This is a genomic window from Muribaculum gordoncarteri (assembly GCF_004803695.1).
Classification (GTDB): domain Bacteria; phylum Bacteroidota; class Bacteroidia; order Bacteroidales; family Muribaculaceae; genus Muribaculum; species Muribaculum gordoncarteri.
On the sequence record NZ_CP039393.1, the window covers coordinates 2,595,215 to 2,825,900 of the forward strand.

The 230,686-nt window shown below is 51.6% G+C and carries 169 protein-coding genes, 9 tRNA genes, 3 rRNA genes and 4 pseudogenes (2 of these 185 cut by a window edge); 105 read left to right on the top strand and 80 right to left on the bottom strand.

Going from position 1 to position 230,686, the window contains the following annotated elements; genetic code table 11:
* Window positions 1-778: the 3' portion of a protein adenylyltransferase Fic gene (gene fic, locus E7746_RS11430; RefSeq protein ID WP_136410875.1), read on the top strand. 95 nt of this gene lie to the left of the window's left edge; 778 of the gene's 873 nt are visible here — the last part of the coding sequence; its start codon lies off the left edge, out of view; it ends in the stop codon at window positions 776-778.
* Between the two features lie 194 nt (window positions 779-972).
* Here the strand turns inward: fic and E7746_RS11435 are convergent, their stop codons facing one another.
* From E7746_RS11435 to E7746_RS11455, 5 genes are all read right to left on the bottom strand, one after another.
* A complete protein-coding gene (locus E7746_RS11435; RefSeq protein ID WP_136410876.1) occupies window positions 973-3,600 on the bottom strand; it encodes a transglutaminase-like domain-containing protein in 2,628 nt (875 codons plus the stop codon).
* 29 nt (window positions 3,601-3,629) lie between these two features.
* Window positions 3,630-4,370, bottom strand: a complete 741-nt coding sequence (locus E7746_RS11440; protein ID WP_136410877.1) for a copper homeostasis protein CutC — start codon at window positions 4,368-4,370, stop codon at window positions 3,630-3,632.
* Window positions 4,370-5,677: an alpha-L-fucosidase gene (locus E7746_RS11445; RefSeq protein WP_136410878.1), complete on the bottom strand. Its 1,308-nt coding sequence runs from the start codon at window positions 5,675-5,677 to the stop codon at window positions 4,370-4,372. Before E7746_RS11445 ends, E7746_RS11440 begins: the two co-directional genes overlap by 1 nt.
* Window positions 5,678-5,714: 37 nt before the next feature.
* Entirely contained in the window at window positions 5,715-6,404 is a 690-nt protein-coding gene (locus tag E7746_RS11450; protein WP_136410879.1) for an SIMPL domain-containing protein, read from the bottom strand.
* A gap of 113 nt (window positions 6,405-6,517) precedes the next feature.
* A complete protein-coding gene (locus tag E7746_RS11455) occupies window positions 6,518-8,158 on the bottom strand; it encodes an alpha-L-fucosidase (protein ID WP_136410880.1) in 1,641 nt (546 codons plus the stop codon).
* A gap of 167 nt (window positions 8,159-8,325) precedes the next feature.
* Here E7746_RS11455 and E7746_RS11460 point away from each other — a divergent pair, with 167 nt between their 5' ends.
* From E7746_RS11460 to E7746_RS11545, 18 genes are all read left to right on the top strand, one after another.
* Window positions 8,326-9,186 carry an AraC family transcriptional regulator gene (locus E7746_RS11460; RefSeq protein WP_136410881.1) on the top strand — a complete coding sequence of 287 codons (861 nt, stop codon included), beginning with the start codon at window positions 8,326-8,328 and terminating at the stop codon, window positions 9,184-9,186.
* A gap of 74 nt (window positions 9,187-9,260) precedes the next feature.
* Window positions 9,261-9,995, top strand: coding sequence for a glycoside hydrolase family 25 protein (locus E7746_RS11465; protein ID WP_136410882.1), 735 nt, complete (start codon window positions 9,261-9,263; stop codon window positions 9,993-9,995).
* A gap of 66 nt (window positions 9,996-10,061) precedes the next feature.
* Window positions 10,062-11,291 (top strand): 3-phosphoshikimate 1-carboxyvinyltransferase, encoded by a 1,230-nt coding sequence (locus E7746_RS11470; RefSeq protein WP_136410883.1) that lies wholly within the window; start codon window positions 10,062-10,064, stop codon window positions 11,289-11,291.
* 2 nt (window positions 11,292-11,293) lie between these two features.
* Complete coding sequence (locus E7746_RS11475) at window positions 11,294-11,722, top strand: phospholipase (protein WP_136410884.1); 429 nt, start codon at window positions 11,294-11,296, stop codon at window positions 11,720-11,722.
* A gap of 17 nt (window positions 11,723-11,739) precedes the next feature.
* Window positions 11,740-12,555 (top strand): metal ABC transporter permease, encoded by an 816-nt coding sequence (locus tag E7746_RS11480; RefSeq protein ID WP_136410885.1) that lies wholly within the window; start codon window positions 11,740-11,742, stop codon window positions 12,553-12,555.
* Window positions 12,556-12,569: 14 nt separating this feature from the next.
* Entirely contained in the window at window positions 12,570-15,362 is a 2,793-nt protein-coding gene (gene porW / locus E7746_RS11485) for a type IX secretion system periplasmic lipoprotein PorW/SprE (protein ID WP_136410886.1), read from the top strand.
* A complete protein-coding gene (gene porX, locus E7746_RS11490) occupies window positions 15,352-16,914 on the top strand; it encodes a T9SS response regulator signal transducer PorX (RefSeq protein WP_136410887.1) in 1,563 nt (520 codons plus the stop codon). The genes porW and porX overlap by 11 nt, the downstream gene beginning before the upstream one ends.
* Window positions 16,915-16,925: 11 nt before the next feature.
* Complete coding sequence (tsaE, locus tag E7746_RS11495) at window positions 16,926-17,363, top strand: tRNA (adenosine(37)-N6)-threonylcarbamoyltransferase complex ATPase subunit type 1 TsaE (protein ID WP_136410888.1); 438 nt, start codon at window positions 16,926-16,928, stop codon at window positions 17,361-17,363.
* 4 nt (window positions 17,364-17,367) lie between these two features.
* Window positions 17,368-17,595 carry an immunity 17 family protein gene (locus E7746_RS11500; protein WP_136410889.1) on the top strand — a complete coding sequence of 76 codons (228 nt, stop codon included), beginning with the start codon at window positions 17,368-17,370 and terminating at the stop codon, window positions 17,593-17,595.
* Window positions 17,592-18,326: a biotin--[acetyl-CoA-carboxylase] ligase gene (locus E7746_RS11505; RefSeq protein WP_136410890.1), complete on the top strand. Its 735-nt coding sequence runs from the start codon at window positions 17,592-17,594 to the stop codon at window positions 18,324-18,326. Before E7746_RS11500 ends, E7746_RS11505 begins: the two co-directional genes overlap by 4 nt.
* 94 nt (window positions 18,327-18,420) lie before the next feature.
* Complete coding sequence (locus E7746_RS11510; RefSeq protein WP_136410891.1) at window positions 18,421-18,939, top strand: CvpA family protein; 519 nt, start codon at window positions 18,421-18,423, stop codon at window positions 18,937-18,939.
* A gap of 57 nt (window positions 18,940-18,996) precedes the next feature.
* Window positions 18,997-20,469: a Fe-S cluster assembly protein SufB gene (gene sufB, locus E7746_RS11515; protein ID WP_123395508.1), complete on the top strand. Its 1,473-nt coding sequence runs from the start codon at window positions 18,997-18,999 to the stop codon at window positions 20,467-20,469.
* A gap of 32 nt (window positions 20,470-20,501) precedes the next feature.
* Window positions 20,502-21,275, top strand: a complete 774-nt coding sequence (sufC, locus tag E7746_RS11520) for a Fe-S cluster assembly ATPase SufC (RefSeq protein ID WP_136410892.1) — start codon at window positions 20,502-20,504, stop codon at window positions 21,273-21,275.
* 3 nt (window positions 21,276-21,278) lie between these two features.
* Entirely contained in the window at window positions 21,279-22,664 is a 1,386-nt protein-coding gene (gene sufD, locus E7746_RS11525; RefSeq protein ID WP_136410893.1) for a Fe-S cluster assembly protein SufD, read from the top strand.
* On the top strand, window positions 22,633-23,871 hold the full coding sequence (locus E7746_RS11530) for an aminotransferase class V-fold PLP-dependent enzyme (protein ID WP_238337179.1): 1,239 nt from the start codon (window positions 22,633-22,635) through the stop codon (window positions 23,869-23,871). The genes sufD and E7746_RS11530 overlap by 32 nt, the downstream gene beginning before the upstream one ends.
* 98 nt (window positions 23,872-23,969) lie before the next feature.
* Window positions 23,970-24,043 (top strand) — tRNA-Asp (locus tag E7746_RS11535).
* A gap of 136 nt (window positions 24,044-24,179) precedes the next feature.
* Window positions 24,180-26,513, top strand: coding sequence for a glycoside hydrolase family 3 C-terminal domain-containing protein (locus tag E7746_RS11540; RefSeq protein ID WP_136410894.1), 2,334 nt, complete (start codon window positions 24,180-24,182; stop codon window positions 26,511-26,513).
* Between the two features lie 2 nt (window positions 26,514-26,515).
* Entirely contained in the window at window positions 26,516-26,842 is a 327-nt protein-coding gene (locus E7746_RS11545) for a nucleoside triphosphate pyrophosphohydrolase family protein (protein WP_136410895.1), read from the top strand.
* Window positions 26,843-27,315: 473 nt separating this feature from the next.
* Here the strand turns inward: E7746_RS11545 and tamL are convergent, their stop codons facing one another.
* Together tamL and E7746_RS11555 are read right to left on the bottom strand one after the other, a co-directional pair.
* Window positions 27,316-29,625, bottom strand: coding sequence for a translocation and assembly module lipoprotein TamL (gene tamL, locus E7746_RS11550; RefSeq protein WP_238337180.1), 2,310 nt, complete (start codon window positions 29,623-29,625; stop codon window positions 27,316-27,318).
* Window positions 29,606-34,375 carry a translocation/assembly module TamB domain-containing protein gene (locus tag E7746_RS11555; RefSeq protein ID WP_168184378.1) on the bottom strand — a complete coding sequence of 1,590 codons (4,770 nt, stop codon included), beginning with the start codon at window positions 34,373-34,375 and terminating at the stop codon, window positions 29,606-29,608. The genes tamL and E7746_RS11555 overlap by 20 nt, the downstream gene beginning before the upstream one ends.
* A 205-nt stretch (window positions 34,376-34,580) precedes the next feature.
* On the opposite strand from E7746_RS11555, the gene E7746_RS11560 reads away from it, so the two are divergent.
* The 5 genes from E7746_RS11560 to hisB all read left to right on the top strand — a co-directional run bounded on the left by E7746_RS11560 (window position 34,581) and on the right by hisB (window position 42,049).
* Entirely contained in the window at window positions 34,581-37,400 is a 2,820-nt protein-coding gene (locus E7746_RS11560; protein WP_238337181.1) for a putative LPS assembly protein LptD, read from the top strand.
* A gap of 291 nt (window positions 37,401-37,691) precedes the next feature.
* A complete protein-coding gene (gene hisG / locus E7746_RS11565; RefSeq protein ID WP_136410898.1) occupies window positions 37,692-38,558 on the top strand; it encodes an ATP phosphoribosyltransferase in 867 nt (288 codons plus the stop codon).
* A 7-nt stretch (window positions 38,559-38,565) separates the two neighbouring features.
* On the top strand, window positions 38,566-39,867 hold the full coding sequence (gene hisD / locus E7746_RS11570) for a histidinol dehydrogenase (RefSeq protein WP_136410899.1): 1,302 nt from the start codon (window positions 38,566-38,568) through the stop codon (window positions 39,865-39,867).
* A gap of 6 nt (window positions 39,868-39,873) precedes the next feature.
* On the top strand, window positions 39,874-40,911 hold the full coding sequence (gene hisC / locus E7746_RS11575) for a histidinol-phosphate transaminase (RefSeq protein ID WP_136410900.1): 1,038 nt from the start codon (window positions 39,874-39,876) through the stop codon (window positions 40,909-40,911).
* The gene (hisB, locus tag E7746_RS11580; protein ID WP_136410901.1) at window positions 40,898-42,049 is read left to right on the top strand and encodes a bifunctional histidinol-phosphatase/imidazoleglycerol-phosphate dehydratase HisB; all 1,152 of its coding nucleotides are present in this window, start codon (window positions 40,898-40,900) and stop codon (window positions 42,047-42,049) included. The genes hisC and hisB overlap by 14 nt, the downstream gene beginning before the upstream one ends.
* A 2-nt stretch (window positions 42,050-42,051) precedes the next feature.
* Here hisB and E7746_RS11585 read toward each other — a convergent pair whose 3' ends face one another.
* From E7746_RS11585 to E7746_RS11595, 3 genes are read right to left on the bottom strand one after another with little or no spacing between them, the layout of a single operon-like run.
* The gene (locus E7746_RS11585) at window positions 42,052-43,242 is read right to left on the bottom strand and encodes an ABC transporter permease (protein ID WP_136410902.1); all 1,191 of its coding nucleotides are present in this window, start codon (window positions 43,240-43,242) and stop codon (window positions 42,052-42,054) included.
* Between the two features lie 14 nt (window positions 43,243-43,256).
* Entirely contained in the window at window positions 43,257-43,913 is a 657-nt protein-coding gene (locus E7746_RS11590) for an ATP-binding cassette domain-containing protein (RefSeq protein WP_136411348.1), read from the bottom strand.
* Window positions 43,914-43,918: 5 nt separating this feature from the next.
* Complete coding sequence (locus tag E7746_RS11595; RefSeq protein WP_136410903.1) at window positions 43,919-45,415, bottom strand: hypothetical protein; 1,497 nt, start codon at window positions 45,413-45,415, stop codon at window positions 43,919-43,921.
* 178 nt (window positions 45,416-45,593) lie between these two features.
* On the opposite strand from E7746_RS11595, the gene E7746_RS11600 reads away from it, so the two are divergent.
* The 6 genes from E7746_RS11600 to E7746_RS11625 are packed head-to-tail and all read left to right on the top strand — an operon-like array spanning window position 45,594 to window position 49,598.
* Complete coding sequence (locus tag E7746_RS11600; RefSeq protein ID WP_136410904.1) at window positions 45,594-46,085, top strand: very short patch repair endonuclease; 492 nt, start codon at window positions 45,594-45,596, stop codon at window positions 46,083-46,085.
* Window positions 46,086-46,133: 48 nt separating this feature from the next.
* On the top strand, window positions 46,134-46,682 hold the full coding sequence (locus E7746_RS11605) for a DUF4199 domain-containing protein (RefSeq protein ID WP_136410905.1): 549 nt from the start codon (window positions 46,134-46,136) through the stop codon (window positions 46,680-46,682).
* 14 nt (window positions 46,683-46,696) lie between these two features.
* The gene (locus E7746_RS11610) at window positions 46,697-47,674 is read left to right on the top strand and encodes a glycosyltransferase family 2 protein (RefSeq protein WP_136410906.1); all 978 of its coding nucleotides are present in this window, start codon (window positions 46,697-46,699) and stop codon (window positions 47,672-47,674) included.
* Between the two features lie 20 nt (window positions 47,675-47,694).
* A complete protein-coding gene (locus tag E7746_RS11615; RefSeq protein ID WP_136410907.1) occupies window positions 47,695-48,225 on the top strand; it encodes a nitroreductase family protein in 531 nt (176 codons plus the stop codon).
* Complete coding sequence (locus tag E7746_RS11620; protein WP_136410908.1) at window positions 48,210-48,719, top strand: DUF6452 family protein; 510 nt, start codon at window positions 48,210-48,212, stop codon at window positions 48,717-48,719. Before E7746_RS11615 ends, E7746_RS11620 begins: the two co-directional genes overlap by 16 nt.
* On the top strand, window positions 48,720-49,598 hold the full coding sequence (locus tag E7746_RS11625) for a DUF6048 family protein (protein WP_136410909.1): 879 nt from the start codon (window positions 48,720-48,722) through the stop codon (window positions 49,596-49,598).
* Between the two features lie 9 nt (window positions 49,599-49,607).
* Here E7746_RS11625 and trmD read toward each other — a convergent pair whose 3' ends face one another.
* The 13 genes from trmD to E7746_RS11690 form a co-directional block, all read right to left on the bottom strand.
* The gene (gene trmD / locus E7746_RS11630; RefSeq protein ID WP_123395485.1) at window positions 49,608-50,285 is read right to left on the bottom strand and encodes a tRNA (guanosine(37)-N1)-methyltransferase TrmD; all 678 of its coding nucleotides are present in this window, start codon (window positions 50,283-50,285) and stop codon (window positions 49,608-49,610) included.
* A 104-nt stretch (window positions 50,286-50,389) separates the two neighbouring features.
* Window positions 50,390-50,462 (bottom strand) — tRNA-Gly (locus tag E7746_RS11635).
* A gap of 22 nt (window positions 50,463-50,484) precedes the next feature.
* Window positions 50,485-50,567, bottom strand: a tRNA-Tyr gene (locus tag E7746_RS11640).
* Window positions 50,568-50,593: 26 nt separating this feature from the next.
* Window positions 50,594-51,073: a 6,7-dimethyl-8-ribityllumazine synthase gene (gene ribH / locus E7746_RS11645; protein ID WP_123395484.1), complete on the bottom strand. Its 480-nt coding sequence runs from the start codon at window positions 51,071-51,073 to the stop codon at window positions 50,594-50,596.
* Between the two features lie 30 nt (window positions 51,074-51,103).
* Window positions 51,104-52,117 (bottom strand): tetratricopeptide repeat protein, encoded by a 1,014-nt coding sequence (locus E7746_RS11650; RefSeq protein WP_136410910.1) that lies wholly within the window; start codon window positions 52,115-52,117, stop codon window positions 51,104-51,106.
* Between the two features lie 20 nt (window positions 52,118-52,137).
* The gene (locus tag E7746_RS11655) at window positions 52,138-53,001 is read right to left on the bottom strand and encodes a carbohydrate kinase family protein (protein WP_136410911.1); all 864 of its coding nucleotides are present in this window, start codon (window positions 52,999-53,001) and stop codon (window positions 52,138-52,140) included.
* A gap of 15 nt (window positions 53,002-53,016) precedes the next feature.
* Window positions 53,017-53,607 (bottom strand): SIS domain-containing protein, encoded by a 591-nt coding sequence (locus E7746_RS11660; RefSeq protein WP_369698982.1) that lies wholly within the window; start codon window positions 53,605-53,607, stop codon window positions 53,017-53,019.
* A 168-nt stretch (window positions 53,608-53,775) separates the two neighbouring features.
* Entirely contained in the window at window positions 53,776-55,374 is a 1,599-nt protein-coding gene (locus tag E7746_RS11665; protein WP_136410912.1) for a xylulokinase, read from the bottom strand.
* A gap of 12 nt (window positions 55,375-55,386) precedes the next feature.
* Window positions 55,387-56,928: an L-arabinose isomerase gene (gene araA, locus E7746_RS11670; RefSeq protein ID WP_136410913.1), complete on the bottom strand. Its 1,542-nt coding sequence runs from the start codon at window positions 56,926-56,928 to the stop codon at window positions 55,387-55,389.
* 54 nt (window positions 56,929-56,982) lie between these two features.
* Window positions 56,983-57,675 carry an L-ribulose-5-phosphate 4-epimerase gene (locus tag E7746_RS11675; protein WP_136410914.1) on the bottom strand — a complete coding sequence of 231 codons (693 nt, stop codon included), beginning with the start codon at window positions 57,673-57,675 and terminating at the stop codon, window positions 56,983-56,985.
* Between the two features lie 9 nt (window positions 57,676-57,684).
* The gene (locus tag E7746_RS11680) at window positions 57,685-58,362 is read right to left on the bottom strand and encodes an NUDIX hydrolase (RefSeq protein ID WP_136410915.1); all 678 of its coding nucleotides are present in this window, start codon (window positions 58,360-58,362) and stop codon (window positions 57,685-57,687) included.
* Between the two features lie 25 nt (window positions 58,363-58,387).
* Entirely contained in the window at window positions 58,388-60,079 is a 1,692-nt protein-coding gene (locus E7746_RS11685; protein ID WP_123395477.1) for a sodium:solute symporter, read from the bottom strand.
* A 52-nt stretch (window positions 60,080-60,131) separates the two neighbouring features.
* Window positions 60,132-61,286: an aldose epimerase family protein gene (locus E7746_RS11690; protein WP_136410916.1), complete on the bottom strand. Its 1,155-nt coding sequence runs from the start codon at window positions 61,284-61,286 to the stop codon at window positions 60,132-60,134.
* A 260-nt stretch (window positions 61,287-61,546) separates the two neighbouring features.
* Here E7746_RS11690 and cobU point away from each other — a divergent pair, with 260 nt between their 5' ends.
* Genes cobU through cobC form a run of 4 tightly spaced genes read left to right on the top strand, consistent with a single transcriptional unit; the run spans window position 61,547 to window position 64,375 of the window.
* Complete coding sequence (gene cobU, locus E7746_RS11695; protein ID WP_123395475.1) at window positions 61,547-62,059, top strand: bifunctional adenosylcobinamide kinase/adenosylcobinamide-phosphate guanylyltransferase; 513 nt, start codon at window positions 61,547-61,549, stop codon at window positions 62,057-62,059.
* 6 nt (window positions 62,060-62,065) lie between these two features.
* Window positions 62,066-63,100, top strand: a complete 1,035-nt coding sequence (cobT, locus tag E7746_RS11700) for a nicotinate-nucleotide--dimethylbenzimidazole phosphoribosyltransferase (protein WP_123395474.1) — start codon at window positions 62,066-62,068, stop codon at window positions 63,098-63,100.
* A gap of 1 nt (window position 63,101) precedes the next feature.
* Complete coding sequence (gene cobS / locus E7746_RS11705; protein WP_136410917.1) at window positions 63,102-63,851, top strand: adenosylcobinamide-GDP ribazoletransferase; 750 nt, start codon at window positions 63,102-63,104, stop codon at window positions 63,849-63,851.
* Window positions 63,848-64,375 (top strand): alpha-ribazole phosphatase, encoded by a 528-nt coding sequence (cobC, locus tag E7746_RS11710; protein ID WP_136410918.1) that lies wholly within the window; start codon window positions 63,848-63,850, stop codon window positions 64,373-64,375. The genes cobS and cobC overlap by 4 nt, the downstream gene beginning before the upstream one ends.
* Window positions 64,376-64,390: 15 nt before the next feature.
* Here cobC and E7746_RS11715 read toward each other — a convergent pair whose 3' ends face one another.
* The 14 genes and pseudogenes from E7746_RS11715 to recO form a co-directional block, all read right to left on the bottom strand.
* The gene (locus E7746_RS11715) at window positions 64,391-65,377 is read right to left on the bottom strand and encodes an ABC transporter ATP-binding protein (RefSeq protein ID WP_136410919.1); all 987 of its coding nucleotides are present in this window, start codon (window positions 65,375-65,377) and stop codon (window positions 64,391-64,393) included.
* 33 nt (window positions 65,378-65,410) lie between these two features.
* Window positions 65,411-65,734, bottom strand: a pseudogene (gene ssb / locus E7746_RS11720) (single-stranded DNA-binding protein); the annotation flags it as partial.
* Between the two features lie 4 nt (window positions 65,735-65,738).
* The gene (gene proC, locus E7746_RS11725; protein WP_136410920.1) at window positions 65,739-66,533 is read right to left on the bottom strand and encodes a pyrroline-5-carboxylate reductase; all 795 of its coding nucleotides are present in this window, start codon (window positions 66,531-66,533) and stop codon (window positions 65,739-65,741) included.
* Complete coding sequence (locus E7746_RS11730) at window positions 66,530-67,669, bottom strand: aspartate aminotransferase family protein (RefSeq protein WP_136410921.1); 1,140 nt, start codon at window positions 67,667-67,669, stop codon at window positions 66,530-66,532. The genes proC and E7746_RS11730 overlap by 4 nt, the downstream gene beginning before the upstream one ends.
* Window positions 67,670-67,694: 25 nt before the next feature.
* Window positions 67,695-68,666: an N-acetyl-gamma-glutamyl-phosphate reductase gene (gene argC / locus E7746_RS11735; protein WP_123395467.1), complete on the bottom strand. Its 972-nt coding sequence runs from the start codon at window positions 68,664-68,666 to the stop codon at window positions 67,695-67,697.
* The gene (locus E7746_RS11740) at window positions 68,663-69,880 is read right to left on the bottom strand and encodes an argininosuccinate synthase (protein ID WP_123395466.1); all 1,218 of its coding nucleotides are present in this window, start codon (window positions 69,878-69,880) and stop codon (window positions 68,663-68,665) included. The genes argC and E7746_RS11740 overlap by 4 nt, the downstream gene beginning before the upstream one ends.
* Window positions 69,881-69,934: 54 nt before the next feature.
* The gene (locus tag E7746_RS11745; RefSeq protein WP_123395465.1) at window positions 69,935-70,513 is read right to left on the bottom strand and encodes a GNAT family N-acetyltransferase; all 579 of its coding nucleotides are present in this window, start codon (window positions 70,511-70,513) and stop codon (window positions 69,935-69,937) included.
* A gap of 47 nt (window positions 70,514-70,560) precedes the next feature.
* Window positions 70,561-71,082 carry an arginine repressor gene (locus tag E7746_RS11750; protein ID WP_136410922.1) on the bottom strand — a complete coding sequence of 174 codons (522 nt, stop codon included), beginning with the start codon at window positions 71,080-71,082 and terminating at the stop codon, window positions 70,561-70,563.
* Window positions 71,083-71,257: 175 nt separating this feature from the next.
* Window positions 71,258-72,241 carry a hypothetical protein gene (locus tag E7746_RS11755; RefSeq protein WP_136410923.1) on the bottom strand — a complete coding sequence of 328 codons (984 nt, stop codon included), beginning with the start codon at window positions 72,239-72,241 and terminating at the stop codon, window positions 71,258-71,260.
* A 114-nt stretch (window positions 72,242-72,355) separates the two neighbouring features.
* Window positions 72,356-73,231: a KPN_02809 family neutral zinc metallopeptidase gene (gene ypfJ, locus E7746_RS11760; RefSeq protein WP_136410924.1), complete on the bottom strand. Its 876-nt coding sequence runs from the start codon at window positions 73,229-73,231 to the stop codon at window positions 72,356-72,358.
* Window positions 73,232-73,333: 102 nt separating this feature from the next.
* A complete protein-coding gene (locus E7746_RS11765) occupies window positions 73,334-75,625 on the bottom strand; it encodes an NADP-dependent malic enzyme (RefSeq protein WP_136410925.1) in 2,292 nt (763 codons plus the stop codon).
* 258 nt (window positions 75,626-75,883) lie between these two features.
* Window positions 75,884-76,873 (bottom strand): annotated as a pseudogene (locus tag E7746_RS11770) (glycoside hydrolase family 43 protein); the annotation flags it as partial.
* Window positions 76,874-76,916: 43 nt separating this feature from the next.
* Window positions 76,917-76,988: transfer RNA gene (locus E7746_RS11775), tRNA-Arg, on the bottom strand.
* Window positions 76,989-77,057: 69 nt separating this feature from the next.
* A complete protein-coding gene (gene recO / locus E7746_RS11780) occupies window positions 77,058-77,783 on the bottom strand; it encodes a DNA repair protein RecO (protein WP_238337182.1) in 726 nt (241 codons plus the stop codon).
* Between the two features lie 153 nt (window positions 77,784-77,936).
* On the opposite strand from recO, the gene E7746_RS11785 reads away from it, so the two are divergent.
* The 4 genes from E7746_RS11785 (at window position 77,937) to E7746_RS15145 (ending at window position 78,729) form a co-directional block, all read left to right on the top strand.
* A tRNA-Glu gene (locus E7746_RS11785) sits at window positions 77,937-78,011 on the top strand.
* Between the two features lie 39 nt (window positions 78,012-78,050).
* On the top strand, window positions 78,051-78,311 hold the full coding sequence (gene rpsT, locus E7746_RS11790; RefSeq protein ID WP_123395458.1) for a 30S ribosomal protein S20: 261 nt from the start codon (window positions 78,051-78,053) through the stop codon (window positions 78,309-78,311).
* A 37-nt stretch (window positions 78,312-78,348) separates the two neighbouring features.
* Window positions 78,349-78,423, top strand: a tRNA-Glu gene (locus tag E7746_RS11795).
* Between the two features lie 129 nt (window positions 78,424-78,552).
* Window positions 78,553-78,729: a hypothetical protein gene (locus E7746_RS15145; protein WP_168184380.1), complete on the top strand. Its 177-nt coding sequence runs from the start codon at window positions 78,553-78,555 to the stop codon at window positions 78,727-78,729.
* Window positions 78,730-78,893: 164 nt separating this feature from the next.
* Here E7746_RS15145 and E7746_RS11800 read toward each other — a convergent pair whose 3' ends face one another.
* From E7746_RS11800 to E7746_RS11835, 8 genes are all read right to left on the bottom strand, one after another.
* Window positions 78,894-80,156, bottom strand: coding sequence for a M56 family metallopeptidase (locus E7746_RS11800; protein WP_136410928.1), 1,263 nt, complete (start codon window positions 80,154-80,156; stop codon window positions 78,894-78,896).
* Window positions 80,156-80,524, bottom strand: a complete 369-nt coding sequence (locus tag E7746_RS11805) for a BlaI/MecI/CopY family transcriptional regulator (protein WP_136410929.1) — start codon at window positions 80,522-80,524, stop codon at window positions 80,156-80,158. Before E7746_RS11805 ends, E7746_RS11800 begins: the two co-directional genes overlap by 1 nt.
* 182 nt (window positions 80,525-80,706) lie before the next feature.
* Complete coding sequence (gene secD, locus E7746_RS11810; RefSeq protein ID WP_136410930.1) at window positions 80,707-83,598, bottom strand: protein translocase subunit SecD; 2,892 nt, start codon at window positions 83,596-83,598, stop codon at window positions 80,707-80,709.
* A 183-nt stretch (window positions 83,599-83,781) separates the two neighbouring features.
* Window positions 83,782-84,732, bottom strand: coding sequence for a PCMD domain-containing protein (locus E7746_RS11815; RefSeq protein ID WP_136410931.1), 951 nt, complete (start codon window positions 84,730-84,732; stop codon window positions 83,782-83,784).
* Window positions 84,733-84,877: 145 nt separating this feature from the next.
* The gene (gene ispF / locus E7746_RS11820) at window positions 84,878-85,366 is read right to left on the bottom strand and encodes a 2-C-methyl-D-erythritol 2,4-cyclodiphosphate synthase (RefSeq protein ID WP_202877155.1); all 489 of its coding nucleotides are present in this window, start codon (window positions 85,364-85,366) and stop codon (window positions 84,878-84,880) included.
* A gap of 17 nt (window positions 85,367-85,383) precedes the next feature.
* Window positions 85,384-86,574: a type IX secretion system outer membrane channel protein PorV gene (gene porV / locus E7746_RS11825; protein ID WP_136410932.1), complete on the bottom strand. Its 1,191-nt coding sequence runs from the start codon at window positions 86,572-86,574 to the stop codon at window positions 85,384-85,386.
* A gap of 72 nt (window positions 86,575-86,646) precedes the next feature.
* A complete protein-coding gene (locus tag E7746_RS11830; RefSeq protein ID WP_136410933.1) occupies window positions 86,647-89,019 on the bottom strand; it encodes a glycoside hydrolase family 127 protein in 2,373 nt (790 codons plus the stop codon).
* 170 nt (window positions 89,020-89,189) lie between these two features.
* Window positions 89,190-89,876, bottom strand: a complete 687-nt coding sequence (locus tag E7746_RS11835; RefSeq protein WP_123395451.1) for a tetratricopeptide repeat protein — start codon at window positions 89,874-89,876, stop codon at window positions 89,190-89,192.
* 231 nt (window positions 89,877-90,107) lie between these two features.
* Between E7746_RS11835 and lysS the strand changes: the two genes are divergently transcribed.
* The 3 genes from lysS to E7746_RS11850 are packed head-to-tail and all read left to right on the top strand — an operon-like array spanning window position 90,108 to window position 94,223.
* Window positions 90,108-91,838, top strand: a complete 1,731-nt coding sequence (lysS, locus tag E7746_RS11840) for a lysine--tRNA ligase (protein ID WP_123395450.1) — start codon at window positions 90,108-90,110, stop codon at window positions 91,836-91,838.
* Window positions 91,814-92,842: an NAD(P)H-dependent glycerol-3-phosphate dehydrogenase gene (locus tag E7746_RS11845; protein WP_238337183.1), complete on the top strand. Its 1,029-nt coding sequence runs from the start codon at window positions 91,814-91,816 to the stop codon at window positions 92,840-92,842. The genes lysS and E7746_RS11845 overlap by 25 nt, the downstream gene beginning before the upstream one ends.
* 31 nt (window positions 92,843-92,873) lie before the next feature.
* Window positions 92,874-94,223, top strand: a complete 1,350-nt coding sequence (locus E7746_RS11850; RefSeq protein ID WP_136410934.1) for a glucose-6-phosphate isomerase — start codon at window positions 92,874-92,876, stop codon at window positions 94,221-94,223.
* A gap of 294 nt (window positions 94,224-94,517) precedes the next feature.
* On the opposite strand, the gene E7746_RS11855 is transcribed toward E7746_RS11850, so the two are convergent.
* Genes E7746_RS11855 through E7746_RS11870 form a run of 4 tightly spaced genes read right to left on the bottom strand, consistent with a single transcriptional unit; the run spans window position 94,518 to window position 100,561 of the window.
* Window positions 94,518-96,065: an alpha-N-arabinofuranosidase gene (locus E7746_RS11855; protein ID WP_136410935.1), complete on the bottom strand. Its 1,548-nt coding sequence runs from the start codon at window positions 96,063-96,065 to the stop codon at window positions 94,518-94,520.
* 31 nt (window positions 96,066-96,096) lie between these two features.
* The gene (locus E7746_RS11860; RefSeq protein WP_136410936.1) at window positions 96,097-97,077 is read right to left on the bottom strand and encodes a glycoside hydrolase family 43 protein; all 981 of its coding nucleotides are present in this window, start codon (window positions 97,075-97,077) and stop codon (window positions 96,097-96,099) included.
* A 7-nt stretch (window positions 97,078-97,084) separates the two neighbouring features.
* Entirely contained in the window at window positions 97,085-99,070 is a 1,986-nt protein-coding gene (locus tag E7746_RS11865; protein WP_135946628.1) for an alpha-L-arabinofuranosidase C-terminal domain-containing protein, read from the bottom strand.
* Window positions 99,071-99,112: 42 nt separating this feature from the next.
* Window positions 99,113-100,561 (bottom strand): arabinan endo-1,5-alpha-L-arabinosidase, encoded by a 1,449-nt coding sequence (locus E7746_RS11870; protein ID WP_238337387.1) that lies wholly within the window; start codon window positions 100,559-100,561, stop codon window positions 99,113-99,115.
* Window positions 100,562-100,942: 381 nt separating this feature from the next.
* Between E7746_RS11870 and E7746_RS11875 the strand changes: the two genes are divergently transcribed.
* The 7 genes from E7746_RS11875 (at window position 100,943) to E7746_RS11905 (ending at window position 119,696) form a co-directional block, all read left to right on the top strand.
* Window positions 100,943-105,145, top strand: a complete 4,203-nt coding sequence (locus E7746_RS11875) for a hybrid sensor histidine kinase/response regulator transcription factor (protein ID WP_136410937.1) — start codon at window positions 100,943-100,945, stop codon at window positions 105,143-105,145.
* 305 nt (window positions 105,146-105,450) lie between these two features.
* Window positions 105,451-107,694 (top strand): LamG domain-containing protein, encoded by a 2,244-nt coding sequence (locus E7746_RS11880; RefSeq protein ID WP_136410938.1) that lies wholly within the window; start codon window positions 105,451-105,453, stop codon window positions 107,692-107,694.
* 101 nt (window positions 107,695-107,795) lie between these two features.
* A complete protein-coding gene (locus tag E7746_RS11885) occupies window positions 107,796-110,849 on the top strand; it encodes a SusC/RagA family TonB-linked outer membrane protein (RefSeq protein WP_136411351.1) in 3,054 nt (1,017 codons plus the stop codon).
* Between the two features lie 16 nt (window positions 110,850-110,865).
* The gene (locus E7746_RS11890) at window positions 110,866-112,677 is read left to right on the top strand and encodes a RagB/SusD family nutrient uptake outer membrane protein (RefSeq protein WP_123395789.1); all 1,812 of its coding nucleotides are present in this window, start codon (window positions 110,866-110,868) and stop codon (window positions 112,675-112,677) included.
* Between the two features lie 32 nt (window positions 112,678-112,709).
* Entirely contained in the window at window positions 112,710-115,940 is a 3,231-nt protein-coding gene (locus tag E7746_RS11895; protein WP_123395442.1) for a SusC/RagA family TonB-linked outer membrane protein, read from the top strand.
* Between the two features lie 21 nt (window positions 115,941-115,961).
* Window positions 115,962-117,746 carry a RagB/SusD family nutrient uptake outer membrane protein gene (locus E7746_RS11900; protein ID WP_136410939.1) on the top strand — a complete coding sequence of 595 codons (1,785 nt, stop codon included), beginning with the start codon at window positions 115,962-115,964 and terminating at the stop codon, window positions 117,744-117,746.
* A 39-nt stretch (window positions 117,747-117,785) separates the two neighbouring features.
* Window positions 117,786-119,696, top strand: coding sequence for an arabinan endo-1,5-alpha-L-arabinosidase (locus tag E7746_RS11905; protein WP_136410940.1), 1,911 nt, complete (start codon window positions 117,786-117,788; stop codon window positions 119,694-119,696).
* Between the two features lie 118 nt (window positions 119,697-119,814).
* On the opposite strand, the gene E7746_RS11910 is transcribed toward E7746_RS11905, so the two are convergent.
* Window positions 119,815-121,107 (bottom strand): O-acetylhomoserine aminocarboxypropyltransferase/cysteine synthase family protein, encoded by a 1,293-nt coding sequence (locus E7746_RS11910; protein WP_135946621.1) that lies wholly within the window; start codon window positions 121,105-121,107, stop codon window positions 119,815-119,817.
* Window positions 121,108-121,274: 167 nt separating this feature from the next.
* Between E7746_RS11910 and E7746_RS11915 the strand changes: the two genes are divergently transcribed.
* From E7746_RS11915 to E7746_RS11940, 6 genes are all read left to right on the top strand, one after another.
* Window positions 121,275-121,745: an Lrp/AsnC family transcriptional regulator gene (locus tag E7746_RS11915; RefSeq protein WP_136410941.1), complete on the top strand. Its 471-nt coding sequence runs from the start codon at window positions 121,275-121,277 to the stop codon at window positions 121,743-121,745.
* 126 nt (window positions 121,746-121,871) lie between these two features.
* Window positions 121,872-122,312, top strand: a complete 441-nt coding sequence (locus E7746_RS11920; RefSeq protein WP_136410942.1) for a YtxH domain-containing protein — start codon at window positions 121,872-121,874, stop codon at window positions 122,310-122,312.
* Window positions 122,313-122,349: 37 nt separating this feature from the next.
* Window positions 122,350-123,186, top strand: coding sequence for a hypothetical protein (locus tag E7746_RS11925; RefSeq protein ID WP_136410943.1), 837 nt, complete (start codon window positions 122,350-122,352; stop codon window positions 123,184-123,186).
* 102 nt (window positions 123,187-123,288) lie between these two features.
* On the top strand, window positions 123,289-125,298 hold the full coding sequence (locus E7746_RS11930) for an alpha-L-arabinofuranosidase C-terminal domain-containing protein (RefSeq protein WP_136410944.1): 2,010 nt from the start codon (window positions 123,289-123,291) through the stop codon (window positions 125,296-125,298).
* Between the two features lie 1,257 nt (window positions 125,299-126,555).
* Entirely contained in the window at window positions 126,556-129,816 is a 3,261-nt protein-coding gene (locus E7746_RS11935; protein ID WP_136410945.1) for a SusC/RagA family TonB-linked outer membrane protein, read from the top strand.
* 48 nt (window positions 129,817-129,864) lie between these two features.
* Window positions 129,865-131,883, top strand: coding sequence for a RagB/SusD family nutrient uptake outer membrane protein (locus E7746_RS11940; protein ID WP_135946615.1), 2,019 nt, complete (start codon window positions 129,865-129,867; stop codon window positions 131,881-131,883).
* A gap of 189 nt (window positions 131,884-132,072) precedes the next feature.
* Here the strand turns inward: E7746_RS11940 and E7746_RS11945 are convergent, their stop codons facing one another.
* Window positions 132,073-133,392, bottom strand: coding sequence for a transposase (locus E7746_RS11945; RefSeq protein ID WP_136410946.1), 1,320 nt, complete (start codon window positions 133,390-133,392; stop codon window positions 132,073-132,075).
* A gap of 185 nt (window positions 133,393-133,577) precedes the next feature.
* Between E7746_RS11945 and E7746_RS11950 the strand changes: the two genes are divergently transcribed.
* From E7746_RS11950 to E7746_RS11975, 6 genes are all read left to right on the top strand, one after another.
* Window positions 133,578-136,031, top strand: coding sequence for a hypothetical protein (locus E7746_RS11950; protein ID WP_136410947.1), 2,454 nt, complete (start codon window positions 133,578-133,580; stop codon window positions 136,029-136,031).
* On the top strand, window positions 136,012-137,916 hold the full coding sequence (locus tag E7746_RS11955; protein WP_136410948.1) for a hypothetical protein: 1,905 nt from the start codon (window positions 136,012-136,014) through the stop codon (window positions 137,914-137,916). The genes E7746_RS11950 and E7746_RS11955 overlap by 20 nt, the downstream gene beginning before the upstream one ends.
* Before the next feature lie 218 nt (window positions 137,917-138,134).
* Window positions 138,135-138,365, top strand: coding sequence for a 4Fe-4S dicluster domain-containing protein (locus E7746_RS11960; RefSeq protein WP_136410949.1), 231 nt, complete (start codon window positions 138,135-138,137; stop codon window positions 138,363-138,365).
* A 27-nt stretch (window positions 138,366-138,392) separates the two neighbouring features.
* The gene (locus tag E7746_RS11965) at window positions 138,393-139,487 is read left to right on the top strand and encodes a 3-methyl-2-oxobutanoate dehydrogenase subunit VorB (protein WP_136410950.1); all 1,095 of its coding nucleotides are present in this window, start codon (window positions 138,393-138,395) and stop codon (window positions 139,485-139,487) included.
* 29 nt (window positions 139,488-139,516) lie between these two features.
* A complete protein-coding gene (locus E7746_RS11970; RefSeq protein WP_135946611.1) occupies window positions 139,517-140,287 on the top strand; it encodes a thiamine pyrophosphate-dependent enzyme in 771 nt (256 codons plus the stop codon).
* Window positions 140,284-140,826, top strand: coding sequence for a 2-oxoacid:acceptor oxidoreductase family protein (locus E7746_RS11975; RefSeq protein ID WP_136410951.1), 543 nt, complete (start codon window positions 140,284-140,286; stop codon window positions 140,824-140,826). The genes E7746_RS11970 and E7746_RS11975 overlap by 4 nt, the downstream gene beginning before the upstream one ends.
* A 109-nt stretch (window positions 140,827-140,935) precedes the next feature.
* Here the strand turns inward: E7746_RS11975 and E7746_RS11980 are convergent, their stop codons facing one another.
* The 10 genes from E7746_RS11980 to E7746_RS12030 all read right to left on the bottom strand — a co-directional run bounded on the left by E7746_RS11980 (window position 140,936) and on the right by E7746_RS12030 (window position 156,485).
* Complete coding sequence (locus tag E7746_RS11980; protein ID WP_136410952.1) at window positions 140,936-141,151, bottom strand: hypothetical protein; 216 nt, start codon at window positions 141,149-141,151, stop codon at window positions 140,936-140,938.
* A 1-nt stretch (window position 141,152) separates the two neighbouring features.
* Window positions 141,153-143,381: a peptidase domain-containing ABC transporter gene (locus E7746_RS11985; protein ID WP_136410953.1), complete on the bottom strand. Its 2,229-nt coding sequence runs from the start codon at window positions 143,379-143,381 to the stop codon at window positions 141,153-141,155.
* A gap of 123 nt (window positions 143,382-143,504) precedes the next feature.
* Window positions 143,505-145,580, bottom strand: a complete 2,076-nt coding sequence (locus E7746_RS11990) for a TonB-dependent receptor (protein WP_238337184.1) — start codon at window positions 145,578-145,580, stop codon at window positions 143,505-143,507.
* A gap of 19 nt (window positions 145,581-145,599) precedes the next feature.
* Entirely contained in the window at window positions 145,600-146,877 is a 1,278-nt protein-coding gene (locus E7746_RS11995; protein WP_136410955.1) for a radical SAM/SPASM domain-containing protein, read from the bottom strand.
* A gap of 380 nt (window positions 146,878-147,257) precedes the next feature.
* The gene (locus E7746_RS12005; protein ID WP_136410957.1) at window positions 147,258-147,632 is read right to left on the bottom strand and encodes a hypothetical protein; all 375 of its coding nucleotides are present in this window, start codon (window positions 147,630-147,632) and stop codon (window positions 147,258-147,260) included.
* Window positions 147,633-147,815: 183 nt separating this feature from the next.
* Complete coding sequence (locus tag E7746_RS12010) at window positions 147,816-149,585, bottom strand: tetratricopeptide repeat protein (protein ID WP_136410958.1); 1,770 nt, start codon at window positions 149,583-149,585, stop codon at window positions 147,816-147,818.
* Between the two features lie 635 nt (window positions 149,586-150,220).
* The gene (locus E7746_RS12015; protein ID WP_136410959.1) at window positions 150,221-152,530 is read right to left on the bottom strand and encodes a TonB-dependent receptor; all 2,310 of its coding nucleotides are present in this window, start codon (window positions 152,528-152,530) and stop codon (window positions 150,221-150,223) included.
* A gap of 70 nt (window positions 152,531-152,600) precedes the next feature.
* A complete protein-coding gene (locus E7746_RS12020) occupies window positions 152,601-153,848 on the bottom strand; it encodes a radical SAM/SPASM domain-containing protein (protein ID WP_136410960.1) in 1,248 nt (415 codons plus the stop codon).
* 440 nt (window positions 153,849-154,288) lie between these two features.
* Complete coding sequence (locus E7746_RS12025; RefSeq protein ID WP_136410961.1) at window positions 154,289-154,642, bottom strand: DUF3244 domain-containing protein; 354 nt, start codon at window positions 154,640-154,642, stop codon at window positions 154,289-154,291.
* Window positions 154,643-154,781: 139 nt separating this feature from the next.
* Complete coding sequence (locus E7746_RS12030) at window positions 154,782-156,485, bottom strand: tetratricopeptide repeat protein (protein ID WP_136410962.1); 1,704 nt, start codon at window positions 156,483-156,485, stop codon at window positions 154,782-154,784.
* Window positions 156,486-157,079: 594 nt separating this feature from the next.
* Between E7746_RS12030 and E7746_RS12035 the strand changes: the two genes are divergently transcribed.
* The 12 genes from E7746_RS12035 (at window position 157,080) to E7746_RS12090 (ending at window position 173,187) form a co-directional block, all read left to right on the top strand.
* The gene (locus E7746_RS12035; RefSeq protein ID WP_136410963.1) at window positions 157,080-159,551 is read left to right on the top strand and encodes an alpha-L-arabinofuranosidase C-terminal domain-containing protein; all 2,472 of its coding nucleotides are present in this window, start codon (window positions 157,080-157,082) and stop codon (window positions 159,549-159,551) included.
* Window positions 159,552-159,588: 37 nt separating this feature from the next.
* Window positions 159,589-161,499, top strand: a complete 1,911-nt coding sequence (locus E7746_RS12040; RefSeq protein WP_136410964.1) for a family 43 glycosylhydrolase — start codon at window positions 159,589-159,591, stop codon at window positions 161,497-161,499.
* A gap of 295 nt (window positions 161,500-161,794) precedes the next feature.
* On the top strand, window positions 161,795-163,618 hold the full coding sequence (gene ilvD, locus E7746_RS12045; protein WP_136410965.1) for a dihydroxy-acid dehydratase: 1,824 nt from the start codon (window positions 161,795-161,797) through the stop codon (window positions 163,616-163,618).
* Window positions 163,619-163,666: 48 nt separating this feature from the next.
* Window positions 163,667-165,382 carry a biosynthetic-type acetolactate synthase large subunit gene (gene ilvB, locus E7746_RS12050; protein ID WP_136410966.1) on the top strand — a complete coding sequence of 572 codons (1,716 nt, stop codon included), beginning with the start codon at window positions 163,667-163,669 and terminating at the stop codon, window positions 165,380-165,382.
* A 13-nt stretch (window positions 165,383-165,395) separates the two neighbouring features.
* On the top strand, window positions 165,396-165,947 hold the full coding sequence (gene ilvN, locus E7746_RS12055) for an acetolactate synthase small subunit (protein ID WP_136410967.1): 552 nt from the start codon (window positions 165,396-165,398) through the stop codon (window positions 165,945-165,947).
* Complete coding sequence (locus E7746_RS12060; protein ID WP_136410968.1) at window positions 165,935-166,699, top strand: acyl-[acyl-carrier-protein] thioesterase; 765 nt, start codon at window positions 165,935-165,937, stop codon at window positions 166,697-166,699. The genes ilvN and E7746_RS12060 overlap by 13 nt, the downstream gene beginning before the upstream one ends.
* 20 nt (window positions 166,700-166,719) lie before the next feature.
* Window positions 166,720-167,763, top strand: a complete 1,044-nt coding sequence (gene ilvC, locus E7746_RS12065; RefSeq protein ID WP_123397244.1) for a ketol-acid reductoisomerase — start codon at window positions 166,720-166,722, stop codon at window positions 167,761-167,763.
* 237 nt (window positions 167,764-168,000) lie between these two features.
* Complete coding sequence (locus tag E7746_RS12070; RefSeq protein WP_123397243.1) at window positions 168,001-168,555, top strand: helix-turn-helix domain-containing protein; 555 nt, start codon at window positions 168,001-168,003, stop codon at window positions 168,553-168,555.
* A 37-nt stretch (window positions 168,556-168,592) separates the two neighbouring features.
* Window positions 168,593-170,251, top strand: coding sequence for an AMP-binding protein (locus tag E7746_RS12075; RefSeq protein ID WP_136410969.1), 1,659 nt, complete (start codon window positions 168,593-168,595; stop codon window positions 170,249-170,251).
* Window positions 170,252-170,267: 16 nt separating this feature from the next.
* Window positions 170,268-171,356 (top strand): glutamate 5-kinase, encoded by a 1,089-nt coding sequence (gene proB, locus E7746_RS12080; protein ID WP_136410970.1) that lies wholly within the window; start codon window positions 170,268-170,270, stop codon window positions 171,354-171,356.
* Window positions 171,357-171,388: 32 nt separating this feature from the next.
* Complete coding sequence (locus E7746_RS12085; protein WP_136410971.1) at window positions 171,389-171,937, top strand: hypothetical protein; 549 nt, start codon at window positions 171,389-171,391, stop codon at window positions 171,935-171,937.
* Window positions 171,938-171,942: 5 nt separating this feature from the next.
* Window positions 171,943-173,187: a glutamate-5-semialdehyde dehydrogenase gene (locus E7746_RS12090; RefSeq protein WP_136410972.1), complete on the top strand. Its 1,245-nt coding sequence runs from the start codon at window positions 171,943-171,945 to the stop codon at window positions 173,185-173,187.
* Here E7746_RS12090 and E7746_RS12095 read toward each other — a convergent pair.
* From E7746_RS12095 to E7746_RS12120, 6 genes are all read right to left on the bottom strand, one after another.
* Window positions 173,159-174,529: a methyltransferase RsmF C-terminal domain-like protein gene (locus tag E7746_RS12095; RefSeq protein WP_136410973.1), complete on the bottom strand. Its 1,371-nt coding sequence runs from the start codon at window positions 174,527-174,529 to the stop codon at window positions 173,159-173,161. The genes E7746_RS12090 and E7746_RS12095 overlap by 29 nt on opposite strands.
* 127 nt (window positions 174,530-174,656) lie before the next feature.
* Window positions 174,657-174,765, bottom strand: a 5S ribosomal RNA gene (gene rrf, locus E7746_RS12100).
* A gap of 175 nt (window positions 174,766-174,940) precedes the next feature.
* Window positions 174,941-177,835 (bottom strand): 23S ribosomal RNA (locus tag E7746_RS12105).
* 143 nt (window positions 177,836-177,978) lie between these two features.
* A tRNA-Ile gene (locus E7746_RS12110) sits at window positions 177,979-178,052 on the bottom strand.
* 134 nt (window positions 178,053-178,186) lie between these two features.
* Window positions 178,187-179,724: ribosomal RNA gene (locus tag E7746_RS12115) — 16S ribosomal RNA — on the bottom strand.
* Together the 16S, 23S and 5S rRNA genes with 1 tRNA gene alongside form the textbook arrangement of a ribosomal RNA operon.
* A gap of 496 nt (window positions 179,725-180,220) precedes the next feature.
* On the bottom strand, window positions 180,221-181,306 hold the full coding sequence (locus tag E7746_RS12120; RefSeq protein ID WP_238337185.1) for an endonuclease/exonuclease/phosphatase family protein: 1,086 nt from the start codon (window positions 181,304-181,306) through the stop codon (window positions 180,221-180,223).
* Between the two features lie 226 nt (window positions 181,307-181,532).
* Between E7746_RS12120 and aroQ the strand changes: the two genes are divergently transcribed.
* The 13 genes from aroQ to E7746_RS12185 all read left to right on the top strand — a co-directional run bounded on the left by aroQ (window position 181,533) and on the right by E7746_RS12185 (window position 195,194).
* The gene (aroQ, locus tag E7746_RS12125) at window positions 181,533-181,961 is read left to right on the top strand and encodes a type II 3-dehydroquinate dehydratase (protein ID WP_136410974.1); all 429 of its coding nucleotides are present in this window, start codon (window positions 181,533-181,535) and stop codon (window positions 181,959-181,961) included.
* Window positions 181,962-182,013: 52 nt separating this feature from the next.
* Window positions 182,014-183,474, top strand: coding sequence for a pyruvate kinase (gene pyk / locus E7746_RS12130; RefSeq protein WP_136410975.1), 1,461 nt, complete (start codon window positions 182,014-182,016; stop codon window positions 183,472-183,474).
* Entirely contained in the window at window positions 183,471-184,106 is a 636-nt protein-coding gene (locus E7746_RS12135; protein WP_136411353.1) for an O-methyltransferase, read from the top strand. Before pyk ends, E7746_RS12135 begins: the two co-directional genes overlap by 4 nt.
* Before the next feature lie 61 nt (window positions 184,107-184,167).
* Window positions 184,168-184,545, top strand: coding sequence for a 30S ribosome-binding factor RbfA (gene rbfA, locus E7746_RS12140; protein WP_136410976.1), 378 nt, complete (start codon window positions 184,168-184,170; stop codon window positions 184,543-184,545).
* Window positions 184,546-185,775 (top strand): FtsX-like permease family protein, encoded by a 1,230-nt coding sequence (locus tag E7746_RS12145; RefSeq protein ID WP_136410977.1) that lies wholly within the window; start codon window positions 184,546-184,548, stop codon window positions 185,773-185,775.
* 194 nt (window positions 185,776-185,969) lie between these two features.
* Window positions 185,970-186,437 carry a ribosome assembly cofactor RimP gene (gene rimP, locus E7746_RS12150; protein ID WP_123394711.1) on the top strand — a complete coding sequence of 156 codons (468 nt, stop codon included), beginning with the start codon at window positions 185,970-185,972 and terminating at the stop codon, window positions 186,435-186,437.
* A 10-nt stretch (window positions 186,438-186,447) separates the two neighbouring features.
* Window positions 186,448-187,704: a transcription termination factor NusA gene (gene nusA, locus E7746_RS12155; RefSeq protein ID WP_123394712.1), complete on the top strand. Its 1,257-nt coding sequence runs from the start codon at window positions 186,448-186,450 to the stop codon at window positions 187,702-187,704.
* Window positions 187,705-187,730: 26 nt separating this feature from the next.
* Complete coding sequence (infB, locus tag E7746_RS12160; protein ID WP_136410978.1) at window positions 187,731-190,748, top strand: translation initiation factor IF-2; 3,018 nt, start codon at window positions 187,731-187,733, stop codon at window positions 190,746-190,748.
* 2 nt (window positions 190,749-190,750) lie between these two features.
* Window positions 190,751-191,224 carry a 2-amino-4-hydroxy-6-hydroxymethyldihydropteridine diphosphokinase gene (folK, locus tag E7746_RS12165; RefSeq protein ID WP_168184382.1) on the top strand — a complete coding sequence of 158 codons (474 nt, stop codon included), beginning with the start codon at window positions 190,751-190,753 and terminating at the stop codon, window positions 191,222-191,224.
* Window positions 191,225-191,302: 78 nt separating this feature from the next.
* Window positions 191,303-191,731, top strand: coding sequence for a D-Ala-D-Ala carboxypeptidase family metallohydrolase (locus E7746_RS12170; RefSeq protein WP_238337186.1), 429 nt, complete (start codon window positions 191,303-191,305; stop codon window positions 191,729-191,731).
* Window positions 191,732-191,829: 98 nt separating this feature from the next.
* The gene (locus E7746_RS12175; RefSeq protein WP_136410980.1) at window positions 191,830-192,912 is read left to right on the top strand and encodes a mannose-1-phosphate guanylyltransferase; all 1,083 of its coding nucleotides are present in this window, start codon (window positions 191,830-191,832) and stop codon (window positions 192,910-192,912) included.
* 263 nt (window positions 192,913-193,175) lie between these two features.
* The gene (locus E7746_RS12180; RefSeq protein WP_136410981.1) at window positions 193,176-194,009 is read left to right on the top strand and encodes a protein kinase domain-containing protein; all 834 of its coding nucleotides are present in this window, start codon (window positions 193,176-193,178) and stop codon (window positions 194,007-194,009) included.
* A gap of 30 nt (window positions 194,010-194,039) precedes the next feature.
* On the top strand, window positions 194,040-195,194 hold the full coding sequence (locus E7746_RS12185) for an N-acetyltransferase (RefSeq protein ID WP_136410982.1): 1,155 nt from the start codon (window positions 194,040-194,042) through the stop codon (window positions 195,192-195,194).
* A 6-nt stretch (window positions 195,195-195,200) separates the two neighbouring features.
* Here E7746_RS12185 and E7746_RS12190 read toward each other — a convergent pair whose 3' ends face one another.
* Window positions 195,201-195,548 (bottom strand): hypothetical protein, encoded by a 348-nt coding sequence (locus E7746_RS12190; protein ID WP_136410983.1) that lies wholly within the window; start codon window positions 195,546-195,548, stop codon window positions 195,201-195,203.
* Between the two features lie 90 nt (window positions 195,549-195,638).
* On the opposite strand from E7746_RS12190, the gene E7746_RS12195 reads away from it, so the two are divergent.
* The 3 genes from E7746_RS12195 (at window position 195,639) to E7746_RS12205 (ending at window position 199,916) form a co-directional block, all read left to right on the top strand.
* Window positions 195,639-197,159, top strand: a complete 1,521-nt coding sequence (locus E7746_RS12195; RefSeq protein ID WP_136410984.1) for a GH3 auxin-responsive promoter family protein — start codon at window positions 195,639-195,641, stop codon at window positions 197,157-197,159.
* A 135-nt stretch (window positions 197,160-197,294) separates the two neighbouring features.
* Window positions 197,295-198,473, top strand: coding sequence for an IS4 family transposase (locus E7746_RS12200; RefSeq protein WP_136409686.1), 1,179 nt, complete (start codon window positions 197,295-197,297; stop codon window positions 198,471-198,473).
* 60 nt (window positions 198,474-198,533) lie between these two features.
* Window positions 198,534-199,916, top strand: a complete 1,383-nt coding sequence (locus E7746_RS12205; protein WP_136410985.1) for an alkaline phosphatase — start codon at window positions 198,534-198,536, stop codon at window positions 199,914-199,916.
* Here the strand turns inward: E7746_RS12205 and E7746_RS12210 are convergent, their stop codons facing one another.
* Window positions 199,917-200,669 carry a tetratricopeptide repeat protein gene (locus tag E7746_RS12210; RefSeq protein ID WP_136410986.1) on the bottom strand — a complete coding sequence of 251 codons (753 nt, stop codon included), beginning with the start codon at window positions 200,667-200,669 and terminating at the stop codon, window positions 199,917-199,919.
* Window positions 200,670-200,743: 74 nt separating this feature from the next.
* On the opposite strand from E7746_RS12210, the gene pyrH reads away from it, so the two are divergent.
* The 4 genes and pseudogenes from pyrH to recA form a co-directional block, all read left to right on the top strand.
* Complete coding sequence (gene pyrH / locus E7746_RS12215; RefSeq protein WP_123394723.1) at window positions 200,744-201,454, top strand: UMP kinase; 711 nt, start codon at window positions 200,744-200,746, stop codon at window positions 201,452-201,454.
* A gap of 35 nt (window positions 201,455-201,489) precedes the next feature.
* Window positions 201,490-202,050, top strand: coding sequence for a ribosome recycling factor (gene frr / locus E7746_RS12220; protein WP_123394724.1), 561 nt, complete (start codon window positions 201,490-201,492; stop codon window positions 202,048-202,050).
* Between the two features lie 177 nt (window positions 202,051-202,227).
* A complete protein-coding gene (bcp, locus tag E7746_RS12225) occupies window positions 202,228-202,695 on the top strand; it encodes a thioredoxin-dependent thiol peroxidase (RefSeq protein WP_135946866.1) in 468 nt (155 codons plus the stop codon).
* Window positions 202,696-202,719: 24 nt separating this feature from the next.
* A pseudogene (gene recA, locus E7746_RS12230) lies at window positions 202,720-203,754 on the top strand (recombinase RecA); the annotation flags it as partial.
* A 242-nt stretch (window positions 203,755-203,996) separates the two neighbouring features.
* Here recA and E7746_RS12235 read toward each other — a convergent pair.
* From E7746_RS12235 to E7746_RS12245, 3 genes are all read right to left on the bottom strand, one after another.
* Window positions 203,997-205,265, bottom strand: coding sequence for an outer membrane beta-barrel protein (locus E7746_RS12235; RefSeq protein ID WP_123394727.1), 1,269 nt, complete (start codon window positions 205,263-205,265; stop codon window positions 203,997-203,999).
* Window positions 205,266-205,282: 17 nt separating this feature from the next.
* Window positions 205,283-205,834 carry an RNA polymerase sigma factor gene (locus E7746_RS12240; RefSeq protein WP_123394728.1) on the bottom strand — a complete coding sequence of 184 codons (552 nt, stop codon included), beginning with the start codon at window positions 205,832-205,834 and terminating at the stop codon, window positions 205,283-205,285.
* Between the two features lie 132 nt (window positions 205,835-205,966).
* Window positions 205,967-206,698 (bottom strand): NigD1/NigD2 family lipoprotein, encoded by a 732-nt coding sequence (locus E7746_RS12245; protein ID WP_123394729.1) that lies wholly within the window; start codon window positions 206,696-206,698, stop codon window positions 205,967-205,969.
* 199 nt (window positions 206,699-206,897) lie between these two features.
* Here E7746_RS12245 and E7746_RS12250 point away from each other — a divergent pair, with 199 nt between their 5' ends.
* Entirely contained in the window at window positions 206,898-207,767 is an 870-nt protein-coding gene (locus E7746_RS12250; RefSeq protein ID WP_123394730.1) for an RsiV family protein, read from the top strand.
* Window positions 207,768-207,800: 33 nt separating this feature from the next.
* Here the strand turns inward: E7746_RS12250 and E7746_RS12255 are convergent, their stop codons facing one another.
* Window positions 207,801-208,226, bottom strand: a complete 426-nt coding sequence (locus tag E7746_RS12255; protein WP_168184383.1) for a DUF4405 domain-containing protein — start codon at window positions 208,224-208,226, stop codon at window positions 207,801-207,803.
* A gap of 160 nt (window positions 208,227-208,386) precedes the next feature.
* On the opposite strand from E7746_RS12255, the gene argS reads away from it, so the two are divergent.
* The 9 genes from argS (at window position 208,387) to E7746_RS12300 (ending at window position 217,803) form a co-directional block, all read left to right on the top strand.
* Window positions 208,387-210,171: an arginine--tRNA ligase gene (gene argS, locus E7746_RS12260; RefSeq protein WP_123394732.1), complete on the top strand. Its 1,785-nt coding sequence runs from the start codon at window positions 208,387-208,389 to the stop codon at window positions 210,169-210,171.
* A 79-nt stretch (window positions 210,172-210,250) separates the two neighbouring features.
* Window positions 210,251-210,955, top strand: a complete 705-nt coding sequence (locus E7746_RS12265; protein WP_136410987.1) for a Bax inhibitor-1/YccA family protein — start codon at window positions 210,251-210,253, stop codon at window positions 210,953-210,955.
* 245 nt (window positions 210,956-211,200) lie between these two features.
* Window positions 211,201-211,274 (top strand) — tRNA-Asp (locus tag E7746_RS12270).
* 136 nt (window positions 211,275-211,410) lie between these two features.
* Complete coding sequence (locus tag E7746_RS12275) at window positions 211,411-211,665, top strand: hypothetical protein (RefSeq protein WP_136410988.1); 255 nt, start codon at window positions 211,411-211,413, stop codon at window positions 211,663-211,665.
* Window positions 211,666-211,833: 168 nt separating this feature from the next.
* Entirely contained in the window at window positions 211,834-212,934 is a 1,101-nt protein-coding gene (locus tag E7746_RS12280; protein WP_135946874.1) for a hypothetical protein, read from the top strand.
* 294 nt (window positions 212,935-213,228) lie between these two features.
* Window positions 213,229-213,897, top strand: a complete 669-nt coding sequence (locus E7746_RS12285) for a DUF6088 family protein (RefSeq protein ID WP_238337188.1) — start codon at window positions 213,229-213,231, stop codon at window positions 213,895-213,897.
* On the top strand, window positions 213,890-214,900 hold the full coding sequence (locus tag E7746_RS12290; RefSeq protein WP_136410989.1) for a nucleotidyl transferase AbiEii/AbiGii toxin family protein: 1,011 nt from the start codon (window positions 213,890-213,892) through the stop codon (window positions 214,898-214,900). The genes E7746_RS12285 and E7746_RS12290 overlap by 8 nt, the downstream gene beginning before the upstream one ends.
* A 336-nt stretch (window positions 214,901-215,236) precedes the next feature.
* Window positions 215,237-216,784 (top strand): site-specific integrase, encoded by a 1,548-nt coding sequence (locus tag E7746_RS12295; protein ID WP_136410990.1) that lies wholly within the window; start codon window positions 215,237-215,239, stop codon window positions 216,782-216,784.
* A 62-nt stretch (window positions 216,785-216,846) separates the two neighbouring features.
* On the top strand, window positions 216,847-217,803 hold the full coding sequence (locus E7746_RS12300; protein WP_136410991.1) for a hypothetical protein: 957 nt from the start codon (window positions 216,847-216,849) through the stop codon (window positions 217,801-217,803).
* A gap of 52 nt (window positions 217,804-217,855) precedes the next feature.
* On the opposite strand, the gene E7746_RS12305 is transcribed toward E7746_RS12300, so the two are convergent.
* From E7746_RS12305 to E7746_RS12340, 7 genes and pseudogenes are all read right to left on the bottom strand, one after another.
* Window positions 217,856-218,677, bottom strand: coding sequence for a phospholipase D-like domain-containing protein (locus tag E7746_RS12305; protein WP_136410992.1), 822 nt, complete (start codon window positions 218,675-218,677; stop codon window positions 217,856-217,858).
* 15 nt (window positions 218,678-218,692) lie between these two features.
* A complete protein-coding gene (locus E7746_RS12310; RefSeq protein ID WP_136410993.1) occupies window positions 218,693-219,475 on the bottom strand; it encodes a hypothetical protein in 783 nt (260 codons plus the stop codon).
* A gap of 101 nt (window positions 219,476-219,576) precedes the next feature.
* On the bottom strand, window positions 219,577-221,334 hold the full coding sequence (locus tag E7746_RS12315) for a relaxase/mobilization nuclease domain-containing protein (RefSeq protein ID WP_136410994.1): 1,758 nt from the start codon (window positions 221,332-221,334) through the stop codon (window positions 219,577-219,579).
* A complete protein-coding gene (gene mobC / locus E7746_RS12320) occupies window positions 221,331-221,702 on the bottom strand; it encodes a plasmid mobilization relaxosome protein MobC (RefSeq protein ID WP_136410995.1) in 372 nt (123 codons plus the stop codon). Before mobC ends, E7746_RS12315 begins: the two co-directional genes overlap by 4 nt.
* A 305-nt stretch (window positions 221,703-222,007) precedes the next feature.
* A pseudogene (locus E7746_RS12325) lies at window positions 222,008-223,407 on the bottom strand (DUF3987 domain-containing protein).
* Between the two features lie 91 nt (window positions 223,408-223,498).
* Window positions 223,499-223,810, bottom strand: coding sequence for a DUF3853 family protein (locus E7746_RS12335; protein WP_136410998.1), 312 nt, complete (start codon window positions 223,808-223,810; stop codon window positions 223,499-223,501).
* A 549-nt stretch (window positions 223,811-224,359) separates the two neighbouring features.
* A tRNA-Ala gene (locus tag E7746_RS12340) sits at window positions 224,360-224,433 on the bottom strand.
* 221 nt (window positions 224,434-224,654) lie between these two features.
* On the opposite strand from E7746_RS12340, the gene carB reads away from it, so the two are divergent.
* The 3 genes from carB to mgtE form a co-directional block, all read left to right on the top strand.
* A complete protein-coding gene (gene carB / locus E7746_RS12345) occupies window positions 224,655-227,855 on the top strand; it encodes a carbamoyl-phosphate synthase (glutamine-hydrolyzing) large subunit (RefSeq protein ID WP_135946875.1) in 3,201 nt (1,066 codons plus the stop codon).
* 761 nt (window positions 227,856-228,616) lie between these two features.
* The gene (rsmA, locus tag E7746_RS12355) at window positions 228,617-229,411 is read left to right on the top strand and encodes a 16S rRNA (adenine(1518)-N(6)/adenine(1519)-N(6))-dimethyltransferase RsmA (protein ID WP_136410999.1); all 795 of its coding nucleotides are present in this window, start codon (window positions 228,617-228,619) and stop codon (window positions 229,409-229,411) included.
* A gap of 3 nt (window positions 229,412-229,414) precedes the next feature.
* Window positions 229,415-230,686: the 5' portion of a magnesium transporter gene (mgtE, locus tag E7746_RS12360; protein WP_135946878.1), read on the top strand. The gene runs 99 nt beyond the window's last position; 1,272 of the gene's 1,371 nt are visible here — the first part of the coding sequence; the start codon lies at window positions 229,415-229,417; the stop codon falls past the right edge of the window.

A 230,686-nucleotide genomic window follows, 5' to 3' on the forward strand; every position in this document is an offset into this window, starting at 1 on the left:
TGTGCGCGCCATCAATGACGAGCCTGTCTATACAAAGGCCGGCAACTATTGGCGTTGGCTTAAGCGTAAGCTGAATCGGGAGGGCGTTCAACTCGTGAGTCCCACTCACGGGTTCAAATTTGAGGCTCCTGACGGCAAGCAGCGAAAGGCCGATGTGCTCAACAGCGAAGGCGTTATTCTTCTTGCCAAGCATTATCCCAACAACCGCGCGAGCGCATTTCTCGACTGGTTCACATACAGCGACAACACTATTGACGGGCAAAGCCGCAAAAAGGCATACACCCTGTTTGAAAGCGATCTGCTCAATTCTCTTGAACCGGGCAGCATGAGGTGTCTGCAACAGATTCACGCCTATCTGTTTGGCGGCCTCTATGATTTTGCCGGACAGATAAGGGACAAAAATATATCGAAAGGAGGTTTTACTTTTGCCAACTGCCTTCATTTCCCTACTGTCATCCCGACTATTGAACGCATGCCCGAAACCACAATTGATGAGATAGCCGACAAGTATGTCGAGATGAATGTTGTGCATCCATTCATGGAAGGCAACGGACGCAGCACGCGCATTTGGCTTGACCTGATGCTGAGGCATTCGTTGAAACGCTGCGTTGACTGGAGCCGGATAGATAAAAATGAATATCTCACTGCGATGCGCGAGAGCGTTGTCGACTCATCCCACATCAAAGTGCTGCTGAAAGGGGCATTGACCGACAAAATCAACGACCGCGAAATGTTTATGAAAGGCATCGACTACTCCTATTACTACGAAGAAGAGTAGTCCTCTACCGGTTGCTTCCGGGGGGATAAAACAAAATCGGATTGCCTCACGGCAACCCGATATGCTTTTAAACCAATCATTATCACATTTCTTGCAATGGAAAAAGTAATTTTGCTATGTACTCTTATAATGCTTAACCGGCATTAAAAGTTCACTGAATGATTGATTATTTTTGAAAAATTTTTCACGCGCCGTCAATTCCGTCCGATACGATGCAGTATATCAACAAGTTGCTCACCGAGGCCTATTGTATAGCCTTGCGACAAAAATACTATGCGATTGAACGTGTCGGCGATTATGAATATGGGACGGTCGCCCGTAGGCAACTCCATACCCTCGATTATCTCGCGTGATATGTTGCCGTCGATGTCGTTTCCGAATGTCACGGTCGACGGCAGATTCTTGAAACGGTCGAGCTTCATGCGTGATGCATCGTCACTGTCATTGAACAGCAGCACAATCGAGCCTCCCCATTTCTCCAGTTCGTCACGCATGAGCGATATGTCGTTGAGTGCATGCACTGTCGGCTCGTGATTGGGCGACAAAAGTCCGAGTACATAGTATCCGCGTCCGGTAGTCGACAGAATCGACTTGTCGTCGCCGCTTGCCGAGTCGTGATATATGTTTTCGGAATTGAAACCGCCTATCACCTGCACACCCGAGGCATCCTGTCGCATGACAAGCTTCGGAGTCGCCGTTTTACCCTCCTCAACATTGAAGAAGCAGGTGTAGGCGAGCACGCTTCCGTCGGCCATGCGCTGACCGCTTGTCAACATGTACTGTCCGGCATCGATTTTCGACGGCTTGGCAAACGTGCTGCTCCATGTAGCATCCTCGGGATAGTTAAGCAGCACCGGCACGCCGTTGACGATGCGCGACAACGTGAAGTGGGAATAATATTGTGGATCGGTTATGCGTCCCTGTGGAGTAAAGTCGATCTTGAGTGTCCCCTGCGGAACGACTGCCATGTCAAGGGGCTCGGTAAAGTCAGCGTCAATCCACCGTCCGTCGGGTGCAGCATACTGAGTCTTTTCGGTCACGGGGTCGATTCGCGCCGGCAACCCCATGCTGCGAGACGCGGCCACGAAGAATATGTTGCGCGAACGTGCATCGGTGATGCGTGAGGTCCACACCGATGCGGGAGCCATAGCAAGATTCTGGGGATTCCAGTCACGGTCTATCGCGATGCTGTCGGCACACCATGCCACCCACTCCTGCGGATTGGCACGATAACGCTCACGCTTGTCGGCCGGAATCACGTTGCGGAAAAACGCCTTATAGGGAGTAAGCATCTCATTGGCCACGCGCGGATTCATCACATACTCGTCATATAGCTTACTGTCGACAACCGGAGTCGCAAGGTGGTCACGCAGCACATCAAGCGTTATGTCACGGCGGTCCTTGTCGGAAACCACCTGCAGAAGCCGCAACGCGCGTTCACGGTCGGCAGCGGGAATCTCCGAGAGAAATTGCGTGACAACATCATGGTTGCCCCTCGAATCAACGAGCACTTTGGCCACAGCCTCCGTGTCAAGACCCACCGAGCGGGCAAACTCGGCTCCCCGTTCAGGAGTAAAGAAAGTAGCCATATAGGCTCCGCGCAGCGAATCTTCATACACTTTGCGCATGTCGTTCTCACGAGCCTGTTCAGGCGTCACTTCAGGCAACGCCACAGCCTGCACCGGCGGCACTATGTCAAGTTCGATCGCTTCATCCACGGGCGTGCGGTGGTCGAGCGTCACGACTACCTCACGGTCCTTGCCCACAGTGCATTTCTTGAATCCGAAACTCTCTCCGTCGGTCGCCCACACGAGCAGGTCGCCACGCCCGGTTGTCAGGGTTGACTTGCCTTTTTCATCGGCACGGCGTGAAGCTATGGAGTAAAACTCGGCATAGTTATACAGCTTATAAGCAACGCGTGCCCCTGGTGACTGATTGCCGTCACTATCGACAACGGTCACCATCACCGAATCGACCGGAGCATAGTTGGCCGTGACATTTATCTCAGTGTAGCATGGCGATTGAGCCAACTGCTGTTCAGGGCCGTCATATCGTCCGAATGTCTTTGTATTCATCAACATTCCGCGCGATGCCGGAGCATTGAACCATCCGAGATTCAACACCGCTTCAGGTTCACAAGCTCCGAGGAAATACCATCGTCCGTCAACCCAAGCCTCGACCCAGGCATGATTATCGTCGGTATGAGCCCAACGCGGGGTGTAGACCTGTCGCGCCGGAATGCCTACCGCCCTCAACGCGGCGACAGTGAATGTCGACTCCTCACCGCATCGACCGTAGGCCGACTTAATGCTTGCAAGCGGCGAACTTGTCCTGCTGTCCGACGGCTGATAGGTCACTTTCTCATGACACCAGTGATTCACTTCGAGCACTGCGTCACGCATCGACAGTCCCTTCACCCTGTCGCGCAATTCGTTGTAGAACACCATTCGGCTGCTGTCGAGATTCTCGTTGTTTACCCGCACGGGCAACACAAAGTGACGCCATTCGCGATCGGGAACCGAAGCTCCCCAAGGCATCTCCTTGCGGGCACGAAGCGAGCAATCAACATTCTCAAGATAGAAGTCGCCCGTGTAGTCGGTCAGGTCGGGCAACGGCATGTAAGCGTAGAGAAACTCAAGAGCCTCACGCCTGTCGTCATCGAGCTGACGGTCAAATATCGTGTAATAACCGGGCAGATTCAAAGCCTCCTTTCGCGCCTCAAAATCGCGCTTTACGGTCGACGGCTGAGTCGCTACTGCATTACACGCAGTCAACACGGCCCATAGTAACAGAATTATGTAATGTCGGTTGTTTGATGACATAACTATTTATATGTTTTTGATTTTATTCGTTACACAACATTATCGTTCATCGCCTTGACTATACCCCTCACAACTTCGGCCGAGGTTTCAAGACGACAATATTCATCGCTGCCCGGAGTGCCCATGGCTACTCCGTCGCGGCGGTAGGTCATGACACTGGCAAGGCTCGAACGTGCCGATGCATGCAGTTCACGGCAACCCGTAAGGCGCATGATTTCGGCCGCATTCCCGAGATTGACTCCACCGCCGGGCAACAGCGAGAGCCGGCCTGCCGCACGTATGCGCAAATCGGCAATAAGTCCTGAGCCCGCCAATGCCGACGACGCGCACCCCGAAGTCAACAGCCGGTCGCACCCGAGTGCCATTATGTCGTCCAACGCCTTGAAAGGGTCGCGACACAGGTCAAATGCACGATGAAACGTAACCGACATCCCGGTTGCGGCCTCAACAAGCCTGCGACACACATCCATGTCTATGCCGCCGGTCGGTAGCAACGCACCTGTCACAACTCCGTCGGCACCGCACTCGGCGGCCGCCTTTATGTCGTCGATCATGCACTCCACCTCGGCCCGGTTATAGACAAAGTCGCCGCCTCTCGGTCTTATGAGCACATGCATCCTCAATCCCGGCACCTGACGCACCTGTCGCATCAATCCCCACGACGGAGTTACGCCGCCTTCGCCGAGCGCCGAGCACAACTCCACGCGTCCGGCTCCGCCCTCGGCGGCCGCACACGCTCCCTCGGGAGTGGTCACACACACCTCAAGCATTACCGTCCCGATGTTTGCAGTTCAACTATATGGTCGATGCCGTCGGGCACCTCATCGAGCACAAGCTTGACGCCGCCCGGTGTCTTCACGGTTTTCACGGGCTTCTTGCCGTCGTAGGTAAACGCCTTTTTCACCTTGCAGGTCAATGGAAGCTCTATCTCATTGCTCTTGGCGTTGAGGATATGCACAAAGAGGCGGTCGCCCTTGCGGGTGGTGGTGCCCCACTCCTGTGCCGGGAAGTCACCCGCCTTTGTGCCGTAGAATGTTTCTCCGTAACGGTTCATCCACTCGCCGATACCTTTCAGTCGGTCGAGAGCGGCCGCCGGAAGCTCGCCATTGGGCTGCGGGCCTATGTTGAGGAGCAGGTTGGCACCCATTCCTGCTGCCTTTACAAGATAGTGCACAAGCTCCTTAACCGATTTATAGTCCTGATCCTTTATTTTATATCCCCACATTCCGTTCATGGTCTGACACGTTTCAAGTGGCAGCCTCGACACCTCCTGACCCGACAGTCCTGCGGTGTTCTCGCCCGGAAGGTCACGCTCAAATATCTGAATGTCCTCGCCGGGATAGGGCGACTGATGGTGATTGTTACCGATAAGACACGACGGTTGCAGGCGATGTATCATCGCATACTGTTCGTCGAGCTGCCAGTCAAACGGCACCGTATCCTCGTCATGGTCCCACCATCCGTCAAACCATATTGCGCCAATCTCGCCGTAATTGGTGAGCAGTTCGGTAAGCTGGGCGTTCATGAAATCGTAATATCCCGGCCAATTGACCTTTGTAGAGTCACGTCCTGTGTCGTGACCTGTGCGTCCTTGAGGATAATCCTCACGCGTCCAGTCGATGTGGGAGTAGTAGAAGTGAAGCCTTACGCCCTGACGGTGACACTCGTCGGCAAGCTCCTTCAGCACATCGCGACCAAACGGCGTGGCATCGACAATGTTATAAGGCGACTGCTTTGTGCCCCACATCGAAAATCCGTCGTGATGACGCGATGTTATACATATATATTTGGCACCGGCAGCCTTTATGGCACTCACCCAGGCGGCTGCATCAAAATCGGCCGGATAGAAAGCTCGTGCCGACTTGGCATACTCCTCGGCATTCACTCCGTAGTTGAGATACCACTCTCCCTGTGCAAACATGCTGTAAAGTCCCCAGTGTAGAAATATTCCGAACCGGGCGTCCTCAAATTGAGCCTGTGCTTTCTTTATCTCAGGCGACGGTACATAATCGGCCGCAAAGCCTGAAACGACGGCCGACAGACACATTGCCGCCAAAATTTTTCTCAAGTGTTTCATTGATTATGAATGTTGATTCATGGGTTTTATGGATTTTTCAAGATTTTTTGTCAGAGAACTGATACTTAACCGTAACGCTGTAACGACGCACGATGCGGCGCATGCCATCCATGCCCGAACCGCCTCCGTAGGCAACATTGCTGAACATGGCACCGTCATTATAGCCCGGACTGTTCTCTACTATTTCCACAGGCTTGACAATTACCAGTCCCTCGTTGGCCGCGATAAACTCGGCCTTTTCACGAGCGGCGTCAAGAGCCGATTTCAATCCCTGACGGTTATATCGCCCCATGTCGGAGTTATCGATTTTCGAGATATTGAAACTCGTTATTCCCTTGCGATCGACCCTTCGCGCAATATTGTCAAGCTGGTCCATGTCGGTAACGACCGCCGACAGCCTCTTGGCCATAAGAAACTCACCCGTTGAGTTGCGGTCGCGATAATTTCCCATATCGGAAACATTTATCATCGAATCGGGCACACCCGCTCCTAAAAGAACCTTCATGACACCACGCTCCACAGCTTTGATTCCCACAAGAGTGCTGTCGCCGAGATTATACTCGTCGGGGATGAAGTACTCCTCCATGCCTATTTCAACGGTAATTCTGTCGGGCACGATGTTGATTGTCGCCGAGCCGGTAACCTCAATTATCGACTGTGCGCTTGCCGAAAGACACGACACAACCATCAACGCCGACACGATTGCCGATACAAAACTCTTTGTCATAATATCATCTCGATTGATTGGTTATAGCATAATTCTCAAATTTACACAATTTTTTCATTATGCATCCCAACTAAGCGATTTTTTATCACGACAAAGCACTTGCCGACCTCGATTTACTTCTTTATGCGCAACACGGGAGCGACGCTGCGCTTGGCATCGGCAGGGAGATTTACGGCAAGACCGTCGGTGGTACGGGTGAATTTCACCTTTCCATATCCCAGCAGCTCCACGCTCTTTATTCGCCCTTTATGATACTCCGACCCGTCGGCAAGAGCCTTGATGTGCACTATGTTGTCGTCGGGCCACGCAAGTGCTATAGCATAAAGATGCTTGGGAGTCTGGGTGAAGCGTATCTCCTTGGATGTGGCCACCGTATAGGAACCCTCGTTGAAACCCTGAGCGTTTATGGCAATGTCCGACTCGGCAATAGGGCCTTCGCCGAATATGTGCCACGGCCGGGTCGAGTAGATGCACTCGCTGTTCACGGCCATCCAATCACCTATGCCGTTTATGATCTCCTCCTCCTTCTCGTCAAATGTGCCGTCGGCACGAAGAGGGATGCTCAATAACAGATTACCGTTCTTGCTTACGACATCGACAAGGAGTTTCACCACCGAGGCAGCCGACTTATACCAGTTGTTCTTATAAATATCGGTGTTATAGTGCCATCCGCCTATGCATGAGCATGTCTGCCACGGCTTTTCGGGGATGTTGTTGGGAGCGCCACGCTCAACATCCCACACGAGAGCCTCCTTCTGCGTGTCGTTCAGTATCTTGCCAAACATTACAGCCGAAAAATCTTTGGGATGTGTGGCCGAGTTGTGATTATAGAAATGGGCGGCTATTTTAAGGCCGGCATCGCTTATGGGATAGAACGGCACTCCCGTGACATCGAAATAGAGCAAGTCGGGGTTGTAACGGTTGATTACATCGAGCGTGCGGTTGTAGAAATTGGTGCAATATTCCACAGTAGGCACGGCGACACCGTTGCCCCACGCCCACTGACGGTGAATCATGCCGTCGCTCCATGAGCCATAGCTGTCGGGGTGGTTCTGGGCGTAGAGATTCTGCGGGTCGAGGCCCTCCCACCATTTGCCTTTGCCATCCTCCTTAGTCATGCGTCCGTCGTAGGGCACACCGGCCTTGTCGCCGTTACGGTCATAGCGTCGCGAAGGTTCATACCATGACCAGGCATGGTCGGCATGCAGGCTTACGCCAAATTTCAATCCATGCTTGCGGCAAGCCTCGGCCCACTCGGCGAGCAGGTCACGCTTCGGCCCGATTGCCTTGGAGTTCCACTCCTGATATTGGCTGTCCCAGAGGTCGAAGTTGTCATGATGGTTGCCGAGTGCAAAGAAATACTTGGCACCTATCTTCTTATACAGCCCTACAAGATAGTCGGGATCCCACTTCTCGGCTTTGAAAAGTGGAAGGATGTCCTTGAAGCCTACTTCCGACGGGTGTCCGTAGTTGGCCACATGATGCTTATATTCATTGGAACCCTCTATATACATTGACCGGGCCATCCAGTCGCCCGAACCCTCAACACACTGAGGCCCCCAATGGGCCCATATTCCGAACTTTGCGTCACGGAACCATTCAGGCACTTCATATTGCGACAATGATTCCCACGTAGCGTCATATTTTCCCTTCATCATCGGTTCCTGAGCCTCCGACACCGGAACTTCATAATTCTGACTTAAAACCGCTGCCGGAATGAGCAGCGCTGCAAGAAGACATTTGCGATAATTCATGTTGGTACGGTATTGATTTTCGATTCACGGCAAAATTATACACTATTGCATTTAATTGGAGTTAAAATATCGCGATAATAGTAGGACAAAATCGATATATGTCACACTTTAACCTTTGCCGATAGAAAAATATTCATTTAATTTGCGTCAAGATACAGTATTATGCTATGAGTGCGATAAATGTCAGACCAAACCTGTTGATGCTTAATGTGGGTCACGCCCTGCACAACGCCGACTGGAACTTCAAGGATGTGAGCAGCCCGTTCACACGCCTCTACTATGTGACCGAAGGTAACGCCGAACTGATTCTCCCCAACGGCCGGGTGCGACTGCGTCCCCACCACCTCTATATCATCCCTGCATTCACGCTCCACACCAATGTGTGTACATCGCTGTTCAAGCACTATTACATACACGTGTATGAGGACTCGTCATCGGGAGTGAGCATAATAGAGAATTTCGACTTCCCCACCGAACTTGAAGCCACTCCTATAGAGCTTGAGCTCTTTAAAAGCATCTGTGAGCACAACACATCAATGGTGTTGAAGAATGTCGACCCGCGCATCTACGACAACAAGCACTCCCTCATCGAATGCGTAAGACTAAACCGCGAACGCCCGCTGTTTGACCGCATGGAGTCGATGGGGATAATACTGCAGCTGATGTCACGATTCATGCGTCACGCACGACCTAAATACGAAGCATCGGACAAGCGCATAAAGCTCGCCCTCGAATACCTCAACGAAAACATCACCGAGCCTATATCGATCGAAACACTCGCAAGCGAGGCTTGCCTGTCACGCGACCACTTCATAAAGCTGTTCAAGCAGGAACTCGGATGCACCCCGGGACAGTTCATCATCGACAAGAAGCTGATAAAGGCACAGCTCATGCTCGCCACCGAAAACACCTCGATAAAGGACATTGCCTATTCGCTCGGATATGACGACTACTCCTACTTTTCGCGACTGTTTCGCAAGCACACATCCATGACCCCGCAGAACTACCGCAACAGCTTCAACAACTGACCCCAAAATATCAGCTGACACAAGGGTAACATGAATTTCGCATTTAGCGTTATTATTTGTAATTTTGTGACCTGATGAAGTCAAAGATTATAATATTGGTGATTGCGCTGACCCTGATAGCCTCGGTGGGCATCATGCTCTATCTCGTGAAGATACGCGGAGTTGCCCATGCCGTCAATGTGTCACGCGACGAGTATCCCATTCTCGGAGTAGACCTGTCGTCACATAACGGCGACATCGACTTCAACAGACTGAAGGCCGATTCGGTCGACTTCGTGATGCTGAAAGCCACCGAAGGCACCACATTCAAGGACCCGAAATTCAACCGCAACTACACCGAGGCGCGCAAAGCCGGCATAAGCCACATCGGAGCCTACCACTTCTTCCGTTTCGACACCGACGGCGAGATGCAGGCGATGAACCTCATCAACAGCCTCCAGGGCAAGACCATCGACCTGCCCGTAGCCATTGACCTTGAGGAGTGGACCAATCCCAAGCATCTCGACACCGATGAAGTGGTGACACGCCTGCAGGCAATGATCGACTATCTCGAAATCAACGGCCTCACAATATTGTTTTATACCAATAAGGACGGATACCAGCGATTTGTCCGCGACCGTTTTGACGACTATCCCTTGTGGATATGCTCATTTACCGACCCTCCACTCGGCGACGACAACAACGACTGGGCCCTCTGGCAATACAGCCACTGGGGATGGACCGAAGCCTGCGACACCGAAGTCGACCTCAACACATTCAACGGCGACCGTGAGCAATGGCTTCAATGGGTGAAATCGTCAACATTCTGACTACGACAATCTATAACGAAATCAATAATCCCGCAAAATGGACTACTGCATATTTCCCCCGAAGAGATGCCTGAAGGCATAATCGACCTTCCGCTATCAAAGAGCATCAGCAACCGAGTGCTTATACTGAATGCGCTCACGGGCAACCGTGGCCGAATCGAGCGAACGGCCGAATGTGACGACACCGCCGTGATGCTCACGGCACTGTCGCAGACATCCGATGAAGTCAACATCGGTGCCGCAGGTACCGCCATGAGATTTCTCACCGCCTACTTCGCGATGCAACCCGGACGCACCGTGACGATAACCGGTACGGAGCGAATGTGCAACCGTCCCATAGCGCTGCTTGTCGACGCACTCCGTCAGTGCGGAGCATCGATCGAGTATGTGGACAAGGAAGGTTATCCTCCACTGAAAATCCACGGATGCCGACTGACGGGAGGCGACATAACGCTGCCGGCATCGGTCAGCTCGCAATATGTGTCGGCGTTGCTCATGACAGCACCGCTGATGGAACACGGCCTAAAGCTGACGCTAACCGATGGCATAGTGTCGCTACCCTATATCAAGATGACGCTCGGACTTATGAAGGAATGGGGCGTCGACAGCGACTTTACCGACAATGTGATAACGGTAGAGCCTCAACACTACACACCCGTCGACTTCAAAGTAGAGGCCGACTGGTCGGCAGCATCCTACTGGTATGAAATTGAAGCTCTCTCATCGGGCGACCTCTCGTTGAGAGGATTGTCACGCAACAGCCTGCAGGGCGACAGTCACGTTGCCGACTTCTTTACCGGACTCGGAGTCAACTCGGAGTGGGACGGTGATGTGATGGAACTTATGCCGTCGCCCGACCTCACCCCACGCATCACGCTCGACATGAGCGAGCAGCCCGACCTTGCTCAGACAGTGGTTGTGACCTGCGCGATGCTGGGACTGCCCTTCCACATCACCGGCCTGTCGACATTGAAGATAAAGGAAACCGACCGCCTCACCGCCCTGCGCGACGAGTTGCGCAAGCTGTCGTTTGTCATCGACATAGTCGACGACAACGCCCTCGAATGGGAAGGCGCGAGATGTCCTGTCGACACATCACGCCCTGTTGTCATAGACACCTATCAGGATCATCGCATGGCTATGGCATTCGCCCCGGTGGTCCTATACATTCCCGGACTAATAATACGTAACGCCGATGTAGTGACCAAGTCCTATCCCGAATATTGGGATCACCTGCGCAGCATCGGTTTCACAACCAAGGAGGTCGACGCCGACACCTTGCTCAACAATATATAATCATGGAAGTAAGTCTCATAATAATAGGTGCGCTGGCCATTGTGGGAATAGCTCTCTACCTGCATGACCGATATGCACGCCGCAAGCCCTCGCAGCAGGAGGAAGAGCCGGAGCCTCAGCCTCAGGAACAAGAAGAGTGCTGTGGAATGCACATCACCTGCGAGCGCGATTCGCTCCTTGCATCGGTGAGCGAAACAATCGAGTACTACGATGACGAGGAGCTCGACGCTTTCAAGGGACGCGACCCCGAGTCCTACACCGACGATGAAATCGAGCAGTTTCGCGATGTGCTTCTCACGTTGCTCCCTCAGGACATAGCCGGCTGGGGCCGAAGCATCCAGCTGCGCGGCATCGAACTGCCGCCAGCCGTGCGCGAAGAGCTGCTCATGATAGTGGCCGAAGCCCGTCACGATGCTGTGAATCCCAACTAATCCCCACGATTACCGTCATGGACTATCTACAATACGCCTTCTTCAGAAACGCAGTCATAGGCATACTCATCATCTCGGTCGCAGCCGCCATGATAGGCACCTACATCATCACGCGACGCATGGTGTCGATAACCGGCGGCATAACCCACGCCTGCTTCGGCGGACTCGGATTGGGATATTACCTCGGCATAAGCCCCGTGTTTATGGCTGCGGTATTTGCCGTCACATCGTCGATGGGTGTCGAGTGGATTGCGTCACGCTACAGAATACGCGAGGACTCGGCAATTGCCGTTATATGGTCGCTCGGCATGGCATTGGGTATCCTGTTTGTCTTTCTCACTCCGGGATATGTCCCCGAACTTAACGGATTCCTGTTTGGCAACATCCTCACGATAGGTACATCCGACCTATGGGCTTTCGCAGCCTACACGGTGGTGCTCGTGACATTCTTCGCACTCTTCCGCCGCACCATAATCGCCTGTGCTTTCGACAGCGACTTCGCTCAGGTGTCGGGCCTGCCGGTGCGTTTCATCAATTACGCCATGACGGTGCTTGTGGCCGTGTGTATCGTTCTCACAATAAGGCTTGTAGGCATTATGCTGTTGCTCTCGATGGTGACAGTGCCGGTGCTTATAGCCGAAACGTGGTCACGACGCTTCATAAGCATAATGCTCGCGGCGATAGTAATCTCCATCGTCAGCAGCCTCGGAGGACTGTTGGTGGCTACAATCATCGATGTTCCATGCTCGGCAATCATCGTGCTACTGCAGGTTGCTCTCTATTTTGTGGCACGAATCGGTAAAGACATTTCGCTTAAACGCCCCATACGCTGACCTCTCTCCAGCCGATGACCCGCAGCCGCCTTTACATACTCGTCATAGCCGTGACAGCAACAATGCTGTTATCGGGATGCTCAACCCGAAAAAACACTGCGGCAAGCCGCAACTATCAGGCATTCATAACGCGCTATAACGTATATTACAACGGCGACGAGCACTATAAGTCGACACTGGAGGCAATGGAGCGTGACTATGCCGACGACTATTCACGCCTGCTGCCCCTGCATCCGGCCGATGCACGGCGCGACCCCATGTCACCCCAACCGTCGGGCGACTTCACCCGTTCAATCGAAAAAGCACAGAAAGCAATAGAGCTACGCTCGATAAAGCGACGCCCGGCGCGAAAACCGGGACGCTCTAACGACCCGGCCTACCGTGAGTGGCTGAAACGCGAGGAGTACAACCCTTTTCTTCACAATGCGTGGATGATGCTCGGACGCAGCCAATATGCATCGGGCGACTTCACCGGAGCGGCCGCGACATTCCGTTACATTGCGCGTCACTTTTCATGGCTGCCCGAAACTGTGACCGAAGCCAAGCTGTGGCAAGCCCGCTGTTACAGTGTGCTCGGCTGGGAATTTGAGGCCGAAAGCCTGCTGCAGGGCATCACGGCCGATGACCTCAAGTCACGGCAACTTGAAGAGTTATATGACATAGCCTGTGCGACCCGCTTCCTCGCATCAGGCAATACGGAGAAAGCCATTCCTTACATCGAGAAGGCTGTCAGCAAGGCATCGCGATGGCAGAAACCCCGCCTGTACTATCTGCTCGGGCAACTATATTCACGAGCCGGGGATAGATCGGCCGCATATAACGCATTCGGGAAATCGACCTCATCGGCAACAACCAACCGAGCACGCATCAACGCCCGTGTGCGACAAAGCGAGGTGTATACCTCCGATGACATAACGCGCGAAGTAAAGGCACTGAAGCGCATGACACGCTTTGACAGCAACAGCGACTATCGGGGCCTTCTATATTACGCCATCGGCAATCTCTACAAGTCGCGAGGCGACACAGCGCAGGCCGTAACCAACTACATGCTTTCGCAGGAATCACAACCCGAGGGGAATACCGACAAAGGCCTCACCCTGCTGTCGCTCGGTGACATATATTTCAAGCGCAAGGAGTATGTCAAGGCACAACCATGCTACGCCGAAGCGGTGGCACTGCTACCGACTGCATATCCTGGATATGACTCAATAAGCCGACGAAGCGACATCCTTGACCGACTCGCCGTCTACATCAACAACATAAATCACAACGACTCCACACTCAATCTCGCCGACAAACCCGAGGAGGAACGCACAGCTATAATCAAGGCATATATATCACAGCTCAAAAAGCGTGACAAGGAGCAGGCCGAAAAGGCTCGCCGAGAGGAGTATTTCGCCAATCAACAAAATGGTGACGCCACTGCATCGTCAACCGACGGAGCGGCTGCACCGACATCATTCTCACTTAACAACGATGACTCGTGGTACTTCTACAATAACGCAATACGTAACGCGGGACGCACCGAATTTCAACGCCGTTGGGGAGCTCGCCGACTTGAGGATGACTGGCGACGACGCGACAAGAGTTCGTCGACATTAGGCGTGACCTCAACCGACGAAACCGACTACAACGATGACGATGTAACGCAAAGCGATGACGAGCGAAACGTGACATCGGAAAATCCCTACGATGTGGAGTACTACATGAAGCAGTTGCCGCTGACAGCCGAAGCCCGGCGCAGGGCCAACTACATAATTCAGGACGGGCTCTACAACGCTGCGCTGATTCTGAAGGACGATCTGCATGACTACCCTTCGGCTGCCCGTTACTGGGAACGCCTGTTGTCACGCTATCCCGACACACCCTACTGCATCGATGTATATTATAATATGTACATGATGTATCGTCGAAACGGCGACATGACGCAAGCCGAGCGTTATCGCTCACTGTTGCTCGACCGCTTCCCCGAGTCACGTTATGCCACAGCGTTACGTAACCCCGACGGACTTGAACGGATGCGTGACATGGCCCGCCACGAAGAAGAACTTTACGACAAGGCCTACTCGGCCTATATCGGGAATCGAAATGAGGAAGTGCATGAAGCATTGCGCACGATGAAACGTGACTACCCGCTAAGCGACCTGATGCCCAAATTTATGTTTATCGACGCGTTAAGCTATGTCACGGAAAATGACGCCGACCGATTCAAGAACACGTTGAAAGAAATTGTCGACAGCTATCCCGATGCCGATGTGACGCCTGTAGCCTCGGCCTATCTTGCCGGGCTCAATCAGGGCCGTCACATACTCAGCGGAGCGGAGAATCCACGCGGCATTGTGTGGCGACAGGCACTCACCGTCGACTCAATCGCCGGGTCGGCCGACACGCCCGCTGAATTTGAGCTTAATCCCGACACACCGCAACTGTTTATACTCGCATACCCTGTCGACGAAGTAGAAGCCAACCAACTGCTTTACAATGTGGCACGACACAACTTCAGCTCCTTTGTCATAAAGGATTTTGACCTTGAATGTCTAAATTTCGGCAACATCGGGTTGCTGATTGTAAAAGGATTTGCTAACTTTGACGAACTTGTACACTATCGCAAAGTACTTGACGACGACACCTCGTTCATAATGCCGTCCAAAGTGACGCCGGTCATGATCAGTGTCGACGACTTCAACACTTTGCTGCGTGACGGACGGTCGATTGACGACTATTTCAAATATGTCAACGAGCGTGCAGCCGACGAGCCGGTCACCGTCCCCGTGCCTGACAATGAAGAAAACGACAATGAGCAATAATCGCTACAAGATATTATGGGCCGACGATGAAATAGACTTGCTGAAGCCCCATATCCTCTTCCTTAACGGAAAAGGATATGATGTCACGACCGCCAACAACGGTCGCGACGCGCTCGACCTCATTGCCGAAGGCGGTTACGATCTGGTAATACTCGACGAGCACATGCCCGGATTGTCGGGACTTGAAACGCTCGCCATGATAAAGCAGACATCGCCGCTCACCCCCGTCATCATGATTACAAAGAGCGAAGAGGAGAACATCATGAATCAGGCCATAGGAAGCAAGATAGCCGATTACCTGATAAAGCCGGTAAACCCCAACCAGATACTGCTGTCGCTAAAAAAAGCACTGCACTCCGACGAGCTTGTAAGCCGTCAGGCCACGAGCGACTACCGCAAGGAGTTTGGACGGCTGTCGCTCATGATTAATGAGTGCCGTTCAATCAATGACTGGTATGCCCTCTACGACCGCATAGTGTACTGGGAGATGGAACTGTCATCGGCCGACACCGACATGAACTCCCTGCTTCTGATGCAGAAGGATGAAGCCAATGCCGCCTTCAGCAAGTTTCTGCACAAGAACTACGGCTCATGGATGGAGGGAAAAGATCGTCCGCTGATGAGCAACGATGTTTTCAAGCATCACATACTTCCGCACCTCGATTCAGGCGAGAAGGTGATGATGCTCGTCATCGACAATCTGCGCCTCGACCAATGGCGTGCGATAAAGCCGCTGTTGGGCGACATGTTCTCGTTTGAAGAGTCGCTCTACACTTCAATCCTGCCCACGGCAACGCAATATGCACGTAACGCACTCTTCTCGGGACTGATGCCTCGCGACATAGCGTCACTGTTTCCCGACCTGTGGATGGACGAGGATGCCGCCGAGAGCAAAAACATTAACGAAGCGCCGCTCATTGCCACACAGCTTCAGCGATTTCGCCGCGATGTGCGATTTTCCTATCACAAAATCAACGACTCGGTTGCCGCCGAACGGCTTGTAAAGGATTTCGCCAATCTTGAGGCCAACCGACTGAATGTAGTAGTGTGCAACTTCATCGACATAATGTCGCACGCACGCACCGACTCACGGATGATGCGCGAACTTGCATCAAGCGATGCCGCCTACCGGTCGCTGACCGAGTCGTGGCTGCGTCACTCTCCTGTGCTCGACCTGCTGCGCAAGGCAGGTGCCCGAGGCCACCGCATAGTCATCACCACCGACCACGGTTCAATAAAGGTGAACAATGCGGTCAAAGTGGTGGGTGACCGAAACACCAACACCAACCTGCGTTACAAGGTGGGAAAGAATCTCGACTACAATCCGCGTCAGGTATATGAAATAAAACATCCCGAGCGTTACGGACTTCCGTCACCCAACGTTTCATCGACCTACATATTCGCATCGGGACGCGACTTCTTCGCCTACCCCAACAACTACAACCACTACGTGCAGTACTACGACAACACATTCCAGCACGGAGGCATATCGCTTGAAGAGATGCTCGTGCCGATTGTGACACTTACCCCGAAATCAAACGACAAAAAATAATAACAACACCCATGACTACGAAAATATTGATTCCTTCGATTGCCGACCTCGACAAGGCGGCTCACGAATTCATCGAACTGATGGACGATGCCACCGTATTTGCATTCTACGGAGAGATGGGAGCCGGTAAGACGACATTCATCAACGCCCTGTCGCGCGCACTCGGTGTCGAGGACGACCCCACGAGCAGCCCTTCGTTTGCAATAATCAACGAATACCGCTCCGACACCACAGCCGAGCTGATATATCACTTCGACCTCTATCGTCTTGAAAACCTTGAAGAAGCCTTTGATATAGGCGTCGAGGATTATCTCGACTCGGGTGCATTGTGCTTCATCGAATGGCCCGAACGCATCGCCGACATACTGCCCGACGACACGGTGCGAGTAGACATCCGCGAACTTCCCGACGGAAGCCGCGAACTCACCGTAACATCACCCGAACAGTAGCATCATGTCGCTCGTAACAGGCACATTGGTGCTGATAGGCATATTCACGCTGTGTGGACTATTTTCAATCCTGGCCGGAATGGCCGGCTGGGATTGGTTTTTCACCAGCGTCAACTCACGAATGCTCACCGGACGCATGTCGCGTAAATGGGCCAGGATATTCTACATCGTACTTGGCTTGGCGATATTGACTATGGCGACATATCTCTACATGACACTACCTGCAAAATGAAACACAACATCCTGCATCTCGATTCAGTGACATCGACCAATTCATGGCTCGCTGTCGAAGGGCGTGACATTCCTCATGCCACAGTAGTGACTACACGTGAGCAGACGGCGGGACGAGGGCAACGAGGCAACAGCTGGGAGTCGCAACCCGGAGCCAACCTTACATTCTCCATGCTGCTGCGACCTGAATCGATTGCGGCCCACAGCCAGTTCACCATATCGGAAGCAGTAGCGCTCGGCATCGCCGACGCGTTACGCCATTACCTCCCTGCCGACCGCGTGAAGATAAAGTGGTCCAACGACATATATGTCGACAACCGCAAGATATGCGGGATATTAATTGAAAACAGCATAACCGGCGACCGCATAGGGCGAAGCATCGCCGGAATAGGCATCAACGTAAATCAGGAGGAGTTTCACAGTGACGCTCCCAATCCAGTGTCGATGCGCAACATCACCGGCATCGAATATAATCTCGACGAGGTGCTCAACCTTGTAATCGACTCAATTCTCTCACGACTTGACGAGGGAATCGCCGATCCGGCATCGCTACACCGGGCCTATATCGAGTCGCTGTGGGGCAAAGAGGGCCGCACCTATCGCGACACCGCCACCGGCGAGATATTCTCGGCCATAATTGAAGATGTAGCCCCCATAGGTCACATCCACCTCCGCGACACCTCCGGCCGCCTCCGCATCCAAGCCTTCAAAGAAATCGCCGTCATCCTCTGATCACAGCGGAGGATGGACTGTGTATTTGTGGGAGCATCTTATTTCGCATTCTCGCTAATTATTAGTAATTTTGCTGCCTAAATCATAGAGTGAAGTGAGTGTTATCGACATAACAATACTAATAGTAGCGGGAGCTGCATTGGTTTACGGTCTTATCAAAGGCATTATCAACCAGTTGGCATCCCTGGGCGGGTTCGTTTTGGGACTTATCGCCTGCCGCATATTCGGCGACAACATGGCCGAGATAATGACCGGGATTCTCCCCGGGACATTCCACTCCCAGCAAGCCGCCTCCATTGTGGGAAATATCGTGCTTTTCCTCCTTGTCTACTTTACCGTGGCGCTTATAGCCTCGATGGCCCACAAGCTCACCCACGCAATAATGATAGGTTGGCTCGACCACCTGCTCGGAGGCATATTCTCGGTGTTCAAGTGGCTGCTCATAATGAGCATAGTGCTGAACCTGTGGCACATCATAACTCCCGACAGCCCGATATTCCACTCGTCCACGCTGATGGACGGAGAACTGTTTCCGGCACTGATGAATTTTGCGCCTAAGATGCTCAGCGCACTCGCCGGACAGGTATCGGCCACCATTGACAATGTAAGTTAACGCGGCAACAATCCATCTATGTGATTGTTAAATCTCTATATCCCCTTTTGCAACAAAATGACTAAAGATAACCAAAACAATACTGCTGCCGGCCACGATGACATAATAGGCGATGTCACCAACGGCGAATACAAGTACGGATTTGTAAGCGACATCGACACCGATGTGATTCCTCGCGGACTCAACGAGGATGTAATCCGTCTTATATCGAAAAAGAAAGGCGAACCCGAGTGGTTGCTTGAATTCCGACTGAAGGCCTACCGTCACTGGCTGACGCTGAAGATGCCTACATGGGCTCATCTCGACATTCCTGAAATCGACTATCAGGCCATAAGCTATTACGCCGCGCCCAAAAAGAAAGAGGGGCCCAAGAGCCTTGATGAAGTGGATCCCGAGCTGCTTGAAACGTTCAACAAGCTCGGCATACCCCTTGAGGAACAGAAGGCATTGTCGGGAATGGCCGTAGACGCGGTTATGGACTCGGTGTCGGTTAAGACCACCCACCGTGAGAAGCTCGCCGAGATGGGAGTGATATTCTGCTCATTCTCGGAAGCTGTGAAGGACTATCCCGACCTTGTGAAACGCTACCTCGGCACAGTGGTAAGCTACCGCGACAACTTCTTTGCCGCACTTAATTCGGCGGTATTCTCCGACGGCTCATTCGTCTACATTCCCAAAGGTGTACGCTGCCCCATGGAACTATCGACCTATTTCCGCATCAACGCTTCGGGCACCGGACAATTTGAGCGCACATTGATTGTGGCCGACGACGATGCCTACGTAAGCTATCTTGAAGGATGCACCGCGCCGATGCGTGACGAGAATCAGCTTCACGCCGCAATCGTGGAGATAATAGTCGAAGACCGCGCCGAGGTTAAATACTCGACCGTACAGAACTGGTATGCCGGCGACAAGCAGGGCAACGGAGGTGTCTACAACTTCGTAACCAAGCGCGGACTATGCCGCGGCGACTACTCCAAGCTGTCGTGGACACAGGTTGAAACCGGTTCGGCCATAACATGGAAATATCCCGGATGCGTGCTCGCAGGCGAAGGTTCGGTGGGCGAGTTCTACTCGGTTGCCGTGACCAACAACTATCAGCAGGCCGACACAGGCACAAAGATGATTCACCTCGGACGCAACACCCGCTCGACAATCGTCAGCAAGGGTATATCGGCCGGCCACAGCCAGAACTCCTACCGCGGACTGGTAAAGGTGGCACCCAAAGCCGACGGATGCCGCAACTACACGCAGTGCGACAGCCTTCTGCTCAGCTCACACTGCGGAGCCCACACATTCCCCTACATCGATGTGCTCAACGACACCGCCGTAGTGGAGCATGAGGCTACGACATCAAAAATCAGCGAAGACCAGATATTCTACTGCAACCAGCGAGGCATCCCCACCGAGGAGGCAATAGGACTTATCGTCAACGGATATGCCAAGGAGGTTATGAACAAGCTCCCGATGGAATTTGCCGTCGAGGCTCAGAAACTTCTCCAAATTACTCTCGAAGGCTCGGTAGGCTAACATTAACAATAACGCTAAAAACACATCCACCTATGGACAACAAAATATTACTCGACATCCACGACTTGCACGCCTCGATCGACGGCAAGGAAATCCTCAAAGGAATAAATCTCACCGTGCGTGAGGGCGAAGTTCACGCGATAATGGGTCCCAACGGCTCAGGAAAGTCAACACTTTCGATGGTTCTCGCCGGAGCACCCGGATACTCGGTAACCGAAGGCACCGTCGACTTCCACGGCAAGGAACTTCTCGAGCTGTCGCCCGAGGACCGCAGCCACGAAGGGCTCTTCCTGTCGTTCCAATACCCGGTGGAGATTCCGGGAGTGTCGATGGTCAACTTCATGCGTGCGGCCGTAAACGAGAAGCGCAAATACTTCAACGAGGCCCCGCTGTCGGCAAGCGACTTCCTGAAGCTCATGCGCCAGAAACGCGCAATCGTGGAGCTCGACAACAAGCTTGCGTCACGCTCGGTCAACGAAGGATTCTCGGGAGGCGAAAAGAAGCGTAACGAGATATTCCAGATGGCCGTGCTCGAGCCGCGCCTGTCGATTCTCGACGAAACCGACTCGGGTCTTGACATCGACGCACTGCGCATCGTGGCCGGCGGCGTCAACAAGCTGAAGACCGACCGTAACGCAACCATCGTCATCACCCACTACCAGCGACTGCTCGACTACATAAAGCCCGACTTCGTACACGTGCTCTACAAGGGCCGCATCGTGCGCACCGGAGGTCCCGAACTTGCGCTCGAGCTTGAAGAGAAGGGCTACGACTGGATTAAGCAAGGCGAAAACATTCAAGATTAAACCATGGGCAGCATTAAACAATACACCGATATTTTCAGGCAGAACCGCGAAGCGATCGACCGCAACTCGGCCGAGGTGCTGAACAGTCGCCGACAAGCCGCGCTTGAGGCTCTCGACGACCGCGAACTGCCCGACCGTCGCGATGAGGGCTTTGAGAAGACCTCCATCGACGAGATGTTTGCCCCCGACTTCGGGCTCAACATCAACCGTGTCAACATCCCCGTCGATGTAGCATCGTCGTTCCGCTGCGATGTCCCCAACATGAGCACCGCGATAGCCTTTGTGCTGAATGACTCGTTTCACCCGTCATCGGCCCTCGCGTCGAAGCTGCCCGAAGGGGTGATATTCGACTCACTGCGCAAAGCCGCCGTCGAGCATCCCGAGCTTGTGGCAAGCCACTACGGCACACTCGCTCCGCTCGACCGCCCCGGAGTTGCGCTCAACACCCTGCTCGTGCAGGACGGCGTGTTCATCTACGTGCCTCGCGGCGTGAAGCTTTCCAAGCCGCTCCAGCTCGTAAACATATTCAGCTCCCCCGCATCGCTCATGGCCGTGCGCCGCGTGTTAATCGTCATGGACGACGACAGCGAGGCTCAGCTGCTCGTGTGTGACCACACCCAGGATTGCGACAACAATTACCTCTCGTCGCAGATAATCGAGGTGGTGATGGGACGCGGAGCGCGATTCGACCTCTACGACATGGAGGAGTCGTCGGCCAGAACCGCACGTTACTCACAGCTCTTCGCCCGTCAGGAAGCCGGATCGTCGCTGCTCGTCAACGGCATAACGCTCACAGGCGGCATGACGCGCAACGACTACAACATCGATGTCATGGGCGAACACAGCGAAACCCTGCTCGCCGGAATGGCCATAGGCACCGGGCACCAGCACACCGACAACAATTCAAGCGTCAACCACTTGGCCGAACGCTGTCACAGCCGTCAGCTGTTCAAGTATGTCCTCGACGAAGAGTCGACCGGAGCTTTCGAGGGCGGGATAACGGTAAATCCCTCAGCACGATTCATCGAGGCCTATCAGAGCAACAAGAACCTGCTGGCTTCGACCTCGGCGCGCATGCACACCAAGCCGCAGCTGCTCATCTACTGCGACGACGTGAAGTGCAGCCACGGCGCGACCACCGGACAGCTCGACGCCGAAGCACTGTTCTACATGCGCTCGCGCGGCATCTCGGAAAAGGAGGCCCGCACCATGCTCATGCAGGCGTTCATGGCCGATGTCATCGACACCGTGCGCATGGACGGACTTCGCGACCGCCTGCGTCACCTCGTCGACAAGCGTTTCCACGGACAACGGTCGTTCTGCGGCAGTTGCGCAGCGTCATGTCACGAATCCAACAATGCAAAACCCTCAGCTCATGAACCAGCTTGATGTAGCCGCTCTGCGCCGTGACTTCCCGGTGCTCGACCGCACCATCTACGGCAAGCCGCTGATATATCTCGACAACACCGCCACATCGCAGACTCCCTCGTGTGTGGTCGACACCATACGCGACATCTATTTCCACACCAAGGCCAATGTGCACCGAGGCGTGCACACAATGTCGCAGGAGATGACCGCCATGCAGGAGGCCACTCGCGAGCGTGTGCGCCAGATGCTCAACGCCGAGTCGACATCGGAGATCATCTTCACGCGAGGCACCACCGAGGCCATCAACCTTGTGGCCTCGTCGATGGGCGATTCGTTTGTCGACGGCGACGAGGTGATTGTCACCGTCATGGAACATCACGCCAACATAGTGCCCTGGCAATTGCTGTCGCGCAACAAGCGCGTGACGCTGCGCGTTGTGCCCATGGACGAGCGCGGCGTGCTCGACCTCGAAGCCTACCGCTCGCTCTTCAACAGCCACACCCGCATGGTGGCCGTAACCCACGTGAGCAACGTGCTCGGCACCGTCAATCCAGTGAAGGAGATGATTGCCGAAGCCCATCGCCACGACGTGCCGGTGCTCGTAGACGGAGCGCAGGCCGTAGCCCACATGGCTGTAGATGTGCGTGACCTTGACTGCGACTTCTATGTCTTCTCGTCCCACAAGATGTACGGCCCCACAGGCGTGGGTGTGCTTTACGGCAAGCGCAGTCTGCTTGAGATGATGCCTCCCTATCAGGGCGGGGGCGAGATGATAGCCAACGTGACATTCGAGCACACGACATTTGCCGAACTCCCGTTCAAGTTCGAGGCCGGAACTCCCGACTTCGTGGGAATAGCGGCACTGCACACCGCCATCGACTACATGCAGGGTATAGGCATCGACGCTATCGCCGCCCATGAGCATGACCTGCTCCAATACACCACCGAACGCATGGCCGACATTCCGGGGATGCGAATATTCGGCACGGCACCCGGCAAGAGTGCGGTTATATCGTTTCTTATCGGCGACGCCCATCACTACGACACCGGCCTGCTGCTCGACAAGTTAGGAATAGCCGTGCGCACGGGCCATCATTGCGCTCAGCCGCTCATGCACGCACTCGGCATCGAGGGCACTGTGAGAGCATCGTTTGCCCTCTACAACACCCGCGAGGAGGCCGACACATTCATTGCGGCACTGAAGCGCGTTGCTGCCATGCTTCAATAAGAGCCGGTTTGACAATAAAAATCGTCAAAAATCTTAAAATATAACCCGAGGCTATTGCATAATCGATATAAATCGCTTAACTTTGCCCCAACATAAACGGTGCGTTAGTTCAGTTGGTTAGAATACATGCCTGTCACGCATGGGGTCACGGGTTCGAGTCCCGTACGCACCGCATAAGAGAGAGCGACCATCACGGCCGCTCTTTTTATTGCCCCTCGGGCATGGTTTTTATCACAAAATCTTGTAATTTTGCAATAGCAACACCACATTATGCTGCAATGTCGCAGCGGTTAACCAATTAATATCACATGAAAAAGATAGCTGCAATAATGTGTGCGACAGTAGCCCTGACAAGCTGCAACGACAAAGTCGCCGACATCGACACCCAAGTGAATGAACTCTATGACCGCATGTCGCAGGAGGAGCGCATAGCTCAATTGAAGAGCTGCTATATGGACGACCTCTTTGACGAAAACGGAGTGCTTGACAGCGCCAAGTGCGCCGAGATGATTCCCAACGGCATAGGTCACTTCTCGCAATATGCAAGCCAGAAGCCCACCGATGCCAACGTGCTTCGCGACCGCGTTGCGGCAATGCAGGAGTGGCTCATCAACAATACCCCCAACGGCATTCCGGCCCTGTTTCACGAAGAGGTGCTGTCGGGCATAAACACACGTGACGCTACAATCTACCCTCAGCAGATAGGACAGGCTTGCTCGTTCAATCCCGAGCTCGCCGAGCTTAAGACCCGCCAGACGGCTACGGCATTGCGCAAGATGGGCGGACTGCTCTCGTTGTCGCCCATGGTCGACGTGTGCCGCAATCCGAGTTTCAACCGTATTGAGGAGTCCTACGGCGAGGACGGCTATCTCTCGGCCGTGATGGGTACCGCTTTTGTAAGGGGTTTGCAGCAGGGCGACCTCAAAAAGGGCGTAGGTGCATGCTCCAAGCACTACCTCGGCTACGGCGGAGGCGGTGATGCCGATGAGAAGGAGCTGATGGAAGAGATTCTCCTGCCCCACGAAACTATGATACGACTTGAGGGCAGCAAGGCACTGATGCCCGGCTACCATGCCTACAAGGGCACCAACTGCGTGGCCAACAGCGAGATTCTTCAGGACATTCTGCGCGACTACCTCGGATTTGACGGCATGGTGGTGAGCGACTACACGGCTATCGACCAGATTCCCGGACTTGAATCCCGTGCCGAGAAGGCTGCTGCGGCAATCAACGCCGGAAACGATGTCGACTTCCCCCACGGAGCCAACTACGCCTACCTGCAGGAAGCCATCGACAACGGCACCGTGAAACCTGAAACCCTGGAGCGTGCCGTGAAGAATGTGCTGCGCTATAAGTTCCTCGCAGGAATGTTTGACAAGGATCCCTACCTCTACAGCACCGAAACTATAACGCTCGACTCACCCGAGGAGCGACAGACGGCCTACGACATCGCGTCGCAGTCGGTCGTGCTGCTTGAAAACAACGGCATTCTCCCGCTGAAGGATAAGAAAAACATTCTTGTCACCGGCCCCAACGCCAACTCAATGTGGGCCATGTGCGGCGACTATTCGTTCCCGGCCATGAGCTATTTCTGGAAAAAGGTGACCGACGACCTCGATCATCCCCATGTCGTGAAGCTTCTTGAGGGCATGGAGTCACGCAAGCCCGAGGGTGTCGACATCAGCTATTCGCGCGGCTGTGACTGGACCGAGGATATCGAAACGAAGTACACCGTGGGCGGCGACGAACGCGCATGGGAGTATGAAATCCTACACCGCAAGGTCGACTCGGGCGAGAAGGCCGACAAGGCCGAGGCACTGCGCATGGCTCGCAACGCCGATGTGATCATCGCAGCCGTGGGTGAGAATGTGATGCTTTGCGGCGAAAACCGCGACCGTCAGGGTCTGCGGCTCCCCGGCAAGCAGGAGCAATTTGTGAAGGAGCTGCTCGCTACAGGCAAGCCTGTGGTGCTCGTTGTGTTCGGCGGTCGCGCTCAAGTGATTTCCGACATCGCCGACCGCTGCGCTGCCGTGATTCAGGCATGGTATCCCGGCGAGGAGGGAGGCAACGCTGTCGCCGACATTCTCTACGGCAACATCTCGCCCTCGGCCAAGCTGTCGGTAAGCTACCCCAACACCGAGGTCTACGAGCCTATATGCTACAACCGCTCGACCGAGAAGGATCAGCGCGTGGCATGGGAATTCGGCCACGGATTGAGCTACACCACATTCGACTACTCCAACCTGACCGTCGACAAGAGTGCCGCAACATCGGCCGACTCGGTTGTCGTGTCGTTTGATGTCAAGAACACCGGCGCGGTCAAGGGCGACGAGATAGCACAACTCTACATTTCGCCTGTCGACGCCGACCAGAATCTGCGCCCGATTCAGCTGCAGGGATTTGCCCGCGTGTCGCTCAATCCCGGCGAAACCAAGAGAGTCACCGTGAAGCTGCATCCCGAGCAGATGGGCTACTACAGCAACGACGGCGCGCGCCGCTGGAACATCGCTCCCGGCCGCTTCCTGGTCAAGGTGGGCGCATCGTCGACCGACATCAGGCTGCAGGATGAAGTCACCCTCACCGGCGACAAGGTGAAGAAGCCCCTGCGCGAAGTCTATTTCTCTAAAAGCACGGTAAAATAGTCATGACACTGTCGGAATATCAGGCCGAGGCGCTGAAGACAGCCATATATCCCAAGGAGATTGGCATCATATATTCAGCCCTCGGCATGACCGGCGAATCGGGCGAGGTGGCCGATAAGGTCAAGAAGACAATCCGCGACAATGGCGGAGTCTTTGACGAGGCCACCCGCCTGGAAATCGCCAAGGAGGTAGGCGATGTGCTGTGGTATATCGCCGCCATGAGCGACGACCTTGGCCTGTCGCTTGAAGAAATCGCCCGCATGAACCTCGACAAGCTCCGCTCCCGCGCCGCCCGCCACCGCCTCCACGGCACTGGCGACAACCGCTAATCACCCCCACAAAAAGATGAAAAGCCGCAGTTTCACAACTACGGCTTCCCCGGAAAAATTAGTGAATGTTGATTGTGCGATATCTTTAGTTTCACTTTTCGAGAAGATTCCTAACAACTTCTCACTTTTGAAATAATATAACTCCTTTGTCGTTTTAGGCCGCTCAGACCCTTAAATTTTGGCTTTAGTCCATACACGTTGAATCACCGACCCCCGAATCGGGAGCCGGGACAACGTATTGAATATCATGTTTTAGCGGTTGGATTGCAATCAATCTGCAACCTTAGTTCATTCATCATAAATAATAGCAGATTCTATCTAATCATCTTATAAAACACCGGTAGCCCGAAAAAGTTCGAGCCTGATATGATTTTTTTCAAAAAATTTTACAAAATTTTTTCTTAACCCGTGACATAGCAAAAAAATCCACCGATAACCAGGTTACCGGTGGAGTATATATTAACCTATGCGTATCAAAAAGGATAGCCTATGGCAAGGTGGAAGGCAAGCGACTTCTTGAACGACTCCATGTTGTAGTAGCCACCATGACCGGTGTCGTAGGGCGCATGGATGCCTATGCCAAGGTCGCCGCGTATAACAAGCATGCTTATGTCGAAACGCAAACCCACTCCGGTACCCACGGCCAAATCGCGGAAGAATGTGCGCCCCTCAAGCTTTCCACCCGGACGGTTGGGGTCGTTCTTCAGCAGCCACACATTACCGGCATCAAGGAAGAAGGCGCCGTGAACGGGACCGAATATCGGGAAACGGTACTCGGCATTGCACTCAAACTTAAACGTACCGGTTTCATCGAAATTGCTGTTGACATCGTCCTTATCGGGATGATAACTGCCCGGACCGATGCTGCGGACGGTAAACGCACGCACCGAGTTGGCACCACCCACATAGAACTGCTCGCTGTAAGGCACCTCGTGACCGTTGCCGTAGGCATGAGCCACGCCGCCAAACATTCGCGCCACAAACCAGTGCTCGCCCTTGATCCTTCGCGAGTAGACAATCTGAGCCGTGCCCTTTATGAACTGCGAGAACGGCATTCCAAACAACCGCTTCTCGCCCTTCACTCCTGCAAGCCGCCATATACCCCAGCATATATTTCCCGCCTCCTGAACCGTAGCCTGAACATTGAGCAGGTTGTCGCGGTTCATCACGCGGTCATAGATCATGGTGAAACCCATCTGCGGAATGAACTGGTCGCGGAAGCTCACTGCAACCGCCGGATTGGCCGCCATGATTGAGTCAAACTCCGAAGTGGTGCGCAAAAGCTTCACATAGGATAGCTTGAGCGGAGTAAACGTATAGGAGAAGTATTTGCGTGTCTGCCAGTCGTAGTTCATCGACGCGCTGAACTGAGCCATGTTGAAGTAGTGCGGACGGTTGAGTAGGTCGGCGTTCAACGTGAAGCGCGTCCAGTTGAGATTGCGCCGCGACAACGGGAAGAATCTCGGAGCAAGCATGCGCGGGAACGAGAGCGAAGAGTTGATACCCACCTCGTAGCTGTTGAACACCGAGGAGCGGTCGTGTCCCGTCTGCCACTCGTAGGAACCCGTAAGGCCCACACGCAGCTGCTCGCCGCCGCCGAAGAGGTTGCGGTTGGTCACCCACAGCGACAATCCCGGGCCAAGGTAACTGTTGGACTTCGATGACACATTGGCCTCGATGCTCGCCTCAAGCGGCTTGTCGAATGTACACTGGATGACCACATCAAGGCGGGGCTCGGCGCTCGTCGTGTCGGGGAACGCATCGATGTTTATGTAGTTGAATATGCCGAGGCGCGACAGATAGGATTGCGTGCGGTTCATCTCGCTCACGGCAAATATGCGGTTTTTACGGAACGTGACGCACCCCGGAATCAACCCCTTGCGCAAGCGTGACGGCATCATCTGTATCACCGTTCCGCGCCGCGTCACCGTAGTGTCGGGAGTGCCTCCCCCGTCATTTCGGCTGATGAATACCGTCACATTGCCGGTGCGGTAACGCTGCAATGCAAACTTGGGGATGTTACGCGCCACAGTGAGGCGTAACGCTATTCGCTGAGGCGTTATGGTACTGTCGGCAAGGTACTCTATATACTCGGGACGGAAGAAATAGTAACCCTGGTCACGCAACACGTTGGTGATGCGGTTGCGCTCGATGCTCAACGAGTCGGTAGAGTAACGCATTCCCTTGCGGAAATAGGTGCTGCTCATCGCCACCGAGTCAATCTTGTGATAAAGGTGACATGTGTCGGGCAGATACTCTATCGAGTCGAGCAGATAGGCCGGGCCGGTGTGTACCGTGTATATAATCTGAGCTTTCTTCTTGTTCTTCTTGCTGTAGAGCAGCTCGTAGGAGGCGGTTCCTCGGAAATAGCCCGCGTCATCAAGATTGTTCTCGATCATCCGCGTGCGCAGGTGGGGCCTCACATCGCTTATAAGCACAGGTTCCTCGACAAGCTTCTCATAGAGCCAGTGCTTAAAACCCTTGGGCGGATTGCTCCAATTGTTATAGACCCACAATCCCAAAGGGAAAGGATAACGGTAATAGGGCGACAGCCAGCTAAGAATGTTGTTGGGCCTCACGTTAACGGCGTTTTTCACCTCTTCGGCCACACCCGACGGCACCTTCTCACCTTCCGACGGCACAATGTCAATCTTCTTCACGCCGGTGTAGAGCACATCGTCGGCACCAAGCCTACGTGTGGTCGAGCATGATGTCACGCTCACGGCCAACGCCGCAATTACTACCAGCCACAGATATGTAATGTCAATTCTTCTCCGCATCATCGTTATTCTTGTTTATAGGTGATGTTCCGGCAGGCGATTCAGCCGGTTCCGGGGCTTCGGGCGACTCCTTGCGATGACCCACGAAGCGGAACAAATCCCTGAGCGAGCTTAGCTTGCGCTTGTAGACAAATCCGACACCGGTCTGTATCACCTCGCCCTCAAGCACGTTCTCGTAGCCTTCGTGCCTGAACAGTCGCAGATACATCGAGCCGCTACGGTTGAGCATGTATTCAAAGGAGATGTCGTTTATCAGGTTCTGCGACAGATTCTCGTCATTGTCGGCATCGGTCGAGTAGTTTCCGCCGATCACAATCTTTATGCGGTCGTTAAAGAGGGTCTTGCTCACCTTGTAGCTGTAGCTTGTGGTGGTGGAAGTAGCGCCCTCGTAGGTGCGGTCATACTGGTCGACGCCAAATGTTATGTCGACACCCTTTATGTTGTTTGCCGCCCAAGTGTTGAGCTTGGATGTGAGGAACGAGAAGAGCACATTGCCCGACAGGTTGGACGACGCTCTCGTGCCCGGACCCGTGTAGATGTTGTAGAGCAACATGTTCATCGCCTGATTGGCTCGCTGCTCGGGACTCATCGTCTGCAACTCGTTCTGTATGGTGATGTCGTCATTTGTCGACAGGTCAAACGACACATCCATATTGGAAAGCGTGTTGGTGACATTCAGCGTTATTATGAAGTTGACAAGACGGGAGTTCTGCCCCTCCTCGGTCACGTTGGCCTTGAGCGTTTCAGTGGCATGGATGTTGAGAATGGGATTCATCATGTCGCCGTTGAACGCCACATAGCTTCCGCTCTCGAAGTCAAAGAGCTTCTGGCTCATGAACGGCGGAGTGTAACGCACAAATCCCTTGTCGATGGTGTAGCGTCCGGTAATGCGCATGTCACTGAACGGCGACATAGTGAAGTTAAGGTTACCCGAACCCTGAATCTGCGCCTTGTCCTTGCCGTTTGACGATATGTCGACATTGATTGTCGAGCCTTCCGAAATGATGACCTGGGCATTCAGCATCAGTGACATGCCTGTAGACTCAAGCGAGTCGGCCTGGAGCACAGCTGCGGTGTCGCTGAACTGGACAAACCGCACCATGTCACCCGCCCCCACGCCTTCCGACAGCTGGTCGGCGGCCATGTCGAGCACGTAGGTCACATTGCTGCCTTCAAGCAGATTGAGCTTGGCGTTTACCGACATGAAATCCATGTTGCCCTTGACATCGGCGTCAAGGTTTATGAATCCGCGTCCGTAGACATCATGTCCCTTTCCGCGGTCGATACCCACTATCTGCATGTCACGCGCCTTCATGTCGAGGTCGATTCGCGGCGACACAAGACTTGTCATGTCGACAGTGCCGTTGATATAGAGCGGATTGTCGTTGATGCCCTTGATGGTGTAGTTGTTGAAGCGCACGATATTGCTGTCGACCGGTATCTTCTCGTCGGAGAACTTGAACGAAGTTCCCACCATGTCGACGAGCACATCGGTGGAGTCGAAATCGAGGAATCCGTCAAACACCGGATTGGCCATCGTTCCCGTTATGTCCATCTCGCCGTTGAGCATTCCGTGAAGCTTGGCAACTCCCGGAGGCAGGAACGGATTGACTATGCGTAGCGGGAAGTGTATCATCGAGAAGTCGAGAGCAAACGGATGTGCGGCCGTGCTGTCGTTGAGCGAACCCGAAGCCGTGATGACCTTGATGCTGTCGACCATAAGCGATGTCGAAGCCTTTATGACTCCCGAAGCGGTAGTCGACAGTCCGAGGTCAAGCAGGAATGAGCCAACTCTGTCGCCGCCATAGCTCAAGTCGTCGAGCGTGGCATTTCCCGTTCCCGACAGTGACTTAGCTTCGGCATCCCAGCGGATGCGCATATCGACTCCCGCAACGCCCTTGACCGGCGGAGCGAATGGCGACAGCGCGAGCCAGTCGGCAAGCTGTATGCCCGATGCATTTACCACCACATCCTCCTGTCCCATCACCGAGTCGTTATGTGAATGTTCGGTGAATATGCGCAGGTGGCTGTCGCCGTTCGACAAGTCGAGGTTGGCGTCAAGATGCCTTGACCCGAAGCTGTAGCTTATGAAGTTGTCCTGATTCAACGACCATGTCTTATAGCCTATGACAGGCTTAAGCGGCACAAGTCGCATTGTAAGCAGTGAGTCGGAGCCGGTGAGGTTGACACCGATCTTGAATCCCGTGTCACCTTTTATGTTGCTCTGGTTCAGGAAGAGCGAGAAATTCTCGTTGGCAAGGAATCCCGTAGCGTTCACATGTGCGAAATCGTCCATCGTTCCCGGGCGGTTGTCGACATTGATCTTATACACGAGGAACTTGCCGTGTTGCAGCGCATTGAATGTTATCGTGTCGAGCTGCGTGTTTCCGGCCTTGAACCTGTCGACTGCGGCATTCATGGTGATGATGGTGTCGGTGCTCATGTTGAACTTGAGCGAGTTAAAAGACATCTTGGCCGGTTCCAGAAAATCGGATATAACGCTGTTGGAGCCCGAATTCAGGTCGAGGACAAAGGGTGGTAACGCATGCTGCAACGCAATTATGTCGATGCGCTTGTCGGCCATCTGCTTTTCAAGCAGCGTCATCGTGCCGGTGACTCGCGTCATAAACGTGTCAATCGGACATTTGGCCATAAGTCCGGCCACAAGTGACTCATTGTGAAGCGTCACCATCATCGACGAGTCGGTTGCATCGAGCGTCGTATTTATAGCCGGGGTTGCAATCTCCATGTCGGGCATCGACCACGCAAGGTCGGTCACATTGACATTGCCGTTATAGTAGCTGCGCTTGGGGTTGAGCACAGCCTTTCCGTCGAGGCTGAACGAGCCCTTGTTTTCGGTCGGAGAAAGGTGCAATCCCTGGAGGTCAAAGTTACGCACATCGCCTTCAAACTCTACATTGATGTTGTCGCCTTCGAGCTTACCCAACATCGTCATGTCAAAGTTGGCGTCATGGTTCATCGACATAACGCCGGCATCGATCACGCCCGTGTCAAGCTTGGCCCATGCGCGTATATTGGAGTAAGCTATGCTGTCATATACAAATTTGTCGATCGCCATTTCGGCATCGATAGTGGTCTTGACCGACATCGGGTCATAGCCGCGCCCCTTCACCTTCACATTGGCGGTGACATCGCCTATTCCCATCTCGGGCATGAATGAACTTATCGGGAACTCGTCAAGGTTAAGGTCGGCGGTGTAGGACTCGGCACGGCCGTTCCAGTCGCAGTCAAGCAGCACCTCGCCTTTACCGGTAACGGCACGCAACATTCCGTTGTAGGCACCCGACTCCATTTCCACACGGCCTTCAAGCTTTATGGGCGGAATGTTGAGCTGCTTGGCAAGCTTTGCCTCAAGCACCGTGGGTTTTATGAAGTTAACGTTCTTGAGTTCGCCGTCAAGCAGTATCTCGCCGCTTATCTTATCGATGTCGAGCATGTCATACACCTCGCCGCGCATCTCCATGTTCATATATCCCGGCAAAGCCACATATATCTTTTCCACACGCATTGCCGACACTGTCCCTTCGGCATCGGCTTGTAGATTTATGTCATTGTAACGCGGAATTGTCTTCAGCATCGGCACGAGCGAAGGCATCAGCATCTCCACATCATGCACCCCTATCCTTGCCGCCGCCTTAAGTCGCAGAGGCAGGTCGGGGTCGGTCGTCATGTCGCCCATTCCCATGTAGGCATTGAACTTTATCGCCGAAAACAGGGTGGTTATGTCGAAGTTGCGTGCTTCCATTCCGGCCGTGTCCATGGCAAATGTGCCCGAAGCGTCGAGCTTTAAACCGCTGCGCTCGGTCGCCGCAAGCCGTTTAAGCGGAACCGTTATCTCAACTCCTCGGTTATAGAATGAATCGACACGTATCTCTATGTCGTCGGCTTGCAGATAATTCATGTCAAGTCCGGGCTGCGGCACGGCGCCACGCATGGCATATACGGCACGTTGTCCGGTGAGCCTCACCGTGTCGCCGGTAATCACCCACATGCTGTCGAGCGGAGTAGGATGCTCCTCAACTGTCGTTACCGTGTCGGCAGGGTGTGCGGCAAGATACTCGGCCGAAGGCGTGAGATACATTGCGCTGACACTGTCGACGCTCAATGAACGGGCATGAATGCGCCGGGTGGCGAGGTCGAGAAATCCGTCACGCAGCTCAGCAAGCGGAACCGTTGCCGACAACGAGTCGATAACGGGCATCATCGACATCCGGTAACTTATATTACGCAGCAACAGCGAGCCCGCCTTGATGGTCAATGGCATCGACGCCGTTGTGTCGACCGGTGTCGCAGTAGTGTCGCTACCGTTAAACAACAATAAAACATCGCCTCCGTCGAGCTCGGCATGACTCACTTCGATTAACGAATTTTTAAGGTCGTAATGCGACGGTTCAAGCTTGAAATCCTTCACATCGGCCACAAGATACATTACCGAGTCGGGAGTCCCCATCTTATAGCGCACATCGCTGATACGGCCGCTCGCATGTATGTCAAGCTTCAGCAGCGGCAGTATGTCGACATCGAGATCGGCATTTCCCACCACAGCCATTGTGTCGCCGGGCGAAGTCATAACTCTCACTCCGTCAAGCATAACGCTCAACGGCCACTTGAGCCGAAAACGGTCAATCTCTATCGTCATCCCCGATGACTTGGCTACCTCACGCAGTGCTATATCCTTGACGAAATTCTGCACAAAGGGCACATAGAGAAGAGCAGGTATCAGTAAAATCACAATCAATACCCACATTAATGTCTTCAGTACTCTCCTGACGATTGTATTTTTTATAAGGTGTCCCAAAATAAATAGTCCTTTGTGATTTATAACATAAAGTTACATCTTTTGTTTTTAACATTTGCTAATCTTGGCGATATTATTTTCATAATCGCATCGCAAATAGTATCTTTGCAACGATTTTGCATTTCGACTCATCACTATTTTGAGAAATTCTCACCTATATATAATAATATCGGTGCTATTATGCGCAATAAGCGCCGGAGCCGCATCACTTCCCCGACGAGCCAACAGTGACCCGTTGCCCTCGCATGTCGACTCCACTGCCGCAGCTGTCGACTCGTCATCGGTCGATACAATCCCCGATTCCTACGACCCGTTGCGCCGCACCCTCATCAGCGAGGCTGTCCCCGAATCGGTGGCGGCTTCCTCACTCCCCGTGTTCCATCCCAAGGAGGAAACCAAATCACGCATCCAGCGCCAGAAGGTCGACCTTGACAACGTTGTAACCTTCTCGGCCAAAGACTCATTGGTGCTTGTAGGCAAAAACAGCGCGTTCATGTATGGCGACAGCGAAGTAAAGTATGGCGACATGGAGCTGCAGGGCGCTGAAATAAAAATGGACATGGCCACCAACGTAGTCTATGCCGTAGGTCGTCCCGACTCGGTAGGCGAATTGCAGGGTTCGCCTGTATTCTCCGACAAGAGCGGTGAATACGAGTCTAAGACAATGAGCTACAACTTCAAGACAAAACGAGGTATGATAACCGATGTCGTCACCGAGCAGGGCGAAGGTTATCTGACCGGAGGTCGCACCAAGATGATGGAAAGCGGCGAATATTACCTTGCCGACGGAAAATACTCTACCTGCGACGATCACGACCATCCCCACTTCTACTTTCAGTTGACCAAAGCCAAGGTCATCCCCAAAAAGAATGTGGTCACCGGACCCGCCTACATGGTGCTTGCAGGACTTCCGCTCCCGCTTGCCGTACCGTTTGGATACTTCCCCTTCTCCGAGAAGTACTCTTCAGGTATAATATTCCCTTCGTTCGGCGATGACTACAACCGAGGATTCTATCTGAGCAACGGAGGCTACTACTTTGCAATAAACGACAACATCGACCTCGCGCTCACAGGCGAGATATACACCAAAGGCTCATGGGGTATAAACGCACAGTCGGCCTACGTGAAACGATACAAGTATTCGGGTAGCTTCCATTTGAGCTACATCAACACGATTTTCGGCGAAAAGGGCAATCCCGACTACTCTAAGCAGACCAACTTCCAGATTCTCTGGAACCACTCGCAGGATTCAAAGGCCAATCCCAACATGACCCTCTCGGCAAGCGTAAACTTCTCGACGAGCGGCTACACGCGCAACGACCTCAACAGCTACTACAGCAACTCGTTCACCGAGAATACCAAGAGTTCGACCATCAACATGACCTATCGAATCCCCAACTCGAAATGGTCGTTCTCAACAACTGCCAACATCGCGCAGCGTACCCAGGACTCTACACTTGCAGTGTCATTCCCCAACCTCACGGTGTCGCTGTCGCAGGTCTACCCCTTCAAGCGCAAACGCGCCGTAGGTGCCGAACGCTGGTATGAGAAAATCAAGCTCTCCTACTCCGGTCAGTTCCAGAACTCACTGACAGCCAAGCAGGACCAGTTCTTCAAGAAGAGCCTCATAAAGGATTGGCGCAACGGTATGCGTCACTCAATCCCCATCTCGGCGACATTCAACCTGTTCAAATATATCAACCTCACTCCGCAAATATCGCTGAACGACCGAATGTACACCTCAAAGGTGCGCCGAAGCTGGGACCCCAATGCCTCAGCCGAAGTGTGCGACACCACCTACAGCCTCTATAACGTGTGGGATTTCAATGCGTCAGTGTCGCTCGACACCAAAATCTACGGCTTCTTCCAGCCTATGAAATTCCTCGGCGACAAAGTGAAAATGATACGCCACGTATTGACTCCGACAATATCGTTCTCGGGCGCTCCCGACTTCTCGTCGCCGTTCTTCGGTTACTACGGCAACTACTCCTATCAGGACTCCAAGGGTGAAACCGTCACCAAGAAGTACTCGCTCTTCCCCAATGCCCTTTACGGCGTGCCGGGGCAGGGACGGCAGGGAGTAGTGAGTGTTTCGCTCGCCAACAATGTCGAGATGAAGGTTAAGAGCGACAACGACAGTATAGGCGAAAAGAAAATATCGTTGATCGAGAACTTCAGCGTGTCACAAAGCTACAACTTCGCAGCAGACTCAATGAACTGGAGCAATATACAGACCTCATTGCTGCTGCGACTCGTCAAAAACTTCAACCTGAGCCTCTCGGCTACATGGGATGTCTACACCTATCAGCTCAACTCGGCAGGAAATCCAGTGCGCGTAAACGTGCCTCGATGGAAAGCCGGAAAGGGACTCGGACGACTCTCCAGCACCGGAACATCATTCTCCTACACCTTCAACAACAACACCTTCAAGCGCAAGGATAAAAAGGACGACAAGAAGAAATCGGGCAGCGTCGACGACGAGCCCGACAACTCCCACGAGCTTGAGAACACCTCGGGCGACTTCCGCAACAACCGCACCGGCAACAGCGAAACTGCCGACAGCGGTCTGCAGCTTAACGACGACGGCTACATGGCCTGGGAGGTTCCGTGGAGTCTTACATTCAACTATTCGGTCAACTACGGCTACGGAGCGTTCAACAAAAAGAAGATGGAGTATGACGGTAAGATAACCCAGAACCTCAGCTTCTCAGGCAACATACAGCCCACCAAAAACTGGAACTTCGGATTCAGCGCAAGCTATAACTTCGACACCCACAAGATAGCTTACATGAACTGCAACATATCACGTGACCTCCACTGCTTCACGATGACTGCGAGCTTCATACCCGTAGGCCCCTACAAGAGCTACAATTTCCACATCGCCGTGAAGTCGTCGCTCCTGCAGGACTTGAAGTACGACAAGCGCTCGTCGATGACCAACGGTGTGACATGGTATTAATCGCATAAAATACAAATTATCCGATTTTTCACACAAATTTTCGCTTTTTGTTAGCAAAATTCATTTATTTATGCTACTTTTGTCGCATAAACAACAACAGAAATAATATGTTGACAATTTTAAGCTCACGATATCATCACCATCATCATCTCCGTTACTCGCAGTGAGGGAGCAATGAGGCGTGCATGATGACTGACGCTTACGACAAGTCAATAAATGTATAGAGCCGGCTTCCCGTCACAGGAGGCCGGCTCAATTATTATCGTGAAATCTATAAAAACTATACCCGATATGGACAACAAACTACGCATCGCCGTCCAGTCGAAAGGACGACTCTATGAGGAAACAATGGAGCTGCTTGCCGAGGCAGGCATCAAGCTCACGGCAGTGAAGCGCACACTGCTTGTTCCGTCACGCAACTTCCCGGTGGAACTGCTGTTTTTGCGCGATGACGACATTCCCGATTCCGTTGCCAACGGCACCGCCGACCTCGGCATCGTGGGACTGAACGAAGTTCTTGAAAAAGAAAAGGATGTCGAGGTGGTAAAGGAGCTCGGCTTCAGCAAGTGCCACCTGTCGCTCGCCATCCCCAAGCGTGAGGACTACACCGGCTTGTCATGGTTCAACAATCGCAAGATTGCGACATCCTATCCCGTCATATTGTCACACTTCCTTGAGCGTAACGGCATCCGAGCCGACATTCACGTGATCACCGGCTCGGTGGAGATCGCTCCGGGCATAGGACTGGCCGACGCTATCTTCGACATCGTTTCATCGGGCTCGACACTCATCAGCAACAATCTCGTCGAGGTCGAGCGTATAGTCGAGTCACAGGCCGTGCTCATCAGTCCCCGTCGCCGACACCTGTCGGAATCAAAGCGTGAGGTGCTCGACGAGCTGTTGTTCCGCTTCGATGCCGTTAAAGCAGCCGACGGGAAGAAATACATTCTCATGAATGTTCCCCGCAACAAGCTCGACGATGTGCTCATGGTGCTTCCCGGAATAAAGAGCCCAACAATATTGCCGCTGGCCAACAGCGACTGGTGTTCGGTTCACTCCGTTCTTGAAGAGAAAAAGCTGTGGGAAATAATAGGAAAACTCAAAAATGCCGGAGCCGAGGGAATACTCGCTCTCGACATTGAAAAAATGATACTTTGACCTCAATATGGAAATAATCAGATATCCGTCGCGCGACAGCCGAAACGCACTGCTGCAACGACCGCTTGCCGACAAGGCGCGTGAAGTCACCGATACCGTGACATCGATAATGGACGATGTGAAGCGTAACGGCGACGAAGCGCTGATGCGTTACGAAATGAAGTTCACGGGCGCTCAACTCGACCGTCTTGAAGTGACGCCCGAGGAGATTGACGAAGCCGAGAGCCTCGTGAGCGACGAGCTGCGTGACGCAATAGCAATGGCGAGGGAAAACATCGCGGCGTTTCACCGCGCACAGGTGATGTCACAACCCGTAAAGGTGACGACACAGCCGGGCGTGACATGCGAGCAGCGTGCTGTGCCCATTGACCGCGTGGGTCTTTACATCCCCGGAGGCAACTCACCGCTATTCTCGACCGTCCTGATGCTTGCCGTCCCGGCACGCATAGCCGGATGCCGTGACATAATCCTCTGTACTCCCGCCGGGAAGGACGGGAAAGTACATCCGGCCATACTCTATGCGGCAAAAGCAGCCGGAGTCAGCCGAATATACAAGACAGGAGGAGCGCAGGCCATAGCGGCGATGACATTCGGCACCGAGAGCATCCCCAAAGTCTACAAGATATTCGGTCCGGGCAACCGTTACGTTATGGAGGCCAAACAGCAGGCGACAATGCACGGCGTTGCCATCGACATGCCGGCTGGGCCGTCGGAGGTTCTGGTAATAGCCGACGACGAAGCCAATCCCGAATTTGTGGCGGCCGACTTCCTCTCGCAGGCCGAGCACGGCCCCGACAGCCAGTCGATTCTTCTCACCACGTCACTCCGACTTACTGACCGGTTGCCCGAAGTGATCGAGCGATTGCTGTCGACACTACCGCGCCGTGACATGATGAACCGCTCGCTTGAACACAGCCGCATCATATTGCTCGGCGACATGGATGAAGTGATGGAGTTCAGCAACGACTATGCACCCGAACACCTCATCATAAATCATCGTGACGCACGCTCGCTTTGCAACCGCGTCACCAATGCCGGTTCGGTGTTCATAGGCCCCTACTCTCCCGAAAGCGCAGGCGACTATGCGTCGGGCACCAACCACACCCTGCCCACATCGGGCTATGCACGCAGCTACAGCGGAGTCAACATCGACAGCTTCACAAAGAAGATTACATTCCAGGAACTGACACCTGAAGGCATCAAGTCGATTGGTCACGCGGTAGAAACGATGTCCGAGAATGAAGATCTCATGGCTCACAAACTCGCCGTGACGCTGCGACTTAACTCAATTGAAAACAACGCTAAATAACGCAACATGACATTAGACAGCCTCGTGCGCCCCAACATACTGCGACTCACGCCCTATACATGCGCCCGCAACGAATATACCGGCGAAGCTCTCGCATGGCTCGATGCCAACGAGAACAGCCGCATCGACGGCCTTAACCGCTACCCCGACCCCCTACAACTGGAGGTGAAACGCCGCCTCGCTGAAATTCGCGGAGTTACGCCCGACCGCATATTCCTCGGAGTGGGAAGCGATGAGTGCATCGACATAACCTATCGCGTATTCTGCCGTCCCGGCATCGACAATGTAGTCGCCATCGACCCCACCTACGGAATGTATCGTGTGTGCGCCGACATAAACGATGTAGAGTATCGCACGGCAAGCCTCAACGACGACTTCACGGTTAATGAGGAGAACCTGTTCAACCTCGTCGATGAAAACACCAAAGTGCTGTGGATGTGCTCGCCCAACAACCCCACAGGCAACGCGCTCCCCATCGACGACATGCTGCGCATAGCCCGTCGGTTCCAAGGCATAACGGTGATTGATGAAGCCTATATCGACTTCTCGGACAAAGGATCGATGGTTCAGTATCTCGACACGTTGCCGCGACTGATAGTCATGCAGACATTCTCCAAAGCCTGGGCCTCGGCTGCGATGAGGCTCGGCATAGCATACGCGTCACCTGAGATAATCGACATATTCAACAAGGTGAAATATCCCTACAACATCAACATCCTCACCCAACGCGAGGCGCTGAATGTCCTTGACCGAGCCGACAAGGTTGCCGCCGTGGCCAAGGAGCTGGTCGAGGCCCGTGACAGGCTTGCATCGCAGCTTGAATCCCTGTCGGCGGTAAAGCGGGTATATGCCTCCGACGCCAACTTCCTGCTCGTGAAAGTAGATGATGCCGATGCCCTATACGCTTGGCTGCGCGATGCAGGCGTCATAGTGCGCAACCGCTGCCGTGTACACCTTTGTGCCGGATGCCTCAGGATAACGGTAGGCAGCGACAACGAAAACCGATTGTTAATTGAAAAAATAGAGGAATATGACCGACGCTGACACCCAACGACCGCGAGTACTCTTTATCGACCGTGACGGCACACTCATAGTGGAGCCTCCAGTGGATTTTCAAGTCGACTCACTTGAAAAACTCGAATTAATGCCCGGCGCACTGCGTGCAATGCACTTCATTGCGTCACGACTGCCTTTTGAGCTTGTCATGGTCACCAACCAGGACGGACTCGGCACCGAACTCTTTCCCGAGGATACCTTCTGGCCGGCCCACAACAAGATGCTGAAAGCCTTTGCCAACGAAGGCGTGACATTTGACGACATAATCATAGACCGCACCCTGCCCGAAGATAACGCGCCGACACGCAAACCCGGCACGGCATTGCTCGGTAAATATATGTCGGGCGATTACGATTTGTCAGGTTCGCGGGTTATAGGCGACAGGCTGACCGATGTCATGCTTGCCCGCAACCTCGGGTGCAAGGCCATACTCTTGCGTGAGCCAACTCCCGAATTGATGAAGGAGATTGCCGATGCCGGACTAAGTGACGCGGTGGAACGCGTAACGCCGTCATGGGACGATGTGACGGTCACGCTTCAAGGAGGCACGCGCCGCGCATCGGTAAGCCGCGTCACTTCCGAAACCAAAATAGAGATAACCGTCGACCTCGACGGAACCGGAAAGGGCAACATAACAACCGGAATAGGCTTCTTCGACCACATGCTCGACCAGATAGCACGACACTCAGGCATCGATCTCGACATAACGGTGGAAGGTGACCTCCATGTCGACGAACATCACACCGTCGAAGACACCGCGATAGCTCTCGGCGAAGCGTTACGCAAGGCATTGGGCGACAAGCGCGGTATCGAGCGTTACGGATTCGTGCTGCCGATGGACGACTGCCTCTGTACGGTTGCCGTTGACTTCGGAGGGCGACCATGGCTGGTGTGGGATGCTCAATTCAAGCGCGAGCGCATAGGCGACATGCCCACCGAAATGTTCATGCACTTTTTCAAGTCGCTGAGCGACAACGCGCTGATGAATCTATTCATACGCGCAGAGGGTATCAACGAACATCACAAAATCGAAGGCATATTCAAGGGGCTGGCAAGAGCTTTGCGTCAGGCGATAAAGCGTGACCCGTTACACTTCACGTTGCCGTCGACCAAAGGCACACTGTGACATCAACCTTTGAAGTAACGCATCATGGTGCGCCTTATCGAAATGATGTTGACAACGGTGATCAGCAGCATTATGGCTAATCCCGTGACAATAGCAGGCCATGGCGATGTCGACGACAACCCAAGCGACGATAACGCTCCGCCCCAAAGGTGACGCCCCACAAGCACTACCGCAATCGCCGCTACAAGCACAACGATGTTGATAGCCACCACCATGCGGCAATAGCGGCTCGACACCATGCCCGGCGAATAACCGAGAAGCATCAGGTCGTGCAACTTTGTGCGATTTTTCTGCAAAAGCAGGTAGATGCTCAACATCAGGATGAAGAACGACAGCAGGCTTATTATAGCACCTACGACAATCACTACGGCCGTCACTACCGAAAGGAAGTAGGCGGCCTTTCCATTGTCGGCCTTGTCGCCTGCACTTTCGTAACCGTGGCTCTGAAGGAACTCCTTTATGACAGGGTCGCCGGGACGGCTCACTTCGATTATAAGGCGCGAAGGAGGCGACACCGGTTCTTCGGCAAACCGCTCATTGGCCCACTCCATAAACTGTTCAGGCACGGCGATGGTATTGAGGCGTGACGAAAATCCCACGATACGCGCCGGCAACCACTGCTGCCGTCCGTTACCGCTTACCGACACCTTCAACGGCACCATCCCTATCATGGCCTCGCTCAACTGAGGCAATCCGCGTGACGATGCAAATCCAAAGTTATATAACGACAGATAGTCCTTGCTCAAGATTATGGGCACAACCGGATCGGCTGGGTCAAAATCCCACTCCGAGGGCATGACATCGAAAAACTCCGAAGGTATCGACTCGAAGAATAGAGCCGTCGACATGCCGCGTCCGCCCATCTCGACCGAGGCTGCGACATTGAATGACGAGGCGGTGAACTCACCCACCCTTCTCACCCAGGGCTGTGACTCTATCTCGGTTATGTCGGCATCGCTGAATGTAGCGTCACTCTTTCCGGTAAGCGAGCCGAGCCCCTCCACCTTGCGTGATATAATCATGTAGTCGCGCGATATGAATGAATCGTCATCATCCCACACGGCCGTGACATCGCGATAAAACTGAATCGCGGTGAGCACTATCGACAGTCCCACAAAATTGGCGACGGCATATCCGATGAGTTGTCCGGCACTTATGTTACGCTTCAACAACCGCCACACTATATCCTTCATAACACAATCACTCTTTATAATGACAAAACTTTTACAGGATCAATGTCGATGGCATATCCTACCGAGGTTGCGATGACGGCCGCACCCTGCCGGTTGACCTCATCGAGAATCAGTTGCGACACCAAGGAGTTGTTGCGGGCGTCAAGGTGACTCACCGGCTCATCGAGCAACAGGAAGTCAAACGGTTGACATAACGACCTCACGATAGCAACACGCTGTTGCTGACCGATCGACAGGCGCGCTGCCGGTTCATCGGCCTTATCGGCAATCTCCAGGCGCTCAAGCATCGCCGTTATCTCATCACGTGTCTTAAACGAGGTGAGCCGATTCTTTATCTCGATATTCTCGGTCACTGTAAGTTCGGGAAACAGCCGCATCTCCTGAGGGAGCAAGGCGATGTGGGAAACACGCATGTCACACCACTCTTTCACCGAAAACGACCTTATGTCACGCCCGTTGAAAAGTATGCGCCCCCGATAGTCACTTCGGTTTCCGTAGATGAAACTGCACATCGACGATTTTCCGGTGCCCGACTCCGCCTCTATGCGATATATCCCCGGACGATTGAATGTAACGCCGCACAACCACACATCGGAGTCGACGGCCGACGCATCGCCTGCCGCCGACGCGAACACATCGGGCAAAACGTTATCAAGAGCTATCGTGTCAATCCTCATCACTTTATAGTGTCGATGGGAGTGAAACCAAGAGAGTCGTAGTCGTCATCATCGACTACATTTACATTTCCATCGGCCTGCATCAACATCGCAAACTGTTCAAGAATGGGAGCGTTGGATCCGTTGAAACGGAAATCGGCCTCAAAATCGTCCGACACCTCCATGTCAAGGCTGAATCCGCGACCTCCGTAGGTCACCTCACCCATCGAATCGGGGATATTGGCCCACACGGCCACCACGTTACCCTTCATGCAGTCACGTGCGGCATCGTTGCCGAGCTGCTTCAGCGAGCGGTTGGCAAATACAAGACAATTGCCCTCGGCAGTGAGGGTTATTGCGGGAGAACCGGCCACCTGCCACACTATAGTTTTGCCGTCACGTAACGCCGACAATCCCATGGTGGAGATAAGTCCGTTTATATCGCTCATCGTCTTCTTGATGTTCTCCTTGCTCATCTCTATGGCCACCACAAAGCTGATTTGGTTCTCAATATCTCCGGCCGACATGGTTGCATCGGCCATCGGTCCGGCAGCCACCATTATTGTACCGTCGATACGTCGCAGATAAGGGAGAATCAAGCCCATCAATGTGCGCTGCTTATAATCGAGAGGATAAACGGCCTGGACATAACCGAGAATTGCGTCCCAATCGGTGTCGGAGCGCAGTCCCATTGCAGCCACAAGCACATCGCTCGGAGCAGTGTAGTCAAGCAGTTTGCTGTTTATCTTCTGCAGGTTGGTATCCATGTCAACCTCATCGCCGTCGGCGTTAAGGTATATTGCATCGACATCGATTTCAGTAGAGTTATTGTCGAATGAAGTGTCGACACATGTCCATCCCGAGGCATTGGCCGCAGTCATGGCGACTGCTATGCGCATCACCTCATCATTGCGTTCAAGGAACTTGCCTACGCCCTTCAACGAGGCTATCGACTTGTTGGAAGCTATGGTAAGCTGCTCGGAAAGCAACTTGGCCGACCGCTGCGGGTCGCCGTCCATAATCCAGCCCTGCTTGCCCTTCACAAATAGAGTGGTGTAATCGAGCGAATATGCATCAAAGTCACCCACAGTCTGCCTTGCGCCGGCCTCAAGCTGCTCGGTCAACTCGGCTACGTTGTTTATCTTGAACGTAAGTATATAGACTCCGCTCTTAATCATCTCCTTCACTCCGCGAAGACCGTCCTTGTCATGAATGGCAAATGCCACCACCATATTGCGGTCAACCGCCGTCGACATCAACATGGTCTTTATCTGCTTCTTTGCTCGGTCGGTACTGTTGACAAGCAGGCGGTCAAGCGTTTCATCGGCAGTGAGCTTGCCACCGTTACGTACTCCGTCAAGTTCCTCATTCAACCTGACGGCGTTGACAGCAACCACAGCAGCCGCATCGGCCGGCACCGTGTCGAGAAGACGGACATCGCTGTCACATCCCGACATAACTGTGGCTACGCAAACGATAAGTAATATCGCGATTTTTTTCAAGGAGTTAACTTCCATATAGATTAATTTTAGTATACCTGATAATATAAACAACGATTAAATAGATTTGACAGTGACAAAATTAAACAATCTTCACCAATCTACAACTTTTTTCCATCGCAATTGACTGTTTGTCACCCGACATGGATTTGTTATATTGATATAAAATCCCTAATTTCGTAACAACTCAAACCCGATGGATACGTTCAGTTCAAATAAGCGATCGGCGATAATGGCCGCTATACGCAGCAAGGACACGAAGCCCGAGCTGATAGTGCGCCGTTACCTGTGGAAACGCGGTTATCGTTATCGCAAAAACGTGCGCGGACTTCCCGGCACTCCCGACATAGTGCTGCGGAAGTACAGGGTAGCGATATTTGTACACGGATGTTTCTGGCACGGCCACGGCGACACGAAGATGCCGTCGACCAATTCAGAATTCTGGCGCGATAAGATAACCCGCAACAAGGAGCGTGACAACCGCGCCAAACAGCGTCTGAAAGAGATGGGATGGAACGTGATGACCGTGTGGGAGTGCCAGTTGCGACCCGCCAATCGTGCGGCCACACTGCTTGAAATCGAATCGCTGCTTAACCGTTCCTATCTATCGCAATACCGGCGGCCCGAACCTGAAGAGGATTATGCCGTAGCAGCCGAGCCTACGATAACTTACGGCAAGGACATTTAGGCCTCACATGCACTATATTTCAGTTTTATTTTATACCTTTGTACCTGTATGAACGGGACAAAGAAAATATTCCATTCACCCTATCGCCGCGGCGCCGATTACGGCGTATGGTTCGGCCTGTATCTGACCGCACTCTTCTTTGCAACGGCCTACTCCATGTCACAACCTCCGTTGGGACTTCTCTCCTTAGTTCTGATGTCGGGTGTTCCGGCCGTCATATACATCATGTTGCGTCGCTCCTATGTATCGGACCTTGGCAAGACTCTCTTTTCATCGCTGTGGATGGAGGGCATCATGATATTCCTGTGCGGCGGAATGATAGCCTCATTCATCGCAGTAATGTATATGCGATGGATCGAGCCGAATTTTCTTGACCATCAAGTGACGATGATGATCGACCTCTACAACTCCACCGACTGGGAGCGAGGGAAAGAGTTTGCCGAAATGCTTCAGCGCGCCCGCGACCAGCATCTCATACCACGACCAATCGAACTTGCCGTCGACATGCTGTGGCTCATAGTATTCTCAGGGTCGATACTGTCGATGCTGATGTCACTTCTCGTTCAGGCACGTTCGGTAAAACCTAAAAAAGTGTAACCAAATTATCGGAAATGGACATATCAGTAGTAATTCCGCTATACAACGAAGCAGAGTCGCTTCCCGAGCTTGAAGCATGGATAAGCCGCGTAATGAACCAACACGGCTTCACCTACGAAATCCTCTTCATCAACGACGGGTCGACCGATGACTCATGGGAGGTCATAAACAAGCTTCGCGAACACAATCCCAACATACGCGGAGTCAGCTTCCGTCGCAACTATGGCAAGTCGCCGGCCTTGAACACCGGATTCAGCCGCGCCAAGGGCGATGTCGTCATAACAATGGATGCCGACCTGCAGGACAGCCCCGACGAGATTCCCGAACTCTACCGAATGATAACCGAGGATAAATATGACCTCGTGTCGGGATGGAAGCAAAAACGCTACGACCCGCTGTCGAAGACGATTCCCACAAAACTGTTCAACGCCACAGCTCGCAAAGTGAGCGGCATACACAACCTACATGACTTCAACTGCGGACTGAAGGCCTACCGCAACAAAGTGGTGAAACACATCGAGGTCTACGGCGACATGCACCGTTACATCCCATATCTGGCCAAAAACGCCGGATTCAACCGCATAGGTGAGAAAGTGGTGCATCACCAGGCCAGAAAATACGGTACGACAAAATTCGGACTCGACCGATTTGTAAACGGTTACCTTGACCTCGCCACGCTGTGGTTCACCGCCAAGTTCGGAGTCAAGCCGATGCACTTCTTCGGTCTTCTCGGCAGCCTCATGTTCATCCTCGGCTTCATAGCCGTGGCCGTAGTGGGCTTCGGAAAGCTATATGACATGAATCACGGCAACCCCTATCGCCTTGTGACCGATTCACCCTACTTCTACATGGCGCTGACGCTGATGCTGCTCGGCTCCCAACTGTTCCTTACCGGATTCATTGGCGAGCTTGTAGTGCGCAACTCCGACAGGCGCAATGAATATGAAATCGACGAGGAAATTACCACCTCGCCCGACAATAATCAAGTTTAATCCACAACCGCAACACAGACATGAACGCATATCCTGAATTTTATCATCTTGCCGCCGAACGTTACTCATGCCGCAAATACACCAACGCACCGGTGTCACGCGAACTCATAATGGCAGTACTCGACACTGTGCGCCTCGCACCGTCGGCCTGCAACAAGCAACCCTGGAAATTCCTCGTGCTCGACACGCCCGAACTGCGTGACATAGTGATACGCAGCTACAGCCGCGACTGGATAAAGGAGGCTCCGGTTTACATCGTGGCCCTCGGACTCCACGATGAAGCATGGCACAGAAGCTTCGACGGAAAGGATCACACCGATGTCGATGTGTCGATAGCTGTAGAGCACCTTTGCCTCGGTGCGGCATCGCTCGGACTCGGAACGTGCTGGGTGTGCAACTTCGACCCCGCAATAGTGCGTGAAGGACTCAACCTTCCCGACAATGTGGAACCTATAGCCATCATACCTATGGGTTATCCCGACAGCGACGGCACCGTACCCGAAAAAAAGCGCAAGCCTTTTGACGAAATTGTAAAATGGGGAAAATACTAAACGTAACAGCATCATTGCTCGCAGCGCTGAGCATAACGCTGTCAAGCTGCAATACATCAGGATGTACCGACAACCAAAGCTCGATACCTCTTGCCGGGTTCTACTCCTACAACACCCTGCGTGAAATATCGGTCGATTCCATATCGGTAGGCGGCGTAGGTGCAATCAACGACTCGCTGCTGATAAACTCGGCATCGGCGTCGAAGGTGTACCTGCCATTCCGAGCCAATCAGGACTCGACATCATATTTCATACGTTATGAGGCCAAGAAGCTGAACTTTCCCGAACTATTCGACACAATAACGTTCAAATACAAGCGTATACCCTATTTCGCTTCGGAGGAGTGCGGAGCCATGTACCGCTACTCAATCGACAAGCTCAACTACACCACCCACCTCATCGACTCGGTGGGACTCGTTGACTCGCTGATAACGAATGCCGACATAGAAACCATACGCATATACTTCAGAACCGAAGAAAAACCTAACGAATAAATGATGCTGCGCCGCTGTATAATATTACTCCTAAGCCTCGTCGCCCTGACCGTAACGGCCCAGCGACGCGTCACGCCCGTGGAGAATCCCGACAACAAGTCAAAGAATTCAAACGAGAATACAAAAGTGACCAAGCCCGGCGAGCGACCTGCAAGCGTAATAGAGATGCAGGACATGGAGGGTCACACAATATTGGTCGACACAATACTCGGAGTCGAGTACCACGACACAATATTGACTACGGCACCCAAACTGATATATCCTAAATTTCATGCCGTGACAGTGGGAGTGAACCTGTGGGATCCGTTGATGCGATGCTTCGGACAGCAGTATGGAGGCGTGGGATTCTGGGGCGAACTGAGCCTGCACAACTGGATCAAGCCGGTGGTAGAAGCCGGTGTAGGCACTGCCAACTACACACCCGACGACGGCAACTACAAATACAAATCATCGATAGCACCCTTCTTCAAGATAGGTGTCAACTACAACTTCCTCTATAACTCCAATCCCGACTATTCGGTGTACGCCGGACTGCGTTACGGCATTACCAACTTCAGCTATGAGGTAACCGATGTAATCGTCGACCAAGGCTATTGGGGCGATAACGAAGTGATAAACATACCGTCGCAACGCACCACGGCCGGTTACTTTGAGTTTATGGTGGGAATAAGGGTGATGATCTACAAGAATTTCTCGCTCGGCTGGGATCTGCGATTCCACAAAATCGCACATCAAGGCACTCACCTCTACGGCGATCCTTGGTACATACCCGGTTACGGAACAAAAGGCTCAAGCTTCTCGGGCTCATTCTCGCTAAGCTACACACTGCCGCTCCGAAAGCCCGAACCGCCGGTTCTCCCTCCGGGAGCCGACGAGTGACAACGACTACTACTCGTCAAGAAGTCCGGGACGCAGACGACGCGTGCGCTCCACGGCTTGCTGATGGCGCCATTCGTCGATGCGCGCCTGATGCCCCGACAGCAATATATCGGGCACTTTCCACCCCTTATATTCAGCCGGACGCGTATAGATGGGCGGCGCAAGCAGATTATCCTGAAATGAATCGCTAAGCGCACTCTGCTCATCGCCTATCGCACCGGGAATAAGCCTCACAATTGCATCGGTTATTACCAATGCAGGCAACTCTCCTCCTGTAAGCACATAGTCGCCCACAGTTATTTCGCGCGTAACGAGATGCTCGCGTATGCGGTAGTCCACGCCCTTATAGTGTCCGCAAAGAATGATGATGTTTTCAAGCATCGACATGCGATTGGCCATAGGCTGACTGAACTGCTCACCGTCGGGTGATGTAAATATCACCTCATCATAGTCACGCTCGCTCTTCAAATGCGAGATGGCACGGTCCACAGGCTCAATCTGCATCACCATTCCGGCCTCGCCGCCGAAAGGATAGTCATCGACCTTGCGGTGCTTGTTGGTGGTATAGTCACGCAGGTTGTGCACCACAATCTGAGCCAGCCCCTTGTCCTGGGCACGCTTCAATATAGAGCAGCCAAGCGGCGACTCAAGCATCTCGGGAAGTACGGTCAAAATGTCGATACGCATAGGAGTGTTGTTATTATTTGTTTTCTTGATTACGTCGATTAATCAACCGAAGCCGTCCGTCATAAACCAAAAAAGGTCCATCCTCGTCGGACCGACCTTTAATGAGCGGAAGACGAGGCTCAAACTCGCGACCCTCAGCTTGGAAGGCTGATGCTCTATCAACTGAGCTACTTCCGCAATCAAAATAATAGTAGTAGCGTGGGCGAAGATGGATTCGAACCACCGAAGGCATAAGCCAGCAGATTTACAGTCTGCCCCATTTGGCCACTCTGGTATTCGCCCAAAACACTAAAGCGCCACAAAGGTAATCATAATTCGTTTACCTTGCAAGTAAAATGTATCATTTTTATTGCCGCTTCGGCTGCCTCGGTACCCTTGTTACCGAGCTTTCCACCGGCACGGTCAAGCGCATCCTGCTCATTATCAACCGTCAGGACTCCGAATATAACGGGAGTGTCAAACTCGGCGTTAAGCTTCGTAATGCCCTGAGTAACACTTTGGCACACATAATCAAAATGGGGAGTGCCGCCGCGTATCACGCATCCAAACACTATTATCGCATCGTAATGAGCGAGTAACTGAGCTGCGCCATAGGTGAGTTCCACGGCTCCGGGCACATGGTAGACATCATACTCTACGTTACGGCTCTCAAGCAGATCAATCGCCCCCTTGGTGAGAGCTTCGGTTATGTGAGCATTCCACTCGGCGGTCACGATGGCCACCTTTGAGGTTTCGGGGATAGCGGGCAGCGCACTTTCGGGCGCGCTATGCGATAGTGATGTTGACATGTCGTTACTATTTTATTGTTGTTAAATGCGTTATTTGGGGAATGCCTTGTGCCACAGGGCGAGGATGTCAAATTTTCCCGTCGTCTTCTCATCAAGCAGAGTTTCAATCTCCTTGACATACTTACCCGACTTCATCCTGACGGCCTTCTGCAACAAAGTGTTGAGCAGATGCACTCCCTTCTGGCGGGTCGAGCGGGTGTGCAACAATGCCTCGCTCAGCTTAATCGAGAGCTTCAGGTGACGCTCCGAAAATTCGGGACTGAGCTTTGACAGATACTTCAACGCGCGAGAATAGTACTGCACGGCGTCACGATACTTCCCGAGCTGCATGAGCATCTCGCCCTCATTGGCCAACGACTCGATAAGGCGATCCATTGCGTCATGAATGCCGCTGTTGACCATTTCAAGATAGGTGGAGGTGGCCACCTGGAAGTGGGCAAGCAGATTGACCTGCTTCACCCTCGAGCGATAGACCGATGTCGATGCATTCAAAGCCATTATGTGAGCCGAGCCGTAACGGTCGGGGTTCATCTTGGCAAGGCGTTCAAAGACGCGCATCGACTTTTCAAGCGTGCGCTCGGCGGCCTTGTACTCCTTTCTTACGATATGCAGGAACGAGAGGTCGTAAAGTAACGCTCCCAACACCTGCAGGAAAGGCTCATCCTTGCGACGCGGCTCCTGCGAGAGCAGTGTCAGTGTATCGGCGGCGGTAGACAACGCAGCCTCATAGGACTCGGTTGCGATGAACACCGCGGTAAGCACCTGCATCACGGCGGCATGAAGCACCGTGGTGTCGAGCGTTGCGTGACTTCGCTGAATAAGTTCATTGATGTGTCGACCCATCATTATGGCACAGTCGGCATCGCCTTCGGCAATAAGTTCGGCAGCGCGTCCGCGCACCACATCGTAAGCCACATTAAACGGTGAGCTTTTGAGCTTGTGACGCAACTCGGCGTCACCTTTCTTTACAAAGAGCGATTTCAAACGCCCCACCGAGTCATCGGTTACGGTTATGAAGTTGGATTCGAGAGAAGTAGGTCGCATCAATAATGTTTTATGTCAGTTTATGAATTGGAGGCACGTTTCACGCCGCTCTCCACAATTCGCAGCATTGTTTCGGAGTCGATGGCATCCATGTCGGCTGTCATCACGTTGCCGTCAATCAGTCCCTCGATCACTCCGGCAAGAGCGGCGGCGCGCCATTCAAGGCTGTTGGCGGCGGGCGCCGACTCAACCGATTGCGTGAGCTGTCGATTGTAGAAGCGTATAGCTCCAGCCTTGCTGTCAATGTTTATGCAGTTGTTGCAGTAGAAGCTTATGTGATTCCGATAGGCTGCAGCATCGTCCTCATTGAATATGGCAGGCATATCGCCGTCAAATGTAACAACGAGCGATGCCACCTCAAAGTTCTCGAGTATCGAGGGCATGATGCGTGTGATGCGTGGCGCCCTGTCACGCTCAAATCCGGGCATGTAGACAATTACGGCCTTGCGCTCGGCGGCATATCTCACGATGTCAAACAGTCGTGCCCTGACCCTCGGGTCGAGCGAATAGTAGCCGCCGAATATCACAATGTCGTCGGGATCGATGCGCGGCCACACTACATCAAAGCTCGAATCGGGATAACGGCCGTAACGCACCGTATCGACCGAGCCGTCGTCGTGCATGAAAAGCAGATTTACGGGTGTCGTTCCCTCGGTATAACGGTCGATCGACCTCACGTTCACACCGTGTGACTCAAGAAATCCTGAGACAATGTCGCCGACACGGTCACGAGCCACCTCGCTCACGTAATCGACCGTAACGCCGTCGGAGACCATACAGGCCGATGCGTTCAACAGCTCTCCCCCCGGATAGGACTTCACGGGAACTTCTCCCCGGAAAAGCACCTCAAGACAGGATTCACCTATGGATATTATTTTTCTCATATAATTAACAAGCTCTTAATTTTCCGAACCTCTGGATTTGCGTCCAAGATAACCTCCATGATGGCGCAAGGCATAGTCCTCACGCGTAAACCCGGTTATACGCATTACATTCACCACGAGCACATCGCCTATCACAGTCATCATGGTAGTGGAAGTAGTAGGCGTAAGGCCAAGCGGACACACCTCGGGCGAGGCTCCGGTGGCCAGTGTGACATCGGCCATCGCCGACAATTCGCTGTCGGGATTACCGGTAATGACAATCAACGGCACCTGCGGATAAAGGTTATGTGTAAGATGCACAAGGTCTATGATTTCACAGGTCTTGCCCGAATTGGATATCAGCAACATCACATCATTGGGCTGAAGCACGCCCAAGTCGCCGTGCTGGGCCTCGGAAGGATGCAGATTCACGGCCGGAATACCGGTTGACGAGAAGGTCGTGGCTATATTCATGGCTATCTGCCCGGCCTTACCCATGCCCGAAGTAACGAGCTTGCCTCCGCGACGGTAAACGTGTTCAACGATAAGTTCAACCGCACGGTCATAGGCATCGCTGACCGGAATATTGGCGATGGCGCGACTCTCACTTTCGAGGATTTTGCGCATTGATTGCTGAATGTCGCTCATAGACATATAGATTTTTATTATTACAAAGGTAATAAATTCCCGATAAATCCCCAATAAATTCAATCGGCGCCTCCAAATAACCGAAGAGCGGCCTCGCGCATGATAGCGGAGCCGCTCTTCTATGATGAGGATTTAACAAGTAATTCGTTACTTCTTGTATTCTACCGCTGCTATTTCAATACCTAAGCACTGCTTGTAGTTTTCAAGATAGGCGTTGAAACCTTCAACTTCTTCCTTGGTGGGGGTGATGCTTGTGCCGGCATCGCCTGCAAACACATCATGATCAAGGAAGTCGGCAAGGTTGCGCGAGCCGGTGTTGTTGACGAGGTAGGATCCGAGAAGAGCCATACCCCATGCACCGCCTTCGCCGGCAGTTTCCATAACCGAGATGGGAGAATTGAGAGCTGCGGCAAGAATGCGCTGTCCCACGCCCTTGGTCTTGAACAGTCCGCCATGACCGGTGATGCGGTCAACCTTGATTTTCTCCTCGTTGAAGAGGATGTCGTTGCCTATCTTGAGCACACTTACAGCACCGTGGAGGTGAGCGCGCATGAAGTTGGCAAGGTTGAACTTGTCATTGACCGAGCGAACAAAGAGAGGACGACCCTCGGCAAGACCCGTTACAGGCTCGCCCGAGAAGTAGTTGTAGGACACGAGGCCTCCGCAGTCGGTATCGCCCTTGAGAGCGTTGTTGTAGAGGCGGCCGTAGATTTCGTTCATGTCGACGGGAACTCCCATGAGTTCGGTGTACTCCTTGAACAGTCCCACCCAGGCATTAAGGTCGGAAGTACAGTTGTTGCAATGCACCATTGCCACGAGGCTTCCGTCGGGGGTAGTCACCATGTCGATCATCTCGTAAGGCTTGCTGAGATCCTTCTCGAGAACGATCATTGAGAATGACGATGTTCCGGCCGATACATTACCTGTGCGCTGCTTTACAGCGTTGGTGGCAACCATTCCGGTACCGGCGTCACCTTCAGGAGGACACACGGGAACACCGGCATTCAGGTGACCCGAGATGTCAAGACGCTTGGCACCCTCCTCGGTAAGCGTTCCGGCATTCTCTCCGGCAAGGAGCACCTTGGGAAGAATGTCGATGAGCTTCCAGTCGTAGCCCTTGGGGGCAACGAGGTTGTCAAACTTCTCAACCATTGCGGCTGAATAGTTCTTGGTTTCGGGATCGATGGGCAGCATACCCGATGCGTCGCCGATACCGAGCACCTTCTCACCGGTGAGCTGCCAGTGGATGTAACCGGCAAGTGTGGTGAGGAATTTGATGTCCTTTACATGCTCCTCGCCGTTAAGGATGGCCTGATAGAGGTGTGAGATGCTCCAGCGCAAGGGGATGTTGTAGACAAAGAGTTCCGAGAGTTCAGCCGCAGCTTGTGCGGTGTTGGTGTTGCGCCACGTGCGGAAAGGCACGAGAATCTCCTGATTCTCGTCAAATGCCATGTAACCGTGCATCATAGCGCTGACTCCTATCGCAGCCAATGTTTTGATTTCAGTGTCATACTGCTCCTTGACATTTTCGCGAAGGTCACGGTAGCAATCCTGAACGCCAAACCATATAGCCTCGATGCTATAGGTCCAAAGACCGTCGACAAGCTGGTTTTCCCACTCGTGACTGCCCTGCGCTATGGGACGATTGTTTTCGTCGATAAGGACTGCCTTGATGCGGGTAGAGCCAAACTCTATACCAAGGATGGCCTTACCCGCTTCTATGGTTGCTTTTGCTTCTGCTTTCATTGCGGTCGTTTTTTATACGAGAGCTTTGTTAAGCATGTAGTAGATTTCGTTGAGCTGGAGCTCCTTCTTGAATCCCTGCATGGTGGTGTCCTTGTCGATGCGAACCATCTCGATACCGGCCATTTCGGCATAGTCTTCCCAGTATTCGGGAGTTATGTCGTAAGAGAAGCAAGAGTGGTGAGTACCGCCGGCAAGAATCCATGCGCCTGCGCCAACCTCGAAGTTGGGCATCGGAATCCAGAGAGCCGAAGCTACGGGGAGCTTGGGAAGCGGCTTTGACTTGATGCACTCTACATCGTTCACGATGAGGCGGAAGCGGTTGCCCATGTCAACGACAGTGGCAGTGATGCCGGCGCCGGGCTTTGAAGTGAACACGAGGCGTGCGGTCTGAGCCTTGCGGATACCGATTCCGAGGAAGTGTACCTCAAGACGAGGACGCTCTTCAGCGATAAGCGGGCAAACCTCAAGCATGTGAGCCTGAAGAATCGAGCTCTCGGCACCGTTGAAGTTGAGAGTGTAGTCCTCAAGGAACGAGCAACCGCCGTTAAGACCCTGGCTCATGTACCAGAGTGTGCGGTAAAGAGCAGCCGACTTCCAGTCGCCCTCAGCACCGAAACCGTAACCTTCGGCCATGAGGCGCTGCGATGCAAGACCGGGAATCTGATCGAAACCTACAAACTTGGGATCGTTGATGTCCTGAGTACCGAGGTCGTCGAAGTTGGTAGTGAAGCCCTTTGCACCCTTGGCAGTGAGGATTGAACGAAGAGCGAGCTCAGCCTTTGCAGCATTCCATACCGAGATGTAGCCTTCGGTTCCGGACTGCTCAAGCTCGGGAGCATGAGTATAAGAGTTGAAATAAACCTTTACGAGCTCGTCAACCTGAGCGTCGGTCACCTTCTTGTAGTGTTCCATCAGCTCGCTTACGGGGCAGTAGTCAACGTGATAGCCCATGCGGAGCTCAGCGTCAACCTTGTCACCGTCGGTTACGGCTACGTTGTTCATCTGGTCGCCGAATCGCAAGATGAGCATGTCCTGAGCATCAGCCCAAGCAGCTGCAACACGTGACCATACGGCAATCTTCTTCTGAGTTGCCTCGTCCTTCCAGTAACCTACAACAACCTTGCGGCGCAGACGCATGCGAGCGCAGATGTGACCGAATTCACGGTCGCCGTGAGCCGACTGGTTGAGGTTCATGAAGTCCATGTCCATGGTGTCCCAGGGAATTTCGGCGTTGTATTGAGTGTGGAGGTGGAGAAGGGGCTTGCGAAGCTGCTGCAATCCGTGAATCCACATCTTGGCAGGTGAGAAGGTGTGCATCCAAGTGATGATGCCGACACACTTTTCATCGTTGTTGGCTGCCTTCATTACAGCCTCAACTTCCTTTGATGAGTTGGCAGTGCCTTTATACACCACCTTTATAGGGAGGTTGCCCGAGTTGTTCAAGCCGTCTACCATTTCTTTGGAATGAGCGTCAACTGCTACTACTGCATCTCCGCCATAGAGTAACTGTGCACCGGTTACCCACCATACTTCTAAGTTTTCAAAAGCTTTCATTGTAATTTAGTTTAGGTATTTGTATTTTGTTGGTTTTATTGTTTGGGTTAATTATCAAGCCTTCTTCTGACCGTAGTAGGCATTGGGACCGTGCTTGCGGTTGAAATGCTTCTCGATCAGCAGAGGATTCATTGTCAAGTTAGGATTTACCGAATAGGCTATGCTCGCCATCTTGGCCACCTGCTCCATCACAACGGCGTTATGCACAGCGTCGTGAGGATCCTTGCCCCAGGCAAAGGGACCGTGGTTCTTAACCAGGACACCGGGAGTGTGGACGGGATTCATGCCCTTGAAACGCTCGATTATCACGTTGCCTGTTTCAAGTTCATATTCGCCCTTTACCTCAGCCTCGGTCATGTCGGCAGTGCAGGGAATTGCCTGATGGAAATAATCGGCATGTGTTGTTCCGATGTTCGGAAGGTCGATGCCGGCCTGAGCCCATGCGGTAGCATAGGTTGAGTGAGTGTGAACCACACCGCCTATTTCAGGGAACGCCTTGTACAAGGCAAGGTGAGTGGGAGTATCGGACGAAGGACGAAGGTCGCCTTCAACAACATTACCGTCGAGGTCAACGACTACCATATCCGACACTTTCATGGTGTCATAGTCGACACCGCTGGGCTTAATCACCACGAGGCCGCTTTCACGGTCGATACCCGACACATTGCCCCAGGTGAATATTACTAATCCGTGTTTCACCAGGTCGAGGTTGGCCTGAAACACTTTTTGTTTCAAATCTTCAAGCATATTTTTCTATTAGATTTTAAATTTAGGGTCGCGGCGATAAGCCCTGTCATTGAACTTATAGAGCGTCGCACCACGACGCGAGCTTGTCTTGTCGATTTGGTCGGTCTTCTCTATGCAGCAATTTTCGGCTATGCGCTTGCGAAAGTTACGTTTGTCAATATTCTCGCCCAGTATCGTTTCGTAAAGCGACTGGAGCTGAGTAAGCGTAAAAAGCTTGGGCAGCAGATTGAACCCGATGGGCTCATGCGTCAGTTTACGGCGTATGAGCTCACGGGCTTTTTCAATCATGCTCGGATGGTCAAAGCCCAGTTGAGGCATTTCGTGGATACTGATCCACTGGGCATTGTGTTCCATCACGCGTATACGGTCGTATTCATCGAAATTTATCAATGCATAATATGCCACCGATATTACACGCTCGCCCGGATCGCGGTCGACAGCGCCAAAGGCACCCACCTGTTCCATGTAGACATCGTTGAGTCCGGTCAGCTCAAGGAGCACGCGCTTGGCGGCGTCATCGACGCTCTCGCCTTCCTGCACGAAGCCACCCATAAGCGACCACTTACCCTTTTCAGGCTCAAAGTTACGCTTGGCGAGCAGAATGCTCAACTCGCCCTTGTTGAGCCCGAAAATTACACAGTCGACACCTACAAAGAATTGCGGATTGCTTTTATAGAAATCAGTCATGACAGATCAGCATGAAGATAGATGATTACCAGAAGTACCAGTAGAATGCCACTGTGATACCAAGGATGATGACAGTGTGGATTATATCCCAATGGTTCCAGCTTTCGCGGGTTACAGCACGCTGTTCAGCGGTAGATGTGCCAAATACAAGACCTTTGATCTTTTCAGGTTCGGGAGCCTTGGTGAACAAGCTGACTACAAATACTACGAGCAAGCAGAATACAAGCATCCATCCGCAGAAGAACAACCAGTTAACATCATAGAAGAGGTACTGGAATATGTTGCTTGTATCACCGCCGGGAATTACATCGGCATTGCTGTAGTATATTTTTGCGCAAAGACGGGTTATACCTATCACAAGACCCGCGATAAGACCCCACATACCACCTTGGGCAGTTGCACGCTTCCAGCAGATACCCATAAGGAATACAGCTGCGATACCGGGAGCAAGGACAGACTGTACATCCTGGAGATATAGATACAGCACATCACCTACCGAACGCATAACCGGAATCCAAAGTATACCGAGAGCCACAATTACCACTGTTGCAGCCTGACCGATGCGAACGAGTTTCTTGGGGTCGGTCTTCGGACGGAAACGCTGGTAGAAGTCGATAGTGAAGAGTGCTGCCGATGAGTTGAACAGCGAAGCAAGAGATGACATGAGAGCTGCAAGGATACCGCACACGATAAGACCCTTTACTCCGGCGGGAAGCAACTTGGCCACGAGAGTCGGGAAAGCGGCATCAGAATTGGGATTGCCGTTGGCAAGCATAGGCAAGAAGTCGCCTTGAGTCTGGTGCAACGCAAATGCGATCATACCGGGAATCAAGAACAAGAACACGGGAAGGAGCTTGAGATAAGCGCCGAAGATTGTACCGCGGCGTGACTCTTTTTCATTTTTTCCCGAGAGCACACGCTGAACGATGAACTGGTCGGTACACCAATACCAGAAACCGATAACAGCCGAACCGATCAAGGCTCCGAGCCAAGGATACTGGGGATCGCGGTTGTCGCGGATAAGATTGGACATTGTATCGCCGTATTGGTTAACCTCAACAGCCGAACAGATTTCCATCATCTTGTCCCAGCCTCCAAGTTCACGAAGACCAAGCACAAGAATTATCAGTGAACCGAGCAGCAATATGGGTGTTTGCAGCACCGATGTGTAGAGTACCGATTTCATACCTCCGAATATGGTGTAGAGAGCGGTGATGAGAACAAGGCCGATAGCGGCAATCCAGAAGAAATCTATGCCCCAAAGTGTATCGATACCGAACACCTGCTGGAATACAAGACCGCCGGCATAAACTGTAACGGCAACCTTGGTGAGAACGTAGCTGATAAGAGAAATCAGCGAAAGAATGGTACGTGACTGTGAGTTATAGCGGCGTTCAAGGAACTCAGGCATGGTGATTACCATGCTTCGTGAATAGAACGGTACAAAAACCCAACCGAGAATAAGGATCATCCAACCCTGAATCTCCCAGTGAGCCATAGCCATACCACTGGATGCACCCGAGCCCGCAAGTCCGATAAGATGCTCCGATCCGATGTTTGAAGCGAAGATAGATGCACCGATGGCAATCCAGGTTGCATCCTTACCTCCGAGGAAGTAGTCCTCCGCATTGTTTTGTTTCTGGCGCATCACCCATACTATGATGCCTATGAGGGCTATACAGAATAGTCCTACGACAAGCCAGTCTAATAATGCCATAAATAGTTACGATTTAAGTTAAGAATATACTGTTTGATTTGTTTGATAGTCATTAATTTTCTACGCCAAACTTGAATACGCAGTGGCTTGAGTAGGTCTGACCGGGTTCAAGCACAACTGAAGGCCATTCTGCCTTGTTGGGGCTGTCGGGATAGTGCTGGGTTTCGAGGCAGATGCCTGAACGCTGCTTGTAAACTTTGCCTTTCTTACCGGTAACCTTGCCGTCAAGGAAGTTGCCTGAATAAACCTGGATTCCGGGCTCGTCGGTGAGTACTTCAAGTGTGATGCCGGTTGTGGGAGCAACGAGCTTTGCAGCTACCTGTGAGTCGTCGCCTGCAGTGTTGAGCACCCAGTTGTGGTCGTAACCGTTACCAAACTTAATCTGGTCGTAATCGGTATTTGCGATGTCCTGACCCACAGCCTTGGGAGTGGTGAAGTCCATAGGAGTTCCCTCTACGGGCACGATTTCGCCTGTGGTCATGTAAGTGCGGTCAACGGGAGTAAATGTGTCGGCGCATACATAGAGGATATTGTCAACAATTGAAGAATCGGGGTCGCCGTTGAGGTTGAAGTAAGAGTGATTGGTCATGTTGATCACAGTCTTCTTGTCGGTGGTAGCCTTGTAATCGATGTCGATTGCATTGTCGGCAGTAAGCGTGTAGGTAACGGTAGCTTCTACGTTTCCGGGGAAGTTGTTGTCGCCATCGGGTGAATGCATGGTGAGCACGATTGAGCTGTCGTTAACCGAAGTCACGTCATAAACCTGATACTGCCATCCTGTGGGACCGCCGTGCAGGCAATGACCGAAGTTGTTGCGGGGAAGCTGAACAGTGTCACCGTCGAGAACGATGCGTCCCTGGTTGATGCGGTTGGCGTAACGGCCGATTGCAGCACCGAAGTCGCTTGCATTGTTCTGGGGAAGATAATCGGCGATGCTGTCAAAGCCCAGCACCACGTCATGGAACTTGCCGTCACGGTCGGGGACCATGATCGACACTAAGCGTCCGCCGAAATTGGTAACGCAAACCTCCATGCCATTGTCATTGGTAAGAGTGTAAAGACCGGTTGTCTTTCCGTTGACATCAGTCACGAAGTCATCGGGATTCAAACCTGAAGCTGTTAGTTGTGAATCGGACTGCTTGTTACCACAAGCACTCATAGCCAGAGCTATGCTCACGCATAATGCGGAAGATTTCCAGTAATTCATGATAGCGTTTTTTGATTGTTAAAATGGTTGGTTTTATTTTGGGTGTAAAAATAACACTTATAATCGACATAGCTACTCCTTTTATTTATGTTTTACAACATAAAAGTGTACTTTTTACACTTATTTGCAGTTAATCGGCCTATTTTGGTTATTTTCAACGTGCAAGTTACTCCTTTTAATCCAAAAAAGCAACTTATAGGAGAATTTTGTTGCAAGTAATAAGTAACTTTGCATAAGAATAACCAATCATCACAAAAATCATGTCACGCCGAATAATAATGGTGACCGGAGGACAACGCTCGGGCAAAAGCGAATTTGCCGAGAAAACCGCACGTGACCTTTCGGACAATCCGGTCTATTTAGCCACTTCACAGATTCTCGATGACGAGATGCGTCACAGGGTTGAAATCCACCGTTCACGACGAGGCGATGAGTGGACAACCGTCGAGGAGCCGCTGCATCTCGGAAGCATCGACATGACCAACCGAGTGGTGCTTGTGGACTGCGTAACGATGTGGGCCTCCAATATGCTTCACATTTGCGAAGGCGACGGCCAAGAAGCCTTGAAACGCATGAAAGAGGAATTTGACCGGTTTACCGCTCACGACGCAACCTACCTTATTGTAACAAATGAAATAGGACTTGGAGGCACGAGTGCCAACAAATTGCAGCGCACATTCACCGATCTGCAAGGTTCAATCAACCGTCACATCGCATCATCGGCCGATGATGCGTACATGCTCATTTCCGGAATATCAATGAAAATAAAATAACACGCTATGACATTTGACATAAAGCGCCCCGACGCATCGTTAAAGGAGCCGCTACAGAACCGAATTGACAACCTCACCAAGCCCAAGGGTTCACTCGGCATGCTGGAAGAGCTGGCATTGAGGATAGGACTGATACAAGGTACTTTGTCACCTGAATTGCGCAATCCCCACAACATCCTGTTTGCAGCCGACCATGGAATCATAGCCGACGGCGTGAGCGTGTCGCCCAAGGAGGTGACATGGCAGCAGCTCGGACACTTTGCCAAAGGGGGCGCGGGCATAAACTTCCTGTGCAATCAGCATGGATTCAAGCTCGTTCTTGTAGACGCAGGCGTTGACTACGACATACCTGCCGGACACGGCATCATCGACATGAAAGTGCGTCGGTCGACCCGCAACTTCCATTACGGGCCCGCAATGACCGCCGACGAGATGGAGCTGTGCCTGCAACGCGGCGCCGAAGTGGTGGGCGATGTTCACGCTTCAGGCTGCAATGTCGTCAGCTTCGGCGAGATGGGCAGCGGCAACACCTCTCCGTCGTCAATGTGGATGCATCTTTTCACCGGAATACCCCTCGCCGACTGCATCGGGGCCGGGGCGGGACTCGACAATGACGGCATACGCCACAAGTATGAAGTGCTCAAGGAGTCGCTCGACAACTATCGTGGCGACGGCAGCGTCACCGACATTATGGCATGGTTTGGCGGATATGAATTGGTAATGGCCGTGGGAGGAATGTTACGTGCCGCCGAACTCGGAATGCTCATAATCGTCGACGGCTTCATCATGACCAACTGCATCCTTGCGGCATCGAAGCTTTATCCCGAAGTACTCGACTATGCAGTGTTCGGACATCAGGGCGACGAGTCGGGACACAAACTCGTGCTACAGGCTCTCGGAGCGCACCCCATCCTACACCTAAGCCTGCGTCTTGGCGAGGGCAGCGGAGCGGTGTGCGCCTACCCTATCCTGCAATCGGCCGTAAAGATGATTAACGACATGGACACATTTGCCGATGTGGCCGTGACAAAATACTTCTGACATGAAACGCGTGCTCGCTGCATTCATGTTCTTCACCCGGCTTCCGTTGTGGAGGATGGTCGAAGTGCCGTCACACTATTTCAAGCGTGTCGTGGAGCTGTGGCCTCTCACCGGCTGGCTGACGGGAGGCGTAATGGCGTTGACGATGTGGCTGTCGGCTCAGATTCTGCCTGCGACTGTCGCAGCATTGATGGCGATTGCAGCGCGACTCATCCTGACGGGCGCACTTCATGATGACGGACTGGCCGACTTCTGCGACGGATTTGGCGGCGGCACATCACGCGAGCGGATACTCGCAATAATGAAGGACTCGCACATAGGCACCTACGGAGTCATATCACTCATTATATATTATACGCTTTTCGTGACGCTCATCTCGTCACTGCCGTTACATCTCGCGTGCATGACGCTTATCGCCGGCGATGTGTGGAGCAAATTCTGCGCGTCGCAGGTCATCAACCTCCTGCCATACGCACGAAAAGAGGAGGAATCAAAGGCCCGCACGATATACAACCGCATGTCACCGTTGGCATGGGTCATATCTCTGCTCATAGCCCTGCCGTCACTTCTATTGCTTCCCTATACATATATAATAAGCGCGGTGGCACCCATCATAGCCACCCTGTTGATGGTTCTCATGATGCGACACCGCATCCAAGGCTACACCGGCGACTGCTGCGGGGCCTTGTTCCTCATAAGTGAAATGTCGTTCTATATAAGCGTGACAATAATATTCGGAATCCTGCGATGAAGCTGATAATGGTACGACACACATCGGTCGATGTAACGCCAGGCACCTGCTACGGGCAAAGCGATGTAGGACTCCGCGAGTCATTTCCCGTCGAGGCGGCAGCCGTTGCGTCACGCATAGCCCGATACGCTCCCGACCGCGTCTACACAAGTCCGCTGTCACGCTGCGTCAGACTCGCCGAGCATTGCGGCTACAGCAGCGCGTTACGTGACGCACGATTGATGGAGATTAATTTCGGAGAATGGGAGATGAAGCGGTTTGACGAGATAACCGATCCGAGAATCAATGAATGGTATGACGACTTTTTCAATGTGAGGGCAACGGGTGGCGAGTCATTTGCCGACCAACAGGCAAGAGTGGCCGACTTTCTCGACGACCTGCGTGACAGCGGATGTCGATGCGTTATCGTATTCGCCCACGGAGGCACAATACTTCAAGTCATGATGCTGCAAGGTCACGCTACCAAAGAAAACGCATTTGACATGCAACCGCCCTACGGAGGCGTTATAGAGATGGACATCTGACACAGCAACCGCGTGTCAGCACAGCCGCATCACCTCATTGACTACCTCGGCTATCGTCGTCACCTTGCATCCATTAACCGAATAATCGTCGTCGCCTACTTCGACAACGACATCATCGCGGCTTTCGTCACACCCTATCCCGTTGCGCAACAAAGCTTTCCTCACCATGTTGTAACGCGCACCGCGCCCTGTCACCTTAACCGAAGCGTCGGGACGGTAGTCGATGTGGAAAACTCCTGCGTCCATGTCAAAACTAATGCCGTCACGTTCAAAGTACCGTGACATTGAGCCGTTAAGCGACAAGTCTTCGGGAGAGCCGGTAACGATGCCGAGCTTCTTGTCCATAAGCCATATACAGTCGGCTATCTGCAGGGCAAGTTCAAGGTCATGGGTTGACAGGAAAATAGTTTTGCCGCCCGACCTCGACAACGAGTGCAGCAACCTCATAATCTCAACCTTGCTCGGATAGTCAAGAAATGCCGTAGGCTCGTCAAGGAATATCACGGGAGTCTGCTGCGCAAGAGCCTTGGCTATCATCGCCTTCTGCCGCTCGCCGTCGCTTAGCGACTGCACGGCGCGATCACGCAACTCCGCAATGCCTACAAGCGTCATAGCCTCATCGACAACCTCACGGTCATTATCACCGAGCGTACCCCAGAAACCGGTATAAGGGCTGCGGCCAAGACCCACAAGCTGAGCCACCGTCATATTGTTGGCCCCAATCTTGTCGGTAAGCACTACGCCTATCACCTTGGCCAGTTCGGTTTCGGAATAGTCATCAAGCGAGCGTCCCTCAATGGATATGTCGCCACGCAACGGCGGCTGGAAGGCCGACAGCGTGCGCAACAGCGTAGACTTTCCGGCACCGTTGGGACCGAGCAGACAAGTCAGCTCGCCTGAGTGCAACTCCGCACTGAAAGGGCCCGACACAACCGTGTCACGACCTTGACCACGATAGCCCGTGACCAGTTGCGACACAACTACAGCGACATCCGGTTTCATATCGTCCACTATCCTTTATTGAGCCGAAGGGCGGGAAAGTATATCGAAATTATCGACATATATTTCCGTTACCGAGCGTTTTATGGTATTGCGGTCCTCCCACACACGAGTGCGCAACCGCCCCTCGATATAAAGCTTGGTACCCTTGCGTATGTATTTCTCAGCGGTTTCGGCGGCACGGTCCCACATGACGATGCGGTGCCACTCGGTGCGTTCGGGAATCTGCACTCCGGCGGCGTTAGTATATGCCCGCTCGGTAGTCGCAAGCGTAAACGAAGCCACGGGACGAGTTTCGATATATCGTATCTCTGGGTCCTGCCCTACGTTACCTATCAATATGACCTTATTGACCGACATACAGTTATCCGTTGGATGATGCCTTCAGTCCCTCGATTACCGCCGTAGTGAAGCCGTGGGCCTCCATGGCGTTAAGTCCCTTGATGGTTATGCCTCCGGGGGTCGTGACCTTGTCGATCTCCACCTCCGGATTGTTGCCGGTAGCCTCAAGCAGCTCCACGGCACCGCGCAATGTGGCAAGGACATACTCCTTGGCCTTATGGGGATATATGCCAAGTTCGACACCTCCCTCGGTAGCCGCTCTTACGTAACGCATTGCATAAGCGATGCCGCATGAACACAGCGCAGTAGCGGCACCCATGAGTCGCTCCTCAATCACAGCAGCCGTACCAAGCGCATCGAATATCGACTTAACCATGTCGACTTGCTGCGGCGTAGCATTGTCGCTGCACAGGAATGTCATACTGCTTCCCACGAGCATGGCCGTGTTGGGAATAGCCCTGAACAGGGTGCGTGACGAAGAGTAGCGGTGCAACATGGCATCTATATCGCTCAGCGAAACGCCGGCAGCCAACGACACGATAATCTGCTCGCGAAACGCCACCCGCGGGGCTATTTCATCAAGCACCTTGCCTATGAGCCAAGGCTTTACGGCAAGCATTATTACATCGACGCCCTGCACTACAGTGCTGTTGTCGGTCGACACCTGCAGGCCTGGGCAGTCGGCTGAAAGCGCGTCAAGCGTTACATTGCGAGGCGAGCTCACGGCAATGTCGGAGGCGGGCATAAAGCCGCTTCTTACGAGGCCGCGCGCAATGGAGCCTCCCATGTTTCCGCCACCTATTATTCCTATCTTCATAGCTTACCGTTGGCTGTGAGGGCACGCTTGAAGCGCACGATAAATTCATCGGCCTCGGCTTTGGTAAGGCACAAGGGAGGAAGCAGACGGATTATATTGGTAGAGGCCGCACCTGTAAACACGTGCTCTACCTCGATGAGATGCTTGCGCAGATCCTTTACGGGATAGTCCATCTCAATTCCTATCATAAGGCCTCGTCCGCGCACTTCCTTTATTCCGGGAATCTCCTTAAGACAATCAAGCAGATATTGACCTACCTTAGCCGAGTTATCAACCAGATTTTCATTCTCAAACACCTCAAGGACAGCTATTGCCGTGGCGCATGCGAGATGATTTCCGCCGAAGGTAGTGCCAAGTTGTCCGTAAGCGGGCACAAACTCAGGGCTGATAATAACTCCACCCATGGGGAAACCGTTGGCTATGCCCTTGGCTACAGTGATTATGTCGGGGCGTATTCCCGAATACTGATGGGCAAAGAAACGACCCGTGCGACCGTAACCCGACTGAATCTCATCGAGAATAAGCACAGCTCCGTAACGGTCACACTCCTCGCGAAGCACGCGCAGGAAGTCATCGTCGGGGATGCGGATTCCGCCCACACCCTGAATACCCTCAATTATCACGGCACAGACATCGCCCTTGGCGAGTTCGCGACACACTGCGTCAATGTCATTCAACGGAAGGAATGTCACATGACCGTTGTCGTTGATCGGTGCCACGATCTTGGGATTGTCGGTAACCTCAACAGCTGCCGAAGTGCGGCCGTGGAACGACTTGCCAAATGCGATGACACGCGACTTTCCGGTGTGGAACGAAGCGAGTTTAAGAGCATTCTCGTTGGCCTCGGCACCCGAGTTGACAAGAAACAGCTGGTAGTCCTCGTAGCCCGACACCTTGCCAAGCTTCTCGGCCAAGCGGGCCTGCAGCGGATTTATAACCGAATTGGAGTAGAACATCAGCTTTGAAGCCTGCTCGTCGATAGCCTTAACCACGACAGGATGACAGTGACCCACCGATATAACGGCATGTCCGCCGTAAAGGTCAAGGTATTCACAGTCATTATTGTCGTAGACATGACATCCGCGTCCTGCTACTATCTCTATATCGAATAAGGGATATACATCAAAAAGTTTCATTTTTTCATTCAGTGTTATTGGTGAATCAGAATGCCGACGGCTTCAACTGAAGGCCCACACGCTCATGGAGTCCAAACAACAGGTTCATGTTGTGTACGGCCTGACCCGAAGCACCCTTGACAAGATTGTCGATCACCGATGTGATGAGCAACTTGCCGTCGACCTTCTCAAGATGCAGGATGCACTTGTTGGTGTTGACAACATCCTTCAGGTCGGGAGCCTTGTCGGTTATGAAAGTAAAGTTGTGGTCGGAATAGTAATCCTCATAGAGTGCGCGCACCTGCTCGATGTCAATCGGGCAGTCGAGATACACGATTGCCATTATGCCTCGTGCAAAGCAGCCACGCACCGGAATAAAATTAATCTCGGACTTGAAGCTCGACTGCAACTGGCTCAGCGACTGGCGTATCTCGGCAAGATGCTGATGCTTGAACGGCTTGTAGATCGACACATTGTTGTTGCGCCATGAGAAGTGACTTGTGGCCGAAGGCTTCACGCCGGCTCCGGTGCTTCCGGTTATAGCGGTGATGTGTATGTCACTGTTCAGCAACAGATTCTTGGCAAGCGGCAGCAAAGCGAGCTGAATAGCCGTGGCAAAACAACCGGGATTGGCCACATGACGGGCTCCGCGCACAATGCGCTTGCGGTTGAGCTCGGGCAATCCGTAGACAAAGTCATGGGTGCCGTCCTCTATACGGTAATCGGTCGACAAGTCCACCACCTTAAGCGACTCGGGCAGCTCATGCGCATCCATGAACTTACGGGTTTCGCCATGGGGAGTACAACAGAATAGCACATCTATTTTATCGAGCGGAGTATCGGAGATGAACCTTAGGTCCATCTCTCCGATAAGTCCCTGATGTACATCGGTCACAAGATTTCCGGCGTTACTCGAACTGTTGACCCACTCTATCTCCACATCGGGATGATTTACAAGCAGTCGAAGCAGCTCACCGGCGGTATATCCTGCGCCTCCAATGATTCCGGCCTTTATCATACTTCACGAGTTTTATTGTTACGCTCCTGAATCGAGTAATATATCTTCATCTGGTTGCCGAGGATGCGGGTGAATCCCTTTACATCATCGGCCGTCCAGCCCTTGCTTATTTCGCCGTATTCGCCAAACGAGGTCTTCATCAAGTCGAAGTCGCTCTCAACACCCACAAGGATGAAACGATAGGGCTTCAAGTCGATGATGACGCGTCCGGTAACATTGCGCTGCGACGACTCAAGGAACTTCTCGATGTCACGCATCACGGGTTCAAGATACTGAGCCTCATGCAGGAACATGCCGTACCATGTGCCGAGCTGATCCTTCCAGTACTGCTGCCACTTGGTGAGAGTGTGCTTCTCAAGCATCTTGTGAGCGCCAAGGATGACCATAGGAGCACCGGCCTCAAATCCAACGCGGCCCTTTATGCCGATGATAGTATCGCCGATGTGCATGTCACGGCCGAGAGCATAAGGTGCGACAATCTCCTCGATGTGCTGAATTGCCTTTACCTTATCGGCAAACGGCACTCCGTTCACGGCAGCGATTTCGCCCTTGTCGAAGTCGATGGTGAGTCGGCTGTCGGCGGTTGCAGTCATCTGCGTGGGATAGGCCTCCTCGGGAAGTGTTTCGTTGCTGTGGAGGGTTTCCTTTCCACCTACCGATGTTCCCCACAGTCCCTTGTTGATGGAGTATTCAAGCTTCTTGAAGTCGGCTACATAGCCATGCTTCTTAAGATACTCTATCTCATACTCGCGGGTGAGGTTCATGTCACGCGTGGGAGTGATGATTTCGATTTCGGGAGCGAGAATCTGGAAGGTGAGGTCAAAGCGCACCTGGTCGTTACCTGCGCTTGTGCTTCCGTGGGCCACATAGTGAGCGCCTATCTTCTTTGCATACTCGATGATGGCGATAGCCTGGAATATACGTTCCGAGCTAACCGATATGGGATAGGTACCGTTACGAAGAACGTTACCGAATATCATGTACTTTATGCTCTTTTCGTAGTACTCCTGAGTGATGTCGAGTGTGGCATGGGCCTTGGCTCCGAGAGCAAGCGCACGCTCCTCTATCGACTTGAGTTCCTCGGGCGAGAAGCCGCCGGTGTTGGCAATGGCGGTGTACACTTCGTATCCGCAATCCTCGCTAAGATACTTAACTGCAAATGATGTGTCAAGGCCGCCGCTGAAGGCGAGTACTACTTTCTTATTATTTTCCATAATTGTAAATTTCAGATGTTTAATTAATAACTATTCAAAACTATGATTTACGGGTCACTCGCCCTCGACATTGTCGTTACGATGATACTGTGTTTCCTTCGGGTCATACAGCAGTCCGGTACACAAGCACTTGTGCCCTCCGTTACGCTGCAATATGTCGAAATTGACACAACTCTCGCATCCGCGCCAGAAAGCCGGATCGGTGGTGAGCTGGTCAAATGTAACAGGTCGATAGCCCAATTCAAAATTCATTTTCATAACTGCGGCTCCCGTAGTGAGAGAAAATATCTTGGCATCGGGGAACATCTCTCGCGAGAGCCTGAAGATTCGTCGCTTGATGCGTGTAGCTAAACCTATTCCGCGGTATTTATCGGCAACAATCAATCCGGAATTAGCAACAAACTCCTTGTTGCTCCAGCACTCAATGTAGCTGAATCCCGCAAACTCGCCTTCGCACAAAGCAACCACAGCCTTGCGTTCAAGCATCTTTTGCTTCACGTATTCGGGAGAGCGTTTCGCGATACCGGTGCCGCGCACCTTGGCAGCGCGATTGATAGTGTCAAGAATCTCGTCGACATACTTGATGTGCTCCTCCGAAGCAACGACTACTTCAATCTTAGATGGGTCTACCATTTCTTGCTTTAAGTATTGCTATATTTATTAATTAATAATTAGGATAATCACATAAACTGATCGCGTGCCGCATCAATCACATCATCGGGAAGGAATCCTCGGAAATATTCAAAAATCTCACCCCTGTCAGTGCCCTCGGCAACTATCGCTATGACGGTGTCGGCCGCACCCGGTATCGTACCGAGAATAAACGGCGCGGCAAGCTGATCAATGTCATAAGCGAGGCCGCTGGCATAGCCTGTGCGTGTCTTCAGCACCACAATATTGCCGGAAATCGCCATGGACACTACAGCCTGATGCGTTCCCGACTGAACCGTAGATGGAATGTTTTCGGTAATATCGTCTACATTGGCATGCCCCGATGCCGACGGAACCACATAACGATAACCGCCAAGATCGGTTGCGACCTTTATTGTGCGCAATGACTTCAAATCGCGTGACAACGTGGCCTGCGTGACCATGAAGCCGCGAAGAGCCAGCATCTGCAGCAATTCATCCTGACTGCCTATGCTGTTACTTGAAAGCAACTCAAGTATAGCCTGTAAACGATTTTTCCTCTTATTCATCATCCACTACAGTAAAATGATTTATACCAAGTGTGCAAATTTACCAACAAAAATACATATAATCGCTATATTTTGCAGCTAAACTGCAATTAAATGCCAACATTTTATGACAAAAGACCTCGAAAAGCCTTTTTGAAGCTTTTCGAGGCAAAAATCGACAATATTTAATTAACAAAAGTTAGAGTCCGAAGGTGAGTGTGGTGAAGTATCGCAGTTCACCTCCCAATGAATATTGTGAACGATAATCGATAGTCACGTAACCTCGATTGGGAGCAAACCATGTGGCCGACAGTACTCCGCCAGTCCTGACAATGTTGATAGGCGGGCCGTAGGTGCGGTTAAACCTTGTGTACAATGAATTGTAACGTATGGGATCGGGGTAGCTTGTCGAATAGAGGAACTCCGAGCGGGCAAGTCCTCCTGCTCCGTAATAGAGAGTGGCATCGGGCCAGTAATATGACATCTCATTCACATCGCGGAGATACACGGCATCGTTACCATAACCGTCGATTGTATAACCGCGATTGATCAGATAGTCGAGCGACATATTGATTGCCGTTCCAAAAGTAATGCCGAGGATTGAGGCGATTACGGGAGCAGCGGGACGCGGACGCCATGACGGAGGAGGAACGGGTCGCGACCACGGGCGCATAGGCGGACGATGTGGGCGATGGGGCGGTACAATCACCGTAGGACGGTGAGGACGATTGGGGCGATAATCGCCACTGGGACGATGGGGACGGCCGGGGTTATATCCTCCATGACCGGGACGGCCGGGGTTGTGACCGTTGTTACCGGGACGGTGACCATTGTTATTGTTGCCTGGACGACCGGGGTTGTTGTTACCCGGGCGATGTCCGTTGTTACCGCCGTTATTGCCGGGGCGGTGACCGTTATTGTTGTTGCCCGGACGGCCAGGGTTGTTGTTACCCGGACGATGTCCGTTGCTACCGCCGTTGTTGCCGGGGCGGTGACCGTTATTGTTGTTACCGGGACGACCGGAACTGTTACTCGGACGACCGGAATTATTCGGTCGCGAGTTCTGTGTGCTGTGTGATCTTTCATTACGATTGCCTGTTGTCCTCGATTGAGCTTCAACCGGGGGCACCATCATAGCGATACTAACCAAGGCAATGACAAAAATGCGAATTAATCTTTTCATGACTTATAATCTTTTACTGGATTAGATACAAATATGCCATAAACGTTTAAATCGAGCGAGAAAATATGGCTATTTTTATTTAAAAGAAGAACTTTTGACCAAATTTATCGCCAATTAAAGCGAATTATAAGACATACTGAATGTATCGCCTTGACGAAGGTCGCCTGTAGTCAATCCGCGTTTCAGCCATCGCATGCGTTGATCGGAACGACCGTGATTGAAGGCATCGGGTACTACATAACCCTGCGCCTGTTTCTGAAGATAATCGTCACCGATCTTAGAGGCGGCGTTTATAGCCTCCTCAAGGTCACCCTCTTCAAGCGACTGGAAAAGGCGATTGTCATGATAGCCCCACACTCCGGCAAGGAAATCGGCCTGCAGCTCAATGCGCACGCTCACTTTGTTAGCGTCGGACTGGCTCATCTGCGACATCTGGGAGTGAGCATCGTCGAGCACTCCGAGCAGGTGCTGCACATGGTGTCCCACTTCGTGGGCAATCACATAGGCATAGGCAAAGTCGCCTCCCGCACCCATTGACTGTCGCATCTGCTCAAAGAACGAAAGGTCGATGTAAAGTTTCTCGTCGGCCGAGCAATAGAACGGGCCCGTAGATGCCGATGCATTACCGCATCCGCTCTGCACGGCTCCCGTGAAGAGAACAAGAGTAGGCGGACGATAGGTCTTTCCCATCTTGCGGAACTCCTCGGTCCACACATCCTCGGTAGCGGCAAGAATCTGCCGCGAGAATGTAGCCATCTCCTCCTCTTGGGCCGAAGGCGTGTAGGATGCAGTCGCCTCCTGGCCGCCCATCATGCCGGAACTTCCGGTGAGCACTTCGAGCGGATTACCGCCCATGATCCATGTAAGTATTCCTACTATCACAATGGCTCCGATGCTCATGCCACCGGCTTTCATCGGAATACCTCCGATCCTGCGTTGTCCGCGCCTGTCGTCAACGTTGTTGCTTTCGCGTCGTCCGTTAAGTCGCATATTGCAATTGTTTTTCTGAATATAACAAACAAAGTGGGCACAGATGTTTTTACAAATCGTCTGTACCCACTTATTTTTGATACCTTTTAATTGTAGCGATAATTATTTGTCATGGTCGTTACCTATCTTCTCAAGCACAGCGGCATCAAGTACGGCCACAGTGGCGAGGTTGACGATGTCACGCACCGGCGAATCGACATTGATGAAGTGGATAGGCTTGTTAAGACCCATCTGGATGGGGCCGATAGCCTCGGCAAGACCCATCTCAAGCATCATCTTATAGGCGGTGTTGGCCGCGCTGAGATTGGGGAATATGAGCGTGTTGACATCCTTTCCGTTCAAGCGGCTGAAGGGGAAGTTGTTGTCACGCACCTTCTTGTTGATGGCATAGTGCACCTGCATTTCTCCGTCGATGGGCAACTCAGGATAGAGTTTGTGCATCTTTTCGACAACGTTATGCACAAGTCGCGGCTCGGCCTCCTTGTTGGAACCGAAATTGGAGTAGGACACCATGGCCATTACAGGCTCGTGAGCGAAGTACTCAACCGAATTGCGTGCAAGACGGGTGATGTCGAGCAACGTTTCTTCGTCCATCTCGTGATTTATCATCGTGTCGGCAAGGAAGAACACACCACGCTTGGTGTTGAGGATGTGCATTGTGGCAAAATGGTTGTAAGTTGGGCGTATGCCTACCACCTCACGCGCTATTTCGGCGGGAGTGTGACTTCCCGAATAGGTTCCTGCGATAAATGCATCGGCTTCGCCCGTTTCAACCATCATCATACCGAAGTAGTTGCGGTCAAACATCATCTCAAGGGCCTCGGGATAGGTCATTCCGTCACGCTGACGCTTTTCGGCGAGATTCATAGCGTAACGGGCGCGGCGGTCGGCTTCACGGTCGTGACGCAGATTCACGATCTCAAGTCCGGCGATGTCGACACCGAGTCGGGCGGCACGCTTTTGAATCATCTCCTCGTTACCAAGCAGGATAGGTATGCAGATACCGTCCTGGTAAGCGTTTACGGCAGCGCGAAGCATGTTGTCGGTATTGGCCTCGGCAAATACGACACGCTTGGGATTGCGCTGAGCCTCCTCGGTGAAACGACGCATGAGCTTGTTGTCGTAGCCCATGAGCTGACGGAGCTTGTCGTTATAGGCATCCCAGTCGGTGATGGGACGACGGGCCACGCCCGACTCCATGGCTCCGCGTGCAACTGCGGGAGCAACCGTTGTGATGAGTCGGGGGTCAAGAGGTTTGGGAAGTATGTATTCGCGTCCGAAACGCAGATTTGACATCTCGTATGCGGCATTTACCACCGAAGGCACGGGCTCCTTGGCGAGAGCGGCAATGGCCTTTACGGCAGCGAGCTTCATCGTTTCGTTGATTACGGTAGCACCCGAATCGAGAGCGCCGCGGAATATGTAGGGGAATCCGAGCACATTGTTTATCTGGTTGGGATAGTCGGAACGGCCCGTAGCGAATATCAGGTCGGGACGCGACTCCATTGCCACATCATAGGCAATCTCGGGATCGGGATTGGCGAGGGCAAACACAATGGGCCTGTCGTTCATCGACTTGAGCATCTCGGGTGTCACCACATCCTTTACCGAAAGGCCGAGGAACACATCGGCACCCTTCATTGCATCCTCAAGAGTGTCGATGTCACGGTCGGTGGCAAATTCGAGCTTCTGGGCGTTCAATCCGGTGCGCTTGCGGTTGATTACTCCCTTGGAGTCGCACATCACGACATTTTCGGGACGCACGCCGAGCGCGATATAGAGGCGCGTACAGCTCACTGCGGCGGCACCGGCTCCGTTTACGACAAGCTTGATGTCGCTTATGTTCTTTTTCTGTATCTCAAGGGCATTGATCAATCCGGCAGCCGAAATGATTGCCGTACCGTGCTGGTCGTCGTGCATCACGGGGATGTCACACTCCTCACGGAGGCGACGCTCTATCTCAAAACATTCGGGAGCCTTTATATCCTCAAGGTTAATACCGCCGAATGTGGGCGACAGGGCCTTGACAATCTGTATGAATTTTTCGGGATCCTTCTCATTTACCTCAATGTCAAAACAGTCAAGTCCGGCAAAAATCTTAAACAGCAACGCCTTACCTTCCATTACGGGCTTTCCGGCAAGAGCGCCTATGTCGCCAAGACCGAGTACGGCTGTTCCATTGGAAATCACCGCCACAAGATTGCCCTTGCTCGTGTACTCATAGGCATCCTGGGGATTTTGTTCAATTTCAAGGCAGGGATAAGCCACGCCCGGCGAATAAGCCAATGCGAGATCCTGCTGTGATGAATAAGGCACCGTGGGCACTACTTCGATTTTGCCCGGCTTGCCCTCGCGGTGATACTCGAGGGCCATTTCTTTGGTTACTTTTGACATATTATTTTATTCTTGACAACAAATAAACGTTATATACCTTACATATTGTTTAACCTTTGCTGCTAATTCAGCAAATTATTTTGCAAAAGTACTAAATAAAATTATTTATCTTAACAAAATGCCCGATAAAATATGCCGATTGTTAACAAAAGGCACGAGAGCCGCAACGATTTCCAATATTCGCTGCGGCTCCCGCCTGTTATTTATTATATGAGTACCCGACATTCCGGACACATCACATCATTTCTTTTTAAGAGCTTCTGGCATTCCCCAACGTGCAGTCACGGCATCAAGCTCGGCCTTGGTGATGGGAATCACCGTACCGTGACGCGGGTGGAAGTCCATAGTCACGGGGCGCTCAACCTTCTTGAAGTTGGTGAGGTCGGTTGTTTCAGTAAAGTCATAACGGCCGTTGGTGTAGACATCATACATCAATATATATTTGTCCTCGCCTATAAGTTTGAATGTTCCGGCACCCTCGACAGCATCGGTTGTCTGCTGCTTATAGTCGGGCTGCTCGGTCCACTTTCCCGAAGTGAGATTGTCGGTTGTGGCTACCTTGATGCCGTTGCCGTGACCTTCGGTCTTGTAGAAAAGGTGGTACACACCGTCCTTGTAGACAATGTCACCGTCGATACACGACTTCTTGTCGGCAGGGAGGAAGAAAGGTTTCGGCTCGCCCTCGAAGTCGGTGAAATCATCGTTGGCATAGGCGTAGTATATGACATCGGGGCCGTCGCCATACTTCATTGACCAGTAAACGAGATACTTTCCGGCCTTGTCGTCATAAATAGTCTGAGGCGCCCACACTCGCTTAAGCTTTTCCTGATTGTCGTAACGCTTCTGCATATTCACTACCGAGCTCTTCCAATTGATGAGGTCGTTGCTCTTCAGCAGCACCATGGCGCGGTTGGAGTCCCAGCCGTTGCCCGAAACCATGTCGGTAAGAACCATATAGAATGTTTTTCCGTCGGCGCCGCGCAGAATGTGGGGGTCGCGCACGCCGCCTGTCGAGCTGATGACCTTTGAGTCGAGCACAGGCTTGTTGTCGTTGAGGGCATAGTAGTTATAGCCGTCGAGGCTTATGCCATAGCACACGGCCTCCTGCTTTATGTGATTGCCCGTAAAGTAGGTGAAGAGATAGGCCACATAGTCCTTTTCATCGGGAGCTGCCGATGATGCGGTGGCGTTGAACGCAAGCCCGGAGGCTAAAATTGCAGTGATGAGAGATTTGCGAATGATGTTCATGGAAGCAAGAATCGGATATTCGGTTAATACATGTTTGATATTGTAGCCCGGAGCGGAATCGAACCGCTATCTAAGGTTTAGGAAACCTCTATTCTATCCGTTGAACTACCAGGCCATCGGTTGAACCACGACAAAGTTAAGCATTTCCACATTAATATGCAAGTGCGGCCGCCAATAGCCAAGGCTAATCAAACAGCCTGCGCATAACATCAAGCGAGTTAAGCCCCGACAACGCCGCATAGTGTAAAGTGTAGTACTCCAGAATCGCCGTGAGAATAGAGTTACGCTGATTGCGGCTGAAGCGGAACGCAGCAAGATTATCCCATGTCATGCGTGACAACAGGGCTACCGTGGCGGCATCCTCGGGAGGAAGGAAGCGACGATGAAGCGGCAGAGCGGAGCGGAATGTACCGTCGACCATGTCAAACACACGCCCGGGAGCGTAGGTCGACACATCGGGCTCAATGCCTATGTAACGACCAAGACGATAGAGAAACGCAAGATGGAAATTGGCCACACCGCGTGACATAGAGTCAAACCGCCCCACCGAATCGACCAGGAAGGCATATAGGGCTGCATCCTCCTGGCTCTCGGTGAGCACCGCTCCGAGCAGCTCGGCCATGAACATGGCAACAGCGCCCTTTACCGGATTGGAGTGCAATCCGTGCAGCGGCAACAACGCCCGGGGTTCGCGTACATTATATATGTCACGCCCAGGCCTCACATCGGCTATGCACTCAAAGGGGGTCAAAGGCATGGTGACAGCCCTGCGTCGAACGGCCTCGCGGCTGCCGCCCGCCGACATCAACAGCGCGACACGCCCCATTTCCCGCGAATAGGCAATGAGTATATTATTGCGGTCACTGTACTTCACAGTGCGCAAAGCGATGCAATTCAGATGGGTCAACATAGTGGATTTACAGTCATAAAACGACCCTAAAGTTACTAAAAACATAGTCATTGCCATGAAAAATTTCATTAAATGAGCTATTTATCGCGATTTATTTGCGAGAATAAAAAAAAGTATCTATATTTGCACTCGCTTTTGCGCACAGCGCATGTCGGCCCATTCGTCTATCGGTTAGGACGCAAGATTTTCATTCTTGAAAGAGGAGTTCGATTCTCCTATGGGCTACCAAATTAAATTAAAAACAAAGTATAAAAGAGTTTTTTTATAATGGCAAATCATAAGTCATCTATTAAGAGAATCCGTCAGACTGAGTCACGCCGACTCCGCAATCGTTATTATGCCAAGACCGCACGTAACGCCGTGCGCCGTCTTCGTGCAATGACCGACAAAGCAGAAGCTGCAGCAGCCTATATCAAGGTAAGCTCACTTCTCGACCGCCTCGCCGCAAAGGGAACAATCTCAAAGAACAAGGCAGGCAACCTTAAGAGCAAGCTTGCACTTCACGTAAACAAGCTCGCCAACGCTTAATAGAGGATTGCGCCATTAGAAGGCACAAAACTCTCATGGCCCATTCGTCTATCGGTTAGGACGCAAGATTTTCATTCTTGAAAGAGGAGTTCGATTCTCCTATGGGCTACCAAATCTCTACTTTGCTACTTAAGCCACGAGTTTTGATGACCCGTGGCTTTTCTATTAAACCAATGAACCGTTTACGGCACACAATTGTTAAACCTATATAACTCTATTACTAATCTAAATCATCAACACCATGCCTTTTGACAATCAACCTATCAACGCTAAAAAGTTGACTCACCCCATTGACGAACTTCCGGGAATCGAAGATTCATACTACAGCGACGCAACACCTGAAGATGTAAAGCAGGATGTCAAGTCACTGAACAACATCGGCGCTCCAACTTCAATAACGCCGAAGCCGGGGAAATAAGAAACTCAAAACTATTAAAATCATAAAGAACTCGCCGACATTGCCGACGAGTTCTTTTATTTATGTATCATCAAAAGAAAGTCCCTGCTGAAACCCGCAAAACAGCACGCCTCACCATGCTCGATGCGGCGCACTGTATTGACTACAGAGTAGCTACGGGATGCTTATTTAAATCTTACGGCCACCGTTGCGGGAACTGCGCCGTCATCCTTCTCCTCTTTTTCGGCAGGCTCATCCACGCTAAGTTTATATATTACCGGCACATTCACACACACCGATTTGGACTTTTTAAGCGGCTCCCATCGAGGACTCTTGGAAATCAATTCCAACGCAGCGGCATCCAACGACGGCGAAACGCTTTTAACCACCTTGGCATCACATACCGAGCCGTCGGCATTTATGCACATCTGCACAACTACCGTGCCCTGCTCATTAGCCTCAAAGGCTTCAGCAGGATAGTGCAGATTCATCATCATAAACTTCTGAAATTCCACCATTCCACCGGGAAACTGGGGTACTTCCTCCTCAGTGGCCGATGCTTCGGTAGTGTCAGGAGCGGAAACAGGAGCGGCATCAGCCCAGTTGGAGCATATAAACGCCAGTGCCAACACAGCAGGAATTGCAATCATGTAGCGCACAAGCGCCACTGATGATTTTTTCTTTTGATTCATCATTTTGATTCGTTTTTTAAGGGATGATACATTAAAGTTATTATAGAATTTTGCTATAGCCTGATTATCGGTCATCGCAAGAAGACTCATCTGATATTGCCGACGGTTGTCACGCGTCATCACACGCGAATCGGCAATATATTCAAGATTGTCACGCATTTCGCCTCTCAACAACCATGCGACAGGATTGAACCAGCACAATATCGACAGAAATTCCGACATCAGCACATCCACCGAATGCAGCTGATCGACATGCACCGCTTCATGCGATATCACATTGTCATCGTCAATAAAGCCTTCGCTCACAAAAATAAATCCGAAGAATGAGAATGCGCCTGAATTGCCGGGCATCACGAAGAGCCTCCGGTCGGCAACCGTCATGTCATCGTAACGACGAACAAGCGCAAACACACTACCCACCCTCACGACAAGATAGAGCAACAGCACGGCAGCGACCGACGCATATAACGCAACGAGCAATGACTGCACATCAATTGTGACATTGTCGACAGCATTGTTGACTGCGCCGTGAACGACCTGTAACGCAGGGCCGACATAAGCGATACGGTTACCCACCGATTCGGCAGTCGTGCCGAAATCAATAAGCGGGAACACAACGGCCACCGTAATGCCTGTCAGCATAAAAGCACGCCTCCACTGAAAATGAGTGTCACGGCTCAGCACCAAACGATAGGCCAGATAGACTACCGTGACGATTACGTTGACCTCAAGCAGATATAAAAGGATTCCATTCATCACTTATCCTCCTCGCCTTTGTTTATAAGATCTATTATTTCACGAAGTTCGTCACTTGATATCTTATTGTCACGCGCAAAGAAGGTGACAAGCTCCTTGTAGGAGTTCTTGAAGTAAGAGCCGACGACATTGCCGAGAAACGTGCGCTTGTAATCCTGCTCGTCAATGGCAGGGCGGTATATGTAGGTGTTCCCTTCAAGACGAGAGGCTACATACCCCTTACGCTCCAGATTCTTAAATACCGAAGCCACCGTAGTGTAAGGAGGCCGCGGAACCGACAGCAATTCGATGGCCTGCTTTACATTGCATGAACCGAGTTGCCACACGCAACGCATGATTTCTTCTTCCTGATGAGTGAGTGGAGTCATAAATATGATTCAATATTAAATTTACACAACGCAAATCTACGAAAATTTCGTAGTTATTTTTTCATTACATCGATTTTATTGTCACATTCCCTCATATTGCCATAATGGACAGCCTGTTATACATAAAAAAAGAGGCCGCGTCAAAATTGACACGGCCTCTCGATATTTATATCAATGTTGAATTATGCGGCTTTCTTGCCTGAATTGCGACGACGGTCGGTGAGATAAGCCACCGGAGCAGCCACGTAGATAGTGGCAAGTGTACCGGTGATTACACCGAACAACATTGCAAATGTAAAGCTGCGGATAGATTCACCACCAAGGATAAAGATACACAGAAGCACAAGAAGCGTAGAGCATGATGTCATGATTGTACGACTCAATGTCGAGTTAATTGACATGTTGATCATACTGAAGAAATCCTGCTTGGGATAGAGCTGTGTATTTTCACGCACACGGTCAAACACAACCACCGTATCGTTGATCTGGTAACCGATAACGGTAAGGATTGCCGCAATGAATGTCTGGTCAATCTCCATTGAGAACGGAAGGATGCCCCAGAAAAGCGAGTAGAATCCGATGATAGTGAATGCGGTGAATGCAACTGCGGCGAGAGCACCTACCGAGAATGCTACATTGTGGAATCGGAGCAAGATGTAGAGGAACATCGCGATGAGCGACAGAACAACGGCGATGTAAGCATCGTTCTTCATGTCGGCTGCGATTGTAGGACCTACCTTCTGTGAGCTCTGGATACCAACATTCTCATTAGTTGTCGAGAAGTCCTCAAGGCTCATGTTGCCTATCTCATCCTTAAGACCATTGTAGAGGATTTCGGTGATTTCACGGTCAACGCCGTCAGTTTCCTCGTTAATCTTATAGTTGGTCGAGATACGCACCTTGGTGTCATTGTCGATAGTGATTACCGAAAGTGATGCATTGGGGAATGAGGGAGCAAGCTTGCTCTGAATCTCATGAGTCTTGACGGGATGATCAAATTGAACTACATAGTTGCGACCACCCGAGAAGTCGATACCCTGATTCATTCCGCGGAGGAAGAGCGATGCGACAACAATCAGCACCAATATACCGCAAACGGTAAATGAAACCTTACGCTGACCAAGGAAGTTGATCTTGGTGTTGGTAAGCATATTGCGAGAGAGCTTGGTGGTGAATGTCAAGCGCTGGAAGGGAGCGGTCTTGCCAAATCCGATGAATACAAGACGGGTGAGGAACACTGCAGTGAAGAACGAGCATACGATACCGATGATAAGGGTAGTAGCAAAACCCTTGATGGGGCCTGTTCCGTAAAGGAGCAGAATCACTGCGGTGATTACTGAAGTCAAGTTAGAGTCGAAGATTGCCGAGAAAGCGTTGCTGTAACCGTCGGCGATTGCCTGGCGAATGTTCTTGCCAGCGCGAAGTTCCTCCTTGGCGCGCTCGAAGATAAGCACGTTGGCGTCAACGGCCATACCGAGAGCAAGCACGATACCGGCGATACCGGGGAGCGTGAGCACTGCCTGGAATGAAGCAAGTATACCGAATGTAAAGAAGAGGTTGCACACAAGTCCCATGTTGGCAACGAGTCCGGGAATGAATCCGTAGAAGAACATCATGAACGCCATCAAAAGCACGAGTGCGATGACAAACGAAAGGAATCCGTCATGGATTGCCTGCTTACCGAGCGAAGGACCGATTACGGTATCGCTGATGATGTCTACCTTGGCAGCCATCTTACCTGACTTAAGCACGTTGGCCAAGTCCTTTGCATCCTCGACAGTGAACTGACCGGTTATCTGTGAGCGACCGCCCTCGATTACCGAGTTGATTCGGGGATAAGAGTATACATGATCGTCAAGCACGATTGCAACGGGCTTGCCGAGGTTGTTCTGAGTAACGCGGGCCCAAGCCTTTGCGCCTTCGCTGTTCATGTTCATCGAAACGTAGTTACCCGACATGTTGTCGAAGTCGCTGGTTGCCGATACTACGACATCACCTGCAAGAGCGGGCTTGCCGTTGTTTGACTTAAGAGCGATGAGCTGATAGATTTCAGCCTTGCGGGTAGTGTTGGTGGCAGTGTCGGTGTACTGAACTTCCTGAGGCTTAACCTCCCAGCGGAGTTTAAGGTTGGAAGGAAGGATGCGAGCTGCAACAGGGCTCTCGAGGATTGAGTCGATTACCTCGCGATGAGCCTGAGTTGCCATACCTACGATGGGAGTGCCGGGATAGCCCTGACCGTCAAAGTAAGCGAAGATGCTGTTTACATTGGCGGTGCTGTCGCTGCGGAGTGCATTCTCAAGTGCCATGAGCTGCGACTGAATCTCGTCGATGGTGTAAACTTCGTAGAATTCGAGGTTGGCCGATGCCTTAAGAAGCTCACGCACACGGTCGTGCTCCTTAACACCGGGGAGTTCAAGAAGAATCTGACCGTCCTTCTCAAGTTCCTGAATGTTGGGCGATACAACACCAAACTGGTCGATACGGTTGCGGAGCACGTTGGTCGAACTTGCCACACGGTCCTTAACCTCCTGCTTTACTGTTGCCTCAACCTGCGCAGCGTTTTCGCCACGCTTAGCCACGTTCTTGAACACGACAGCCATGTCGGCCGAGGGATCAATGCGCTGATATTCCTTGAAGAAGGCAGCAACGTAGTCGCTCGTCTTAGTCTTCTTGACTACTGAATCGGTAGCTGAAATCACGGCGTTGAAGGTCTTGTTGCCTTCGGCGTTAGCCATAGAGCGGAGAATGTCGGGAACCGAAACCTGAAGGATAACGTTCATACCTCCTTTCAGGTCGAGGCCGAGGCCTACGCCCATCTTCTGAACTTGATTGAACGTATAACCGAGAACGGGATAAACCTTCTCCTTACCGATAGAGTCGATGTAGTTTTTGTAAGCCTTCTTGTAAGAGTCGGAAGCAGCGTCACCGCCCGACATCACCATAGCATACTCGGTAGCCTTATCCTCGTAACGCTTGGTCACCCAAGAGAATGAGAGATAAAACAGACACACGAGCACCAAGAAGATCGCTATCACACCGGATATAGCACTTCCGGTCGTACCTTTGCTTTGCATGTGTAAGTTAAGTGATATTTAAAGTTATTAATAAAAATTTTTTCGCAATTTTTTCAGCGTGCAAATATAACGTTTTTTTCTGTGACTTCCATAAACTGAGGCCAATAAAATGGCCATATTCCATGATTTAAGGTGTATTAGACCCCGTTTCCTAATATTTGTTAACGCCGGGGCCGCAGTTCGTCAATAGACGAGCCGCACATTGTCGACCCACAATGTCATGCCGGGGGTACCCTCAAAAGCCACACCGCAACCCGATGAAGCCATGACGAGCATGTGGGTCGGCACCGCATCGGGAGCATCCCATTTCACCTCTTTCACCGGCACCATCTTGCCCTTGGAGTTGCGTGCGTAATAGGAGCGTTCATCGGGGATAAGCCCCATGTAATCCTTATAGTCGGGATGTGAAGATATGTCACCGTAAAGCACCTTAATGTCATGATTGCGAATCCAATCGGTTGATGTAGCGTAACGCTCGCGGCCGGTTCCCACCCGCGCGGCGTATATGTTGCCGTCGGCATCCTCCCAGCGTCGCTGAAGCAGGATGTAGACCTCGGCATTATCCTTGCCGGGAATATCCTTTCGCGACGAGCCGGTGGCGCGTACACGGCTTACCCCTTCAGGGATATGCACCTTATAGTCAATGCGCAAAGCCGAAGGGCGGCGGGTAAACGGAATGCCCATCTCCATTTTTGAATAGGGATTTGACGCATTTTTTATAGGCTCTATGTTGTAGCCGAGATATATCGACCCCGACACAAGAACCTGCAGGTTTACAATGCCGAGCACCTTGACTTTCTCTATTACAGTAGTGAGCTTGCAGCAACGGCCTCCGGCGGGATTGGCATCGGGAAACACAGCATTGCTCGCCTTGACAATGCCCATAACGTTGGCCATCACATTGGATGTGGCCCATGGCGAACCGCCCATATTGGAATAGACCTTGTTGCCGTCGATAACCATTTCGGGAGCTATCTCGTAGACCTTCTTTGTGTTTCCGCCAAGCAGCTTCGACTCGGTGATATTGCGGGTAACCCAGTTTTCAAAGTCGGCATATTTAATCAGGTCAACCTCCTGACCTGCAACGGCAAGGATGCCAACCAACAAAGACAAAACAGTCGACAATATGCGCATATCTTAATCCCGTTAAAATTTATTGCACAAAGATAACAATTATACAGCCGTAACTGATTATGCTCGCGACAAAACCGACTGCCGTTTAACGGCAGAAACGCCTTATGCGCCAACAATAGGGCAAAACGGAACAAATGTCGCCGACTTATACGCGGAATATCAGGGCTACAGCCTGTGCGGCTATGCCCTCTTCACGGCCTGTGAAGCCAAGGCGCTCAGTGGTTGTAGCCTTAACCGAAACGCAATCAAGCTCAAGACCAAGGTCGGAGGCGACGCACTCGATCATCGCCGGAATGTGGGGCAACAATTTGGGAGCCTGTGCCATTATCGTGATGTCGACATTGCCTATTGCATAGCCTCTTGCGGCCAACAATTCACGCACACGGCGCAACAGCACCCTTGAATCGGCACCCTTATAAGCAGGATCGGTATCGGGGAAGTGATAGCCTATGTCACGCAATGCTGCAGCGCCGAGCAGTGCGTCACACAAAGCATGAAGAGCGACATCGGCATCGCTGTGTCCGAGCAATCCGAGAGTATGAGGTATCTTTACGCCGCAGAGCCACAGGTCACGGCCCTCGACGAGGCGGTGGACATCAAATCCGTTGCCTATGCGAAAATTAGGTATATTCATGATTATAAAAACTTTATTTATTTGCGTCCGAACATCTCCTTGAGTCCGTCCATGTCAAATGTAAGCGTGAAACGAAGTGTCTGGTCAAGCGGCGATGTCTGCGCGGTAGCTATCATATAGGAAGCGTCGAGCCGAAGCACATTGAGAGCGAATCCGGCACCCATACCGAAGTATTTGCGACCTCCCTTGAACTCATTCTCATAATAGTATCCGGCCCTGAGGAAAAACTGCTGATTATAGCTGTATTCAGCACCTATCGCCCATGTAATCTCACGCAGCTCCTCCTTAAATCCTCCGGGGGCATCGCCGAACGACTTGAAAATCCCGGTTATAGGCGACATGTCCTCCCACTCCACAAGAGCGTCAAGATAACGCTGTTCGCCTTCAGGAGTGTCGTCATAGTCGCCCCGACGGGGCTTGGTGGGGACAAGCAGCTTATTCAGGTCGAGCGAAAGGGCAAGATTGTGGTAATCGGCAAGAGGGAATGTGAATGTAGTACCAAGTCGCAGGTTGGCGGGCAGAAATACGGGGCTCTCCCCGTTATTGTAGCTCACCTTGCTTCCTACATTGGACACGTTCCAGCCCCACGACCATTGACACTCATTACGCCCTATCATGGGATAGTAGGTGAAGAATCCGGCTACATCAGCCGAAAAAGCCGAAGCTCCGGTCGACTGGTCGCCCGAGTATGAGGTCGAGAAACCAAGGTCGGAATAGATGTAACGCAACACGACTCCCATCGAATATTTATCGGACAATTTACGGGAATATCCCACATCAAACGACATTTCATAGGGATTAAGAGTCTGACCCGCCGAGATGTCGCTGCCAGTGGTTATCTCGCCAAGCGAAAAGTAACGTAGCGAAGCGCTCACCGCCTGGTTGTCACCGTCGCCTATCTTCCAGTATCCCGAAAGGTTGGCGAGAAATATGTCGTCGACAATCTTGCGCAGCCACGGAGTGTAGCTGAGCGACACCGCCCCACCGCTATAGGCAAATGCATACTTTGCCGGATTCCAGAACTGGGAATTGGCGTCGGGATCGGTGGCCGCACCGATATCGCCCATCGATGCACCGCGTGCATCGGGAGCTATGTTAAGCGAAGTCACCCCCGTCTGCACAGGATTGAATTCGTCCTTCGGAGTTTCGGCGACGAGCGTCGAGTGAAGAAACAATATGGCGAGGGCGGTCAGCGTGTATCGTACCATGTAATGTGACATTGTACTATAATAACCGCAAAACCGCCCTTTTATTGTATAAGCGCGAGCCAAAGAGGTCGATTACTTCTCCTCGCCCTTAATAAGCCTTACGTGATATATGCCTCCCGCACTATGTCCGGGATGGCTGCGGAATGTCACCGTCACGTGCGATTTGCCGGCGAGCAGATCGGCGGGAATAGGATACTCCACATTCACAAATTCGTCACGCTTCCACTTGCCCGACACATTTTCCGATGCAAGCAGAGTGTCATCAACGAGTATGTCAAATGTACGCTTTCCGTTCTCATTACCCCAGTAACGCACCATCAGGGCAAGCGAGTCGATGTTGTCGGTGCTCAACATGTAGCTGAAGTAGCCTCCGTTGGAAGCGTCACGCCAAGGCTCGCCCTGGAAGTTGCCCTTATTGGAGCGGTCAAACTTCATGCCGTGATCCACCTCAGGCTGCTGCTCACCGGTGTTGACAGCGTCGACAGTGCGGCGGTCGAGAGCAAGGCGCATCTCCTCCTTAAGCTGCTCTTCGCGCAGGTAGGAGGCATATTGCTCGGGAGTCATCGAAAGCCAGTACATCATGTAACGGCAATCGTGGATGCGGGCAAAGGGTTCAAGTTCAAGTGACGCATATTTTGCATCAAACAGTCCGGGGACGGTATATGTCATCGGCTTGCCCTCAACAGGCTTCATGTTATTGAGCTTCTTAAGAATCTCGTCACGCGTTCCTATAAGTAACGGAGTATCAAACACAGAAACAAGCGGACCCGATGCGATGTGCGCCCAACGACCGTCGTCACCTACAAGACCGTCGAGATTTTCGGTACTGTAACGCGCACCCATCACAATGGGACCGCGCACGATCGATATGTAATCGGGCACATTGGGTATCTCCTCAACCGTTACGGCCATGGGCAACGACAGTTCCACTACATCACCGTCACGCCATGTACGGTCGATCGTCACATAGGACTGCGCCGGAGAGGCAGCAATCTCCTTTCCATTGACCTTGACAGTCATCCCCTCGCACCATCCCGGATGACGCAGCTGAAGCTTGAACTTCTTCTTGCCACGGGTATTCACGACGAGGCGCGATGACTCGGAGTCGGGGAACGATGTCGACTGGGTTAGTGTCACGCCCTTGTCACGCCAGTTAAGACGCGATGCGATGAAGAGGTTCACCTGAAGCGAATCGCCCGAATGAGTGTATATGAATTGTCCGTATTTTCCGTGATTCTCCATTCCGGTTCCGACGCAGCACCACATTGCGCTGTTGGGCTGTGAATAGACGCGATAGTGACCCGGACGAGCCGAGGTGAAGTAAACGTAACCTCCGTGTTCGGGGTGTTGGGTCGACAGGATGTGATTGAACAGAGCGCGCTCATAGAAATCGGCATACTCGGCGGTAGGCGACATTCGGAACAGGCCCTCGGTCAGCTTCAGCATATTGTTGGTGTTACATGACTCGGGGCCTTCACGGTCATCGGCGTAGCTCTTGCAGTCGGCAGCCGAAGCAAAATGCTCGCGACGGCTGTTTCCGCCTATCGACAGTGAGCGGTCGTGTACAACGGTGTTCCAGAAGAATCGGGCAGCCGAGTCAAATGTCTTGTCGCCGTCAAGTTCGGCTATTCGCTGATAGCCTACAACCTTAGGCACCTGAGTGTTGGCATGCTTGTTATCGAGGTTGTCGACACCGGCCGCCATGCTGTCAAGCAGCCAATGGTGAGCGAAACGCTTGGCGGCATCAAGGTAACGCTTATCTCCGGTCATGGCATAAGCGTCGGCATAAACTTCGTCCATGCCTCCAAACTCGTTGTCGAGCATAGCTTCCATCTGCTTGTCGTCAAGAGGTGCTATGACATCGATGCCCCAGTCACACAACTTCAGGAACATGTCACGCGCCTGCTTGTCGCCCGTGTACACCCATGCGTCACGCAGTCCGGCGTAGGTCTTGTGAACATTATACCAGGGCACCCAGTATTTCCACACAATGCCCACATTGCCGTCATGTATCTCCTTCCACAGCTTGGCACCGTTGGGCACACCGCCTATATAACCGTCGCCGTTGGCGTCCTGACATCTTTTCAGCTCCGATATCATGTAATCCATTCGCGATTTAAGCTCCTTGTTGCCTGTTGCGGCATAGTGAATGGCGAGAGCCGAAAGATAGTGTCCGCCCACATGTCCGTCAAGTCCTTCCCAGTTGGAGAAAAGCTCGCCCTTGGGCTGCAGACCGGCCTCTTTCAGAAAAGGAGCGAGCAACCGGTCGACATCGTATTGTAGCAGCACATCCACATTCAGGTCGCAGGCATGCTTGAAAGGGCCGTCGAGCAATTGCACATCGCTCAACGAAAACTCATTGGGGTAAAGCCGCTGCTGTGCGCTCAATGGCGACATTGCTGCAAGCAACATGACGCCGGCGGCCAGAAAGTGTCGGTAATTCATTGCAATAGAAATGTTGTTGGGTTAATGATTTCTTACAAAGTTAATGAAAATCCGCAACATAACGCCTATCGACACACAGCAACCGCCAACAATTAGGAATATTAAACAAATGGTGCCGCCCCATTTTCAGGGACGGCACCATCCGTTAAGTTTCAAGTATTAAGTCACTCTTATTTTTCCGAGGCCTGATATTCGGCGCGTGCGATGTACTTGTCAATGTCAAGATTGTAAGCGCGCGAATATTCGGGATAGTCAGCCTTGATAGCCTTGAGCACCTTAAGCTCGGCGGCATAATCCTTCTGCTCACGAAGCACGGTGGCCTTCTTAAGCATGAAGAGCGGAGTATAGAGAGCGTTGTTGTCGCTTATCTTGATGGCCTTGTCGTAGGAAGCAAGAGCATCGGAATACTTCTGGAGATTGACATAGCAGTCACCTTCGAGCGACATTGCAGCAGCGCCCACAAGAGCTTCCTTGGGATCGAAGTTCTTCAGGTTGCTGATTGCCTCCTCATACTTTCCGTCACGGTAAAGCATTGTTGCGGCAACAAGAGTGGCACGGTTGCCGGCCTCATATCCATATTCGTTGGCAACCTGCTGATATTGTGCAAGTGCTACCGAGTCATTGCCCTGCGAGAGGGTGATGTCGGCCTGCGATACAGCCTCGTTAGCGGCCTTTATACCGGGGTTACGCACTGCAAAAATGTAGATGATAACGATGATGGCGATTACCGAAATGGCAATCATGCCCCACATTACATACTTCTGACCTTTGGTCACATTGTTCTTTAACTCTTCATTCTCCTTGTTGAGCACATCAAGCTCAATAGGTTCATTCTGTTTCGGGTCTTTATCAGCCATTGTGTATTAATATTTTTCAGTATATAACAAATGAGAGCCGAAAAAGTAGGCTCATTAATTGTGCAAAATTAACCTAAATTATTAATTTACCCAAATTTTACGGCAAAAAAGGCAATAATAACAAAAATGAGGTATATCAAACGGCCGACAAGCCAAAAAAGGCGTTAAGAGTGAGGATTATTAGGCAATTATTATGTAATTTTGCATCAATTTGATAAATTGTATACAATTATGAATATACTTGAATTGAGCGAACAAGAGATAGTGCGCCGAGGAAGTCTTGACGAAATGCGTCGTATGGGCATAGACCCCTACCCCGCAGCCCTGTACCCCACCGACGCCTATACCACCGAGATTAAAGAGACATTCAGCGACGATGCGCCTCAACGCGAGGTGTGCATAGCCGGCCGCATAATGAGCCGCCGCATAATGGGCAAAGCCTCATTCATGGAACTTCAGGACTCGAAAGGCCGCATTCAGGTCTACATAAGCCGCGACGACCTCTGTCCCGGCGAAGACAAGGAGCTATACAATGTAGTGTTCAAGAAACTCCTCGACATAGGCGACTTTGTGGGAGTGAAAGGCTACGTGTTCCGCACTCAGACCGGCGAAATTTCGGTTCACGCCCGCGAGCTCACGGTGCTTAGCAAATCACTGCGTCCGCTCCCCATCGTCAAGGTCAAGGACGGCGTTACCTACGATGCATTCGACGATCCCGAGCTGCGTTATCGCCGCCGCTATGTCGACCTCGTTGTCAACGATCAAGTAAAGGACATATTCATCAAGCGCACCAAAGTGTTCAACTCGATGCGCAACTACTTCAACGACCACGGTTACATGGAGGTGGAAACACCCATCCTGCAGTCGATACCCGGCGGTGCAGCCGCACGCCCCTTCATCACCCACCACAATGCGCTCGACATTCCCCTCTATCTCCGCATTGCCGACGAGCTTTACCTGAAGCGCCTCATCGTAGGTGGCTTTGAAGGTGTCTACGAGTTCTCAAAGAACTTCCGTAACGAGGGTATGGACCGCACCCACAACCCCGAGTTCACCTGTATGGAAATCTACGTTGCCTACAAGGACTACAACTGGATGATGGACTTCACCGAAAAGATGCTTGAAAAGATATGCCTCGATGTCAACGGCACGACCGAAGTCAAGGTTGGCGACAACACTATCAGCTTCAAGGCTCCCTTCAAGCGCATAACGATGATTGACGCGATAAAGGAGCACACCGGCATCGACATCGCCGGCATGGACGAAGAGCAATTGCGCGAAGTGTGCCGCAAGCTCGACATCGAAGCCGACGAAACCATGGGCAAGGGCAAGCTCATCGACGAGATATTCGGCGAAAAATGCGAAGGCAACTACATTCAGCCCACGTTCATTATCGACTATCCCATCGAAATGTCGCCCCTCACCAAGCGTCACCGCAACAATCCCGAGCTCACCGAGCGCTTCGAGCTTATGGTCAACGGAAAGGAACTTGCCAACGCATATTCCGAGCTTAACGACCCCATCGACCAGTATGAGCGCTTTGTAGAGCAGATGCGTCTTGCCGAAAAGGGCGACGACGAAGCAATGATAATCGACAAGGACTTCATCCGCGCTCTTGAGTACGGAATGCCTCCCACTTCAGGCATGGGAATCGGCATGGACCGACTCGTGATGCTGATGACCGGCCAGACCACCATTCAGGAGGTGCTGCTCTTCCCGCAGATGCGTCCCGAAAAAGTCCAGCCCCGCGACAAGGAAGAGGCCTACACCGCAATAGGAGTACCCGCCGAATGGGTTGCACCGCTTCAGAAAGCCGGCATAATGACCGTGAGCCAGCTCGCAGGAGCCAATCCCGGCAAGATATTCCAGGATCTATGCGGCATTAACAAGAAATTTAAACTCGAACTTAAAAATCCGACACAGGACGACATCAAGTCATGGATTGCAGCAGTCGAACAGTAGAATCAACATTCCCGTTCCCCGGCAAGATAGCGGTGATGGGTGGAGGCTCCTGGGCCACCGCCCTGTCAAAACTGCTGCTACAGAATTGCGACTCGATAATATGGTATATGCGCCGTGACGACCGCATCAACGACTTCAAGAGGCTCGGACACAATCCCGCCTATCTGTCGGATGTGGAGTTCCCCATAGGACGCATCGATTTCCGCAGCGACATAAACGCGGCATGCACCGAAGCCGACACTCTCCTGATGGCAATGCCGTCGCCCTACTTCAAAAGCCACCTGGCAAAGCTGACAGCCGACATATCGGACAAAAACATCGTAGTGGCCACCAAAGGCATCGTCCCCGACGAGAATGAGGTGATAAGCGACTACATGGTGGAGTACTACGGCGTCGACCCGTCACGCATAGTAGTCGTGTCGGGACCCTGCCATGCTGAAGAGGTGGCACTCGGCCGATTGAGCTATCTCACCGTTGCCTGCAACGACATCGAGCTTGCACGTAAATTCACATCCATGCTCGACGGAAAGGCGATGAAGACCTTCGTATCGACCGATGTACACGGAATTGAATATGCAGGCGTACTTAAAAACATCTACGCAATAGCCTCGGGAATGGTACACGGGATGAAAGCCGGCGACAATTATCAGGCGATGGTGATATCCAACGCCATACGCGAGATGGCGCGGTTCATCGAAGCCATATCGCCCGGCAAGCGTCAGATATGCGACTCGGTATATCTCGGCGATCTGCTCGTGACATCCTATTCAAGGTTCTCACGCAACCACAATTTCGGAGCCATGATAGGACGAGGCTACACCGTAAAAGCAGCCATGATGGAAATGGAGATGGTGGCCGAAGGATATTACGGCACAAAGTGTATTCATGAAATAAATCGTAAATACGAGGTGAACATGCCGCTGCTCGATTGTGTTTATCGTATACTATACGAGCGTTGTCCCGTGTCACTGGCTTTTGAAAAACTCAGTACCGAATTGATATAACCCTTAAATGACATATTTAACACCAACAGTTATGAAAAAAATTCAAGTAAACATCAAGCACATCCTCAATACAGTCAACGAGGAGTCGGTGCGCACCATTCAGAAAGGTGCTGCCGCCGCAGGACTTGAAAAGCTCAACAAGGGCACAGGCGAAGGAAACGACTTCCTCGGCTGGCTCGACCTCCCCTCTCGCACCCCGGCTCATCATCTCGATGAAATACAGGCCGTGGCCGATGAGCTGCGTAATTCATGCGATTATGTGGTGTCAATAGGCATCGGCGGTTCCTACCTCGGAGCCAAGGCCGTAATAGAAGCCCTCAGCAACTCATTTGACGCATATACTCCGGCATTGCCCAACAACCCCAAGGTGCTCTTCGCCGGACAGAACATAGGAGAGGATTACCTCTATGAGCTCCAGGAATTCCTGAAGGACAAGAGATTCGGAATCATCGTAATCTCGAAGTCGGGAACCACTATCGAGCCGGCAATCGCATTCCGTCTGCTTAAGGAGCAGCTCGAGGCACAGGTGGGCAAGGAGAAGGCTTCAAAGCTCATCGTTGCCATAACCGACGCCAAGCGTGGAGCATTGCGCCAGCTTGCCACTGAAGAGGGCTACAAGACATTCGTAATCGACGACAACGTAGGAGGACGATTCTCAGTACTTACCCCCGTGGGACTGCTTCCCATCGCAGTTGCCGGATTTGACATCAAGAAGCTCGTAGAAGGCGCTCTTGAATTGCAGCACGACACCGAGAAGGCAAGCGACGACAACATCAGCGAGCTATATGCAGCCGCACGTAACGCCCTTTATCAGGCCGGAAAGAAGATTGAGATCCTCGTAAACTACAATCCCAAGCTCCACTACTTCGGAGAATGGTGGAAACAGCTTTACGGCGAAAGCGAGGGCAAGGACCACAAGGGCATATATCCGGCAGCAGTCGACTTCTCCACCGACCTTCACTCAATGGGCCAGTGGATACAGGACGGCGAACGCACAATATTTGAAACAGTGCTGTCGGTTGACTCAGTAAAGCACACCAAAGTCATCCCTTCAGACGAAGCAAACCTTGACGGATTGAATTACATCGCAGGAAAGCGCGTCGACGAAGTAAACAAGATGGCCGAGCTCGGCACACGCATAGCTCATGTCGACGGCGGTGTTCCCAACATCCGCATCACCATCCCCGAACTCAGCGAAAAGTATCTCGGACAGCTCATCTACTTCTTTGAGAAGGCTTGCGGAATATCGGGATACATTCTCGGCGTGAATCCGTTTAACCAGCCCGGTGTAGAGGACTATAAGCGCAACATGTTTGCTCTACTTGAGAAGCCCGGTTACGAAGAGGCCACCAAGGCCATTCAGGCAAAACTCGGCGAATAAAGCGAAAGCGCGACATAATTAATCAGAGCGAGGCACGACCCACAAAGCGGTCATGCCTCGCTTTTTCAGTTAATACATAGTTAAAACCCGCTATTTGAGCCAATTTATGTGAAATAAACCCTGACTGAGCGACCATTTACCAATCATAGTTGTTAAACCTACAAATCCATTCAAGGAGAGACCCACATATTTGATAATTGCTAATTCTATGGAACACACAAGTAGCAAAAATACGCCCCGAGAAGACAGGACTTCCCGGGGCGTATTACGTATAATGAAAAAGTACTTATTGCATTAATCGAGCTGAAGTGTCACGATTGACTTGGCGGGCAAAGTCAGCTTGAGCGAACCCTTGTTGATTTTTGCACCGTTGAAAGCCTTGAGAGTCACCTTCTCGGGCTGACCGAAATCGTTATAGTCGGCGATGTTGGCCGAGGTAAGGATTTCACCCTTTACATTCTTAGCCTTGATGTTGCCGAGAGGTATGTCGATTTCGCAAGGTTCGTTGAGGTCGGTGTTAACAAGTGATATAGCCACCTTGCCGTCCTTCTCCGATGCAGTTGCGCTGATTACGGGCACAAGACGGTTGTCACGCACCTTACGATAGGTAGTATTTACCGAAAGGGGGATAAGCTTTGCATCCTGGTGAGGAACATACATCTTGAACACATAGTAGGTGGGAGTAAGCACCATCTGATTGTCCTTGGTGAGTACCATCGACTGGAGCACGTTGGCAATCTGTGCGATGTTGGTCATCTTCACACGATCGGTAAGGTCATGGAACACGTTCAATGACAGAGCTGCCACCATTGCGTCACGCATGGTGTTTTGCTGATAGAGGTGACCGGGTACGGTTCCGGGCTCCTCGTCCCACCATGTACCCCACTCGTCAACAAGAAGAGCTACACGCTTGTTGGGGTCAAACTTGTCCATGATGTCCATGTGCTTGCGGGTTACATCACCAACCTCAAGGCACTTGCCGAGAGTCCAATAGTAGTCATCGTCGGTGAATTTGGTTGCCGAGCCCTTGCTGCCTACCCAACCGGGAGTTGTGTAGTAGTGGAGCGAGATACCGTCCATGAGATTGCCGGCCTTGTCCATAAGCACTTCGGTCCAGTTGTAGTCGTAGTCACTTGCACCTGAAGCGATTTTAAACAGGCGGTTGCCGTTGAAGTTGCGGCAGTAGGTCTGATAACGGCGATATGCGTCGGCATAGAATTCGGGAGTGAAGTTACCACCGCAACCCCAGCTTTCATTACCAACACCGAGATATTTAAGATGCCAGGGCTTCTCACGACCGTTCTCCTTACGAATCTTGGCCATGGGACCCTCCTCGGCGGTTATATACTCAACCCACTTTGCAAGCTCCTCTACCGAGCCGCTACCCACGTTGCCGCTAAGATAAGGCTCGGCACCGATAAGTTCGCAAAGGTTGAAGAATTCATGAGTTCCGAAGCTGTTGTCCTCAACAGTTCCACCCCAGTTGTTGTTGACCATGCGGGGACGGTTCTCCTTCGGGCCGATACCGTCAACCCAGTGGTATTCATCGGCAAAGCAGCCGCCGGGCCAGCGAAGCACGGGCACCTTGATGTCGCGCATTGCCTGAAGCACATCGTTACGATAGCCGTTGGTGTTGGGAATGGGAGAATCCTCGCCTACCCATATACCACCGTAGATACATGTTCCAAGGTGTTCGGCAAACTGGCCGTATATCTCTTTATTAATCACTGGAGCCGATTCCTGAGGATTCAGCGTCACGGTTACGCTCTTGTCGGCAGCGTTGGCGGCTGAAGCACATCCGAGGATAAGCGCCAATGCACCGGTTTTAATCAAATAGTTCATTAGTTTAGGTTTTTTAGTATAGTTCGTTATATTATTTTTCAGGCCAGATGCCTTCGGTAGTCATAGCGATTCGCTTGATTGTACCGTCGAGATTGTAGTAGAGTCGGTCGATGCACAATGAGCGGCGATAGCTACATCCGTCATTGTTGATGGCGCCGTTATGGTAAATGAAGTACCAGTCGCCGTTGAACTCTATTATGGCTTGATGGTTGGTATTGGAATTGCCTGCTATTTCATTCAAAATGCCCTTGGGCTCCCACGGGCCGTTAATGCTGCGGCTCATGGCGTAGCATATCTTTTCGGGGAATTCCGACGCATACGACAGGTAGTACCAGTCGCCGCGCTTGTGAATCCACGGAGCCTCGGTGTATCGGAGAAGGTTTATTGGAATTATAGGGCCGTCAAGCTCGATCATGTTAGGCTTGAGCTTTGCATAGTAGCACTGTGTGTTACCCCAGAAGATGTAGGCCTGACCGTCATCGTCGATAAACACGGTGGGGTCTATGTCGTCCCATCCTATGGAGGTGTACTCGGTGGTCATGTCGTTGGTCACGAGAGCCGAGCCTCGGGCGTCGACAAACGGTCCGAGAGGGCTGTCGGCGACAGCGACTCCGATCGACTTGCCGGGGATGGTGGCATGTTCCACTGTCACATACCAGTAAAACTTGCCGTCACGCTCTATGACCTGACTTGCCCATGCGTCACCCTTGGCCCACTTGAAGTCCTTGGCACGAAGAGGTGCGGGATGTTCGGTCCATGTCACGAGATCGGGAGATGACAGCACACACCACTCCTTCATGTCATAGTAATAGTGGGGAGCGGGACACTCGTCATGTCCGGCATATATATAGACCTTGCCGTCATGCACGAGAGCGGCGGGGTCGCCGAGATATTTATAGTTGACAAATGGATTTCCCTTCGCTACGAATGTCGTATCGGCGGGAGCGGCCGCCGACGCGCCTGCAGCGGCCGTCAGCAGCACTCCTGTCAATAATGTAGTGAGTTTATTCATTCGCCGGTTACTGTTTCTTGAAGTGATAAACCGAGAATGTGTTGGGCTCGATAACTGTAGTCCAGTCGGCCTTCTCCTCCATTGCAAACTTCTTCATCGAGGGAACGATCTTGTTGGGCTCCTCAAGGGTGTTCTCCGAGTCAAGATCCTTGGTCGAGAGTGTCTGTGCAGTCACACCTGTGATCACATCCTTCTTCTTAAGGCCGGCAAGCTTGATGTTGAGTTCCTGAGGCTCCGACGAAGTGTTGGCCACCTTTACTATATATTCGTTGCGATCCTTGTCGTAGACAGCGCTTGCAAACAGGCCGTTCTGACCCTCGGCACCGGTAACGTTCTTCTTGTCCATGGTGAGAGGAACTACGTTGGTACCCTTGTTTTCGCTGAACAGCTGCTGAACGTAGTAGCTTGCTGTGCGAACCGAGTTGTTGTTGTCATACCAGATCATGTCGGGACGCCACTGCCATCCTTCAACGTGAGCGAAAAGAGGTGCATAGGTTGCCATGTGAACAACATCGGCGTTACGCTCAAGACCGGTCATGAATGCAGCCTCAAGAAGAGCGGCGTTGTAGTGGTTGTACTTCTTGCCGCGTCCGTGACATGCATATTCTCCGGCAAATACTTTCGGACCCTTGCGGTCGTAGTTGTCGTAACGTGCGCCCTGGCTCAAGAACCAAGATTCGGGACGATAGAAGTGCTCGTCAACGAGGTCAGCCTTAAGGCGAGTCATTTCAGGCCACAGGTAGTCAAACTCCTTACCTTCGGAGTTGGGACCCGATGAACCGATAATCTTTATGTCGGGATACTTTGCGCGGATAGCCTTGATGAAGGGCTCAAGACGCTCTACATACTCGGGACCCCACTGCTCGTTACCTACACCGATAAACTTGAGGTTGAAGGGAGCGGGATGACCCATCTCGGCACGAAGCGCACCCCACTTGGTCGAAGTGTCGCCGTTGGCAAACTCGATAAGATCCAATGCATCCTGGATGTAGGGCTGAAGCGAGTCAACTGCTATGTGAGCGTGCATGTCGTCGTTCTGATACTGGCAGGCAAGACCGACATTAAGCACGGGAAGCGGCTCGGAACCGATCTCTTCCGAAAGAAGGAAGAATTCATAGAATCCAAGTCCGTAGGACTGGAAGTAGTCGGGGAAGAAACGATGGGGGAAAGTGTAGTGCCAACGGTTCTCGTTGAGAGGACGGTTTTCAACCGGGCCTACAGTCTTCTTCCAGTCGTAACGGGTGTCGATGTCGGTACCCTCAACGATACATCCGCCGGGGAAACGGAAGATACCGGGCTTAAGGTCGGCGAGAGCCTGAGCGAGGTCTTTGCGCATTCCGTTCTCATGTCCCTTCCAAGTGTCAACCGGGAAGAGCGAGATGTGCTCAAGGTCAACAGTGTGTTCGGGCTTGCTCAGGAAGATGCGGAGCTTACCCTTGGTCACCGAAGTTTCGGGCTTGAGGATTACCGTGTACTTCTTCCACTCCTTTGAGTCGATTGTAATCTCCTGCTGAGTCATTGTCTGGGTTTCGCCCATCGCCTTGGTGTCGACAAGCTCCACGCGTATTTTAGATGAACCACCGTCGGGTACGCGAGCCCATACCGAGAAGCGATACTCTTCGCCGGCCTTGAAGCTCACGCCGAAGAATCCTTCATTCTCAACTCCTGTCCACTTGTGGGGGTGTCCGGGATTGGAAAGGCGTACATAATGGGGATTGCGTTCAAACGGACCGTCATTCTTTAAGTCAACATGTCCGAATATCTCCCAACCCATGAAATTTTCAGGGAATTCAAACGAGCGGTTCTTTATCATCTCGGCATAAAGACCACCGTCGGCGGCATAGTTGATGTCCTCAAAGAAAAGACCGTACATGGTTGGTTGCACCGGAGCACCGATTTTGTTGGTTTGGACTACGAGCTCATTGGTCGCAGCATTAAGAGCGAGCCCTGCACTAAGGGCTACTGCAGTCAATAATCTTGAATTAAATTTCATGATATAAAGTTAAAAAATTACTATTCTGGGTTTTGGCTATGGTCATTTGGTTCTCTTTCCCCACACTGAGCGGCCCTGATCATCAAGTCCGGTAAAAAGCACTGTGTCGAGCCGGCGTTCCCAGTCATGACCTGCAAAGATAATCAAATTATTGATTTTTTCGCCGTTAAGCGTCATGGATAATAGCTGATTTTTTTCATCAAACTGCCATGAGCCCTTGTTTTCGGCTATCACACCTGCATTGGCAAGCGTATACGGTTGGGCGATGTTCCATTCGCCGTCGAGCAAAGCGCCCTCACCCCACAGAATCTGTCCGGCTTCAAGGCGGCGTTCGGCACGAGGCTCGACTATGCGCACTATCTCCCACTCGCCTTCAAGATCGGCGGCGCTGAAACTGCGCTGGGGCACTCCTGCATAACGCTGGGGCGAAACCACAGGCCAGCCGTCGGGAGTGAAGAGTATGCGGCGCACATGTAGGTCCATCAAGGCGCTTTCGGAAGCGAGGCGTCCCTGGTGAGCCATGAAGTAATTGCCTTCACCGTCGGTAAACACTCCGCAATGGGCTGTGCCCACCCAGCCGTCATGGCTGTCAAAGCGGTAAGGAGCCGTGAGGATGGGGAAATTGTTGGTGGTGTCGCTCATCTCCTTGCCGAAGAAGTCGATGAAAGGGCCTTCGGGCTTGTCGGAGCGTCCTACTCTCACGTTATATGTGGTCATCAAAGGGTCGTAGGAACCGAAAAGGAAATATTGGCGTGACGGCTCATGATAGATTATCTCGGGGGCCTCGAGGTTGTGCACGCTATAGTCGGCACGACGAGCCACGAGGTGACCCTGGTCGCCGGCGTTCACGGGAAGACCTGTGGCGGGATTGAGCTCAACGCAGTAGAGTCCGCCGAAAAACGATCCGTAATGCATCCACCACTTGCCGTCGTCGGTCACGACCACCGAGGGGTCGATTGCGTTCATTACCGATGACTCGTCGGTGCGCACTACACAACCCTTGAGTTCCCAAGGGCCTTCGGGCGACGATGACTCGGCAAGACCTATATATGATGTGTTCTTTCCGAATGCCGACACACAATAATAAAGACGGAACTTATCGCCGTAAGGCATCATATAGGGAGCCCAGATGTTTTCGGCTCCATTGCCACCGGCATTCGACTTCACCCACTGAACAGCCTCGGCGGGAATTTCGGGCAAAGCCCATCCGAGAAACTCCCAGTTTACAAGGTCGGCTGAGCGACGCATCTGAATGAAGCCCATAGGCACGCCCTTCTCGGCAGCCTCCTGACGGTTCTCGGCAAAAATGGCATCGGTCGAATACATATAATAATAGTCGCCTACTTTACGGCACGCAGGATCGTGTACATTGTAAGTTCCCCACGATTTGTAGTTTTCCATTGACGATAAAGATCGGTAATCGTCGGCCCAAGGATTAGGAGCCGGGACGGGCTTGAACACATCGGCCCGACTGAATCCGGGCAGAAGCATCAAAACAACCGGCAATAAAGTTTTGCAAAGGTTTTTCATGAACAAAGTGTTTTTTTTAATTTCGGCACAAAATTACCTTTATATACAATATGAATGGTGGACATATCACGATTTAGGGTGGACAATGAGTGTAAATCGACACTAATCAAGTAGCGAAGCCCCTGATTTATGCCAAAATAAACATCTATTAGTATATATTTCAATTTAAAATTACTATCTTTGCACACTCTCGATTAACAACCGAATTCACAGTAACCCAAAACGAAATTGCCACTACCGCATACCATGATGAGATTACATCATTTTTGCATATCTTGTAAAGTGACGCTGGTTTTTGCCGTCGCCTTCTTTACTATATTTACTGCATCGGCAGCCAACAACATGTCACAAGGATTTGCCGATGACTACAACACCCGCTACATAACCATCCATGAAGGACTGCCCCACAACTTCGTCGACGACATTCACCGCGACAGCAAGGGCTTCATCTGGATGGCTCTCAACGGAGGCGGAGTGGCGCGTTACGACGGACATGACTTTGTGACATTCGGCCCCTCCTCATCTTTAAGAAAGATAAAGAGCATCTTCGCAACAACGCTGAGCGAGGACAAATTCAACCGACTGTGGACCGTGACCGACCGAGGCCTCGACATAATAGATATGGAGAAACTCTCCACTCTTGCCGAAGACGACCCTATTTTTGCGAAGCTTGAGCAAGGCGACAACCCCATCGACATATCGAAGATTGATTTCGCCACAAGCGACAAAAACGGTAACATGTGGCTCCATGCCGACACCATAATAGCCAAAGTGTCGTTTAACGACGACGGCTCGATCGACCGCATAGCCACTTTGACTCACGACCCGCTTAACGTGTCGGTCCTTAAAATCAAGGACATAGAGGGCAACGGCACTCTGTGGACCTCAATCAACGGCGAGATAATGAACATCGAGGACCAAGGCGCTACAATTACCCTGAAGCCGGTAGCCGACTGCCTGAAGCTCGATCCTCACACCTATGTGAGCGACTTCATCGCCAAGGGTGACAATGTGTGGATTTCCACCGACCTCGGACTCTATCGTTATGACCCGAGCGCCAATATGGTAAAGCGTTATGTCTACAACCCCGCCGACCCTAAATCTCTTTCCCAGAACTTCATAACCGACCTCGACATAACAGCCGACAAGCGACTGATAGCCTCGACTCTGAGGGGTATCAACATCTACAACCCAATCAATGACAACTTTGAGCGCGTAGGCGATATGCCTCAGTCCGATCCCAGGGCAGTGTTCAACAACAACTTCATCAACTGCGTGGAGGTCGACAGCGACCGAATATGGTTTGGCACCGAAGGAGGCGGCCTGAACAAGTTTGTTCCGCGCAACATCTACATCACCGACATATTCCATGACCCCAACCGCACATCGTCACTCTCCGACAATCCCGTCAACTCAATATATGAGGATGTCGACGGCACAGTGTGGATTGGAACCGTAGAGGGTGGATTGAACCGCGCTCACAGCGACATGAAGAGCTTTGACCACTTCACGGCCGAAAACGGGGCGATAACCCACAATTCGGTCAGCGCGATAACGGCCGACCGTGACGGCCGCTTATGGGTAGGCACGTGGGGAGGCGGTCTGAATGTAATCGACCGCAAGAATCCGTCACATCGCATCGAAACCATCAATGCCACCGACGACGGGAGCCTTCCCATAGGCTATATCGGAGCATTGGCCTACGACTCAATCAACAACGGAATATGGATAGGCTCAAACTTAGGATTATATTTCCGTGACCTCAACACAGGCCGCATAACCGAGCCGTTCAAAGGGGCGGCCGACGGCGTGCCCGGCACAATAGGCACCGCAATCGACAAAAAGGGGCACCTGTGGGTGGGATCGCTTACCGGCGTTTATGACATCGTACTCAACGAGCGCAAGCCCGACGGCACATTCACCTACCGTCACATCAGCCACAAGCTTAACGACCCCAAGTCGAAAACCGCCGATAAGATAAGCTCGATCTACATGTCATCCGACGGCTCGATGTGGTTCGGAACCAATGGAAACGGCGTATATCACCGCGTCACCGACGAAAACGGTGAAAAGTTCATAAACTACACCACCGACGAGGGAATGCCCAGCGACATTGTCAACGGAATCCTTGAGGACAACGACGGTTATATGTGGATAAGCACCGCCAACGGACTCGCACGACTGAACCCCGACGACGGCACGTTCATCAACTACGACCGAACCGACGGACTCGCCAACGACCAGTTTTACTGGAATGCATCCTACCGGCTCAGCGACGGACGGCTGCTCTTCGGCACAGTCGACGGCCTGATAAAGCTCGACGGTGTGACCAAGAAATCCAAGGAGCTCCACTATCCCGTGTACTTCACGTCACTCTCCGTAGCCAACGAACCGGTGCATGCCGGCAGCGACATAACGCCCCTCGACATATCGTCGACCAAGCACATAACAATCCATGAGCGCGACAAGTCGTTCACTGTAGGATTCAGCGCGCTCGACTACGACCGTGACAATGCCGGACACTACAGCTACCGCCTTGTGGGATTTGACGACAAGTGGATAACCCTGCCTGTCGACCGCCGATATGTGACCTACACCAATCTCGAACCCGGAGTCTACAAGCTGCAGGTGCGTTACGTGCCCGAGGGCTCGCAACCCGACGAATCGGAGATTTCGCAGCTCGTCATAACGGTAAAGCCCTACTTCTACCGCACCCCGTGGTTCATGATGATAATGATATTGCTCGTGGGCGCATCGGCATGGCTCTTCCACTATTACCGCGTAAAGTCACTCACCAACCAGCGCACCCTGCTGCAGGCTTCGGTTGAAGAGCGCACATCCGAGATAAGGCAACAGAAGCAGCTCCTCGAGGCTCGCGCCGTGGCACTCTCGGAGCAAAACGACATGCTCAAGCGCAACAATGAGGAGATAACCGAGCAGAAGACCCAGCTCATCGACATGTCACGCCGAGTGCAGGACCTCGCAATGGACCGCATATCATTCTTCACCAACATAACCCACGAGTTCCGCACTCCCATCACCCTTATCATAGGCCCCACACAGCGTGCGCTGAAGCTCAGCTACAATCCCCAGGTAATCGAGCAGCTCAACTATGTGGAACGTAACGCCCGATACCTGCTCAACCTCGTGAACCAGCTCATGGACTTCCGCAAGCTCGAGTCGGGCAAGATGGAAATCGTGCGCACACGCGGCAACTTCGTCAAGATGGCCAACGAGATACTGACTCCCTTCCAGCCCTTTGCCGCCGAGCGAAACATAACCCTGCGAAGCCTCTTCCACATCCCGCAGCCCGAACTCGACTTCGACGGTGACGCACTGCGCAAGGTGATCCCCAACCTGCTCAGCAACGCCATTAAATTCACCCCCGACGGAGGCACCGTAACCTTCTATGCCGCAATGCTGCCCCAGGGTAAAAACCGCCCCGAGCCCATGCTCTACCTTGACATCACCGACAGCGGAAACGGCATACCCGAAAGCGAAATCAACAAGGTATTCGACCGCTTCTATCAAGGCAAGAGCCAAATAAAATATCCCATCCCCGGCTCATCGGGCAGCGGAATAGGACTCTATCTCTGCAAAAGCATCGTAGAGCTATTCGGAGGCTCGATATGGGCACGCAACAACCGCACCCGCGGATGCTCGTTCCGTGTACTGCTGCCCATGAGCAATGTCGAGGAGGCCACCAACAGCCTGCTGCCGGCTCCCACAGCACCCGCCTCGGTGCCCATGGTGCCGGTGATGCAGCCGTCGCCCGGCATCACCATCCTCGTGGTGGAGGACAACAACGACATGCGCCGGTTTATATGCTCCGTATTGCGCGACAAGTACAATCTGCTTGAAGCATCCAACGGCGAGGAAGCCCTGTCGATACTCCTCTCCAATCAGGTCGACTTCATAATAAGCGACCTCATGATGCCCGTGATGGACGGACTCGAGCTGTCACGCCGCGTCAAGGAGGACTTCGCCATATCCCACATCCCGTTCCTGATGCTGACGGCCAAGACGGGACAGGAGTCACGCCTTGAAAGCTACCGCGTAGGTGTCGACGAATACCTCTTGAAGCCCTTTGACGAAGAGCTGCTGCTCACCCGCATATCCAACATCCTCGAAAACAAGAGGCGTCATCAGTCCAAGTTCAACATCGACATGGATGTCGACGAACTTAACATCGAGGACGAGTCGCGCGACAAGAAGTTCATCGACCAGGTGATGGAAGTTGTCAAGAACAACTATAAAAACTCCTACTTTGAGGTGGGTGACTTTGCCGAGGCCCTCGGTATAAGCCGAAGTCTGCTCAACAAAAAACTACAGAATCTCACCAGACAATCGGCGACAAAATTCATGCGAAACTACCGCATGAGCATTGCTCGCGAACTCATACTAAAGAACCGTAAGACCCGCAACATGAATGTGTCGGAAATAGCCTATGAGGTAGGGTTCAACGACTCGAAATACTTCACTCGATGCTTCACCCGACAATTTAATGTAACGCCAAGCTCGATGCTAAACGGAGATGACACATAATAGCTCATAAAACCTTTAATATTAATCTATTACTAAAAATATACGAATCTATGAAAATTTTACATGTTGGCGATTTATCCTCATAATTTGTCTATTTGTCCACCATCGGACACATAGATATAAGTAATTTTGCACAGTTTGAAATTGAAGATTTACACCTTTATAAAACCAATTCCCAAAACGCGAATTTTAACCTGTTAAAGTACAGTATCCGGTGCGAAATTGAATAAGTTGCAGTGCTAAAAGCAAGACCTTATCAAAACAGCCTTGAGAATGAACTTTTAACCTAAAACTAAATATCAATTATGAAGACTAAAAAGTGGACGTCTTTTGCGGCAGCTATTGCTGTCCTCCTCTTAGGGTCATCATGCCAAGACTGGGGCGAAATGGACCCGGCGGCCGGCAATCAAGTGACGCCGACATTGGAAAACGTTGCTACGTTCTCCTTTGACGAGCCCGAGCTTGACCCGATTGTGTACAAAACGTATGCAAATGCCGACGGACAACTGCCTTCGGTGGTGGAAGATGACATAAAGGGAAATGTGCTTAGCCTCAACAACGGCTATGTGACCTTAAACAATCCTCTGAACTCAGTGAAAGTGCAGAAAGCGGTTTCAATGACCTTCTGGATGAAGCAGCCCCTGGTTGTGAATGTCGATGAAGAAGGCAACGAAACTACCGAGCCCCAGGATCTCACCGGTGCTCTTATTGCATTTGAAAATGAGAATGCGACCTCTAAGATGTTCTTCACCGCCAACGGCTGGATCAAATACAACGGCATGGACGGCGAGTGGGAGGATAACAATCCTGCAACTTATGCCACCGGCTACATCCCCGCAGGCGATTGGCATTATGTGGCGCTTATCATGCGCAATGACGGCTACGGACTATACGTTGACGGACAACAGAAGGTGGAGAAGAAAGTCACCGACTTCGACTGCTCAAAGATGGTGCAGTTCCTCAACAACGTAAGCAAGATGTATATAGGATCGACCGAAACTTCCAAGCCCTGGATGATTGACGACCTTAAGATATATCGCAACGAAATCACAGCCAAGGAAATCGCTCGACCCAACATCGGCAACGGCGGCGGTCAAGGCCCCGGTGGTGATGACAACAAGTTTGAGCCGATTGCTCCTATATTCTTCAACTCATTCGACGCCGGCATGAACGGATGCTCGATATACGGTGCAGGCTCAATAATATATAAGGGCGGTGCGTTTGGAAATGTATTCTCCAACGCAAGCGGCGCAATGCGCAGCAACTACCTTGTATTGCCCTCCAACGTGCTCGGTCAGTCGGCCGACACTCAGGCTCTCACAATAGGTGTATGGGTGAACCGCGGTAACGAAACAGAGTCTTCAGCCTACATGTGGGCACCTCTCTTCACCGCTTACGCATCCCACAACCCCACCGATAACGGAATGCCGATGCTCGCCTGCCAGTATCGCGGCGTGCTTCAGGTCAACTGCAACGGCTGGAGCGACTACACCGACGACCAGAATGTAAACAAGCAGAACATACTCTATCACGGCGAAAACGACTGGCTTGCCGACGGACAGTGGCACTACTACACTGCAGTGTTCACCCCCACAACGGCCAAGGTCTACATCGACGGCGAAATTGCCAATGAATGGGAAATCGACGGCACCAACAACACCGCCGCCGGCCTCTTCAGCAACGGCTCGGAACTCCAGTACATCTGCCTCGGCGGTAACCAGGCCTGGAACTGGGGCGACAACGACCCCGGATTCTGGTTTGACGACATCGCAATCTACAACCAGGAACTTTCAAAGGCTCAGATCAAGGCCATCATGGGACTCAAGACCAATGTAGCTTATGGCAACACATTCAGCAACGATGCCGACAACATGACCCTCAAGGGTGCCGGAACATTCGTTAACGATGAAACTCCCGGATTTGGCAAGATATTCCAGAATGCCGTAGGCGGTCTTCGCGAGAACTACCTCGTATTCCCCTCCGGAGCACTCTCCAAAGTTGGTGAAACCAAGGAAATGACCATCAACGTATGGCTCAACGCATCCAACGCAGGCGCATCCAACACCTACATGTGGTCGCCCGTAATGACCGGTTATGCCGAAGCTCCTGGTGGAAACGGATGCCCGATGTTTGCTTGCCAGTACCGCGGTGCGCTCATGATCAACAGCAATGGCCCCGACAACTCGGGCGACAACTGGTGTGACTACACCGACGCTCAGAATGTAGCAGGCACCAACCAGATTCTGCACGACGCCACCGACTGGCTCGTTGACCACAAGTGGCACCTGTACACAGCAGTGTTCACTCCTACCAGCGCTTTCGTATACTTTGACGGAGAACTTATCAACGAGTGGGCACTCGACGGTGAAAGCCGAGGACAGCAATGCGACCTTGAAACACTCTCGACACTCGGTTATGTATGTCTTGGAGGAAACCAAGCTTGGGGATGGGGCGACCCCGATCCCGGATTTGGATTTGACGACATCATGGTATACAATAAGGCTCTGTCACAGGCTGAGATAAAGCAAATCATGAATTTCAAGAAGTAAATAACTATAAATCTAAATACTGAATAATGAATAATAACAGCAAAACAGCAAAAGGATGGTGGAGCACAACGCTCCGCCACCTGCTGCCGACACTCATATTGATGCTGGTGGCTCAGAGTGCATTTGCTCAGTCAACGCAAGTCACCGGTACTGTCCTTGACGAAACCGGCGAGCCGCTGATTGGCGCCAGCGTAATCGAAAAAGGCACTGCTACAGGTTCCGCCACCGATTTCGACGGTAACTTCGTGCTCTTCGTTAAAGACCCCGCATCGGCTGTACTTCAGGTTTCCTATGTGGGCTATGAAACTCAGGATGTCGCCCTCAAGGGACAGACCAAGATTACAGTGACCCTCAAGGAGTCATCGGCTCTCCTCGACGAAGTCGTTGTCGTTGGTTACGGTCAGCAGAAGAAGGAATCGGTTGTGGGTGCAATCTCACAGGTTAATTCCGACGACCTCCTCGAAACTCCCGCCGCCAACCTCTCGCAGGCCATCACCGGTAAGATTCCCGGTGTGATCACCTCGCAGACTTCAGGTGCCCCCGGTGCCGACGACGCACAGATATTCATCCGTGGTCGCGCGACATTCGCAAGCGACGCACAGCCCCTCATCCTCGTGGACGGTATCGAGCGTTCATTCTCGCAGATCGCCCCCGACGATATCGAAACCATCTCGGTTCTTAAGGACGCATCGGCAACCGCCGTTTACGGTGTGCGTGGTGCTAACGGTGTAATGCTCATCACCACCAAGCGCGGTAAGGAGCAGAAGCCCGTAGTGAGCCTCACCGCCAACTGGCAGTTCCAGACTCCTACCCGCAAGGACACCTACCTTGACTCTTATCAGTCGGTAATGCTTCTTGAAGAGGCTCTCGCCAACGACGGCCTTCCCTCGCAGTACTCAGCCGCCGACATCGAAATGTATCGCAAGTCGGTTGCAGGTCAGCTCAGCGGTCTTGACGCTCTGCTCTACCCCAACGTTGACTGGTATGACGAAGTGTTGAAGTCATCGGCTCCCGCACAGCGTTACAACGCAAGCGTGCGCGGTGGTACAAAGCGCATGCGCTACTACGCATCACTCGAATACTACAACCAGGGTTCGCTCTTCAAGGAACTCTCCAACGACCCCTACGGCAACCCCTCAAGCCTCCACTACCGCCGCTACGGCTTCCGTGCCAACGCCGACTTCTTCCTGTCAAAGGATCTTACTCTGTCGGTTAACTTCGGTACCCGCTTCGAGGAGCGCAAGGGTCCCAACTCCAGAGAAGAAGACAAACACAGCGAAATATATTATCAGGCCAACCACATACCCGGATGGCTCTTCCCCGTGGCCTATCAGGCTCAGAACGGTGAAACCACCAAGACTCTCTACGCAGGTACCTCACAGTATCAGCTGAACCCCTACGCGATTCTTGCCGAATCGGGTTACTACAAGGGCGTGAACACCGTGAACGAAACCAACTTCATCGCCGACTACAAGATGGATTGGCTCACCCCCGGCCTCAGCGCACGCGCCATGATGTCATTTGACTACGAGAACTATCACCGTTCACTCTACAGCAAGTCGTTTGCAACCTACGAGCTCATGAAGGACAACAACGGTGTTCCCTACGATCCCACTTCGATCGACTCTTACAACCGCTTCAACTCCGACGGTACGCTCGCTCACTCACGCAGCAGCTTCACCCTCTACAAGCTCTACATGGAGGCTCAGCTCAACTACAAGCGCATCTTCAACCAGGTGCACGATGTTACGGCAATGGTGCTCTACATGCAGAATGACTTCCGTCGCCAGAGCGAACTCGCTCACCGCTACCAGGGTGTTGTAGGTCGTGTGACTTACGGATACGACAACCGCTACCTCGCCGAAATCAATGTCGGTTACAACGGTTCCGAGAACTTCGCCAAGGGTCGCCGCTTCGGTTTCTTCCCCGCATTCTCTCTCGGTTGGCGCATCGCCCAGGAGTCGTTCATGGAAAATACCCGCAACTGGCTCGACAACCTCAAGCTCCGTGCAAGCTACGGTCAGGTAGGTAACGACTCTTACAGCCAGCGATTCCTCTACGAGCAGAAGTGGTTACAGATCGGCAACGACTACTACTTCGGTACTTCAGGCCAGACCGGTATCTTCGAGCAGCAGTATCCCAACTACGCAGTTACCTGGGAGCGCGCTCACAAGTACAACGTAGGTCTTGAATTCGGACTGTTCAACAGCACCTTGACCGGTAACATCGACTACTTCTACGAGAAGCGTAACGACATCTTGACCGAATACCTCACCCGCCCCTGGTGGTTCGGTGTATCTTCGGCTGCTGGTAACCTCGGTAAGACAACCAACCAGGGTTATGAAATCGAACTTCACTACAACAACTCTATAGGTCGTGACTTCAACTACTCGGTAGGTCTTACCTACTCTCACGCCAAGAACAAGATCGTGGCTATGGACGAGCCCGCCAACAAGACCGGATACCGCAAGCGTGAAGGTCATGCTATCGGCCAGTTCTTCGGACTCATCGCCGACGGATTCGTAACTCAGGCCGACCTCGACGGCGGCAAGCTCCCCGTGTCGACATTCGGCGACGTGAAGGTCGGTGACCTCAAGTACCGCGACATGAACGGCGACGGATTTATCGACGACCGCGATGAAACATTCATCGGCTACAGCGACATCCCCGAAAACACTTTCGCACTCACTCTCGGTGCCAACTGGAAAGGCATTGGTTTCAGCGTGATGTTCCAGGGTGTTGACCACGTGAGCCGTTACTACGACGCCGAGGCAATGTACGCATTCGTTAACGGCGGTAAGGTTAAGGAACACCACCTCGACCGTTGGAACCCCGCATTGAGCGAAGCTCAGAACCTTGCTCAGGCCAAGTATCCCTTGCTTCACTACGACAGCAACGGCAACCACAACCAGCGTCAGAACTCATTCTTCCTGAAGAACGGTTCATTCTGCCGTCTGAAGAACATCGAGCTCTCCTACACTCTCCCCGAGAAGTGGACCAAGCACGTGTTCATGAGCCAGTGCCGCTTCTATGTGAACGCCAACAACCTCATAACCTGGGACCATCTTGATGGACTCACCGACCCCGAAAGCAGCGGCTCCAACCGTTACCCCATCTGTAAGACCGTTAACTTCGGTGTAAACATTCAATTCTAATTGCCTTATGATTATTATGAAAAAAACAATCCAAAATATAGCTGCTGTGGTGCTTCTCGGCTCAACAATGTCGCTCGCTTCTTGCGGTGACTTCCTTGAGAAGCAGCCCTCCAACGAGCTCACCGAGGACAAGACCTACGGAAACTGGAGTATGTTTGAGTACTTCCACAACGACACTTACAACTTCCTCCGTCACGGAGCTCTGCGCATCGGTAACTCTTGGCTTGATTCAGCAACCGACCTTGCTGAAACATCCTACTCCAACGGTGGTACCCGCACTTCGTTCAACATCGGTAACTACTATGCCGGTGGCGGCGCCGACGAGCTCACCTCTACTTGGGAGTCGCGCTATCGCGGAATCCGCAAGTGCAACCGTGTAATCACAGGCATCGACCGCGTGCCCTTCGACATCACCAAGACCGAGGAGGAGAACCTTGCCCTCCGTCGCACAATGGTGGCCGAGGCCCGTGCATTCCGCGCCTACTTCTACTGGGAAATGTTCCTCCGCTACGGTCCTATACCCATCATCAAGGAGGTTCTCGATCCTGAAGAGGACATGATTACACCCTACACCAAGCGCCCCACTGTAAAGGAGTATGTTGTTGACTTCATCCTCAACGAACTCAAGGAGGCCGAGCCCGACATGCTTCCCTACGAAGAAGCCTTCGTGTCGACCAAGAGCGGTCGCCTCTCTCAGCCCATGGCACGTGCGCTTGCATCACGCATCAAGCTCTACATGGCATCGCCCCGCTACGCGGCTCAGTCAGGCATAACCTGGCAGGATGCTGCCGACGCTGCCAAAAGCTTCATCGAGGACTACGGCGCTAACTTCGCCCTCTATCAGGAGGACAACATCCCCGGTGGAACCAACTATCGCAATGCAGTGCTCCGCACTCACTACACCGGCAATAACCATGAGGTAATCTTCTTCCGCAACGATGTTACCATCGGATGGGGAGGCATCAGCCTCGACTCTCCCGTAGGCGAAGGCGGCTCGGGCGGTAACTGTCCCTCGCAGAATCTTGTCGACATGTATGACATGGCCGACGGTTCGTCACCCTTCGCTCAGTATGACCTCACCGGTGCTCCGGTATATGTCAACGGAACTCCCACCGTCAATCCCGCAAGCGGCTACAACGACGAGGCTATGTGGAGCAACCGCGACCCGCGCCTCGAAGCTACAGTGCTTCACCACGGATTTGCCTGGGGTAACAGTACCGTTCGTCCCGACAACCGCATCAACGTAATATACGGTATGGCCGACAACCCCGCAGGTAACGCCAACTCGACCCCCACAGGCTACTACATGGCCAAGTACATTCCCGCCGAAATCCTTTCAGGTACTCACGCAGGTAGCGCCTACCGACTCTGGACCATCATCCGCTACGCCGAGATTCTCCTCAACTACGCCGAGGCTCTCAACGAAGCTCAAGGTCCCTCAGCTACAGTGTTCGACCTCCTCGACCAGATTCGTCACCGCGCAGGCATTACCGGTAACGTTGCCGACCGCGCCGACCTTCAGGATCAGGATGCTCTCCGTCGATTCATCCGCAAGGAGCGCACTGTTGAGTTCGCGTTCGAGGAGCATCGTCCTTGGGATGTTCGCCGCTGGAATGTGGCTGTAGAGGCTCTCTCTCGCCCCATCTACGGTGTTACGGTGACCCGTGTTGGAAACGCTACCGATGCCGACTACGACTTCGTACCCGGCAACTACAAGATCACCCGCAAGGTGGCTCAGGCTCGCGTTTTCGACGAAAAGATGTACCTCTATCCCATCCCTGAGGAGGAAGTATGGAAAACCGGTCTTGAAAACAATCCCGGATGGTAAAAATCTTAAATCGCTTTATTTTTAGACCAATTATGGATAACATCATAAAATATTTGTCAGCTAAAGGTAAATACCTTCTGACCGCAGTGCTTCTGGGCAGCACGCTCGCTATGTCGGCTGCCGGAGGTCGAGAAGTAAAGGGTCGCGTTGTCGATCCCGAAGGCAATCCCATTCCGGGAGCTGTGGTAAACCTTGCCGAGCAGAGCCGCATCGTGCTCACCGACCAGGACGGTAACTTCGTCCTCAAGGATGCCGGCTACGACGATGAAGTCAACGCAAAGTGCATCGGCTTCCTCACCAACATCGTGACAATCGAGGATCTTGACACTCCCCTCGTCATAACTCTTGAACCCGACAACGACGCTTACGCTCATCTCCGTCAGGTAGCTTTCGCCGAGAAGCCCTCAAAGTTCATGACCGAGTCTACCTCAATGGTGACCGGACAGGAGCTCCAGCGCTATCCCGTGACCGTGCTCCAGAACGCCTTCAACTCACTCCTCACCGGTGTACAGACCTATGAGGCATCATCCGAGCCCGGTTGGTCGGAAACCGCAATGTACATCCGCGGTGTCCGCACCCTCAACTCGGCTGCCCGCAGCCCGCTGGTAATCGTGGACAACGTTGAGCGTGACATCTCGTTCCTCGATGCATTCCCCATCGACAACGTGACAGTGCTCAAGGATGCTGCCGCTACCGCTCTCTACGGTATGCGCGGTGCCAACGGTGTCATCCTCGTAACCACCAAGCGTGGCGACGCCGGAAAGACCAACATCGAGTTCACTCAGGAAATAGGATTCCAGACTCTTACCGGAAAGGTTGAGAACCAGAACTCCTACAACATCGCCCTCACCCGCAACCAGGTGCGTTACCTCGACGGCCGCGAGCCCCTCTACACCGCCGAGCAGATTGAGAAGTATCGTCGCGTAAGCAACGGTGAAACTCTCGACGGCATGGACCGCTACCGCTACTTCAACACCAACTGGTTTGATGTTCTCTATCGCGAAACAGCTCCGGTAGTTAAGACCAACCTCCAGATTTCAGGTGGTAACAACCGCGCCCGCTACTACGTGTCGTTCTCTTACCTCCGTCAGGAAGGTATGTGGAACAGCGAAGGTACCAAGTTCAACGACCGCTTCACCACCCAGCACACTCTCAACCGCTGGAACCTCCGAAGCAACCTCGACATCAATGTCAACAAGTATCTCCGCGTAGGTCTTGACCTTGGAGGTCGTATCGACAACATCCTCCAGCCCACCACCCGTGTGTTTGACCTCACTACATTCGGTGCCGTGGAGGCCGACCCCATGCGTCCCGTTTACTGTCCCAACGGCGAGCTTTATGTCGACGGTAGCGCAAGCAACCCCATCTACCAGCTCGGTTCATCGGGTCAGGAGCGTAACCGCCGCCGCCAGCTCTACTCTACATTGAACGTTAACGGCGACCTCAGCCCCATCACCAAGGGTCTTAGCACCAACCTCGTCATAAGCTTCGACGCATTCGATGTATTCCAGTCGACTCAGACCAATGGTGTCGATGCCTACAGCTACGACTTCACCAACATGGCCGTGACCGATGTAAAGGACTTCACCTATACTCAGACCCGCAAATACTCGGAGCTCACTAACCCCTCGGCTAACGAGCGTGCCAACTCCTGGACCATCAACCTCCGCTACGGATTCCGCTACGACCGCACATTCGGCAAGCACCACATCGATGCCAACGCATTTGTGCGCACCTATCAGCAGCGTCTTAACGTGCGTGAGGCCAACTCCGACAACGGTATGTACTCATCTGACCGTTACCTCTCTTGGAACGGTGCAGCAACCTATATCTTCGACAACCGCTACGTCATCAACGGAAGCATCTCGCGCATGGGTAACGATAACTTCACACCCGACAACCGCTGGGATACATTCTGGGGCGTAGGTGCAGCATGGGTGGCTTCGGAAGAGTCATTCCTCCGCAACGACAACATCAACCTCCTCAAGCTTCGCGCAAGCTACGGTAAGGCAGGTATGAGCGACACCGGTGCAGGCCGTTATCCCTACCAGTCGACCTACTCGTCCAACGGTGGATACGGATTCGGTGAAAACAGTGCAACTTGGATTCCCGGTTACATCGAAAGTGCCGCCGGTAACCCCAACAACAAGTGGGAAATCTCCAAGATGGTAAACGTAGGTCTTGACTGGGACTTCTGGGGCAAGAAACTCTACGGTTCATTCGACATGTTCAAGGAGTGGCGTAGCGACATCCTCGTCGACCGCACCACCAACCCCGCAATCCTCGGTATCACATTTGCCAAGGACTCCTACGGTAAGGTTGAGTCAAAGGGTCTTGAGCTTACAATAGGCCACACCAACAAGATTGGAAAGGTTACCTACTCTATCGAAGGTCTTCTCTCGTGGAACACCAACAAGATCACCGAGATGGACGAGCCCGAACCCGCTGTCGAGTGGCAGCGCAAGACCGGAAAGCGCATCTTTGACTACGCTTCGGTGTCATCGCTCTACGAGTGGGAAAACCGCTCGGCAATCGGTGGATGGAATCAGTACCGCTTCGTGCAGTGGGCATCGGATCCCAACCTGATTTCAACCTCACAGCAGGATGCAATCGATCACCCCGAAAAGTACCCCTACAACTCTTTCTCGGGTGGTGGCCAGAAACTCGGTACCGCAGTGTTCAAGGACCTCAACGGCGACCGCATAATCGACTCTCGCGACATGGAGCCCTTCGGCTACACAATCATCCCCGAATTGACTCCCTCGATCTCACTGTCGGCTCAGTATGCCGGATTTGACCTCCGCGTCATCGGTACAGCCTACCTCAACCGTTCAGTGTTCCTGTCACCCTCTATGACCTTCTCGGAATGGGGTTCCAACAACTCAACCCACGCTGTAAAGGACGCTTGGGGTTACTACACCGACGATCCCAACGACCCGCGCAACATCAACGCAAAGTATCCCCGTCTGAGCTACTCGTTCAACACCGAGGACTCTTCACGTGACAACGGTTCTTACCAGAACGACATCTGGATCATGAACGGCGACTACTTTGCACTGCGTAACATCGAGTTCGGATACTCACTTCCCAAAAAGCTCATCGCTAAGGCTTACATGACTCGTTGTCGCGTTTACTTCAGCGCTTACAACATCGCCACATTCAGCCATCTCCCCAAGGGTATGGACCCCGAGAAGCCCATGTCTTACTGCTGGTGGTATCCCAAGACCCGTACATTCTCTTTCGGTTTAAACGTTGCATTCTAATTCATGAAAATTACAGAACTTATGAAATTCAATAAAATAGCATTATACGTAGCTGCGGTGCTCTCCTTCGGGGGAGCATCATGCAGCGACTACCTCGACAAGGAGGTTGACCTCACCCTGCAGGCCGATAACGTGTTCTCCGACTTCGATCGCACACGCGGATTCCTTGCAAAGATGTATGACAATTGCTTGCCCGACGCTTTCCGTGGCTATAGCGACACCCAGTTCCGCCTCTCGGGCGACTGTATGACCGACAACGCTGTCGACTACTGGGGTGTGGCTCGCTACCACTCGGTTATGGCCGATGCTTACGACGCCACCAACCACTGGTTTGCCAACGACTATTGGACTTCGCGTTATGCAGCTATCCGCTCATGCAACCAGTTCCTCACCAACGCTCGTCCCGACGTTATCGGTAACGCCGAGAAGCCCGGCGACGACAACCGCCTCTACGACCGTATGATTGCGGAGGCTCACATGCTCCGCGCCATCATGCACTTCGACCTCATCTGCTGGTTTGGCGACACCCCCATGGTGACCGACGACGAAAACGGCGCTCCCATCATCCTCACTCCTTCATCGGTGATTCCCGAGCGTATGCCCGCAGCCGATGCCTTGAAGTGGATTGCCGACGAGTGCGACAAGTACAAGGATGCTCTTCCCTTCCGCTATGCAAGCGAAAATGAAAACTGGGGTCGTGTAAACGGTGCTGCCGCTTACGCTCTCAAGGCCCGTGCGCTTCTCTATCGCGCATCGCCCCTCCACAACCCCGGCAACGATCAGGCCCGCTGGACCGAAGCAGCTAACGCAGCTCTCGACTTCATCAACGCCAACAATCGTCAGAGCAACCCCTACCGCCTCTACACTACTCCCGACAACGATCCGTCGAAGAACTACTATCAGTGCTTCACCACCAACCCCTCTCACAACAACGAGTACATCCTGAGCCGTTCGACCTGGAACACCCTCAACCTCGTGTTCTTCAACGCTCCTTGCGGATTCACCGGAGCCATCAGCGCAACCGGATACCTCAATCCCACTCAGAACCTCGTTGACGCTTACGAAACTGCCAACGGACTCCCCATCGACCAGGACCCCTCCTACGACGAGCAGAATCCCTACGTTAACCGTGACCCCCGTCTTACCCAGACAATCATCCACCACGGCATGATCTGGGGTGTGGGCAGCGAGGCCCGTCCCGTCGATGTTAACAACGACGAAGGCCGTGTTGGTGCCGACTACGCTCGTGGTAACGGCGGTACCGCCACCGGTTACTACTCGATGAAGTACACTCACAACATTCCTTGGGACGGTACCGTTAACTCGGTTCAGGTGGCTTGCCCCATCTTCCGTTACGCCGAGATTCTTCTTAACGCTGCCGAGGCCCTCAACGAGGCAGGTCGCACAAGCGAAGCCTACGACTACGTTGACCAGGTGCGTGCTCGCGTTAACATGCCTTCGCTCCGCTCTCGCGGACTCGACCAGTCGGCTCTCCGTGAGCGCATCCGCAACGAGCGCCGCATCGAGCTCTGCTTCGAGGATCACCGCTTCTTCGACGAGCGTCGCTGGAAGCTCTTCGACGAAAACCGCAACGCAGCTGCCGAGTCATCGCTTCCCCGCTACCGTCAGGTGTTCACTCTCTACGGTGTTGAAGTGCGCGAAAACACCAACACTACCTTCAACTACGGCACAAGCCGCGTCGATGGTCGCCGCACATTCAACAGCCCCAAGAACTACTTCTTCCCCATCCCCTACGATGAAGTGCGCAAGGCAGGTATCGTACAGAACCCCGGTTGGGAACTTTAATAATGTTAGCTTTAACACACTAATACTTTCAAGAACAAAATGAAACTAACCAAAATATTGCTATATAGCACATTGTCAGCAGTCGCCCTATTCATGGGCGCCTGCAACGACGATGACGACATAGTCTTTGTCGATGGCGAGAACGTGGCCGTGGCAATGCCCGAAGCTACCGAGGTAGGAGCTACCTACATTGCGCTCAGCACCAACTTCGACACTCGCGCCAATGCTGTCTACACCAACGCAGGCTACTGCTATAGCCTGAAGCCCAACCCCACCATCTACGGTACAGTAATCAAGGGCGAAGTCAACGACAACGTTGTCACTGCAACTCTCATGGACCTCGTGCCCAACACAACCTACTACGTTAAGGCCTTCGTGAGCGAATACAAAGGTCACGCCGTCTACTCTCAGGAATTTGAAGTAACCACTGCCGAAGGCACTATGGACGAGCAGCTCGCTTCCTATCGCGGCCCTCAGCACCCCGACTACTATGTCGACTTCGCTGGCTGGGATCAGCGCGACAAGTGGAACCTCGCCAACGTTCACGACCCCAGTGTTGTGAAAGCCGACGACGGTTACTACTACATGTATCAGACCGACGCTTCCTACGGTAACGCACACGTAGCGGGCGGACACTTCCACGCTCGCCGCTCCAAGGATCTCATCAACTGGGAATACCTCGGCGGAACAATGTCGGAACTTCCCGGATGGGTAATTCCCAAGCTCAACGAGATTCGTGAGGCTATGGGACTCCCCGCAGTTACTCCCAACGCTAACGATTTCGGTTACTGGGCTCCCGTGGTGCGCCGCGTCAACAACGGCCTCTACCGCATGTACTACTCTATCGTGTGCCCCGGCACCCTTAATGGCGACAACTCTTGGGGCGAACGCTCATTCATCGGTATGATGGAGAACAGCGATCCCGCCAACAACGACGATTGGGTCGACAAGGGATATGTAATCACCAACGCTTCCGACAAGGGTCTCAACTTCAACATCGCCCCCAACGACTGGGCCAACTGCTACTACAAGTGGAACGCCATCGACCCGGCCTACATCATCGCCGACAACGGTGAGCACTGGCTCATCTACGGTTCTTGGAACTCGGGTATCGCAGCAGTGCAGGTTGATGCCGCTACCGGAATGCCCTTAAACGCACTCGGCAACCCCTGGGGTGACGACGATGCCGCAATCGCCAACTACGGACAACTCATTGCAACCCGCCAGATGGGCAACCGCTGGCAGGCTTCCGAAGGTCCCGAAATCATCTATCGCGACGGCTACTACTACCTCTTCCTCGCTTACGACGCTCTCGATGTTGCCTATAACACTCGTGTCGTTCGCTCTACTTCAATCACAGGTCCCTACGTAGGCATCGACGGAACCGATGTCACCAACACCGGTGGCGATGCACTCCCCGTAGTAACCCATCCCTACAAGTTCAGCAACAGCAACGGCTGGGTAGGTATCGCCCACTGCGCTGTGTTCGATGACGGAAACGGCAACTGGTACTACGCTTCTCAGGGCCGACTCCCCGCAGGTGTCAACGGCAATGAGTTCAGCAACGCCCTAATGACAGGTCACGTGCGCAAGATTCGCTGGACCAACGACGGCTGGCCCCTCGTGATGCCCGAACGTTACGGAGCAGTGCCCGATGTTCCCATCACCACCGAGGAGCTTCTCGGAACTTGGGAGCACATCGACCTCAGCTACGCCTACGGTACTCAGAAGGAAGCCGCTCCCATGGTGCTGACCGCCGACCACAAGGTTGCTTCTGGTCCCTGGGAAGGCAGCGACTGGGAATACGATGCCGAGAATCAGATTCTCACAATCAACGGCGTGGAGCTATACATCCAGCGCGAGTGTGATTGGGAATCCGAGGAGAGAAAAGCCACAATCGTATATGCCGGTGTTACCGCCGACAAAACTTATTGGGGTAAAAAATCATAATAATCAATAGATACAATTTTTCTCCACTTTTAAAATCGTTTCAATTGAAAGAAAGCGTCGAGCCGCGGAGGCCCGGCGCTTTCGCCGTATAATAGATATTCAAGCTGTCAATGTCGTGTCACACCTGCTCGAGTGCCTGAGCTATGTCGGCTATCAGGTCGTCGGCATGCTCCGTTCCTATCGACACCCTCACTGTGCCGGGAGTTATTCCCTGCTCGGCGAGCTGCTCCTCGTTGAGCTGCGAATGTGTTGTCGATGCCGGATGTATCACAAGGCTCTTGGCATCGGCCACGTTGGCAAGCAGCGAGAATATTTCTAATGAGTCGATGAAGCGGTGAGCCGCCTCCTTTCCGCCGTCGAGTTCAAATGTGAATATCGAACCTCCTCCCTCGGGAAAATACCTTTTGTAAAGCTCATGGTCGGGATGCCCGGCAAGCATCGGGTGATTGACACGCTTCACCTTGGGATGTGAGGCAAGATACTCCACCACCTTGCGCGCATTTTCACTGTGACGCTCGACTCTCAGCGACAATGTTTCCACACCTTGCAGCAACAGGAAAGCATTAAAGGGGCTTATCGTAGCGCCGGTGTCACGCAACAGCACCGCACGCACACGCGTCACGAAGGCTGCCGCTCCGGCCGCATCGATGAAGCGCACACCGTGATACGACGGCTCGGGCTCGGTAAGCTGCGGAAACTTGCCCGAAGCCTTCCAATCAAATCGTCCCGAATCGACAATCACGCCGCCCAGCGATGTGCCGTGACCGCCCAAGAATTTGGTTGCCGAGTGAACCACTATGTCGGCGCCGAGCTCGATTGGCCTCACAAGATAGGGTGTGGCAAATGTGTTGTCGACAATAAGCGGGATGCCGTTACGGTGAGCCGCCTCCGCTACGGCCTCTATGTCGATGATGTTGGAATTCGGATTTCCGAGCGTTTCTATGAATATCGCCTTGGTCGCGGGAGTTATCGCCTTCTCGAAGTTGCCGACATCGCTCGGGTCGACAAATGTCGTCGTCACCCCATAGGAGGGCAGTGTGTGGTCGAGAAGATTGTAACTGCCTCCGTAGATTGTCTTGGCCGCCACAATGTGGTCGCCGCTGCGCGTTATGTTGAGCAGCGCGTAGGTTATTGCGGCGGCTCCGCTGGCCACAGCCAGTGCGGCAACACCGCCTTCAAGTGCGGCGATGCGCTTTTCAAGTACCTCCTGGGTGCTGTTGGTGAGCCGACCGTAGATGTTGCCTGCGTCCTGAAGGGCAAACCTCGCCTCGGCCTGCGCCGAATTTTCAAATACGTAGGATGTCGTCTGATATATCGGTACTGCGCGTGCGCCGGTTGATGAATCGGGTGTTTCCTGTCCCACATGAAGCTGAAGAGTTTCAAAGTGTAGTCTGTTTCTGTCTAAAGCCATTGTTGTATCAATTTTTAGTTGTTGTTTATGCTGCAAATTTACATGTGCCCGATTTTTTATTCAATAAAACCGCATTACTTTGGAATAAATGACTAATTTTGACCTCAAAACATTGAAATATGTTTCCTATGCCGCCCCGTCGGCCCGAAAAAACAGAATAAATCATCATGACACCCACCGAATCCATCGACAATGTCGACCTCGACATCCTTCGTGCATTGCAAAGTGACGCACGACTCACCGTGCGACAGATAGCCATGCGTGTTCACCGCTCTCCCACCCCGGTATTCGAGCGGCTCCGTCGCCTTGAGTCGCAAGGCTACATACGCCGTTATGTCACAGTCCTTGATGCCGACAAGCTCGGACAGGGATTTGTCGTGTTCTGTCAGGTGAAGCTGCGTCACATCAACCGTGACATCGCCAACGACTTCATGTCACGCATCCTGGCAATACCCGAGGTCACCGAGTGCTACAACGTGTCGGGAGCCTGCGACTATCTCCTCAAAATCTATGCGCCCTCCATGAGCGAATACCGTGACTTCCTCCTCAACAAGCTTGGCGCCATCGAGTCGCTCGGCTCGGTGGAGTCAACCTTCGTCATGTCGGAGGTGAAACACAACTACTCAATACCCATTTAGACCCTGCACCCCAATATTTGAACCGGCTCTAAATGAATGTGCATCTAAGTTAACAATTGCTATAAGCATCAACTTTGCCATAATCCGATGTGTTTACATAGCTGAAACTCTTAAAAACTCTCGATTATGGAACTGAATAAGGAAAACCTTTCAAAGCAGGCCGCTGAAATATCAAAGAACGCGGCCGATGTAAGTGTCGATGCGGCAAAAGTGAGTGCCGAAGCCGCTGCTGAAGCAACTAAGGATGCCGCCGCAGGTATCAAGGACGCTGCCGCCGACAAAATCAATGACGCAAAAGACGCTGCTGCCGATAAAATAAACGATATTAAGGACGCTGCCGCCGACAAGCTGGGCGACCTCAAGGATCAGGCTTCCGACAAGTTTGACGACCTGAAGGACAAAGCCGCCGACCTCACATCGCAGGCTGCCGACAAGCTCGGCGACCTCAAGGACCAGGTAGCTGAAAAGAGCGGAAACATTCTCGACCACGTGAAGGACATTGCCGCCAACGCACTCGACTCCACAGCCAACGCCGCCCACTCCCTCGCCGACAAGCTCAAAAACTAAACTTGTCACTTCGAGTTTTGAAAACAAATACAACGCTGTGTCATTAATTGATGGCACAGCGTTTTTCATCGGCACCCTCGCCGTTTTTCACAATAATTTCCACTGTTCATTTGTTATAGTAGTGATGGATGCTGTAAAAATATGGGGCAAGACCCTACGCGCCGCCATGCGGCTGAACGTGGTGAAAGTGTCACGAGCCGAGTTCCTTGAAAAAGAGCTCGGACACTACTGTGCGCCCGCGACAATCGAAAAAATAATCTCCGGCGAAGAAAAAACCTACAATCTCATCCCCATCGAAACACTTGACCACGTAGCCGCCGGTTGCATAAACTACCAGACTACCGTTGCCTGCTCTATTGCCGCCGTTGCCGGAGTGCCCGGTGGACTCGGACTCGCACTGGCCATTCCCGCCGACCTCGCGCAATTCTACGGCAACATCCTCGCCCTGAGCCAGAAGCTGATGTACATCTACGGTTGGCCCGACATCCGCGACAAAAAGGGTGAAATCGACGATGCGACCCTCCAGGTGCTCACACTATTCGTAGGCGTGGCCATGGGCTGCAAGGAGGCCGGCAAGGCCATCAACGCAATCCTCGCCAAACTATCCGACCAGCTCATCCGCAACATCCCCGAAAAACTCGTCACCCACAGCGCCTTCTACTCCGTCGTGCGACAAGTCGCATCATGGATAGGCATAAAAATATCAAAGGAAAGCCTCGCCAAAGGCATCGGCAAAGCCGTTCCCCTAATCGGTGCACCCATAAACGCCGGCATGACCTACTACACCTTCAAGCCCATGGCCAACCGCCTCAAGAAGCACCTCCGCTCCCAAGCATTAACGAATATTGGACAACTTGGTCTAAAACTTTGTTAAAAACGCCTTCCTTTTCACACAATTCTTAAAATCTCAGGATTTTTAGCTAAATTTGATAACACATTTAATAAATCACCATTAACTTAACCATATCATTACACAATGAACATCAAACATCTTTCAATGGGAGCCGTGGCGGTAGCCTTATCCGTGGCAGCCTCGGCACAGAAGCCCATGACAGCCCCTCAAGGCGGCAAGCAGATCAGCGACGAGCTGATTGGTATCTTCTTTGAGGACATCAGCTACTCGGCCGATGGCGGTTTGAACGCCAACCTGGTTCAGAACGGCTCTTTCGAGTACAGCCCAATGGTTCGCGACGGATGGGGACCCGGCACCTCTTGGCGCTTCCTCCGTCCCGGTCACTCAGCCGGCTACATCGTTGACGGTCATCAGAACCCCATCCATGCCAACAATCCCACCTATATGCGCATCTATGCCGAGCGCATCGGTCACTACGAAGATTACGACGGATGGACCGGCGTGGGCCTGATGAACAACGGCTTCAACGGCATGAACGTGAAGGCCGGTGAAAAGTATGACTTCAGCATCTTCATGCGCAATGTCAGCGGCAAGGCAAAGCCCGTGCGCATCGTATTGGCAACCCCCGGCCGCAAGCCCAAGGTACTCGCCGAAACCACCATCAATGTATATGACAAGGAGTGGCAGAAGTACACTGCCGTACTCACTCCCTCGGAGAACTGCCCCGATGCCGACCTGCAGATACTCATGCTTGAGAAAGGCGAGTTGGACATCGACATGGTTAGCCTCGTACCCCAGGACACCTACCACGGACATGGCATACGCAAGGATTTGGCCGAAGCTTTGGAAGGCCTGAATCCCCGCTTCATGCGCTTCCCCGGCGGTTGTGTGGTTCATGGCGGTGGCGACGGATTCTGGGACACCTATCGTTGGAAGACCACCGTCGGACCCAAGGAAACCCGCAAGTCACTCAAGAACACTTGGGGCTACAACCAGAGCATGGACATCGGTTACTTCGAGTATTTCCAGCTATGTGAGGACATGGGCATGCAGCCCCTTCCCATTCTGCCGTGCGGTGTAAGCTGTCAGGGCGTAAACGGTGGCTGGGGCATGAAGAACCAGGCCCAGGAAGTCGTTGCCATGGAGGATATGGACGAGTGGGTACAGGATGCCCTTGACCTCATCGAGTGGGCCAACGGCGATGTCAACACCAAGTGGGGTGCCGTTCGTGCCGCTGCAGGCCATCCCGAACCCTTCAACCTGAAGTATCTCGGCATCGGTAACGAAGAGAAAATCACCCCCGAATTTGCCGAGCGCTTCAAGTATATGTACAACAAGATAATGGAGAAGCATCCCGAAATTGTAATCGTGGGTACTGCCGGTCCCGGCTCACATCCCGGAAATCCCGACTACGAGAACTCTTGGAAGCTGGCTGAAGAAATCGGTCTTCCCATCATCGACGAGCACTACTACGATCCCCGTCAGCAGTACATCGATTCACGCCAGTACGACAGCGACTTCTACAAGGACAAGAAGTGCAAGGTATATCTCGGCGAATACAGCGTAAAGGACCACAGCCACGGCGAGAAGAACCAGTGGGGCGACGCCCTTGCCGAAGCCATCTACCTGCTGCATGTAGAGCGCAACGCCGACAAGGTAGTGATGACCTCCTACGCACCTCTGTTTGCCTACAAGCACAACACCAACTGGAACCCCAACCTGATTTACTTCGACAACGAGCGTCCCTTCCTCACCTGCAGCTACTACGTACAGCAGATGTTCGGACAGTCGAGCGGTCAGTACTTCTACGGCGACTGCGTGAAGTTTGCCGATGGCGACGACGAGTTCAAGAACCATCTCTTGGGACAGTCGGTGATTCTGAATGTCAACAAGCGCGAGCTCTATGTCAAGTTGGCCAACATGACCGATGCGCCCAAGTCGGTAAATATCGACCTGTCACGCTTCTCAGTTAAGCCCAACGCCGTCAAGACAATCCTGAGCGGCAACTTGGACGACGAGAACAACTACGACAAGCACCCCGTCAGCCCTGTAAAGGAAGATGTGAAGGTAAGCAAGAAAATGAACGTGGAAGTTCCCGCCCACAGCCTCATAATGTACACCATCAAGCTGTAACACCCCCACCAACCCATAAAAAGCGGGATGCACCGAGGTGCATCCCGCTTTTTATATATACCCGCCACCTACAGCACCTTATGCTCCCTCACACAACAAGTCGCATCATAGATAGACCTAAAAATATCAAATAAAAACATAAACAAATACATTCTCCTAATCATCCGCAGACATAAACCTACTACACCTTCAATCCGCACCCCACACGCCCGCAAAAACATCTCCGCTCCCAATACTCCTTAATCTTGTGAGCTTCGACATCTCTGCACCAATCCATCCGCCGATACTGATGCAACCCACAAGAGGTAGCCTCTTGATATATCACCTTAACCGCGGGTGAGCGAAGCGTCACCCGTGGATAGACAGCGTACCCACCCTACAACCCCTGCGGTTGCACTCCACGCACCCACATATCCCCACGCTTTCGCCCCGCGCAGCGCAGGGCGCACACCACACGCCAGCAGACCCCCGCGTTAGCGTAGAGCTGCGTTAGCTGCTCAATAATGTTAGGCCCGCGCAAGGTCGCCGTTAGGCGTCCGCAGCACGGGTATAAAAAAGCCATAAAAAAGAAAGAGGGCTGCGTTAGCTGCCCAATAAAACGCTCCACCCAATAACACCCAATTTAGCACTCACGTATATGCCGTCAGGCATTACATGTGTGAAACCGCGGGGAGCCCATAGGCCCAACCCATGCCCCGGCCGCACAGCCGCCCTACTTCCAAAATAGATAATGTATAAAAATCGCGCTGATCAGGTCGCGCTCGACGCCATAGTATATGCGTCATTATTAGGAATAAACGATACGCTAAGCTTATCTTACTTTTTACAATAAGTCCCCTCTGTCATATTTTAACGTAAAAAGATAAAAATCTCTTACCAAGAGATACTTTAGCTCCTCACTTGATTATATTCCAATAAATTAAGGATGTACAAAATCAACAATTTGATAAAACAGTATTAAAATCGAAAAATTTATTTATAATTTTTTTGGTGAAAATGTATTGTTTTCAAAAAAATAACTATCTTTGCGGCAGATTTAAGTATCTCTTGGTAAGAGATGCAAAAATTGATTTGACGATATTTAAGAGTTAACAGGCAATCGGAACTATCCGAAACAGGTTTTCGACAAGCATTTAAACGCTCTTGTCGTGTAAGGAAACGTACTATGAATACTATTTCTAAGGTGAAAAAGATTGTAAAGGGGATTGTAAAATTTACAAGAAGCATTTAGTTAAATATAGTAATTATTAATTGCCAATGAAAAAACATCGATTCATTACGTGGCTGACATTCCTCCTTGTTGGAATTGTAAGCCTTAGTGCGCAACAGTACTCTCTAAAGGGAGAAGTGCTGGACGAACTTGGGGACCCTCTGATAGGTGCTACCGTGAAAGTCAAGAGTGATCCTAATAATGGTGTTATGACCGACATCAACGGTCAGTTTGCCTTAAACGTGTCAAAAGGCGATGTCCTGCAGGTATCCTACATCGGATATGTCACTGTTGAACTGCCTATTACTGACCAAAACAACATCAAGATAGAGATGAAAGAGGACTCTCAGATTCTCGACGAGGTCGTTGTAGTTGGTTACGGCACAATGCGTAAGAAGGACCTTACAGGTTCTGTTGTGCAAATCAATCCTGAAAAAATTGCCGACACCAATCCCGGTTCGGTGCAAGACCTTCTTAGAGGTACTGCCGGTCTGCAGATTGGTTACGACGCATCGGCCAAGGGTCAGAGCGCTTCAATCCAGTTGCGCGGACAGAACTCCCTCGGTACCAATGCAAGCCCTATGATCGTCCTCGACGGTATGGCATTCTACGGCGAGCTTTCTGAAATCAATCCCGACGACATCGCTCAGATCGATGTTCTCAAGGATGCCTCTTCAGCCGCCATCTACGGTGCCAAGGCTGCCGCCGGTGTAATCATCATCACCACCAAGAAAGGTAAGGAAGGAAAGCCCGTGATCAACGTGAGCGCCAACCTCGCCGTAAACACCAAGTCGGCCTATCGCGACTTCTTCGACCGCACAAACTGGGAAACCTACCGTGAGGACTGGTACAAGATGTACTACACCTACGGAATCGGCGAAGACGGCCTCTACGGCTACTACAATGCACGCGACACCAAGGCCGAAGGCAAGCCCATCCTATATCCCAAAGGCTACTTCGACAATCCCTCTCGCCTGAGCGATGCCGAGCAATCAGCTTGGATGACCAACATCGGCGCAGCCGGTTTCGGTGCTGCTGCAGGTGAATCGGCATTGGAGCTCTACGCCCGCCGTATGTCTATGGACAACGCTCCCTTGATGATGTCCAACTTCCTCGCAGGCAACTACTACGACTGGAACGACGCCGTGTTCCGCACCGGTCTTAACCAGGACTACAATGCAAGCATCTCGGGTGCTTCGGAGCGCGTCAACTACTACATGTCTATCGGTTACATGAAAAATGAAGGTGTTGTGCGTGGTAACGACTACGACGCTTTCCGCGCAAGCTTGAAGTTGCACACTCAGGTTACCGACTGGCTCGAAGTAGGTGCACAGGTTAACTTCCAGAACCGTTCCGACGGCGACATGCAGGTATCGCTCGGCTCCAACTACTGGGACGCCAACATGCTCCGCAACTCTCCCTACGCAGGCATGTACACCGAGGACGGTAGCTACAACCAGTATCCTATGACAGGTTTTGCTGCCAACGGTGCCGGTTACAACTACTTCTTCGACAATCAGTACTACGACCTCGACCGCGGTTACACCGTGTTGAACTCAATCTTCAACGTGAAGGTCAACCTTCCCCTTGGATTCTCCTATCAGTTCAACATCACCCCGCGCATGCAGTGGTACCACGACTACTATCACATGTCGGCCGACCTCCCCGGAGCATCGCCCGCCGACCGAGGTGTTAACCGTAGCAACTCCAAGAACTTCGACTGGAACCTAAACAACACCCTTATCTGGGACCGCACAATCGCCGACATCCACCGCTTTACTGTAACTCTCGTTCAGGAAGCTGAGGACCACAAGTACTGGAGCGACAACATCTACGCCCGCAACATCACGCCCACCGATGTGCTCGGATTCCACTACACTGCCGGCGGCAACAAGGAACAAAGCTCCTTCAGCACCTACGACAGCCACTACACCGCAGCATCTTATCTCGGTCGCGTATTCTACAGCTACGACAACCGCTACATGATCACCGGTACATTCCGTCGCGACGGTTACTCGGGATTCGGTGCCAACCATCCTTGGGGTAACTTCGGTTCGGTTGGTCTTGGTTGGAACTTCTCCGAGGAAAAATTCATGGAGAATACCCGCGACTGGCTCGACAATGCCAAGCTGCGCCTCTCTTGGGGTACCAACGGTAACCGCGAGTTTGGCGATGTCTACAAGACCCTTGCCAACCTTACTCTCGGAAGCCCCATGGCCTACCTCGACAAGAGCGGAAAGCCCGTCATCGTCAACACCCTTTCTATGAGCCGACTCGGTGCTCCCGACCTCGTTTGGGAAAAGACTCACGCCTACAATGTCGGTCTTGACTTCTCGATTCTGAACTACCGACTCACCGGTAGCCTCGACTTCTACCACAAGATCACCAAGGACATGATCATGTCGCAGCGTCTGCCCTCGTTCACCGGATTCAGCTCTATCGCTGCCAACCTCGGTGAAGTGCAGAACACCGGTTTTGAGTTCTCGCTCAACTCGACCAACATCAAGAACCGCGACTTAGTGTGGAACACCTCTGTAGGCTTCTCCTACAACAAGAACCGCATCAAGCACCTCTACTACGACTACGACGAGAACGGTGTTGAGCGCGACGACACTTCCAACGGCTGGTACATCAACCATCCTATCGGTGAAATCTGGTACTACGAAACCGACGGCGTTTGGCAGAACACTCCCGAGGACATCGCTGCCGCCGCACTCGTAGGTCAGGTACCCGGTGATATCAAGGTTAAGAACAACTACACCGACGACGACAAGATCCTCGACGACGGAACCCGCATCCCCGTTTACAACGACAACGATAAGGTTTACCTCGGCACTACCGCTCCTCCCATCTACTGGAACATGCGCAACGAGTTCACCCTCTGGAACGACCTTACAATCTCCTTCTCGCTCTACTCCTACATGGGCCACAAGAGCCTTGCAGGATACTGGCTCAACAGCGACAACGGAGGTTCGGTTGTCACCAACGGTTTCAACGTGCCCGCCAAGAAGTACTGGACTCCCGACAATCCCACCAACGACTACGGTCGTCTTGAGGCAAAGGGTCCCAACACCGGTCTTTCAGGAGGCGTAAGCAAGCTCTACAACCGCAACTTCGTTCGTCTTGACAACATAACTGTCGGATACACAATTCCTCAGAAGTGGACTCGCCAGTGGGCTATCGAGAAACTCCGCATCACTGCAAGCTGCAACAACGTTTGCACAATCTCAGGATGGGAGTATGGCGACCCCGAAACAGGCGGTCTTGCAACCCGTAAGTTCAACTTCGGCCTTAACATCACACTTTAATCCCGACTACAGTAACTTAGATAAACATTTTATCAATAAAACAACAACATGAAATTCATAAACAACAACATAATCAAGTGCTTGGCCGGTGTCGCCTCATTGACTGCGCTTGCCGGTTGCTCCGACTCATTCCTGGAGCAGGACCCCCTGTCGTTCTATGAGCCCACGACAACCTACAACACCGAGGCCGGACTTAAGTCGGCGCTCGCCCGCTGCGACTTGTCCTACAAGGAAATGCTCATGGACGGTAACGGCAACATGCTCCCCATCGCATCCACCTATTTCATGTCCGATATAGGCCTGTATGCCAAGACCGATGCCGGCGGCGGTATAATGGACGATATCGCCAACAAGATTACACCCACCTCCGGTATGGCAACTCACGGCGACTCCAACTCAATGATTGGATTCTACAACCGCTCTTGCGACGGTATCAAGTATGCCAACACCGTGTTGACCTACATCGACGGTGTAACATCGCTCGACGAGGTAACTCGCGACGCCTACAAGGGCCGCGCCTACTTCCACCGCGCCTACAAGTACTATCACATGGTGCTCCTCTTTGGCGACATACCCTTGATCACCAAAATCATCCAGGTGCCCAAGCAGAACTACAAGTCGACCAGCAAGCAGGCCATCTTCGAGATGCTTGTTCACGACCTCGAGTTTGCCGTGAAGCATGTGCCCTCGATGAAGGATATGCCCAACTACGGCGAGGTAAACCAGGAAGCTTGTATGCAGCTCCTCATTAAGTGCTACCTCACTGTAGGTGAATACGCCAAGGCCGAAGCCATGGCAACCGACCTCATCGAGAACCACGGACTCGCCCTCATGGAGCAGCCCTTCGGTACATTCGTGCCCTCAGGCAACCCCAACACTTGGGAAGTATCGCGTAACGTAGTTTGGGACCTCCATCGCGGTGAAAACGTGGCAATCCCCGCCAACACCGAAACCATCCTCCCCATCCTCAACTTCAACGCCCAGAACTTCACCTACTATCCCACAATGCGCGCCACCGAAGTACACTGGTCCAACGGCGACATCCTCGACCCCCACGGACTCGGTTCGCCCACCTACAACTTCGCACGCAACCGCTCCGAGTATGACGACAATCTCGACTGGCTCCGCGTGCTCGGCCGTGGCATCGGTTGCTTCCGCACATCCAAGTACTACAACCGCGAGTTGTGGATGTACGACGGCGAGCTCGACGAGCAGGACCTCCGTCACAACCGTCAGATGGGTAACTGGGTTGAAATGACCGACATCCGCTACAACCGTCCCAACTCCGACTTCAAGGGCGAGAACATGCGCCTCTACGCCGATGAGGACTACTACAACGACAAGGGCGAGCTCGTTGTCGCTGCAGGTCAGCTCCTTTGCAAGGACACAATCCGCAGCTGGTATCCCATTCCCTTGTATAAGATCTATGTCCTCGACCAGAGCGCATCAGGCAACATGGGAGCCGACCAGTTCAACGGTGCCACCAAAGGTGCCAACTGCTCTAATGGCAACATGTACCTCTTCCGCCTTGCCGAAACCTACCTCCTCCGCGCCGAAGCACGCTTCTATCAGGGCAACGCCTCAGGAGCAGCTCAGGATGTAAACAAGGTGCGCGCACGCGCCAACGCCAAGAAGATGTTCACCACCGTGACAATCGGCGACATCCTCGACGAACGCGCTCGCGAGCTCTATCTCGAAGAGTGGCGCCAGCCCGAAATGACCCGTATCTCATGGTGTCTTGCACGCAGTGGCCAGCCCGACGAATGGGGCGAAACCTACGACCTCAACACTTGGGACAAGCAGAGCGGCACCGACCTTTCGGGAGGTAGCTACTGGTTCAAGCGCTGCACACGCTACAGCCTCTTCAACCATGGCCAGATTGTGTCAAAGGTAATCCTCAACTACCAGCTCGACAAGCGCAACCTCTTCTGGCCCGTTCCCAACTCCGTGATCACTGCCAACTTCGGAGCGCCCCTCCGTCAGAACTACGGTTACGACGGATACGACGAATCAGTTGAAATGTGGACCAACTGGGAAGACGCAGTCGCCGACGAAGACGTAGTATAAACACCCACTCTCCAACACCCTACCGGCGGGGACGGCCAATCGGCCGCCCCCGCCTCCTTTTTCCCACCCTCGCTCCCACTCCCCGCAACCCTGCATTATGTCGAAGGCATTACATGTACTTAACCGCGGGTTGGCCGCAGGCCTACCCGTGGAAAGGCCCGCACCCACAAACCACAACCCCTTGCGGTTCTAGTGGTCGGAAGAGGTTTGTAACGATAGTATTTTGATTTTTAGATTATTGACCTCTGATTTCATTGATTTTACTTGAGCCTCAAGTCTTTTTATCGTTTCTGTCTGATATCTAATCAATTCTGTCATGATGGCCTGTTTGGCTATGCGTGGCCCCATATTATGGGCAATGGAATATATTTTAACCAGCAGGGCGACAATCAGGGTCATATACAGCATTACCTGTATTCCGTGTACATTTGTTGATATAAAATGTGAAAAGCTCAGATCCTGTTTGAGAAATTTAAAGAATACCTCAATATCCCAGCGCCTTCGGTAATATTGGACAATTTCGATGGCATCTTTCTCAAAGTTATTGGTAATCAAGACCATCTCGTCATCATAGTGTCGGGCGTGGCGTCTGGTGTTTCGTGGAGATTCCGGACGCGGTGTCTTGAATCTAACCCGTATAATCCTGTAAAGGCATGAGGTATCCCATTTGTCGGATTGTTTGGCTCTGAGATAACCCTTGTCATCCGCGGTCACTACCACTTCATTGTCTGCCAGCACAGAGTCTTCGGGCAACATCGTTTCTACGGGTTGTGTGCAGCGGTTTAGGTTGAGCCTCCCGACGAAGAAGGCCCGGTTCTGTTTTGTCAGTTTCGCGATACATTTGAAATCATCCACATCCTTCAAGCCTCTGTCAAAGACATATCCATTCGACATCCCCGCCCTTTTACGCAGACATTGTGCCACAGTCTTGCTTATCGGGGCATTGTCGGCAGAATATGTCCTTTCTGTAAAGACATTGGCCGCCACAACGTTGAGTCCGTTATAAGCCATGGTGTACTTGAGTTGTCTCCGGTCTGAAGATGTATTTTTTGTCATGCCGGTAGAGAAACCCTCCACAAGTTTGTTTGAGGTCTCGGCGACCATGGTGCTGTCAACGCGTATTATTTGCATGTCATCCAGTACAGCATCGGGTACATACTTAAGATATTTGGAGCATATCAGTGCATATGCCTCTTTGAAAAAATCTATATTTATCCTGGTCAGCCGCTCGCTGAAAGATGAATGAACCACCACTGTGCGCTTGCTGTCAGAGGTGCCATTTGTGTCCGTCATCAGCGGGATGCCATTTTTTATCGATATAATCCTTTGACTGACCTGAGATGAAGACAGCATTGCAAATATGCAGTCGTCCATCATGTCTACTCCACGTAATTTTTTTGCTTTGTAATCGACCTTTGTTTTGGCCGCTATCTCTGAGATTTTATCGTATGGGAGGTTTTTTATCACCCCGATGGCTGTTACATTATCTTTTGGGTGCTGTGTAGTCATATCTGTTTTTTTGATATAACAACCAGGCTCGACTTTTTGCTGTGTCTTCCGACCACTAGAACCCTTGCGGGTTGCACAACACCACCCACACCCCCCCCATACCCATCGCTTCGCGACATTATGGGGTGAAATCCGCCCTTTCCCGATATTATATTTGCAGAAAAAAATTTTTAATCCGTAAAACTATGAAAGACTCCTGTCTAACCATTCCGGCCAAGCTCTCAGCCTTCGCCGACCCCGACAACTCCGTGATTAACCTCCGCGAAAACAACGGAATCCTCAATCCCGTAGGCATGCCCTCGACCGTGGTCGATCTCCCCGGGTCGTTGCTCACCTCATTCAGCCACGACGACGGCACCGAAACCCTCTTTATCGTTGATAGACTTGCACTTTCGGCTGTCCGTGGAGGCCGTGTGACCAAAATTGCCACACTACCTTCGGCGCCTGGTTGTGCCGTTGTCGACGGCCCAATGTTGATTGTCATGACCGATGAAGGCCCTTGGAGAGCCTGTTACGACATGATTTCGGAGCAGTGGCGCGAATTGGGATTGAATCCCGATTTCCCTGCCGTAGGGATTGAAATAGCCAATGAACGTGAATTCCGTGAAACCTCCGGATTTCTCGATTTTGACGACGAATACTCGCCGGCCGGCATGACTATGCAGCCCGGCGACAGTCGCATGCTCAACCGTCTGCTTATGGAGTCCTACGACCGTTTGAGCAATTCGGCTCTCTCGCAGGACTACTACGTGCATCCCGTCCTTGCTGCCTATCGTATAATCGGCGACGATGGCGCCGTGTTGTATCGTTCCACCCCGGTTCTCGTTTCGCCACGAGGCTTTGAAATCGTGAAGCCGCTTAACGCAAGGCTCTACACAAGCGGCGGCAACATGTCGATGAGCAGTGGAGTTGACATTTCGCTCACCGGTTTCCGGCTTGCATTGCGTTCGCCCGCCGTTGTTGATTCGCCGTGGGCCGACAAGGCTGTTGCTCTCGAACTGCTCGTCACTCCACCGCTCGACCCTGTGCGCCGCTCCGAGTCGGCCCGTGTTTCACTTGGCTCTCCCGATGGCTCGATTCGTCCCTTTTCTGTCAGGATGCCTCTTGTCGGCGAATATCCCTCGATGGTTCAGCGTGCTTTTGAACGCTTTGACCTGATTGCCAAGGTAGCCGCCCGCTATACCAATCCCTTCAAGGGCGGAATAGCCCCCGAAGGCGGCACTCTTGTTCCTCTCCCTTGGTCCTACAAATACAATGTGCCCTACGATGGCCGCTCGGTGCAGATTGCTCTTGCCGTAAAGTCCATTCCCGAAACTCCTCCCTTTGAGCTCTCGCTTCCTCACACATTTACGGCCGCTTCCGCCGCACTTGTAGGCGACATGGCGGTATGGGGCGACATAACCCCCGTTCACGCCTTGCCCTCGGGAGCCGACCAGCTTGCCGCATCGACCACGGGCGGTGTGGGATGGAATGCGGTGACTCGTGTCACGATAACCTCACGCGACGGTCGCAAGGAGATTATTTCGCGCTCCTCGGGTGGCGATGACAATGCACCCGCTTCGCTATGGCCTGTGGTGGCCTATCCCCACCCCGATGCAACGAAGATGGAGGTGCGCATCACCCGCACCGACGGCATCGTGTTTACACGCACTTTCATGCTTGCTCCCGGTCCTGACGGCACGGTGGCCTGTTCATCGGCTGTCGACTGCACCCCCGTTGCGGTTGAGGACAACTCCACGGCTCACGAAGTTATATCGCCTCTGATGGAGCGTGTCAGCTCGCGCCGTCCCGGATTGATTGTTGCCGCTTCGGCCTCCTCTCCGCTTGCTCCGCTCTCGCAGCTTCCCGTGTCGCAGGGCGCCGTTACGGCCCTTACCGCCGCCTCAGGGTCGTCGAGTGCATGGGACTTCGCTCGCCGTCATCTCTACGCATTCACCTCGTCGGGAATATATGCCGTGGCGGTGAACTCCTCTATGTCGCTCGCCTCGGCCCACATCATCGACAGCCGGTGTGTGATGTCGCGCGACTGCGTGGCCTTTTCACCCGATGGTGTATATGCCGTGGCCTCAGGCGACCTGCTGAAAGTCACCGGTTCGAGGGCTCAAACCGTTGTGCGCTCTTGCGGCGGCGATGCTGTGGCCTGGAGCGTGTCGCGCGGCGAGTTGTGGCATGTTGCGGCCGACGGCACCGTCAGGGTCATGAATCCACGTTCGTTGTGGTATGTGCGCAAGGGCGTCGTTCCGCAGTCGATGCTTTCGTCGGGCAGCCGCCTTTACATCACCACCGGCACAGCATTGCTCGATGCCTCGGTCGAGAGTGTCGGCGAGGTCGATGTGGCGTTGCATTCGCGTGTCGAGCTGCCTGAGCCGTATGCCCTGCGCCACTGTTCACGGCTGTCGTGTGTCATGTCGGCCGGTCGTGGCAAGTTGACCATGAACCTGTCGGGCGACAATGGCTCGGGACATCCCCACAACCTTTTGTCGGTCGATTTTGAGGCCCCTGTGTGGAATGTCGTCACTCGCCGCATTCTCGGGCCGGCGCGCCGTTTCCTCACTGTGAGCTTGGCGGGCACCGTTGACTCCGGGGCCTTGATTGCTCGGTTTTTAGTTGACTTCGGCGATGGAAGGCGTAAATATTGACGAAATCCTGCGCGAGAACGTGCGTCGCAACCGCAGTCGCGTTGTCGATTACGACCCGATTAGAGGTATCGGTTGCCTCGGCGTGCGCCGTGAGGTTGACAGCCCCGACTCTCATTTGCCGGAACTGGTGCCTGAGGCCATGCTCGACGACCGTTGCTACATTGCCGCGTCGGGCGATGCCGTGGGATGGGTGAAACTGCGCTCGATCTACGACTTCGAGTACTGGGCGGCCAAGTGCGTCAAGATTAAGGACAAGCTCACGGGGCGCGATGTGCCATTCGTGCTTAATCGTCCGCAGCGTCGAGTGCTTGGCGTGCTCGAGAAGCAGCGCCTTGCCGGCCGACCGTTGAGGCTGATTATGCTAAAGGCGCGTCAGTGGGGCGGCTCCACGCTTGTGCAGATGTATATGGCATGGATTCAGTGTACGCAGTGTCGCAACTGGCACTCGCTCATCTGCGCCCATGTCAAGGACACTGCCGCATCCATCAGGGGCATGTACACCAAGATGCTTGCCTGCTATCCGCAGGAGTATTGGGCCGAAGAGTCGCCTCCGCAGTTCCGTCCCTACGAGCGGTCGATCAACACCCGTGTCATCTCGGGGCGTGATTGCCGTGTCACCGTTGGATCGAGCGAGGGGCAGGAGGCTGTGCGCGGTTCCGACTATGCAATGGCTCATCTCAGCGAGGTGGCTTTCTGGCCCGATACCGCCATGCGCTCGCCCGAAGGGTTCATCCGTGCCGTGTGCGGAGGCATAGCGCGTGCTCCGCTCACCCTCATCGTGCTTGAAAGCACCGCCAACGGCGTGGGCAACTATTTCCATGCCGAGTGGCTGCGCTCGGTGCGCGGCGAGAGCGACAAGGCCGCCGTGTTTGTACCGTGGACCGAAATCGACATCTACGCCGACGAGGTGCGCGATGCCGCTGCGCTATGGGAGGCGATGGACGACTATGAGCGCAAGCTGTGGGACGACGGCTGCACGCTGGAGCAGATTCAGTGGTATCACGACAAGCGCCGTGAGTATCCGTCGCGCGAGCTGATGGCCGCCGAGTATCCTTTAGACGATGTGGAGGCATTTGCCAACACCGGCTACGGTGTATTTGGCATCGACCTTGTGAGCCGTCTGCGCGAGCGATGCCTGCCGCCCGTGGCTGTGGGCGATGTGACAGCTCTCTCGCTCAAGGGATTCGGTGCGCTGGAGGGTGTGCGCTTTGTCGCCGACTCGCGCGGGCCGCTCAAGGTGTGGCATTTTCCTGACAACGGGATGTCGCGTTGGAACAACCGCTATGTCGTGGCGGTTGACATCGGAGGCCGCTCGGCTGCAAGCGACTTCTCGGTCATCGCCGTGATCGACCGCATGGGTGCGTCGGGCAAGCCGGAGATTGCCGCACAGTGGCGCGGACACATCGACCACGACCTGCTCACATGGCGTGCCGCGTCAATAGCGCAGTGGTATGACTCGGCTCTGTTGGTAATCGAGAGCAACACTCTTGAAACCGAAAACACCGACGGCGAGCACTCACTCTACATGTTGTCGGAGCTGAATCATGTCTACCCCAATCTCTACCGTCGACCGCTGCTCGACAGCGTGCGAGGCGGCGAGGAGCTTCGCGTGGGATTTCACACCAACCGCTCGACCAAGAGCATCGTCATAAATCATCTCATAGGCGTGGTGCGCGACGATGCCTATGTGGAGCGCGATGTCGATGCGTGTGACGAACTGGCCGTCTATGAGTGCCGGCAGTCGGGCCGATTCGCGGCAAAGCCCGGCCACCATGACGACATTCTCATGACTCGTGCCATAGGGCTTTATGTGGCGTCGGGGATGCCCGAGCCGGTGCTGCGCCGTCGCAGTCCGTTTTCCCGCCGTTATGTCAAGATTGTGTGACGACATGCTCCCTACATTGCAATTTGTTGCTCTGTCGCCCGTTATGCTGCTACTTTTTTCACAATGATGCTTGAAATCGGTGTAATTTATAATGTCACAGGCCTTTATGGCACATTTTTCCGCATAATGTGCCATAGGTTAAGGTTTTGTTAAAATTTGCTAAGCAATGGAATAAATTCTTATATTTGCTGACGCATTTTCAACTAAATCATACATATATGGCAAAAGTTCAAGGGGCGGTGGTAATAAACGAGGAGCGTTGCAAAGGCTGCAACCTGTGCGTCATGGCCTGTCCTGCCGATGTTTTGGCTCTCCAGTCAAAGGAAGTAAACAACCGTGGTTATCATTTTGCCTACATGGCCAATGAGCAAGCCTGTATAGGATGCTCGAGCTGTGCAGTTGTCTGTCCCGACGGGTGCATCGAGGTGTACCGTGTGGTTATAAAATAAATGATCAATCGTGGTATCGCATAAATTATGAAAGAAGATATAAAATTGATGAAAGGCAATGAGGCTATAGCCCATGCCGCAATTAGATACGGAGCCGACGGTTACTTCGGCTATCCCATTACGCCGCAGAGCGAAATCCTTGAAACCCTCGAGGAGCTGATGCCCTGGGAGTCAACCGGCATGGTTGTGCTTCAGGCCGAGAGCGAAATCGCGGCCATCAACATGGTGTATGGCGGTGCCGCCTGTGGCAAGGCTGTTTTCACCTCATCCTCTTCGCCCGGCGTAAGCCTGAAGCAGGAGGGTATAAGCTATATAGCCGCCGGCGAGCTGCCCGCTCTCATCATCAACGTGATGCGCGGAGGCCCCGGACTCGGCACCATACAGCCCTCGCAAGCCGACTATTTCCAGGCTACCAAGGGCGGCGGTCACGGCGACTACAAGCTCATAACTCTTGCTCCCTCATCGGTGCAGGAGATGGCCGATTTCGTGGGACTCGGATTTGACCTGGCGTTCAAGTACAGGACTCCCTCAATCATTCTTGCCGACGGAATCGTGGGACAGATGATGGAGAAGGTGGTGCTGCCTACCCAGCGCAAGCGTCGCACCGACGCCGAGATTGCCGAGCAGTGTCCCTGGGCGGTGACCGGCAAGCCGTCGACCCGCTCGCGCAACGTGATGACAACCCTCGAGCTCGACCCGGCCGTGATGGAGGAGATCAACAACCGCCTGCAGGCCAAGTACCGCATTATCGAGGAGAACGAGGTGCGCTTCCAGAGCTACGACACCGACGATGCCGATTACCTGATTGTGGCTTTCGGCTCAATCGCCCGCATCTGTCAGAAGTGTGTCGAGGAGGCCCGTGCACAAGGGGTGAAGATAGGACTGCTTCGCCCGATAACGCTGTGGCCGTTCCCCACCGAGGAGATCAAGCGCCTCGCTTCGCATGTCAAGGGAATCCTCGTGGTGGAGATAAACGCCGGCCAGATGATAGAGGATGTGCGCCTCGCATGCCACGACTCGGTGCCCGTGTACCACTACGGCCGTCTTGGCGGCATCGTTCCCAATCCGCAGGAGGTTGTCGACGCGTTCTTCAACTATTTCCCCGAGGCCAATAAACAATAGTCAATAATGCTGTTACCGACTAAACGACAATGGATATCAAAGATATAATCAAACCTGAGAACAAGGTCTACACCAAGCCTCGCCTGCTCAACGACAACCACATGCACTACTGCCCCGGATGCAGCCACGGCGTTGTGCACAAGCTGATTGCCGAGATTGTGGATGAGATGGGCCTTGAGGACAAGACGATAGGAATCGCACCGGTGGGATGCGCCGTGTTTGCTTACAATTATGTCGACATCGACTGGATCGAGGCCGCCCACGGTCGTGCTCCGGCAATTGCGACTGCCGTTAAGCGACTGTCGCCCGACCGCATGGTGTTCACCTATCAGGGCGACGGCGACCTTGCCGCAATAGGAACCTGCGAGTCGATTCACGCTGCCAACCGTGGCGAGAACATCACCATCATATTCATCAACAACGGCATATACGGCATGACGGGCGGCCAGATGGCGCCCACCACGCTTGAAGGCATGAAGACATCTACCACCCCCTACGGCCGCCGTGTTGACCTTAACGGCTATCCGCTGAAGATAGGCCCCATATTCGCCATGCTGGAGGGTACGTGCTATGTCACCCGTCAGTCGGTGCACACCCCGGCCAATGTGCGCAAGACCAAGGCCGCGCTTAAGCAGGCGTTCCGCAACTCGATGGAGGGCCTCGGCACCTCGGTGGTGGAGATCGTGAGCACATGCAGCTCGGGATGGAAGATGACTCCTCACGAAGCCAATGTGTGGATGGAAGAAAACATGTTTGCCCACTATCCGCTGGGCGACCTTAAAAACACAGTGAAGAAATGAAGGAAGAGATAATCATAGCCGGATTTGGCGGACAGGGTGTGCTGTCGATGGGCAAAATACTTGCCTACGCCGCTTTAATGAACGACCTTGAGGTGAGCTGGATGCCGGCCTACGGCCCGGAACAGCGCGGAGGTACGGCCAATGTGACCGTGATACTCAGCGACACTCCCATAAGCTCGCCCGTGCTCGACAGCTACGACATAGCCGTGGTGCTTAACCAGCAGAGCCTCGACAAGTTTGAGCCTAAGGTGAAGCCCGGCGGACTGCTGATATATGACTCCTACGGCATACACCGCGCTCCCCAACGCGGCGACATCACCGTACACGAGATAAAGGCGATGGACGCGACATTTGACATGGGCAACAGCAAGGCCTACAACATGGTTGTGCTTGGCGCACTTCTCGGCATACGCGACCTTGTGCCTCTCGACGCCGTGATGCGCGGATTGAAGAAGACTCTTCCCGAGCGTCATCATCACCTGCTGCCGATGAATGAGGAGGCGATACAGCTTGGCATGACACTTGTCAACGAAAAATAAACCCGAAAAGGATGAAATGGATACCTTCACCAAGGTCAAACCTTACATAAATGCAAAGCAGCGGATTCCGGCCCCCCCGAAGTCCGCTGCTTTTGCATAAGAGAGCTGCTCAGGGGAGCAGACGCTGTAACAGGGTTGTGCCATCGGGAGAATATGGAATTATAGCGGCGGCAATCATAATCAATGCCATGACGACTACGACGATAAGCGTTCCGTAGCGCACGGCTGCGGGCGGACGCGTGCCGATGATGTGACGCACCTTGTCGGAGCGCAGCTCTATGCGGTCGTGAGTGTCAGCAGGTTGTCGGCCATGATTGTTTTCCATCTCAGTTTCCAAGTTCAAGTTGGTTTTTAACAAGGTTATAGTAGTGTCCGCGGGCCGCTATCAGCGAGTCGTGGTTGCCCGACTCTACAATTCGCCCTGCATCGAGCACGATTATGTTGTCGGCGTCACGCACCGTCGACAGTCGATGGGCCACTACCACCACCGTGCGACCACGGTAGAACCGTGACAGGTTGCTCACGATTTCCCGCTCGTTGCGAGCGTCGAGCGAGTTGGTGGCCTCGTCGAGAAATATGTAGTCGGGGTTGCGGTACACGGCACGGGCAATGAGTATGCGCTGTTTCTGTCCCTGGCTCAGGCCCACCCCGTCGCGTCCTATCTTGGTGTTGTATCTCAGCGGCAGCGACATGATGTAGTCATGGATGCATGCCGTTCGGGCGGCCTCCTCGAGCCGGGCCTCGTCGATATCGCCGTCGCTCACCGCTATGTTGCGCGCTATCGATTCCGAAAATATGACACCCTCCTGCATCACCACTCCGCACCGCCTGCGCCACCATGTCATGCTGTAGCGGTTGATGTCGGCACCGGCTATGTCTATGCTCCCGCAATTGACCGGGTAATAGCCGAGCATCAGTTTAATCAGCGTGGTCTTTCCGCTGCCCGACGCCCCAACTATGGCCGTCACTTGCCCCTGAGGCACCGTAAAGGTTATGTTGTCGAGGGTGTTCTTCAGCGCATGGAGGTCATACCTGAAGTCGATGCCGTTCAACGTTATCGAACGATTCATGTCGTCGGCATAGCGGGTTAGGAGCTCTCCGTCGTCCTCCTCGTTGCGTCGGCCGTGTATCTCGTTGATGCGTTCAAGCGATATCTTCACATCCTGAAGCGAGTAGATGAAGCTCATGATTTGTGCCACGGGCGAGTTGAGCTGTCCGATGACATATTGCACGGCGAGCATGGCTCCGAGAGTCATGTCACCGTTGATTACGGCAGTAGCGGCAAACACCGTTATGACGATGTTCTTGACCTCGTTGATGAATATCGAACCGGCTTCCTGGGTCTGCTGAAGGCTCAGCGAGCGCATCTGCACCTCAAAGAGGTCGGCCTGCGCATCCTCCCACTCCCAGCGTCGTCGACGCTCACAGTCCTGCAGCTTTATCTCCTGCATGGTGGTGATGAACTGGTAGGTGCGGTTCTGGTTCACGGCCTGACACTCAAACAGTTCATAGTCGATCACCTTGCGTCGACGCAGGAATGCCGATATCCACAGGGCATAACAGAGGCTGCCGATGACAAACACCATGAAAATCAATTGACTGTAGACAAACAGCACGACTCCAAACACAATGAAGCTCAGCATCGTAAACATTACGCCGAGAGTCTGCCCGGTAAGAAACGACTGCACGCGCGAGTGGTCGCTCATGCGTTGCAGCAGATCGCCCATAAGCTTTGTGTCGAAGAACGACATAGGCAGCTTGAGCAGCTTGATGAAAAAGTCGCTCACAAGCGAGATGTTGATGCGCATCGAGATGTGGAGCAGGAGCCAGCGGCGTATAAAGTCGGTGGCGGTGCGTCCGGTCACTATCATGAGTTCGCCGAGCAGGATGAGCCATATAAGGCCTATGTCGGCATCGTGGATGCCACGGTCGACAATGGCCTGTGTGAGAAACGGCATGGCAAGCTGCAGCACGCATCCGAGCAGAAGCCCGAGGAATATCTGGGCGAAGTAACCCCGATACTGCTTTATGTAGCCGACGAGAAACCTGAACGAGCGACGCTCACCCGCCTGTTCCGATTCAGCGTCCGATTGCCCGAAGCGGGGTCCGGGCTGAAGTAGCAGGGCTATGCCCCGGTCCTCGTCGCCGCTTCGTGTGCTTGCCCATCGCCGCATGAACTCATCACGGCTGTAGGTTAGCAGCCCCTTGCCAGGGTCGGCTATGTGATAACGGCCCCGGCGGTCGATGCGGTAGAGCACCACGAAGTGGTTTTGGTTCCAATGCAAGATGGCCGGCAGTGGCGACTGTGACAGCTCACCCGGAGAGAGGCGCACCGAAGCGGTTTCAAATCCGAGTTCCGAAGCCGCTTGCGACATACCGCGCAGCGACACTCCTTCGGTAGTGGCGTGGCATAGCTCTTCAATCTGCGACAACGTACAGGCCCATCCGTAGTGGCGGCATACCATGGTGAGGCATGCCACGCCACATTGCATCGAGTCGCGCTGTTTTATCCAGGGAAACCGCCTGAATCGCCGTCCGATTGATTGAAAGTCCATCGCCGTATATCTAATTGGTGACTAAAGGTTTATCAGTAGGTTATGTTGACGCCGGAGTCGATACCATAGCAAAGCTTGTTTAGAATACATGCCTATGTATCATTTCTTTAAGCAAGGGCGGGATTAATCCTGCTTGGCGGTGTTGGAGTCGATCAGGCCTGAGTCATTGTCGCTGTTGTTGAGCGACTTCTTGGCTTGCTTTCGTGCCTTTCCCTTTGAGAAGAAGTATGTCAGGTTTATGGCGACAAGATTCTTCATCCCCTTCCAGCATGTCGATTCCGTGGCCGAGAAGCCTATGCCGCGGTAACGCACGTAGTCGTTCTGAGAGGCATACCGCCACTCCACGCCGGCCGATAACGCCCCCTTTTTCCATGACACCGAAGCGTAGTACTGCCAGCCGCTGCGGGTGACCATGTCGCCGCTAAATGACTTGTCGGGCGAGTTGACGGATGCGATGAACTGCAAGCGGCGATAGGACATCGCCACCATGCCTCCTATGCGGTGATAGTTGTGCCGTATGGTTGAGCTTGGCGTTGAGTATCCGTCGTGGAAGTACTGGTAATAGCTCTGCAGCATCATCCAGTTGCATGGCGAGTAGTTGACTATCATCGTGCCGTTGAGCTCGTTGCGTGCATTTATCCTCATCGGCATCATGACGATGTTGTCGCCATCCGACAGCAGGCACGGCACGTTGGGATGATGGGAGTAGAGGTACTCGATTGACGGAGAGAGCGACAACCACCCGTCGGATGTAGAGTACTGGGGCTTAAATGTCAGCGAGAATGTCCTGTAGGGCTTCAGGGCGGGATTTCCCGTAGCGATGAAGCGTGAGTCGATGTTGACCCGGTTTTCGGCAAGGTCGCCGGTAGTGGGTCGCGTTCCCTTAAGCTTGGCGATGAGGCGTGTAGAGAATGTGCGCGTAAACCGATAGAAGAGTGTGAGCGACGAATAGGGTATCACGTTGACGAAGCTCTGGCCCGATACGGGGTGCTGTGCAACCGCATTGGCACCGAGCGACGCGTAGTAACTCAGTCGCTTATAGCGTCCGGTGTAGGCGATGTAGGCGTAGTGCTGGCGCATGTTGAGATAGGATTCGGGGCCGCCGTTGTAGGACTGGCGCAGCTCCTTGTAGTTGAAGTAGGCGCCTGTGTTGAGCTCGCCTTTCCACAGCGGCGTGGTGTAGTCGGCCTGTGCTATTATCGAATAGTAGCGGTTGTCGATGTTGTTGAGTATATCGTAGTCCATCGACGAGTATTGCTCCGGCATCTTGAGCCACAGCCGGTTGTGGGATTCCGATGAGGAGAATGTGTTTACCACATTCACCGCAAGGGAGCGTTTGCCGGCAAAGTCATGCCTGAAGTAGAGGTCGGCGCTCCAGCGGTCGTCGTCGCTGCGCAGGTCATGGTCCCTGAGTCCTGACAAGTCGCGTGCATTGTCGGTGTAAAGAGTCGACTGCTTGTTCCTTATGTGTCCCGGACGGTTGCCGTAGCGCACATTGGCGTTGAACAGGTTGGCTCCCTGGTAGCGCTGATATATGAGCTGTCCGTATTGGTAATGTCCCGAATATTGTCCGTCGCGGCTTCGGTAGGATGACAGTGCCGACCGGTAGTCGTAGTCGGCATTGGTGCTTCGGTCGACATTGCGGTAGTCGATGAAGTAGTTGGCCGTGAGCATATTGAGCGAGTCGGCATAGGTAAGGCTTGCCTGATCGGTGCCGTAACCGGTGGTCACTGCGTTAAGGGCGTTTATGTAGGCGCTGTAGAGGCGGTCCTTGCGGCGGCGTATCGTCACGTCGATAACCGGGCCTGAGGCCATCATCTGGTATTTGGCCGGCGGCTCATGGTAGTAGGTCACCTTCTTTATGTCGTTACCCTGATAGGTGCGCAGTGTGGCTGCGTCGGACGGCATGCCGTTGATGAATATCGCCACGCTCCTCATGTCGGCCGTTTGCAGTGAAGTAGCGCTTATGGCGGTCGAGAACTGGGGCAGGCTTGAGATTGCATCAAGTGCGTTGGTGCCGAATTCGCGTTGTTTTTTCGTAAGGATTATCTCGTCGCGGTTGCCTACCGACTGCACAAACTCAGCCTGTACGGTCACCTCCTTCAGCGATATTGTGGTGTCGTTTTTCTCGCGATTGTCGCTTAGGGCGTAGTCGGGAACCGAGATGAAGAGCAGGCACAGCAGGGCTTTTATAATCATGGCAGTCTTCATGTGCGCGTTATTTGCAATGTTCAATGAAATCTATTAAAGAAGTTTCGATATTTGAATCTTGAGCATCCATTTTGCAATAATTACGTTTTTTTGCATGGTCACGAGGACAAATTCCCATACATACGGGTAAATACTTGCAATTTAGACATTTGGGATTCTCATAGCTTTTTTCTTGATACAATTTGTCAAAATTGTTTTTCCATTCAATTTTTCCGTCTTCCTGTAGCTGTCCGGGAGGATTGCTTTCATATAAATCATTGCAAGCAGTGCATTTTACAACACCGCCATTATAATTTATAGCATTGTAATACTCCCTATTAGCATAACAGGGCACGAAATTGTCAACGATTTCCATTCGTGCTGCATTATATCCGTAATCATTGAATTCATCAAGAATTGAAATAGTTGACAATTGGAAATTTTTGTCAACACTTTCCTGCCATACTTTTTTAGGTGTTATGGTCAATTGTTTTCTGTTTTCCGGCGAGATGTATTCATTGATTTGACTTACTATTTTGTTAGTTAATGTTTTATGCGTATAATTTATGCGTAGAACAATATTCATATCCTTTAACGCCGACAATATTTTGTCGATGTTGCCCAATGTATGTACAAATGCTGAATCGCAGCCGTTTTGGAATTTTACTTTGTCATGGTTCCCTTTATCCCCGTCCAAAGTTATCTGAAATCCGGAAAATTTCAACCGTTTTAAATCTTTGATTTTATCAGAGGATAGAAAATATCCGTTTGTGGTTGCTGAATTTAGAAATGGAATTTTAGCTTTATCACATTTTTCTATTGCGTATTCGCTAATTGGAGCTATCACTTGTTTAAAGTACATGAATGGCTCTCCTCCAAACCATTCTATGTGGAGAGATGTGATATTTCGCTCATCAATCATGTAATCAATGTGTTTCTTTACTCGAGTTATAGTTTCCTGCGACATCATTGACGGAATGTGATTCTGTATGCAGTACCAGCATTTGTAATTGCAATTCAGTGTCGGTAAAATTACTAAAAAATAATCTTTTGAATGTATTGTTTCAAGATTTCTTTTTCGGATTACCTCAATTTCATCAACATTATCATCAATTATAAACTCATTGTCGACTAATTTTTGATAAAAGGATGGTGCCGATTCTTTTAATATTTCAGGGTTGCAAATTAAAGGTTTTATCTTATTACCCAATTCTATAGGGAGAGTAAAGAATTTATGTGATACCCCGTTATACCAATAGCTTTTTGAGTCTTTAGATAGGATATAGTTGTAATGACTTGGTTTCATAATTATATGGTTTTAATAGGAGCAATATTTTATATTGCTCCTAAATAGTAAAATTAAGGTTCTTCTACCTTGCCTCCTCCGGCTTCAAATCCGTCCTCGTTTTCATCGACAGGACAAGCGCATCCCGCTTTGCGATTGACACATTGCATGTCCAATTCGCAAGCACATCCTACTACTGAATTGGAGCATTGATACTGTAAAGTTATGCCTGAACGACCTCCTTTAACCTCCAATGCTTCTAACTCTGAGAGTTCTTGAAATGAAAATATACTCTTAAGCATAGTTGTTACTAATTATTAAATGCTTCCTATTAACGTAATTCGGCATCCACGACATTTTTTACCCTGTTATGTTCAGTATATAACGTGCGCATATTATATCTATTTTACAAAATTTCCTATATAGGTTGTTTCATCGATGTTAAGGTATAGGGTGTAGCTTATGCCTTTAGTCAATCCTGTTATTGTAAACTCTTGGCATTGATTATTGGTGCTTGACGGATACCCGCTCCACACCATGTTGTTATTTTTTAAAACAACTACAGTTACATTATCACTGTATTCGCCATATACGCGTAACACATCATTGTCATCGATGGTGACATAAGGAGAATGTTTTGACGGCATTCTTTTGGGAAGGTTTTTATTATCTGGATGGTCATTTTCAGTGCATACAGGAATAATATCTTCTCCTAATAGCATTATATTCATTGAACATATAGCAGCAATAATTAATGATATAAATCTAGTTTTCATTTTATAAAGTGTTAAAAATTATATCACAAATATAAAATGAGGCTTTATTCTATCCAAGATTTTTAGTGCGCAAAAAGTGCGCATTTTCAAAAAATGTTATTCTTTAGTGCGCAAAAAGTGCGCATTTTCAAAAAATGTTATTCTTTAGTGCGCAAAAAGTGCGCAAAAAACGTATTAATACATTTATAATGAGCGGATAAATGAGTCCCAATCTCGGGCTGACGCTTTCTCAATTTTGAATACTTTTGCATATAGTCTAGATCTAATAGATGTTACGGTTTCTTTTGAGCGATTAACCATTTTGCTGATGTTGGACGGGCTAATGCCTATCTTTATGAGCATTGTCACTCTCCATTCCAATGCACTCATGAATCTGTCGGGATGCAGTTTTTTATAAAAATCAGGACAATTGGAAATTATGGATTTTTCAAGAGCTTTCCACTCATTATATGATAGATTGAAATTATTATCCGAAATATTTCTTTTTATCTTCCCAACAATCTCGCTTGACATTAATTTATTGTCGGAAATTTGTTTGGAACTTGTCAAATCTTCCAGTTGTGCCGTGGTTTGATTTAATGTGTTTTCTAATTCGGTAATGTAGTCGGTCAATGAATTTACTTTCTCATTATATGAATGGTTTTCTAAAAGCAGATTTGTTATTTTCGCATGCAATTCTTCCGTTACTTTCAATTTTTCATTGAGAATATTCTCAGTTTCGCTCTCATGTAAGAATTTCATATTATTAAGTAATTCTATTTGGTGTTGTGATTTCAATTTTATTGATTTCCACCAAAAGAATATAAAGAGCATAATCAATATAGATATAGCTGACAATATTATTATAATCTTGTTTTTGCGCGCATTATTGACTTTTAAGTCGCTGTTTTCTATTTTATATAGTGAATAGTCATAATTTGCCTTTACACGAGCTACAGCTTCAGCACCCTCTATCTTTCTAATTGAATCAACCGCATCGAACGCTTTGTTATTGTATTTTAAAGCATCATGCCATTGCATTTTTTGTATGTGATACAGTGTAATATTTCTATAAGCATTCCTTTTTGCATATATAGAGCCGTTATCACATAACCATAATAGATATGGCAATGCTTGTTGTGATTTGCCCCGTTGCATATAAATTTTGGATGTTATAGCATATAATACACTTTTTAAATTCTCGGTTTTATAATCATACATAAGAGCTTTCTCTATTAGAGAATCGGCTACCTCTTTGTTGCCCAATGAGTTTTCAAGATATGCATATTGTGAGAGTAGACATCCAGATAATTCCTCTTCATTGATACTTTGTGATAACTCATATGCTTTCTTATAACAGATTAATGCGCTATCTTCATGATTCATGTTAATGTAAGTGTGAGCTATCTCTTTCAATCCATCAATTATAAACAATGTGTCGTTTAGCGCATAGGATAAATCCAATGATTTTTTATTAGCGTTAAGCGCATATTCAAAAAGACCTTGTCTATAATATAAATCACCGATTTGGGTATATATGTACGTTCTTAATCTGTCATTATCGTTTGAAATGAGGGAGTTGACTGCTTTCTGGTAGTAGTCGAGGGCGCGGGGAGCGTCGCCGAGGTCGCTGTAGACTCGTCCGGCGTAATATAGGGCAAGCGGTGTGAGATCGGGGTCGGAGTGGCCGGTGAAGTACTCGACCACGGGGGCTATCATCGAGTCGTTGCGGTGCTCGATGTAGGCCTTGTCGCGTGACTTTATAAGCATCAGGTCGTAACGCATCCGCGTTGCCTTGTCGGCTTGATTGATGGCGGGTGACAGTGAGTCGAGGAGCGCGATTGCGCTGTCGGGGCAGGTGTCGGCGAGCCGTCCGGCGCGGTCGATGTCGTCGCGCAGACGCGAGTTGTCGGCACACCCGGCGACGACGGCGATGCACACGACGGTGATGAATATGTGTAACAAATGCTTCATAGCTTCCGCGAATATACGAATAATCCGCGAAATTCACCCAATAAAAGTGGCGGGCGGAGGGGAGGGATATGCGGCGTGCGTGTGCTCCGCGTGACCTCCGCTCAATCATCAAATCCCCGCGATAGCGTGAGAGCTGCGTAGCTGCTCAATAAGTTTAGCCTCATGCAAATACGCCCTTGGGTGCGTGCAGCGTGAGGTCATGTCGTGCCCCCACCATCCCCGAGGGCTGCGTTAGCTGCCCAATAAAATGTTATCGTTGCCGGGTGGAGCGTTTTATTGGGCAACTACGTAGCCCTTTTCCTTTTTTGTTATCGCTTTTTACCCGTGCTGCGGACGCCTAACGGCGGCCTTGCGCGGGCCTAACGTTATTAAGCAGCTAACGCAGCTTTGGCGCTAACGCGGGGTCCACGGGTAGGCCTACGGCCAACCCGCGGTTAAATACATGTAATGCCTTCGGCATATACCGGGTGGGTATTTGCGCTGACGCGGGAGCGGACGCGGTGCGGGAGCTGACGCGGGGGGCTGCGGACGCATTCGCCCTGCGCTGCGCGGGGCGAGGGCACGGGCATTTGCGGGTGCGCTGCGCGGGGAGAGGCGCGAGGCGGATGCGTGGTTATTTGGTGGCTAAAGGTTTATTAGTAGGTTATGTTGACGCCGGAGTCGATGCCGTAGCTTGAGGTTGAGCGGTTGCCCTTGCGGAGCCTTTTTCCGAAGTTAAGGCTGTAGCGCACGCCTATGCTTACGAGGTTGGCAAAGTTCTTCAGGTAATAGTCGGAGTACTCGGGGTGTACGCTTGACAGCACCCAGTTTCGCTGCCTGATGCCGTGCTTTGAGAATATTTGTGATATCGATGCCGAGAATGTCCATTGGCGATAGCGGTAGCTGACATCCACACTGCTGAATCGTGATCTTTCGTTGAGATTGTTGGTGCTCAACTGGTATCCCGGGATGAGGGTGAAGTTGGCGTTTACCGTCCATGTGTCCCAGTAGAAGGATGCCTGTGCATCGGCATTCCAGGTGCATTTATCATATCGGAATCCCTCGCCTCGGGTGGAGTATTTGCCCCATCCGCCCCACACTGCGAGCGACAGATGGTTGAGAAGGTTGTTGACGCTCATCGAGAGTGACATGCCCATTCGGCGGTTGTTGTGGCAGTTCTCGGGACGCATTAGAAACTTGCCGGCGATTTCCGACGAGGGGTCGTCGACATAGCTGTAAACGTTCATTATCGGTCGCTTTACATAATTGTAGAACACTTCGCCCGAAGCGTAGAACTTTCCGTGGCCGTATTGGATCGACAGTCGGTTGGAGGTGGTTGTCGTCGACTTGAGATCGGGATTACCGGTGCGGTATAGAAGCTCGTTTACGGGTGTGAACACATTGGAATAGCGTGACAGGCCCGGTGACGACGGCTGCCACTGAAGCTGGTATCCCGCACTGAAGTCGTTGCCGAAATAGCGGTTTAGCGACATAGTAAAGCTGGGCCTGAGCATTGAGCTTGTGACCCGATTATAGCGAAGTCCGGCAGCAAACGAGTAGCCGATGTCGAGCAGTCGTCCGCCAATTGAGGCGTAGCCGTAGAAGACATGCGAACTTGCATCGTCGGCAATCGGGTTGCCGTTGTTTATCGTGGTCTTTCGGTCGGAGTTGGTGAATCGGTATTGGATTCCGTATCGGGTGCTTACCGACGAGTAGCGGTGGGAGTAGAGGGCCTCACCGCCGATGAACCATGCTGTGTTGTTGATTTTGTTGAGGTCGGAGTAGCCCGTGGTGTTGACTATGTCGCGGTAGTAGTCGCCACGGCTGAGCGAGGTTGTGACATTCAGCTCCATCACGCCGTTGGCGCTTGTGTTTTCGCGATAGTATAGGTCGAGAGTGGGCGCGAGCGACTTGAAGTCGCGACTTGTGCGTTCGGTGTAGGAGGAACTTATCTCCTGCACTTCGGTGTCCTCGTCTTGATTCTGGCTATGCTGGTCAAGCAGCAGCGACGCGATGAATATGCGCTTGTCGGACGGCTGTCGCGTGTAGTCGATGCGCAGGCTGTTGTAGCGGTCGATTGTTGTCGACGGAAGTCCGTGATAGTACAGGCGGGTGACGTTGCCGCCTCCTATGTACTCTTCCTCCTTGTGGGAATACTCCTTGTCGGAGTCGCGGAACCCTCCCGAGTAGTTGATTGACACCTCATTGGCTCCGTGTCGGTAGGATGCCGCCACCTGCTGCGAGGTGCGTTTTGCGGTCAATGCCGGATTCAGGTAGGCCATTACGCTTCCTCCCTTGTCGACAGGCACGGTTATGATGTTGACCCAGCATGCCCCGTAGCGCACATCGGGGTAGCTGCAGTACTCTACTCTGGCAATGTTTTCAGGAATCAGAGCCGTGAGGTCCTCGATTCGGCGCTGTACGCCGTTGATGAGTATCTTTGCGCTCTGCCCGTTGATTGTTATCGTGTTGGTGAGTGAGTTTACTTTCAGTTCAAGCGACTTGAACGACAATGAGTTCAGTAGTCCCATCATGCCCGGCGCGCGCTTAATCTCCTCAGCCGATGGAATGAGGATGGTGCGGTCGGTAAGCCGATTTACGGCCTTGGCCGACACGGTCACTTCGGCCAGCCCGATTGTTGAGGGTGACATGGCCACGCTTCCAAGGTCGATGTCGCTGCCGGCCCCTGAAAGTGAGAGCGACAGGCGGCTATAGGAGGTGGCGTCCACTGTGATGATGAGCTGCTCAGTGACACTGTCGACATTGACGGTAAATGTTCCTTTGCCGTCGGATGTTCCGCGTGCTATTACGGTTGAGTCAGGTGATGCGATTGTCACTATGGCTCCCGGCACCGGGTCCTTGAGGGTGTTGTCGACTATGCGTCCGCGCACTGTGAAAGCCTCGGCGGTCAATGCCGAAATGATTGCAACTAATGTGATAGATAGAATTTTTATACTGATGCGCATTGTTGTTATTGGTTTGTTATCGTTGTAAATTGGTAATTATATTACGAATATAATCAAATTTTTGAATATATTAACACGATGTCACGTTTAATAATATTCGATTAGTTACAATGCTGTCCTTTTCATCATCATCGAAGTTGTGCATACAATAGTCGGTTGATCCCATTGATTGCTTTGTACAACCACCATGGCACAATGGAAATATTCTACAATGACGGCAATTGGGATTTTTAAATTTTGAAGCCATTCGTTTTTCCAATGAGTCGTTTTCCCAGATGATTTCTCCTTCCGATGAAAGATATCCGTCCCTTGGTGTCTTTGCAAAGTCAACCGCTGTACATTTGTAGATATCTCCGTTGTAATTTATCATACAGCTGTTTCTTATGTCCCCATAACAAAAACTACGGAAATCCATTTTGGCTGAAGGGATACCCTCGTTACTGAATGCGGTGATCATGTTATCCATGTAGGCATATATTTCCTTGCGATTGTTATCCTGCCATACAATCTGTAAGTCTACACGAATCAGTTTCTTTTCATCACAAGTCAGTTCATTGAAATAAGCGGGAATCTGCCCTATTGATGCCATGTTGTCCTTTGAACAGTTCACTCTCAATGTTACGCTCATTCCGTTTTTAACCATTAATTTTATATTATTCACTATATGAGTGAATGTGTCATCGCCCTTATGGCGAAAACGTATGCTGTTGTGTATATCTTTGTCGCCGTCAAGAGTTATTTGCGCTCCAGTGAAATTCAACATTTTCATTGCCTTTATTCTTTTTTCCGACAGGAGGAAACCGTTGGATGTCATGTTGGCCGAGAACGGAATTTGGGCTTCAGATGATTTGTCATAGGCATGTTTTAATATTGGCACCATGACTTCGTTATAATATAGCATTGGCTCTCCACCGAAAAATGATATTGTCAAATTTTTGCCCTCATTTATTATTTTGTCAATCAGCGACTTGACGCGTTCAATCATTTCAGGTGCCATTTTTGATGCAATGTGTGATTCATAGCAGTACCAACAATGAAAATTACAGTTAATCGTAGGATTTATTATTAGATGAAAACTTGTGTCATTTTTTTCGATTGTCAATGCTCTCTTAATAAACTCATCACGTTCATCTACAATGTCATCAACAATGAATCCCTCCGTTACAAGTTTACTTAACAACGACTCATTTACATCAAGGATGTTGGTGTCACATATAATTTTATCGGGTATAACTACTGTAGTATCGGTCAATGCATTATAGATTACCGTAGAATTTTCAGTAGGGTGCAGATATGTGTTGTATATGCTTTTTTTCATTGTAAGGATTGATTTGGGGTGTATTTAATTAAGATGTGTCTGGACATATATTAATTGTCCAGACACATCTATTAATTGAGGTCTATTCTAAACTGGGATCTGTTGAAATGTAACGACATTGACAATTGTTACCATTACATTGGCAGTTATTGGAACTTTCTGAACCACATTGACAATTATTGCTTCTACATTGGCAATTGTTACCATTGCATTGGCAGTTATCGGTTGTTTCATGTCCTGTGTGGTCTAAGCCTCCAAACACAAAACATTCTTCTTCTTCAGAGAGCCGATTTTGTACATTCGCGACCAATTCTTTTAATGATAGAAATGTTGTTTGCATATCATTTGTTATTTAATTAGTAATTATGCGAACTTTGAACCGCGCGTATCTCTTGGTTCGCATTGTTATTTTATACTAAGATTATAACCTTATATCTTTATTATTTAGTGAATTCACCGATGTAGGTTGTTTCATCGATGTTAAGGTATAGGGTGTAGTTTATGCCTTTAGTCAATCCTGTTACTGTAAACTCTTGGCATTGATTATTGGAGCTTGACGGGTACCCGCTCCACACCATGCTGTTATTGTTAAAAACAACTACAGTTACATTATCACTGTATTCGCCATATACGCGTAACACATCATTGTCATCGATGGTGACATAAGGAGAATAACCTAATGAACGATCAACAATCGTTTGTTGCTCTTTGCTTTGTTCAACGCTTATTGGCTTTTCTTTTGCAAATAGTGCTAATGAAAATATCATCATTATTGCACAAAGGAAATGTTTCATAATTTTAGGGTTATTGGTTTCTTGCAAAGAAATGAATGCTCGTTTATACTTGCAAGTTTTTAATTACGCAAAATTTTACAAAACCATTAATTTAACGAGTGTTAATCTCGCAAAATTTTACAAGCTCTCAATAACTCCTTTATAATGAACCTATAAAGTCATCCCAATTCTTAAATGCAGAATCCTCTTTTTTAAAGTACCTTTGATATAATCGTGATCGTATCGATGAAATTGAGCTAAAGCTTTTCATCATTATCGGGGCTATTTCACCTGGAGCAAACCCCACTTTTATAAGCATAGATACTCTAAGATCGCTAGTTTTATGTACTCCGATATAACTCAATGTTTCAAAAAATGATGGGTATGCTGATTCTATCTCTTTCATAAGCTCTCCCCAATCCGTTTCCTGAGGTCGAAATCCATTACTTTTGAATTTAAGTAGTATTGGGCTTAGGAATATGGAAACCGCAGGTTCGCTATCAATGATTGCATCGTGTTTGTTGCAAAATTGAGAACTGATTTGAACGCTTTTATCGTTGACGGATGTATAATTCTGTATCAAATCAAGTTCTTCTTTTTTCTTTGAGAGGTGCTTTTTAACACCAATGTCGCTGTTGTCGATTATACGTTGTATCTTTTGATATTCATTGATAGCTTGCAAACGCTTGTTCTTTAGATATATGATGCATGCAGTTGCCGATACAGCCACGATTATGAGTATTAACAGCAATGTCAGGATATAGAATTGATTTCTTGCGTTTTGCGCTGACAATTTCTCATTTTCTCGTTCGCGAATAGCGAAGTTGTATTTTGCATTTATTTTAGCAAGTTCCTCATTGTTATAACTTTTATTCAATGAATCGTTATATAGTATATACATGTTTATGTATTCTACTGTTTGCGACACATCTTCTTTTGCCATTGCAATGTTGGCCAATAAACCGCTTGCCGATTTTTTGTTGAGCAATGAACCACTGTCGAGCATCCAATGGATGTGAGGCAGTGCCTTGGCTGTGTCATTTAGTTCGATATAAATATTGGAAGCTATTGAGTGTACCTGCTGCTCTATGTCGGAAGGATAGCATTCCAAAACCGGTTTGAATATTGAATCGGCCTTCTCAAACATATCCAATTGAATGTAGTATGATGCAATTTGCGAACGTACTCGGTTAAGTCCTTTTAGGTCATTTAGCCTCAATTGATTTTCCAAAGCTTTGTTATAGCATATTAGTGCGCTGTCTGGTTTGCCAAGTTGGCGAAAGCATATCGCAGATTGAAGAAGTATCCTGACAATGCGTGTTGTGTCATGCATTTCTTTAGCACATTTGTGGGCAATGTCAAAATAATATTTTGCATTTACGTATATGTCCTGTTGTTGAAAAATTGTTCCAATCTGTCCGGAGATTAGATATCGCATCATATTGTTTTCCGGATTGTCATTGAGGGAATTAAGTGCGTTATAATAGTAGTCGAGGGCGCGGGGGGCGTCGCCGAGGTCGCTGTAGACTCGTCCGGCGTAGTATAGGGCAAGCGGGGTGAGATCGGGGTCGGTGTGGTCGGTGAAGTATTCGACCACGGGGGCTATCATTGAGTCGTTGCGGTGCTCGATGTAGGCCTTGTCGCGTGATTTTATTAGCATCAGGTCGTAACGCATCCGCGTTGCCTTGTCGGCTTGATTGATGGCGGGTGACAGTGAGTCGAGGAGCGCGATTGCGCTGTCGGGACGGGTGTCGGCGAGCCGTCCGGCGCGGTCGATGTCGTCGCGCAGACGCGAGTTGTCGGCACATCCGGCGACGACGGCGATGCACACGACGGTGATGAATATGTGTAACAAATGCTTCATAGCTTCCGCGAATATACGAATAATCCGCGACATTCGCCCAATAAATGTGGCGAGGCGGCGGGGAGGGATATGCGGCGTGCGTGTGCTCCGCGTGACCTCCGCTCAATCATCAAATCCCCGCGATAGCGTGAGAGCTGCGTAGCTGCTCAATAGGGTTAGCCTCATGCAAACGCGCCTTTAGGTGCATGCAGCGTGAGGTCATGTCGCGCCCCCACCATCCCCGAGGGCTGCGTTAGCTGCCCAATAAAATGTTATCGTTGCCGGGTGGAGCGTTTTATTGGGCAACTACGTAGCCCTTTTTCTTTTTTGTTATCGCTTTTTACCCGTGCTGCGGACGCCTAACGGCGGCCTTGCGCGGGCCTAACGTTATTAAGCAGCTAACGCAGCTTTGGCGCTAACGCGGGGATGTGCGGGTGGGGTGCGCCCTGCGCGGCGCGGGGCTAACGCGGGGGTGTGCTGGGCGAATGCGGAGCAGGGCGAATGCTTGGACGGAAGTGGGGGCGAATGCGGGGTGGGGCTTGGGAGAATGGATTTAAATTTTTATCTTTGTATCAGTTAAGTTAACCCAATATTAAATCATCATTATCCATAACCATGCTACCAACCAAAATCATTGCAATTGCATTAATGTGCGCCGCTTCGTGGTTGTCGATGACAGCACAAGTGCCCGACTCTGTTTACATATTCTCCTACGCCGAATCAGGCAAGAGCGGTCTGCGCCTCGCCGTGAGCGACAACGGCGTCAACTGGACCTCGCTCGGCGACGGAATGAATTTCGTGACATCGGACTTCGGTTCGTGGGGCGGTTCGGCTACATCCAAGAAGATGTATTCGCCCCGACTCTATTTCTCCAACGGCGACAAGAAGTGGCACGCCATCTGGCAGGTGACTCCTTCGGGAGGCACATACGCCCACGCTGTTTCGGACAACTTAATCGACTGGCGTCCGCAGACATTCTTCCGTGAAAGCGACATGTCGAAATATCGCCCGACATCGTACCGCAAGGTGGACAGCCGCGAGGCCTACATCAACGGGAAGGCACAATACGGCTCGGTTCAGAAAATATCGAAGGCCGAAGCCGACTACATAAACAAACGCATCGCCGAGCGCAAGGCTGCCGACGCACGCCACGGCGAACAGGCCAAGGACGATCCCACCCGCTTTGCCGGGCTTAAGGATGTCAACGCCACCATCGACATTACCGACAACTCAAAGGCAATCAGCGACAAGCTGATAGGAATATTCTTTGAGGACATCAACTACGCGGCCGACGGCGGCCTCTATGCCGAACTGGTGCGCAACCGCGACTTTGAGTTCAGCAGCAACGACCGTCACGGCTGGAACCCCACAACCGGATGGGCCATCGAGGGCGCAGAGCTCACCATCGACACCGTGGCTCCCATTCATCCCAACAACCCCCACTATGCGGCCATCGACGCATCGAACGGAGCTGTAGAGCTTGTCAACAACGGATTTGACGGCATCAAGCTGACCAAGGGCGAGGGCTACAACTTCTCGATATTCGGTCGCTCAAAGGGTGCAACTCCCGGCTCAATCAATGTGTCGCTCGTGACACCCGACGGCGCAACAGCCGCCAACGCCACAGTGAAGATAGCATCGAAGGAGTGGCGCAAATACGAAGTGAGCATGAAGTCGCGCATCAACGCCGACTCGGCCCGCCTCGTGGTCAAGATACCCGCCAACGCCCGTGTCGACCTCGACATGGTGTCGCTCTTCCCCCAAAACACATTCAAGAACCGCCGCAACGGCCTGCGCAAAGACCTTGCACAGACGCTCGCCGACCTGAAGCCCCGATTTGTACGCTTCCCCGGCGGATGCGTGGCTCACGGCCAGGGCATCGACAACATCTACGACTGGAAAGGCTCGGTGGGCCCGCTTGAAGCCCGCAAGCCACTCTCCAACCTGTGGGGCTATCACCAGACACGCGGACTCGGCTATCACGAATATTTCCAATTCTGCGAGGACATAAACGCCGAACCGCTGCCCGTGCTTGCCGCCGGCGTACCCTGCCAGAACTCCAACCACGCCGCCCACCACACCCATGACGAGCTGACCCTCTTCGGTCAGCAGGACGGAATACCGATGGAGGAGATGGACGCCTACGTTCAGGATGTGCTCGACCTCATCGAATATGCCAACGGCGACGCCAAGAGCACCGAATGGGGACGCAAACGCGCTGAAGCAGGACATCCCAAGCCTTTCAACCTGAAATATATAGGAATAGGCAACGAAGACCTCATATCGCCCGCCTTCAAGGTGCGATTCAAGATGATCAACGACGCAGTGCGCGAGAAGTATCCCGACATAACGGTTGTGGGTACGGTGGGACCTTTCTATGAAGGAGCCGACTATATCGAGGGCTGGGAATTTGCCCGCGAGGAGAATGTGCCGATGGTCGACGAGCACTACTATGTGTCGCCCGGATGGATGATTCACAACCAGCACTACTACGACAACTACGACCGCAAGGGCCCGAAGGTGTATCTCGGCGAATATGCGGCTCACCTGCCCGGCCGTCCCAGCAACATCGAAACCGCTCTTGCCGAAGCCCTCTACCTTACCTCGGTAGAACGTAACGCCGATGTGGTAGAGATGACAAGCTACGCTCCCCTGCTGGCCAAAGACCGCAACACACAGTGGACTCCCGACCTCATCTACTTCAGCAACAACGATGTGCGCCCCACCGTCGACTACTATGTCCAGAAACTTTACGGCAACAACAGCGGCAACCGCTATGTCGACTCGAAGGTGACGCTCGACAACAACGACGATGCAGTGTCGAAGCGAATAGGCGTATCAGTGGTTACCGACGACAAGAGCGGCGACATGATCATCAAGCTCGTCAACATGCTTCCGGTGAACGTGAACACTACCGTCAACCTACCCTACTCGGCCAAGAGCGCTACCTTGACACGCCTTTCGGGCAGCCCCGTCGACAAGGATGTAAAGCCCGTGACCTCGACACTGAAGGTTAACGGCTCAGCCATTCCCACGACGCTGCCCAAGTACTCAATGACCGTGATAAGGCTAAAAAACGGAAAATAACACGACACAAATATCCAAATTCAGATATATATAGATTATGAAGAAATTAGTGATTGCGGCAATGATGCTTGCCGCAACCGGAGTGACGGCAATGTGCGCCGTCACTCCCCCGATTGTCAACGGCGAGGTTTTTCCCGACACCGAGGGCAATCACATCAACGCCCACGGCGGCGCGATAATGGAGTATGACGGCACCTACTACTGGTATGGCGAACACCGCGGCGAAGGGCGTCCCGGCAAGGGACAGCGCGGAGTCGCCTGCTACACCTCGACCGACCTGCGCAACTGGACCAACCGCGGCATCGTGCTTTCGGTTACCGACGAAGCCGGCAGCCCCATCGAGGAGGGATGCATAATCGAGCGTCCCAAGGTGATCTACTGCCCCGCCACGGGACGGTTTGTAATGTGGTTTCACAACGAGCTGAAGGGACAGGGCTATGCCGCCGCCCAAGCCGGAGTGGCCACGAGCGACAATCCGCTCGGGCCGTTCAAGCTTTCGGCATCGTCACGCGTCAATCCGGGCATATATCCGCTCAACATGAGTGAAGCCGACCGCGCCCGCAACTGGGACGGCGTAGAGCTCGAGTGGTGGACACCCGATTGGTATGAAGCCATAAACCAAGGAATGCTCAACAAGCGCGACCACGAGAGCGGACAGATGTCGCGCGACATGACCGTATTTATCGACGACGACGGCAAAGCCTACCACATCTACTCGGCCGAGGAGAACCTCACACTCAACATAGCCGAGCTCGACTCGACCTACGAGCGTCACACGGGCCGCTACATACGTATATTCCCCGGCGGCCACAACGAGGCACCGGCCATATTCAAGAAGGACGGCACCTACTGGATGATAACATCGGGATGCACCGGCTGGGCACCCAACACCGCCCGCCTCATGCGCGCCGACTCCATCATGGGCACGTGGACACAGCTTCCCAACCCCTGCGTGGGACCGGGCGCCGACATAACCTTCGGCGGCCAAAGCACCTATATAATGCCTCACGAGGGAGGATTCACCTTCATGGCCGATATATGGAACCCCAAGGACCTCGGCAACTCACGCCATATATGGCTGCCGATAGAGTTCCGCACCGACGGCACACCCTATATAATGGGACGCGAGCGAGGCGAGGCATCGGGCGACGAGGCATGGCGCATGGTGTGGAGCGACGAGTTTGACCGCGACGGCAAGCCCGACCCCAAGATATGGAGCTACGAGAACGGATTTGTGCGTAATCACGAGCTGCAGTGGTATCAGCCTGAAAACGCCAACTGCCGCGACGGCCTCCTCGTAATCGAGGCCCGCAGCGAAAACCGTCCCAATCCCACCTACTCGGCCAATGCCGACGCCAACGACTGGCGCAAGTCGCGCAAGACGATCGACTACACATCGGCCTGCGTCAAGACACGCGGCACCAAGGATATGCTCTACGGACGACTGGATGTGCGCGCACGCATACCGGTAGGCGGCGGTTCATGGCCCGCAATATGGCTACTGGGCGAGAAGCAGCCCTGGCCCTCGTGCGGCGAAATAGATGTAATGGAGTACTACCGCATAAACGGCGAGCCCCACATACTCGCCAACGCAGCCTGGGGCACCGACAAGCCGCATCAGGCCAAGTGGAACAGCCAGCGCATACCCTACAGCCACTTCACCGACGCCGACCCCTTCTGGGCCGAGAAGTTCCACATCTGGCGCATGGACTGGGACGAGGAGAACATCAAGCTCTATCTCGACGGCGAGCTGCTCAACACAATACCCCTCAGCAGCACCGTAAACGGAAAGCAGGGCAACGGCACCAACCCCTTCACCTCACCGCAGTATATCCTGCTCAATCTCGCCATAGGAGGTGACAACGGCGGCACTCCCGATCCCGAGTGTTTTCCGATGAAATATGAAATCGATTATGTCAGACTATACGAGCCCGCAGCCCGAAAGTGACACAACGATGACAATCGGCGACAAGATTTATCATTTTTTTGGCGATTTATTTGCGTTATATTTCAAAATGTAATAAATTTGCGCCACTAACTTACAATTAAGAATTAATGAACAGCATCAACACGCATCTTTCGTCGATTATTCAAGTCGTCGTCATTACCGTCCTAAGCCAACAGGAGGGGTAAGCGGTTGCGTGTAATGTAAATGTCAAACCATATAGAGATGCCTCTCCATTCGCCGTAAGCGACTTGAGAGGCATCTTGATTAATTTTTGAAGGAAAGGAAATATTCACTTATGAGCAGACCACTACGCAGTGCCACAAGCACCCAAGGCCGTCGCATGGCCGGAGCCCGCGCCCTATGGCGCGCCAACGGCATGAAAGAGGAGCAGATAGGCAAGCCTATAATAGCCATAGTCAACTCATTCACCCAATTTGTTCCGGGTCACACGCATCTGCACAACATAGGGCAGATTGTAAAGGAAGAGATTGAACGACAGGGATGCTTCGCCGCCGAATTCAACACCATAGCCATCGACGACGGCATAGCGATGGGACATGACGGAATGCTCTATTCGCTCCCGTCGCGCGACCTCATCGCCGACTCGGTAGAGTACATGGTCAACGCCCACAAGGCCGACGCGATGGTGTGCATATCCAACTGCGACAAAGTGACCCCGGGAATGCTCATGGCAGCCATGCGACTCAACATCCCGGCGATATTCGTGTCGGGAGGCCCCATGGAGGCAGGCCGCCTCGGCGACCGTCCGCTCGACCTCATCGACATAATGATCGATGCCGCCGACGACACTGTGAGCGACGACACCGTCACTCTGCTCGAACAGAAAGGCTGCCCCACCTGCGGTTCCTGCTCGGGAATGTTCACAGCCAACTCGATGAACTCGCTCAACGAGGCCATAGGCCTTGCGCTGCCCGGCAACGGCACCATAGTAGCCACCCACCGTCAGCGCGAAGAGCTGTTCCGCAAGGCCGCCCGCCAAATCGTAAAGAACACCCTCGCCTACTACAACGACGATGACGAGAGCGTGCTTCCCCGCAACATAGCCACCCGCGAGGCGATGCTCAACGCAATGACACTCGACATAGCGATGGGCGGCTCCACCAACACCGTGCTTCACCTGCTGGCCATAGCCCACGAGGCCGAAGCCGACTTCACGATGGACGACATCGACCGCCTGTCGCGCGTCACTCCGGTGCTGTGCAAGGTGGCTCCCAACTCAAAATACCACATCCAGGATGTGAACCGCGCAGGCGGCATCCTGTCGATAATGAAGATACTCGCCGACCGCGGCTTGCTCGACACCTCGGTCAAGCGTGTCGACGGCCACACCCTTGCCGAAGCCGTAAAGCTATATGCAATCGACGGCGAGAAGGTGAGCGACGAGGCCCGCACACTGTGGCTGAGCGCACCCGGCGGAGGCCGCAACCTGGTGCTCGGCTCGCAGAACAGCACCTATTCGGAGCTTGACACCGACCGTGCAGGAGGCTGCATACGCGACTTCGACCACGCCTATGTGAAGGACGGCGGCCTTGCAGTGCTGCGAGGAAACATAGCCGCCGACGGATGCGTTGTAAAAACCGCCGGAGTTGATGAGAGCATATTCCACTTCCGCGGCCCGGCCAAGGTGTTCCAGTCGCAGGAAGAGGCCGTTGACGGAATACTCCGCGACAAGGTAGTGAGCGGCGATGTCGTAGTCATCACCCACGAAGGCCCCAAGGGAGGCCCCGGAATGCAGGAGATGCTCTACCCCACCAGTTACATCAAGTCGAAGCACCTCGGCAAGGAGTGCGCACTCATAACCGACGGCCGATTCTCGGGCGGCACCTCGGGCCTGTCGATAGGCCACATATCGCCCGAAGCCGCCGCAGGAGGCAACATAGGACTTGTGCGCGACGGCGACATGATCGACATCAACATACCCGAGCGCACTATCAACGTGCTCATCAGCGACGAAGAGCTTGCCGAACGCCGCAAGCAGGAGGAGGCGCGCGGAAAGGATGCGTTCACACCCGTGTCGCGCGACCGCGTCATATCGAAGGCCCTCAAGGCCTACGCCTCGATGGTGACTTCGCCCGACAAGGGCGGAGTGAGAGAGTAGCACGACATAACACATCTACTGTCAAAAAAAGGATAAAGACATATATATATGAAAGAAAAAATTTCAGGAGCCGATGCATTGCTTCAATCGCTGATATGCGAAGGTGTAGACCTCGTTTTCGGATATCCGGGCGGATCAATCATCCCCGTATATGACAGGCTCTATGACTACCAGGACCAGATAAAGCATGTGCTCGTGCGCCATGAACAGGGCGCGACACACGCCGCACAAGGATATGCCCGCGTTACGGGACGCCCGGGCGTTGTAATAGTGACCTCGGGCCCGGCGGCGACCAATGTCATCACCGGCCTCAGCGACGCGCTGATGGACAGCACACCGCTTGTGGTCATCACCGGTCAGGTGGCCACCCCCTTCCTGGGCTTCGACGCCTTCCAGGAAACCGATGTTGTGGGCATCACACAGCCCATCACTAAATGGAGCTACCAGATACGCCGTCCCGAGGATGTAGCTCCGGCCGTAGCGAGAGCATTCTACATCGCATCGACAGGCCGTCCCGGCCCTGTGGTGCTCGACTTTGCCAAGGACGCACAGGTGGGACTCACGGAGTTCAACTACAAAAAGTGTGACTACATACGCTCCTACATCCCCTATCCCGAAATCGACGACGCCGACCTTCAGCGGGCCGCCGACATAATAAACGCCTCGGAACGCCCCATGATTCTGTCGGGTCACGGCGTGATGATAGCCAATGCCGAGAAGGAGCTTGCCGAGTTTGCCGAAAAAGGCGACATTCCGGTAGCCGCAACCCTCCTGGGACTGTCGACAATGCCGTCGTCACACAGGCTATACAAAGGCATGCTGGGAATGCACGGCAACATAGGCCCCAACATCAACACCAACCGCGCCGACGCGATAATAGCGATAGGAATGCGATTTGACGACCGCATCACGGGCAATGTGAAGACCTATGCCCCGAATGCCAAAATCATACACATCGACATCGACTCGTCGGAATTTGACAAGAACATCGCCACCACCGCCACGGTCCACGGCGACGCCCGTGAGGTGCTCAAGAAGCTCATTCCGCTCATCGAGCCGAAAAAGCGCACCGAGTGGCTCGGTGCATTCGAGCAGCCCGAGAAGGTTGAGCTTGAGAAGGTAATCGAGCCGGCCATCCATCCCACCGGCGAGCGCATGACGATGGGCGAGGTTGTCAACCGCGTGTCGGAAGCCACGGGACACAATGCAATCGTGGTGACCGATGTAGGTCAGAACCAGATGCTCTCGGCCCGCTACTTCAAGTACACCGAGCCCCGAAGCATACTCACATCGGGCGGCCTCGGCACAATGGGATTCGGACTTCCGGCAGCCATAGGCGCGAAGATGGGCGCCCCCGACCGCACTGTGTGCTTCTTCACCGGCGACGGCGGCCTTCAGATGACCATACAGGAGCTCGGCACGATACTCGAGTACCACACCGATGTGAAGATAATATTGCTCAACAACAACTTCCTGGGCAACGTGCGCCAGTGGCAGGCACTATTCTTCAACGACCGATTCTCGCAGACACCGCTCGTAAATCCCGACTTCGTGATGATAGCCAAGGCCTACGGGCTCGGCGCCGAAGAGGTAAAGTGCCGCGAGGAGCTTGACGGAGCGATAGAGCGCATGCTCAACCACGACGGAGCCTATCTCATCAACGTAAATATCGACGAGCACGACATGATATTCCCCATGACGCCCGCGGGCTCCAATGTGGACCACATCATGATCAACGCGTCGGAATGTTATCCAACCGACTAAACCCGCTTTGAAAATGGAAGAGAAATTATACACCGTGACAGTCTTCTCGGAAAATCAGGTGGGACTGCTCAATCAGATTTCAATCATATTCACCCGCCGCTGCCTCAACATCGAGAGCCTGTCGGTGAGCCCCTCGTCGATCAAGGGAATACACAAGTTCACAATAACCTGCTACAGTAACCGTGACATGATGGAGCGTGTGGTTAAGCAGATAGAGAAGCGCATCGATGTGCTGAAATCGTTTCTTTACACCGATGACGAGATAGTGTATCAGGAAGTGGCACTCTACAAAGTGCCTACTCTTCAGTTGCTCGACGACAAGAATGTGGAACTCATAATACGCGCCCACAACGCGCGCATCCTTGAGATTACGCGTGAATACACCGTGCTTGAAAAGACCGGCCATTCCGACGAAACCGAAGCTCTGTTTGAGGAGCTGAAGAAATATGACATCCGTCAGTTTGTGCGCTCGGGACGCGTGGCAATCACCAAGTCGCCCCACGAGTACCTGACGATGTATCTTGAGGACCAGGACAAACGCAAGGAGAAGCAATGCAACGGGTAAAAGAGTACACCGAATCCTATTTCCTCCCGGCTGGCGAGTGCAATCCGCAGCAGGAGATGCCTGTGACACTCGTTGCCCGTCGCATCATCGACATAGCCACGATGCATGCCAACCTGCTCGATGTGGGTTATGCGCGCCTTGTGGAGGACGGCCTCACATGGGTGCTGTCGCGACTGTCGATTGAGATGTACCGATATCCGGGCATCAACGAGAGTTACTCGCTCAGCACCTGGATCGAAGGATTCAACCGTCACTTCTCGGAACGTAACTTCGAGCTGACCGCCGAGTCGGGCGAAGTGCTGGGATACTGCCGCTCGGTGTGGGTGCCCATCAATATACGCCGTCGCGAGAGCGGAGCGCTTGAGGCTCTTGAATCGCTGAGCGATGTAGTGTCGGAGCGACGCTGCCCTATCGAGAAGCAGCCGCGCATGACAGCCGTAGGCGACGAGGGCACACGCAGCAACGACTATCGGTTCCGATACTGCGACTGCGACTTCAACCGTCACGTGAACGCCGTGCGCTACATGGAGCTGTATCTCAACCAATGGGACATGGATTTCCATGACGAATATCGCATCAAGAGGTTTGACATATCCTATCAGCACGAAGCCTATTGCGGCGACGAGGTCAAGGTAAAGACCCACGATGCAGGCAATGACACCTATCTGTGTGAAATAGCCGGTAAGGAGTCGGTTCACACACGTGCACGCATCATATATACAAAACGCAACAACAGCAATAACGACAATTAATCACTATAATACATATAATTATGGCAAAAATGAATTTTGGCGGAGTAGAAGAGAATGTAATCATCCGCGAAGAGTTTCCTTTGGAAAAGGCAAGAGAGATACTTAAGGACGAAACCATTGCCGTTATAGGTTACGGCGTACAGGGTCCCGGCCAGAGCATGAACCTGCGTGACAACGGCTTCAACGTAATCGTGGGCCAGCGCGAAGGCAAGACCTATCAGAAGGCTGTAGCCGACGGATGGGTTCCCGGAGAAACACTGTTCAGCATCGAAGAGGCCTGCAAGCGCGGCACAATCATCATGTGCCTCCTTTCCGATGCAGCCGTAATGTCGGTTTGGCCCAAAATCAAGGAGTATCTCACTCCCGGCAAGGCACTCTATTTCTCACACGGCTTTGCAATCACCTGGAGCGACCGCACAGGCGTAGTTCCTCCCAAGGATATCGATGTAATACTCGTTGCACCCAAGGGATCGGGCACATCACTGCGCACCATGTTCCTTGAAGGCCGCGGCTTGAACTCATCCTACGCTATCTATCAGGATGCCACCGGCCGTGCCGAAGCTCGCACAATCGCCCTCGGAATCGGTATCGGTTCAGGCTATCTTTTTGAAACCACATTCCAGCGTGAGGCTACATCAGACCTTACCGGTGAGCGCGGCTCATTGATGGGCGCAATCCAGGGATTGCTCCTTGCACAGTATGAAGTGCTTCGCGAAAACGGCCACACTCCCTCGGAGGCTTTCAATGAAACCGTAGAGGAGCTCACTCAGTCGCTGATGCCTCTCTTTGCTAAGAACGGTATGGACTGGATGTATGCCAACTGCTCGACCACCGCACAGCGCGGCGCACTCGACTGGATGGGCCCGTTCCACGATGCCATCAAGCCCGTTGTACAGAAGCTCTACGAGAGTGTAAAGAGCGGTAACGAAGCTCAGATTTCAATCGACAGCAACTCCAAGCCCGACTATCGCGAAAAACTTGAGGAGGAACTCAAGGCACTCCGCGAAAGCGAAATGTGGCAGACTGCCGTTACAGTGCGCAAGCTCCGTCCCGAGAACAACTAATCAACATTTCGACATGAAATGATACAGGCATGACGAGCCCGGAGCAACAGGAATCCGGACTCGTCATGTGTTTTTAAGACGGATGACAGCGATATTGCACAAAAGCTAACAATGTATGCAACAAATAGTTGCACAAAGTTTCAAATTGTGTGCAACACTGTTATTTTTATAACAATCCGTCAACTTTAATATAAAAAGTTTGTTTAACTTTGCGTAACAAAAAATAGGCGACATTACATTATGGACCATATAAAACAAGTAGCAAAACGACTGCGCGGCCTGCGCGACGCCATCGATCTTACAGTTGAAGAGATGGCTGTTCAGTGTGGAATCGGTCCCGAAACACTTGCCCTCTATGAGAGCGGCACATCCGACATACCGGTGAGCTTTCTTCATCAGCTCGCCACTACCTACGGAGTAGAACTCACCGCCCTGCTTTTTGGCGAAGAGCCCAAAATGCACTCCTACTATATAACCCGTGCCGGCCGAGGCGTTAAGGTGGAACGCACCAAAGCCTACAGCTACCAGGACATCGCCGCCGGATTCCAGCACAGGATAATGGCTCCCTTTATCGTAACAGTGGAGCCAACAGAATCCGACAGTCAGATAACGCTCAATACACATCTGGGACAGGAGTTCAACTACATTCTTGAAGGCGAGCTTGAAATATCGATTGCCGGCAAGGTCAATGTACTGTATCCCGGCGACAGCATCATGTTTGACGCACGCCGTCCCCACGGACTGCGAGCCATGGGAGGAAAACGTGTGAGATTGATAGCCATAATATCATAACCAACGGAAAAATATCTACAGTCTATTACATACAATCATGCTTGAGAAATTTCTTGACAAGACCAGCTTTGAGTCCTACGAGGACTTTATGGAGAATTTCCATGTAAACGTGCCGGAGAACTTCAACTTCGGATACGATGTAGTCGATGAATGGGCAGCTATAGAGCCCGACAAACCGGCCCTGCTATGGACCAACGACCGTGGAGAGAAGATTCAATTTACATTTGCCGACATAAAGCGCGAGAGCGATAAGACGGCATCATTTTTCCAGTCACTCGGAATAGGGCGCGGCGATATGGTTATGCTCATTCTCAAGCGACACTATCAGTTCTGGTTCTCGATAATAGCCCTTCACAAGCTCGGAGCTACAGTGATTCCGGCAACCCACCTTCTCACCGAGAAGGACATCATCTACCGCTGCAAAATGGCCGGCATCAAGGCTATCGTGGCCACGGGCGACAAAATAGTCGTGGATCACATCCAGAAGGCCATGCCCGACTGCCCTACGGTAAAGGCACTCATCTCCACCGGACCGATAGTACCCGAAGGATGGTACGATTTCAACAAGTCAATCGACGAGGCAAAGCCGTTTGTCCGTCCCGAACAGGTCAACATCAACGACGACATATCGCTTCTCTACTTCACATCGGGCACAACAGGCGAGCCTAAAATGGTGGCTCACGACTTCACCTATCCCCTCGGTCACATAATCACCGGAAGCTTCTGGCACAACCTGAATGAAAAGAGCCTGCACCTGACACTCGCCGACACCGGCTGGGGAAAGGCAGTGTGGGGAAAGCTCTACGGACAGTGGCTGGCCGGAGCCAACGTATTCGTATATGACTTTGAGAAATTTGAGCCGGTCGATGTGCTCCACATGATACACAACTACGGCATCACCTCATTCTGTGCGCCTCCCACAGTGTTCCGCTTCCTCATACGCGAGGATCTCTCAAAATTTGACCTGTCGACGCTCAAATACTGCACAATCGCCGGCGAGGCACTCAACCCGAGCGTCTACGAGGAGTGGCTGAAGCTTACAGGCATCAAGCTGATGGAGGGATTCGGACAGACCGAAACCACACTCACCATAGCCACCTACCCCTGGATTGAGCCGAAACCCGGCTCGATGGGCAAGAAGGGCCCGCAATATGACATCGACCTTATAGCTCCCGACGGCCGTCCGGTCGAAGATGGAGAGCAGGGCGAAATCGTGGTGCGCACTCACGGCAAGAAGCAGCTCGGCCTGTTTAAGGAGTATCTCCACGACCCCGAACTCACCCACGAGGCATATCACGACGACATCTACCACACCGGCGATGTTGCATGGCGCGACGAGGACGGCTACTTCTGGTTTGTAGGCCGTACCGACGATGTGATAAAGTCATCGGGCTACCGCATCGGCCCGTTTGAGGTGGAAAGTGCGCTCATGACTCACCCCGCTGTAGTGGAATGTGCAATCACCGGTGTCCCCGACGAAATACGCGGTCAGGTTGTCAAGGCAACAATCGTGCTTGCGAAGGATTATCTGGAATACGAAAAAGAGAAGCTCGTAAAAGAGATACAGGATCATGTAAAGCATGTGACGGCACCTTACAAGTATCCGCGCATAGTGGAATTTGTGGAGGAACTACCCAAGACAATAAGTGGAAAAATACGCCGAGTAGCCATTCGCGACAACAAAGCGGGTAAATAAGTGTTGTTGATATTGTATGACACAGAAATCGCTCCGACGCATCGCCGTTAAGATAGGCTCCAACGTACTGACGAGAAAGGACGGTACGCTCGACATCACGCGCATGTCGTCAATTGTCGATCAGGTTGCCGAACTGCATCGCCGAGGCATGGAGATCATATTGATATCCTCGGGTGCGGTAGCGTCGGGACGAAGCGAACTGCGACTTTCACAATCGCTCGACTCGGTGTCGGCACGGCAGCTCTATTCGGCGGTGGGCCAGGCAAAGCTCATCAACCGTTACTATGAGCTGTTTCGCGACCACGGCATTGCGTGCGGACAGATTCTCACCACAAAGGAGAATTTCTCCACACGACGCCACTATCTCAATCAGAAGCATTGCATGGATGTGATGCTCGCCAACAATGTCATTCCTATCGTAAACGAGAACGACACAGTGTCGGTGACCGAGCTGATGTTTACCGACAATGACGAGCTTTCGGGGCTCATAGCCTCGATGATGGGGATGCAGGCGCTGATAATACTGAGCAATATCGACGGAGTATATGACGGTGACCCGTTCAGCCCCGGCACAAGGCTCATATCCGACATTCATGACGCTGCCGATGCATCGGGCTGCATAGCCAAGAGCAAGTCGTCGGCCGGTCGTGGAGGCATGGCCACAAAATATCGCATAGCGTGCAAAGTGGCATCGGAGGGCATCGCCGTTATCATCGCCAACGGTAAGCGCGACGACATTCTGCTCGACCTGATGGACAAAAAGAACACGGTGCCGCACACCCTGTTTCACGCCGCAGCCACTCCAACATCAAGCGTCAAGAAATGGATCGCCCACAGCGAGGGATTTGCCAAAGGGAGCATCACTGTCAACGAGGGAGCCGCCGAGGCGATGCTTGCGCCTACACGTGCGAGTCTTCTTCCGGTAGGTGTCACAGCCATCGACGGTGACTTTGAAAAGGACGACATTGTGCGTGTGGTCGATGCCGACGGAAAGGTCATAGCATGGGGCCGCACAAGCTACAAGTCAGACGACGCGCGCAAGCTCATGGGTGGTCGCGGAGGCCGTCCGCTCATTCACAGCGATTATCTGTATATCGACGATTAACCCACTTAAACTAAAAATAATATTACAACCGTATGAAACGCTTATCTATCACACTCATCACTGTTGCAATCGCACTGTTTTCAACTTATGCAGCCGAGAAGCTCACCGGAGTCAACGGCATAAAATTCGGATGGAAGTTTGACCGTTGCGTCGAGGCAATCGGCGATGTTCCGCGCAAGCACACCAATAGCGACAACGAAAACGAGAAGAAGTTCTACTATTCACCCGCACAATGGGCCGGCATAGAATGGAACGGCGGAGTGCTCGACTTCTTCAACGACAAACTATATCAGGTGGGCTTCCTGAAGTCGACAGCCAACGACGACAAGACGACATTCAACACTGCCCGCACACATCTCACCGACCTCTACGGCGATCCCATAAAGATTCAGTCGATGGAATCCAACCTGATGTGGCGATCAAAGAACGGCAACATCGTTATGCTCGAATATGTCAAGGACTCCAATAAGGATGGCGCGACACAGTTTACAACCTGCGTATATTTCATCGACAACAAGGAGGTGGTAAAGAAAGCCAAGAAAGTTGACGGTGAGTTGCGTGAACTACTAAAAGGAAGATGACCGAAATGACATCACAAAAACCGATTTTCGAGGCTGCACGCCATGCGGCACGCAGCCTCGCTTTGCGCAGCGATGAACAGATTTCATCGCTGCTGCGTCATGTAGCCGATGCTGTTGACCGTAACGCAGCGGAAATACTGGAGGCCAACAGTCGTGACTTATCGCGAATGGCCGAGGACAATCCTATGCGTGACCGCCTTCAGCTTACACCGGAGCGAATAAGCGACATAACATCCGACATGAGGACGGTAGCATCGTTGCCGTCGCCTCTCGGCCGAGTGCTGTCGTCGACGGTGCGTCCCAACGGGATGAAAATTGACAAGGTGAGTGTGCCCTTTGGAGTAATCGGCGTGGTGTATGAGGCTCGACCCAATGTCACGCTGGATATCTTCTCGCTATGCATGAAGGCAGGAAGCGCATGTCTGCTGAAAGGTGGAAGCGAGGCTTACAATACCAATGAATGTATCGTGACACTGGTGCGTGACACGCTCATTCAACAGGGATGGGACGAAGCTACGGTGACACTGATGCCTCCGTCACATGAAGCGACTACCGAGATGCTTAATGCCGTAGGTTATGTAGACCTTGTAATTCCGCGCGGATCGAAGAAGCTTATCGAATATGTGCGTGACACGGCACGTGTTCCTGTCATCGAAACGGGAGCAGGAGTATGTCACACCTATTTCCACGAGTCGGGTGACATAAAGAAAGGGCGTGACATCGTGTTCAACGCAAAGACAAGACGCGTCAGCGTGTGCAACGCACTTGACACCCTCGTCATCGACCGCTCGCGACTCGATGCTCTTGTGGAGATATGCAGCCAACTCGCGACAAAGAACGTTACGATATATGCCGACGATGAAGCCTACGCCGTTCTCTATGGCAAATATCCTCACCTATGTCATGCAACCGAAAGCGATTTCGGTCGTGAATGGCTCGACTATAAAATGTCGATAGCCACGGTGGAGGGAATTGACGAGGCAATAAATTTCATTAACGAGCACACATCGCGCCACAGCGAGTGCATAGTATCCGAAGACAAAGCGGCAGTCGACCGATTCTTAAAGGAGGTTGACGCAGCGTGTGTATATGCCAATGTTTCCACCTCATTCACTGACGGAGGGCAATTCGGATTCGGAGCCGAAATAGGTATTTCGACCCAGAAGCTGCATGCACGCGGCCCTATGGGAATTCCCGAGATAACGACCTATAAATACATAATCACAGGCGACGGCCAGACCCGCTGGTAACGACTGTCGGGGCCGATTCGGGAATGTGTCCCGACAATATACGCCAGTTTTGAGGATATAGATTATTGGCGCGCTTTCCCAAATTTTTCACAAATCCAAGCGGAGCGCCATCGTATAGAAGGAGGATGTAGCCCGACGGCGCATCCTCCAATGTTATTGTTTCGCGCCTTAGATAGCTCATTGCCGCAGGATAGTCAATCTCCACCGTGGGGAAAGCATCACTACGCAGCAGCTGTGACATAGCCAAGGCGTGGGAGGGGACAAGGTCACGCCCCTTGATCACGGCCACCTCCACTCCCTTATAGAGCACATCAAGGGTATCGGAAAGCTTCTTTACAAGTGCGACACGGTCAGCAGGCAATGCAATCACCCTGTCGTTCTCGACAATAAGGTTATAGTCGTCAGGATTGGTAATCCATTCACGGCACCGGCTCACATCGACAGCGGCCTTGGAGCGCTTTTCAGCTTTCACTGGCTTCTCACTGCGACCGCCGGGATTTCCGCCCTTGCGCAGCACTGCAACACATAATCCCTCGCCTCTTACGCGTCCCGGTATGAAATGATAACAACCGTCACGTTCAATCACATTCCACTCGGCAGGAAAATCCATGTCGACAACCTCACAATCGTAGTTGTCGAGAATATAACGCACCACATCCTCATTTTCCCGAGCATTGAAAGTGCATGTGGAGTAAATGAAATAACCGCCTTCGCGCAATGAGGGCCATATATTGTCGACAATCTCACGCTGACGCACGGCACATTCTTCGACAAGCGCAGGCGACCATTGCTTCACCGCTTCGGGCTCCTTGCGGAACATACCTTCACCCGAACAGGGAACATCGGCCATGACAATGTCAAACACCGATTTCAATTTGGAAAAGCGTGCCGTGTCGCCGCGACTTACAAGAGTGTGCGGAAAACCCCATTTAATCAAGTTCTCCCGCAATATCTCGGCTCGGGCGGGCACATATTCATTAGCGACGACAAACGCGTCGTGAGGCAAAGAATCAATGGCAGCCGTGGTCTTTCCACCGGGAGCCGCACACGCATCAAGGAGCGTCAGATGACTGCGATTTGCGGCAATACGGTTTACGATATGCGAATGTATCATCGACGAGGCATCCTGAACGTAGTACAATCCCTGATGCATCGCAGGATCAAAAGTAAATGCGGGGCGTTGGTCCAGATAAAATCCCGAACCGCACCACGGCACAAGTGAAGCATCACACAATGGCGAAACACCCTTGCCCGTATTGCAGCGCACACTCACCGACGGCTCCATCAGCAAGCCCTCGGCCAACCCTTCAAATTCACATACAAAACCTTCAGGAAGCGTCATATCTTATAGCGTATTAATTATGCAAATATAGCATATCACGTTGTAGCGTTCAAATAATAAAACCAAAAACAGGCATGGGTATAAAAAGAATCAGGCCGGCTGCGATGTGCAGTCGGCCTGATTGTGAAGGGGGCGGTTACCTACTCTCCCACTTTCGCAGTACCATCGGCGTGGCGGGGTTTAACTTCTCTGTTCGGAATGGGAAGAGGTGGAACCCCCGCGCTGTCACCACCTTAGTTTTTCTCTTTTTCCTGTCGTCGCCATCTCTAAGGCGACCGGTGTGGTGGAGGAAGCGGACTTCCTGGAAGCTGATACGAGGTCGACTCAATCGAAGCCTCGGACTGTGCACTGCGACCGTCCCGAGGCGGCGTGGCCTGCGGAACCTTTGCATTGAGCACGGGGGACTTGCGTCCCGGAAAGGGTTCGGGCGATTAGTATTGCTCGGCTCTGGACGTTGCCGCCCCTGCACCTGCAACCTATCTACGTCATCGTCTTTGACGGCCCTGTGTGGAAATCTTATCTTGGGGAGGGCTTCGTGCTTAGATGCTTTCAGCACTTATCCTGACCAGACGCGGATACCCGGCGGTGCACCTGGCGGTACAACCGGTAAACCGGAGGTCTGTCCAACACGGTCCTCTCGTACTAGTGTCGGAGCCCCGCAAATTTCCTGCGCCCACAGCAGATAGAGACCGAACTGTCTCACGACGTTCTGAACCCAGCTCGCGTGCCACTTTAATAGGCGAACAGCCTAACCCTTGGGACCTTCTCCAGCCCCGGGATGTGACGAGCCGACATCGAGGTGCCAAACCACTCCGTCGATATGAGCTCTTGGGAGGGATCAGCCTGTTATCCCCGGAGTACCTTTTATCCTTTGAGCGATGGCCCTTCCATGCGGAACCACCGGATCACTATGCTCTAGTTTCCTACCTGTGCGACTTGTGAGTCTCCCAGTCAAGCACCCTTGTGCCATTACACTCTGCGGCCGGTTACCAATCGGCCTGAGGGTACCTTTAGAAGCCTCCGTTACTCTTTTGGAGGCGACCACCCCAGTCAAACTACCCACCAAGCAGTGTCCTCGATTGCCGAGTTAGAGACCAAATGTGCGAAGGTCAGTATTTCAACGTCGGCTCCACAGGGACTGGCGTCCCTGCTTCGCTGCCTCCTGACTATCCTACACATCGCACACCCGGTCACAGTGCTAAGCTGCAGTAAAGGTTCACGGGGTCTTTTCGTCCCGCTGCGGGTAATCGGCATCTTCACCGATACTACAATTTCACCGAGCTCATGGTTGAGACAGTGTCCGGATCATTACACCATTCGTGCAGGTCGGAACTTACCCGACAAGGAATTTCGCTACCTTAGGACCGTTATAGTTACGGCCGCCGTTTACCGGGGCTTCAATTCAACGCTTCTCTTGCGATGACGTCTCCTCTTAACCTTCCGGCACCGGGCAGGTGTCAGGCCATATTCTTCGTCTTTAAACTTTGCATGGCCCTGTGTTTTTGTTAAACAGTTGCCTGGACCTATTCTCTGCGCCCCTCCCGGGGGAGGGGACCCCTTATCCCGAAGTTACGGGGTCAATTTGCCTAGTTCCTTAACCATGATTCACTCGAGCGCCTAAGTATGTTCTACCCGACCACCTGTGTCGGTTTGCGGTACGGGCCCGTCACGGATTGCTTAGCGGGTTTTCTCGGGAGCATGGTTACCACCGCTATCCGCTTGCCCGGGGGCTCGCGGTACTATCCCGTTTCACCAGGCGGCGCGTACTTTACTACGCCGCCTATAGCTACGCGGTTCAACGCACTATTCCGTCAGTGCGCGGGTGTGTCACTTCTCCGTCGCCGCATCGCTCCGCGCCGGGGTGCCGGAATGTTGACCGGCTGTCCATCGGGTCCGCCGTTCGGCTGCCCCTTAGGTCCCGACTGTGCCTGAACCGATTAGCGTTGTTCAGGAACCCTTGGTCTTTCGGCGGGGAGGTTTCTCGCCTCCCTTGTCGTTACTTATACCTACATTTGCTTTTCCGATGCCTCCAGCACGCCTTGCGACGCACCTTCAAGGGCCTACGGAATGCTCCCCTACCAATGCCGCTCTAAGCGACATTCCACGGCTTCGGCAGCGGGCTTATGCCCGATTATTATCCACGCGGGATCACTCGACTAGTGAGCTGTTACGCACTCTTTAAATGAATGGCTGCTTCCAAGCCAACATCCTAGCTGTCAAGGCAATCCCACCTCGTTATGGTCTTCAACTTAGCCCGCATTTGGGGGCCTTGGCCGGTGGTCTGAGTTGTTCCTCTCTCGGACGCGGACCTTAGCACCCGCGCCCTCACTCCCGGGATTCGTGCCGCGGCATTCGGAGTTTGTCAGGACTTGATAGGCGGTGAAGCCCTCGCATCCTATCAGTCGCTCTACCTCCGCGGTACATGTCCCGAGGCTGCACCTAAATGCATTTCGGGGAGTACGAGCTATCTCCAAGTTTGATTGGCCTTTCACTCCTACCCTCAGGTCATCCGAAAGCTTTTCAACGCTTACCGGTTCGGTCCTCCAGATGGTGTTACCCATCCTTCAACCTGCCCGAGGGTAGATCACTTGGTTTCGCGTCCACCTCCGCCGACTCAGCGCCCTGTTAAGACTCGCTTTCGCTTCGGCTCCGTGCGTCCTCGCACTTAGCCTCGCCGGCGATGGTGACTCGTAGGTTCATTATGCAAAAGGCACGCCGTCACCACATTACGTGGCTCCGACCGCTTGTAGGCACATGATTTCAGGGTCTGTTTCACTCCTCTGTTCGAGGTTCTTTTCACCTTTCCCTCACGGTACTGGTTCGCTATCGGTCTCTCGGTAGTGTTTAGCCTTGCGAGATGGTCCTCGCGGATTCACGCAGGATTTCTCGTGTCCCGCGCTACTCAGGTGCCGCCCTTGTCGCGTTCACGCTTTCGGGTACGGGGCTGTCACCCTCTCCGGCCCGGCTTTCCAGCCGGTCCCCCTAGCGTTCGCGCGTCCTTGACGGGCGGTCCTACAACCCCCGGTGCCGCCTCTACGGCCCGGGTTTGGGCTCCTCCGCGTTCGCTCGCCACTACTTGCGGAATCATTGTTATTTTCTCTTCCTCCGGGTATTGAGATGTTTCAGTTCCCCGGGTTCGCCCCCGGCCAGAAGCCGGGTGCCGGAATCGCTTCCGGCGGGTTGCCCCATTCGGAAATCCGCGGATCAATGGGTATTTGCCCCTCCCCGCGGCTTATCGCAGCTTATCACGTCCTTCTTCGCCTCCGAGAGCCAAGGCATCCTTCATGTGCCCTTGTCTCCTTTCCTTAGAGTTTATTTTTTTCGCCTACTCAATCTGTCGCATCGTATATGCATACCTAATGCTTTGATTTCGTCATTTGTTTCACTCGTATCTTGATTCTGATTACTCAGAATCGCTTCCAGCATGTCAATGTCCTCTTCCTTTATCGTAGTCCCTGGCAGAGTTGAACTGCCGACCTCTACATTATCAGTGTAGCGCTCTAACCAACTGAGCTAAGGGACTGCACTTCAACCTCCGTCAAGGAGGATAATGCGTTATATAAAACAATAGACGAAGCAGTACCGAAGGGATTGTCCACTCGGTCGTGCGTTAGCCTCCGTTTTCTCCAGGGGAACCGAGCTCGCGCTCCGCTCCAGAAAGGAGGTGTTCCAGCCGCACCTTCCGGTACGGCTACCTTGTTACGACTTAGCCCCAGTCACCGGTTTTACCCTAGGGCGCTCCTTGCGGCAGCGCACTTCAGGCACCCCCGGCTTCCATGGCTTGACGGGCGGTGTGTACAAGGCCCGGGAACGTATTCACCGCGCCGTGGCTGATGCGCGATTACTAGCGAATCCAGCTTCATGGAGTCGGGTTGCAGACTCCAATCCGAACTGAGACAGGCTTTCGGGTTCCGCTCCCTGTCGCCAGGTGGCTTCCCGCTGTACCTGCCATTGTAACACGTGTGTCGCCCCGGACGTAAGGGCCGTGCTGATTTGACGTCATCCCCGCCTTCCTCGCAGCTTGCGCCGGCAGTCTCGACAGAGTCCTCAGCCTAACCTGTTAGCAACTGTCGATGGGGGTTGCGCTCGTTATGGCACTTAAGCCGACACCTCACGGCACGAGCTGACGACAACCATGCAGCACCTCGACACAGGCTCCGTAGAGCCGACCCCTTTCAGGACCGTTCCTGTGTCGTTTGAGCCCGGGTAAGGTTCCTCGCGTATCATCGAATTAAACCACATGTTCCTCCGCTTGTGCGGGCCCCCGTCAATTCCTTTGAGTTTCACCGTTGCCGGCGTACTCCCCAGGTGGAATACTTAACGCTTTCGCTGTGCCACCCAGGGCTCATTCGCCCCGGACAGCTAGTATTCATCGTTTACTGCGTGGACTACCAGGGTATCTAATCCTGTTCGATACCCACGCTTTCGTGCTTCAGCGTCAGTTGGGCGCCGGTATGCTGCCTTCGCAATCGGAGTTCTGCGTGATATCTATGCATTTCACCGCTACACCACGCATTCCGCATACTTCTCGCCCACTCAAGACCGTCAGTTTCAACGGCGGGCGGAGGTTGAGCCCCCGTATTTTACCGCTGACTTGACAGTCCGCCTACGCACCCTTTAAACCCAATAAATCCGGATAACGCTCGCATCCTCCGTATTACCGCGGCTGCTGGCACGGAGTTAGCCGATGCTTTTTCTTCGGGTACTCTCGACCCCGCCACGCGTGGCGGAATTTGCTCCCCGACAAAAGAGGTTTACAACCCGTAGGGCCGTCATCCCTCACGCGACTTGGCTGGTTCAGGCTCGCGCCCATTGACCAATATTCCTCACTGCTGCCTCCCGTAGGAGTCTGGTCCGTGTCTCAGTACCAGTGTGGGGGACCTTCCTCTCAGAACCCCTAGACATCGTCGCCTTGGTGGGCCGTTGCCCCGCCAACTAGCTAATGTCACGCATGCCCATCCGTTGCCGGAATCGCTTCCTTTGGCCGCAGGGCCATGCAGCCCCGCGGCATTACGCGGTATTAGACGGGATTTCTCCCGATTATCCCCCTGCAACGGGCAGGTCGCATACGCGTTACTCACCCGTGCGCCGGTCGCCGGCGGCAAGGATTGCTCCTCGCCCCGATGCCCCTCGACTTGCATGTGTTAGGCCTGTCGCTAGCGTTCATCCTGAGCCAGGATCAAACTCTTCGTTGTTTGTATCTTTTTTTTATTTTTTCTGTGTCTTGACGGAAACGCTTTCCATCTCGACCCCCTGGCCGGAGTGTTGTGCTATCGCAGAATTGACAGAGTGGCAATCATGTTTAACATGACCCTTCTCTTGTACTACTTCTTGTCTATTGTAATAATTTCAATGTCCTCGCTCTCTCGGGCTTTCCGGGAAAAGCGTTGCAAAGTTACAACGTTTTTTTCATTCCCGCAAACTTTTTATTCAAAATTTTGTTGCCGCCCTTCCGGAGCGTCCCGGCCTCCGCCGGATGACCGCTTTCTCAAAAGCGAGTGCAAAGTTACACCCTTTACCCGTAACCACCAAATTTTTTCGCCACTTTTTTAGCCGAAATCCCAAACAAATTCACAACCACCTGTGAATCAACACCCGCAAAACACAAAAAAAAGATGACCACACATTGAAAGCAGGGTCATCTTTTCTAAATATTTGTGTCGCAAAAAAATCGACAGACTAATTATATTTTCATTCGGTCACCTCGCGGAGCAGAAAAATCTCGGTAGGGAAATGGTCGGAATAGCCATTCAGGAACTCTCCGCGTGAATAAGTACGCAACGGAGTGTCCTTATATTGACCCGAAGGCGTGCGCAGGAATCGCTTGTTAAACACAGTGCATTTCCAATACTGCAGCCCCACATCCTCGCCGTCGACAAGATTTCCCGAGAGGATAATCTGATCAAACAGGTTCCACTTGCCGCGATAGGACAATGTGCCGACACCATGGTCGATGACTCTCCAGAAGGGATTATAGAATCCGTGGGGCTTGGCCTTCTTCATGTCACGCACCGCACCGAGCGACTTGGCACACGACTTGTCGAACGGATCATCGTTCAAGTCGCCCATCACGATTACACCCTGATCGGGGTTTACGGTCCAAAGCGAATCGGCGATATGCTTCGACAGCTCGCCGGCAGCCTCACGCAGGTAGCTCGACTCATCCTGTCCGCCAAGGCGCGAAGGCCAGTGGTTGACAATAAAGCTCATGGGCTTGTCAAGCAACGAACCGGTAACGCACAGCTGGTCGCGAGTACGAAAATCGGGGTTATCGGGAATCACGAGAGTGTGAGCCGTAACATTCTCCACGGCAAAATAGAGCGGATTGTAAAGCAACGCCACATCGATACCGCGAAGGTCGGGCGACTCATGATGTACAATCTGCAATCCCCACGGGTCGCGGCCCTCCTCGGCAAGACGATTGTCGACAGCCTTGACAAGGTCCTCAACCACGCTGCGGTTCTCGACCTCACTGATGCCTATTATGGCAGGCCCGAGCGGAGTTTCGGGTGTAGCCATGGCCGATATGGCTCGCGCAAGGTTGTTGACTTTTTTCCAATATTTGTCGCTATCCCACTTACGGGCACCTTGAGGCGAAAACTCAAGGTCATACTTGCCGTTGGCATTTATCGTGTCAAATAGATTCTCCAAGTTATAGAAGGCGACACCCACGATAAGATATTGCTTATCGGAATCAGACGAAGCGTCACGCTTACCGGCCACGGCATTTAATGCCACAATCAGTGCCAAAAAGGATATGAATATTAGTCGACGCATGATAATGATTATGTATTTTCAATTAAAATCAGACATGAAAACATATTACAAATATATAACATTTCACGCAATCGCGCCAACTTTACCATGCAAAAAGCAACCTCCATGCAGATAATATCGTTACATAATAATATATTAATGTATAGCTAACGGTGATTTTGATGAAAATTCACCGATAATTAGTAACTTTGCATGAATAAACGTTCAATGAACAAACAGATTTGACATGAACATAACCATCATCAACGGCCCAAACCTGAACCTGCTCGGAGTCAGAGAACCGGGAATCTACGGCTCAAGAGGATTTGACTCCTACCTGGAGGAGTTGCGCAAGTTATACCCGCAAGTCGACATAGCCTACTTCCAGAGCAACCACGAGGGCGACATCATAGACAAGCTCCACGAAGTGGGGTTCGGAGCAACCGACGGCGTGGTGCTCAATGCCGGAGCCTACACCCACACCTCGCTCGCCATAGCCGATGCCATATCAGCCATTAATGCGCCGGTGATAGAGGTACATATAAGTAATGTACACGCGCGAGAGGAAGTGCGTCACCACTCGATGATATCGGGAGTGTGCCGAGGAGTCATAGCAGGCTTCGGGCTCGACAGCTACCGACTTGCGTTGGAACACCTCTTAAACAGCCGGCAATAATGCCGAAGCTGTGTCACGCATATTTTTTCAAAATCCTATAATTCACTCTACAATGAACAAATTTACAAAAATAGTAGCCACCATATCGGACCGTCGATGCGACATACCGTTCATTCAGTCGCTCTACGACAACGGCCTCAATGTCGTGAGAATGAATTCGGCACACCTCCAGCTTGAAGGCTTCCGCCGCATAGTCGACAATGTTCGCGCAGTGTCGCCTTCGATAGCCATACTCATGGACACGAAAGGGCCTGAGATACGCACTACGACCAACAAGGACGACCTTACGCTGTCGTTCTCGGCCGGCAACAAAGTGACATTCATCGGCGACCCCAACGGCACCACCGACAATGACACCATATACCTCTCCTACTCCAACATCGCCAACGATATCCGCTCCGGAATGCACCTGCTAATCGACGACGGCGAGCTGGACTTCCTCATCGACAGCATCGACGGATACCAAATATACGCAACAGCGCAGAACGGAGGCGAACTCGGTTCGCGCAAGAGCGTCAACATACCGGGAGCAAGCATAAACCTGCCGTCGCTCACCGAGCGCGACCGCACCAACATAGGATATGCCATAGACCTCGGACTCGACTTCATCGCACACTCATTTGTGCGCAGCGCACAGGACATACGCGACATTCAGGAGATACTTGACTCACGCAACAGCAGCATCAAGATAATCGCCAAAATAGAGAACCAGGAGGGCATCGACAACTTCGACGAGATACTCGACGCCTCCTATGGCATCATGATAGCCCGCGGCGACCTCGGAATCGAAGTCCCGGCCGAACGCATTCCGGGCATACAGAGCTCGCTCATCAACAAGTGCATCCTCAAACACAAGCCGGTGATAGTGGCCACGCAAATGCTTCACTCGATGATAAACAGTCCGCGCCCGACACGCGCCGAAGTGAGCGACATTGCCAATGCAGTAAACCAGCACACCGACGCCCTCATGCTCAGCGGCGAAACGGCCTATGGCAAATATCCCGTAGAGGCGATAGCCACAATGTCGAGAGTAGCCTACGAAGTGGAAAAATCGCTTGCCAACACACGCATCACCCCGACAGTCGAAGCCGATGTCACATCGTTTCTTTCGCGACAGGCGGTAGCCTCATCGGAAACACTCGGCACCAAAGCCATAATAACCGACAGCTACACCGGGCGCACGGCACGCTACATATCATCCTACCGCGGCAGCTACCCCACCCTCGCAATATGCCATCACGAGCATGTGGTAAGATTACTCGCCCTATCCTATGGAGTAATAGCCATGTACCAGCATCGCGCCGAATCATCGCGCCGATACCTAATAACCGGGCTTGAGCACCTGATTGAAGCCGGCTTGCTCACCCGCGAGGACGGCATAGCCTATCTCGGAGGATCATTCGGCGAAGGTCACGGCACATCGTTCCTTGAAATCAACCGCGTAGGGAAAATAATCGAGAACTACTCGTCATTTGAACTACCCAATCTTGAAGAAGCCAACACATGCAATTGACAGTCGACGAATACATATTGTCGCACATCGACCAGGAACCAGCGCACCTGCAGAAGCTCAACCGCGACACACACGTGATGTGCCTCTACGCCAACATGTGTTCGGGGCATCTTCAGGGAAGACTCCTAAAGATGCTCACACGCATGATAAAGCCGAAGCGCTTGCTTGAGCTGGGCACATTCACCGGCTACTCGGCGCTATGCTTCGCCGAAGGGATGCCGGAAGGCGCCGAACTGCACACGGTGGAGATAAACGACGAGCTCGAGGATTTCATACGCCAACGATTTGACGAATCGCCTCAAGCCGGTCAGATACACCTGCACATAGGCGATGCCGAAAAGATAGTGCCGTCGCTCGGAGGCAAGTGGGATCTTGTGTTCATCGACGCCAACAAGCGCAACTATCTCGACTACTACAACCTCGTGCTGCCACATGTCAACGACGGCGGATTCATAATCGCCGACAACACGTTATGGTATGGCAAGGTGGCCGACGAAAGCGCACATGACGCACAGACCGTAGGCATCCTCTCGTTCAATGACTTTGTAGCCGCCGACAACCGCGTCGAGAAGGTGATGCTGCCGTTGCGCGACGGCTTGACGATAATCTACAAGAAGCCTGCCGACAGTTAACATTGCAGCAACCACGAGCGTTATTCATTATAAGAAGTTCAACCAAAAACAGTATATAATCATGGAATCAACCCGTCAAGCAAAAATAGCACGACTCCTTCAGAAGGAGATGAGTGAAATATTCCGTCAGCAGACAGCCAAAACCCACGGCGTCATCGTGTCGGTGAGCGCAGTGCGCGTGTCGCCCGACTTAAGCATAGCTCGAGCTTACCTGTCGGTGTTCCCGTCGGACAAAGCCGCCGAAATGCTCGAAAGCATCAACCGCAGCGCGAAGACAATACGCTACGAGCTGGCACAGAAGGTGCGCTACCAGTTGCGCAAGACACCCGAACTTGCATTCCACCTCGACGACTCGCTCGACTATCTTGAAAACATCGACAACCTCCTGGCAAAGGACCACAAGGAAGACCAGAAGCCCACACAACAGCCCGAGCAGTAAATGTTTACACTCCGAGTCGCCTTACGATACCTTTTCTCCAAGAAAACCCATAGTGCAGTCAATGTCATCTCCCTCATTTCGGTGACCGGGGTGGCTCTGGCATCTATGGCCATTGTGTGCGTGTTGTCGGTGTTCAACGGATTCACCGACCTCGCATCAGATAAGATATCACAGCTGTCGCCCGACCTGCGCATAGAGCCCGTGCGGGGAAAGGCGATTGCCAACGCCGACTCGCTGTGTTCCGTCGTAGCCAATGTCGAGGGCGTCATGACGGCAGCTCCCACAATCGAGGAGCGGGCGCTTGCCATCTACGGGCCTCACCAGATGCCCGTGACTCTTAAAGGCGTCACATCAGACTACGACATACTGACCGGCATACGTGACATAGTGAAGGACGACGGCGACTTCCTGCTTACCGAGGACGACCTCGGCGATTTCGCCACACTGAGCGTAGGTGCCGCCATAAGCCTGGAGGCACATCCCGGATTTGAACAGCAGCTGATGCTCTACGCACCCAAGCGCACTGGAAGGATAAATCCCGCCAATCCGGCAAGCTCGTTCCGCGCCGACTCGCTGCTTGTGGGCGGAGTGTTTCAGGTCGAGCAACCCGAATATGACACCGACCTCATACTCGTGCCAATCGATGTCACGCGAAAGCTTCTCGACTACACCACCGAAGCCACAGCTCTTGAAATCAAATCCGACGACAACATCGAGTCGACCGCATCGCGGCTACGCGAAGCATTAGGCCCCGACTTCAAGGTGAAAAACCGCATGGCTCAGCAAGAGGAGTCGTTCAGGATGATAGCCATCGAAAAGTGGATAACATTCCTGCTGCTCGCATTCATTCTCATCATAGCATCGTTCAATGTCATATCAACACTGTCGATGCTCGTCATCGAGAAGGACGACAACATACGCACCCTCTATTCCCTCGGAGCGTCACGCAACACCATAGCCCGAATATTCCTGCTCGAAGGATGGCTCATATCGCTCCTTGGAGGAGTCATAGGCATCATCGCCGGAGTCATCCTCAGTCTTGCACAACAGTGGGGAGGATTCATCAAGCTCGGAGGCAATCATGACGCAATGTCGATCGACACCTATCCCGTGCGCGTCGAGTGGATCGACCTGCTTGCAGTGCTCGCCCTCGTGGCCCTCATCGGATGGCTCACATCGACCGTCACCTCGATATTCACACGCCGCCAACTCAACCGCAAGAGAGCGTAATGCGACAGCCAAGGCCCTCGACAATAGTTAATATTTATTAAAATTTCGACATAACTCGACAATGCGACACTCCTCAAAAACCGTATAGTTGCATATCGTATAAATAAATCGTATCTTTGCAAATAGATTCGACAACCAGAGGGGGCGACAGTCCCCTCTGATTGTTTATGTAATTCTCACTCAACAATCTCACGATGATAGACAAGCAATTACTTATCGACACCATCCAAGAGGCGATAGCCGATACCGATGTATTTCTCGTAGAGGTACAGGTGAAGCCCGACAACTCAATAATCGTGGAGCTTGACAGCGACACGGCAGTCGACATCGACACCTGCGCCGATCTTACCCGCCGCATCGAGGAAACATTTGACCGCGATGTCGAGGACTACGAGCTTGAGGTGGGTTCGGCAGGACTGACCTCACCGTTCAAGATACGCCGCCAATATGTAAAAAACATCGGCAACGAGGTGGAAGTGCTCACCGGCGACGGCCGCAAGCTCAAAGGCGTGCTCACCGAGGTGGGCGACGACGACTTCACCATCGAGGTACCCCGCAAGGTCAAGGAGCCCGGACAAAAACGCCCCGTCATCGTGAACGAGCCCTTGAAAATGAAATTTACCGATAACAAATACGTGAAATATTTAATACAATTCAAATAAGATTACCCCTATGGCTAAGAAAGAGGAAACCACCAACATGGTGGAACGATTTGCCGAATTTAAGGAGCTTAAGCATATCGACAAGACAACGATGATCTCCGTGCTTGAGGAGTCATTTCGCAATGTGTTGGCCAAGATGTTTGGCACCGATGAAAACCTCGATGTAATCATGAACCCCGACAAGGGCGATGTACAGATATTCCAGAACCTCGAAGTCGTTCCCGACGGAGAGGTGACGAATCCCTATACCCAAATCTCGCTCAGCGATGCACGCGCCGACCAGAACCCCGAAGTGGAGATTGGCGAAGAGCACACCCGCGAGATCATATTCGAGAAGTTCGGCCGCCGCGCAATCCTGAACCTTCGCCAGACTCTTCAGTCCAAGATTCTCGACTTGCAGAAAGAGGCCATCTACTCGCAGTTCAAGGGACGCGAAGGCGACCTCGTGTCAGGCGAAGTTTATCAGACCTGGAGCAAAGAAACCCTCCTCATCGACTCAGAGGAAAACGAGCTTCTTCTTCCCAAGAGCGAAGCCATTCCCGGCGACTTCTTCCGCAAAGGCGAAACAGTGCGCGCCGTCATCCTTCGCGTCGACAACAAGAACAACAACATCCGCATCACCGTATCGCGCACATCCGACGAATTCCTGCGCCGCCTCTTTGAGCTTGAGGTTCCCGAAATACACGACGGCCTCATCAACATACGCGCCGTGGCACGCATCCCCGGCGAACGCGCCAAGATAGCCGTAGAGAGCTACGACGACCGCATCGACCCCGTAGGAGCATGCGTAGGCGTCAAGGGCTCACGCATCCACGGCATCGTGCGTGAATTGCGCAACGAAAACATCGATGTAATCAACTATACATCCAATCCCGAACTATTCATCCAGCGAGCTCTCAGCCCCGCCAAGATATCGTCGATCAGGCTCAACACTGAGGAGAAACGCGCCGAAGTGTTCCTCCGTCCCGAGGAAGTGCCTCTTGCAATCGGTAAGGGCGCCCTTAACATCAAGCTCGCTTCAAAACTCACCGGCTACGTAATCGATGTATATCGCGACACCGGCGAGGAGTTCAACGACGACATCTATCTCGACGAGTTCAAGGACGAAATCGACGGATGGGTCATCGACGCACTCAAGAACATCGGATGCATCACCGCCAAAAACGTGCTTGCAATGCCGCGTGACCTTCTCATCGAGAAGGCCGACCTTGAAGAGGACACCGTTGATCAGGTGATTTCCATCCTCAAGGCTGAATTTGAAGACTAAATTTCGACAACCCCCTTTTCACATATATGGCGAGAATAAAGATAAGCAAAGTAGCAAAAGATTTAAACATTGCCCTTCCCACAGTAATTGAATTTCTTCAATCCAAGGGCATCAACATCGACATGAATCCCAATTCACGTATCGATGAGGATGCTTACAACCTGTTGGTAGCGGCTTACAGCAGCGATAAAGCTCAAAAGAGCAAGTCGGAGAAGCTCTCGTCCGACCGCCAGAAAGAGAGAGCGGTAAAACCCGAACCCAAAGCCGAGCCCGAGGCTAAGGAGATAAAAATCCCCACAACCACAATCAAGCCCAAGGTAGTGGGACACATCGACCTTGACGCTCACGGTAAGCCCGTAAAGAAATCGGAGCCCGAGCCCAAGGCTGTAGAAACTCCCAAGCCCGAACCCAAGGCTGAACCTAAACCTGAGCCCAAGCCTCAGCCCCAACCCGAGGTAATCAAGCCCGAGCCTAAGGCTGTAGAAACGCCCAAACCCGAGCCCAAGGTTGAACCGAAGCCCGAGCCCAAGCCCCAACCTAAAGCCGAGCCCAAGCCCGAAAAGCCCGAACCCGCTGCAAAGCCCGTTCAGGAGCCTCGTGCCGAGGTAAAGCCCGAAGCTCCCAAGCCCGAGATGAAAAAAGCCGAAGCTCCCGCGCCCAAAGAAGAGCCCAAGCCTCAGCCCCAGAAGGAGCCGGTTCAGGATGAGCCCGCAGCCTCCGACGATGTGTTCACAATGGAGCGCACCGTTTCAGGTCCTCAGCTCAACGTAATCGGAAAAATCGACTTGTCGGCCATCAACCAGCAGACTCGTCCCAAGAAAAAGAGCAAGGAAGAGCGTCGCAACGAGCGTATAGCCAAGGATCGTGCAGCCCAGAACGCCCAGGGTGGTGCAGGTGCACAGCAGTCGGGCGACCGCAAAAAGCGTCGTCGCATCGGCAAGGAGAAGGTCGACATCGAAAAGACATCCAACCAGCAGCCCTCACAGCGTGGCGGTGATTCGGAAAAAGGACAAGGGGGAGGTTCTCGCCACGAACGCAACCGTGAGCGCGACAGAGATCGCGAACGCGACCGTGAATGCGAACGCGAAAGAGCGCCCAAATCCAAGGAGCGCAACAAGCGACCCATCCACGCCGAAGCCAATGAGGAGGATGTTCAGAAGCAGGTAAAAGAAGTGCTTGCACGCCTCACCAACAAGGACAAAGGCCAGAAGAAAGGCGCGAAGTGGCGTAAGGAAAAACGCGAGGCCTTCCAGTCACGCGAGCGCGAAGCTGCCGAAATGGAAGCAGCTGAGAGCAAGGTGCTGAAGCTCACTGAATTTGTTACAGCCAACGACCTCGCTGTAATGATGGATGTACCCATCAACAACGTAATCGCAACGTGCATGAATCTCGGCGTAATGGTGTCGATAAACCAGCGCCTTGATGCCGAAACCATAAACATTGTGGCCGAGGAGTTTGGCTACAAGACCGAATACGTTTCAGCCGAAGTGGTTGAAGCCATACATCAGGAAGAGGATGATGAGGACAACCTTACCACCCGTCCGCCGATTGTCACCGTAATGGGACACGTGGACCACGGTAAGACCTCGCTGCTCGACTACATCCGCAACGCCAACGTGATTGCAGGCGAGGCCGGAGGTATAACCCAGCACATCGGAGCCTACAATGTCAAGCTCGGCGACGGCCGACGCGTTACATTCCTTGACACACCCGGTCACGAAGCGTTTACCGCCATGCGTGCCCGCGGAGCCAAGGTCACCGACTTGTGTATTATCATCGTCGCAGCCGACGACAACGTGATGCCCCAGACCGTTGAGGCCATCAACCACGCATCGGCAGCAGGCGTGCCTATAGTATTTGCCATCAACAAGATTGATAAGCCCACCGCCAATCCCGACAAGATCAAGGAGGAGCTCGCAGCCATGAACTACCTCGTTGAGGATTGGGGCGGAAAATACCAGTCGCAGGACATCTCGGCCAAGAAGGGCCTCGGAGTCGACGAACTCATGGAGAAAGTGCTCCTTGAAGCCGAAATGCTCGACCTTAAAGCCAATCCCGACCGTCCCGCAACAGGCTCAATCATCGAGTCGTCGCTCGACAAGGGTCGCGGTTACGTAGCCACAGTGCTTGTCCAGAACGGAACTCTCCACGTTGGCGACATAATCCTTGCCGGAACTCACTTCGGAAAGGTGAAAGCTATGTTCAACGAGCGTAACCAGCGCATAAAGGAGGCCGGTCCGGCAGTTCCCGCACTTGTACTCGGTCTTAACGGAGCACCCACCGCAGGCGACACATTCAATGTAATGGCCACCGAGCAGGAAGCCCGCGAAATAGCCAACAAGCGCGAACAGCTTCAGCGCGAACTCGGACTACGCACCAACAAGCGTACAACCCTCGAGGAGATTGGCCGTCGTCGCGCCATAGGCAACTTCCACGAGCTCAACATCATCGTCAAGGGCGATGTCGACGGTTCGATTGAGGCCCTGTCCGATTCACTCATCAAGCTTTCGACCGAAGAGGTACAGATCAACGTGCTTCACAAGGCTGTGGGCGAGATTTCGGAAAGCGATGTCACTCTTGCTGCGGCATCCGACGCTATCATCATCGGCTTCCAGGTGCGTCCCTCACAGGCCGCCCGTCGTGCCGCCGAGCGTGAAGGCGTTGAAATACGACTCTATTCGGTTATCTATCAAGCCATCGAGGAGGTCAAGGACGCAATGGCCGGAATGCTTGCACCCGAGCTTAAGGAAGAGGTGCTCGGTACTGCCGAAGTATTGCAGACCTACCACATCTCCAAGGTGGGCACAATCGCCGGAGCAATCGTGCGCGAAGGAAAAATCAAGCGTTCTTGCAAGGTGCGCCTGATTCGCGAAGGTATCGTGCGCTACACCGGCGAGCTCGGCTCTCTGAAACGCTTCAAGGACGATGTAAAGGAAGTGCTTACGGGTTATGACTGCGGTCTAAGCATAGCAGGCTACAACGATCTTCAGGAAGGCGACTTCATTGAAGCGTTTGAGGAAGTTGAAGTAAAGAAGCAACTCTAATCTTGCATAAAGTCTACATAAACATAGGTTCCAATCAGGGCGATCGCGAAACTGCAATCGGCAGGGCGGTCGCCCTGATTGAGCATTTATGCGGTTCTCCCGCAAGGCGCTCGCCCATCATCGAAAGCGACCCGTGGGGCTACAAGTCGTCCAACCGATTCATGAACATGGGCATCGTGATCATGACCTCCATGCCACCTGAAAAAATGCTCAAGTCGCTGCTCGACATAGAGAAGTCGATATCCTCGGCATCGCATCGCGACGGGAGCGGCAACTATGTCGACCGCATAATCGACATCGACCTCATAGCCTACGACGACCTCATAATCGACTCCGAATCGCTGACGCTTCCACATCCCCGCATGCACCTCAGGGAGTTTGTACTGCGTCCTCTCGCACTTCTGTGGCCCGATTGGCGGCATCCGATTCTCGACCTCACAGCACAGGAATTGCTCGATTCAATGACCTCATTGTAGCTTCGCGACATTATGGGGTGAAATCGAAGCATCCCCCACACTATCTTTGCAGGCACAACCACCAACTACTGTTCTGCAATGAAAACACACATTCCCATCGCCGTAATAGCCACAATGGAGATAGCCACTCCGTTAAAAGCCAAAGAGGCCGTAAGCCACTTCACCATCGCCGAGCTCTCACGAAGCACCATCGCACTGCGCCATGGCATTGACAACACTCCCCCTCCCGAAGCGGTGCTCAACATGCAGCGCCTCATCGACAATGTTCTCGAGCCTGCGCGAAACCTGCTACAGAAACAGATAATCGTCAACAGCGGATATCGGTGCTCGAGGCTCAACTCCATGGTGGGCGGTGCGAAACGCTCCTATCACCTTAGCGGCCGGGCGGCCGACATAACCACAGGCAATATCGACGACAATCGACGACTCTTGGAGATACTGTCGCAACTCCCGCATGTCGAATTGATTTCGGAGCACGGGGGACTATGGATTCATGTCGCCTTTTAACAAAAGTTAAGAATCTATTGTAATTTTGAACACACTTAAAATTGTCGTTAGTGATAAATTTACTAACTTAGCAAAATCGAATACCAAATTTTTATATCATGACCGACAATCACAGATATTGCGTGATAATGTGTGGCGGTATCGGCAGCCGCTTTTGGCCATATAGCCGTACTGACCGTCCAAAACAATTTATCGACTTTTTCGGCACCGGTCGCTCTCTTCTCCAAATGAGTTACGACCGAATATCGCCGTTAGTACCTAAGGAAAACATCATAATCGTCACCAACAGCCACTATGCACCGCTGGTGAAAGAACAGCTTCCCGAACTTAACGACGACCAGATTCTTCTTGAACCCGCCCGTCGAAACACAGCCCCCTGCATTGCCTGGGCAGCCTACCACATCGCAGCCCGCGACCCTCAGGCATCAATGATCGTTACACCGAGCGACCATCTCATTACCCGCGACGCTGAATTTGAAAAGTCAATCAGGCTCGGATTCAACTTCGTGGAGAAGCACGATGCACTCCTCACCCTCGGCATAAAGCCTACGCGCCCCGAAACCGGCTACGGATACATTCAAATCGGACAGCCTGTCGAGGATGATGTGTTGAAAGTAAAGACATTTACCGAGAAACCCGACCTCGACTTGGCAAAAGTGTTTGTCGAGAGTGGCGAATTTTTCTGGAACTCGGGAATATTCCTGTGGAGTGTGAAATCGATTCTTGAGGCACTGCACAACTACGCCCCCGACCTCACCTCGACATTTGACCACGGATTGGCTGCTTTCGGCACTCCCGAAGAGAATGCCTTCATACAACGCGAATTCCCCGGATGTGTAAACATCTCCATCGACTACGCCGTCATGGAACGCGCCTCCAACGTTTACGTAGAGTGTGTCGACTTCGGCTGGTCGGATCTCGGCACATGGAGCGCCCTGTATGAAAATTCGCCCAAAAACCGCGACTCAAATGTGGTTCAGAACTGTCAGGTTCTCGCCTATAACTCCTCGGGCAACATATTCGCCGTGCCCGGCAACAAACTCGTTGTCGTAAACGGATTGCATGATTATGTCGTGGCCGATGCCGGCGATGTACTGCTCGTGTGCCCCAAGTCGGAGGAGCAGCACATCAAGCAATATGTCAACGATGTGAAGCTATCCTATAAGGACAAGTATCTCTAATCATACCGCTCACTATCCATCCCAACCAATAAAGAGGCTCGGAGTCCTTTAGATTGTATATACAGGACTCCGGGCCTCAACAATTAAAATCCCTATCTGTCGGGAATAAAAATCCGCAAAATATAACGCTAAAGTGTGATTATACCGTCACAACATAGCCCGGTTGACTACTATAAAAAGTTAACCGGGCTATTTTTTCATTCATTATCCTCTGTAGTATAAAAAAGCTTTTGTATTTTTGCTAATTAAAGTTTAACTGTCGAATGAGCAAGAACATAGAACCTCCGGCACCAAATACCGAAAAATGGACTGAAATAACCCTGCTTCCCGAGTGGGAGGAGGAGTATTATCTCGTGTACACCGCCAAAAAGCACGGCAAATGGGTAATGCTGAAGACGCTAAAACCGGAATTTGCCGACAAGCCGGAATTTCAGGCCATGATTGAAAAGGAGTTTGATGTGCGCTACAATCTTTCCCATCCGAGCATAGTGATGATCAACGACTTCGAGGATGTCCCCGGACTCGGCCGATGCATAATCACCGACGATGTCTACGGCGACTCACTGCGCAAGCTCATCAACGAAGGCAAGGTGACCCCCGCGATAATCGACAAGCTGCGACACGAGCTCGTCGATGCAATGGAGTATATACAGAACAACCATATCGTACACCACCCGATACGCCCCGAAACAATCATTTTCACCGAAAATATCGGCAATCTGAAACTGATTGATGTAGGATTTGACCAGCTCCGTCATCTCGAACCCGCCGATGCGTCGGAGGACATATACAATTACGGTCTTGTGCTTAACGAGGCGCTCGACAACATCGACACAAAGTATCCGGCTCTGCGCAAGATAGCACAGCGTTGTGCCGATCCCGACCCCAAGAAGCGTTATCAAGATGTACAGGATCTGCATCTTGCCCTTGAGCATCGCTCGAGCAATCAGCTCTACATCCTGCTCATAGCGTTCATGGCGGCAATGATAGTGATTCTTGCATGGCTCAACATACGTCGACCCAAACCCGACGGCTACACTACTCCTCAACAAAATGTTGAGCAGGTTATGCCCGCCAACACTTCGTCAGATAAATAATATTCTCGAAAACGACTATAAAACATATATATGGCTGTAGAAATACGCGAAATAACCCCGACAAAAAGCAATCTGAAAAAATATACAAAATTCGGAATCGACCTTTACAAGGACAACGACTACTATGTGCCGCCGTTGATAATGGACGATGTCGAAACATTGTCGCCCGACAAGAATCCGGCATTCGATTACTGCAAGGCTAAGTCATGGATGGCCTATCGTGACGGAAAGCCCGTAGGACGAATAACCGGCATAATCAACACCGTTGTCAACGAACGCACCGGCAGTCGTGACCTTCGATTCGGATTTCTCGACTTCATCGACGACGAGGAAGTTGTCGACGCCCTTTTTGACGCGCTTGCCCAATGGGGCCGCAGTCAGGGACTCACATCAATGGTGGGCCCGATGGGCTTCAGCGACATGGATCATGAAGGAATGTTGACCGAGGGATTTGACGAACTCGGCACCATGGCCACCATCTACAACTCCCCCTACTATCCGCGACACATGGAGCGCATGGGCTTCCACAAGGATGCCGAGTGGGTGGAGTATCGCATGACTGTTCCCGACAAAATCCCGGAGAAGATGCTGCGTGTAGCCGAAATCGTGAAAAAGAAATATGGCGTGCGCACCATCAAGTACACATCGGCCAAGAAAATCAAGGAGGAGTACGGCGTGGCGCTGTTTGAGCTTATAAACGAAGCCTACGACCAACTCTACGGTTACTCGCCGCTGTCACAGAAGCAGATTGAATATTACATCGACATATATCTCCCCATACTTCGTCTTGAGAATGTGTGCCTCATCGTCGACAGCGACGACAAGCTCATAGGTGTAGGCATCTCGATTCCATCGATGTCACGCGCTTTGCAGAAAGGACGCGGACGACTCTTCCCCACAGGCTGGCTTCATCTGCTTAAAGCGATGTATATGCACAACGATGTTGTCGACCTGCTGCTCGTGGCCGTCAAGCCCGAATATCAGAGCAAAGGAGTCAACGCACTACTTTTCGCCGACTTGCTTCCCGTCTACATCAAAAACGGATACCGCTGGGCCGAAAGCAACCCGGAGTTGGCCGACAACGAGAATGTGCAGCTGCAATGGCAATACTTCGAGCGCCGACAGCATCGCCGTCGCGCGGCATTCCGCAAGGATATTAAGAACCGGTTCGACAATAAATATTAACGGCTCTTAAATAGGATAGAAGTAGATTGTCTGGGAGGTGAAGGTATCATATAGTTCAAGCTCCATATCGGGCGTGAAGTCCCATTGATAGTTCCATTCATCCTCAATGAAGTAGATATTCAGATACCAGTCATCATAGTCCCATGTGAATTCGACGACATCGCCGTCGTAATAGTTGGTGTAGTAGCCCGAACCGTTTGAGAAGAAAGTGAATCCGGTGGCTCCGCTATCTTGAATCCATGAGCCCAGGAACGGGGCATCGGCGGGGTCATATTCCACATCATCGCATGAAGAGAGTCCTACGGCTAAGAATGCCATAACAAGGCTAAGAAGGAATGTCTTGGTCTTTGTCATTATTGCTGTGTAAAAAGTTTAAATTAGTGCAAATTTATAGAATTTAAACAAATTTACCGTACCTTTGTTGAAATAGTCTGAAATTTTAGTATGAGTGTCACCTCATTGATCAAGCCGGTTTTCATGCGACGCGTAAAGGCTGCACGCTACAACGCGACGCACACCGAGGCTGTGCAGCGCCAACAGCTGGCATGGCTTCTGAGTCGCGCGTCACGCACCGAAACAGGCCGCCGTTACGGATTTGACGCCATGTCGTCCTACGAGGATTTTGCCGCCAAAGTGCCCGTAATCGAATACCCCGACATGCGTCACAACGTAGAGCGCATGATACAAGGGGAGCGTGACATCCTGTGGCCCGGAGCTACGACACATTTCGCACAGTCATCGGGCACTTCCGACGGAAAAAGCAAATACATCCCCATAACGGCCGACTCCTTCAAGCTCACCCACTATCGCGGCGGATTTGATGTCGTGGCACACTATCTCAGCCTCTACCCCGACAGCCGCATATTCGACGGAAAGAGCTTCATTCTCGGAGGAAGCTATGCCAACGAGCTGACACTTCCCCGCGGAGTTGTGGTAGGCGACCTTTCGGCCAACCTCATCGACCGTATAAACCCGTTGGTCAATCTCGTGAGAGTGCCATCCAAGCGTGTCGCCCTCATGAAGGAGTGGAACGAAAAGCTTCCGGCGCTTGTCGAAGCCTCGATGCACGAAAACATCACCAACATATCGGGTGTGCCCTCATGGTTCATGACCGTTATAAAGAGCATCATCGAGCGAACAGGAGCCGACACCATTCACGATGTGTGGCCCAATCTCGAAGTGTTTTTCCACGGAGGAATATCATTTGAGCCCTATCGCGAACAGTATGCCCGGATAACCGACCCGTCACGCATGCGTTATCTCGAAACCTACAATGCGTCCGAAGGGTTCTTCGCCCTCCAGAACGACATCGACGACCACGCCATGATGCTGCTTCTCGACCTCGCCACATTCTACGAGTTCATCCCCATCGACCAGACCGGCATTCCGTTCCCCGAGGCACTTCCGGCATGGAAAGTCGAGCCGGGTCACACCTACGCACTGGCAATCACATCGTGCAACGGATTGTGGCGTTATGCAATCGGCGACACGGTGACCGTAGAGAGTGTCGAGCCGCTCAAAATAACCATCGCGGGACGCGTCAAGCACTTCATCAACGCATTCGGCGAGGAGCTTATGGTACATAACGCCGACGCAGCCATTGCCCGCACATGCCATGATCTCGACTGCTCGATAGCCAACTACACGGCCGCTCCCGTCTATGCCGGCGACCACACCCGAGGCCGTCACGAGTGGCTCATCGAGTTCAACCGCCGACCGGCCGACATGAATCAGTTTGCCGCACTCCTCGACAAAAACCTGCAGGCCGAGAACTCCGACTATCAGGCCAAACGCACCGACGGCCTCTTCCTCGACCCGCTCACTGTAATCGAAGCCCGAAAAGGACTCTTTGACTCATGGCTTGCCTCGACCGGAAAGCTCGGCGGACAGCGCAAGGTGCCGCGACTGAGCAACGACCGTCACTTCATCGAACCCATGCTGAAATTCAACAACGACAACAAATAATTACCAATTAGTAGTGGTGCGATAAAAATCTTACCACTGTTATTAAAATATTAATATTTAGTCAAATACAAGAGAACATTGATTTTTTGATTTGAAATTGATTTATTAGTCTTGTTGTTCCCAAACATCAAGATTATGAATCAGGGTAAGTATGTTTTCTCCCAGGTAATTGAATTTATACCGCGTTACCAGTTCGATAAGCTTGTAAGGCTGTATAAAGGAGATTGGCATGTAAAGAATCTCAACAGTTACAATCACCTCCTTCATCTGCTCTTCGGACTGTTGACGGGCTGTGATTCGCTACGAGACATCTGTCTATGTCTGGAGGCCCATTCAAAGATGCTATATCATCTCGGTTTTCGGAAAACAGTCAACCACACATCTTTGTCGCGGGCTAACGAAAGTCGGGACTATCGAATTTTTGAGGGACTGGGAATTTATCTAATAGGATTGGTAAGACCCATGTATTCAAAGGCTAAACTATCCGAGATAACCATAGACAACGTAATCTATGCGTTGGACTCCACAACCATATCAACCAGCATAAAACTTGCGACATGGGCATTGGGCAAATACAGCAAAGGCGCTGTAAAGATGCACACATTGCTTGATTTGCGTGGAAGCATACCGGCAAACATTCATATTACCGATGGAAAATGGCATGACAGCAACGAACTTGACATGCTTTCGCCGGAACCATTCGCATTCTATGTGATGGACAAGGCTTATGTTGACTTCAAGGCTTTGTTCAGATTCCATCAGTCACAGGCATTCTGGGTATCCCGTCCGAAAGAGAACATGAAGTTCATGACAATCGGGCAAATGGAAATCCCCAATGCAAAGTCAGGCATCATAGAAGACTCCCGTATTCGGGTAACCGGATATAAGTCGAGTAAACTCTATCCTGATGACATGCGGTTTGTACGAGTATATGACCCGGACAATGACACAATTGTGGATTTCATATCCAATAACTTTGAAATCAGTGCCTTGGAAATATCCAATCTCTACCGCCATCGCTGGGATATAGAAGTTTTCTTCAAATGGATCAAACAGAATATTGTCGTGAAGACCCTTTGGGGATTTTCCGAGAACGCGGTAAAAATCCATCTTTGGACTGCTGTCATTGCCTATCTTACGGTAGCTCGAATAAAGGCCGATTATAAAAGCTGCTATTCTATAACCGAAGTGGCGACCCTTATCAGAATCTCTGCTTTGGAACGTGTCGAGTTACGACAACTTCTAACCAAGCAAGACTTGTCAACCAATTCAAATCAAAATGTCAAAGATATCTCTTTATTTGATGATTTCTAAACCAACGCGATTTTATCGCACCAGTAGTAATTACCAATAAATAATATCAATTATCAACTCATGAAAATACGTTACATAATCCTAAGCGTAATCACATTGATTGCATCGCTCTCGGTAAGCGCAAAAGTACGTTATGTGTTCTACTTCATCGGCGACGGTATGGGCATGGGCCATGTAAACACCACCCAGTACTACAACCGCATGGTGCTCGGCAACGACACTCCGCTGCTCATGATGCAGTTTCCCGTAGCTTCACAGGCTCAAACCTACTCCGCATCGGCACCCATCACCGACTCGGCCGCAGCCGGTACAGCACTGTCAACCGGAAGCAAGACACGCAACTACACCATAGGTCTTGCTCCCGACACCATACCCCCCCTCATCTCAATAGCACGCAAACTCAAGGACGACGGATGGGGCGTGGCCGTACTATCGTCATGTGCCGCCGACGATGCGACCCCCGCGGCATTTTATGCCCATCAGGTCGACCGAAACATGTTCTATGAAATCAATCTTGACGCTGCAGCATCGGGCTACGACTTCCTCGGTGGAGCAAGCCTGCGTGGGGTGCGCAAACCCGAACAGGCCAAGGAGGTTTACTCCGCTCTTAAGAAAGCCGGATATGCAATAACCCACAACCCCGACAGCGTTACGCTCTTGGGTTCCGACCGCGTTATGCTCCTCGCCGACCCCGACAAGCGAGGCAACGACAACTCCATAGGCTATACGGTCGATTCACTTCAGGGGGCAATGACAGTGGCTCAAATGACTCAGGCCGCTCTCAACCACCTCATGAAGCAGTCGCCCGACCAATTCTTCATGATGGTCGAGGACGGTGAAATAGACCATGCTTCCCACGCCAACGACGCCGGAGCTGCAATAAAGGATATACTAAGCTTTCAGGATGCCATAAAGGTGGCCTATGACTTCTATAAGCAACACCCCGACGAAACACTGATAATCGTGACTGCCGACCACGACACCGGCGGCATGGCAATCGGAAGCCGCACCAACAGAGTAAACCTGAACCTCATCGACTCACAGCGCATAAGCAAGGACAAATTCTCGGACTACTGTCGCTCGCTCATTCGCAACAACGAGTCAATGTCATGGGACGAAATGAAAAAATTCCTTTCCGACAAACTCGGATTCTGGACCACGGTACCCATCACCGAAAATGAAACCAAGGACCTGCAGGTGCTCTTTGACAAGGCAATCGTGGCTCGCGAAAGTCAGGACCAAAGAACCCTTTACAACAACTTCAACCAGTTTGCCGTAAAGGTGTTTGACCTGTTCAACTCACATGTAGGCACAAGCTTCATAAGCGGCAACCACACTGCCAATCCCGTTCCCGTATTTGCCATAGGAGCAGGAGCCGACAACTTCAAGAAGGCACTCAACAACATCGAAATCCCATTGTTGATCTACGATTTGACACGCTGATCAGTGCTTGTCGACACCGATACCAAGGAGCTCTGACACATAAGGCGTAGCCTTTATTGTCAGGGCTCTTTCCAGATATTCACGCGACTGTGCCATGTCGCCCTTCTGCCGGTAATAGTTGCCGAGCACAAGCAGCGCGTCATAATTATCGGGATGCAGCTTCAATATTTCCTTATAGGTGGTTATGCCCTGCTCCTCATCGCCTGAAAGCATGTATCCGTAGGCCAGATTGTTCATGAAGGCTACATTGTCGGGAGCCCCCGACAGCATTATCCGGCTATAACGTATTATCTCGGGAGCGTTACATCGAAACACGTAATAGCTCAGGAGTTGCTTCTCGATGCTTCGGGTGAGCCAAGGCTGACGCTCCTTCACAAGCAAAAGGAAATTCTCATATAACGACGACTGACCGATAGAGAAACTCACTCTCCTGACACCCTGAAACACCGAGTCAAGCGGAATCAACTGCGATTGGGCGCGCTCCAGAAGCGACATCTCATAGTCGGGCAAATTACGCATCCCCGCCGTCACTATGGCATGGGCGTAGGTGTCACATACTTTCGCACTATCCTCTATCATAAGCTCGTACATTGCCGCAGCATTGGTCCATTCGCGATAATGAAAAAATCGCGCCGCTTTTGTGGCTATTGCATCATAATCGCGCGTAACGGCAGCATTGGCCGATGCACAACCCACCAGCAGCACAACGGCCATACACAACTTCATCGTGTCGTTAAATGAAAATTTCAACATCTTATAATTTTGTTTTTCAATTCTCTTGATTATCTTTGTAAAGTAAACAATTAAAATTCATAAACTATCGAATTATGAGAACAAAATATAAGCGCATTTTGCTGAAACTTAGCGGTGAGTCACTTGCCGGAACTCAAGGTCACGGCATCGACACGGTGCGCCTTAACCAATATGCCGAGCAGATAAAGGAAATTGCATCACAAGGTGTGCAGATAGCTATCGTGATAGGAGGAGGCAACATTTTCCGCGGACTTTCGGGCGCGTCAAAGGGTTTTGACCGCGTAAAGGGCGACCAGATGGGAATGCTCGCAACCGTAATCAACTCCCTTGCGCTGAGCAGCGCCCTCGTGGCAATAGGACAACCCGCACAGGTGTTCACTGCCATAAACATGTTTCCCATCGGTGAGCACTACAGCAAGTGGCGTGCGATAGAGGCGATGAACAACGGAGCCGTAGCCATCATATCGGGTGGCACCGGCAACCCCTTCTTCACTACCGACACCGGTTCGGCACTGCGCGGAATCGAAGTCGAGGCCGAGGTTATGCTCAAAGGAACCCGCGTCGACGGCATATACACCGCCGACCCCGAGAAGGATCCCACTGCCGAAAAGTTCTCGGAAATAACCTACGATGAAGTCTACACCCGCGGACTAAAGGTGATGGACCTCACCGCTACCGCACTTTGCAAGGAGAATCACCTTCCCATAATCGTGTTCAACATGGACTGCCCGGGCAATCTTGCCAAGGTGCTTGCCGGCGAGCCCATAGGCACACTCGTGTATTAAGAATAAAATCAATAACTACATAAATCATTAAAACTATGACCGACGTAAAGACCTACCTCGACCCCGCCGAGGAAAAAATGGAAATGGCCGTGGCATATCTTGACGAAGCACTTGCCCACATTCGCGCAGGAAAAGCCAATCCCAAAATTCTTGACGGAATCCGCGTGGAATACTACGGAAGCGCAGCTCCTATTTCCAATGTGGCCAACGTAAGCGTGCCCGATGCCCGCACAATCACCATCACTCCATGGGAAAAATCGATGTTCAAGGAGATTGAGAAAGCCATCATCAATTCCGAACTCGGAATCACACCCGAAAACAACGGCGAGGTAATACGCATCTCAATCCCGCCGCTTACCGAGGAGCGTCGTAAAGCACTCGTGAAGCAGTCGAAAAGCGAGGCTGAAAACGCCAAGGTATCGGTACGTAACGCTCGCCGCGATGCAATCGACGGTCTTAAAAAGGCAGTGAAGCTCGGAATGCCCGAGGATGTCGAGAAGGATGCCGAAGGTTTGGTTCAGAAGCTCCACGACAAGTATCTCAAGAAAATCGATGAGCTTTTCGCCGCCAAAGAAAAAGAAATTCTCACCGTATAACGATTTTTCAATCCTGAACGAGGGCACTGACTTCCACGGGAGTTATTGCCCTCTATCTTTTTTTGAGTACTGCTCAACGATGCTGCTTATTAGCAACTTTTAACTGTCATGGGCGGCATTTCGGCGCAAGGCAGTCACTATCTTTGTATCGTAAATCAACAAAAACACTTGACAACAATGAAAACAGGCGACACCATCCCCACTCTCCTCGGAGTCAATGCCCAAGGGCAGGAAGTAAAGTCAACCGACTTTGCCGGAAAGCCCCTGATAATCTATTTCTATCCTAAGGACAACACCCCCGGCTGCACGGCCGAGGCTTGTTCGCTACGCGACGGCTACGACTCATTGCGCAATCTCGGTTACGAGGTGATCGGAGTCAGCAAGGATTCGTCGGCAAGCCATGCAAAGTTTGCCGAAAAATATTCACTCCCCTTTACCCTCATCAGCGACCCGTCGACCGAGCTGAACCAGGCATTCGGAGTGTGGCAGAAAAAGAAAATGGCCGGACGCGAATACATGGGTACCGTGCGCACGACATTCATCACCGATGCCGACCACCGCGTGACCCATATAATCAACAAAGTCGACACCAAAAACGCCGCCGCGCAGATAATGAAGCTGCTCGCCGAAAGCCAACAGTCATAAACCCTTAAAAACGCTCAGCACTACATGGAAAAGCCCAAGAAAGCAACAATAAAGAAAAACGACCCCGCACAGGAAGCCGCAGCCGCCAAGCTCAACGCCCTGTCGCAGGCAATGGAGAAGATAGCCAAAAACTTCGGTCGCGGAGCCATCATGAAGCTCGGCGACGACAATGTGGAGGATGTCGAAGTGATTCCAACCGGCTCGATAGGATTGAACTTCGCCCTCGGTGTGGGAGGATTCCCCCGCGGACGAATCACCGAGATCTACGGCCCCGAATCGTCAGGTAAAACCACGCTCGCAATACACGCAATCGCCGAGGCTCAGAAACGTGGCGGAATAGCCGCAATCATCGATGCCGAACATGCATTTGACCGCTTCTATGCCGAGAAGCTCGGTGTCGATGTCGATAATCTGCTCATTTCACAGCCCGACAACGGAGAGCAGGCTCTCGAAATCACCGAGCAGCTCATTCGTTCCTCGGCAATCGACATAATAGTCATCGACTCGGTTGCAGCACTCACTCCCAAAAGCGAAATCGAAGGCGACATGGGCGACCGCAACATGGGACTTCAGGCCCGCCTTATGTCACAGGCCATGCGTAAGCTCACCGGAACCATATCGCGCACCAACACCACCTGTATATTCATCAACCAGCTCCGCGACAAGATAGGCCAGATGTTCGGTCCCTCCGAAACGACTACCGGAGGTAACGCGCTGAAGTTCTACGCATCGGTACGCGTCGACATACGCCCCACCACCACCATCAAGGACGGCGAGGATGTACTCGGACGCCACACACGTGTCAAGATTGTAAAGAACAAGGTGGCTCCCCCATTCAAGCGTGCCGAGTTTGACATCATGTTTGGCGAAGGCATCTCAAAGTCGGGCGAGATAATCGACCTCGGCGTGGAGTATGGCATCATCAACAAGAGCGGTTCATGGTTCAGCTACGGCGACACAAAGATAGCCCAGGGTCGCGATGCCGCAAAGCGTGTGATTGCCGACAATCCCGAACTTGCCGACGAACTTGAAGCCAAGATTATGGAAGCGATGAAGGAAGCCGCCGAGAAAGGCAACAAGTCGGGGAAAGCCAAAATAACCATAAAGACCAAGAAAGAAGAGGCCGCCCCCAAAGCAAAGGAGGCCGATGAACTTGAACTCGACTTCAACGATGAAGAGTTTCCCGACGACTTCTCTATAGAAGAGGACGCACAGGACGATTAAACGACACTACTTTACTACTACATCATAAGGTCGAAGCATCTATTGATGGTGCTTCGACCTTTCTGTATATGTACCGGTCAGTCACCCAATGTGAATCGCAATCCTACGTTTAGATTGAAGTTAAGAGGCCGTTCGCTGTAGATTGTTTCAACAGGCGAACCGTTGTCGATATAACAGCTTACGCCCGGCTCGGCATAGATGCCTAACGCGCGTGTGATGTTGAACTGCAATCCTGCCGAGGCATTTACCGACCATTGCAGAGGCTTAACCTTTACATCCTCTTTCTCGGATTGTGTAGCGTGATTGTCAAGAATAAAATCCCTTTCTATTTTTCCCGAAACACACTTTTCAGCAAGCACTCCGGCCGAGGCATAGAGGTCAAATGAACGCCAGGACAGCACCCGGTAACGTGCATTTACAGGCACTCCTATATAGTGCAGCTTCTGCTGCCCCGCGATGTAGTGGCTTTCGCTTCCGTACTTCAGGTCGGAGGTTAGAAGCGTGTACAACAGGCCGCTCTCGATTGACAGGCGATCGTTGATGCGATAGGCAAATGAAAGTCCCGTCCTTACCGGCAAACGATGTTTCACTTCATTGGCCACATCTTGTCCCTGATTGAACAGAAGTATACCGAGCATGGGATTATCCTCCCATGACGCCTTGTCGGCACCAAGTACACCGGTGACTTTTCCGGCATATTCCAGGCGGTTATTCGATAAGTTGGGACTACCCGATGTAAACACTCCAAGCGACAAGCGTCCAGAATTTGCATCACAGCGTTTTGTCGCGCTCATACGCCTGTTGTTGTATATCCGGTCGGATTTCTCATCGTTTACCTTCGGAACCGGCCGACCTTCCGGCTTGGATTCGTTAGTCGTTGACTCGCCCTTATCGTTACCGGCAACTTCACCGGAGCTTTCAGGCTTGACCGAATCACAATCATTTCCATATTCCGGTATTATTTCGGTTGACATTTCAACCGGAATATATGATGATTTATGTACTGCCGGTGGTACAGTCGGCGATGAACACAAATCGGGTTCTATATATGTTGATGATAAAAGTTTGTTTTCAGCATTGCCGGAAGAGGTGCCGGCGGCTTGTGTGATTTGGTCGGTAGAGAGGTCGTCGTCATTGCGCGTAATCAGCACAACAGTCGTAACGGCAATAGCGAGCATGGCAGCAATGCGGATGGCTCTTTTTATCCATATAGGCATCACGTGGCGTGACGCTTCAGGCATCGGAGCGGCGACATTGCGTCGCAGGTCGTCCCAAAGGCCGTCAGGCTCGTCGACCTCAAAGCTTGACATTTTGTCATGTATGTGTTTCAGCCATTCCTCTTTCATAGTGGTGCAAATTGTAATTATTTCTGATATTGCTTTATTTTCATGGCAAGCATGGCCTTTGCTCTGAAAAGCTGTGACGCCGAAGTGTTAGCTTTTATATTAAGCATCTCCGATATTTCCTTATGGCTCTTCCCTTCGATTACGAATAGATTGAATATCGTGCGGTACCCGTCGGGAAGTTCCCTGATGAACCGGTATATCACTTCGGCATCCATGTCGTCGAGGCGCGGATCCTCGTAGGGAATTGATGCCTCGGCTTCGGTTATTTCCTGAAAATCTAATCGGCTGTTGCGACGTATGAATCGCAGCGTTTCGTTTATCACGATTTTCGTGAGCCATCCTTTTAAAGAACCTTCGCCCCGATACTCGAATGTATCGATGGCCGAGAATACTTTCATGAAACTTTCCTGCAGAATATCCTTTACATCCTCGGGATTGATGATATAGCGTGAGCACACAGCCGTAAGATAACGAATGTGAAGTTTATAGACAGCTTTCATGGCAGCAGTATCACCTCGGCGGACACCACTTACCAACAATCGTTCGTTGTCGTTAGCATTCACTGTCATTATCTTGAATATCGGCTTAAAGGAGAATAGGCGGGATTCCGATGAGATGGGAATCCCGCCTGCCCACGCTCCAATTATCGGGTTTTCACTTTATTGTTAACGGAGAATTCCCGAATTTTCTTGTACAGGCTTTTACTTGATGTTAATGTCGCTGAGCTGTTCGACAAGCAATTGCGGCTGCTTGCCGTCGCGCATCCTCAGGCTGAACTCCGATGTCTTTTCGCCCGAGAACGACTTCCAACGCAGTTTTATGCTTATAGTGCCGTTAAGCTCGGGAAGGCCGTTGAGATTGAATGCGATGAGTCCGTCGCCCCACTCTCCGTTAGTGTCGCCGTGAGCATTGTGACGCAGTTCAAATTCATGGGGATTTTCGGGATTAACTCCTGTGAGCAGGTTGAGCTCGTGTACTGCCGACGGATTGTTCCAACGTGTGCGCACACGCAGGGTTAAGTATCCGTCCTCGGCAACTGTAACCCAGTCACGCATAATCTCCACGGGGTCGTTACCGAATTTGGAATCATTGATGTCGGTCGTCGGCACAGGGCGCTTCGTGCGTATACTGTCAAGCCAGTTTACGTAGACCTTGCGGAAGCTGCCGCCATTTTCAGGAGCCACGGTTTCCGAGAAATTCACAAGCGCTCTCACTTCTTTCTTGCCATAAGGCGACTTAGCCATATTTACGGGCTGAAGAATAGTGTTGTCATCGAGATGCATGATGAATGATTCGTCGTCAGCCGGTTCTACTGTAACCAAGGCGGTGGGATGATACATAGCCTTATCGTCGTCATCGTCCAAACATGACTGGAATGTTACGGCCAATCCCACAAAAAGAAGCGGAGTGATGAAATGTTTAAATTTATTCATGTCTATTGTATTTGATTGGTTGTTCTATTCATTAAATCACAATGTCCCGGAATTCTTGCATCAAACAGCTATTTTTTTTCAACCGAATAATTGCAACCGAATCCCCCAAAGCAGGTTTAATTATTTTTGACAATTATATTCCATTACCATTATGTCCAAATTCGTAACTTTACATTAGTTCAAAAACATTTTATTTGGCATGAAGAAAAAAGGTACATTTGTATTAGCGGCTGCGATATTAATCAGCAGCATGATAAGTTGTGGAGTAAAGAAAAACGACCGGCCGGATGAAGAAATTTCTTCCAACGGCATGGTCCTGGACTCTGTTGAAATCTACGATTCCATAACGGCCAATGGGAGCTGCAAGGCTTTGTGCAAGATAAGCGTTATGTACCCCACAGGCGATAACACAGTCGATGACTCGGTGAGAGCCTGGATAGCCGACAGGCTGGCATATTCTTACAAAGACAATTCGACACCTTCATTCACTATAACTAAGGAGATGCAGAACAATGTGCCGGAAATGGCAAAGCTTGCTTGCGACTCGTTACTTAACTCGTCACGCCGCGATTTCAACAGCATGAAGGGATTCAGCATCAACTACACTTTCGACTATTCAATCGACACCGTGTATACTGCACCATCATATATTACCTACTGCTTCAACAGCTACTGCTATCTCGGCGGAGCGCATGGAGGCTCTATGTTCCAGCCCGCGACATTCTCCAAGGCCGACGGAACAATGTTGACATGGGACAACACGATAAAGCGTGACGATGAGCCGGCCGTTATCGCCATGATAAAGCGGGAACTCGCCAAGCAGTTTTTCACGCCTGAAAGCGGATGGACAATGGATGACGGACTGATCGTAAGCCCCGACTCGATCAAGCTTCCCGTGACACCGCCGCTATTTGATGCCGAAGGGCTGGTGGTGACCTACCAGCAGTATGAAATATCGCCCTACGCTGCGGGAATGCCGTCATGTGTGCTGCCGCTTGACTCAATCGCTTCCAGCCTCACCCCTACCGCCAAGGCCACAGTTATGCCCGACGACGCATCGACCCGATAGCCAGCGACATTAGAGCCGGTTCGACAATAAATGTTAACGGCGGTATTTGCGCATCAGCCACGGCAACATTCGCCACAAATGAATCACGGCGGCTACCGACATAATGATGCCGAGCCAATAGTGCCACAGTCCGAGATTGAGTATCTTCACGGGCGACAACAGCTTGACAAGCCCCGTCAAAAAGACGATTGCAAGCATCACCATCAACACCTGTGAATTGATCACGGTGTAGGGATACTTCACGCTCAAAGCCTTGAATGACTTGATGTAGTTTCCCACATGGACAGCGGTAAGCGCCACCATCACAAAGCCTGTACAGTAATGCAGCATCTTCAACAAGGGACGCGGCTCTATTATTATGCCATGCTTTTTAAGGTGCAGCATTACACCCGTCGTCAGCACCACAACAAAACATAGCACCAACGCGCTGTCAATGATAGTCTTTAAGTTCTTATTCATGACTGAACGTTTACGGTTATTGTCATAACACCCGATTGCCCTGAATTGATTTATGCAGAACATCGGTCGGCCACTTTGTATCTATCGGACGGCCCGAAATTTCTGAAATATAAATAAATGCACTATCTTTGCAAATCGAAATCACATCATTTATTACGACATGTCAATAGATAACATCATAGCACAAGCCGTAGCGCATGCCGTGAAGGCTCTGTACGGAGTCGATGCCGACCCGTCGTCGATAGTGCCGCAAACGACCAAGAAAGAGTTTGAAGGCAATCTCACAATCGTTGTTTTCCCCTGGGTAAAGGCCGCACGCAAGTCGCCTGAAGCAGTAGGAACCGAAATAGGCGACTGGCTCGTTGCAAACGAACCCGCCGTCAATCGATTCAATGTCATCAAGGGATTCCTGAACATCGTAATCGAGCCTACCTACTTCACTTCGATGCTGCGACACATCGAGGAAACCCCCGACTACGGATTCAAGAAAGCCGATGCCGACAGTCCGCTGGTAATGGTTGAGTATTCATCGCCCAACACCAACAAGCCTCTCCATCTCGGCCACATTCGCAACAATCTCCTCGGCTACAGCCTTGCACAGATACTCAAGGCCTGCGGCAACCGTGTCGTAAAAACCAACATCGTCAACGACCGCGGAATCCATATATGCAAGTCCATGCTCGCATGGCGCAAGTGGGGCGAGGGCGCAACCCCCGAATCGACCGGAAAGAAGGGCGACCACCTCATCGGCGACTTCTATGTGCTCTTTGACAAGCACTACAAGGCCGAACTGAAAGAGCTCATGGATAAAGGCATGACTCAGGAAGAGGCCGAAAAGGCATCGCCCCTGATGCTTGAGGCGCGTGAGATGCTGCGCCGCTGGGAGCAGAAGGATCCCGAAATACGTTCATTGTGGGAGATGATGAACAACTGGGTGTATGCCGGATTTGACGAAACCTACAAGCGACTCGGAGTCGACTTCGACAAGATATACTACGAGAGCAACACCTACCTCGAAGGAAAGGACAAAGTGCTCGAAGGTCTTGAAAAAGGCATCATGTATCGCAAGGACGACGGCTCGGTGTGGGCCGACCTTACCGATGCCGGACTCGACCACAAGCTACTTCTGCGCAGCGACGGCACTTCGGTCTACATGACCCAGGACATAGGCACCGCAAAGCTCCGCTACCAGGACTACCCCATCGACAAGATGATATATGTCGTAGGAAATGAGCAGAACTATCACTTCCAGGTGCTATCGCTGCTTCTCGACCGACTCGGCTTCAAGTGGGGAAAGGACCTCGTGCACTTCTCCTACGGAATGGTCGAGCTCCCCGAGGGCAAAATGAAGAGCCGCGAGGGAACAGTGGTCGACGCCGACGACCTGATGGACGAGATGATACAGGGCGCACGCGAAGTATCGGCCGAACGCGGAAAGGGTGACTTCACCCCCGAGGAGGCCGACGAGATAGCCCGCATCGTGGGCATGGGCGCGCTCAAATACTTCCTCCTCAAGGTTGACCCGCGCAAAAACATGACCTTCAATCCCAAGGAGTCGATCGACTTCAACGGCAACACAGGTCCTTTCATCCAGTACACCTACGCACGCATCCGCTCAGTGCTCCGCAAGGCCGCCGAAGCCGGATACACCGCCACTGGCTACGACATGGTCGAGCCCAACGAGAAGGAGATATCGCTCATCCAGCACCTCGCCGACTTCCCCGCAACGGTAGCCGAGGCCGGACGCATCTACTCGCCCGCTCTCATAGCCAACTATGTCTACGATCTCGTGAAGGAGTACAACCAGTTCTATCACGACTACACTATTCTTAACGAGCCCGATGCTGCAGTGCGCGCACTGCGACTCGCTCTGAGCCAATGCGTGGCCGGAGTCGTGCGCAGTGGAATGTCGCTGCTTGGCATCGAAGTCCCCGAAAGAATGTAATTTAACTTATTTAACACCTCTGCGATGCCACTTAATCGCAGTTATGCGTTATCTCTCTATACAACAATTATTATCAATCATGAACAATTACAACCTCAATTCCTACAACAATCAGGCCCTCGACAGTCACGTGTCAGGCGTCATGAAGCGCGTCTACGTTAAAATGTTCCTGGCCATGATTGTAACAGCGTTAGCTGCATGGGCATGCACCGTTATTCCCGGCATAGGCATGTTCCTGGCAACCCACTCATGGGTCTACTGGGGAATCGCCATCCTTGAGCTGGTGCTCGTGTTCAGCCTCTCGGGCGCCATCAACAAAATGAATTCAAGCACCGCGTCACTGATATTCTACCTCTATTCACTGCTCAACGGTGTAACGTTTGCCTTCATTTTCATGGCCTATACCCCGGTGTCGATCTTCAAGACATTCGCCATCACAGCTGGTGTATTCGGCGCCATGAGTATCTACGGCTACTTCACCGAGCGTGACTTGACCAAGATAGGCTCATTCCTTACAATGGCCATCATAGGCTTGTTCATAGCTATGATTGTCAACATCTTCTGGGCCAACTCAACACTTGAATGGATAGTGTCGATAGCCGGTGTGATCATATTCGTAGGCCTCACAGCCTGGGACACCCAGAAAATCAAGCAGTGGGCCGAGAGCGGAATCGGAGCCACCGACGGTCGACTCGCAACCATAGGAGCGCTCACACTCTATCTCGACTTCATCAACCTCTTCTTGTTCCTGTTGAGATTCTTCGGAGCCTCATCACGCGACTAAGAGCTCGGGATTGCATCCACCACATCACAGCACCATTGAGCCCACATGCGGCTCAACGGTGCTGTTGCATTATCGGGCTCGATTGTCATATTTCCATAATACCGCACCATCCCTTACCCGCAAAATGGATGAAATGAAAAATTTTTGCGATTTTTCAGGCGAAACTCTTGCATATATCAAATTACGTGATTAACTTTGCACTCGCAAAACGGCAGAGGCCGCGAGCATAATCTCTAAAAAATATTGGTGCGTTAGTTCAGTTGGTTAGAATACATGCCTGTCACGCATGGGGTCACGGGTTCGAGTCCCGTACGCACCGCTGAGGAGAGAGGAGAATGAGTATGCGTCAAACCTTCGGGTTTACGTTTACTCATTCTTTTTTATGCCCCTACACCATCCCCGGAAGTGCCAAGACCCAAGACTAATTGGGGCTAATTGCAAAAAAGTTGTTCCGTTTGGCACATCTGTCAGAGAATCTCGGCTACGGACTCAGTAAACTCAAACGTTGGCAAGAAGTAACGGGTCGACCTATACACATCGAAACAACTATCAATTCCGTCAAAGTAACATTTGACCTCCAAACGCGCGAAACGGGAAAGTCTGATGTCGCCACCAAGACAATTGAACGCGAACTCGCCGCACTCTCTGACATAGTACATTATGTCGGCTCTAAGAAAGGCGGCCACTGGGAAATGATTAGCAATGAATAAGCCAACAGTATGGATAATAAGTGATTTATCAATACGATTATAGCAACATATCCCAATGTCACGCTTACATATTTAAGCCATATCCACAAATAGCTGAACATTTCATCGACTTCTCAACTTTGTTTGAGAATTTTATGTAAATTTGCTGCCTAATAAAGTTCAAAATTTATGCCAAACCGAATCATTACATCGATGTTTTGTGCCGCCGTTGCGATAGCAGCGATAGCGCAGACCGAAACGCCCGACAGCACAATTACGCAAGAGCCCAATGCCATTATCGGCCGTCCTTATAAATTATTTGACACAACAGCATTCTGCTCTTACTCAAGTTTTCACCCTTCACAGTATCTTACTGATAATAATTGGGATATTCTTTGCGCGTTTGTTCAGCCAGGAACTGTCGCCAAATTAGATTCGCTCGGCATACCGTATAGCAAAAGTCAGTTAAGGCTGCTTGAAGTCGGAGATTTGCTTTCTTCAAACAAAGGAGTTTATACGACCTCAATGAATATCTTTGGGAAATCCGAAACTACCGATATACGTAAACAATCTAAAGAGTTTGCCGACAGTATATTCCCGGAGATAGAGCCGGAGATAAAGCAGCTTATTTCTGATTTTGCCAAAGCCGGATATTCCAAACACACTTATAGTCTTATATTCTCGTATCTTCTTGACTCATACATCTGGGATGACGAGCGATTGGGCTCTCCCGTGAATTGCGAAGATCATGGCACTTGGTCGGGCGCATATTGGGCGATGTTTGAAAGCCGTTTACACGATAAAATTGGCACAAATGGCTATGGTCCGGTACTACAGAATTGGACAGACAATCTTGGATATTGGCTAAATTCCAACAAGCTTATTTCATTTGCGCGAGAAGTAATCAAGACCAAAGGCGGCCGCATTGAGAATCAAGAAGTGATAGATGCTATAGCCGGATGGGGGCTGACTGACGAAAAAGGCAATATTCTAATCCCTGTATTGCATAAAAACAACAATGATAATATAGATAATTTATGTAGGAGCATTACAAACAAATTAAGCGATGCCATTAAGAAATACTGCTCCGCATGGCATACAGCACATAATATTTCGTCGGAACGAGTTGGTCAAATTATGTTCTATCACGAAGTGATGTGGGACTTGCTTGATATACTTGAGTCAAAAGGAATGATTGCAATGCCTGCAATTCTCAAAGGCGAAGAGGTGGGCAAACAACATTTTGGCGACATCTGCTTTATCGTAATTGATGATTCCGAACAAGAATAAACGGACAAATAATCCGACACAAAATCAACATATTACACACAATCCATCACCTTAAATGGCCTAATTGCAAAAAAGTATGCTGAAAAGTGCTATATCGCCCATTGCTGCAAAGCGTTACACACTCTCAAAGCTTTTTGGCAAAGCTTATTGCTGCCGAAACCGGATGTGCGAATATCGACCGCTCTGTCCGGCAAAGGAAGAAGCGTTCTAAGAGCTTCATATTTCCGGGTTAAAACTCCACTTGCTTGGTGTAGTTTTTGCTGTAACATCGCATAAATCCAATTTTATTGTAGTATGGCAATTTGGTTTTGTCGCAAAAATATTATAAATTTGCGACAAAACCATTGCAAATATCAAATGCAATCTATTGAGGACAGAATAATTACAAGCATATCAAAGCGCGGAAGAGGCACAATAGTATCACCTCTCGATTACGCAGGATATGGCGATTCAAAGGCCGTTCAAAAAGCCTTTGAACGGCTGGCTGTTTCCCAAAAACTTATAAGGGTGGCACGTGGTATATATTGTTATCCCAAAATTGACAAGGCTTTGGGATTGGGTGTGCTTTATCCTACCTTTGAAGAGATTGCCGCTGCTATTGCCCGGCGCGACAAGGCGAAGATTGTACCGACCGGGATATATGCGCTAAATAAACTTGGGTTGTCAACACAGCTGCCTATGAATGTCGTTTACCTTACCGACGGCTCATCTCGTAAGGTAAAGCTTGACGGAGAAAGGGGTATTCAATTCAAGCATACGGCGAAAAAGAATCTGGCATTTCAAAACGATTTTGCCATGCTCCTTACATTCGCACTCCGTGAAATCGGAGAGAACAATCTTACAGCTGAACAGTTGGCGCATGTGCAGGAGTTGATTAAGAGCGTACCAATTGAAACTATAAAAAAGGATTTTGCTCTAATCCCGGCATGGATTCGTAAAATAATACTTGCATCCTATGAATAAGTTTCTGACACTTACCGAGGCTCAACGCCGCACTGTATTTGAACAGACGGCGATAAGAATCAAACTCCCCGTCGCCTCTATCGAGAAAGACTTTTGGGTGACAGAGATACTCAACATTCTTTTCTCGCTGCCATACGCTGACAAGATGGTATTCAAGGGTCGCACATCACTTAGTAAGATATGGGGTGTTATCCGACGGTTTTCTGAGGATATAGATATTGCGATTGACCGCAGTATGTTCGGAATAGAGGGAGATGTCACAAAGAAACAGTTAAAGAAACTTCGTAAAGCCTCCTCTATATTTGTGAGAGATACATTTGCCAACGACCTCATAGCGACAACAGAACAGACGGGATTGAGCGATTTCGTTACCATAAAAGCAGACCCGGATGGAGAAGGCGATGCCACATACCCGGAACCCCGTCAGATTCATATAATCTATAAATCGGTATTGCCTTCCGGCACAAATCCATATCTACGCGATGAGGTGTTGTTGGAAGTGGGAGCGCGCTCATTATTTGAACCGACCGCTAAAGCCAAGATTGAATCATTTGTAACCGCAGCCTACCCGCATCTGACATCAAACGACAAGGAAATTCAGGTCGTCACAGCCGTCGCTGAGAAAACATTTCTTGAAAAGGCGTTTCTATTGCATGAGCTGTTCACGACCGAGGGTTGTCGTAATGCCAACCGCAAGTCAAGGCACCTTTATGACCTGTACAAGATGCTTGAAGCCGGTATTGCAGACATGGCCATCCCAAATAATGAACTATGGGAAACCATACGCCACCATCGGGAAGTGTTCACTTCAATTCGAGATGTTGACTATACACCGGATGTTCGCAAACGGATTGCCCTCACTCCCCCTGAAAGCGTCATAGAGGACTGGAGAAACGACTACGACACAATGGTCGCGAACATGATTTATGAAGATAAAGTTCCAACATTCTCCGACATCCTTGCAGGTGCAACAAAAATAGAAAGCAAATTCAAAACACTCTAACTGTATGTGTTTTCATCTACAGAACATCAGCATATTACATACAATCCATCACCTTAAATGTCCACGCTGCCGAAAACATGAAGGTAGGGCAATAAAAAAGCGGGTTCAGATTGGAATCTGAACCCGCTCGTGGGTGGAGTATAGCGGACATGAAATATTAGTAAAATATAGATTTATATAGCATCTATAGTATAATACAATAGATTGTGGAATAAGTATTTAAGTAAAGGGATGTAAAATTTAAGTAAATTAGAAATTCTTTGATTTATTCAAAAATTGTATGTAAATTTGTATGGGTAAAACAAAGGTGCTTTACCTTAAATAATCTCTCCGAATATGGATAAGTACAAACATCGCGTTAGCTTCCGGTTGGAGAAGCGAAAAGACAAAGAAGGCAATTATGCTACCGAACTCCCCATCAACGCCGACATTACATTCGGTGGCAAAAGAATATGGTACTATACCGGATATAAGATAGCTCCATCAAAGTGGGACGAAAAAGCCCAACGTGTAAAGCGCAATAATTTCAATTCAGATAACATTTCTTCGACAGACATCAATTTGCGCCTTGGAAAAATAGAAGCCGCTGTTGATACGGCTTTCGGGCAATTAGAATTGCTTGATGAGGCTGTTACTCCTGCTACCGTCAGGGAGGAATTGAAGCGGGTGCTTAATGAAGAGAAAGGAACACGCCTTACCATACACCAGACATATCAGTTGCTTATTGACGAAAGGGAAAAGGAGATAAAAGAATCACTATCGACAGCACAATGGACTGTAAGTACATTGAAGAAACATAAGACGATGCTGCGTCATCTGACTGATTTCCGTTGTGGACTGTATTTTGAGGATGTAAATGACGATTTATTGGCGAAATTTGAGTTATTCCTTGTTGGCAAAGGGCTTGCCAACGGGTATGTCAGTAAGTCAATGCGTGATATACAGACGTTCCTAAATTGGGCCACAAGGAAAGGTTACAACAAGAGTACAGCCTATAAGACGTATCAACCGAGATTTCGTGATGAAACAAAATCAGACTCCACAGTAAATCTATTCGCTCTTACAGAGGAAGAATTGTTGGCTATCATGACATTTCCGACCCATAGATCGGCTATAGATAGAGCAAGAGATGTGTTTTTGTTTTCTTGCTTTACCGGGCTGAGGTTTTCTGATGTGATGAATTTACGTTGGTCCAATATCAAAGGTGATATAATTGATATTACAGCGAAGAAGACAAGTCATCGCCAACGGTTTGCGTTGGCTACGGAGGCTTTGCGTATCATCGCTAAATACCCAAAGTCGCCCGATGAGACCGATCCTTGCGTTTTTCCTCAAATCTCCAATCAGAAGTATAATGCTCACTTGAAAGAGGTTGGAAAGTTGGCAGGCATGACAGGCGATTGGATTACAGAGAAGCAAAGCGGTAGGGAAAAGACAAGAGAAGTTCGTCCAAAATATGAATTGCTTACCTCCCACGTTGCCCGGCGCACATTTGTGACGATGTGTCTGCGAAAAGGAATGTCGCCTGAAGATATACGCGCCGTCACAGGACATACTACCGCCGACATGATGATGAAGTATGTGAAGTTCGACGATGAAAGCAAGCGCGAGAAGATGAGCATACTTAATGCGAATCGTCAACAAGAATGCGAAACCGTATTTGATTATGGAGTCAGCACCGAGGAGCGAATGAAACTCGGCATACCAGAACAATCAGCATACTTTGAATTGTTTGAGGGCGATACGTCATCCGTAACCGCACACCTCGCACTGCTATTTCATTTTCGCAAGGACTTTGACCGCAGAGCTACATATATGAAGCGTTTGCCAAATAATAAATTCAATGAGGTTATTGAAGTTATAATTGGTATGGAAATATCCTGATTGTGCTAATTCTGAGTATATTTGCAAAATAAATGTCAGAATTTCTAAAATGAAAATTATTTATGAAAGATAAAAATGGTATTGAAATTACTTTAGGAAAATTAGCCCGTTATATAGGTGATGGATGGAACAGCATCGTTGATTACATGAGGATAAGGAGGAAACACCCAATACCATCAGATCCGAACTATATACTGTCGCTTGAGGAAATAAAAATTATTTCTCCAATAATATATTTCCAACTCATGCATGGTAAATTTGAAATACCATATTTATTTCAAATAGATATAGCAGAGTTGGAAGAGGAGTTAAATCTTGAGATAGGTAAAATGTATTACTCCGATAGGACGAATAAATTTTATTTTTATCGTGGATGGAATAGCAGTTATTTTATTCGAGAAATTAGAGATTTCAAATTTACATTTGAAATTGCTTCGTCGTGTGGCCAAATTGTAAGAAGATCACCATTTAATTATGGAGAAAGTTCTTACGAAGGATTATTGATTAGCAATATTAAGGAATTAGAATTAAAAGAAGCTGATTGTGTTTACCTTAATTTAGGTGATTGTTATTATAGTCCCGATAAAAGATTGAATATCCGATACACATGTGGAGGGTTGATTGGAACTTATCATTTTGAAAATGAGTGGGAGGAACTTGTAGTATTGTCATTTGAGGAACTCAAAAGGTTGATACCAATCGAGTCCTATAATCGGATTAAGCTCAAAGATATAAAGGTATATGTATATGAAAATATGAGAATCTCTGTTTTTCGTGAGTATATTTCAGGGTATTACAGAGGTGAAGATAGTGGAGCCAGATATCCAGAATATGATGAAGAGTTTATCTGTCAATATGATTTGGTGTCCTTAAAAAATGAACATAAAAAAACAATACAAGCTATAGCAAATGGATTTAATAACATAATAACCGGAGAGCATCCATTCTATAAGATTATTTTATCTCATCCAGAATTATGTACAAAAGGTGAACCAACGCATAATATGTATTATCAATGACATTAATGGATGTCGGTGGGAATCCAACATTGCATAGGTGAGAGATAAGAAACTACTTTTCAAAAGGTAAAGCTCCATTTAATAAATCCTTAAACCTAAGAGAAAAATTTGTTGCCATTTCTAAGTCCCCATGCGTTGTAGTTATGACTTCATCATTTTTCGTTTCTGCATTTGTACTCCAATTATAGGAACCATGTAGAACAACTTGATTGTCGATTACGCAAAATTTATTATGCATTTTCCCCCCTCCACTTCCTCTTTTCTCAAATACAGGAATATCGGTTTCGGGAAAATATTTATGATTAGTGTAGTCTCTGTTAAGTAAAATCTTTACATCCACGCCGGCATGATATAATTCTTCCAATTTATTAACTATTACGATATTGCTAATCCATGCAACTGCAACCCAAACAGAGAGTTTTGCTTCACTTAAGGCTATAAGTATATCATTTTGTATTTTAGTAAACTTAGCCTCATTTATAATGTCATTGTTGTGATATACTATATCACCACTTATGCTATATATCCCGTTACACTCTACAAACGAATATCCATCATGCATGATTATTGGATTTATAATGTGGATACATTCTTCAGGCGAAGGACTATCTTTTACGACAGCCTCTAAAATCACTCTCAAAGCATCCGAATCATTTAATTCTCTTAAATGATGAATTGTAAATTCTTTGCGAGAAGGTCTTTGTCCATTTGCTTTATTAATTGATGGCAGCCCTTTTTCATCATATACCTCTCTGTAACCCCCATACTTATTAAACAACATGACTAAATCTTTACCTTTACGACGAAGTGAAGGTGCATCATCACCATTTACAATAGTGTGAAGTTCTTGAATTGATAACTCCGAAATTTTCATGGCTTTAAACTCGTTTTAATCTGTGTTCCATAATGCGTCATAATCACCATCATAGGCATCCATTTTGTCATAGGATGGGTGATAGTGGTTGATATAATCTCGTGGCCTTTCGGTTACTTCAATATTAGGCCAATACACTGATACTGGATTTTCTTTAGACAATAGCTTATAGTGTGCTTGCGCATGACCCTTCGCGTCTTTGTCTGTAGATTTCGTAGTTACTAATATATATTCAACCCCCGTTCCATAAAATGGATATATAATTCCATATTGTTCAGTATTCTTAACAAAATTACCTCGAACGTCGATAATTGCTCGATTGATCCTTTTATTTTCATATCCAGTACATACTAATGCGTGGTGGGTATCATATCCCCATATTCTTTGAAATTTACCGAATGGTACAATTATAGCATTAGTAATGATATTAACTACACCCCATTTATTCTGTGTATTTTTAACAACAAAAACAGCATCATTAATATTTATAGGAGGAATTATTTCCTTGTATTCAATTGGAAGTAGTATATTTAGGTTTTCATCAACTATTCCGACTCGGTCATTAACTCTTACTAAAAATATGTACGTTGTTCTATAAGCGCCACTTTTATCATATTTACTATGGGCTCCTACATAGACGAGATCATCCACCTTATCAAAAAATAGCTGTGCATTCTCAGCCTTCTTTTGATTGAACACGCATTCAAATATTAACTCGTATATTGACAACTTTTTATATGTATAGTTAGAATATACACTACAGGTAAAGTGGCCAATAAATTTCTTCACTTCTATCATATCCAGTATTTAGTTGAGCAAATTTACAAATAATATCTTGTTCAATAGGTATTTCTGGCGTTTTTATATTGGCTGATATGAGGTATGCTACGAATTAGACATTATATTGTGAGTTGGGTGCCGGATTGCTGGTTGTCGATGTGGTCGTGGCGGGATTGCTTGCCGACTTCCCATTCGCGGTTGGCAGAGTGGGAGGACGTGGTATCACTGGGTATGAGGCGAGAGAGGACGGTGCTTTGATGCGAGGTAAAGGCTTTGGATTGTTCCTGGGTGTAGGCTGACTGGCGGAGAGGGAGAGTGATGCTTCCGGTTGATTTGGAGGTCTGTTCCTTGATGCGATTAGTAAGCGCGGTGGCATCTTCATGGGTTATGCGTAGAATTACGAGTTGACGAAGATAACCGTTTGCAGCTTCGCTTTGCAGTTTTGCATGGCAGCGCAATTCTTCCGTTGTCATAGGGTACGTGGCCGAGAAGCCATTGGCTGATACTACGCGGATTGCTCTACCGCCATCGCGCATCTTGATAATGTTGACGCTTCCTATTCTTGAACTGATGTCGCTTACCGGATATTTCTGCAATACGGACTCAAATATCTCAGTTGAGAACATGGTGGCTGCTATCCGGATTGCCACATCCTCCCTTTCGCTTTCGGGCGAGTTGAAATACCATGCCGATTGACGTGGTGACATCTTGCGAGTATGCTCTGAGCCGTCGAACAACCGGATTGACATTGTGCCGTCCACGCCGGATTTCCGAATCTCCACAGAGAACAGGTCGCGGTAAATATCAAGCGGACTTGCCTTGCGCTCCTGCTTCTGCGCGAAGTCAATCAGCTCTGACAGCTTCATCACCTTGCTGCCGTCAAGGGCCATCTTCCGGTTATGGTCAACGATGCCGTAGCCACGGATTTCGCCATTGCGGTCCTTCTGGAAATGAATGTCTATACCGAATTTGGTTTTGAGCGTGTCAAGTAGCTCCGAAAGATGCCGCTGTTCTTCCTGCGATAGCGTCTTACCGTTCGAGCCCTTGATTTTACGGATGTCGGGGTTGACTTTCCGGCGCACATATTTTTTCTTCTGACCTTTGTGGCCCTTGACATTTTCGACATTTTGAACTTTTCCCTCCGCAATTCCGTCCTTATATTTCCTGATAATCGCACGGAGTTGTTTAGTGCGTTCTTTCCGGACATCGTTTTCTTGGGCAATGTGCTTCTCTATCTCAGATAAAGATATGGTCGCGGCCTTGACGCCACCGCGAAAGAGTACATAACCTTCATCCATACGCTCAAATTTATATCCATGCGACCGGATTATATTGGCGAACTGACCTTCGGTGAGATAGCCGTAAGAGAACATCCGCTGAATGTCTCGGTTGATGTCCGATGAAAGAATACGGTTTGCGGCGGCATTGAGTCGTGCATAGTCGTGATGATCGGGTATCGGAAAACCGTTGGGCTGTATGCGCGTGGAGAGGATATGCACATGATTATTGTCGGTGTCGTGATGGTAATATACGAAATACGGCTGTCTGCCATATCCTGCTTCCGCCATGAGTTGACGGGCAAAGTCGGTCAGCTCGTCAGCCGACATCACCTGCCCCTTTACCGAGGCGGCGATGTGGAACTGAAAGCGTGTGGTCTTTGTGTTGCCGTATGTCCTCGATCGCTCCTTGAGATATTTCTCAATCTCTCCGGCGCAGTCGAACCCGGCTTCATGCAGCAGCTCCACCTTATGGCGCATGGCAGCATCGACATTCTCCATAGCCATGAGACGGGCCACGCCCTCGGCTACCTTGCGTTCATTATATCCGGCACCGGGGAAGCCACAACCGGATACCATACCAAGTTTCTTGACTATCATAAACGCTCTTTGATTTGGTTCAGATACTCCCAAATGGCGGATAGGTCATTTCGGAAGAATACAAATGGCTGGATATCCGAGGAGGACAATCCGTAAGGCGACATCTTCATGCGCTCGTTAATCTGACGGGCGGTCTGATTGACATTAGTTCCGATTTTCTTCAACTGGCGCAGTATAGCGGTCAGCAACGCTGTTATCTCGGAATTGGCTGATAATGGCGCCGCCTCTCCGTCATATTGTAGTGCGGCGCAACGGATACAGGCACTTATGTTGCCGTTGAAATGACTGTCGGCTTTGGTGCGGATTGCGTTGGCGGTCACTTCATCCACGCGAAGCCGTATTATGATGTTCTTATTATTTGATGACATGATGTTATTATGCTTTGATGCTATGATGTTTTAATGAAATTATGCTTGAATATTCTGATGATATAAAGACTGTATGTATTGATGATTGCATATCTTGATTTCATGGTCACATGACATTTTAATCATTATAAAAGACTGCGAGTTTCGAGCGGGATTGACCCAATTCTGTGAGGTGGCAGGATTGCCGTTGTGGGAACAATCGGCATATCTTGCACAGCAAGATTTATACACCTAAGAAGTCTGACAAACATGCTCTCTGGCCTCACTCGATGGGCCTAGTGAAAAATGTCAAAGTGTCGAAAAGGTCAAGGGTCACATGACATTTTCGTATAGCGTCCGTGTTCCTCTTTTCTGAAAATGGCAGAGTTTTTCAGGAACCGTTTTACCGTGGACTCCGACATTCCGAGTGACCGTCCGAGGTCGATGGCGTCCGATGTCCGGAAGTCGTAAGGCAAAGCGTCAAGCAGTTCGGACTGTCGTTTGTCAAGATTGCCGGATAATGACACGCGTATTACACGGTTTTCCATCTCGCGGAAATACTCAACCAACCCGATAGCAGCTTCCGCGCTTCCGACATCTATCATTGACGCAGATTCTCCGGCACAAATATTCTTCATTATCCGGATTATCAGGCAAAAGCGTATGAGATAGGTTTCGAGTTTGCCGCACACGGCTTTCTCCGCTTCCGACTCGGTAGCGGAGTATATCGCATTGTTAACGCTCTCTTTCCATTCGCATAGTTTTCTATGGGCTTCAAGGGAGAAGGTCAGTTCTATTGGCTGTTCTTTTCCCTTGAAGTCAAAAGTAACGACTTTGCGTATAATCCGCTCCCATTGCTCCATGATGCCGTCCGGCATACGGTCAGAGCCCCATGTAGGCATATCGGTAATGTCGGGATAGACTTTCAGAAAGCGGGATGAAAAGCCGTTGACAACGCGCTCGCCACCGAATTGCTTTGCAAGCCGTCCCGGTTGGGTGCTTCCGATAATGGAGCAATACGGATTGGGTAGGAATATATGCTCATCAGTGGATTTTCGGATATACTTGAAAGGCGTGCCGCTGAACGCGCTGAGAAAATAGCTTTCATCCGAACTGTTGTAGCGGTTGAAGTTGGCAAACAGGCTTTCAAGTTCATCGCTGTAAAGGATTACGCCCTGCGGATTATCGCGCATGGCACCGATCAACGCCTCTATGGTCGCGTCGACAACCACATGACACCTGCGCCTCGGTCGCTCCATCTCCTCCGGCAAAGACAGTGCCGCGCGCTCTTTCGGAGATTTGGCCCCCATTGCTTGTAGGCTTTGAGTTTGGCGCAATATTCCCGGTCATACTCATGGTCGAGGTTGAGCAGAGGCGAAAGAGCGAGCCTGAGCGGTGGTGTCTTGCCGCAACTCGGATAACCGACAAGTGCCACATACATAATCGGTCGCTCAACCCATGTTGCCGAGAAGCGCACAGTCCAACGGTTACCCATTGCAGCAGCGAAAGTAGTGAACATGGACGCAGATATGAAATTGACGTTAAAATGCTCATACTCAACCAACGCTTTCACGATATTGCGGATAGCCGAAGGAAACACGCTTAGAGGGAAAGAGGGCACAACCTTTTGCGGCTTATGTTGAGGCTCTATCGGATCATCCTCATGCAACCCACAAGCCGGACGCAGTGGCATCCGTCTGTATCTTGCTGAATTATTGTAATTCATTTTGTATGGTATTGATGATGTATCAGCAGTCTGGAGTATCCCACTGAAAGAGGTGGGATAACTCCGACTTTGTGCTGATAGATAGATTGGGTTATCTCTTTCTTGGCATCGGCTTTTGAGATGCAAGTTGCAGGGCGAGGTCAGTGTCAATGACAATTTTCCTACCAACCTGTGTGATGGCTTTGTCTATGCGTCCGCTTTTCTTTATGCGGATGGCCGTAGGTTTGCTGCATGAGAATATCTCGCATATTCCGGCGATACCATAGACATAGTGCTTGGTTGCAGCATGTTCATTTGCCGGAGATTGGTTTGTGTTTGTGTCGGCAGATTGTCGTGAGAGGAACAACAGCTCTTCCCCCGTCATCTGCCACACAGGTTTTGAGAGTAATGACTGTAACTCCATGTGTGTAAAATGTTATTGGGGTGATAGGGCGGTAAAGGCAACGTGTTACACTAAAGACAATGTAGGGCGATAAAGGCAATCGGGAGTATGGCCATACTCTATGATGTCATGGATTGACACCGCAAAATTAAGTATGGGTTCACAAATTAAAAGAAATTCCGAACACTTTTCTTCGTTTTACCGCGTGATTTTAGGATTGACTAAGATTGGTGTAAAATGCCATCTCTGAATTTCAACCACTTACATAAATACAATACTTCTATAAGGACAAATATGGCATGGTTATCTTATTCTCACGAATGGTACATTAGGATTGCTTGATAAATCTATGGATAGAGCAGCCAACAGACAGTAAACATAACCACAATGATTGTCCGATTAATCTAATGAACATAAAAGAAACCGCGTCCCTCATGCTTGATTCTTTATGATACCAATGGTTTTGTATGTGGCTCAGTTCGCCTTTGATATTGTATGTATTTTTGTATGGAATGAAAATAATAACCGCCGCAACTTCTTGAGTTGCAGCGGTTATTGTGCTTTGTTTAGTGGAGTATAGCGGACTCGAACCGCTCACCTCGACACTGCCAGTGTCGCGCTCTAGCCAGATGAGCTAATACCCCTTATTGCTCGGCAAAGGTAATGCAAAAATATCAGTTACGCAAGTGTTGGCGCGAAAAAAAATAACAGTCATTATAACGAGAAACTGAAAAAGCGGCGCGGTCATCCCAAGAATAATGAATCAGGCAGTCGCACGACAAATTTTGAGAGGGCAAAAATTTGGGTGACGAAGTTAAAAGTCGTAAATTTGCAGCCAAGACCAAGTAATCTCGGAAAATAATATATGAAAAAGGTTTTGCTACTCGGTTCCGGAGCCCTTAAGATAGGGCAAGCGGGCGAATTTGACTACTCGGGTTCGCAGGCCCTGAAGGCATTGCGCGAAGAGGGTATCTCAACAGTTCTCATCAACCCCAACATCGCTACTATCCAGACTTCGGAAGGCGTAGCCGACCGGGTTTATTTCCTTCCCATTACTCCATATTTTGTCGAGGAGGTTATAAAGAAGGAGCGTCCCGACGGCATTCTCCTTGCATTCGGCGGACAGACCGCGCTCAACTGCGGCACGGAGCTCTACCTCAACGGCACGCTCGACCGCTACGGAGTGAAAGTGCTCGGTACCTCGGTAGAGGCAATCATGATAACCGAGGACCGCGACCTCTTTGTAAAGAAGCTCAATGAAATCGAAGTCAAGACTCCCGTATCACAGGCTGTAGAAACCATCGGCGACGCCATCGAGGTAGCCCACCGCATAGGCTTCCCGGTTATGGTGCGCTCGGGATACGCTCTCGGAGGCCTCGGTTCAGGCATCTGCTACAACGACGAGGAGTTCCGCACTCACTGCGAAAGTGCCCTCGCCTACTCCAAGCAGATTCTCGTCGAGGAGTCGCTCAAGGGATGGAAGGAGATTGAATTTGAGGTGATACGCGACGCCAACGACCACTGCTTCACCGTGGTGCCGATGGAAAACTTCGACCCGCTGGGCATCCACACCGGCGAATCAATCGTTGTCGCTCCCATTGTGTCGCTCACTCCCGACCAGATCAAGATGCTTGAGGACATCGCCACCCGCGTTGTGCGTCACATAGGCATCGTGGGCGAGTGCAACATCCAGTATGCATTCAACGCCGAAACCAACGATTACCGCATCATCGAGATAAACGCCCGCCTGAGCCGCTCGTCGGCGCTTGCATCGAAAGCATCGGGCTATCCCCTTGCATTCGTAGCCGCAAAGCTTGCTCTCGGATATACTCTCGACCAGATTGGCGAGATGGGCACCCCCAACTCAGCCTACGTGGCTCCCAAGGTCGACTACATGATCGTGAAGATACCCCGCTGGGACTTGACAAAATTTGTAGGCGTCGACCGCGAAATCGGTTCGTCGATGAAGTCGGTAGGCGAAATCATGTCGATAGGCAAGTCATTTGAGGAGATCATGCAGAAGGGTCTTCGCATGATCGGCCAGGGCATGCACGGATTTGTAGGCAACAACGACATCCACTTCGACGACCTTGACAATGCGCTGACACACCCCACCGACCTTCGTGTATTCGCCATAGCACAGGCTCTCGAAGAGGGCTATACAATCGACCGCATCGAAGAGCTGACCAAGATCGACAAGTGGTTTATCGAGCGGTTAAACAACATCGTCACCTATGCAGCCAAGCTGAAAGAGTATGACAAAATCGAGGATCTGCCGCGCGAAGTGCTCCACGAAGCCAAGCGTCTTGGATTCTCCGACTTCCAGATAGCCCGCCTTGTGGAGAACCCCGAAGGCACCATGGAGAGCGAAGTGCTGCGTGTGCGCGCTCACCGCAAGTCGCTTGAAGTGCTTCCCAAGGTGCGTCGCATCAACACCGTCGCATCAGAATACCCCGACCTCACCAACTACCTATATGTCACCTATGGTGCCGATGAGAACTCAATACGTTACGACCTTAACGCCGGCAACAACATCGTGGTGCTCGGCTCGGGTGCCTACCGCATCGGTAGCTCGGTAGAGTTTGACTGGTGCTCGGTAAATGCAGCCAGCACCTGCCGCAAGCTCGGCTACAAGTCGATAATGATCAACTACAACCCCGAAACCGTGTCGACCGACTACGACATGTGCGACCGCCTCTACTTCGATGAGCTCAGCTTTGAGCGCGTCATGGACATCATCGACCTCGAGGCACCCCGCGGAGTCATCGTGAGCGTGGGCGGACAGATACCCAACAACCTTGCGATGAAGCTCTATCGCCGTCACGTGCCCGTGCTCGGCACATCGCCCATATCGATTGACCGCGCCGAAAACCGCCATAAGTTCTCGGCCATGCTCGATCAGCTCGGCATCGACCAGCCGCGTTGGAAGGAGCTCACCACCACCGAGGACATCGACAGCTTTGTCGAGGAGGTAGGATTCCCGGTTCTCATCCGTCCAAGCTACGTGCTGTCAGGCGCAGCCATGAACGTGTGCTACGACTACGAGCAGATGCACCGCTTCCTCGGACAGGCCGCCAAGGTTTCTAAAGAGTACCCTGTAGTCGTTTCCGAATTCCTCCAGAACGCCAAGGAGATCGAGTTTGACGCCGTTGCACGTAACGGCGAGATCGTTGAATACGCCATCTCGGAGCACATCGAGTTTGCCGGAGTTCACTCGGGCGACGCCACACTCGTGTTCCCCGCTCAGAAGATATACCTCGCCACCGCACGACGCATCAAGCGCATCAGCGCACAGATAGCCCGCGAGCTCAACATTTCGGGTCCGTTCAACATCCAGTACCTGGCCAAGGACAACGATGTAAAGGTAATCGAGTGCAATCTCCGCGCTTCGCGTTCGTTCCCCTTCGTCAGCAAGGTGCTCAAGCAGAATTTCATCGAAACCGCAACACGCATCATGCTCGGCGAGAAGATTGAGCCCATAAATTCATCGACATTCGACATTGACTACATCGGCATCAAGGCTTCGCAATTCTCATTTGCCCGTCTTCACAAGGCCGACCCGGTTCTGGGCGTCGACATGTCGTCGACCGGCGAAGTAGGCTGCCTCGGCAAGGACTTTGACGAAGCGTTGCTCAACGCCATGATTTCAGTTGGCCACCACGTACCCAACGGTGCCGTCCTCGTAAGCTCGGGCGATGTACGCGGCAAGGTTGACATGCTCGACGCATGCCGCCTGCTCGACGAAAACGGCTACAAGATATATGCCACCGAAGGCACCGCACGCTTCCTCAACAACAACGGCATCGAGGCACAGGCTGTGTGCTGGCCCGACGAGGAGGGCGAAAACGTGCTCGACCTCATAGCCGGACACGGTGTCGACCTTATCATCAACATTCCCAAGAACCACACCAAGCGTGAGCTCACCAACGGCTACCGCATACGCCGCTGGGCCATCGACCACAACATCCCGCTGCTCACCAACGCCCGACTTGCAAGCGCCTACGTAAAGGCCTTCATCAACAAGCCGGTCGACAAGCTCGGCATCACATCATGGCAGGAGTATTGATGACACTCTCACCAAGTTAGAGTTATTCATGTTTAATTTTTGCGAAACGCTCCGTGATGCAGCCATCGACAATGCATCACGGAGCGTTTTGTAATGTAAGAGCCGGTTCGACAATAAATGTTAACGGCAGGGCGGTCAATTGTTGAGTGATTTTTCTTTAGCTCTTGAGGAAGCGATGGGGCTCCATCGTGACCGAAAGAGCTAAAGAAAAGCGCCAACGAGTGGCCGAGGCGAAGGTAACTTTCGTCCCATCAAATATCTGGGCAGCATCTTCCACTGACATCCGGTGTAAACCAGATATGCAATAGCCGTGAACATCTTATAGAGGTCTGTCCGTTCCTTTCCATGGAAGCCTGACAAAAACTTACGGATGCGCTTCCGCCGGCAATGCTTAAACTTTATTTTCATGGAGCCAATGATTTATGTTACTGAGATATAACACAAATCAAACCTTTTCCCCTTTTGTTTGAACCGAAATTACCATCGCCTCGCATATTGCGGGCGCTTTTCGGACTGTTTGTCAGTCGTGTACATCCGGTACACTCCTTCCTCGCAGACCAAAAATCGCTCCGCACTATGCGACCCTTCCGTTAACATTTATTGTCGAACCGGCTCTAAAGCCGGCATTATCCGGTCATATTGCCTCTTTTGCGAGAACCAAAATGCACCGGTGAGCATTTTTTTAGTCATAGCAGCATAAAAATGTCAAAAATTCTGGCTAAGTTTGTATGTTAATATAACGTAGTAATATCGTGGCGCCAATGAATAAAGTAAAACCAAAGAAGGCCTTGGGTCAGCACTTCCTGACCGATGAAACGATTGCCGCTCGCATAGCCGCGACACTTGACGACTACAAGGGAATGCCCGTGCTTGAAGTGGGCCCCGGAATGGGTGTCCTCACCAAGTATCTTCTGGACTACGGACACGATGTGACCGTGGTTGAAATCGACGAAGAGAGCGTCGACTACCTGAATCAGAATTTTCCATCGCTTCACGGTCGCATACTTGGCGACGATTTCCTGAAGATGGACCTTGCCAAGGTGATGGGCGACCGGCAATTCTGCGTCATAGGCAACTACCCCTACAACATATCATCGCAGATATTTTTCAAGGTCCTCGACTACAAGGATCTCATACCCTGCTGCTCGGGGATGTTGCAGAAGGAGGTCGCCGAGCGACTCGCCGCCGCTCCCGGCTCCAAAGTCTACGGCATATTGAGCGTACTGCTTCAGGCATGGTACGATATCGAGTATCTGTTTACTGTCAATGAAAATGTGTTCAATCCTCCGCCCAAGGTGAAGTCGGGCGTCATCAGGATGAAGCGCAACGATGTCACGCAGCTCGGCTGTGACGAGAGGCTGTTCCGCACTATCGTCAAGACAACCTTCGGACAGCGTCGCAAGACACTGCGCAACTCCATACGCGGACTTTTGCCGCCCGGATGCGTGCTGCCCGACCTGCCGGTGTGGGGACAGCGACCCGAGCAACTGAGCGTGCAGGAATTTATCAATCTCACCAATGTCGTCACGGCTATTCGCGGTGGCGTTGAAAAATAAACGATGAAAGAGTTTAACCCCGAATATCTTGACCGCCTGAAGTACATCATTAGCGAGCACGACGAGGCGGAGGCTCGAAAGGAGTTGGCCGATCTGCATCCGGCCGACATTGCCGAGCTATATCAGGACCTCGATCTCGAGGAGGCTGAATTCCTTTACAGACTCCTTGATGATGAAACCAAGGCCGATGTGCTCATGGAGCTTGACGAGGACGACCGTCACAAGCTGTTGAGCGCAATGCCAGCCGAGGACATTGCCCGACAGGTTATCGACCACCTCGACACCGACGACGCCGTCGACATTATCCAGGAGCTCGACGAGGAGGACCGTGACGAAATTTTGTCACACATCGACGATGTGGAACAGGCCGGCGACATCATCGACCTCTTGAAATATGACGAGGACACGGCCGGTGGTCTTATGGGCACCGAGATGATTGTCGTGAACGAGAACTGGAGTATGCCGCAATGCGTGCAGGAGATGCGCAAGCAGGCCGAAGATCTCGATGAAATCTACTACGTGTATGTGGTCGACAACGACTACAAGCTGCGCGGTGTGTTCCCGCTGAAAAAGATGATAACCCACCCGTCGGTGTCCAAGATAAAACACGTTATGGAAACCGACCCCGTATCGGTGAAGACCGACACGCCCATCGACGACCTTACGCTCGACTTCGAGAAGTACAACCTTGTGGCAATGCCCGTGGTCGACTCCATAGGGCGACTCGTGGGGCAGATTACAGTCGACGACGTCATGGACGAAGCGCGTGAACAGAGCGAACGTGACTACCAGTTGGCATCAGGTCTTTCGGGCGATGTGGAGAGCGACGACACGCTTTTCCATCAGACACGCGCCCGACTCCCCTGGCTGCTGATAGGAATGCTCGGCGGAATCGGAAACTCACTTATCCTCGGACATTTCGAGAGCGGATTTGCCGTCAACCCCGCCATGGCACTGTTCATACCCCTCATCGGTGGCACCGGAGGAAACGTGGGTATACAGTCGTCGGCAATCATTGTCCAGGGACTTGCCAACGGATCGCTCGACATAAAGAGCTCGACCAAGCAGCTCTTTAAGGAACTCGGAGTGGGATTGCTCAACGGATGCATCATCTCGCTGCTGGTGTTTATCTACAATGTGTTTACGCTCGGCCCCTCGCAGGTCACCACAGTTGCAGTGTCGCTGTCGCTCTTTGCAGTGGTGGTGTTTGCATCGATTTTCGGCACATTCGTCCCGTTGACGCTTGAACGGTTCAAGATCGACCCGGCGCTTGCC

Coding starts and splice junctions, on each gene's coding strand:
- E7746_RS11435 (WP_136410876.1), bottom strand. CDS start 3,600: ATGTCATCAAACAACCGACATTACATAATTCTGTTACTATGGGCCGTG.
- E7746_RS11440 (WP_136410877.1), bottom strand. CDS start 4,370: ATGCTTGAGGTGTGTGTGACCACTCCCGAGGGAGCGTGTGCGGCCGCC.
- E7746_RS11445 (WP_136410878.1), bottom strand. CDS start 5,677: ATGAAACACTTGAGAAAAATTTTGGCGGCAATGTGTCTGTCGGCCGTC.
- E7746_RS11450 (WP_136410879.1), bottom strand. CDS start 6,404: ATGACAAAGAGTTTTGTATCGGCAATCGTGTCGGCGTTGATGGTTGTG.
- E7746_RS11455 (WP_136410880.1), bottom strand. CDS start 8,158: ATGAATTATCGCAAATGTCTTCTTGCAGCGCTGCTCATTCCGGCAGCG.
- E7746_RS11460 (WP_136410881.1), top strand. CDS start 8,326: ATGAGTGCGATAAATGTCAGACCAAACCTGTTGATGCTTAATGTGGGT.
- E7746_RS11465 (WP_136410882.1), top strand. CDS start 9,261: ATGAAGTCAAAGATTATAATATTGGTGATTGCGCTGACCCTGATAGCC.
- E7746_RS11470 (WP_136410883.1), top strand. CDS start 10,062: ATGCCTGAAGGCATAATCGACCTTCCGCTATCAAAGAGCATCAGCAAC.
- E7746_RS11475 (WP_136410884.1), top strand. CDS start 11,294: ATGGAAGTAAGTCTCATAATAATAGGTGCGCTGGCCATTGTGGGAATA.
- E7746_RS11480 (WP_136410885.1), top strand. CDS start 11,740: ATGGACTATCTACAATACGCCTTCTTCAGAAACGCAGTCATAGGCATA.
- porW (WP_136410886.1), top strand. CDS start 12,570: ATGACCCGCAGCCGCCTTTACATACTCGTCATAGCCGTGACAGCAACA.
- porX (WP_136410887.1), top strand. CDS start 15,352: ATGAGCAATAATCGCTACAAGATATTATGGGCCGACGATGAAATAGAC.
- tsaE (WP_136410888.1), top strand. CDS start 16,926: ATGACTACGAAAATATTGATTCCTTCGATTGCCGACCTCGACAAGGCG.
- E7746_RS11500 (WP_136410889.1), top strand. CDS start 17,368: ATGTCGCTCGTAACAGGCACATTGGTGCTGATAGGCATATTCACGCTG.
- E7746_RS11505 (WP_136410890.1), top strand. CDS start 17,592: ATGAAACACAACATCCTGCATCTCGATTCAGTGACATCGACCAATTCA.
- sufB (WP_123395508.1), top strand. CDS start 18,997: ATGACTAAAGATAACCAAAACAATACTGCTGCCGGCCACGATGACATA.
- sufC (WP_136410892.1), top strand. CDS start 20,502: ATGGACAACAAAATATTACTCGACATCCACGACTTGCACGCCTCGATC.
- sufD (WP_136410893.1), top strand. CDS start 21,279: ATGGGCAGCATTAAACAATACACCGATATTTTCAGGCAGAACCGCGAA.
- E7746_RS11530 (WP_238337179.1), top strand. CDS start 22,633: ATGCAAAACCCTCAGCTCATGAACCAGCTTGATGTAGCCGCTCTGCGC.
- E7746_RS11540 (WP_136410894.1), top strand. CDS start 24,180: ATGAAAAAGATAGCTGCAATAATGTGTGCGACAGTAGCCCTGACAAGC.
- E7746_RS11545 (WP_136410895.1), top strand. CDS start 26,516: ATGACACTGTCGGAATATCAGGCCGAGGCGCTGAAGACAGCCATATAT.
- tamL (WP_238337180.1), bottom strand. CDS start 29,625: ATGATGCGGAGAAGAATTGACATTACATATCTGTGGCTGGTAGTAATT.
- hisG (WP_136410898.1), top strand. CDS start 37,692: ATGGACAACAAACTACGCATCGCCGTCCAGTCGAAAGGACGACTCTAT.
- hisD (WP_136410899.1), top strand. CDS start 38,566: ATGGAAATAATCAGATATCCGTCGCGCGACAGCCGAAACGCACTGCTG.
- hisC (WP_136410900.1), top strand. CDS start 39,874: ATGACATTAGACAGCCTCGTGCGCCCCAACATACTGCGACTCACGCCC.
- hisB (WP_136410901.1), top strand. CDS start 40,898: ATGACCGACGCTGACACCCAACGACCGCGAGTACTCTTTATCGACCGT.
- E7746_RS11585 (WP_136410902.1), bottom strand. CDS start 43,242: ATGAAGGATATAGTGTGGCGGTTGTTGAAGCGTAACATAAGTGCCGGA.
- E7746_RS11595 (WP_136410903.1), bottom strand. CDS start 45,415: ATGGAAGTTAACTCCTTGAAAAAAATCGCGATATTACTTATCGTTTGC.
- E7746_RS11600 (WP_136410904.1), top strand. CDS start 45,594: ATGGATACGTTCAGTTCAAATAAGCGATCGGCGATAATGGCCGCTATA.
- E7746_RS11605 (WP_136410905.1), top strand. CDS start 46,134: ATGAACGGGACAAAGAAAATATTCCATTCACCCTATCGCCGCGGCGCC.
- E7746_RS11610 (WP_136410906.1), top strand. CDS start 46,697: ATGGACATATCAGTAGTAATTCCGCTATACAACGAAGCAGAGTCGCTT.
- E7746_RS11615 (WP_136410907.1), top strand. CDS start 47,695: ATGAACGCATATCCTGAATTTTATCATCTTGCCGCCGAACGTTACTCA.
- E7746_RS11620 (WP_136410908.1), top strand. CDS start 48,210: ATGGGGAAAATACTAAACGTAACAGCATCATTGCTCGCAGCGCTGAGC.
- E7746_RS11625 (WP_136410909.1), top strand. CDS start 48,720: ATGATGCTGCGCCGCTGTATAATATTACTCCTAAGCCTCGTCGCCCTG.
- trmD (WP_123395485.1), bottom strand. CDS start 50,285: ATGCGTATCGACATTTTGACCGTACTTCCCGAGATGCTTGAGTCGCCG.
- ribH (WP_123395484.1), bottom strand. CDS start 51,073: ATGTCAACATCACTATCGCATAGCGCGCCCGAAAGTGCGCTGCCCGCT.
- E7746_RS11650 (WP_136410910.1), bottom strand. CDS start 52,117: ATGCGACCTACTTCTCTCGAATCCAACTTCATAACCGTAACCGATGAC.
- E7746_RS11655 (WP_136410911.1), bottom strand. CDS start 53,001: ATGAGAAAAATAATATCCATAGGTGAATCCTGTCTTGAGGTGCTTTTC.
- E7746_RS11660 (WP_369698982.1), bottom strand. CDS start 53,607: ATGCGCAAAATCCTCGAAAGTGAGAGTCGCGCCATCGCCAATATTCCG.
- E7746_RS11665 (WP_136410912.1), bottom strand. CDS start 55,374: ATGAAAGCAGAAGCAAAAGCAACCATAGAAGCGGGTAAGGCCATCCTT.
- araA (WP_136410913.1), bottom strand. CDS start 56,928: ATGAAAGCTTTTGAAAACTTAGAAGTATGGTGGGTAACCGGTGCACAG.
- E7746_RS11675 (WP_136410914.1), bottom strand. CDS start 57,675: ATGCTTGAAGATTTGAAACAAAAAGTGTTTCAGGCCAACCTCGACCTG.
- E7746_RS11680 (WP_136410915.1), bottom strand. CDS start 58,362: ATGACTGATTTCTATAAAAGCAATCCGCAATTCTTTGTAGGTGTCGAC.
- E7746_RS11685 (WP_123395477.1), bottom strand. CDS start 60,079: ATGGCATTATTAGACTGGCTTGTCGTAGGACTATTCTGTATAGCCCTC.
- E7746_RS11690 (WP_136410916.1), bottom strand. CDS start 61,286: ATGAATTACTGGAAATCTTCCGCATTATGCGTGAGCATAGCTCTGGCT.
- cobU (WP_123395475.1), top strand. CDS start 61,547: ATGTCACGCCGAATAATAATGGTGACCGGAGGACAACGCTCGGGCAAA.
- cobT (WP_123395474.1), top strand. CDS start 62,066: ATGACATTTGACATAAAGCGCCCCGACGCATCGTTAAAGGAGCCGCTA.
- cobS (WP_136410917.1), top strand. CDS start 63,102: ATGAAACGCGTGCTCGCTGCATTCATGTTCTTCACCCGGCTTCCGTTG.
- cobC (WP_136410918.1), top strand. CDS start 63,848: ATGAAGCTGATAATGGTACGACACACATCGGTCGATGTAACGCCAGGC.
- E7746_RS11715 (WP_136410919.1), bottom strand. CDS start 65,377: ATGAAACCGGATGTCGCTGTAGTTGTGTCGCAACTGGTCACGGGCTAT.
- proC (WP_136410920.1), bottom strand. CDS start 66,533: ATGAAGATAGGAATAATAGGTGGCGGAAACATGGGAGGCTCCATTGCG.
- E7746_RS11730 (WP_136410921.1), bottom strand. CDS start 67,669: ATGAAACTTTTTGATGTATATCCCTTATTCGATATAGAGATAGTAGCA.
- argC (WP_123395467.1), bottom strand. CDS start 68,666: ATGATAAAGGCCGGAATCATTGGAGGCGCAGGATATACCGCCGGTGAG.
- E7746_RS11740 (WP_123395466.1), bottom strand. CDS start 69,880: ATGGAAAATAATAAGAAAGTAGTACTCGCCTTCAGCGGCGGCCTTGAC.
- E7746_RS11745 (WP_123395465.1), bottom strand. CDS start 70,513: ATGGTAGACCCATCTAAGATTGAAGTAGTCGTTGCTTCGGAGGAGCAC.
- E7746_RS11750 (WP_136410922.1), bottom strand. CDS start 71,082: ATGATGAATAAGAGGAAAAATCGTTTACAGGCTATACTTGAGTTGCTT.
- E7746_RS11755 (WP_136410923.1), bottom strand. CDS start 72,241: ATGAAAAGATTAATTCGCATTTTTGTCATTGCCTTGGTTAGTATCGCT.
- ypfJ (WP_136410924.1), bottom strand. CDS start 73,231: ATGCGACTTAACGGACGACGCGAAAGCAACAACGTTGACGACAGGCGC.
- E7746_RS11765 (WP_136410925.1), bottom strand. CDS start 75,625: ATGTCAAAAGTAACCAAAGAAATGGCCCTCGAGTATCACCGCGAGGGC.
- recO (WP_238337182.1), bottom strand. CDS start 77,783: ATGTTGACCCATCTGAATTGCATCGCTTTGCGCACTGTGAAGTACAGT.
- rpsT (WP_123395458.1), top strand. CDS start 78,051: ATGGCAAATCATAAGTCATCTATTAAGAGAATCCGTCAGACTGAGTCA.
- E7746_RS15145 (WP_168184380.1), top strand. CDS start 78,553: ATGCCTTTTGACAATCAACCTATCAACGCTAAAAAGTTGACTCACCCC.
- E7746_RS11800 (WP_136410928.1), bottom strand. CDS start 80,156: ATGAATGGAATCCTTTTATATCTGCTTGAGGTCAACGTAATCGTCACG.
- E7746_RS11805 (WP_136410929.1), bottom strand. CDS start 80,524: ATGACTCCACTCACTCATCAGGAAGAAGAAATCATGCGTTGCGTGTGG.
- secD (WP_136410930.1), bottom strand. CDS start 83,598: ATGCAAAGCAAAGGTACGACCGGAAGTGCTATATCCGGTGTGATAGCG.
- E7746_RS11815 (WP_136410931.1), bottom strand. CDS start 84,732: ATGCGCATATTGTCGACTGTTTTGTCTTTGTTGGTTGGCATCCTTGCC.
- ispF (WP_202877155.1), bottom strand. CDS start 85,366: ATGAATATACCTAATTTTCGCATAGGCAACGGATTTGATGTCCACCGC.
- porV (WP_136410932.1), bottom strand. CDS start 86,574: ATGGTACGATACACGCTGACCGCCCTCGCCATATTGTTTCTTCACTCG.
- E7746_RS11830 (WP_136410933.1), bottom strand. CDS start 89,019: ATGAATTACCGACACTTTCTGGCCGCCGGCGTCATGTTGCTTGCAGCA.
- E7746_RS11835 (WP_123395451.1), bottom strand. CDS start 89,876: ATGGCTGATAAAGACCCGAAACAGAATGAACCTATTGAGCTTGATGTG.
- lysS (WP_123395450.1), top strand. CDS start 90,108: ATGAATATACTTGAATTGAGCGAACAAGAGATAGTGCGCCGAGGAAGT.
- E7746_RS11845 (WP_238337183.1), top strand. CDS start 91,814: ATGGATTGCAGCAGTCGAACAGTAGAATCAACATTCCCGTTCCCCGGC.
- E7746_RS11850 (WP_136410934.1), top strand. CDS start 92,874: ATGAAAAAAATTCAAGTAAACATCAAGCACATCCTCAATACAGTCAAC.
- E7746_RS11855 (WP_136410935.1), bottom strand. CDS start 96,065: ATGAACTATTTGATTAAAACCGGTGCATTGGCGCTTATCCTCGGATGT.
- E7746_RS11860 (WP_136410936.1), bottom strand. CDS start 97,077: ATGAATAAACTCACTACATTATTGACAGGAGTGCTGCTGACGGCCGCT.
- E7746_RS11865 (WP_135946628.1), bottom strand. CDS start 99,070: ATGAAATTTAATTCAAGATTATTGACTGCAGTAGCCCTTAGTGCAGGG.
- E7746_RS11870 (WP_238337387.1), bottom strand. CDS start 100,561: ATGCTTCTGCCCGGATTCAGTCGGGCCGATGTGTTCAAGCCCGTCCCG.
- E7746_RS11875 (WP_136410937.1), top strand. CDS start 100,943: ATGTCACAAGGATTTGCCGATGACTACAACACCCGCTACATAACCATC.
- E7746_RS11880 (WP_136410938.1), top strand. CDS start 105,451: ATGAAGACTAAAAAGTGGACGTCTTTTGCGGCAGCTATTGCTGTCCTC.
- E7746_RS11885 (WP_136411351.1), top strand. CDS start 107,796: ATGCTGGTGGCTCAGAGTGCATTTGCTCAGTCAACGCAAGTCACCGGT.
- E7746_RS11890 (WP_123395789.1), top strand. CDS start 110,866: ATGAAAAAAACAATCCAAAATATAGCTGCTGTGGTGCTTCTCGGCTCA.
- E7746_RS11895 (WP_123395442.1), top strand. CDS start 112,710: ATGGATAACATCATAAAATATTTGTCAGCTAAAGGTAAATACCTTCTG.
- E7746_RS11900 (WP_136410939.1), top strand. CDS start 115,962: ATGAAATTCAATAAAATAGCATTATACGTAGCTGCGGTGCTCTCCTTC.
- E7746_RS11905 (WP_136410940.1), top strand. CDS start 117,786: ATGAAACTAACCAAAATATTGCTATATAGCACATTGTCAGCAGTCGCC.
- E7746_RS11910 (WP_135946621.1), bottom strand. CDS start 121,107: ATGGCTTTAGACAGAAACAGACTACACTTTGAAACTCTTCAGCTTCAT.
- E7746_RS11915 (WP_136410941.1), top strand. CDS start 121,275: ATGACACCCACCGAATCCATCGACAATGTCGACCTCGACATCCTTCGT.
- E7746_RS11920 (WP_136410942.1), top strand. CDS start 121,872: ATGGAACTGAATAAGGAAAACCTTTCAAAGCAGGCCGCTGAAATATCA.
- E7746_RS11930 (WP_136410944.1), top strand. CDS start 123,289: ATGAACATCAAACATCTTTCAATGGGAGCCGTGGCGGTAGCCTTATCC.
- E7746_RS11935 (WP_136410945.1), top strand. CDS start 126,556: ATGAAAAAACATCGATTCATTACGTGGCTGACATTCCTCCTTGTTGGA.
- E7746_RS11940 (WP_135946615.1), top strand. CDS start 129,865: ATGAAATTCATAAACAACAACATAATCAAGTGCTTGGCCGGTGTCGCC.
- E7746_RS11945 (WP_136410946.1), bottom strand. CDS start 133,392: ATGACTACACAGCACCCAAAAGATAATGTAACAGCCATCGGGGTGATA.
- E7746_RS11950 (WP_136410947.1), top strand. CDS start 133,578: ATGAAAGACTCCTGTCTAACCATTCCGGCCAAGCTCTCAGCCTTCGCC.
- E7746_RS11955 (WP_136410948.1), top strand. CDS start 136,012: ATGGAAGGCGTAAATATTGACGAAATCCTGCGCGAGAACGTGCGTCGC.
- E7746_RS11960 (WP_136410949.1), top strand. CDS start 138,135: ATGGCAAAAGTTCAAGGGGCGGTGGTAATAAACGAGGAGCGTTGCAAA.
- E7746_RS11965 (WP_136410950.1), top strand. CDS start 138,393: ATGAAAGAAGATATAAAATTGATGAAAGGCAATGAGGCTATAGCCCAT.
- E7746_RS11970 (WP_135946611.1), top strand. CDS start 139,517: ATGGATATCAAAGATATAATCAAACCTGAGAACAAGGTCTACACCAAG.
- E7746_RS11975 (WP_136410951.1), top strand. CDS start 140,284: ATGAAGGAAGAGATAATCATAGCCGGATTTGGCGGACAGGGTGTGCTG.
- E7746_RS11980 (WP_136410952.1), bottom strand. CDS start 141,151: ATGGAAAACAATCATGGCCGACAACCTGCTGACACTCACGACCGCATA.
- E7746_RS11985 (WP_136410953.1), bottom strand. CDS start 143,381: ATGGACTTTCAATCAATCGGACGGCGATTCAGGCGGTTTCCCTGGATA.
- E7746_RS11990 (WP_238337184.1), bottom strand. CDS start 145,580: ATGATTATAAAAGCCCTGCTGTGCCTGCTCTTCATCTCGGTTCCCGAC.
- E7746_RS11995 (WP_136410955.1), bottom strand. CDS start 146,877: ATGAAACCAAGTCATTACAACTATATCCTATCTAAAGACTCAAAAAGC.
- E7746_RS12005 (WP_136410957.1), bottom strand. CDS start 147,632: ATGAAAACTAGATTTATATCATTAATTATTGCTGCTATATGTTCAATG.
- E7746_RS12010 (WP_136410958.1), bottom strand. CDS start 149,585: ATGAAGCATTTGTTACACATATTCATCACCGTCGTGTGCATCGCCGTC.
- E7746_RS12015 (WP_136410959.1), bottom strand. CDS start 152,530: ATGCGCATCAGTATAAAAATTCTATCTATCACATTAGTTGCAATCATT.
- E7746_RS12020 (WP_136410960.1), bottom strand. CDS start 153,848: ATGAAAAAAAGCATATACAACACATATCTGCACCCTACTGAAAATTCT.
- E7746_RS12025 (WP_136410961.1), bottom strand. CDS start 154,642: ATGAAACATTTCCTTTGTGCAATAATGATGATATTTTCATTAGCACTA.
- E7746_RS12030 (WP_136410962.1), bottom strand. CDS start 156,485: ATGAAGCATTTGTTACACATATTCATCACCGTCGTGTGCATCGCCGTC.
- E7746_RS12035 (WP_136410963.1), top strand. CDS start 157,080: ATGCTACCAACCAAAATCATTGCAATTGCATTAATGTGCGCCGCTTCG.
- E7746_RS12040 (WP_136410964.1), top strand. CDS start 159,589: ATGAAGAAATTAGTGATTGCGGCAATGATGCTTGCCGCAACCGGAGTG.
- ilvD (WP_136410965.1), top strand. CDS start 161,795: ATGAGCAGACCACTACGCAGTGCCACAAGCACCCAAGGCCGTCGCATG.
- ilvB (WP_136410966.1), top strand. CDS start 163,667: ATGAAAGAAAAAATTTCAGGAGCCGATGCATTGCTTCAATCGCTGATA.
- ilvN (WP_136410967.1), top strand. CDS start 165,396: ATGGAAGAGAAATTATACACCGTGACAGTCTTCTCGGAAAATCAGGTG.
- E7746_RS12060 (WP_136410968.1), top strand. CDS start 165,935: ATGCAACGGGTAAAAGAGTACACCGAATCCTATTTCCTCCCGGCTGGC.
- ilvC (WP_123397244.1), top strand. CDS start 166,720: ATGGCAAAAATGAATTTTGGCGGAGTAGAAGAGAATGTAATCATCCGC.
- E7746_RS12075 (WP_136410969.1), top strand. CDS start 168,593: ATGCTTGAGAAATTTCTTGACAAGACCAGCTTTGAGTCCTACGAGGAC.
- proB (WP_136410970.1), top strand. CDS start 170,268: ATGACACAGAAATCGCTCCGACGCATCGCCGTTAAGATAGGCTCCAAC.
- E7746_RS12085 (WP_136410971.1), top strand. CDS start 171,389: ATGAAACGCTTATCTATCACACTCATCACTGTTGCAATCGCACTGTTT.
- E7746_RS12090 (WP_136410972.1), top strand. CDS start 171,943: ATGACATCACAAAAACCGATTTTCGAGGCTGCACGCCATGCGGCACGC.
- E7746_RS12095 (WP_136410973.1), bottom strand. CDS start 174,529: ATGACGCTTCCTGAAGGTTTTGTATGTGAATTTGAAGGGTTGGCCGAG.
- E7746_RS12120 (WP_238337185.1), bottom strand. CDS start 181,306: ATGCGTCGACTAATATTCATATCCTTTTTGGCACTGATTGTGGCATTA.
- aroQ (WP_136410974.1), top strand. CDS start 181,533: ATGAACATAACCATCATCAACGGCCCAAACCTGAACCTGCTCGGAGTC.
- pyk (WP_136410975.1), top strand. CDS start 182,014: ATGAACAAATTTACAAAAATAGTAGCCACCATATCGGACCGTCGATGC.
- rbfA (WP_136410976.1), top strand. CDS start 184,168: ATGGAATCAACCCGTCAAGCAAAAATAGCACGACTCCTTCAGAAGGAG.
- E7746_RS12145 (WP_136410977.1), top strand. CDS start 184,546: ATGTTTACACTCCGAGTCGCCTTACGATACCTTTTCTCCAAGAAAACC.
- rimP (WP_123394711.1), top strand. CDS start 185,970: ATGATAGACAAGCAATTACTTATCGACACCATCCAAGAGGCGATAGCC.
- nusA (WP_123394712.1), top strand. CDS start 186,448: ATGGCTAAGAAAGAGGAAACCACCAACATGGTGGAACGATTTGCCGAA.
- infB (WP_136410978.1), top strand. CDS start 187,731: ATGGCGAGAATAAAGATAAGCAAAGTAGCAAAAGATTTAAACATTGCC.
- E7746_RS12170 (WP_238337186.1), top strand. CDS start 191,303: ATGAAAACACACATTCCCATCGCCGTAATAGCCACAATGGAGATAGCC.
- E7746_RS12175 (WP_136410980.1), top strand. CDS start 191,830: ATGACCGACAATCACAGATATTGCGTGATAATGTGTGGCGGTATCGGC.
- E7746_RS12180 (WP_136410981.1), top strand. CDS start 193,176: ATGAGCAAGAACATAGAACCTCCGGCACCAAATACCGAAAAATGGACT.
- E7746_RS12185 (WP_136410982.1), top strand. CDS start 194,040: ATGGCTGTAGAAATACGCGAAATAACCCCGACAAAAAGCAATCTGAAA.
- E7746_RS12190 (WP_136410983.1), bottom strand. CDS start 195,548: ATGACAAAGACCAAGACATTCCTTCTTAGCCTTGTTATGGCATTCTTA.
- E7746_RS12195 (WP_136410984.1), top strand. CDS start 195,639: ATGAGTGTCACCTCATTGATCAAGCCGGTTTTCATGCGACGCGTAAAG.
- E7746_RS12200 (WP_136409686.1), top strand. CDS start 197,295: ATGAATCAGGGTAAGTATGTTTTCTCCCAGGTAATTGAATTTATACCG.
- E7746_RS12205 (WP_136410985.1), top strand. CDS start 198,534: ATGAAAATACGTTACATAATCCTAAGCGTAATCACATTGATTGCATCG.
- E7746_RS12210 (WP_136410986.1), bottom strand. CDS start 200,669: ATGTTGAAATTTTCATTTAACGACACGATGAAGTTGTGTATGGCCGTT.
- pyrH (WP_123394723.1), top strand. CDS start 200,744: ATGAGAACAAAATATAAGCGCATTTTGCTGAAACTTAGCGGTGAGTCA.
- frr (WP_123394724.1), top strand. CDS start 201,490: ATGACCGACGTAAAGACCTACCTCGACCCCGCCGAGGAAAAAATGGAA.
- bcp (WP_135946866.1), top strand. CDS start 202,228: ATGAAAACAGGCGACACCATCCCCACTCTCCTCGGAGTCAATGCCCAA.
- E7746_RS12235 (WP_123394727.1), bottom strand. CDS start 205,265: ATGAAAGAGGAATGGCTGAAACACATACATGACAAAATGTCAAGCTTT.
- E7746_RS12240 (WP_123394728.1), bottom strand. CDS start 205,834: ATGACAGTGAATGCTAACGACAACGAACGATTGTTGGTAAGTGGTGTC.
- E7746_RS12245 (WP_123394729.1), bottom strand. CDS start 206,698: ATGAATAAATTTAAACATTTCATCACTCCGCTTCTTTTTGTGGGATTG.
- E7746_RS12250 (WP_123394730.1), top strand. CDS start 206,898: ATGAAGAAAAAAGGTACATTTGTATTAGCGGCTGCGATATTAATCAGC.
- E7746_RS12255 (WP_168184383.1), bottom strand. CDS start 208,226: ATGAATAAGAACTTAAAGACTATCATTGACAGCGCGTTGGTGCTATGT.
- argS (WP_123394732.1), top strand. CDS start 208,387: ATGTCAATAGATAACATCATAGCACAAGCCGTAGCGCATGCCGTGAAG.
- E7746_RS12265 (WP_136410987.1), top strand. CDS start 210,251: ATGAACAATTACAACCTCAATTCCTACAACAATCAGGCCCTCGACAGT.
- E7746_RS12280 (WP_135946874.1), top strand. CDS start 211,834: ATGCCAAACCGAATCATTACATCGATGTTTTGTGCCGCCGTTGCGATA.
- E7746_RS12285 (WP_238337188.1), top strand. CDS start 213,229: ATGGCAATTTGGTTTTGTCGCAAAAATATTATAAATTTGCGACAAAAC.
- E7746_RS12290 (WP_136410989.1), top strand. CDS start 213,890: ATGAATAAGTTTCTGACACTTACCGAGGCTCAACGCCGCACTGTATTT.
- E7746_RS12295 (WP_136410990.1), top strand. CDS start 215,237: ATGGATAAGTACAAACATCGCGTTAGCTTCCGGTTGGAGAAGCGAAAA.
- E7746_RS12300 (WP_136410991.1), top strand. CDS start 216,847: ATGAAAGATAAAAATGGTATTGAAATTACTTTAGGAAAATTAGCCCGT.
- E7746_RS12305 (WP_136410992.1), bottom strand. CDS start 218,677: ATGAAAATTTCGGAGTTATCAATTCAAGAACTTCACACTATTGTAAAT.
- E7746_RS12310 (WP_136410993.1), bottom strand. CDS start 219,475: ATGATAGAAGTGAAGAAATTTATTGGCCACTTTACCTGTAGTGTATAT.
- E7746_RS12315 (WP_136410994.1), bottom strand. CDS start 221,334: ATGATAGTCAAGAAACTTGGTATGGTATCCGGTTGTGGCTTCCCCGGT.
- mobC (WP_136410995.1), bottom strand. CDS start 221,702: ATGTCATCAAATAATAAGAACATCATAATACGGCTTCGCGTGGATGAA.
- E7746_RS12335 (WP_136410998.1), bottom strand. CDS start 223,810: ATGGAGTTACAGTCATTACTCTCAAAACCTGTGTGGCAGATGACGGGG.
- carB (WP_135946875.1), top strand. CDS start 224,655: ATGAAAAAGGTTTTGCTACTCGGTTCCGGAGCCCTTAAGATAGGGCAA.
- rsmA (WP_136410999.1), top strand. CDS start 228,617: ATGAATAAAGTAAAACCAAAGAAGGCCTTGGGTCAGCACTTCCTGACC.